A 213,079-nucleotide genomic window follows, 5' to 3' on the forward strand; every position below is an offset into this window, starting at 1 on the left:
CATGTTGTAGTCCCGTTAAAACTGGGATGTCATTTTTCTTTTGGATAAAGTGAGGAATTTGAATATCACCCTCTGCTTCAATATCCTCGATGAATTCTCGGAATATTCGGCTAGCACGAATCGTACTTGAAATTTCCATCAATTCTTGTGGACTAAGCATGCCGCCAATTTGCGCGCGTTTTGCATGTGGGCGAATATCGAAAATTCCTCCCAATGGCACATTTGCTTTAATTCGAAGAATCGATAGACCTTCATCCATCTCATCTAATAATGCTTTTACTTTTTCTAAATCTGTTTCAGGAACTAATTTATCAATTGCTGCTGTTCCAATTGAACACGTGCAATAAGTTGCTACTTGTGCTCGTACTTTATCAAACTCTAGTGTTTTTAGTGCGCGTCCTGCAATCACTAAAAAAACACCTCCTATTTTTTCTCTATATACTTCACGAAGTCTTCTAGCGACCATGTGTTAACTATGTTTTCTTTTTTCAACCATGCTTTTTGAGCATACTTTGTGCCAATATCCATAAAACGAAGCTGTTCGATGGCGTGTGCATCTGTATTAATTGCAATAGGAACACCTGCTTTGGCAGTCATTTCCAAATGTTCTACACAAAGATCAAGTCGGTAAGGATTAGCATTTAACTCTAAAATTTTACCATATTCTTGCGCCCATGCAATAAGTTGAGCTATATCAGGATTATACCCATCTCTTTGACCAATAACACGACCTGTTGGATGTGCAATCATATCAACATGCGGATTTTTTATCGCATTATGTAGTCGTTCCATAATTTTCTCTTGTGGTTGTGAAAAACTAGAGTGAATAGATGCTATAACAAAGTCTAGCTCTGCCATTACGTCATCTTCAAAATCAAGTGAACCATCCGGTAAAATATCCATCTCAGTTCCTGCTAACAAACGGAAGTTAGGGTGCTGTTCGTTAAAAGCCCAAATTTCTTTGCGTTGTTCTACTAATCGTTCTGGAGTAAGTCCATTAGCTACTTTTAAATATTGAGAGTGATCAGTAATTACTGCATATTGATAGCCTTTAGATATTAATGCCTCACCCATTTCATGAACTGCATGCGCTCCATCAGACCATGTTGTATGCATATGCAAATCTGATTTGATATCACTTAGTTGCACGAGCTTTGGAATTTCATCTAAACGATCAAATTCATGTGTACCTGCTCTTACAGTAGGTGGGATAAAGGGCAAATCAAAATGAGCAAAGAATTCTTTTTCGGAGTTAAATGTTAATACAGAACCATCTGTTTGCTCTACTCCATATTCACTAATTTTCTCGCCACGCTCTTTTGCAATTTGTCGCATCCGTACGTTATGTTCTTTCGACCCAGTGAAATGATGAAGTGCTGTTGCATATTCATCAAGTGTGACTATACGAAAATCAACATTTACATCATCTGTTTGTAAGGTAACAGAAACTTTGGTATCTCCAGCTGCAATAATTTCTTTGACTATTAATTTTGATAGTAAAGCTTCTTTTACAGCCTCTGGGTTATTTGTTGCAATGATAAAATCAACGTCCTTACTTTGCTCTTTTACACGTCTAAAGCTTCCTGCAACAGATGATTGTTCAATTTCCGGTATTTCTTGCAATGTATTTTCAATGTCAGCTACCACTTCTTCTAATAGCCATTCAGGGTGAAACTCAGCTCTCTTTCCAAAACTCTCAAGTTCTTTTAAAATTTTTTCTTCAGTTTTCTTACCAAAACCAGGAAGAGTTGATACCTTTCCTTCTTCGCACGCTTTTTTTAAACTTTCAGCTGAATCTACACCAAGTTCTTGATAGAGCTTAGCGATTTTTTTACCACCCAATCCAGGTAATTTTAACAATATCGGTAGCCCTTTTGGAACTTCTTCCTCCAGTTGTATGAGTACTTCTGATCGACCATTTTCCAATAAGTCGTGGATGACAGCGGCTGTTCCTTTGCCGATTCCTTTGATAGTTGTAATATCTTCAATTTCACTCATGCTTCTCGTATCTGCCTCTAATGCGGCGGCAGCTTTACGAAATGCTGATATTTTAAAAGGGTTAACGCCTTGAAGTTCTAAATAGATTGCAATTTTCTCAAGCGTTTGAATAATTGTCTTTTTATTCATCGTATTTTCCTCCTTATCGACAAAAGACTTCCCTCTAAAGAGAGAAGTCTAGTTCTACTTATTTATTTCATATAAACAAACCACAAATTTTGGAATGTTTTCGATATGATTGGCGTGTATTCAAGCATTAACTTTGTTAAGAATGATCCATCTATATACTTTTGGATACCTTCAATTGGAATTAGTGCCAATACATATAGCACGATGAAGATAAGCAAATATGCCTCAACAAATCCAAGAACTCCACCAAAAATACGATTTAAGCCACCTAGGATTGGAATATGTCTTAAAAAATCAAATAATGATGCCAATATTTGTATTGCAAATTTGACAACAAAGAATATTAACGCAAACGCTAATAATTGATAGAATGTTTGGCTTAAATCTAATTGCTCTACAGCAAATTTTAATGTAGTATTTTCATCAACGGAAGGATATGGAATCCAAAGAACCAATTTTTCCGCTAGCGGTTTATAATAGAGATAGGCTACAATTATTGAGACTAAAAAGCCAACCATTTGGATTAGCTGAACTACTAAGCCTCTTTTTACACCACTTACTAATCCAGCAAATAATAAAATAATTATGATTAAATCAACCATTCACTTCATCCTTTAAATTTTTCAATTCTGATTCTAGTATTTCTACTTGGTTTTTTAATTTCAAGTAATCGTTTACTGCATTGCAAGCAGTGAGGACGGCTAGCTTGGCACTGTCGAGGCTTGGATTTGCACGCTTAATCACACGCATTTGGTCGTCTACAGTTGCCGCTACAAATCGCATAAGTCCTGCTGATTCTGTCCCAACTATATTATAAGTTTGACCGAAGATTTCAACTGAAACCCGATTTTTTCGTTGCTCTGACAAAGCCTCAACCTCCTTTAAAGTCCTATTTCTTATGATAACATGAAGTGTTTAAGTTGTGAATTATTTAAGAAGAAAGGAATTATAAAATATGTCTAATATTGTAATTAAACTAACCCCAAAGGTTCAAAAAGATGTTATGAACTACTATTCTCAAAATATCGTAGAACGCAAAGCACCTGGTGTTATTTTTGCCGCAAAACTTGCTGACTGTGTGATCACTATCTATTCATCTGGTAAAGTAATGTTCCAAGGTGGCGGATGTGAACGCGAAGCCAAACAGTGGAAAACTCAAGCAGAAGATACGCCTAATATGACGTTATCAAAAGGAGATACGTTGCCTAAAAACCTATCCTCTTTATCTGTAATTGGCTCTGATGAAACAGGAACGGGCGATTATTTTGGCCCTATTACAGTTGCAGCCGTCTATGTACCACAAGACAAAATTGAATTGGTGAAAGAGTTAGGTGTCAAGGATTCTAAAATGTTATCTGATGACTATATGCTAAAAATCGCATCTGACCTTAAAGCTACTCTTCCTCATTGTGTGCTGACATTGCATAATGAAAAGTATAATCTTGTACAAGCTGCTGGTGCTTCTCAGGGTAAAATGAAAGCACAACTTCACAATCAAGCAATTGGCCGACTTTTAGAAAAGATTGCACCTGAAAAGCCGGAATATGTTCTAATTGATCAATTTGCTGAAAGAAAAACTTACTATAATTATCTTAAAAATGAAAAAGAAATCGTTACAGAAAGCGTGCTATTTGCTACAAAAGCAGAACAAATCCACGTAGCTGTAGCCGCTGCTTCTATTTTAGCTCGATGTGCCTTTTTAACGGAAATGGACAAACTAAGTAAACTAATCGGTGTCACACTACCGAAAGGTGCAAGTCATAAGGTAGATGAAATAGCTGCCCAAATTTTACTTGCTCAAGGCGAAGACGCTCTTCACAGCGTAACTAAATGGCATTTTGCTAATACACAAAAAGCTTCTCACATTGCTTCTAAAAAGAGATTTAGATAGTATTTAATCTTTTTCGAATTATTCTTTGTTACTCTCAATTAGTATATCCAACTATTATTGCAAAAATATAACCATAATATTATTTTTCAAAGAAATATTTACATGATTTTGACACTGTATAGCCATAGTTTCATAAAGTAATTATTAAAAAAATGCCAATGGGAATTAACCTGTTCCCCATTGGCATTTTTAATTTGTAGTTTTTAAATCATTTAATCTTCGTAAGATTAAATTATTTGCTTGATTTTACTGGTTCATCAGCAGTTATTTCAACATTTTGAAGATTATCTATTGTATCTTTCAAATAATCAATACTCCAATTTTTCACACGTTTGTTAATTGGAATCAATTCAGTACGGAAGTACATTGGGATTACAGAAGCTTGTTCACTCATATAGTTTTGCCATTTAGCGAATGCTTCCGCACGGTGAGCAGGATCTAAAGATGCTTCGGAATCAATATCGTTTAACATTGATGTTAAGTCATCAGATACAAAGCGCGTATAGCTATATGATGCCTCTTTAGAGTAGATTCCCATTGGTGATGGGTTGGTACCTGTACCCCAAGCAGCCATATACATATCGATATCCTTATCATCAGCTTGAACTTTATCATAGAAGCTATTAAATTCAATTGTACGACCAGTTGTTAACTGAACATCTAAACCAACCTTTTTCCAGTTTTGAAGGTAGAATTGAACAATTTTTTCATCTTTATCAGATCCAGCCATTGCTGCAAGCTGAATTGTGAATTTTTTACCATTTGGATCTTCACGAAGACCGTCTTTATTTGTATCTTTGTAACCCGCTTCATCAAGTAATTTTTTTGCTTTCTCTGGATCATATTTGTACCCAGTTAAAGAATCATCATAGTAAGTTGCAAATACTGGTGGAATTAGTGAATTCGCACGAGTACGAAGGCCACCATAATATACTTCCCCTACTTCTTCAATATTCATAGCGTAAGCAACTGCTTGACGTAATTTAACATTATTCATTTTTGCATTTTCATTTGTTACGTTAACTTTCTCTTTTGTATCAAATTTACCCAGTTTGAAGCCAAGATAAGAGTATGCTAATTCTGGGCGTCCTAAGACATCGATGTTGTTAAGATCTTTAATAGAATCGTAATCATTAGATGGATAGTATGGTAATGCAACATCATACTTACCTGCTTTAAGTGCTGCTGCAATTGAAGTAGGTGGTACTACTTCTATAACTACCTTGTCTAGTTTTGGCTTGCCTTTCCAGTAATTTTCGTTTGCAACTAATTGAACAGACTCACCTTTAACGATTTTATCAAATTTGAAAGCACCAAGTGTAACTGGATTAGTACGAACTGCATCAGATTTAACTAAATCTTTTACAGGAATGTCTTTTAATTGATGTTTAGGTGCTGCATAGCCCCAAAGTCCATCACCACCAGAGTAGATTGCTGGTGAGATTTTTTTGAATGAAATTTCCATTGTGTAATCATCTACTTTTTTAATACCAGAAATATCTTTTGCTTTTCCTTTATGGTACTCAACTGCACCGACGATATTTTGTAAATCAGTATCATAACGAACCCCAGTATAGTCTTTATCCGCTATGATGTAGTATGGATAAATTACATCATCGATTGTTAAAGGTTTACCGTCAGACCATTTAACATCTTTTTTAATCGTAACTGTTGCTTTTTTAGCTTTTTCATCAACAGTTAATTTACCTAAACCTGTATCTGAAATTAGGAAATCTTCTTTTGTTTCAAAAAGGTTGTTTGTAGCGAACTTTAAGATTTCTGAATCATAAGTATCTTCATAAAGCTCCCATGAGAAAATCCCTTGGAACGGTGAACTTGTTTGTAAAGCTACTTTTAAAGTACCTCCTTTAATCGTGTCACCATCATTTTTTGCCTCATTTTTTAGTAAACTTGTGTCTACTTTTTCTTTTTCGCCTTTTTTTCCACCTTCTTTAGTATCTGAACCTGAGCCGCCACATGCAGCTAGCGCAAGTACTAATGCACAAACTAAAGAAAGTAAAAACCATTTCCTCTTCTTCATCCAATCTCCTCCTTTGTTATCCTAATCTTTGTTTTGCATCTGCTGAACGACGTAAAGCCTGCCCAACATAATTTATGCCTAACATCAATACCAATATTAATATTGATGCTGGTAACCATACCCACCACTTTTCAGATAATACCATTGGATTACTTGCATAACTTACAAGCGTACCTAAACTTGGTGTTGTAGGTGGTAATCCAAATCCAAGGAATGATAACCCTGTTTCAATTCCGACATTACCTGCAAAGTTTAAAGTCATTTCTACAATCAAAATTGAGCTTAAATTTGGTACAATGCCCTTAAACATTATGACAAAATCACTTGTCCCCATTGTCTTAGAAGCATTCACATAATCTCGTCTAGATTCAGACAAGGCTTTACTCCGGACAAGCCTTGCCGTCCCAACCCATAAGAATAAACTCATGATTAATATAAAAGTGATTACATTGTATTTCGGAATTATCGTTACGAAAACAATGATGATCATCAAAGTTGGTAATGTCATAAAGAAATCAATCACACGCATAAATATATTATCAATCATACCGCCATAGTAGCCGGTAATGATTCCAATTGCTATGCCAAGTATGCCAGTAATTATCGTGATGACTACAGCAATCGCAATAGAATTACGAGCACCGATGATTAGTTGTCCTAATACATCGCTTCCTCCTTGGTCAGCGCCAAGGAGAAAACCATTCGTACCTGGTTCAGCGAATTCATCTAATAAACTGATTTCCATTAATTTTTCTTGATCAATGAACGGTGCCCATATGAATACGCCCATTATTATGAGTAGTAATATGATTAGCGAAAACATCGCAATTTTATCTTTTTTAAATTCACGCCAGATGACCTTAAAACCGGTTGCAGGCGTACTTTCAAGTTCAATTGTTCTTTCCTGTATTTTTTGCATTTCAAGTCACCTCTCCTTAACAATTATTATGGTTTTTAATCTATTCGAATTCTTGGATCGACAATACTCATAATAATGTCGGATAATAGACTACCCAATAATGTTAAGAAGCCAAATAACAATACAAGTGTGGTGATAACACTATAGTCTCGAGCCGAAATCGCTTGTATGAATAATTGGCCCATACCTGGATAACCAAAGATTGTCTCAATGAATACCGACCCGCCAAGTAACCCAGTAATCGTGAAACCTAAGAATGCTGCGATTGGCAAAAGTGAATTTCGGAATATGTGACGAGAATATACCTTGCGCATTGGAATACCTTTACTCCGCGCAGTTTTTACATAATCCTGTGTCTTTGCATCAATGATTTCTGAGCGTAAGTATTGAATAACCCCTGTCGTACCAAGTAATGCATAAGTAATAGCTGGTAAAAGCAGATGATAAATCTTACTCCAGTAGTATCCGAAAGTTCCTGGATCGTATTTAACATCAACAGTCCCAGAGGTTGGGAACCAAGTAAATTGATATCCGAAAATAAATAAGAAAATTAATGATAATACGAATGTTGGAACTGCATAGCTAATAAAGCTATAAAGTACAACTGATTTATCAAGCAATGAGTTTTGATAGCGACCTGCCAAAACGCCTAGAGGAATAGCAATCAAATATACTAAGATGACACTTAGTAAAGATAACCATAATGTATTCAAACCGCGTTCACCAATGAGTGAGGCAACACTCACTTTAAATGAGTAGCTATCGCCAAAATCTCCATGGAAAGCATTTGAAATCCAATGCCAATACTGTACATACCACGGATCATAAAATCCTGACGCTTGTCGTAATTCTTCAATTCTGTTTGGGTCGGTTTCTGGTGTAATCAATCCAGTAAATGGATCTCCTGGCATGAATTTCGCCATGATAAATATAAGCATACTAAGTACGAATAGCTGTGGAATCATAACTAAAACACGTCTGACAATCGTCTTCCACATACTACATTCCCCCTTTCTCAGTTGCCATCATTGCAACACTATGCCTAGAGGAAACTTCTTTTAGTGGATATACTTTACCATTTTCATCGTAATATTTGTGCTGATCTTCGCGATAAGCAGTCTCAACTCTTTGTCGAATTTTTTTGCGTTCTATTCTGGTCTCTGGTTCAATATTTGGAATCGCAGATAATAAACGATTCGTATAAATATGACGAGGATCATGATAAATATCCTCTCTAGATCCAGTTTCAACAAAACGCCCTTTATACATTATGGAAATATGATCACACATATGTCGTACTACACCTAAATCATGTGAGATAAATAAGTAGCTAAGACCGTACTCTGTTTGAATATCCTTCATGAAGTTTAGCACTTGAGCTTGTACAGATAAGTCAAGGGCTGATACAGGTTCATCCGCAATAATCATCTTTGGATTACATGCAACAGCTCTTGCAATACCTAGACGTTGACGTTGACCACCTGAGAATTCATGTGGATACTTGTACATCGCTTCTTCTGACATACCGACAATTTCTAATAGTTCAATTATGCGTTTTCGCTCTTCCTGATCACTCATATTGGTAAAGTTACGAATAGGTTCAGCAATAATATCCATTACTCGTTTTCGTGGATTCATACTGGAAGAAGAATCTTGGAAAATCATTTGGATATCTCGGTTATAAGCACTATCTCGTTTTCGTCGTTGATTTGTTACATCTTCACCCTCATATATGATTTGACCAGAAGTAATTTTTTCTAAACCGATAATAGCTTTACCTGTGGTTGATTTACCAGAGCCTGATTCACCTACAAGTCCATATGTTTTACCCTTTTCAAATTCCATTGATACACCATCGACTGCGTACACATAATCAACAACTGAGTTAAAAAAACCTCCACGAATCGGATAGTGTACACATAGGTCTTTAATTTGCATAAAGCTCATTAGATGCACCCTCCTTTTCACCTTGAAAGTGGAAATGTTTCCAACAGGTACATCGAACAAAATGCCCCGGAGTAACTTCATGTAATTGTGGTTTTTCCTCATGTGCATCTTGAGAAATCCATGGAATACGAGCTGAAAAACGACAGCCAGTTCTAGGTAATTTCGTAAGAGATGGTACCATCCCATGAATTACTTCTAGACGCTCCGTCTCACCATTCGCTTGTGGAATAGAATTTAATAAAGAGCGTGTGTAAGGATGTTTTGGATTTTTGAATAACTCCTCAACTGGTGCTATTTCAATAATTTCTGCTGCATACATCACGGCTACACGATCCGCTACTTCTGCTACGACTCCTAAGTCATGCGTTATTAAAATAATACCTGCAGATGTTTCATCTTGTAATTCTTTAAGTAAATCTAATATTTGCGCTTGAATCGTAACATCAAGTGCGGTTGTTGGTTCATCTGCAATCATTATCTTTGGTTTACATGCTATTGCAATAGCAATCATTACACGCTGACGCATACCACCTGATAGCTGGTGTGGGAATTGTTTTGCCACTAGTTCTGGTTTAGCAATACCTACTTGATTTAATAGTTCTAATACACGTTCTTTGCGTTGTTTTTCATTCAATTTTGTATGATAAACTAATGTCTCTTCAATTTGATCACCGATTCTCATTAATGGATTTAATGCAGAAAGTGGATCTTGGAAGATGAAACCAATATCATTTCCTCGGATATTATTTAACTCATCTTCTTTAAAATTTACAATATTACGTCCGTTATATAAAATTTCACCTGTAACCTTTGTGTTTCCTGGAGGGTGTAACCCAACTATCGAAGTTGCCAACGTGCTTTTTCCACATCCAGATTCCCCCACAATTGCAAGTACTTCATTTTCTTTTAATGTTAGTGATACATCTTCCACTGCGTCATAATAACGATCTTTAATCCTGAAACTAGTATGTAGATTATTAATGTTCAGTATATTATCAGATGCTTTCATATGTATGCTCCTTCCTAAACAAAATTGAAAATTTAGAATTTTTTGTTTAATATTCTGTGAGTCGTCACGCAGTCTGCAAATACAAGATATTTCGAGTCTCTAAAATTATTATTTTTACCAATATAACATAATTTACAAAATTGTCTATATTTTTTAACAAAATCTTTACAATTTTATTTACTTTCTAAATATATTAGTATTTTTTGTGAAGTCTGACAACTCTTTTTGATATTATAGCATATCGATATAATATAACAAACAATTAATTACTCATGTTTAATAAATTACTAATATTAATATATATATTCATATTATGTGAGATTATATTACAAAATACATAATTTGTATAAAACAACTTAAAAAGGTGGTAGCGATTAATCGCTACCACCTTTAATTGATTTAGTTATTTTAACGAAGTTCTGCGCCTGATTCTGTAAGAGCGGCTACTACTTTGTCATGTGCAGCTACTACTTCTTCATCAGTAAGTGTTCGTTCTGGAGTGAAGTAAGTAAGCGTGAAGGCTACTGATTTTTTGCCTTGTGCCATTTTTTCTCCTTCATAAAGGTCGAATACACTTACCTCTTTCAACAGTTTGCCGCCTGCATCACGGATAATCCCTTCTAAATCCGCTGCTTTTGTTGCACGGTCAACAACTAAAGCAATATCACGTGAAATTGATGGGAAACGAGGAACTGGAACATATACTAACGGTTTAATAGAAGCTGTAAGAATTGCTTCTAAGCTTAATTCCATAACATACGTTTCTTTGATACCATTTGCTTTTTGTTCTGCAGGATGTAATTGGCCTAAGAAACCGATACGAGTACCATCTAATAGGATATTCGCTGTTCGACCTGGATGTAATCCATCTACTACTGCCGTTTCATATGCAACACGATCTGTTAAGTCAAGTTTTGCAAACAATGCTTCTAAGATTCCTTTTAATACAAAGAAATCAACTTTTTTGTGTTCACCTTGCCAAGCATGATTAACCCAATCTCCAGTCATTACAGCTGCTATATGTTCTTCTTCACGTGGAAGACCTTCGTCTGTTTCACCTAAGAATACAGAGCCTACCTCATATAGCGTTACAGAATCTTGTTGACGTGAAACATTGTAACTAGCTGCTTCGATTAGGTGTGGAAGAATACTTTGACGTAATGTACTCCGTTCTTCACTCATTGGCATTAACAGTCGAGTTGTTGCAGCTGTTTCTAATGCATATTTTTGTGAAAGTTCATCAGAAGTAAGTGAATAAGTTAATGCTTGGTATAAACCTGAACCTTGCAGTTGGTGATGAACAATACGACGTTTTGCTTGATATGGATTTAAACCACCTGCTTTTGCTTCACTTACGGGAAGTGTTGCCGGAATTTCATCATAGCCGTGTAAACGTGCAATTTCTTCTACGATATCCTCTTCGATTTTGATATCCTGACGACGTGTAGGCGCATCAATATAAAGACGACCATTCGCTGTTTCGACATTAAAATTCAAACGATTTAAAATGGATACCATTTCATTTAAAGAAATTTTCATACCTAAACGTGCATTGACAAAGTCAGGTGACACAACAACTTTTGAAGGTGTTTTATCCAATTCATCAAAAATGACAGAACCTGATAATACTTCCCCACCTGCTAGTTCAGCTAACATTTGAGCAGCACGTTCTGCTGCAGGAATCACACGGTTTGGATCGATACCTTTTTCATAGCGAGCACTTGCTTCACTACGTAACCCAAGGTCTTTGGCAGTATAGCGAACTGATAAGCCGTCGAAATAGGCTGATTCAATAACAACCGTTGTTGTTTTTTCAGTTACTTCAGAATCAAATCCACCCATTACACCAGCTACTGCAACTGGTTCTTTACCATTCGTAATCACTAGGTTTTTCGCACTTAGTACACGATCTTGACCATCTAATGTTTTAATTGGTTCATCTTCTTTCGCTAAGCGAACAACGATTTCGCCAGTGCCTAGCGCATCATAGTCAAATGCATGTAGAGGTTGACCATATTCCATCAAAATGTAGTTTGTAATATCAACAACATTATTGAGCGGGCGAACGCCTGCAGCCATTAAGTGTTGTTGCAGCCACATTGGCGATTCAGCAACTTTAACGTTTTTCACGACTTTTGCTGTGTACATAGGATTTACATCAGGTGCTTCAACACGAACTTTTAACAGATTTTCAGCTTGTTCAGTAGATTCTTCATGTGTAGTGTCTGGAAGTTTGATGTCTTCTGAAAGAATTGCAGCAACTTCATAAGCAACGCCTAACATACTCATTGCGTCTGAGCGATTTGGTGTTAAGCCTAATTCAAGGACCACATCATCTAAACCTAATGCTTCGATGGCATCCATGCCAGCTGGTGTATCTTCAGGTAATACAACGATTCCTTCAGCATATTTTTTCGGTACAACTTTCCCTTCGATGCCTAACTCTTGTAGAGAGCAAATCATACCGTTTGATACTTCACCACGAAGTTTACCTTTTTTGATTTTTTTACCACCAACATAACCATTTGGACGAACCGCAACAATCTTTTGACCTTCTGCAACATTTGGAGCACCACAAACGATTTGAGATAGCTCTTCTTCACCAAAATCTACTTGGCAAATATTTAAGTGGTCTGAATCAGGATGTTTTTTAATTTCTTTGATCTGACCGACCATAATTTTTTTAAGGCCATCTGATAAATGATGAACGCCTTCTACTTCAATCCCTGAGCGGGTAATTTTTTCTGCTAAAACTTCCGGTTCTAAACCTTGTAAATCAACATATTGTGACAACCATTTTAAAGATACTAACATCGTTACTCCTCCTTACTCTTCAATACGGTGGAATTGTGATAAGAATCGAACATCATTTGTGTAGAAATGACGGATATCATCCACCCCATATTTCAACATTGCAATACGTTCTGGTCCCATACCAAATGCGAAGCCAGATACTTTTTTAGGATCATAACCTGCCATTGAAAGAACGTTTGGATGTACCATACCAGCGCCAAGAATTTCAATCCAACCTGTATGTTTACATACGTTACATCCTTCGCCTCCACACTTGAAGCAAGAGATATCCATTTCAACAGAAGGCTCTGTGAATGGGAAGAAACTTGGGCGTAGACGAATTTCACGGTCTTCACCAAACATTTTCTTCGCGAAGATATCTAATGTACCTTTTAAGTCGCTCATACGAATATTTTCACCCACTACTAAACCTTCAATTTGCGTAAATTGATGGGAGTGAGTTGCATCATCATTATCGCGACGGAATACTTTCCCTGGGCAAATAATTTTAACAGACGCGCCTTGTTTTTTCTCCATGGTACGTGCTTGTACTGGTGATGTATGAGTACGCAATAAAATTTCTTCTGAAATATAAAATGTATCCTGCATATCACGTGCTGGATGACCTTTTGGTAAATTTAACGCTTCAAAGTTGTAGTAGTCTTTTTCTACTTCAGGACCTTCTGCAATTTCATAACCCATAGAAATGAATAGATCTTCGATTTCTTCAATAACACGTGTTAATGGATGTGCATTCCCCAACTTCACTGGGCGACCCTGCAAAGTCACATCAATTGCTTCATTTTCTAATTGTTCTTGGATTGCTTTTTCTTCAAGTTCAGATTTACGTTCATCATGAATATGTTGAACTTCAGCACGTACTTCATTGACTAAAGCACCCATTTTAGGGCGTTCCTCTGCAGGAAGTTTCCCCATTCCTTTTAATAAATCCGTAATCGGACCTTTTTTACCTAAATACGCAACACGTACTTCATTTAATTGCTTTAAATCTTCTGTCGTTGCGATTTTTGCTACAACTTCTTCTTTTAGCAGTGTTAATTCCTCTACCATTGCCATTTTAAAATCCTCCTTCCAAAATAAAACAAACATCAGGTGACAAAGTTAAGTCTTTTTTTGTTGCACTTATTTTTTCAAACATAAAAAAAACTCGCCCCCTATAAAAGGGACGAGGTTCTATTCGCGTTACCACCCTAGTTATTGCATAAAAATACATACAATCACTTCATTGACTTAACGGCGTTTCACCGGCACACCTTTACAGTAATTATTACTGGTCCCGGTGGCTGCTAACGGGGTGAACTTCCATCAATCGACACAATATGCACGCTTTCAGTCTATGACGTGCACTCCCTATAAAGCTCGAAAAATGTACTTTTCCCGCTCATTGCATTTCATTTAATATTTATACAAATCCATTATACGCAATTGAGTTCTTTACTTCAAGTTTAGAATTCCTCAGTTGCGAAATAATAAAGAACAATACCGGTTGCCACAGCTACGTTCAACGATTCTGCTTTTCCCATAATGGGAATAATCACATTTGCATCTGTTTTTTCCAATAATTGCGCATCAATACCGCTACCTTCATTGCCCATTACAAGTGCAAATTTACCTTCTTTTTTCACTTGATTGTAAAGAACTGCATTTTCTAAAGCAGTTCCGTAAACTCGCACACCTTTTTCTTTTAATGAATCGATCCAATCACTTAAATCACCACGTACTACAGGAATGTGGAAAATAGAACCTTGTGTAGAGCGTACTGTTTTTGGATTAAATGGATCTGCAGAGCCTTTTCCAAGAATAACTGCATCAATTCCGGCAGCATCAGCTGTACGAATCATCGTACCGACATTACCTGGATCTTGGACTGCATCAACTAATAATAGTTTCACCCATTTATTTTGTTCTTCATCAGAAACTGTTGGTTGTTTCACTTGAGCGAATATTCCTTGTGAATGTTCAGTTTCTGCAAACTCATTTGCTACTTGAGCAGTTACCTCCACAACAAAGATATCATCTATATTCCAACTTGCCGGAATATCTACATCTTCACGCACAATTAAATTGAGTATTTCACTTTTGTTTTTTATAGCTTCTTCTACTAAGTGGAAACCTTCTATTAGAAACTCACCTGAACGATCACGTTCTTTGCGCGTTGTAGCTAATTTTTTCCAATACTTTACAAGGGAATTTTGTGGAGATTCGATTCTTTTCATGTATTTCTTACCGCCTTTATATTATGAAATCGTTAAGACAATTTTGCCAAACTGATGATTTTCTTTTAAATAGTCAAGTGCAACTTGTGCTTCATCGATTGTAAAGCTACGATCTAGAATTGGATACGTGTCAAACTCTTTTAAGTGTTCAATGCATGCGCGAAATTCTTCACGGCTCCCCAATGTTGTACCATATAGTGTGTATTGACCATAGAAAAATTGTCGTAAGTCAAAATCTACAACGTCCTCAGTCGTTGCACCAAATACCACTATTCTACCACCCTTTTTCAAAACAGCCAAAGATCTATTAAAAGTAGCACGACCAACACTTTCAATTACAAGATCAATTTTTTCATGTTCGAGCTCTTTTTGCCAATCACTACTTGTATCAATTGCAACATCTGCACCAATTTCTAATGCTGCTTTACGTTTTTCTTCAGAACGTGAAGTAACGATTACTCTGGCGCCTACATTTTTTGCCATTTGAATTAAAAATGTTGCGACACCACTACCTGCTCCTGGTATAAATACGGTTTGGCGAGTTTTGATTTGCCCTTTAGTAAATAACGCACGATAACCCGTTAATGGTGAAATACCAATCACCGCAGCTTCTTCATCTGATAGATGAGATGGCTTTGGCTCAAGCTGTTCTGCTGAGATTGCAATTTTCTCAGCAAATGTACCGTTATCAGGTAAACTTAAAATTTCGAAATCTGCAGGTGGAATATCAGATTCTTCATACCAACGTAGTGATGGGTTAATTATTACTTCATCACCTATTTTCCAATTAGCAACGCCTTCACCTAGTTCTTCAACAACTCCCACTGCATCTGAACCAAGTATTAATGCTTCACTTTCATCCCCTAATCTCCCTGGTGTATATAAATCACGTCGATTAAGACCTGCAGCTTTGATCGCTACCAATACTTCTCCCGCTTTTGGCTTAGGTGTAACTACTTCTTTAACCAACAATTTCCCCTTCTCAAATACAACTGCTTTCATATAAAAACACTTCCCCTTCGTATATAGTTTTTTACACGAAAAAATGGTTCAATTCAAAAATTCTTTTTCTTTTATAAGTTTACCAAATGTATGTATAACAATCGAGTTGCGAAACAAAATACCATTAGGAGGGATGTCAAATGAATTTCCAAATTCGCGATGCGATTAAGAAAAATGTCTCAGGTAATAGTCCAGATCAATTAAAGGATATTGTGGAAGATGCAATTACTCGCGGTGAAGAGCATTTACTTCCAGGCCTTGGGGTGTTTTTCGAAGCATGGTGGCAAAATGCGGACAAAAAAGAACAAGACCATTTTATGAGTGAATTATCTAGAGCATTAGCTTAAAGAATGCATGTAGTCCCTTCAATGGACTACATGCAATTTTTAAGTCAAAATGTATTTTCTTATTTCTACGTAGTAAATCAGATTTAGAATAACAGCTACCACTATAAGTAAAACCACTATCCAAATTTTTGGCAGAAAAGCAGCAACAACTATTAGCATCGGTATTGCACCACTTAAAAATGTATATACTTTACGTGTAGCTTTATTTGTTACTTGGCTGAACATCTCATCATCTTCAATATATTCATTTGGTATTAAAGAGAATATGTTCACTTTACGATTAGGGTTTTCCTTATTAAATTGTATTGTTTTTAATATTAGAAGAATACAAGATACTACAAAAAGAAAAATTCCGCCTAAACTAATCAAACCGAGTATATAGTCCATCTTAAGGGAAAAAAGCAAATCATTATCGAACCATCTAATTTCACTTAATAGCATTGGAATGATAATTGCCCCCCATTCAACAATTGCTACAATATTCCACAAAGGCATTTGAACTCGTAAATCTCTTGTCATTCTTTTTCATCTCCCTCTATCCAAAATAATTCATCCACAGTCGTTTTTAATTCTTTTGCAAGTTTCAGAGATAATGTGATGGATGGTGAAAAGCTTCCCTTTTCTATAAATCCTATTGTTTGCCGTGTTACATTAACACGAGCGCCAAGCTCTGATTGCGAAAAACCATATCTTGCTCGAAGCTCTTTCACCCGATTACATAGCATATTCCACACCTTCTTTTATGTTAAGTATTCTAAACTAAATGTAATGTATACTTAACTTTTTGTCAATTAAACATAACAATTGAAAATGAAAAATTGAAATCTTCATTTCAATTTCACTTCGGCTGCTCTATAATAATTAGAAAATATAGATTTTTCAAAAAGAAGAAAGAGGCGAACATGAGCATGTTATCAGTTGAAACAATCGTATCTGCATTGAAAAATATATTAACCGATGAGCAAGTTTCAGTTAATGAAACAGTTCGTGAATTACATAGTAAAGATGAATCTTATCATGAAAGTCGATTACCTGAAGTTGTTGTTTTTCCTTCTTCAGCAAAGCAGGTCAGTGACATATTAAAAGTGGCAAATGAGTTTGAAATTGCGGTTATTCCTTTTGGTAGAGGTTCCAGTTTAGAAGGCCATATCATTCCTGTTAAGAGTAGCATTACAATCGATTTTTCTTTAATGGACAAGATTCTAGAAATACGACCAGAAGATTTACTTGTTCGAGTTCAGCCAGGGGTAACAAGAACCCAATTGAACAAAGAATTAAAAAAATATGGATTGTTCTTCTCTGTAGATCCTGGTGCTGATGCTTCTCTTGGTGGTATGGCTGCTACAAACGCAAGTGGTACGACAGCTGTACGTTATGGTATCATGCGAGACCAAGTTCGTGATTTAGAAGTGGTACTTGCAGATGGCCGTATTATTCATACAGGTAATTTAGCTGCGAAATCATCTTCTGGCTACCATCTAAACAGTCTTTTTGTCGGTTCGGAAGGTACACTTGGTTGCTTTACCGAGCTAACTTTAAAAGTTTATGGTATTCCAGAATTCGAAACAGCAGCTCGTGCAGTATTCCCTACGGTAAAAAGTGCAGTAGATGCTGTTACTTCAATCCTCCAAGCAGGCATCCCAATTGCACGAGTTGAATTAGTCGATGAACAATCAATTGAACAAGTAAATCATTTTAGTGAAACAAATTATCCTCTAAAACCTACACTATTTTTAGAGTTTCATGGTAACGAAGCAGGACTAGCACAAGATGTAGAATTCACAAAAGAAATTATGAACGACAACGGCTGTTTAGAAATTGAGTTTGAAACAGATACTGCTGCTCGAAACAAGCTTTGGGAGGCTCGTCATAACTTAGCATATGCATTTATCCATGGCTTTAAAGGAAAAAAATTGATGTCCACAGACGTCTGTGTTTCTATTAAAGATTTAGCTGATGCCGTACTTTTTGCACGTGCTGAATTAGAAAAGGTAGGCTTACCAGGTGGAATAGTTGGCCATGTGGGTGATGGTAATTTCCACACATTAGTCATGATGGACATGAATGATGCTAAAGAAATTGAAAGAGCAAAACGTTTTAATGAATCAATAGTACATTTTGCAATCGAACGTGGTGGTACTTGCACAGGCGAACACGGCGTTGGGATTGGTAAAATGCAATACCAAGAAAAAGAGCATGGAGCAGCTCTTGATGTTATGAGGACAATTAAACTAGCACTAGATCCGAAGAATATCATGAACCCTGGAAAGCTTATCGATATCGATAAATAATATATGAAATAGAATCAATTTCATAATTCGATGTTTAACCTAAAAAAAGAACATATTACTTTTGACCAAACTTTGTTTACTCTATATCCTATAGAATGTAATGATGGAGCGAAAGACGGCGACTCCTGCGGGAAAAGCAAGCCAATCAAGACCCCGCACGAACGTAGTGAGGAGGAGGCTTGATCCTTGCCCGCGGAAAGCGTCCGTCTGTAGCGGAAATGAAGAGCTTATCATTTATACAAATTAAGCGTATATCAAACAAATAAAACCACCTTCCTATTATTTTTTACCTTTAATAGGAAGGTGGTTTGTTTTCAATTTGTACCAGTTCTAAAATCTTATTAACATTTAAGCTGAAGTAGATTTTCTTCCCAAATAAGCCTCCACAACACGTGGATCTCTTAAAAGATTAGACGCTTTTCCTTCAATGATAATTTTACCCGTCTCCATTACATAACCGTAATCTGCAATCTTCAACGCTTGCTTAGCATTTTGTTCAACAAGAAGGACTGTTGTTCCTGCATCTTTAATTTCTTTAATAATTTTAAAAATATCCGCTACGATTAATGGAGCAAGTCCCATTGATGGTTCATCTAATAATAGAAGTTTTGGCTTCGACAACAAAGCACGTGCGATTGCTAGCATTTGTTGTTGACCTCCAGAAAGAGTTCCTGCAAGCTGAGACTTGCGTTCTTTTAAAATTGGAAAACGTTCCATCACTTCTTCAATGTCTTTCTCAACATTTTTATCTTTACGATGATATGCACCCATATCCAGATTTTCAATTACTGACATACCTGACAGAATAGCTCGACCTTCCGGAACTAAAGCAATCCCTTTTCGAAGTAATTGGTCAGGGCGTAATCCTGTCACATTTTCTCCCAAAAATTCAACTGAACCGTTTTTTGGCTTTAGTAAACCCACAATGGACTTCATCGTTGTTGATTTACCTGCTCCGTTTGCCCCAAGAAGTGTAACAATTTTCCCCTCTTCTACATCTAAACTAATTCCTTTTAATGCTTGAATTTGCCCATAAAATGTTTCAATATTTGATACTTTAAGCAATGTCATCTTCCTCCTCTTTTCCAAGGTAGGCTTCAATTACTGCATCATTGTTTTGAATTTCGATAGGTGTACCTTCTGCTAACTTTTTACCGAAATTCAATACAGTGATTCGATCACATATCTTCATGATTAGCGGCATATCGTGTTCAATTATGAGTACAGTAATTCCTCTTGCTTGTACCTTTTTGATCAAGTCAAATAAACTATCCGTTTCCTTTTCATTCATGCCTGCTGCAGGTTCATCTAATAGCAATAATTTAGGGTCGCTTGCTAACGCACGGGCAATTTCTAATCTTCTTTGCTGACCATATGCTAAATTTTCAGCCAAAACATCCTTAAATTCTTTCAATCCCACTAATTCCAACAATCCCTCAGCTTTTTGCTTTAATTCTTGCTCTTCTTTACGTTGCAATTTTGTACGAAAGACTCCGCGCATGACGCCTGATCGGATTCGGCAATGCCCTCCGACCATTACATTTTCTAGTGCTGACATTTGTGTGAAGAGGCGAATATTTTGATACGTGCGACAAATACCTTTTTCAGTTATTTTATGTGGTTTGATCCCCGTTATATTTTCTTCGTTAAAAGTAATTTCTCCAGAAGTAGGTGAGAAAATATTCGTAATTAAATTAAACATAGTTGTTTTCCCCGCACCATTTGGACCAATTAATCCATATATCTCTCCTTCTTTTATCGAAAAGGATACATCAGTTAAAGCGGAGATACCTCCAAAGTTTTTAGATACTTTTTGAATCTTAAGAACCATGAACGTCTCCCCCTTTTGTTCTTTTCAATTTTTTAAACCAATTAAGAACATTTATATCGATTAGACCTTGAGGACGTATTGCCATTAATAAAACAAGCAGTAAACCATAAATGATATAACGATATTCATTTATAAATCGTAAAACCTCTGGCATTAAAGTTAAGAATGTTGCACCGAACACAGATCCTGCAATCACTTCACTGCCACCAAACACAGTAAATATTAGTATTTCTACTGCACGATGATACGCAAAGTCAGACGGTGATATATATCCCATTACGTGGGCAAATAAAGCACCAGCTAAGCCAGCCAGCACAGCACCTTGAGCAAATGATAAAACTTTATAGTACGTGATGTTAATCCCCATTGATTCAGCTGCTTTTTCATCTAATTGAATAGCTGAAAAAGCTCTACCAACTCGAGATTTTTTTTGTCGTGTGATAAACCAAATAATAAAAATTGTTAACACTAACAAAATAATGAATACACTTAAACTTGCAAACTGGCTATTTTGCAATCCTAGAACTGTTGGATTAAAACCTTTATCTCTAGCAAAGTACAAAATCTCTCTACTAATTTGTGGAATACTAGAAATACCAACTGCACCATTTGTTAGGGATTCCCAGTTTACAAAAACAACCCGAATAACTTCACCTAATCCCAACGTCGCAATAGCTAAATAAACACCTGATAATCTTAATGCTGGAATTCCTATTAAAATGCCAAGAATCCCTGCAACTGCTGCACCAGCCAGAACACCTACTACTATCGGTAAATCGAAATGAATAGTCATCAATGCCGATGTATATGCACCAATTCCCATAAAGCCAGCGCTTCCTAAAGATAATTGCCCTGAGGACAACGTAACATACACACTAATTGCCAAGATAATATTAATGAGAATAAAAGACGCTATTTGTAATTGATATGGATTTAATAGTTCCGCTAACATATGATTACCTTCCTTCTGCAGATGTCTTTGAACCAAAAAGGCCTTGTGGTTTTAATAGAAGAATGAAAATAATCATAATGAAGGCTATTGCGTCTCGATAACCTGAATCTCCATATGCAACAAGGACTGTTTCCGACAATCCAAGAATTAAACCACCTGCCATGGCTCCCTTTACATTTCCCATACCACCTAAAATAATAATTGCTAGTCCTTTCAATCCTATTGTCAATCCCATTTGAGGACTTACAGAGTTAAACGCCATTCCTACTAATATCCCTGCAATTCCCCCCATTGCCGAAGCGATAATAACAGTCATAGTAATAGTCCGCTTTGTATTAACACCTAGTATACTTGCTGTTTCTAAGTTTTCAGCTGTTGCACGCAATGCTTTTCCTGCTTTTGTTTTCGAAAGCCAGAATGAAAGCCCCATCATTAAGATAATCGAAATAACAAATATTACAATTTGCACTACATAGATTGTGATCGAACCTAGATGAATGCTGAGTTGTGCAAAAGGAGTTCGGAATGGTTGATTCCCTGCACCAAATAAATGATGCGACATGTTTTCTAGAAATATAGATACACCGATCGTACTAATTAAAGGAGCTAAATGCGAAACGCCTTTTTTACCTCGTAATGGACGCAACGTTAGACGTTCTAATAAATAACCCAATATCGCTGTAACTATGATTGAAGCTATAAATCCTAACCATAATGGCCACCCTAACACACTTGTAGTCATTACACCTACATAAGCACCTACCATAAAGATTTCACCATGTGCCATATTGATAATGCCCAATACGCCAAATACAAGAGTAAAACCGAGTGCTACAATTGCGTAAATACTTCCTAACGTAATACCATTAACCAATTGTTCTAGTAACAATATAAATCACCCTTTAAATCAGTTTTGTGTGACCGAATATGAATGAAAAAATAAAAAATGATGATTAGCTTTTTGATCATTTCAATACGGCAAGGGGTTGTCCAGAAACTCATTAAACAATCATCTAACATTTGAGAGACTACTAATTTTTTGTAGTGCCAATCCGTTTATTGTAAAGAAGGATGGATGCTTTCCGTGTGGCGTGAGGAACCTCCTCGCTTTGTGCGTGGTCTCAAGCTTCACACTAACCCCATTGAACTCATCACTCGAAACGTAGATCAACTTTATATAAAATTTAAAGAAAATTGCTCTTCTTCATAAAAATCGGGAAGAGCAATTTTTCTACTAATTAAATTATTCTTATTGGACAACCCTTTGTTTTTTAATTATTTAAATTCATAGAATTTTCCGTCTTTTATTTCTACAACTTTAGGTACCATTACTACGTCACCTTCTTTATCAAATGAGAACTTCCCTAAAATCCCTTCAAAATCTTTTGTCTCTGCTAAAGCTTTATGGAATGCTTCACGGTCTGCTTCTCCTGCTCTTTTCAAAGCATCAGCATAAATATATAAAGCATCATAAGCTTGTGCAGCGAATTGGTCTGGTAACTTACCGTAAGCTTCTTTGTATTTGTTGTTAAAATCAACAACTTTTTGTTCTTTTGAATCACCAAACCACGGTGTTGCAACGACTAAACCATTTGCAGCGTCTCCTGCGATTTTAATAACTTCTGGTGAGTTGAACCCGTTTCCTCCCACGAATGGCACATCAATACCCATTTTTCGAGCTTGGTCCATAATAACCGCACCTTCATTATATAAAGCTGAAGCTAATATAAAATCAGGTTTTTTACTCTTGATTTTCGTTAACTGTGCATTGTAGTCACTTTGACCTTTTTGGAATGTTTCAGTTGTTACGATATCTAATCCCATTTTTTCTGCTTCTTTTTTCATGGTATCATAACCTGATTTTGTAAACACATCATCATTTCCATAAATAATTGCAACTTTTTTGGCACCAGTTTTAGATACTACTTTTTCCATAGCCGCAGGGATTGCTAATGCTTCTGGAATAGAATTTCTGAAAACATAATCGCCAATTTGTGGAATGCCTTCCGCTGTTGTAGATGTCCCCATAATTGAAATTCCATTTATATCAGCTTCAGGGGCTACTACCTTAAATTCCGTACTTAAAGTAGGTCCTAAAAGTGCAACTATATCATTATCACTCATTAATTTTTGAGAAGAAGATAAAGCTTGTTCCTGTTTACCAGCTGAATCTTCAGTCACAAGTTCAATGTTTACATCACCTTTTTTATTGATCTCTTTTTGAGCTAGTTTAAATCCATTCGTAATGGCTTCCCCGTATGCTGCTCCTGCCCCTGTCATGTAAGCAATCACACCAAATTTCGCATTAATTTTTCCATTTGACTTTTCGCCACTTGTATTTCCAGTACTACTTGATTTTGCTCCACACCCTGCTAGTACAATTAGCATCAATGCTGAAATAAATACTATTATTTTTCTTGATATCTTATTCATATGCACCCTCCTAAAGTATGTTTTTTAAAGTAAATACTATTCTATTAAATTACATTTACTCACATATGTAAATAGAAATTTCATAATTATTAGTATTTTCTGATATTTATTTTTATTAATTTATTGATTATATATACAAAAAGAGGCAGTTCCAAAAGTGAATGAATAACTCACTATCGATCTGCCTTCTTACTTGAATTGAAAAACGTTCTACTATTTTCTCTGCTAAGTACCCCGCTAAACACACTAACCGCTAAGCCATCTGAGTTGTTTCAGATATTTAAAAGCAAAACACGCCAATTTTGCTTTATCGGCCAGATGTTCTTCTCGCTTAGAAGCGTGCTTTACCTCACGGCGGGAAGGTTATCTGACCCGAAAAGCTGTATACGGTTCGTTCTCGTGCTTTATGCAATGTGGGAGTGCTAATATTATTCCTTCTACTATATTAAGGATTTACTAGACATTCCCTGTGGCTTTTATTATTATTCACCTAAAATAGAGGCAAGGACTGCTTTTTGTGCATGTAGGCGATTTTCTGCTTGTTCGAAAATAAAGGAATTTGGACCATCAATAACAGATGTAGCCACTTCTTCTTCACGATGAGCAGGTAAACAGTGAAGGAACATATAATTTGGCTTTGCATGCGATACAAGTGCATCATTAATTTGATATCCTTTGAAATCTTGAAGACGTTTTGCTGTTTCTTCTTCTTGCCCCATTGATGTCCATACATCTGCATAAATAACATCTGCATCATTTGCTGCTTCAACAGGATCATATGTGTGAGCAACTGTACTTCCATTATTTAATGCAATTTCTGCTGCCTTTTTCATGACATCTGAACTTGGCTCATAATTTTGTGGCGTTGCAACAACAACATCGACACCCACATGAGCACAAGCAACAACAAGTGAATGGGCAACATTATTGCCATCGCCGATATAAGCAAGCTTTAATCCTTTTAGTTCCCCTTTTTCTTCAGCGATTGTTTCTAAATCTGCTAAAGCTTGGCAAGGATGCGCTAGATCTGTTAAGCCATTAATGACAGGAATTGATGCATGCTCTGCAAGCTCTTTCACCATTTCATGTGAGTTTGCTCGAATCATAATCCCATCTAAGTAGCCTGATAATACGTGACCTGTATCATGAATCGATTCACCACGTCCTATTTGCAAGTCGCGAGCATTCATATACATTCCTTTACCACCTAGTTGATTCATCCCAACTTCAAATGAAATACGTGTACGAGTTGAATTCTTTTCGAAAATCATCCCTAAAGTTTTACCTTCTAATAATGGAGGACAATTCCCTTCCTGTGTTATAACTTTTAACTTCATAGCAAGATCAAGTAATCCTTGAACTTCCTCACTTGTGTAATCAGTAAGTGCAAGTAAATCCTTATCTTTTAAAGTTGTTACCAGCTTAAGCTGAACAAGTTCTAATAATTTCATCAAAATCGCTCCTTCATTTCTTTTTGATAATGACCATTATACATATGTATATTTATTAAATCAATTGTATTTTTATGTTTTTTCAAAAAAATTAAAATCCTTCACCTAATTAGATAAAGGATTTTAATATACGACTTAGTTTAATAGTACTGGTGACATTAGTTCGCTACAGACGGACGTTTTCCGTGAACTAACAAACGATTCTCCTCGTTCGGTTAGCTCAAATAAAATGTATAGACTACTTCTACTATATTTTCAAAAGTCATCACTACGCAAAATTTCTGTATATGAGTGAATATTGCGTGTTACGATATATTTGCAGTTTATAATTAACATAACCATTATTAATTAGTCCACTCTCAAATATACTAACATTTAGAGACCAAAATATTTATATTAGACATAGCGTCTGAAATAATAATTTTGTTAATTGCAATGCTTTCGACGACGAGTCCTCGAAAATACATTCGCATTTCCTTCGTTCGAGGCTATTTCAGTGAGGCTCACTCAGCGTCCTATGGGAAAAGCTTGAGCTGAAAGCACCGCAGGAACGTAGAAAAGGCACTGAAAAGGGAAAATAGGTGAAAATTTATTATAAAAATCTTGTATTGCTTTATTTGTTGATGTGGAATTAGCGAAGACTCCTGCGGGAAAGCGAGACAGATGAGACCCCGCAGGGCGATTAAGGAACGGAGTCTAAGAACGCCACGTCCTGTGGCAATGACTCCGTGACCAACATCCTGTTGCCCCGAGGAGGCTCAACGCTCGCCCGCGGAAAGCGAAGCTAATTCCACATCATGCAGAAGGCAGATTAACACTATAAATATTTGTATTTAAACACTTTTCATTACCCTATATGTAGTTCTACTAAGTCGAAGTGCTGCGCGATGCAGACTTCAACGAGGAGATTGAAGCAAAGTTGAAAGCGCCGTCTGTAGCGGAATACAAATCTGAATATTGAAAAGTAAATGTTAAAATGTTCGTCTTTAAAAACTAAAAATGGATATATAAAATTGATTTGTTTTAATGTAAATTTAATTATTTAGTAATAACATACGAGTTTACAAGTAAATACAGTCAGTATATGATATTAAATGTGCTTATTTATATTGAAGAAATGAAAAGGAGTTGATTTTTTTGGGTAGTCGAAGTTGTAACGATCCTGATCCCAGGGCGTGTAAAGAGGAAGTCATAATTGTACCACTCTTAAAAAGGTTGATTACTTACGAAAAAAAATCAACTCTTTTTTACGACTGGAACTATATCGATTTCCTCAGTATAAATGAGGAGGTACTTTAATGTTGAACATTTATTTAACAAATGAAAATTTCAAATTAGAAGAAATAACAGAAATCACCAAAGGATGCTGGATTAATCTAGTATCACCAACAGAAGAAGAGATTAACTATGTTGCAGATAAAGTACAAATTCCATTAGACTTTTTAAAAGATCCATTGGACGAAGAGGAACGATCAAGGATTGAAAAAGACGATGATAATATATTGATAATCGTCAATGTACCTTTAATGTCAAAGGACGATAGTGGCTTAGCTATATATGATACGATTCCTTTAGGAATGATTATCGCTAATGGTTGTTTTATAACAGTTTGTTTAAAAGACAATCCTATTTTTCAAATGTTTGTACAAAATAAAGTAAAACAATTTTTCACTTATAAAAAAACAAGATTTGCTTTACAAATTCTTTATTTAATAGCAACTTCGTTTCTTAAAAATCTAAAACTAATCAACAAAAAGACAGATGAAATTGAAAAAGAATTACATCAGTCTATGAAAAATAAAGAACTATTTACGTTATTAAATCTGGAAAAAAGTTTGGTTTATATTACTACTTCTTTAAAATCAAATAACATAGTCATGCAGAAAATGTTAAAGAGCAATTATCTAAAAATGTTTGAAGATGACAAGGAATTATTAGAGGATGTAATTGTTGAAAATCAACAAGCTATTGAGATGGCTGAAACACATTCATCAATTTTAAGTGGAATGATGGATGCTTTCGCTTCAGTTATTTCAAATAATTTAAATATGGTAATGAAATTTTTGACATCCTTTACGATTATCTTATCTCTACCAACTATGGTGGCAAGTTTTTACGGTATGAATGTTCCTGTTCCGTTTCAACATTATAAACATGCATTTTGGATTGCAATTACTATTTCTATCTTTTTATCCAGTACAACTGCATTTATTTTCTGGAGAAAAAGGTTCTTTTAATAAATTTCAAAAGCCGAGTATTCTTCTCTAAAGAATACTCGGCTTTTACTTAATTTATTAGTGATGACATTTCTTTTTATCAAAAATAAAAAACACGCTAATTTCTATTTAGCGCGTAAAGAATATTTAAATAAGACTTTAGTTTACTTTATAATCAATCTAAGCAAAAAATGGATTCCTACTAAGACACCATACCAAACAATTCGTCAATTTGATTAATTAACATCTCTAAGAAATCCTCATTTTCATACGAACCTAATAAATCCTTTTCATAAAGAATGCATATTGGCTTTTCATCCCTAGATTTTGTTTGATACAACGGAGAATCAACAACAGACCACTCACCATCTAACCATATTGCAATCCGTTCAAAATCCCCTTCTAAAACAACTTCACGAAAGGCATCTTTTCCCTGTAATTCCAGGTCAATGTCCAATTTTATCCCTCCAAATAAGAGCTCATAATTATTATATATATAAATCATAAAAAAGCAAATTTACGGATTCATGATAATATATTGGACATACAAAAATTAAGTATTTGTTCTGAGCAACCTCCATTTTGGATTGTTCAATTTAATCAAAGGTTTTGGCATCTGCTACCGTAACTCTTTTTTTACTTCAATAGGAGTATTACTTTTAATTCATTAAAAACTTGTTTCTTCAGAAACACCATATTCATTAGCTAATTGTATTGGTAATAGTTGATTATTTGTATTTTACAATTGATATGAAATGGAAAAAACAAAAAAATCTTATCATTGTTTTTTCCACTCCTAATATAATTCTATTCCTTATTATTCAAAAATGATCTTATTTACTGTTTCACGATCCAGTTTTTTAATGACTTCAATCACTAATTTGACCGTGTTTTCAAAGTCATCTCGATGTAAGATTCCTGCATGTGAGTGAATATATCGTGTTGCGATACCAATAGATAATGCTGGTACACCATTTGCTGTTACGTGAATTGAACCTGCGTCTGTACCGCCTCCAGGGATTGCTTCAAATTGATATGGAATCCCGTTTTCTTCTGCAGTGTCCACAACAAGATCACGTAAACCTTTATGTGCCACCATTGAGCTGTCATAAATAATAATTTGTGGGCCAGCACCCATTTTACTGTTTGATTCTTTTGAAGAGATTCCTGGAGTATCTCCTGCAATACCAACATCAACAGCAAAACCGATATCAGGATCAATCTTATGAGCAGCAGTTTTAGAACCACGTAGTCCTACTTCTTCTTGCACTACGCCACAACCATAAACGATGTTAGGGTGTTTAACATCTTTTATTCCTTTTAATACTTCGATAGCAATTGCACAGCCGATACGGTTATCCCATGCTTTTGCTAGTAAATGTTTTTCGTTTTTCATCACTGTAAATTCAAAATAAGGTGTTACCATATCACCAGGTGATACACCCCACCTTTTTGCTTCTTCTTTAGAAGTTGCACCGATATCGATGAACATATCTTTAATTTCATAAGGTTGTTTACGAGCAGATGCAGGTAAAATATGAGGTGGTTTTGAACCAATAACACCTATAATTGTTTCACCAGAACGTGTGACAACTTGTACACGTTGAGCAAGCATAACTTGTGACCACCAGCCACCAACCGTTTGGAATTTCAAAAAACCTTTGTCATCAATTTGAGTGACCATAAATCCAACTTCATCTAAGTGACCAGCCACCATGATTTTCGGACCGTTTAGATCACCAACTTTTTCTGCAATGACAGCACCTAAGTTATCATTTTCTACGTTGTCTGCATATGGTGTAATATATTTTGTCATGACATCACGAGATTCTTTTTCATTACCAGCAATTGCACGTGCATCGGTTAAATCCTTTAACATCGTTAATGTTCCATCGTATTGAACCATTATTTCGACCCCCTAAATAATAAGTACTCGTTAATTATAATCCCAATTGTAAGTAAATTCAAAATAATATTTAGAATTTTCCTGATGAACCAAATCCTTGCGCTGAGCGAGTTGAATCAGAAACTTCTTCTACTCGTTCTACTTGTACTTGAAGAACTGGTGCAATAACCATTTGCGCAATTCTCATGTGTTTTTCTACTAAGAAATCCTTTTTGCCATGATTAATTAATATGATTTTGATTTCGCCTCGATAACCTTCATCGACAGTTCCAGGGCTATTTAGTACTGTTACAGCATGTTTTAATGCTAGACCGCTTCTAGGACGCACCTGAGCTTCCGTACCTCTAGGTAATTCAATGACGATACCAGTAGGAATTAATGCCGATTCCCCTGCTTTGATCACTTGCTCTTCAACCGCATATAAATCTAATCCTGCATCCCCCGGATTAGCACGAAATGGCATTTTCGCATCTTCATGAATAAGTTGTACTTTTAATGTGTCGTCCATTGTTATACCTACCTTTAATCTAATTATAAATTTCTTCTTTCTCATCGTATCTGAAAAGGTAGCTATTGAAAAGAAATAATGTAGAAAATTAATACTAACAAGCAAAGAGAGCCAACATCACTGCCTGCTCTCTTCTCTAAATTTTATAAATAATAAACGCTTCTATAAACATTAGTATTGTAAAGCCATAAACAAATTGAAGATGTCGTGTTTTATGATGGAATACAATCATACCTAACCAAGTACCAGCTGCTCCTCCAATCCAAGCGATTAACCATAATCGCTTTTCTGGAATACGCCATCGGTTGTTAATCGCTTTCCATTTATCAATACCCATAGCAAGAAATCCAACAATAAACATAATCATAAAGTAACTATTTAATATTATTGATAAATTAGTATACATAACATCCTCCAAGTAAAAACTAGTTTAATATATAAAAAGAGCATATAGAGAAATACTTCTCCATATGCAAAGGTTGTAAACAATTAAATTATAGTCTATTTATCTTATTTCGCTACGACATAAGATTTATTTGCTGTAATATAGTTACCATTTTCTAATTTTAATCTTGGCGTACCAGCTGATGTAAAGGAGATGGATTTCACATTAACTATGTTGCCTTTTGCTAAAGATTGTCTTTTTGTTGCTGAATTAAAGGTAGTACTACTATATTGATATACATTCGCTAATAACTTTACATGAGTAGGCTTTGTTAAAATATAGTTTTTATATTTTGATGTTAACGCATGTGTATACGATTTATTTGCTGTAATATAGCTTCCAGATACCGTTTTAAACCTAGGGACGCCTGATGATGTATATTCAATGTCTTTAATTGTTAAAATCGTATTCTTTTTCACACTGTCAATCTTAGTGGCATTGTTGAATTTAGTAGATGAGTATGCACCGATATTTTCCAATAAAATAATATGACTCGGTTTTTCAGTGTAATAAGATGAAATGTTCTTTGTTACTTTTATCGCATTTTTCTTGTCAGCAATAATGTATTGACCATTTTCTAATTTTAAGGCCCATTTATCTTGTTTACTCTTTACAACTGCAACTGTACTAAAAACTTTACCTTTTTTCAAATTGGCTGTCTTTGAAGATTCATCTAAATTACTATTACTATATTGGGCTGTATCCGCATTAAGAATAATATGTTCAGGATTTTCAGTATAGTAATCAATATGCACACTAGCTGGTTCAGATTCATCTTGACTTTTATCTTCATTTTCATCGAAATCTTGATCCGAGTCAACGTTAGATTCATCATCTGAAGATTTATTGTTATCTAGGAATTGTTCTATTGTAATATTGGGATTTAATCGGTTCAAATCAACATTTGCATTGATGCCATCGATTCTACCTCTATCTGTGTATTGCCATAAATCATATGAATAAGATGGTTTTGTTGTGCTATATCGTGGAATCCATACGAAATCAGCTTTTGATGTATCAAGATTGAAGGTGTTGTATAAATGATGAGCAATATAAAGCCCGATTTTCTTATCTGTTTTTGAGCGAAGTTGTTCAATATATGCGTTAGTAATTGCACGCATACTTTCTCCAGATTTACTTGTATTCTGTTCAACATCAATCACATAAAACAATGCATCCTTATCTGTACGACGGTAGAAATCATTTGCTTCTGCTTTTGCATCAGCTGTGGATTCAGCTAGACTATATGCATAAACACCAAATGGAACGCCGTATTTTTTTGCACCTTCTTCATTTTTCTTATGTAGTGTATCTTCATCAGTACTACCATGTTGTGTTCGAATAATGACCAAATCTAATTTCTTACTTGCTTTAGCCCAATCAATATTTCCTTGCCATTTTGAAATATCTGCAATGATTGGTTCTGATGGTTCTGAACTCATCAATTTCAATTTATTTTTATTTGACGTATCTACTACAATTGGCGTAGTTTCCCATTCCGTTGTACTATCTGGATTAGCAGGTCCAAATTCTTCTGCATTCGCTCTATGCATACTAACTGTGAACACAAACATTGCAACAAAAATCGCTACGAATAGTTTTACATTCTTCATCGTTGTTCTCCTTTCAAATATATCTATTTACCCAATACTTCATATATATAATACCAAATATATACTAGGTATATTGATTCATATATTAAAAAACAACAAAATGATATAAAAAAACACATGGATGATCATCCATGTGTTTTTTCATTGATTTATTGTGCTATCACAAACGATTTATTTGCTGTAATATACGTTCCTGCTGTTGTTTTTAATCTTGGTGTTCCACCGTTTGTATATTCGATATCACTAATTTCTAGAATCGTGTTTTTCTTAACATTCCCTACTTTTGAATCTGATGAGAAATCTACACTGTTATAACTTGTTACTGAGTCTTTTTGGACAGCTACTTTTGCTGGTACTGTTGTATAATACTGTTCTATATTTGAGATGACTTTTTTAACATAGTTTTTATTTGCAGTAATGTATGTTCCTGCTGTTGTTTTTAGTCTTGGTGTTCCACCATTGGAATAACGGATATCACTAATTTCTAAAATTGTGTTTTTCTTAACATTTCCTAATTTAGAATTTGATGTGAATTCTGGGTTGTTATAAACTGTTGCATTATCTTTTTGCACAACAACTTTTGCAGGCACTATTGTGTAATATTGATCTATATTTGAGGTCACCTTTTTAACGTAGTTTCTATTTGCAGTAATGTATGTTCCTGCTGTTGTTTTTAGTCTTGGTGTTCCACCTCTTGTATATTCGATATCACTAATTTCTAGAACTTTATTTTTCTCCACATTTCCTACTTTTGAATTGGATGAGAATTCTGCGCTATTATACGTTGTAATTGCGTCTTTTTGTACAACTACTCTTCCAGGTACTGTTGTGTAATATTGATCTATATTTGAGGTCACTTTTCTGACGTAATTTTTATTTGCAGTAATATATGTTCCTGCTGTTGTTTTTAGTCTTGGTGTTCCACCTTTAGTATTTTTCACACCAGTAATATTAAGAATCGTATTTTTTTTGACTGTTTTTACGACATTCGCTTTATAAAAGTCGGTACTTTTATATGTATTAGCTGTATTTTTTGTAATCACTATTTTTTTAGGGTTTGTCCTATAATAATTAGGCGAGCTTGCTGTTGTTACATCATCATCACTTCTAAAGAATGTATTAAGTGTCTTACCTTTACCTAATTTATTTAAATCTACATTACCAGAAATACCCAGAACTGAACCTTGACTTGTATATTGCCATAAGTCATAATCTTCCACATCTGGTTGTTCCCAATCTTCCGCTTGATCATCATTATTTCCGTAACGAGCAATCCATAAGAAATCTCTATTCGTTACATTTTTCAAGCCATATTTAGAATAATATGAATCACCAGTATAAAGACCAACTGGTTTATTACTAATTGTCTTAAGCTTGGTAATAAAGGCCATTGTATTATTTACCATATTACTATTGATAAAATCTGGAGTAATGGCTTCGACATCAACAACATAAAATTTTGTATCTTTGCTTGCACGATTGTAGAAATTTATTGCTTCTTTTTCTGCTTCAGCCTTTGTAGTATAACGTGCGTATGCGTAAACTCCAAATGGAATATCATATTTTTTAGCAGATTTTTCGTAACTTACATGATTCGTATCTTCATTATTACCATCTTGAGTTCGGATGATAACGAAATCTAAATCTTTACTTGCAGAATTCCAATTTATATCACCTTGCCATTTGGAGATATCTGCAATAACTGGTTCTTGAGCTGAAGCTTCTTGCATTCCTAGTAAACAAAATATAGCTACGCTCATAATCATAACTATATTCTTTAAACTCCTCATAATCTTTCCTCCTATGTATATGTAAAATCATTATGTTGTAACCCTATTAAGAATAGCAAAAAAATTGCAGATATAACAAAACAGGTTATTATCAATCCTATTACATTTGTTACATATAAATATCAAACATATGTCAGTTTTACTAACTTCTTGCCAAAAAAAGATTCCTTAAGCACTATAATTATTTACCACTTTAAATAATTGAGTAGGAAGATAATCATTGATTGATAGTCGACTTTTCACAACTCCGTAGATAGTGAGAATGGGCTTCACAGTCTCTTAGTCTTATTCACAAGCACCCAGCTCTTATAGTTCCTGAATACTATTTTTATGATTGACTAATACTTTACTCGATGTATATGTTTTTGTTAGAGAATAATATCCATTAAACAATTCCTGATATTCAAATAAAAAAGTAGCCGGAAAATTCCCAGCTACTTTTTTTGATGCTTTGCAATATTTTTTGCTATTTTTTGATTTATTTTTATGCGTTAACGTTAACTTTTAATTGCATTGCTGGGCCAAAGAATTCGAAGTGGATTTGAGATTCTTTGAAACCAATTGCATATAAGTGGTTGATGATTGCTTCCATGAATACTGACGGTCCACAAACATAAACATCATTTTCAACACTAACGTTTTCTTCTAAAAATTCTTTTGTGATGTAACCAACTTCATCAGTATTTAATGCAATGTAGCTTGCGTTTGGCATTTTTTCTAAGTTAGCAGAAATTTCACTATCAAAGACATGTAATTTCGCTGTACGTGCGCTGTGAATAAGTGTTGCTGATCTGTTTGCATCAAGTGCAGCTAAGGTATCGAACATACTCATAAGTGGAGTAATACCAACGCCACCTGCGATGAATGTTACTGGTGCCTTAGAAGCAAGGTCTAGTTGGAAGTCCCCTGCTGGAGCACTAACTTGGATACGATCGCCAACTTTTGATTGGTTGTGTAGGTAAACAGATACTTTACCTTGTGGATCGTTTAAATCTTCGCGTTTTACAGAAATACGGAATGCTTCTTTGCTTGCAGCTCTAGATAAGCTATATTGACGGTTAAGTGTGAATTCTTCACCCGGAATTTGAATTTGAACTGTAATATATTGACCTGGTTTATATTCAGGTAATACTTGGCCATCAACTGGTTTTAGATAGAATGATGTAATTTCTTCATTTTCTACTACCTTATTAGCGATTTCAAATTCTTTGAAGAATCTCCATCCACCTTCTTGTTTTTCAGCTTCTTGATACATTGCTTCTTCAGTTGATATAAATGCATCAGCGATTACACCATATGCATCAGCCCATGCATTGATAATTTCATCAGTTGCTGCATCACCAAGAACCTCTTTGATTGCACCTAGTAAGAACTCTCCAACGATTGGATAATGTTCTGGTTTAATACCTAAACTACGGTGTTTTTGTGCAATTTGTTGAACAACTGGCATAATTGCTCCTAGATTTTCAATGTGCAATGCTGCTGCGTAAACTGTATTCGCTAAAGCTGTTTGTTGACGGCCCTTTGCTTGGTTCGCATGGTTAAAGATATTCAATAATTCAGGATGTGCGGCAAACATATTTTTATAGAAAGTTTTCGTAATAGCTGTTCCGTGTACTTCTAATACTGGTGCGGTTGATTTTACAATATCCATAGTTTGTTGTGATAACATGATCAACACTCCTTTTCTTTTAACAACTCAAAGATACACCCGATTATCCCGTAAAGCAATATTTAAAATGCATCTTTAACAGAAAAGACATATTTGAAATGCATCTTTGGCGAAAAAGACACATTTAAATTACATCTTTTAAAAATGACAGGGATTTTACTTTACATGGTATAATAGATATAGAAATGGTGGTGTATCGGATGCGATTAACTTTATATACCGATTATTCTTTACGTGTCCTGCTCTATCTCGGTGCGATGGATTCTGAGAAGCTAGCCACGATTAAAGAAATATCGGATGCATATGGAATTTCAAAGAATCATTTGATGAAAGTAACGCATGAGCTTGGTAAGCTTGGATATATTGAAACAATTCGAGGTCGTGGCGGTGGAATTTGTCTTGCGATGAAACCAGAGGATATTGTCATCGGTAAGGTCGTTCGACAAACTGAGGAAGACTTCTACTTAGTAGATTGTTTTAACCCTGAATCTGTGGGCTGTATCATCTCTCCTGTATGCAGCTTGAAAGGTGCACTAAATAAAGCACTTCATGCTTATATAGCAGTTTTAGATGAATATCGACTAAGTGATTTTCTCCATTCAAAAGAGGAAATTGCTGCAATCCTATTTAAAGAATAGTTGCTCTAATTGAAAAAACTTTCGTTCTTATTGAACGAAAGTTTTTTCTTTTGAGTTATATGAAGTGAAATGTGTCTAAAAGGTGATCTTAGTAGAGCTTTGTTTGGATCTTACTTTTTTGAGGTCATTAATTAATAGTCGCGCTAATATTATTAGATGATTGTTCACTTGTCAATGATGTTTTTGAACGGTTTCAGGAAATTTATATAGTTTTGAAATTACTTTATTGATAAATTTATGGTGATTTATGCTAAATTGATTGAATTTCTATAGAACGAATGGATGACTATTATATATTAGCATTTTATAAATCAAAATTGATTGACTTGACTATCGGATTCCCACCTTCTCTACTCGAACTCCCTTATGCACCACTCACTTCTTAACTTGAACCACTCGCCGTTCAACTTGCACTACTCGCTATTGAACTTGCACCACTCGCTGTTTAACTAGCTCATTTCGCTCGATGGCAGAGAGAAATGAGCAATCTTCTATATAACTCTGAACAAAATAACTCCATAAAAAAGCCTATGAATGTATACATTCATAGGCTTGAAATATGCTAATAGCAATTAAATTATTTAGCTACTGCTTTTTTAGCAGCGTCTGCTAATTGAGCGAATGCAGCTGCATCGTTTACTGCAAGGTCAGCTAACATTTTACGGTTAACTTCGATTTCAGCAACTTTTAAACCGTGCATTAAACGGCTGTAAGAAAGACCGTTGATGCGAGCAGCAGCGTTGATACGAGTGATCCATAATTTACGGAAATCACGTTTCTTTTGACGACGGTCACGATATGCATATTGACCTGATTTCATTACTGCTTGGTTAGCAACTTTATATAATGTGTGTTTAGAGCCAAAGTAACCTTTAGCTAATTTTAAAACTTTTTTACGACGTGCGCGTGATACAGTACCGCCTTTTACGCGTGGCATACTAATTACCTCCTGCTATTCAATTACATGAATATATTGTTATTTTAGAATTATTTGATGTTCGCAAGTAAAGATTTGATGCGTTTGAAGTCACCTGAAGAAACGATGTTTGCTTTACGTAAGTGACGTTTTGCTTTTGTAGATTTGTTTGCGAATAAGTGGCTACCGAAAGCACGGTCATATTTTAATTTACCAGTACCCGTTTTTTTGAAACGTTTAGCTGCGCCACGGTGAGTTTTCATTTTTGGCATTTCGAATTCCTCCTAAACTGTTCGACTAAAACTTATTTTTTTTCGTTCTTAGGTTGTAATACTAAGAACATGCTTCTGCCTTCCATTTTCGGTTTTTGTTCAACCGTTGCAACTTCAGCACAAGCTTCAGCAAAGCGATCTAATACTTTTTGGCCGATTTCTTTGTGCGTAATTGCACGACCTTTAAAACGAATAGATGCTTTAACTTTGTCTCCTTTTTCAAGGAACTTAATCCCGTTACGCAATTTTGTTTGGAAATCGTGTTCGTCGATAGTAGGACTTAATCTTACTTCTTTCATCACGATAACTTTTTGATTTTTGCGTACTTCGCGATCTTTCTTTTGTTGCTCGAATTTGAATTTACCATAGTCCATGATACGAGCGACCGGTGGCTTGGCTTGAGGAGCCACAAGGACAAGATCCAAATTTGCACGTTCTGCAATAGTTAAGGCTTCATTGCGTGATTTTACTCCAAGTTGATCACCGTTATGATCGATTAGACGAAGTTCACGAGCGCGAATGCCTTCGTTTACATACATGTCTTTGCTAATAACAATCCACCTCCAAGTAGTGTCGCGAATACATGGTTTGGGCTAGTTGCCCGATGATCGGTACGGTTATTTCGCTGTCCACTAAAAAAGGGCGGACATAGTCGAAATGTCCGCCCGCAAGATATATGTACACGCCGAAATGCGTGATCCGTTCTATCATGTAACCTGTCAACACCAATTTCTCAGATCGATCAGGTGAGAAGCGGGCAGCCTCTTCTTCAACCACAAACTTGTATTCTTTAACCTTTATTACTTTATCATGTGATACAGTTGTTGTCAACGATTATAATAAATTATTTTATATACTGAATCGATTTATAACTGTATTTCACATGAAGTGGAATCAGCTTCGCTTTCCGCGGGCGAACCGACGAGCCTCCTCGCTGCGCTTTGGGGTCTCTCTGGCTAGTTCTCCTTCAGGAGTCTATGCTAATTCTACTTTTACAAGATAGGAGTACTAGAAATTCATTACAAATAGCCATAAAAAAACACATCCTTACCATAGTAGTAAGGATGTGCAAATTCATATATATTAATCAGATTAAAGTTCTTTACAAGATTTTTATCCTTTATGAGCTACGTCTTCTTGAATTGCTTTTAAGAATTCGTCGAATGATACTGTTTCAGAATCTTTTGAGCCGTAACGTCGAACATTTACGCTTCCATCTTCTAATTCTTTGTCACCTAGTACAAGCATGTAAGGAATTTTCTTCATTTGTGATTCACGGATTTTGTAACCAAGTTTTTCGTCACGGTAATCCATTTCTACACGGAAGCCTGCAGATTGTAATTTTTCTTCTACTTGTTTAGCGTAGTCGAAATGAACATCATTAGATACAGGAATCACTTGTACTTGAACTGGTGCTAACCAAGTTGGGAATGCACCTTTGTATTCTTCGATTAAGAAGGCTACGAAACGTTCCATAGTTGATACTACTCCGCGGTGGATAACAACTGGACGGTGTTGTTTACCATCTTCACCAATGTAGTTTAAGTCAAAGCGTTCTGGTAATAAGAAATCAAGTTGAACTGTAGATAAAGTTTCTTGTTTACCGATGGCAGTTTTAACTTGAACGTCTAGCTTTGGACCGTAGAATGCTGCTTCGCCTTCAGCTTCGTAATAATCTAAGCCAAGGTCATCCATAGCTTCTTTTAACATGCATTGTGCTTTTTCCCACATCTCATCATCATCGAAGTACTTTTCAGTATCTTGTGGATCGCGGTATGAAAGTCTGAATTCGTAATCGTTTAGTTCGAAATCTTTATAAACAGATAAGATTAATTCAACTACTTTTTTAAATTCTTCTTTAATTTGGTCTGGGCGTACGAAAAGGTGAGCGTCATTTAAAGTCATGCCTCGAACACGTTGTAAACCAGAAACAGCGCCACTCATTTCATAACGGTGCATTGTACCAAGTTCTGCTACACGGAAAGGTAGATCACGGTATGAACGCATTCCTGATTTATAAACCATCATGTGGTGAGGGCAGTTCATTGGACGAAGCACTAGTGTTTCGTTGTCCATTTCCATTGGTGGGAACATATCTTCTTGGTAGTGATCCCAGTGACCTGATGTTACATAAAGTTCTTTAGATCCTAGTACTGGAGTGTAAACATGTTTGTAGCCAAGAGATACTTCTTTATCTACAATGTATCGTTCAATTGAACGGCGGATTGTAGCACCGTTTGGTAACCATAGTGGTAAACCTTGACCGACTAATTTGTTTGTAGTGAACAGTTCAAGTTCTTTACCAATTTTACGGTGGTCACGTTCTTTTGCTTCTTCAAGCATTTCAAGATGAGCTTTTAAATCTTTTTTATCAAAGAAAGCTGTACCGTAAATGCGTTGTAGCATTTTGTTGTCAGAGTTACCTCTCCAATATGCACCAGCAATAGATAATAATTTAAATTCTTTAATTTTACCTGTAGAAGGTACGTGTACCCCACGGCATAAGTCGAAGAAATCACCTTGTTCGTAGATTGAAACTTGTTCATCTTCCGGAATTGCTTCAAGTAGTTCTAGTTTATATTCATCGTCAATTTTCTCGAAGCGTTTTTTAGCTTCTGCACGAGAAACATCATGACGTACGATTTCGATATTTTCTGCAACAATTTTTTTCATTTCTTTTTCGATGCGTTGAAAATCATCAGAAGTGATTGGTTCTGGAGAATCGATATCGTAGTAGAAACCACCTTCAATTACAGGACCAACACCAAGTTTTACAGCTGGGAATAATCGTTTTACAGCTTGAGCTAAAAGGTGAGCAGTTGAGTGACGCAATACTTCAAGTGCTTCATCATCAGTTGATGTAATAATAGCAATTGTACCGTCTGCTTCAAGTGGAGTTTTAGTATCAACTAAAACATCATTGAAATTACCAACGATTGCTTTTTTACGAAGTCCTGGGCTAATAGATAGAGCAACTGCATCAGTAGTAATACCTTTTTCAAACTCTTTTACTGAACCATCAGGGAATGTTAATTTGATCATGTCTGCCATAATAATCTCTCTCCTTTTTTATATTCAAGAGCTCTGGGCCACAAGCTGGATGTGGGTCAAATAGTCGTTGCCACAGGACGCGGCGCACTTAGACTATCAACCTTAAGACAAGATTCCTCAGCACTTAAAAAAATGCATAAAAAAAACCCGTCCGCAAAGGGACGAGTTTGTACTCGTGGTTCCACCCTTCTTCCTTCTATGCAAACTAAAGATAGCCTTGCGTAGATGAAGCTCTAGATCGACTAACGGGCCGCTACCGTCGACAATTACTCACATTTCACTGTCGCTGCTCCAAGGTGGTAAATTTCATGCCGTTACTAAGAAGCTTTCAGCCATGGCTTCTCTCTCTTTGAGTCGTGCAAAAAAATTATTGTCCTTTTCCAAGCATTTCATATTTAGATTATGGTTGCAATTATATACTGAATTGTTTTGAAAATCAAGCATCAATTTGCGGCTTAATCAGCTTGATAAAGCCTTCTATTTTCACCAACCATTACAAAATCAGTTGTTAAAGATTTTATACGTTCCATAATTCGTGCTGCTTTTATAACATCTACTTCACCTTTTTGAGTTGTGGCGAAATGATTTTCAAGCTGCTCATAATTAAAGTTAGATGTAATGAAAACCGGTAATCCTTCATTCATGCGATATTGCAAAATAGTCCCGATGATTTCATCTCTTGTCCATTGAGATAAATTTTCTGCACCTAAGTCATCCAACATGAGAACGGGTGCTTTTTTTACGAATTCAACTTTTTCTTGAAGTGATTGGTCTTGAATAGAACTTTTCAATTCACTTAGAAAATCAGGTACATAAACCATTACTGTTTTAATCTCCATCGTAGCAAGCTCATTCGCTATTGCACCCAACACAAAGGACTTGCCTACACCGAAATTACCATAAATATAGTAACCAGTTCTCGGTAAATTCCCTGTATTACGTACTTTTTGTATAAATAATTCTGCGAAAGTACGAATCGCTTTTTTTGACTCATTGCTCGTATCCAAATCACTAATTTTTGCCTTTAGAACATCTTTTGGCATATGCATACTAGAGATCATAGAAGCTGCTTTGCGACGTGCATCTTCCATTCTCTTTGTTTGACATGGAACATATTCTACATCTATTTGTCCACGAATAACTGTTAGTTTCGGAACAAATCCGTTAATAGCTTGAATAGCATTTTTACAAGTAGCGACAGATTCACATTGGCTACAATCATGTTGTTGGTTGACGTACTCATAAAGCTTTCCTAATCCTCGTTCCACCATTTCACGGTTTGCTACTTGATCGTTTTCTGCTAGGAATTTTTGAACCCCTCTATTTTCTAGGATTTCTCTTTGCATTTCATCGTAACGAGCTTGAAACTGTGAATCCATCATTTTTTTTAATTCATTGTTGATTGGTTCCATTATGAATCCACCTCTCCTTCATTCATACCTAGTTTTTTCAATATTTCTTGGCGTTTCTTTTCATAATCTGTTTGGTTATCTTCTGATGGTTTTTCGTCTTTTTTCTTTTGTTGCTTTAATTTATTTTCATAGTACCAATCTGGCACATTTTGAGTTTTCGTAGTTTGTTTACCCTTTGGAATATATTGCTTGCGACTCTTCTGCATTTGGTATTCTTTTGCAAAATTTAAAGCTTGTTCTGCTGTTTGAATATTGTTTTTTTGCCAGCTAGAAGCAATTGCTTGCAGGAAAGCGCTATTTAAGTTGGCATTACTTAAATAATAAGCATAGTGAATAAGGACATTCAATACAGGTGTTGGTATGTCATATTTCGTAGTAAAATCTTGTACCACTTTGACATCCTTTTCAAATGGAGTTTTTCCTTTTACAAGCATTGTTAATAAGTCAATTGATTTTACACTGTTAAAAATAGGTATTAACTCTTTATTTAGTTGCTCCATATTTGAATAATCCGAGTCCACAAACTGTGGCAGTTGATAAAATATCCCTGCTCCAGCTTTTAATATCTTATATTCCTTTGAATAATCTTTTGTTTCTTTAGTTGCGACTATTTTAGAATCCGTTACGTTATTTACTTCAAATTCTCTTGCTAACTTCATCGCTTCTCTTGCTGTTTTCACACCTGTATTGCGCCAATGCGATGCGATTGTTTCTATATATTTGCGGTTTAATTTCCCATTATTTCTTAAAAACACATAATGTATCAATACGTTCACTACCGGTGTTGGCATGCCATATTGCATCACTAAATCCTCTACTAACTGGCGATCATTAGGAAACGGTTCCTTTCCTCCTGCCACCGCAGTCAATACATCAATTGGGGAAGTCGATTCAAACCATCGTATTAGCTCTGCTTCCATAGGATCAATATCTTCATCTACCATAGCTGTTTGCGTAAAGACTTCTTGTTTTTGTGTTTTTTTCATGACAGATTGCATCGCTGGCGGTTCTTTCGATACTGTCAGTTTATAATAGTCAGCCGCTTCTTTTTTTAAACGTAAATCACTTAAAACCATTTGATCATCGAGTGCTAATAGAACAACTTTCTGCATATCAAACGGTGTTAAATGATATAGAAAAGCTAATTTTGCAATCGTTGCTTTTACTTCTGCTGTTAATATGGATGACGGAACTAGTTGCTCCGATAAACTCGTTCTTAAAAGATTGAAATCAAAATCCTCATAGTTAAAAGGTAATTCTTTTGGCTTTTCTTGTAATCCTGTAAGTTGTATTTCATCAGATGGCACATTATGCTGAACAGGTCGATAAACATCTGTAAATGTTCTAGATACTTCCTGATAGCCATAATTAGACAGTCCTTTTGAAACAAAACGTTGCCGTAAATTACGGTATGCTGATTCCCCAATTTTACTAAACAAGAACATTGATAAAAGGGGGTCATCAAAGAAGGTAGCCGCATCAAGGGGCGGCATCGCATCATAGATAAAGCAACGCATTTCTTGCTGGTCTTTACGCCAAGTGCGTAATAAACCAATAGCCTCAAGTGCTATTCGCGATTCGAAAATTTTGCCAATTGGCATATCTAAAGCGTTCATCAAATGATAATGTGACATCGCACTATCGTCTACATTTTCTCCCTCAGCCCATAGTAAAAAATAGAGGCTAATTGGCTCTGCTCCAATAAGTGGTTGATACAAAAGAGTGATCAACTTTCGGTCATAACTAGATAGAGGGAAAGGTACGCGAATAGATAGGCGATCAACAGGTTGCAATTCTTTATATAAATTCACCAACGGTTCCCCCTCCAAAACATCCACTTACTGTTCTTTTTCACGTTCTTTGGATTGTTTTTCGATTAACTCTCTTAACTCATCAATAAATACATTAATATCCTTGAATTGACGATATACAGATGCAAAACGAACATAGGAAACTTCATCAATTTTTGAAAGTCTGTCCATAATCATTTCCCCAACATCTTCTGTTTTTACTTCTGCGTTACCAATTCTTCGCAAATCTTGCTCAATATTAAACACTAAATCCTCTAACACACTTAAAGCAACTGGACGCTTTTCACACGCTCGAATAAGACCTCGAAGCACTTTTTCTCGACTAAATTCTTCACGTGAACCATCTTTTTTAATAACAATGAGTGGCATCTCTTCTACTTTTTCAAAAGTGGTAAAACGAAAACTACATGATTCACATTCTCGGCGCCTGCGAATGGCTTTATTATCATCCACAGGTCTACTATCAATGACTTTTGTTCCGTTATATTGACATGCTGGACATTTCATAATTTTTCTCTCCTGATTTCGAAACATATTAGTTTATCTATTATATCAAAAAATAATGATATAAATCGAAAAAAAGAGTAGAAATTCCCCTTTACATCAAAATAACTATATCAAAATCCGTCAAATTTCGATTCTTTAGTATATTTTGCGCAATTTCAGATAAAAAAATCCTTCCAACTGAATCAGTTAGAAGGATTTAGCCAATCAATTAATTATGCATTTACTGTTTCTTTTAACTCAGCTACAACTTTTTTAGTAAGATCTACAACACGTGAAGAGTAACCCCATTCATTGTCATACCAAGCAAGTACTTTTACTTTACGAGAACCAATTGTCATTGTAGTAAGACCATCAATTGTTGCTGAAGCAGGATTTGTATTGTAGTCACGAGATACAAGTGGTTCCATTGTGAAGTCTAAAATACCTTTTAATGGACCTGCAGCTGCTTTTTTGAATGCTTCATTTACTTCTTCAACTGTTACATCTCGTTGTAAGTCTACAACTAAGTCTACTAATGAAACGTTTGGTGTTGGAACACGTAGAGCCATACCATGTAATTTACCTTGTAATTCAGGTAGTACAAGTGTTAATGCTTTCGCTGCACCTGTAGAAGTTGGAATAATAGATTCAGCACATGCACGTGCACGTCGTAAATCTTTATGTGGATTGTCAATATTTTTTTGATCGTTTGTATATGAATGAACTGTTGTCATTAAACCGTTGTCAATTCCAAATGTATCATTTAGGACTTTCGCAACTGGTGCAAGACAGTTTGTTGTACAACTTGCATTTGAAATAACGTCATGTTTTGAAAGGTCTAATTTATCATCATTAACACCCATCACGATTGTAACATCTTCGTTTTTACCTGGTGCTGTTAAAATTACTTTTTTCGCACCTGCTTCAAGATGTAAAGCTGCTTTACTACGTTCATTAAATTTACCTGTTGCTTCAATAACGATATCGACACCCATTTCTTTCCAAGGTAAGTTTTGAGGGTTACGATCATTTACAAGTTGAACGCGTTTACCATTTACAACTAATGCATCTTCTTCTGTAGTTACTTCACCATTAAATCTGCCATGAGTTGTGTCATACTTTATTAAATGAGCCAATGTTTCGGCTGGATAGTTTGCATTTATCGCTACAATATTTAAATCATCTTGCAGTATCGCTTGACGGAACACCATACGACCAATACGGCCAAATCCGTTAATAGCAATTGAAGCTGTCATGAATAAAATCCTCCCTGTTCACTACGTTATACTCAATTTGTTTTATTCTCGAATAGTATAGCACATTTCTCAGAAAGTAAAACATAATATAAACTATATTTTAATGTTTATATTTTCAGAATATTATACCCAATTATCAAATAACGTCCCACAAATCCAGTGTTTTCAACAGTTGATCGCGAGTATTTTCAAAATTCCCGTTATTATAAACAACAGCATCAGCACCTTTTTCTTTTACAGAAAGAGGAAGTTGCGAGGCAATTCTTGCTTTCGCTTCTTTTTCTGATAAGTGATTTCGTTCCATTAATCTTGTTAATTGGATATCTTCTGTGACAGAAACGACTAGAATTTTTTCCACAAAATGTTGCAATCGACTTTCAAAAAGCAATGGAATATCCATTACTATATTTTTTTCTCCTTTTTCAATCCATTCATCCCTTTGTCGCAACATTTCTTTACGAATTGCAGGATGAATAATATCATTTAATTCTTTTCTTTTTGCAGGATTATGGAAAATGATCTCTCCTAGTTTTGCCCGATTCAATCCACCGTTTTCCAATAAAATATCTTCTCCAAATACTTCAACGATTTTGCCCAATGTTTCAGTTCCTGGTTCTACAACATCTCTAGCTACGATGTCAGCATCAACTATCTGTAAACCTAATTCCTGTAACATTTTAGCTACTGTACTTTTTCCGCTTGCAATACTTCCGGTTAAACCAATGATCATTTACTTCACACACCTTTAACGTTGGCATTTAGGACAGTACACTGAATTCCTACCTGAAATTACCATTTGTTTTGTATTAGTATGACATATTGGACACGCTTTCTTCCCATACATCTGCAAACGATTTTGCATTCCGCCTGCTTCTCCATTTATATTTCGATAATCTGAAATACTGGAACCTCCAACATTGATACTTTCTTGCAAAATAGCAACGATTGTTCGGAATAGCTCCGTTTTTCGTTTTTCACTTATACGCGAAATTTTTCTAGATGGGTGAATTTTCATACGAAACAATGACTCCGTTGCATAGATATTGCCACAACCTGCAATGACATGACCATCCATAATCACTTCTTTGACAGGCTTATTTGCATACTTTGGCATATTTGATATTGCCAAAAAATGAGTCAATGCTTCTTCCGAAAAAGGCTCCGGTGCTATTTCTAGAAGCGGTGGAAACTCTTCAATAGAGTGTAAGAGACGCATTTCACCAAAGCGGCGAATATCCGCATATACAAGAAATTCATCTTCTTCAAAAGTTAATACAATATGTATGTGCTTTTGAAACTTACTTTCTGTTATTTCATTTAACGAGTGAACGTGGAACCATGCACCAGTCATCCCTAAATGATTGACTAGCACATAATCTATATTGTTCTTGTTTAAATAGAAAAAGATATATTTAGATCGTCTTTTGATCTCTTTAATTTTCATATTCTCTAATGCATCCGAGAACATTTCTGGATCCATTCCTTTAATAATACATGCTTTTCCTTCGTTAATAGAGGTACAAATCGTATTAGAAACCTGAACGTGACGGATAACTTTCCCCGTCACGACAGGTTGAAGTGCACGCACAACTCCCTCTACTTCAGGTAATTCTGGCATGCGATCACTGCTCCTTTATTTGGTTTCATACCAAGTTGGCCCTGATGCAAAATCTGCTTTTAGTGGTACTTGTAATTGGATACAGTTTGCCATCACTTCTGGTACCAGCTTTTCCAATATTGCAATTTCTTCTTCTGGCGCTTCGAAGATTAATTCATCATGTACTTGTAATAGCATTTTCGCTTGTAATTGATGTTCTTCTAATGCCTTTGCCATATCAATCATAGCCTTTTTGATGATATCTGCAGCGCTACCTTGGATTGGAGTATTCATCGCAGTACGTTCAGCAAAACTACGTAAGTTGAAGTTTGAACTATTTAAATCAGGTAAATAACGTCGACGGTTTAAGATCGTCGTTACATATCCTTTTTTCTTTGCTTCTTCAACAATATTCTTCATATAGTCTTGAACACCCGGGAAGCTTTCGAAATAACGGTCGATAAAATCAGCTGCTTCCTTGCGTGTGATATCTAAATTTTGGGATAAACCATAATCACTAATGCCATACACAATTCCAAAGTTTACTGCTTTTGCTGCACGTCTCATATTCGATGTGACATCTTCAGCCTCTACATGGAAAACATCCATCGCTGTTTTCATATGAATATCCATACCATGATTAAAAGCATTGATCAGATTTTCATCATTTGACATATGCGCAAGTACGCGTAATTCAATTTGAGAATAATCGGCAGCGAACATTTTCCAGCCTGCATGAGAAGGTACAAATGCTTGTCGAATTTTCCGTCCTTCTTCTAACCGCACTGGGATGTTTTGAAGGTTTGGATCAGTTGAACTTAGGCGGCCTGTTGAAGTTAATGCTTGTTGATAGCGGGTATGAATTTTTTGATCATCTTCATGAATTACCTTCAATAATCCTTCAATATATGTTGATTGCAACTTTCCTAATTGACGGTATTGTAAAATATGTTGAATAATTTCATGCTCTGGTGCTAGTTTTTCTAGTACATCAGCAGCTGTTGAATAGCCTGTCTTTGTCTTTTTAATTACAGGTAATCCTAATTTATCAAATAAAATCACACCCAGTTGTTTAGGCGAATTAATATTAAATTTTTCTCCTACAATTCGGTAAATATCTTCTTCAATATCTTTCAGTTTAGCTGTTAGTTCAGCCCCCATTTCAACTAAACGGTTGCGGTCAACTGTAACGCCTTCGCTTTCCATTTGACTAAGGATTGTAGCAAGTGGTAATTCTAGATTACGATATAAATCATATTGCTCATTTTCTTTTAATCGTTGTTCTAGCTTAGATTGAAGACTAAAAACAGCTGTTGCTTTACGCCCTGCATGCTCTGCAATAACATGCTGTTCCGGAATTACTTTTTTAGCACCTTTACCGTACACAACATCATTTGTTTGAACATCCGTATAGCCAAATTCTTTTGCAACGACAGCTACATCATCAGATGACATCGAAGGGTTAAGAATGTATGCAGCTAATAAAAAGTCAAATTCAATTCCTTTTAATTTGATATCACTTCTTAATAATGCAGCTTGAGTTGCTTTTGAATCGAATAAGTACTTTTTCTTTGTATCATCTTCTAGCCATGAGATAAAGTCTTTGGACTCCAATGCTTTTTCAAATGGGATATAATAAGTTGTTTCCCCCGCTGTTAGAGCGATTCCAAATCTTTCACATGTATGATAATGTTCATCTGCTAACTCTAAATGCATAGCCATAGAACTCGTTAATTGTTCCTCAGATAGCTCTTCTACAACTTCAAATATTAATTCCGTTGTTTCTTTCGCTTCTGATTCATAACTACTTTTTTCAATTAATGATTTGAATGAAAGATCTTGCCATAATGCAAATAATGTATCAACATCTGGCCCCTCATATGTTAATTCATCAATTGTTACTTCAATAGGTACTTCACGGTTAATCGTTGCTAGTTGTTTACTCATTTTCGCTTGCTCTTCGTTATTCACAAGCTTTTCTTTTAGTTTTGCCCCACTTACTTCATCAATATGTTCATACACTTCTTCAACTGTTGGGAATTGTGTGAGTAATTTTATCGCTGTTTTTTCTCCGACACCAGGTACACCAGGGATATTATCTGAAGAATCGCCCATTAATCCTTTCATGTCAATAATTTGATGTGGCGTAAGTCCATATTTTTCATTTATATGAGCAGGTGTGTAGTGTTCAATATCCGTCATACCTTTTCGTGTAATATAGACAGTTGTATGATCAGATGCTAATTGAGTTAAGTCCTTATCTCCTGAAACGATGATTACCTCATGGCCTTGTTCATCTGCCTGTTTGCTCAATGTACCAATAATGTCATCTGCTTCATACATTTCTAACTCGTATTGTTTGATTTGATATGCATCTAGCAGTTTTCTTAAGTACGGGAATTGCTCAGATAATTCTGGTGGTGTCTTTTGTCTTCCACCTTTATATTCTGAATATGTTTTATGTCTGAAGGTTGTTTTCCCAGCATCGAATGCAACAAGCATTTTGGTTGGCTTTTCTTCCTCTAATATTTTTTGCAACATCGTTGTAAATCCATAAACTGCATTCGTATGGATACCATGGTCATTTGTTAATAATGGTAGCGCAAAAAACGCTCGATACGCCAAACTATTACCATCTAATAAAAGCAATTTTTCCTTTTTCATATTGGCACACTCCTAAAATAATGAAATCGATTTTTATTTAAATTCATTTTTTACCTAATTTAGATATTTCATTAGTTATTCTCATTATCTATTTTAACATGCTTGCTATTGGAAAGGAAAAGAGTGCTGTTCAATATACGAAGGAATGTTCGGTTTTAAACAAAATTAAAAGAGAGCGCTATAAAACGGCGACTCTCTCATTGGGAAATAATTTGAAGGGGGCTTCGATTAATAGTATAAAGCTACAATTTGTAGTTCATATAAAGTGATTGTAAAGATATTGTAAATAAATGATACGCAACCTATTTGTATCTTATATTTACTTTTAATCGATTTTGGAATTCGCTTACTTTATACCAAATAATAAAAAACGAGGAATCCTTCGCTTTTTTAGACTTTCGGGAAAATAAGACGCATCGTTGTCCCTTTTCCCACGACACTATCAACTTGAATTTTCCCATGATGTGCTTCTACTAAATGTTTTACAATGGCTAATCCTAAGCCGGTTCCACCAGAATTTCGACTCCGCGCTTTGTCTACACGGTAAAATCGTTCAAATACACGTGGAATCTCTTCCTCACTTATGCCCATTCCTTCATCGGAAATTTCAAGAATCGCATTCTGTCCTTTCTCGTAAAGGTGAACGGTAATTTTTGTACTTTCTGGTGAATAGTTAATGGCATTAACCATTAAATTCATAACCACTTGCACTAACCGATTAGGATCACCATTAATATAAACTTCTTGATCAATTTTTGCTTCAAACTGTATATTTTTTTCTTCTATTTTTTGATGTGTCATTTCAGTTGTTCTAATAATCACATCACGTAAACTTGTTTTTTCCACATTAACCGTAAAGCCGGTCTTTTCAATCTTAGACAAATCCAGCAAATCATTCACAAGTATTTGCAGGCGATTGCTTTCTTTGTTCATAATCTCCAAAAAGCTAAGTAACGTTTCTTGATCCTTGTATGCGCCATCTAAAAGAGTTTCAGAAAAACCTTTAATAGATGTAATAGGTGTTCTAAGTTCATGGGAAACATTCGCAACAAAGTCTTTGCGAATTTGTTCCAACATTTTTAGTTCAGTAATGTCATGCATAACAATGACGACACCAAGCCATAACCCGTGTTCACCAACTACAGGTGCACCATACACTTCCATATCACGATATTCATGTTGAAGTTTAATGTGTATTTGTTTTCTATATGGAACTTCCGTCATAAAGACATAATCCACAAATTCTTCTAACTCGTGAGGCAACCCTAATTCACGAAAAAGTTGTCTTTGTACGTCTTCATATTGTTGATCGAATAACTCGGTAAAGACTCTATTGACAATCGTAATATCTCCTTCTCTACCAATCATGATTAGGGCACTACCCATATTTTCAATTAATGTCTTCAATCTTTCTTGTTCAATTTCACGAACGATCATGATATCTTGCAAGTTTCTAGCAAGTGCATTTACCGCTTTACTCAAACGTAATGTTGGTGAGCCAGTTATTTCATATGCGCGTGCAAGATAATTTCCCTTTGCAAGCTCAAAAGCAGTCATCATGACATTATCAATCGGTTGGGATAAATTTTTGATAAGACGATATGTGACTACAATTAAAATGATAAAAGTAATGACAAAGATTATAGCCAGTAAGATCCATAATTGTAGGCGAATATCCGATAAGTCTTCGACCTTCATATGAGATGCTATGGAATCTAGAATCGTATTCATTTGTGAATTAGTTAATTCAATATGTTGTTTTTCTATTGCATGCGTGATATTTTCTTTAGATTGTATAACATTTGTTCTAATCGAGTCCTTCACTAAGAGCGGGAAAAGCTGCCCCAGAGTAAAACCTAGGCCAGCTAAAGTAATTATATATAAAAATCCAAAGGAAAGTAATAAACGAAAACGTAATGATTGCATCAATTTTTTGGCTCCTCAAATTTATAGCCTAGTCCTCGAATTGTTTTAATAAACTTCGGCTTACGGCTATTCTCTTCAATTTGATCTCGCAAATGACTAATATGCACATCCACTATACGTGTATCGCCTGCAAAGTCATAGTGCCACACAGCACTTAATAATTGATCACGTGTTAAAACTCGGTTTTTATTTTCTAAAAGGTACAACAGCAATTCAAATTCCTTAGGCGTAAACTCTAATAAATTGTCATCTAAAAACGCTTCAAACCGATCTGGGAAAACATTTAAATGACCTATATGATATGTTTTCTCACTAGTAGATTGCTCCTCTTCTTGATGAGGTTGATCAACCACTTTTGACCGTCTTAATACAGCTTTGACACGTGCCATTACTTCTCTAGGACTAAATGGTTTTGTCATATAATCATCGGCGCCTAGTTCAAGTCCCAGCACTTTATCAAACTCGTCATCCTTTGCTGTAAGCATAATAATAGGTGTATTGATTTTTTTCATACGTAATTCTTTACAAACTTCCATACCATCCAATTTCGGTAACATTAAATCTAACAAGATTAAATCTGGCTTTTCAGAAATTGCTTTATTTAATCCATCACGCCCATCGTTTGCTGTGACAACATCATAACCTGCTTGTTTTAAATTGTATTGTAATAAGGTTGCAATCGAAATTTCATCTTCTACTACTAATATTTTATTTGTCATTTTATATGCCTCCGCAATTGATTTGAAACCCCCATCTCAAATCTTATTGCTAATATTTGTAAATTATTTTGGATGAATTGGAGGGATTGCTGTAACAGTTCCCTCTAGCACAATCTCTTCATTACTATTTATGCCTTCTACCTTTACCCTTATTTCGCGATTAGATAAATTAACTTCCTCAACAACTAGTTGTATTTGAACGGTTTCATAATGATACAACGGCTTGGGAAATTGAAATTTTTGTTCACGAATATACGACCCTGCGCCAGGTAAGTATTTTGAAATGGCTGATGTCACAATTCCTGTTAGCATAGTAGGTGGTACAACTGGTTTTTCATAAGTGGTTTGAGCAGCATAGTCATGCTGTATGTACAAAGGATTATTGTCATTTGTTAGTCCCAAGTATAATAACAAATCTTTATCCTCAATTTTTTCTGTAAGCTGAATCGACTCCCCGACTGATAATTCTTCAAGCTGTTTGCCCAGCTTTCTTTTTTTATCAAGTAACACAGGATTCCCCCTTTGAAATATTCAGTAATTTTATAGTATCAATAATCCGAAGAAAAATCGAGTACGAAAGCGAAAAGAATGATTTTGAGTATATCAAGCTTCAGCTTTTACTATTTCCTAGTTGCAGTCGTTAGCTTTTGGGATCAGATAACCAGATAGCTTCCAATTTCCTTTGCTAGCCTACTACATGAAGAACAGCTGAACGAGCGTTCTCCCTTTCAAATAAAATACCATTCAAATAAATAAAAAAACCGGATAGGCCAAAGCCTACCCGATATATGGGAGAGAAATTTTTAAGCTAGAACTTTCATAACGTCTTTAACCGCTTCAGCAGATTTATCTAAAGCTGATTTTTCTTCTTCAGTTAATTCTAATTCAATAATTTGTTCAACACCGTTTCCACCTAGAACAGTTGGTACACCGAGGCAAATACCATTGTAACCATATTCACCATCTAAGTATGCGATTGTTGGTAATACACGACGTTGGTCTTTAAGTACTGCTTCAGCCATTTCTACAAGAGATGCTGCTGGAGCATAGTATGCAGAACCATTACCTAATAAGTTTACGATTTCGCCACCGCCAGTACGAGTACGAGCTACGATTTCTTCTAAACGTTCTTTAGGGATTAATGTTTCTAGTGGAATACCACCAGCATAAGAGAAACGAGTAAGAGGTACCATAGTATCACCATGACCACCAAGTACGAAACCAGTTACATCTTTAACAGATAAATTTAATTCTTCTGCTACGAAAGCTCGGAAACGAGCTGTATCAAGTACACCAGATTGACCAATTACGCGGTTTTTAGGTAAACCAGATTCTTTGTAGACTGTGTAAGTCATAGCATCAACCGGATTTGTTAATACGATGATTGTTGTATTTGGAGAATACTTAACAATTTCTCCAGTTACAGCTTTCATTACTTTTTGGTTGATTTGAACTAAATCATCGCGGCTCATACCAGGTTTACGAGCAACACCTGCAGTGATGATTACTACATCAGAATCTTTAGTATCTTCGTAGTTTGAAGTACCACTGATACGTGAATCGAAACCTTGCACTGGTGCAGCTTCAGCCATATCTAAAGCTTTACCTTTTGTTGGGTTTTCAGCTTGAGGGATATCAACTAAAACAACATCTCCAAGTTCTTTTTGTGCTAATAAGAAAGCAGACGTAGCACCAGTGAAGCCAGCACCGATTACTGAGATTTTTTTGCGATTAGAAACCATTATAAAACCTCTCCCTTTTATTAATATTAAAAAAAGGGAAAAGGGGTAATACCCTTTTCCCGTATTCAAACCTATATTAATTAAAGATTTTTGATTAATTCGTTAGCGAATTCAGAACATTTTACTTCTGTAGCGCCATCCATTAGACGTGCAAAGTCATAAGTTACGACTTTAGAAGCAATTGTTTTTTCAACTGAAGCAGTGATCATGTCAGCAGCTTCTTTCCATCCTAAGTGTTCAAGCATAAGTACGCCTGAAAGAAGTACTGAAGATGGGTTTACTTTATCTAAACCAGTGTATTTAGGAGCTGTACCATGAGTAGCTTCGAAAATAGCATGTCCAGTTACGTAGTTAATATTAGCTCCTGGAGCAATACCGATACCACCAACTTGTGCAGCAAGTGCATCAGAGATATAGTCACCGTTTAAGTTCATTGTTGCAACAACATCGAACTCTTTTGGACGAGTTAAGATTTGTTGTAAGAAGATATCAGCGATTGAATCTTTTACTAAGATTTTGCCAGCAGCTAAAGCATCTGCTTGAGCTTTATCAGCAGCTTCTTGACCTTGTTCAGCTTTAATAGCATCATATTGGTTCCAAGTGAAAGTTTGATCAGCGAATTCGTTTTCAGCTACAGCATAACCCCAGCCTTTGAATGCACCTTCAGTAAATTTCATAATGTTACCTTTGTGTACTAAAGTAAGTGATTCGCGACCTTCTTTGATTGCATAGTTGATAGCAGCACGTACTAGACGTTCTGTACCTTCTTTTGATACTGGTTTAATACCGATACCAGAAGTTTCTGGGAAGCGAATTTTGTTTACTCCCATTTCAGTTTGAAGGAAGTTTATCACTTTCTTCACATCATCTGAACCTTCTTGATATTCGATACCAGCATAGATATCTTCAGTGTTTTCACGGAAGATTACCATATCAATATCATCTGGGCGTTTAACTGGAGAAGGAACACCTTCGAAGTGACGCACTGGACGTAAGCAAACATATAAGTCAAGTTGTTGACGTAATGCTACGTTAAGTGAACGAATACCTCCACCGATTGGTGTTGTAAGAGGTCCTTTAATAGCGATTAAATATTCATTGATTTTATCTAAAGTTTCTTGTGGTAACCATTCGCCAGTTTTGTCGAATGCTTTTTGACCAGCTAAAACTTCAAGCCATTGAATTTTCTTTTCGCCATTATAAGCTTTCTCTACTGCTGAATCGATTACACGTGAAGCAGCTGCCCAAATATCGGGGCCGATTCCGTCACCTTCGATGAATGGAATAACTGGGTTGTTTGGTACGTTAAGTACACCTTTTTCTACTACGATTTTCTCGTTAGACATTTGTTCCTTGCCTCCTATATTCATACACGTAGGGCAGGAGCTAATTTAGCGCTGCCCTACGATTATTACCATTATAACAATTATCTTTCTTCAACTGGTACATATTTTTGCATACCAGGTCCAACATATTCTGCACGTGGACGAATTAAACGGTTGTTAGCATATTGTTCTAAGATATGAGCTACCCAACCAGATACACGTGAAACTGCGAATACTGGAGTGAATAGGTCATGATCAATACCTAGTGAATCGTAAACTGATGCTGAGAAGAAGTCTACGTTTGCTGGTAAATGTTTTTGTTCTTGAATCATGTCATGGATTTTAACTGACATTTCGTAAAGTTCAGGTTTACCTGTTAGTTTAGTCAATTTTTCAGACATTAAACGTAAATGTTTTGCACGTGGGTCACCTTTACGGTATACACGGTGTCCAAAGCCCATGATTTTTTCTTTGTTATCCAATTTGTTTTGGATGTATGATTCTACATTTTCGACAGAACCAATTTCAGATAACATTTTCATAACTTGTTCATTTGCGCCACCGTGAAGAGGTCCTTTAAGAGCACCAATTGCAGCAGTAACACCTGAATACATATCAGATAATGTTGCTACACATACACGTGCAGTGAATGTAGATGCATTTAATTCATGGTCAGCATGAAGAACTAATGCTTTGTTGAAAGCTTCTTCTTCAATTGCCTCTGGTTCTTTACCAGTTAGCATGTACAAGAAGTTAGCTGCATAAGATAAATCTTTTTTAGGTGCAACTGGTTCTTTACCAGCACGGATACGACCAAATGCTGTAACTACAGTTGCCATACGAGCTTGTAATTTAATAGCTTTACGGTAGTTAGCTTCAACTGACATATCTTCTGCATCTTCATCATATAAAGCTAATAGAGATACTACTGTACGTAGAGCTGCCATTGGGTGAACTGATTTAAGATCGTAAGTTTTGAAGTGATCTAATACTGCTTGTGGCACTGCCATATTATCAGCTAGTTGTTGTTTTAACTCAGCTAATTCGTCTGCTTTCGGTAAGCGTGTGTGCCATAGTAAGTAAACTACCTCTTCAAAAGATGCGTTTTCTGCTAAATCATCAATGTTATAGCCTACATATGTAAGAGTATCATCAATGATTGAGCTAATCTTAGTTTCTGCTGCTACAACGCCTTCTAAACCTTTAGTTGTTGCCATTATATCTCGCTCCTTTTTTCGGTTTTAAAGTAGTGTTAAAAATCAAATTTCTACACTTCAATAATCGATATGAACCTATAAGTAAATCGCTTACATTGCTATTATAATAAATTTTGACGGCTTTGTGAATGGAAAACCCTCTTTTCATAAAAAAACGAATTTATGAAGAATATTTCAGCATTTTATAGAATATATCGAAATTATTAAGAAAACATTAATTGGCAAATAAGGAAGCTGGTGACCACATTTTAAAAATTTCAGATAAAAATATCATAAATAACATAAAATTATGGGGTTTCGTAATTTTTTTAATTCTTTTTGCGTGGCTTATCCTCCCGGTAACATTAGCAATTATTTTAGCTTATTTTTTGTCTCCTTTGCTTCAATTATTCCATAAACGATTAAAACTACCTTCATTTATTTCTGCACTTCTAATCGAAATATTAATTGTTATAGGCTTAGCAGTGGGATTACTATTCATCGCTTCAATACTCATCGATACATTACCCATTTTAAAAGAAAATTTATCAGAAGCTTCTTCTTCCATTCATATTCCTTCAGCAATTATTATTCAAATCAGAGAACAACTTTTTGATCTATTCGATATAATGTTGAGCAAAATTTTTCAATCTATACATGATATAATGCAACATCTTGTTGAAGTTACTATTTTTGTCGTGGCTTTTTACTTTTCATTATACGAAACGAGCAGAAATAGATATTGGTTTTTTACCTATATTCCTGCTCGTTTCAGAAAGCCTATTCGAAATATTTTCGAAGAGGCTACAACATTATTTAGTTATTTTATCTCTGTTGAAGTTCGTCTATTACTAATAACCTTTGGGTTACTATCAATTGGCTTTTTTATCCTTGGCTTTTCACAACCAGTTGGAAAAGCATTACTTGTTTCTGTTTGTGATTTTTTACCTTTTTTAGGTATAGGTATTTTCTTAATCCCTATTAGTATAGTCTTCTTGACTACAGGGAAAATTGTACTAGGAATTCAATTACTAATTTTATATGTAGTGATTCAGCTTACAAGACAATTTGCTGAATCAATGATGTGGGCGTCTACCATGCAGATTCGCTCGGTACACGCATTTATCTTAAGTGCGATTAGCCTGCTACTATTTGGAGTAGCAGGCATAATCATTAGCCCATTCGTATTATTGATTGCAGTTAAAATACAACGTCATCCTATTTTTGCATCAAAATAATTTGGCTTTTTTTCATTTTTTTGCGAAGCCAATAATAGATAGCAGGCTTAAATAATTTTCTAGTTATTGGTACCACTAATAAAATACCGATGATATCTGAGATAAACCCAGGTAGAATAAGTACGATGGAACCGATAAATGTCAACACTCCATCAATAATCGTATCTCCTGGTGCTTGTCCTCTTTCAATTGCAGTTTTTAATTGTTGGAAATATTTAAATCCTTGTGTTTTGGCCAGATATAGACCTAGCACGCCTGTTACAACAATTAATAATAGGGTCGGAATGGTCCCTATTAATTTTCCAGATAATAAAACAACGGCTATTTCAATAATCGGAACTAGTATTAAAAACATTAAAAATTTCCGCATTGTCTTCACCTCTTTTTAGAGTTCAAATAGACATAAAATCCATTTGAATGCGGTTTGTATTATAGAATTCTGGAAGACCCATAATAGATCACGCCTGATACGGCATCCATTGAAACTTCTTGATTATTCTTTATTAACTTAGTTGCATCTTTTACCCCAACAATAACTGGGATACCAAGGCTTAACCCTACCACTGCGGCATGGCTTGTTAATCCGCCTTCTTCTGTGATCAAACCTGCACATTTCGAAATAGCCGGCATCATTTCACGATCAGATCCAATTGTCACAATAATTCGGCCAGTAGTATCTTCTGCTAGTGCTTCTGCTGCATTACGAGCAACAAGTGCTTTACCAATTGCAGTAGATTTACCGATACCTTGACCTTTTGTGAGCATATCTCCAATTACATGTAGTTTCATCAAGTTTGTTGTACCAGCTTCTCCTACTGGCACTCCTGCAGTAATCACGACTAAGTCGCCATGCTTTACATAGCCTTTATCTAAACTTTGTTGGACAACCTGTTCTAATACTTCATCAGTAGAAGTCACTTGAGGAGCTACAATAGGTATGACGCCCCACACAAGTGCAAGGTTTCGGCAGACTTCATCTGAAGATGTCATTGCAACGATTGGTACACCTGGGCGATATTTCGCAATCATTTTGGCTGTATTACCACTTTCAGTTGGTGCTAAAATAGCCGAAACTTGTAAGTTTAAAGAGGTATGGGCAACAGCTTGGCTAATCGCTTCTGTCATGTTAGAACCTTTTTCTTTGCTACGTTCATTTACAATACGTTTATGATTTAAAGTTTCTTCAATTCTGTTCGCTATCTTATCCATTGTTTTTACGGATTCTACTGGATAAAGTCCTGCTGCTGTTTCGCCTGATAGCATGATTGCATCCGTACCATCAAGAATAGCATTTGCTACGTCACTTGCTTCTGCACGTGTAGGACGAGGATTACGTTGCATTGAATCTAACATTTGAGTTGCAGTAATAACTGGTTTACCTGCTTTGTTGCATTTATGGATTAAACTTTTTTGAACGATCGGTACTTCTTCTGCCGGAATTTCTACGCCAAGGTCACCACGAGCAACCATTAAACCGTCTGATACTTGAATAATTTCATCAATATTATCGACACCTTCTTGGTTTTCGATTTTTGGAATGATATGAATATGATTACCACCATTTTGTTCAAGTAATTCACGAATTTCCATGACATCTGATGGGCGACGTACAAATGATGCAGCAATAAAGTCTACCTTTTGTTCAATACCAAATAAGATATCTTGCGCATCTTTCTCTGTAATACCTGGTAGTTGAACAGAAACACCTGGAACGTTTACACCTTTTTTATTTTTTAATACACCAGTATTTTCAACTGAAGTATGAATTAAACCTGCTTGTTGATCAATACCAGTTACATGTAATTCGATTAACCCATCATCAAGCAAAATAACAGAGCCAACCTGTACATCTTCAATTAGTTTTTCATAAGTAATTGAAAAAACTTCTTTGTTGCCAAGTACTTCTGTCATTGAGATATCAATGTTTTGCCCTGTGACAAGTTCAATTGCTCCATCTTCCATATTATGCGTACGAATTTCAGGTCCTTTTGTATCGAGTAAAATGGCCACAACCTTGCCAGTCTTTTTTGCTGCTTCACGAATCGCTTGAATACGTACTCCATGCTCCTCATGGCTACCATGCGAAAAGTTCAAACGAGCAACATTCATACCTGCTTCAATTAATGCAACTAATGTTTCTTGTGATTCACTTGCAGGTCCAATAGTACAGACAATTTTCGTTTTTCTCATTACTTTACCACTCCAATTTATTAGATCGATAATTCTTTCGATAATGTATACATTGATAAATCCGCATTATGTTCCTTGTTAAAGACATCTTTCAAGTCATAGTCTACCACCATATGATTGCGAATGCCAATAGCTACACCTCCGCGGTTTTCCATTAAGACTTCAACCGCTTTTGCACCGAGTTGACTTGCAAGTACACGATCTCTAGCTGTTGGCGAACCTCCTCGTTGAATATGTCCTAAGACAGATACACGTGTTTCAATGTCTGCTTTTTCTAGTAGCAATTTTGCTAGTTCTCCAGCAGACATAACACCTTCTGCAACGATAATGATACTATGCTTTTTACCACGTTCATGCCCTTGTTCTAACCGTTTTACTAATCCATCTATATCATTTGGTACTTCAGGGATGATAATCGTTTCAGCTCCTCCTGCAAGTCCTGCCCAAAGAGCTAAGTCACCTGCATCACGTCCCATTACTTCAATAATAAATGAACGCTCATGAGAAGTAGCTGTATCACGAATTTTATCAATACATTCTATTACGGTGTTTAGAGCTGTATCAAAGCCAATTGTATAATCTGTTCCAGGAATATCATTATCAATGGTTCCTGGAACGCCTATGCATGGGAATCCTTTTTCAGTTAGGGCAAGTGCACCACGGTAAGAGCCATCTCCACCGATCACTACAAGTCCTTCAATCCCACGTTTTTTTAATTGTTCTATAGCTTTTTGTTGACCTGCATCTGTTTTAAACTCAGGACAACGAGCAGAATATAACGCTGTTCCGCCTCGCTGTATTATATCGCCTACATCTCCTGCCCCTAAATCTTCGATGTTTCCTTCGATTAAGCCTTGATAACCATGATAAATGCCAGCAACTTCAATTCCATGATAAAGTGCTTTTCTGACAACTGCTCGGACAGCAGCGTTCATGCCAGGAGCGTCTCCACCGCTTGTTAATACACCTATTTTTTTCATCTTAATCAACCTCCTGCACATTCTTCACTGGAACATTGAATTTTAGGTAAGGTACTAAATCAAATGTTTGGATATGACTTCAAAATGTCTATTGAACCGTAATTTATAAAATCCTCAAATGTTCCATTGTCTGAAAGAAAGAGGCTGATTCAAACGATAGTAAACATTCGTTTAAAACAGCCTTTATCTCAATATAACATTATTTTAACTCGTCAGACCTCTTTTGAACACCATTTATTCTGAAAAAACGCCAATTTTTCTAAATTTATCGTATCGTTGATCAACTAATTCATCTTCTGTTAGGTCTTTTAATTCATTTAGTGATTTTAGTAATACTTCTTTTAAGAATTGTGCTTGCTTTTTAACATCTTTGTGAGCTCCACCTAGCACTTCAGGTATAATTTCTTCTATTATTTCTTCTTCTTTTAAATTTGGAGCTGTAATTCTCATTGCCTCAGCAGCTTTTTGTGCAAGGGCAGCATCTTTCCACAAAATTGAAGCCGCTCCTTCAGGAGATATAACAGAGTAGGTTGAATTCTCTAGCATATGCACATGGTTTGCAACACCTAATGCTAATGCACCACCACTTCCACCTTCTCCAATTACTACACTGATGATTGGAACCTTTAAACCTGCCATTTCCAATAGATTTCTAGCGATGGCTTCACTTTGACCTCGTTCCTCAGCTGCTTTACCAGGATAAGCACCTTTTGTATCGATGAAACAAATTATAGGGCGTTTAAATTTCTCTGCTTGTTTCATTAAGCGTAATGCTTTTCGATAACCTTCTGGATGAGGCATACCAAAATTACGACGAATATTCTCTTTTGTATCTTTTCCTCGTTGATGACCAATAATTGTAAATGGTGTTCCTTCAAAAGAAGCAATACCGCCGACAATCGCTTCATCATCTCCGAAATTACGATCACCATGCAATTCAATAAAATCATTGAAGATTTCATGAACATAATCAAGAGTAGTTGGACGTTCTGGATGACGTGCAATTTGAACTCGGTCCCAAGGTTTTAAATTATGGTAAATATCTTTTTCAAGTTTAGTAAAACGTTGTTCTAACTGATTTATTTCTTTGGATAAATCTACATCAGCATTTGATGTAAAGTCTTTTAACTCTGTTATTTTCGAGCGCAATTGAACAAGCGGCTCCTCAAAAGGTAATGTCTTTACCATTTAGATTGCCTCCTTTACATGCAATTTCACAATTGTGCTAACCGTCTTACGCAAATCGTGACGATCTACAACAGCATCTAATTGGCCATGTGCCAATAAAAATTCAGATGTTTGGAAATCATTTGGAAGTTTTTCTCTCACCGTTTGTTCAATCACACGGCGACCCGCAAAACCGATTAATGCTTGTGGTTCTGCTAAGTTAATATCACCTAGGGAAGCAAAACTTGCAGAGACACCACCAGTTGTTGGATGCGTCATAATTGAAATAAATAAATTCCCTTTTGCTCCATGGCGTTCGAGCGCAACACTTGTTTTTGCCATTTGCATAAGAGAAATGACACCTTCTTGCATTCTAGCTCCACCACTTGCAGTAAAGATAATAAATGGAACACCAAGCTCTGTAGCTTTTTCAATCGCTCTCGTAATTTTTTCCCCAACAACAGATCCCATAGACCCCATACGGAAAAATGAATCCATCACGGCAACAACAACTTGTTTCTCTTCTAATTTCCCTACTCCCGTTAAAACAGCCTCATTTAATCCAGTCTTTTTTATATCTGATTTAACTTTTTCAACATAACCTGGGAAATTCAGTGGATTCACTGTTTGTAAATGATCATCAAGTGAATGGAATGTTCCTTCATCTAAAAAGTCATCGATTCGTTCTTTCGCATTCATTTTATGATGGTAATGACAATTTGGACAAACCTTTTGGTTTTTTTGTAAATCCTTTGTCAGCATGACATGATTACATTCTGGACATTTTGTCATGATACCTTCAGGTACGTCATGTTGTTCGCGTGTAATCGTTATATTCTTATTAGGTTTATTTTTTTTAAATAAATCTCGAATACTCATAACTATTCTCTCCCTTTATGTAGTAACTTTGTCCAAGATTCAAAGGCAATAATTGCCTTTTTGGTATGTCCAAGCATAATTTCACTTATTAAAGTTTGTAGTTGTGGCTTTTCTTCTTCAGTCGAAAGCCCAGTATATGGCTCTTTGCCATATTGTTTTAAAAGTATCCAAATTTTAAGCACGAGTCTGTTATTTGATGTAATAATAATTTCTCTCATCAAATCTTCACGTGCAATTCGTCCTTCTGCAATCACGTTTGTTAACAAACTCTCCCACACCGGTAAATTCCGAAGCGTCTCATCTTCCGCTACAATGCGGATTGCATCACGTTCTAAAATCATCCTTGTTTCGTGAACATTTCTTAAATCCTTTTCCTCTTGTAAAATAAACGTCGATAACACTTCGACTAATTGATGATTATGAAAATCCGCTACAAAGGTTCCCCCACCTCTACGGGTTTCAATCAAGCCTAATAATTCTAGACTGCGTAGTGCTTCTCTAATAGAAGAACGGCCCACATTTAAACGCTCTGCAAGAACACGTTCTGACGGAATTTTACCCCCAGGTGGAATTTTCTCATCCTGAATAATCCCACGCAATTCACGTACAATCTGTATAAACATTTTCGAAGCAGGTTTTTCTACGCTCATACTTTGTCTCCTCAGTGTTCCTTTTATGTCCTAAAAAAGTGGTCTGACCACTTTTGAATATTATAATACATAAATTGTTATAGTTAGTAAAGTATAAAGTAAAAAAACTGTGCGATGGTCACACAGTTTAGACAAATTTCCTATGTTTTCATAGTTTTTTCTATGCTGAAATAACTGTGCATTTCTTTAATATAATTTGTGGTTGTCCTTTTCTCACCTCAACAACCCCTTCAACAAGCATCATTTGGTCTTCTTTTATCCATTCAACTGCAGATAAATATTCTTTCGGGAAAATAGTTACAGAGATACTTCCCATTTCATCCTCTAAATCTATAAATCCCATCAATTCGCCCTTTTTAGTTCTAATTTGTTTAATAGAAGCTATTAACCCTACCATTTTGACATATTGTCTACCAGTCATATGTCGAATCATATCCGTCGTTGCTGACTGAATCTGTTGGTCTTGCTTCACCTTTTGTACTGGATGTGTAGAAATATAGAACCCTAGCACTTCTTTTTCAAATTGTAATTTTATTTTTTCTGGAATCGGACTTGCTTTAGCATGTTTCGGTTTACCAAAGAAAAATGACAGATCATCTAATAGTTGCCCCTCTTCATCAGGTCGGTACAATTCAGCGTGTTTAACTGCTGCATCAATCGTTGCTAGCAACTCCGCTCGATTTCTTCCAAATTCGTCAAGGGCACCAGCTTTAACTAATGGTTCTACTGATTTACGAGTGAAATGTACAGCAGTTAAATCTAGAGCCATATCAAATATATCCTGCCACTTCTTGTGATCTGCTTTACGAATTTCCATTACTTTGTTCAAAAAGGTTTGTGGTACACCTTTAATTGCCGAAAGTGCAAATCGAATTGCACCATTTTGGACTCGGAAGGATCGCCCACTTTCATTAATAGATGGTGGTAAAACAGCAATTCCCTTTTGCTTTGCTTCCTGTAATATTTTATTGAACTTTTCACGGTTTCCCACGGTTGAAGTAAGCATTGCTGCATAAAAATAAGCAGGAAAGTGAGCTTTTAAGTAGGCCATTTGATAAGAAATCATACTATATGCAACGGCATGGCTTTTTGGGAAACCATAATTCGCAAAACGAACGATCAAATTATACACATTTACTGCAATTTGCTCAGAAAATCCATTGGCAATTGAATTTCTTACAAAATGTTCTCTTTCAGAATCAAGTACTTCTTTTTTCTTTTTACTTACAGCACGGCGCAGTATATCTGCTTCTCCCATTGTGAAGCCTGCCATACGTGAGGCAATAAGCATTATTTGTTCCTGATATACGATGACACCATATGTTTCACTTAAAATCGGCTCTAATACAGGATGGGGCATTTCTACTTTTTCTTGATCATGCTTCCGTCTACTATAAACAGGTATGAAATCCATTGGACCAGGGCGATATAATGCATTTACTGCTACAATATCTTGAAAAACAGTTGGTCGTATTTCGCGCAACGCCTGTCTCATGCCATCTGATTCCAATTGAAACACACCTGTTGTATCGCCATTTTGAAGTAATTCAAATGTTTTTTGATCATGTAATGGAATTTTCTCAAATTGTAAAAATCTCTTTTGGTCATAATAAATCATCGAACGAATTCTTTCTAATATCGTTAAATTACGTAATCCTAAAAAGTCCATTTTCAATAAGCCAATCGATTCCACTTCTTGCATCGGCCATTGTGTTAAATAAAGGCCTTCATTTCCTTTCTCAATCGGAGCAACATTTACTAACGGTTCGGGACATAAAACGACTCCAGCCGCATGGGTTGATGCATTTCGCGGCAACCCCTCTAAATTCATGGCCACTTGCATCCACTGTTGCCTAATCTCACTTGAATTAGCAAAACTTCTTAAAGCCCCTGATTGATCCACGGCTTCCTGTAACGTGATCCCAACTTTTCCTGGTATAAGTGTGGAAATCTGTGCGAGTTCTTCATTACTAAAGCCAAATACTCTGGCAACATCACGTGCTACAGCTTTTGCTGATAATGTACCAAATGTAATAATTTGAGATGTGTAGTTAGCACCATACTTTTCAGCTACGTATTCAATCACTTCTTGTCTTCGATAATCTGCAAAATCGACATCAATATCTGGCATCGTAATACGTTCTGGATTTAAAAATCGTTCAAATAACAAACCATATTTCAATGGATCTACTTCGGTAATACGAAGAGCATACGCAACTAGTGAACTCGCTGAAGAGCCGCGTCCAGGACCAGTTAAAATGTGCTTTTTTCTTGCAAATTGTATATAATCAGCAACGATTAGAAAGTAATCAGCATAGCCCATATTCGTAATAACATCTAATTCATAAGCCAATCTATCATGATATTCTGCACCTGCATCGGGAATACGATCTTGTAATCCTTTTAAACAGTTTTTTTGCAGAATCCCAGCTGCTGTTTCACCTTCTGGTAAAGGGAATTTTGGCATATAAAAACGGTCGTAGTCTAGCACTACTTGACAAGATAATAGGATTTCCTCTGTTGCTTGCAACCATTCAGGTTGGTCATCAAACCATTCTTCGTAATTTTGTCCTGTAGGTAAAAACTGTTTACTTTCTCTTAAAGTAAGTTTTTCTTGATCTGCCATTTTAACTCCAGTTGAAATGGCCTTAGCAACTTCAAAAGTAAAGGCATGTTCTTCATTAGCAAAAGTGCTTAAATGAGTCGCACAAATTTTAATAGAGTGTTCACTACAAAATGTAACAACACTCTCTTCCGCATTACTTCTGATTCCTCCAGGTCGGTCGATTCCAATCACTAAATGCTCAAAACCAAAGATATTCATAAGTTTTTCTATTGCTTGAAATGGAGCTTCTTGTTGCCAAGCATCACTCGTTACTGGCACTAAAGTGATACAGCCTTTATGATAACCTTCTAACCAGCGGAGTGGCAGCGTTTCACTATCTCGTAAAGAAATAGACGAAGTGATTTTCAATAGATTATGATAGCCATCCATATTTTTCGCATATAACACTAGTGGTCTAATATCCTCTGTAGAGAATTCTACTTGTACTGTTAAACCGATTACAGGATGAATCGCTGTTTTTTTCAGAGCATGCCAAAAAGGCAGTAGCCCATAAAATTTTGAATTCGTAATGGCTACAGCCTTCGCATTTTCTTGTTGAAGGAAGGAAATGAGCTCACCTATGCGAATTGTACTTTTTAGCATGTCTGCAGCTGTTACAATTTGAGAGTATACGGGTTGCAACATCATCGCTTCCTTTCTTTTCTAGGCTTCTTTACAAAGCGCTTGTATTTTACCAATCAATTCTTCTGCTTCAGTCCAATCAAAAATTTTAGCGCCTGAAGCCATTGGGTGACCACCACCACGATATTGTTTTGCTACAGTATTAATCACTGGTCCTTTAGAACGTAAACGAACGCGGATTTGATCTTCTTCCTCTACGAACATAACCCAAGCTTTAATCCCTTTGACATCTCCAAGTGATCCTACTAAAGCTGAAGTATCACTCGCTGTAACACCAAATTCTTCTAAAATATTGATAGATAATTTAATAAAAGCTGCTCCATTTTCATCAATAGAGAAATTTTGATAAATGTAACCTTGTAAATGTAATAGAGAACGGTCTAGCTCATACATGCTATTGAATAGAGCTGTACGATCAAAATCATACTGAATAAGTTCTCCTACTACATTGAATGTAGTTTCAGTTGTACTTGGATAGATAAAACGACCTGTATCACCAACAATTCCTGCAAATAGTAGTCTTGCAGCTGTCGTATCCATTTTCCATCCGGCTGTTTCTTGACCTTCTTTAAATAATTCGTAAATCATTTCACTGCATGAACTTGCAGCTGTATTTACCCATATTAAATCACCATAAGCATCATCATTTGGATGATGATCTATTTTGATCAAAAATTTACCCTTGTTATATCGTTGGTCGTCTACTCGTTCTGTATTTGCTGTATCCGTACAAATAACCAATGCATTTTCAAAAACATCATCAGCAATACTTTCAGGGTGACCTAAATAGTCAAATGCTAAGTCATGCTCACCAACTGCATAAATCTTTTTTTCTGGATAAGTTGTTTTTAAAATTGCTTGCAATCCCAATTGTGAACCGTAAGCATCAGGGTCTGGACGCACATGGCGATGTAAGATAATCGTATCGTTTGTTGCAATCGTTTCAATAATATCTTTTTTCAAGAAAAACCCTCCAATGATTCGTTTATTCATACTAATAGTAATGCCTCCTTACTTTTCGACTATCTTTTTTTTACCAATTTCGTTAAAATAAAGACAGATTTGCTTTTTAGGAGGAACACCATGAGTAATATCTTAAATATTATTTTAGCATTTTTTATAGTTATTACATTTGTGTTTTACTTATATTTTAAAACCAAGCAATTCCGCACAGACTTACCAATTCGTAAAAAATGGTACGCTAACCGTGCAGGCATTGCACTTGGTATCCTTTTGATCCTGTTCGGGATGAACCAAATTATTTTATATCATACTGTTCTTACATATGTAGTTTGCGCAATCATGATTGTATTTGGGGTATTTGCTTGTATCAATTATAATAAACGCGTTCGCCACTATGGTCAGTATATTGAAGAAGAAGAAGAATTGAACAAAAAGTGATGCACAATATTGTGCATCACTTTTTTAGTGTTTGCATGTATTGCCTATTAACGTTCTAGTAATTGGAATGTAGCCATCGCTTTCCCCACTAACATATCTTCACTAAATACTTCAAAGTCCATTTTGGCGAACTTACGACTCATATCTAGTATTCGTGGTTTTACTGTAACTAAAGTTTCCATTTGAATTGGTTTGATAAAGTAAATGGACATATTCTCCAAAACACTTTCGCCGCGTTTTACTTTTTTCAATGTGAAGGAACCTGATTCGACTACTAGAGTCGTGAATGCCCCATATGAAATAGCACCAAATTGATTCGTCATTTGAGGCGTTACAGAGAAGTTAACAAGGATTTCGTCTTCTGATAAATTCATTGACATTTCATTTTTCACTAAATCATCAATTGTTTCACCATGTTGTGGTTGTCTTTGGGCCATTTGCAATGCTTTAAGTACATCTTGACGACTAACAACTCCTTGAAGTATTCCATGGTCATTTGCAACAGGTAATAGATCAATACCTTCCCAAATCATTCGATGACCTGCTGTTGCAACACTTGTTTTCATCGTTACTGTAATTGGATTTCGTGTCATCAAACGGTCAATTTGATCGCTATCTTGTTTTCCAATTAAGTCACGTGAAGTGACAATCCCAACAATTTTCCCGTGTTTATCAACTACTGGGTAACCACCATGTGTAGTTTCAGAATTGAGCAAGTTATAATCTCTAACTGTGTCCGTTGATTTTAAATAAGATGTGTTTTTAATTGGAATCACTATATCTTCGATTAACAAGATTTCTTTTTTAATCAATTGGTCATAAATAGCGCGGTTAATCATCGTTGCAACTGTAAACGTATCATAACTTGTCGATATAATAGGGAGCTCTAATTTGTCCGCTAATTTCTTTGTTTCTTCTGTTGTATCGAAACCGCCTGTAATCAATACTGCAGCTCCTTCTTTAAGTGCATATTCATGTGTACGTTCACGATTTCCAACGATTAATAGACTACCTGCATCGGTATAGCGCATCATATCTTCAAGCTTCATTGCTCCAATAACGAATTTCGTCAATGTTTTATGAAGACCGCCTTTACCACCTAATACTTGACCATCAACTATATTAACAATTTCTGCAAATGTAAGTCGTTCAATATTTTCTTTTTTCTTCTTCTCAATACGAATGGTACCTACGCGTTCAATAGTACTAACTAAACGTCTTGTTTCAGCTTCTTTAATCGCACGATAAGCTGTTCCTTCACTAACAGACATTTCTTTTGCAATTTGACGCACTGAAATTTTGTCGCCTACTGGTAATGATTCAATAAATTGAAGAATCTTTTCATGTTTTGTAGCCAAAAAATCACCTATTTCCCAACATCATTCTGGCTTAAGTGTAACATATTTCATCCATTTTCTTTAGTATTTTGACATTGCAAATAAAAATTCTTGCAACTATTCCAATTAAATGTAAAATTTATCTCCAGGGTTCATCACACGAACAGAAGTTGTAGAGACCATTTCAGCAAATTCTTGTGGGTCTTGTTCGATGGCAGGGAATGTATTGTAATGGATTGGCACAATTTCTTTCGGCTTCAAAAATTGCGCTGCTCTATTTGCATCTTCTAAACCCATTGTAAAGTTATCTCCTATTGGTAGGAATGCTACATCAATTGGATGATTTTCCCCTATTAGCTTCATATCGCTAAATAGTGCCGTATCTCCAGCGTGATAAATGGTTTTTCCTTCTACAAATAGTAATATCCCTGAAGGCATACCTGTATAAATAATTTGTTGGTCATCAGTTATATAAGATGAACCGTGAAAAGCTTGTGTTAGTTTTACTTTACCAAAGTCAAATTGATGCGCACCGCCAATATGCATTGGATGCGTTTCAATACCTTGCCATGAAAGGTATACGGCTAATTCATTAGGTGCTACAACGAGCGCTCCAGATTGTTTAGCAATTTCCACAGTATCCCCAACATGATCGTTATGACCATGTGTCAACAAAATAACATCCGGTTTTTGCTCATCAACTTTTAAATCTGTCAGACTATTACCTGTAATAAAAGGATCAAACAAAATCGTATAACCATCCGTTTCAACTTTTACAATTGAGTGCCCATGATAAGAAATTTGCATGTTGTACCCATCCTTTCAATATATCGTTTCATCATTTCTATTCGTTATTGTTACTTATTTTCCTCTTTTTTGTTAGACTATAGTTGAAAAGAGTTACTTAAATGAAAGATTTATTTATTATCATTATTCAATAGCTCTGAATTTCTAAGGAGGATACTCATGAACAAAGTACAATTAATCCAAAACTATTTACAAGAAAAAAATATCGATGCTGCATTCATTACAACACCTGATAATGTGTTCTATCTTTCAGGTTTCAACAGTGATCCTCATGAGCGTCTACTTGGCGTAATGGTATTTAAAGAGGCAGAACCTTTTATGATTTGCCCTAAAATGGAAGTTCCTGATGCAAAAGCTGCAGGCTGGTCGTTCGAAACAGTAGGACATGACGATACTGAAAATGCATGGGAAATTTTCCATAACACTGCAAAATCTCGTGGTGTTCAATTAAACACAATTGCAATCGAAAAAACTCACTTAACAGTTGAACGTTTAGAAGCACTGCAAGGCTTTTACCCAACTACAACATTGGTTGGCCTAGACGAACAATTAAATAATATGCGTTTAGTAAAATCTGAAGATGAATTAGAGAAATTACGTGAAGCAGCTAGATTAGCTGACTATGCTATTGAAGTTGGTTGCAACGAATTAGCAGAAGGTAAAACTGAAATTGAAGTATTATCTGCTATTGAATCTGCAATGAAAGAAAAAGGCGTTTATATGTCATTCGACACAATTGTCCTAACTGGATTAAATGCCGCTTCTCCACACGGTACTCCAGGAACTCAAAAAATTCAAAAAGGCGATTTAGTACTATTCGATCTAGGCGTTGTATACGAAGGTTACTGCTCTGACATTACTCGTACAGTAGCATTTGGTGAACCTTCTGAAGCGCAAAAAGCTGTTTACGAAGCTGTTAAAAATGCCAACGAATCTGCTATTGCAGCAGTAAAACCAGGTGTACGCGCTATGGATTTAGATAAAGTTGCTCGCGATGTCATCAGTGAAGCTGGCTACGGCGAATACTTCACTCACCGTCTGGGTCATGGTCTTGGAATCTCAGTACATGAATTCCCATCTGTACATGGTGCTAACGAGATTGCGATGAAAGAAGGCATGGTCTTCACTATCGAACCTGGTATCTACAAACATGAAACAGCCGGCGTTCGCATAGAAGACGATGTTTATGTGACTGCTACTGGCGTAGAAGTACTAACAAGCTTCCCTAAGGAACTACAAATTATCGAACCAAAATAAGTAGATTAGTTTATACCCCCAACCAGATAGATTGGTTGGGGGTTTTTTATTTATTGGTGCTCCATAATTCGAATAGATTTTATCTATCCATTGCATCTGCAATATAAGCAAATAAGGAGAACGTTTCGTTATTTGTAAAATCCAGGGACACGAAATGTATCAAACGTTAATACAATATTAAAAGTCGAGAGTAATTGGTGAGAGAACGAGAGTAAGGCTCAAAACGAGAGCAAATAAAAACTCTATTACTTTTCAAATGAATATGCTAGTTTTTAACGAAAAGGTGCAAAAATAGACCTCTCAAAATTTGAGAGGTCTACGTAATTATTTTTTCTCTAGCTACATCTGCTGGCTTTATAAAAGACTATCTGCTGATACGTATGGATAATCCAATGCTTCTGCTACAGCTTCGAATGTAACATTTCCTTCTAACGTATTTAGGCCTTTTTTCAAAGCTTCATTAGTTAAGCATGCTCGTCTATAACCTTTATTCGCAATTTCTACTGCGTATGGTACTGTATTATTTGTTAATGCGATCGTTGATGTACGAGGTACAGCACCTGGCATATTTGCAACTGCATAGTGGACAACACCATGTTTGATATAGGTCGGGTCATCGTGAGTTGTAATACGATCTGAAGTTTCAAAAATACCGCCTTGATCGATCGCAATATCTACAACTACAGAGCCTGGAGACATTGATTTAATCATTTCTTCAGTAACTAATTTTGGTGCTTTTGCTCCTGGAATTAACACTGCACCGATCACTAAATCAGAGTGTTTCACTGATTCAGCGATATTATATGGATTGGACATTAATGTTTGTACATCATTGCCAAATTGATCATCTAATTGACGTAAACGTTCATTGCTTAAATCAATAATCGTAACTTCAGCACCCATGCCAATTGCAACTTTTGCTGCATTAGCACCTGCCATGCCACCACCGATAATTGTTACCTTAGCACGTGGTACCCCTGACACGCCACCAAGTAAAATTCCTTTACCGCCTTCTTGTCTTTCTAAATATTGTGCACCAATCTGTGTAGACATACGACCTGCTACTTCACTCATTGGTGTTAATAATGGTAATGAACGGTTTGGTAATTGTACTGTTTCATAAGCAATTGCTACTACTTTTTTATCCAGCAAAGCTTGAGTTAATTCAGGCTCAGGAGCTAAATGTAAATAAGTGAATAGAATTTGTCCTTCGTAAAAATAATCAAACTCTGAAGAAATTGGTTCTTTCACTTTCATCACCATTTCTTGTTGCCAAGCTTCACCTGCTGTTGCAACAATATGAGCACCTGAAGCTTTGTAATCTTCATCTGTAAAGCCCGAACCAAGACCAGCACCTGTCTCAATAAATACTTCGTGCCCAAACACTGTTAGGCTCACTACACCGGCTGGTGTCATCGCTACACGATTTTCGTTGTTTTTAATCTCCTTTGGAACACCGATCTTCATACCCCATCCTCCTCATTATAAAAAAGCAATTGTATGTTTTTTATGTATATATTTACACTTTACATAAAAACAAGTCCATTGTATCAGATTTTAGAATGTTTTTGTTAACTATTTAGAAAATTATATTTTTTTAGATAACACTATCAAAACGTTGGAAATTATTTTAGCTAAATAATGTGCGCAAACCCTCTATTTTATTAGTCTCATAGACTTTTTTACAAATTTTCGAACATGGAAGTAAAGGGATTTTTTTATAAATGAAGAATGTTATAATAGAGACATAAAAGGGAGGAATCTATTATGGCATTAACTTATAACAACATCGTTGTGGCAGTCGATGGTTCAAAAGAGGCAGAATACGCGTTCAAAAAAGCAATTGCAGTAGCAAATCGTAATGAATCAACTCTTAACTTAGTTAACATTATTGATACTCGTTCTTTTGCTGCAATTGAAGCTTATGATCGTTCAATTCAAGAACGTGCACAAGAGTTTGCTGAAGAATTACTAGAAGGGTACAAAAAAGAAGCTGAAGCTGCAGGCGTTAAAAACGTGAATGTATTAATCGAATATGGTTCACCTAAAACGATTATCACAAAAGATGTCTCTAAGAAAGTTGAAGCAGATCTAATTATCTGTGGTGCTACTGGTCTTAATGCTGTTGAAAGATTCTTAATCGGTAGTGTCTCTGAAAGTATTGTACGTTCTGCAAAATGTGATGTTCTTGTTGTTCGTACAGATTCAGTTAAAGAATAATTTGTTCGCTTTTAATTGCAAAAAGCTTACAGAGCATGTTAATGTTCTGTAAGCTTTTTTGTTTTTATTCAGCTGAACGAGAGTCCTCCGCTTTTACTATCCCTTTTGTTCTTTTTTCCATTTTTGCACTTTTGCAAAGAATAATTCTAAAGCTTTCATATTTTTCATATTTGGAACTTTTGCAAGAAGTACTTCTTTTACTGGTTTATCTGTTTCATTTTTCTTCTGTACGATGAATAAGCTTTTCGCATGAGCTTTGTTTGAGAACAGTTCATCCGGTAATTGAATAACAGCTTGTATCCAAGCTTTCTGTGTGATTAATTTATTTAATAATGAGGATTGTTCCGATTCAAAAATATGATCTGGAACGAGGAAGAAAAGATAGCCTCCATCTTTTACGTATTTTAGAGATTGTTCAATAAATAAATGATGAGCGTAAGTCATTCCATCTTGTGCTTTTACTTCATATTCTTTCGCAATTTCATCGTTTGGATAATAGCCAACTGGTAAATCACAAATAACAGCATCTACAGGGTCAATCATTAGGTTTTCTAGTGCGTCTTGTCGATATAGTGCAATAGGTTGTTTTTCTAATTCTGCTGATGCTGCTGCAATTTGAATTAGTAACTCATCAATTTCAACTCCGACACCTTCAATTTTATCTCCTACTAAATTCATCACAGTTAACAGTAAATTCCCTGTTCCAAGCGCTGGATCGAGTACAATCATTTTATTATTTGATTTAAACTCTTTTCCATAAAATTGTTCAACAAAATAACCTAGTAATAAGCCGAGTGAATCGGGGGTCATTTGATGATTTGGTTGTGAGCTTTGTCGCATCCCTTTTAAAAGGGTAAGTTGGATTGCTTTTCTGATTTCTTCTTTAGAAGGTTCAAATCCTACTGGTTTTACTTCACCATCTAACCATGTATTTAAAGTTTCTAGAACACTATCTAAGTAAGTTAAATCATGTTCTTTTGCTATGTTTTCTGCATATTCATCTATAAAAGAAAATAACTTTTCAATGTTTTCCATTTTGTTCTCCTTCAAAACGGAAACCCACTCTTCAGGTTCGAGTGGGTTTCCCATTGGATTATTGGTTATTCGTGCTTATTTTGTAAGAGATTTTACAGCTTCTAATGCACTGTCATAATCTGGGTGCTGTGTACCTTCGGATACATATTCAACATAAGAGATTTTGCCATCTTGATCAACAACAAAAATTGAACGAGCAAGTAGTCGTAATTCTTGCATATGTACACCATATGCATCCCCAAATGATAAATTGCGATGATCTGATAAAGTATAAATATTTTCGATACCATTCGCGCCACACCAACGCTTTTGAGCGAATGGAAGGTCGCAAGAGATAGTTAAAATGACTACATCTTCACCTAAACCTGTTGCTTCTTCGTTAAAGCGACGAGTTTGTGCATCACATACACCTGTATCTAATGATGGAACTACACTGATTAAGACAGTTTTACCTGCAAAATCTGATAAGTGTTTTTCTTCTAGACTTGTTGACAATACTGTAAACTCAGGTGCTTTGTCACCTACTTTAATTTCTGGTCCTACTAATGTTACTGGGTTGTTAATAAATGTTACTTGTACCATTTCAACGCCTCCTCGTTTATTATATTACTCGAATCTTTCTGGCTCTTGCAACTGTGAAGGCTCGTCATCATTTGGGTCTCTAGTTATTGATTTATTTTCCATGTTTTCTCGTAACTTCTGATTTTCAGTAGTTTCAATTGTAATCACTTTTTCTGTTTTTTCAAAAGTTCCTTCATGAACAACTTTGGTATCTGCAATATAATCATGTATCGCTTTATGTTTCGGTGTAAATGCTACAATAATATACAGAAGTTTAATTGTAACTGAAATAAATCGGCCTATCCATTCACGGAAGAGTACAGTTCCCCATGTTAATGGTTGCTCATTCTCTGAAATAACTCGAATACCAAGTGCCATCTTGCCTACAGTTTGCCCCCAGATTTTCGTCATAATAACAAAATAGCTATAAAAAATGATACCTGTAGCAAAGCCATAAGGTGCGAGGTACATAATCTTAATATCTTCCCACCCTGTAAAGAAAAATAGTGGTTTTACTGTAATTGCGGTTAAGGATGAAATAACGATTAAGTCAATCATATATGCCCAAAATCTAATCCAAAATCCTGCCGATTTCAAGTGATAATCCATAACCTTTTTTACTTGTATCGGCTCTGGGCTTAGTGTTCTGACATCAATTGCTTCTGACATAGTCCTAATCCCTCCTTATTCTTCACCATACAAGTACATCATACGTGGTGCACTATTTTTTAATAACAATTTACTTATTGCTTCTTTTTCAGCCGAACCACCTAGTAATGTATTCACTTTAGAAGAGAACAGCGATGTCCAATCTTGTGATGATGTATATTCATATACTTCTGCACCTTCAAGATTGTTGTCCTTTTTAAGAGCTGCAAGTGCATCTTCACTATAGCCCAACTTATCAACTAAGCCTGCGTCCACCGCTTGTGATCCATTCATAATACGACCATCCGCAATAGCTTTTACTTCTTTGACAGACATATTACGTCCATCGGCAACTACTTTAACGAAACGATTATATGAATCATTCACCATATCTTGTAGAAGTTTTCGGTCTGCATCCGTCATTCCTCGTGAACCACTCATGATATCTTTGTACGGACCTGTCTTAATCGTGTTAAATTCTATTCCGTATTTTTTCGCTAATTTACTATAATCCATTCCTTGCATAATAACACCAATTGATCCGGTGATCGTTTCTTCATCAGCAAAGATTTTATCGGCTGGTGCAGATATATAGTAACCACCTGAAGCAGCCATTGATCCCATTGAAACGTAGATTGGGATATTTCGTTCCTTTTTAATTTGCTTAATTTTTTCATAGATTTGTTTGGACTCATTGGTACCTCCACCAGGTGAATTTACTTTTAAAAGTACCCCTTTTACTTGGTGGTCATCTAATATATCATCTAATTGTTTCATAAAAAATTGATGATTATATGTTTCACTGCTAAATAAAGATGTTGAATCTCCTGTGTCTTGGATTGTGCCGTTAACAGTTAATACAGCGATTTTCTTTGCAGGATTTCCAGTTCCAATCACAGTTTTATCGTATGTACTGCTCACATTAATCGCAGAATCAATACTCCTCTTAAAATCTAATTTGGCAAATGACCATGCTATACTCACAATGGTAGACACGACAAATAACAGTGCCGCAATTCCTAATGCAAGCCATCGTTTTGATGTCATTGTTTATCCTCCTTTTGTTCTTCTATTACATATACGATTCGAAACTTTAAATGTTTCATGCTTTTTGATGAATTCTATGTGATTTTCTTACTTCTGCAATAGTAGAAATAGAAAAAACTACTAAAGCAAGCCATATGAATGAGAACGATACTAATTCAGTTCCACCAAATGATTCATGGTAAACAATAACCCCTAAAAGAAGAGTCATTGTTGGGGAAATATATTGAATAAAACCAACTAAATACAACGGAATATTTTGAGCACCAGTTGCAAATAAAATAAGTGGTATTGCTGTTACGATACCAGTGCCAATTAAAAACAAATTAGTTTTCATATCGACATGTAAAAACGACATATTTCCCTGGAAATAAAGATATACATAATAGATTAAAGCGACTGGAAAAATAAACATTGTTTCGATTACTAAACCTCTAGTTGCATCTATTACAATCTGTTTCTTCAATAAACCATAAATACCAAAGCTTAATGCTAAACCAATTGCAACCCATGGTATCTGTCCATATGAAACAAATAGGATAGTTACACCAATTGCAGCAAGTACAAATGCAGCGATTTGTGATTTAGATAATCTTTCTTTTAAGAAAATAATCCCTAAAAGAACAGAAATAATCGGATTCATATAATATCCTAGACTTGTTTGGACGATATGATCATGATTTACTGCCCATATGTAAATAAACCAGTTCAATGAAACTAAATACGCAGCAAAGAATAATGACCAAAATGATTTTTTGTGATGCCATAATTCTTTGAAATCTGATATTAATGTTTTACCTTGTTTCAATAGCAAGACAAAAATCAATGTTAATATAAATGACCAAATTACACGACTGGCCAATATCTCTTCACTCGAAACATGCTGAATCACTTTCCAATAGAGTGGAAAGAGTCCCCATAACAAATATGCTCCTACAGATGCAAAAATTCCTTTTTTTTCATTATGCAAAGAATTCACCTCTTTTTCTTTTGCAACCATTCCTACTATTATAATTTTTTAACCAAAGAAAGTAAATGTCACTAAAAAAGAAAAGACCGCCATTTGATGGCAGCCCTATCGAGAATTTCGGTTAAATATGTTGTTTATTATTTTCAAGCTCTCGTAATTCAATTCTACGAATTTTGCCTGAGGATGTTTTTGGTAATTCCTTAACAAACTCAATTTCTCGCGGATATTTATAAGGAGCTGTTAGATTCTTAGTATGATCTTGTAATTCCTTCACTAATTCTTCCGATGCTTTGGAAGCATCTTTTAAAACAATGAAGGCCTTTACGATATTACCACGAACTTCATGAGGGCTTGCAATAACTGCACATTCCTGAACTTCAGGATGTTTTACAAGCGCATCTTCTACTTCAAATGGTCCAATTGTATAGCCAGAGCTAATAATGATATCATCATTTCTACCTTCAAAGAAGAAATAACCATCCTCATCTTTTTTTGCGCGATCTCCCGTTACATAATAATCTCCACGGAATTGTCTTGCAGTGCGTTCAGGATCATTTAAATATTCTTTAAATAATGCTGGTGTAGAACGATGAACAGCAATATCTCCAACTATTCCAGCTGGACATGGTTGTCCGTCTTCATCAATTACATCAACAACATTACCTGGTGTAGGTTTTCCCATTGCACCTGGTTTTGTTGGTACTCCCTTTAAATTACCAATAAGTAGTGTATTTTCTGTTTGACCATAACCGTCTCTAACATCAAGATTAAATGCACGTTTGAAAATGTTAATTACTTCTTGGTTTAACGGTTCACCAGCTGATACAGCACTATGCAAAGCTGATAAGTCATAATTTGCTAAGTGATCAACTTTTGCCATAACTCGATATTCAGTTGGTGTACAGCATAATACTTGAACTTTGTATTTTTCGAGTAGTGATAAATATTTATCTGCATGGAATCTGCCATTATAAACAAATCCAGTTGCTCCACTCCCTAGAACTGATAGGAAAGGGCTCCAAATCCATTTTTGCCAACCTGGGCTTGCTGTGGCCCAAACGACATCTCCTTCATGGATTCCTAGCCAATGAGCTGCTGCAGTTTTTAAGTGGGCAAATGCCCAACCATGAGTATGAACAACGCCTTTTGGATTTCCGGTGGTACCACTTGTATAAGATAAGAAAGCCATGTCTTCACTTTTAGTTTTAGCATTTTCAAATTCTTCTGACTCTTTTTCTGCTTCTTGAATCATTGGAATCCAAGGTGTATGTGCTTGTCCAATTACGTATTGTTGCACATCCTTTAAATGCTGCACTTGATCAAATTGGTCAATAAATGGCTCGTATGCAATTACGGCTTTTGCATTACTATGCACTAAACGATAGTCAATTTCCTTTGCTCTTAACATTTCAGAACTTGGAATTACAACTAAGCCTGCTTTTAATGCCGCAACATATGTAATATAGGCATCGATTAAACGTGGCACCATTATTAGTACCACATCTCCTTTTTGCAAACCATGATTTGCAAAAACATTTGCCACTTGGTTGGCTCTTCTTATTAAACCGTCATATGTGATGGAATCTGTGCTGCCAAGATCATTTTCAAAAAGAATAGCTAGTTTTTCTGGATTTTTTGCAAATTGTTCAATTTCTTCCACTAGGTTGTAATCTTCAGGTGCAATTAAATCCTCTCGTTTCATAAAAAATCCCCCTTGAATAACGAATTGGAATAGCAGATTAATTATATCGAATGTTTTTCTAGATTACAACCAAATGCCAATATCAATTCTTAGTATCTGGTACTAAGACTTAATTTGCTTTTAATTAGTTTTTAATTTAGTTTTTGTTTAACGATATTTTATAATCTTCCTAATTCTACCTCTATAAAAAAACCGAGGAAGAATTTTTTTATTCTTCCCCGGCTGTGTAGCGTTTAGTATTTTCTATATTCAGTTATTGTCCTTTATACCCACTCATTTGTTGTTGGGCCATTGCAACTAAACGCTTTGTAATTTCTCCGCCAACGGATCCGTTAGCACGCGCTGATGCATCTGCGCCAAGGCTTACACCAAATTCTTGTGCAATTTCGTACTTCATTTGGTCTACTGCTTGTTTAGCGCCTCGTACTTCAAGTTGGTTTGAACTTCCTGAGTTGTTGTTTGCCATGTGTATCACCTCCTTTGTACATATAGAATGTGCCGAAGAGAAAAAATCATACACTCAAGTTTAAAATAAATTATTTATGGAGATAAATAGTTGTTAACCAAAAGATAAGTTTTCAAAGTTAATGCAAAATCCATAAAAAATATACGAACATTTAATGATTCCAATCCACTTCAGATAAATTCGTTCTTCAGTTCCCTCAACGTTGTGACGGGGATTTTCAAGCTAAGCCTGTGGAAAGCGCCGTCTGTAGCGGAACATCCAAATTAATTTGAATATGGAAAAGCGAATATTGAAATGTCCTTTTTAATAAACTTAAAAAAGGACCGGGATTTATGAAATTGATATTCAAATGAAAAACCGAGGAAGAATTCATTTTGAATTTTCCCTCGGTTTTTTTTACTACTTATGAGTATACTAAATACTCAAGATTTTTTATTTTGAATAACCATTCAGCTGTTGTTCAGCCATTGCAACTAAGCGCTTAGTGATTTCTCCGCCAACGGATCCGTTAGCACGCGCTGATGCATCTGCGCCTAGCTGTACACCAAATTCTTGTGCGATTTCGTACTTCATTTGGTCAATTGCCTGTTTTGCACCTCGAACTTCTAATTGATTAGAACTTCCTGAGTTGTTGTTTGCCATGTGAATCACCTCCTTGTGCATATAGAATGTGCGGGAGGAAAAAAAACATACAACAATAATCTCAGGAAATATATTCTTCTATTAGAGTAAATCTAGAAATTCATCTGTTTTCTTTTTCGGGAATGAATGAGTTTCACGGTTTTTTACTGCTCTTTCAATCATCTCATCAAAATCAGTGAAACTTTCGTAATAATTCATTTTTTCAACTCGTGGTTTTGTTTTTGGATTTGCTGGTGTGAAAACTGTACAACAATCTTCAAATGGACGAATTGAAATTTCATAAGTACCAATTTTTTGAGCTACTTCAATAATTTCTAATTTATCAAAAGTAATTAACGGGCGCAAGATAGGTGTAGTTGTTACATCATTAATCGCAGCTAAGCTTTCTAATGTTTGGCTAGCGACTTGCCCTAAATTTTCACCTGTAACAATTGCTTTTGCATCGATTTCTTTACGGACAACATCGGCTACTTTCATCATCATCCGTCGTGTTGAAGTCATTGTTACGTTTTCTGGAACACTACTTTGAATTTTTTGTTGGATTTCAGTAAAAGGTATAACATGTAGGCGAATATTGCCACCGAATCGGCTAATTTTTTCGCAAAGTTCCTTTACTTTACCTAATGATTGATCACTTGTAAATGGTGGGCTGAAGAAATGGATTGCTTCTACTCTTACGCCACGTTTCATCATATAATAAGCTGCTACTGGGCTATCGATCCCACCAGATAGAAGTAATAATGCTTTACCGTTAGAACCGATTGGTAAACCGCCTGCACCTGCAATGACGTCAACCATCATGTAAACAGCTTTTTCACGAACTTCTACACGTAACTCAATATCAGGTTCCTTCATTTGAACTGTCATTCCTGGAAGTGAGCCCAATACATGACTACCTAGAGTTTGTTGAAGTTCATATGTGTCCATAGGAAATTTTTTGAAGGATCTTTTTGCATTGACTTTAAATGTTTTTCCTTGATAATCCATACCTTTTACAATTTCAACAGCTAATTCCTTCATTGCTTCAATTGTAGGCTCGCATTGTGCTACTGGGCTAAATGAATGAATACCGAAAATATGTGGTAAACGTTCAATTAGTTCTTCCATTTCAGTATCTACATCACTACTTAAATACATGCGGTCACGTTCCGATCGAATACGAAGGTTTGGTATATCTGCAAATGTATATCGTAAATTTTCTTTTAATCGATTGATAAATAATTTACGGTTACGTCCTTTTGTTGTAATTTCTCCATAGCGAATTAAAATTTCATGCCATTTCATGTTGTTACATCTCCTTTACTTGATGCATCACTTTGCTAAAAGCTGTTTTAAAGAATGCAATGTCGGCTTCACAAATACCTTCACCTAGACTCATACGAATAACACCTTTTTCATAAGATGGATCAACCTTTATTGCGTGTATTACATGACTAACTGTGTGATCTTTCGATGAGCATGCACTTGAAGTCGAAATAATAATCCCTTCGTGTTGCATAGCATTTACTAGTATTTCCCCTTTTAAGCCTTGAACGGCACAACTAACAATATGTGGTGCACCTTGGCTACTAGAAAGTACATGTACGTAAGGGAATTGTTTAAAGTATTCGTGTAATTCATCACGCCATTTACTAAATTGCATCGCTTTTTGAGGTTGTTTTTCACTTGCTAAACGAGTTGCTTTCGCAAGTGCAACAACTTGTGGTACTGCAACAGTTCCACTTCGATATCCCATTTCTTGTCCGCCGCCATGGATAATTGGATTAATATTCACTTGTTTACGAAGAGCTAAAAATCCAGAACCTTTTAATGCATTAATTTTATGTCCTGATATCGTAATAGCATCCGGTCCATTTTCTTCATTAAATTGAACAGGAATCTTACCAAAACTTTGTACAGCATCCATATGATAAAATGCACGGCTGTATTGATGCACAATTTGTGCAATTTCTGTTATAGGTTGAACAGCTCCCATTTCATTATTCACATGCATAATGCTAACGACAACTGTATCTTTCGTAAGTTTTTTCTTTAAGTCTTCTATTAAAATAACGCCGTGTTCATCTACATCGACAATATCAACGGTAAATCCTTCTTTTTCTAAAGCTTTGGCACTTTCTAGTACGGATGCATGTTCAATTGCTGAAACAAGAATCTTCGTACCTCGATGTTTGTTTGCTCTTGCTAATCCTTTAATAGCAAAATTATTTGATTCAGAACCACCAGATGTAAAGATAATTTGCTCTGGAGATGTTTTTATAATATCGGCAATTTGTTCTCTTGCTCGAGTTAATAATGCATTTGCTTCGACACCCATTTGATGAAGTGATGCTGGATTTGCATAATAGCGTTCGCTTGCTTGGATAAATGTTTGCAAAACAGCTGGGTCCGGTTTAGTTGTTGCACTATGATCTAAGTAAATCATTGTTTCTCCTTCCTTCCAAAAGAAAACCACCAGCACAGTACCGTGCGGTGGCTTAATGCTTTTCTTATTATGAACGTCAAACCTCGTTTTTGGCAAGTACCTGAATTTTTTTCATGGCACCTGGTTCGACTGCTTCAACAGCCGTTGCGGCATATTCAAGCGCTTTTGTATAACGCATATCACGGAATGCATCTTCTGCTTCTAAAAGGCGTTGATGCATTGCTGAATTTGAATTTCTGTAACGGTTACCATATTGAATAATACATTCAATTAATTGAACATTTTCAAGCATTTCAATCGCTGTATTATGTACATCTTCTATGCACTTTTCTGCAATTTCAAGATTTTTGTAAACCGTATCCATATTTAGTGGTATTTCTTGAAGATTATTGACCACGACGAATATTCTTTCTGCAGCTTCTTCCAATCGCGCATCCATTTCTTCAGGTATACCAGGTAAATTGGCTTTATGTAGCATTCGTTCCGTATCATGAAGTAATCTTTTCAAATTATCCAATGTTGCTCTCGCTTTATTCTCATCTATTCGTAAGTTTTTCATGCGATCTGCAAATTGATCTTGTTCTTCAAACAATTGTTCAATGGATACTTTTAATTCTTTTAAAGCTTCTTCCATACTGGAGTAAGCAGATTTCTCTTCTTGTACTTCAACTGCTAATAATTCATATCTTTGGCGTAAAGATAGTAGTTGTTGCTTACAATTTGTTGGCACTTCAGCTTCTTTTTCTGAAAGATGATAGCTTTTTTGCACAGCATTTGTTTCTTTGGCAGTTTTTTCAGTTGCTTCGATTGCTGTTTCAAGTTGTTCACCAATTTCAACAAAATAATCATCAACGAATTTCTTGCCAATTACTTCTTTTTCAAGTGCATCGTAGAATGATTCTACTTCATCTTTGATTTCATTTACACGATGTTGCACTAAAGTAATATCTAATTCGGCTATTTTTTGTTTAAATTCAGCTAAATTTTCTTCTATTTGATTTAGCTTATCTAAAATTTCAAGATGCACTAGGAAATACGATTGGTCTTCCATTTCACGATGCCCATTTCGGATTTCATGAATATCAGAAGGGATTTTATGTTGAATTTCGGTCAATAACGTCGGGATTTCATTGATTAGCTTAAATATCGTTTGACCTTCATCGTTTAAATTCACTACGATTTCTCGTGCTTTTAAATAATTTCCAGACTCTGTCAATTGATCATATTCCTCGAATTGCGGGTTAAATGTTTCCAATCGTTTTTCTAATGGTTCTGCTGCAGGTCCATAAGAATATTGATGTGCCAACAACGTTTTACGAGCCGAACGATATTGTTCTTTAAGTTGTTCGATTTCAATTCGATTCTTCTCTTCACTGCCGATCAATTCATCTAATTCTTTTAAAATTTTTACCATTTCTTGATCGTACTCTGTAATTAGAGATTCAATTTCTCTTTCAATCTCTGTAGCTTTACCAAAATGAAATTTATCTACTTGTTCTTCTGCATCAAATAAAAGGACGTCGATTTTTGGCATTTCTATGTCCATTAACTCTGTCCATTTATTTCGCCAACGTTCGAACATTTCTTCAGTTTGTCCATTCATATTCAATGACTTTACTTTCATCAATTCTTCTAGCACTGGCTTATTTTGAATTTGTAGTTTCTTTTGGTCAAGTCTTTGAATTTCATTTTTATGTTTTTTACGAAAAACAAAGACAATTGCAATTATTACACATAGTACGATGATGGTAGGAATGATATACTTCATCGTAAGCCCCCTGTCCCAAAATCAGTTTTTCAGCTTCTAATTAAACTTAATAGTACCATGTTTTAGGGTATTTTGTTTACTCTTTAAGAGGATTTTCTCTTAAAAATATCTACTATTCAATCAAATTATAATAATTGGAGGGATTTTATTGAAACGTGATGCCCATATTCATACTCCATACTGTCCACATGGCACTAAAGACTCTTTAGAAAATTATATCAAAAAAGCTATAAAATGTGGATTCGAAGATATAACTTTCACTGAACATGCACCATTACCTACCAATTTTGTCGATCCAACTCCTGAAAAAGATAGTGGCATGGATCCTCACCTATTAGTAGCTTATTTAGATGAACTCAATACATTAAAGGAACAATACAAAGACGAGATACAAATTCGTATAGGGTTCGAAATCGATTATATTGTTGGATATGAAGTTGAAACAACTAGCTTTTTAAACCTTGTTGGTCCACAAATTGATGATGCCATTTTATCTGTTCATTTCTTAAAATATGACGATGCATACACATGTATCGACTATTCTAATGATACATTTTTGACCTTCTCAAAAAAAATGGGTTCTGTTCAAGCTGTTTATGATTTATATTATGCAACATTGAAAAAATCAATTCTAGCTGACCTTGGTCAGTATAAACCAAAACGAATCGGGCATCCAACGCTTATACATAAATTCCAATTTGCTCATGGTGAGCAAATTGATGATGATGCCGACATTAAAGAAATACTTCAGCTTATGGCAGATCACCATAATGAACTCGATGTTAATAGTGCGGGCTATGCAAAAAAGTATTGCAAAGAATCTTATCCACCCTTACCATATATTAAACATGCAAAATCATTAAATATTCCATTAGTTTTCGGTTCTGATGCCCATCAAGTTGCAGATTTACATCAGTACTATGATAAAATATTTCCTATTGATTAAAACAAGGAGGTTATACCATGTTTGAAAAAACGAATTATAGCAATGATTTAGCTGCAGGATACAATTTATTAGCAAAACAATTAGATGCTTTACTTGAAGGAGAAATGGATACAGTTTCCAATTTAAGCAATGCTTCTGCCCTACTCAATCAATTTCTTGAAAATATCAATTGGTGTGGATTTTATTTGTTTAAGAATAACGAATTATTATTAGGACCATTTCAAGGTTTGCCTGCATGTGTACATATCCCTATTGGAAAAGGCGTTTGTGGAACTGCTGCACAATCGAAGCAAACACTTATAGTTGATGACGTCAATGCATTTCCAGGGCATATCGCTTGTGATAGTGCTTCTGAATCTGAAATTGTTGTACCGATTGTTGTAAATGATGGACTATATGGTGTACTTGATATCGATAGTCCCGAAAAAGGTCGGTTTACTAAAGAAGATCAAATTGGCCTCGAGCAATTTGTTGAAATCTTAACCAAGCATATTCATCTTTAATATAAAATGGATGTCTTCTAAGTGTATAAAACATTTAGAAGACACCCATTTTTATTTAATAGGGAATGTTAATAGATACTGTCGATATGTTGACTAAAGTACCAAAATGCCAGGCAATTATACCTCTATTCATTAGTTTTTCTGTTTAATCATTCATTTGTTAAAACAGACAATAACGATTTTTTCCGTTGTTTTTTGCTTCATATAACGCAACATCCGCATTTTGAAATAATCCTTGATATGTTAAATCGGAATCCTTTTTCCAAATCGCAATACCTGAAGATATAGTTACAGAAGGATCCGTTGTTTCAGGAATCATTTTTATAAGACTATTAACAATTTCAATAGTATCGCATAATTCTTTGTTTGGCAGATAGATGGCCATTTCCTCTCCACCCCAACGTGCACATATTCCTTCATGTTGAATATTCTGTTGCAACCGTTCTGCAATCGTTTTTAAGATTAGGTCGCCCGTTTGATGTCCAAAAGTATCATTTACCTTTTTAAAATTATCAATATCACATAATACAAAGGCGCCAAATTCATCATCTTCCATTGATTTTTCAACATAGCGATCTAAATATTTACGTGCATACAACTTTGTTAAATGATCACGATCAACCATTTCTTGCAACTGTTCTCTTAGTAATATATTGGATATAGCTAGTGAAGAATGGCGAATAATAGATTGCATAAGCTTAAAGCTATCGAAAGAGAAATAATAAGGTTCTTCATGTAAGATAGCACAATATCCTTGTACATTTTCACTAATTACTATAGGAACTGCCATCATAGAATTGTATGTTACTTTTTGATCAACTAAATTATCAAAATCTGCTACAAATAGTGGATCTACGGATTTTTCAAAATGATTTGCAATATAGTTACTATATATATTCGAACTATTATCATAGAAAAATGCAGAAGTGCCTTTTGCATTTTGATACTCATTATTTTCAACCAACGCGAAACAAATTTCAGAAGGTGTAAACGATTTGTTCAATTGTTTGATTAGAAATGATAGTATTTCTTCTTTATTTAATTGCATATTCAGTCTCTGTGACGTTTCGTTAATAAGCTGTAAATCAGACACTAAACGATGAGACTGATGATAAAGCTTTGCATTTTCGAGCGCATTACCAGAAGTATGCGCCAAATGTAGGATAAATTTCTTTTCCCTTGAGCTAAATAAATAATCTGTTGGAGCAAAAATTTGAAGTACACCATAAATACCCTGTTTCCCTTTAATAGGTGCATTTAAAAGACGATGATCTATATCTGTTGCTTGTTCAATCGTCATTTCACCTGATACAAATGCTTCGATCGTTGAAGGACGTTCTAATAGATAATCAAATACATATACATCTTCTATTTGTCTACGGTCTTGGTCATTCGATAAAATCAACTTCGATTGAAACTTAGGGAATATACTTTTAACACCATGAATCATTGCTTCAAGTATATGATTGACATCCATTGTAGAATGAAATATCTCAGTCATTTCAAATAGTTCACGATTTAACTTTTTCTCATAAGTATTGTTTTGATTAGACTTTATTATCCTAACTGTATCTGATATAAGTTTTTCTAATTCCGTCTTATAAGGCGTTTGTGCAAAAGCTTTCCATATTTGTGTTTCTTCTAGTACAAGAATCCCTAAAATTGGACTATTCTCCCCTTGTAACACAAGGACATCTCCGGCGTATTCAAAATATTGTTTTAGTTTTTCTACTAGTAAATTTGGAGACTGATGTCTTTTTTCGAAATAAGGAGCAACAGATACATAAGGAATTCCATTAGATATATAATAGCCTTCGCTGGACGTTGTTAGTGGATAAAGCATATCATGTTCAAAATTTAGAAATTCTACATTCTCTATTTTAAATTCTTGGAAGACTATCCCTTTGAACAGTTCCAAATACTCATTTGCAGTAAGTGGCTTTTCAGCACAATCTATCCACAAATCAAGCAGTTGACACTTAATATTTTGCATTATTTGTAGACTTCGCAACGTTCCATCACCTTTTTCTTTGATACGATATATGTATATTTATAACTACTTCTAGTATACACTAAATAAGTCTTTTACACTATTAACATTTCGTTTTTTTCTTTTAATTGGCACAAAACACATTATAAATTACTATAAATTATATTTCTATAACATATCCTATTAAATAAAAAAGTAATTTAGCTTGACACTATTACTCCTAACAGATAAAATGTAGCTTGTGTAAAATAAACGCAGCGGTTGTATGGTTTTGTTGTTTCATTTTGTTCCTCTACTATTAGTAGACGGGGTATAAGTAATTCGTCGGCTGCATGAACGAACATACATGAAAACAAAATGACTGCTAAGCTAAATACATCTGGTTTTTATTTTATGCCAAATAAAAAACCAATAGGAGGGACTCTAAATGTCTCGTTATACAGGTCCATCTTGGAAACTATCTCGTCGTTTAGGCATTTCTTTAAGCGGTACTGGTAAAGAAATCGAAAAACGTCCATACGCTCCAGGACAACACGGCCCAACTCAACGTAAAAAATTATCTGAGTACGGCTTACAATTACAAGAAAAACAAAAACTTCGTCATATGTTTGGTATGAACGAACGCCAATTCCACAACTTATTCGTTAAAGCTGGTAAAATGAACGGTGTTCATGGTGAAAACTTCATGATCCTTCTTGAAACTCGCTTGGACAACCTAGTTTACCGTCTTGGTTTAGCTCGCACTCGTCGCGCTGCTCGCCAATTAGTAAACCACGGTCATATCTTAGTTGATGGCAAACGCGTTGACATCCCTTCATACAGCGTAAAACCAGGTCAAGTGATTTCTCTTCGTGAAAAATCTCAAAACCTTGATGTTGTAGCTGAAGCTATCGAAGTTAACAACTTTGTACCAGAATATCTTTCATTAGATGCTGACAAAAAAGAAGGTACTTTTGTACGTCTTCCAGAACGCAGCGAATTATCTGCTGAAATCAACGAAGCATTCATCGTCGAGTTCTACTCTCGTTAGTCTTCGAGTATTTCAAAGGATATTTTTTCAAAAGCCCTGTATCCGTTATATAACGGTTGCAGGGCTTTTATCTTTTTAGAGGCATTAATAATTCATTTAAATGATTTGCTTTTTTTGGGATGAGTTTATATTTCAAAGAGAATAGGCACACAACTAGTCCGCCTTCCTTAAATCTCATATGTTATTAATGATATTACCCTTATTACAAAGGAGGTCATTATATGAAAAACAGACAATGGAATCATCCTCACTGTGGTGGAGGTTGCCATGGAATGATGCCATATCGCTTCCCACCACAAATGTTCCCTGCACAATTTGACCCACCACAAGTTTCCCCAACAAGACAATTCGTAAGAACAAACGTAATCAATACAGTTGTACCACACATTCATCCTTCACATACAACCATAGTTAACAGACACATGATTAATCATGAACATTACTTCCCACACACAGAATCTGTGGTAAATGAGTGCTTTGAAAACCATACTATGTGTGAAATGCCGCATAACCCTAGTTGCCCTCCAAAACATCATGGTATGCGCAGATAAGTGATACTCCTATTTCTTTTGACTTTTTGAAATGTAACCATTACGCTCTAGGTCACCCTCCCCTTCATATAACGATCAAGCCAGGCTATTACTGCCTGGCTTTTTATAGTATAAATATTCATTCGTGTATATATTTCCAAAATCAATCAAGGGATATATAATTGCTATGAATGGGGGAAGACTTTTCAATGGAAAAAAGTTCTAAACTATCTAAATTAAAAGACTATGCAAAACAATTAAAGCAACATTTATTTGTGCTTTATCTGTCTTACAAAGACGAAAGAACTCCGTGGTACGCTAAAGTTGTGGCAATCTGTGTAGTTGCCTATGCCTTTAGCCCAATTGATCTAATTCCTGATTTTATTCCTGTTTTAGGGTATTTAGATGACCTTATTCTTGTTCCTCTAGGAATATACATTGCTCTAAAATTGATTCCACCACATGTTATAGAAGACAATATGGTAACCGTGAAAGAATTAATACAAAATGTAAAACCAAAGAATTGGTTTGTTGGTAGTCTATTTATTATTATTTGGATTTTGTTTGCAGTTTGGATTGGTAAGATTTTAATTGAAATATACTCAAAAAATTATTAGTGCATTGATGACACCACTTAAAGTTCAGAAGAAAACTTGAAATGATGTGCATCCAGATATTGGAGAACCTTCAAAGCCTAATAAAGGTGGTATGAATAACAATAAGGGATACATTACAATAGCTCCACCTATAAATTAAAAATGGAGTATGCCCTATGCATACCCCACTTCTAATTTATTTTATTCTATAGGACCGTCCCACGCTAACATGCCGCCATCCATATTGACCACTTTATAGCCTTGATCTTCTAAAAACATCGTTGCTTGTGCACTACGAACGCCTGCATGGCAAACCATAATATACTCAAGATTTTTATCTAATTCGTTCATTCGGAATTCAAGTAATCCTAATGGAATATTTTGAGCAATGCTTATTTTCCCTGCTGCTACTTCTTCTGGTTGACGAACATCGATGATATTGATTTCTTTTCCTTCATCAATCATGTTTAATACTTCTTCTGGCGAAATGTTTTTCATTTTACATTATCTCCCTTATCGACTTTTCACTAATAGTTCAACAGCTTCTTTTATAAGTGTTTCTCTGTCCTTATCTTGTAACTGTTGCTCATCAGACATACAATGTACTAAATTAGTGCTGACAATGAGACCAATTGTACGATCGATTGCTGAACGTGAAGCGGAGAGTTGTGTAATGACAGCTTTACAATCTTTTTCTTCATCAATCATTCGAATAACACCTTTTAATTGCCCTTCAATACGTTTCAGGCGATTACGAATTTGATCGTTATATTCCATTTGCTTCACTCCTTGACTCCTTATTATACATAACGTGTAACTTGTTTAGATAATATACCCCTTAAGGTATCCTGTCAAGAAAATAGAATAAAAACAAATACCTTGAAATTATATACCCCTGGTAGTATATTATAAATACCTAACAGGGTATACAAAAGGAGTTGTTGCATGTATTTCTTATCATTTTTGAAGAAAAATCAGCTAATTATTCATATTTAATCAGAATTGATGCTCGTGTTATAAAATCTTTAAATTATGAAAGCGTCACTTATGTAGCTGGGATTATAACGCATTTATAAAGGAGTAATAATATGACGGATTTAGATGTAACTGTATATTCAACCGATAATTGCGGGTATTGTGAATTGATGAAGAATTTCTTGCATGAACAAAACATTGAATACAAGGTCATCAATATTCGCCACAATCCCGATATGGCGCAATATTTAATGCAACAAACAGGACGCCTTGGGGCACCTCAAACATTGATTAATGGTGAATGGGTACTTGGGTATGATCCAAATACAGCGATGAAAATAATTGAAAAATCTAAACGCTTTTCATCAATGAATGGAGACTAAAAAATGGAATGGATAGTTATATTACTTGTTGTTGTCGTCTTTTTCTACTTCCGTACGAAAACAGCAAAAGGTGTAAAAAATATTTCAACACAAGATTTAAAAGGAATGCTACAAAGTAAAGATAAACAATTCATTGATGTGCGTACAACTGGAGAATATAAAGCGCGTCATATTTCAGAATTTAAAAATATTCCACTTGATCAACTGCCAGCCAAAGTAAGTACATTAAACAGTGAGAAGGCTATTGTTGTTATTTGCCAAAGTGGTATGCGTAGTTCTCGTGCAGCAGGTATTTTAGCAAAAGCTGGATTCCAGAAAGTATATAATGTCAAGGGTGGCATGAGTCGCTGGTAATAAATTCTAATCTATAAGTTATGTTATAATGACGCATAACTTATGGATTTTTTTGTAGAGAGGAGTAATGCTTGTTGAAGCTAATATCTATATGCCCAAGCAATACTGAAATTGTAGCTTATTTAGGACTTGAAGAAAGTCTTATTGCGGTTGATGACTATTCAGATTGGCCTGCTAGTATTGCAGATTTGCCTAAATTAGGACCTGATTTATCAATTGATATGGATCAACTTGAAAAGTTGGAGCCCGATTTAGTCTTAGCCTCGTTAAGTGTACCAGGCATGGAGAAAAATGTGGCTGAATTAGAACGGAGAGGTATTCCTCATATCGTATTAAATTCCAATAGTCTAGCAGAAATTGCAGAGGATCTAAGAGTAGTGGCACAAGCCTGTCACATTCCAGACCAAGGTATGACGAGGGCTTCTCAATTTGAAGATTTTATCAAGCATATGCGAAAAATCGCAAAAGACTGCACCGAGTTTCCTTCTTGTTATTGGGAATGGTGGCCAAATCCTATCTTTACCCCAGGACATGTAAATTGGCTGACAGAAATTAGTGCTATTGCTGGCGGTCGTAATCTATTTCAAGATGTAGAGCTGGCCAGTGTACAAACTGATTGGGAAGACATTCGTTTGCGCAATCCCGATTATATTTTTCTAGCATGGGTTGGAGTGCAATATGAACGAGTTAAACCTTCTCTAATTATGAAAAGACCAGGTTGGCCTGAGTTGTCTGCAATTGTAAATAGTCGCTTGCATGTAATGGAAGAGTGGCTCTATTGTCGACCATCCCCTCGCTTGTTAGAAGGGGCATTGAAATTAGCACAAATCTTACATCCTGACAAATACAATAATATAGAGCTCCCTGAATGGATTGGTAAAATAAAATAGATTTCTTCAATATTTAGAATAGATCAATCTGAAAAAGAAAAATGCCTATACCTGATGAACAGGATAGGCATTTTTTATTTTGTTACTTTTTTACCTGGTTACACCTACCAGTATGACGGCTAGCTTTGATCTGCTTCATAATTACTAAACTTATTGGCATCACGCAACTGGCGATCGGTACCACTCATCTTGCTAAAAATCAGCTTCTAATTAAATTTGACCATGTGGTATTTTTTCTTACCTCGACGAATAATTGAGAATGCGTCTTCCATGCGGTCTTTTGCATCGATTACGTATTCAAGTTCTTTAACTTTTTCACCATTTACTGAGATCGCACCATTCGCTACATCTTCACGTGCTTGACGTTTAGAAGATGAAATGTTCGCTTCTACTAATAGATCAACGATGTTTTTGTCTTCTTTCGCTACTTCTACTGATGGAACACCTGAGAAAGCCACTTTCATTTCGTCTACTGAAAGTGATTTAAGGTCACCTGAGAATAAGGCAGAAGTGATACGGAGTGCTTGGTCTAAGCCTTCTTCACCATGAATTTGTTTTGTCATTTCAGCAGCTAATGTTTTTTGAGCTTCTCTTAAATGTGGTTCTGTTTCCACTTTTTCTTCTAAAGATTCAATTTCAGAACGAGTTAAGAATGTAAAGATTTTCAAGTATTTCACAACATCTGCATCTGCAGTGTTTAACCAGAATTGGTAGAACTCGTATGGAGAAGTTTTTTCAGCGTCTAACCAAACTGCTCCACCAGCTGTTTTACCGAATTTCGTACCATCAGATTTTGTTACCAATGGAATTGTAATACCAAATGCTTTAGCATCTTCATCATGTGTTTTACGAATCACTTCTAGACCTGTTGTAATGTTACCCCATTGGTCAGAACCACCCACTTGAATACGTACATCGTAGTTGTCGTATAGATGATTGAAATCCATCCCTTGTATTAATGTGTAAGTGAATTCAGTGAACGATAAACCTGATTCTAAACGAGAAGAAATAGTATCTTTACTTAGCATGTAATTGATATTGATTAATTTACCGTAATCACGTAAAAATTCGATTGTACTTAGTTTCCCTACCCAATCATAGTTATTGACCAGTTGTGCTCCGTTATTGTCTTCTGAGAAATCAAAAATACGTTCAAGCTGCGCTTTGATACTTGCAACATTGTGATCGATTTGTTCAGCAGTTAGTAGGTTTCGTTCTGTAGAGCGTCCTGATGGATCACCAATCATACCTGTTGCACCACCAACAAGAAGTATCGGACGATGGCCTGCTTGTTGGAAGCGGCGCAATGTTAACATTGGTACAATATGACCAATATGCATTGAATCTGCAGTTGGGTCAACACCTACGTATAGTGAAACTTTCTCTTCATTCAATAATTTTTCCATACCTTCAGCATCAGTTTGTTGGTACAACAAACCTCGCCATTGTAAATCTTCTAATAATGCATTTGTCATAGTAATTCCCTCCTAAAATATAAAAACGCCCCTGCATAATAAAATGCAGGGACGTTAATTACAAATTTAACGCGGTACCACCCAGCTTGAAGAATACATGATTCTCCCGCTTTAATCGCTTTATCGCAGCGGCTGCGTTCTCGCTCCAAATGTGTAATTCGCGTCCATACTGTGACTAGCTTACACCAAACGCTAGCTCTCTAAACAGGGAATATGTTCACTACTGCGCACTCTTCTACGCCAGAAAACTATTATGACTATTGTACTTCATTTTAAATAGTTGTCAATAAGTATTATTATTGTGGTTTTGAATTATGGTATAATAGACAATATTTTAGAAGGTTATTAGTATCCGTATTGTTTTTATTTGAATCTAAAAGCCAATACTGCTGACTTTTTTTGATAATACTCAAAAATACGGATAAAACTTCAGATAAATGGAATAAAATCCATAAAAAGAGGTAAGGTTTAATCATATGACTATTCTATTTTTCAAATAGCTATGCTTATTATTTTGTTACATACTCAATTTTGGATGCTTATTCTATTCTTTTTAGCAACAAGCTAACTACAATTTGAATAACCTTATACTCCATGATCTTAAATCAGACATAGTATGCTACTACAAATAGTAGCCACATAGAAATAGACCCTTGTCGGATGCAGCAATGGTTATTTCTTCAAAACATTTAAAGGAGGTAGGCCAACTGTCAAAAGCGCACCATCCTATCTTTATGATTATAGAGATATAGATTTTTGGCATTGGTCGTGTGATCGAAAATATGAAAGAATGGATAGCCAATATAAATCAAAAGCTCGATGAATTATCAAAAACAACATGGATGAAATATTTCCGCATTTCATCTAGCGTTATCTGGAACTTATTATTAATCTTCATCATCTTTGTTGTAATGGGTACAGTATTTGTCGGCTCGATTGGTGCTGGTTACTTTGCTTCACTTGTAAAGGATGAACCTTTACGATCAAAAGCTGAAATGCGAAGTGCAATCTTCAATTACGATGAAACCAGTACACTCTATTTTGCTAGCAATAAGTATCTCGGGAAAATGCGTACAGACCTTGAGCGTCAAGAGACAACTTTGAATCAAATTTCGCCAAATGTCATAAACGCCGTTCTTGCTACAGAGGATGAATATTTCTATCAACATAAGGGGATTGTCCCAAAAGCAGTATTTCGAGGTCTTTTGCAAGATGTTAGTAACTCAAACAACCAAACAGGTGGGTCAACCTTAACACAGCAATTGATCAAAAACCAAATCTTAACTAATGAAGTTTCTTATGAACGAAAAGCAAAAGAATTACTTCTAGCCATGCGTTTAGAACATTTTATGACAAAGGATGAAATTTTAGAGGCGTATCTAAATGTTATTCCATATGGTCGAAATTCAAGTGGTCGCAATATTGCTGGAGTTGAGACTGCTGCTGAAGGGATATTTAACAAAAATGCCAAGGATTTAAACTTAGCGCAATCAGCATATATCGCAGGGATACCTCAATCTCCATATGCGTATACTCCATTTACACAAAAAGGTGTTCTAAAAGACAAAAAGAGTCTTCAACTCGGTATTAACAGAATGAAAACTGTTTTATATCGCATGCATGAAACTGGTTATATTACAGATCAACAATATAAAAAAGCATTAAAATATAATATTACGAAAGATTTCAGGAAACCGGAAGTTCGACCTGAAGAAAAATATCCATACGTAACATACGAAATTGAAAGTCGCGCAAAAGACATTATGGCAGAAATTTTAGCGAAGAAAGATGGCATCGACGCTGATCGCTTAAAAAATGAGCCGAAACTAAAAGAAAAGTATGTAATTCTGGCAGACCGTGAATTACGTTCTAAAGGATATAAAATTTACTCTACAATTGATAAACAAATGTATGACTCCATGCAAAAGGTGAAAGATAATTTCCCTTATTACGGTACAACCTTTACTAAACAAGTAACCGATCCAGAGACTGGCAAGGTAAGCACTGTCAATGATCCAGTTCAAGTTGGTAGTATTGTAATTGAGAACAAAACAGGGAAAATTTTAAGTTTTATCGGTGGTCGTGATCATAAGTTAGAAGAATTAAATCATGCAACGCAAGCTAAACGCTCTAATGGTTCTACTATGAAACCATTACTAGTATATGCACCAGCAATTCAATACGGATTAATTGGTGCCGGTAGCCCAGTGGCTGATGTTAAATTTAGTCTTGGCTCTTGGTCACCTTCAAACTATACTGAAACTGACGAACGAGGGTTAATATCTGCACGTGAAGCTTTAAAAGATTCACAAAACTTACCTGCCATTCGTTTATATGCTCAAATCATGAACCGAAAACCTGCTAACTTATTAGTTAAAAATGGATTTACAAGTTTAGATGCAGATGACTACACAAACTATTCAACTGCAATTGGTGCCTTAAAGTATGGCGTCACTGTTGAAGAAAATACCAATGCATTCGCAACATTTGCAAATGAAGGTAAGTTCGTTGATGCCTATATGATTTCAAAAATTGTTGATAACAAAGGCAATATAGTGTACAAACACAAATCAAAAGCAAAACAAGTTTATAGTAAACAAACAGCGTATATCACAACAGATATGCTTAGAGATGTTTTAAAACAAGGTACAGGTACAACGGCTAATAGCAATTTAAAATTCCGTGCAGATTTTGCTGCTAAAACCGGTACTTCTCAACAATATAATGATGTATGGCTAGTCGGTTACAATCCTGATATCTCTTTAGGCGTTTGGATGGGATACGATCAACCAAAAACTTTGTATCAGGGTAATAGTATTTATGGTCAACCAAGTACTCGTATAAACCTAATGTGGGCTCGTTTAATGAATTCAGTTTACGATACGAATCCAAAGTTAGCTACAGCAAATGGTAAAACCTTTAAACAGCCATCAGGCGTTGTTAGCCAAACATTCTGCGGTATTACAGGTCATGCATATACAAGTGCATGTGCTGGAAATGCACGAACAGATTTATTTAACGCAAACGTTATGCTACCAGGTCCTGAAACAGCATTCGCTGGCGGTGGTTTAACTGATGCCTTTAAGCAAAGTATGCTAAGTCCATTTGGTGGAGATTATTCAAAACTATTCGGTGCCAAAGCGAAAGCAGAAGAGGAAAAAAAGAAGGAAAAAGAACAGAAAAAGAAAGAAACTGAAAATAATACAAGAAACCCGAATACCAACAACAATTCGAATAACACAAATGGCTCAAATAATTCGAATAGTAATGCGGGTAATTCAAATTCAGGTAATAAGAACAATAATAATTCAAATAACAACTCGAATGGCTCAGGTAATTCAAATAAGCCAGGTAACTCAGGTAACTCGGGTAACTCAGGTAACTCGGGTAACTCAGGTAACTCGGGTAACTCAGGTAACTCAGGTAACTCGGGTAACTCAGGTAACTCAGGTAACTCGGGTAACTCGGGTAACTCGGGTAACTCGGGTAACTCGGGTAACTCGGGTAACTCGGGTAACTCGGGTAACTCAGGATCTGATGGTTCTAACAATAATGGAGACCAAGGCAATGATTCTGGGTCAAATGGTGAATAAAAATTAGAGAGTGAGATATCTATCTCACTCTTTTTTTGTTGGAAATTCATGAAAATTAAAGCTATGATTCATGTAGATTCATAAAAGTAAACAACAAAAAAGGCATCTCAATAGTCTCCCCTGAACTTTGAGATGCCTTTCAATTATTCAGACATGTTGCTCAATAAACATGTCTACTTTTTTATAAGAAATATACCCCTTTATTTTTATCCCCATTATACGCAAACACCAGCTAGTCCAGCATTAGACTCTTAAAATGCTATTAATCTTCCATTGTAGATAAATCACCTGTAGGTAGATCAAGTTCCCATGCTTTTAGAACACGACGCATAATTTTACCACTTCGTGTTTTAGGTAATTTATCTTTAAATTCAATCTCACGCGGTGCAGCATGTGCTGCTAAACCCGTTTTGACAAATTGTTTAATTTCTTCTTCCAGTTCAACTGATGGTTCAATACCTTCTATTAATGCAATAAATGCTTTAATAATTTCTCCACGTACAGGATCTGGTTTACCAATTACACCCGCTTCAAGAATTAATGGATGCTCCAGTAATTTACTTTCCACTTCAAATGGGCCAACTCGTTCTCCAGCTGTCATGATAATATCATCTATACGTCCTTGGAACCAAAAGTAGCCATCATCATCCATATAAGCAGAATCACCTGAAACATACCATTCTCCTGCTAAGAAGTAAGATTCATAGCGAGCAGAGTTATTCCAAATTTGACGCATCATTGATGGCCACCCTTTTCTAAACGCTAAATTCCCCATTGTAAATGGTGGTAGCTCATTCCCTTGGTCATCTACGATTGCCGCTTTAATACCTGGGATTGGTTTACCCATCGAACCTGGTTTAATCTCCATTGAAGGGTAATTACAAATCATTTGGGCACCTGTTTCAGTCATCCACCATGTATCATGAATACGATGATGAAGTACCTGATATCCCCATTTAACAACTTCTGGATTTAGCGGTTCACCAACAGATACAACTTGACGTAAAGCAGATAAATCATAGTCTTTAAGAACATCATTACCAGCACCCATTAACATACGGAACGCAGTAGGTGCACTATACCAAACTGTGACTCCATAATTTTGTAAAGCTTTATACCATGATTGAGGCGAAAAACGACCTCCTATAACTACAACTGTAGTTCCTACTAACCATGGACCAAAAATGCCATATGCTGTTCCAGTAACCCAACCAGGGTCTGCGGTACACCAGTAAATATCATCTTCTCTTAGATCAAGCACCCATTTAGCTGTTTGATATTGTTGAAGCATTGCATTGTGTACATGCAATACCCCTTTAGGTTTTCCAGTAGAACCAGATGTATAATGGAGTACCAGCCCATCTTCGCGGTCAACCCATTCAATATCAGTTTCAACTGAAGCCTCTTCTAAAAGTTTTTGAAGATCCTTGATTTGTTCGGTTTCTTCAATGTTTTCGCCTACAAGAAATACGGTCTTTAGTAGAGGAAGACGATCAAGCGGCACTCGTTTTAATAAAGATGGTGTTGTCACTAACGCACTTGCACCACTATCACTTAAACGATCGTATACAGCACCCTCCATAAAGGCTTCAAAAAGTGGGCCAACAATAATTCCTTTTTTAATACTACCTATTATTGAAAAATATAATTCTGGTGAGCGAGGCATAAAGACAAAAAGACGGTCCCCTTTTTCTAAACCTGCTTGTTGAAATACATTAGCAGCTTTATTTGTCCATTCCTTTACGTCTTGAAAAGTATAAGATTCTGTTCTCGTCCCACCTTCAAAGTAAAGAGCAACTTTGTTTCTTAGTTCAGATTCAGCGTGTCGATCTACTGCTTCATAAGCCATATTAACTAGACCTGTATGAGACCAACTAAAGGCTTGTTCTGTTTCCTTCCAATCAAATGTTTCTTTCACTTCATCATAGTCATGAAATTGATATTCACCTTTTGTTACCAGTAACGGTTCAATCCTCAATATCAATACCCCCTTATCTCAACTATTACCATCTATTATATAACAGCTTTAACCTATTGTATAACAAAAATTTTTAGAGAATTCCAATAATTTTATCGACAGCATAAATACACATAAATTTCTCATTTATGAGGTTTTTTTCTACTTTACTCATGTATAATAAATTAAAAAAGAAAAGCGAGGAGGTGTGTAAATGGAACATCTTCGAACATATTATTCAAAGAAAATAGAATCTTCTCTCGGAACGATTGTTGTGGAAGGCCCTATTGCTACTGAAAGTCTTCAATCGCTTAAGTTTCATGACGGTTTGACGGCTTTCCGGATACCCGAACAACAATTTGCTGCAATCGTAGAAATTTCGAAACTACCTGAAGGTCGAATGATTATTGCTCGTTTAGATCAAACAATTATTGCATATGCAACTTTTCTTTATCCAGATCCTCTTGAACGTTGGTCAGAGGGGAAAATGGATAACTTAATAGAATTAGGAGCTATTGAAGTCGCACCTGAATTCCGTGGAACTGGAGTCGGGAAAAGTATACTGCAAGTATCAATGATGGACGATGCGATGGATGATTACATTGTAATCACAACAGAATATTACTGGCATTGGGATCTAAAAAGAACGGGGCTTAATGTGTGGGAATACCGTAAAGTAATGGAGAAAATGATGCAAGCAGGAGGATTAGAAGTGGCAGCAACTGATGATCCTGAGATTTCCTCTCATCCCGCTAACTGTTTAATGGTAAGAATCGGAAGGCGAGTCGATCAAGATTCAATTGAAAAGTTTGACCAATTACGTTTTATGAATCGTTATATGTACTGATTATTAAAAAAGGGGTGATATGATGTTAGTTGAAGAAATAATGAATACCAGTGTTATTGCATTGCAGCCATCTCATACGATAAAAGATGCAGTCAAAATTATGAAAGAGCATAAAATTCGACATTTACCAATAACTGATAATCATAACAAATTAGTGGGGCTTATTACAGAAAGAGATTTAAAAAATGCACTCCCCTCCTCTCTTTTAAAAAATATAGATCAAAGTATATACGAACAAACATTAGAAACCGTGATGATTTCTCAACCAATTGTAGGACATCCACTTGATTTTATCGAAGAAGTAGCATTGATTTTATATGAACACCGGATTGGTTGCATGCCTATAGTAAGCGGTGGGCAGTTAGTCGGTATAATTACAGGAACCGATTTATTGTACACATACATTGAAATTACAGGTGCCACAAAACCTAGTTCTCAAATTGAGATCCGAGTTTGCGATAAAATTGGTACACTTCATGAAATTGCCAGAATTTTCACAAACCACCATGCAAGTATTTTAAGTATGCTAGTTTATCCTGATACACAAGATGAAAAACAAAAGATTCTATCAATTCGTGTAACAATCATGAATCCTCTATCAATCATTGATGATTTACGTAAGGAAGGATTTGATGTGCTATGGCCAAATATGCCGGGCATCAATCGCCAATAAAAAAAGCGATTTTTGTTTATTCAACTGATCAATTAGACTATAAATTTTCTGATACACACCCATTTAACCAAAAAAGGCTTCAATTAACAGTAGACCTTCTTGAAAGCATTAAAGTGCTAGACGAAGACGATATTATCCAGCCTCGTAATGCAACCTTGGAAGAACTTCTTCTCGGACATGATCTACGTTACATAGAGGCTGTTAAAATGGCGGGACATGGCGAACTTACTCCTAAACAAGGCGAGGCTTTTGGAATCGGAACTGAAGATACTCCTATATTTCCCAATATGCATGAAGCGAGTGCAAAAATTGTAGGTGGTACTCTCACAGCTTGTGATTATGTCATGCAAGGTAAGTCTCTACATGCATTGAACCTCGGAGGAGGCCTTCATCACGGCTTCAAAGGTCGCGCATCTGGATTTTGTATTTATAATGATAGTACTGTAGCAATTAAATATATGCAGAAGAAATATAATGCACGTGTTCTATATATTGATACAGATGCTCATCATGGTGATGGTGTACAATGGAGTTTTTATGACGATCCAAACGTTTGCACTGTCTCGATTCATGAAACAGGTCGTTATCTATTTCCTGGAACTGGAGCTGTTACAGAAAGAGGCAGTGGACAAGGCTATGGAACATCTTTTAATCTTCCAATTGACGCCTTCACAGAAGACGAATCCTTTTTAGATGTCTATAGAACTGCATTACGTGAAATTACAGCTTTCTTTAAACCTGATGTCATACTATCTCAAAATGGTGCTGATGCTCATTATTTTGATCCCTTAACGCACCTTTATGGAACGATGAATATTTATAAGGAAATTCCTAAACTGGCTCATGAGTTGGCTCATGAATTTTGTGATGGCAAATGGATTGCAGTTGGAGGCGGTGGCTATGATATTTGGAGAGTAGTACCTCGTGCATGGTCACTAATATGGACAGAAATGACAGATCAACCATTGCCAACAGGTGAACTTCCTCAAACTTGGATTGATAAATGGCAAAAAGAATCACCTGTAAAGCTCATTCCTACTTGGATGGATCCCGAAAACCTTTATGAGCCCATACCTCGTAAAGCTGAAATCACGGAAAAAAACCATCAAGTTCTCGAAAAAGCGTTATATCAAATCCGATCAGAAAAAAGCAAATCTATCTAGTCACGCTAACTAAGTAGTCATTTCAACTATAAGTTTTTATAAATTATATTAATAGAGGCGATCATATGCTCAAACAGGCAACACTAAAGGAAGCTACTATTGCTGCAGAATTAGCATTACTACTATGGCCAAATCATTCTATAGAGGAATTTACGCATGATATGCAACGGTATATTTCTTCTGAAGATGTAGCAATTTTTTTGGCTTACTATAAAGATGAAGCGATTGGCTTTGCACAATGTCAATTACGAAGTGATTATGTCGAGGGAACTGAATCTAATCCAGTTGGTTATTTAGAAGGACTTTTTGTTAAAGAATCATTTCGCCAACAAGGCTATGCAAGATTACTAGTAACTCATTGCGAACATTGGGCAAAACAAAAAGGATGTATGGAATTTGCAAGTGACTGCGAATTACATAATGAAGAAAGTCTAGCCATGCACTTAAAATTAGGATTCACAGAGGCGAATCGTATAATATGCTTTACGAAAAAACTTTAAAATAAAAAAAGGCCCGTTTCTTTCTCCATTATTAAATAGAAAAAGAAACAGCCTTTTTTGTTATTTCGTTGAACTTCTGTCTTCAATGCGGTGAGGTAATATGAAATCCGCTTCGTCTACGTGCTCTTTGTTCATATATTTCGTCAGTAATCGCATTGACACCGCACCGATATCATAAAGTGGTAGTACAACGCTTGTTAATTGAGGACGAACCATACGAGCCAATTTTGAATTTTCAAAGCTAATTATTTCATAATCAACTGGAACTTTTTTGCCCAAATCTTGTGCACCATGAATAATACCGATTGCTAATTCATCACTTCCTACAAAAAATGCAGTTGGTGGATCTTGTAGACTACTTAAAGTATTAAAATCCTCTAAACCACTATCATATGAATCCTCAGAAGCAATGACTAAATTGTCATCTACTTCAATGCCAGCTTCTTCTAATGCTTTTTTATAGCCCTCAAATTTATAGTTCTTATTAATAGTAGATGTAAATGGTCCAGACACATATGCTATACGTTTATGTCCATTATCGACAAATCGTTTAACAGCTTCATACGCAGCTTGTAAATAGTCAATATTAACAGAAGACACTGATTTTGATTCATCGATAGATCCTGCCAAAACGATTGGAACAGGTGAATGGCTCATTTTATTTTGTAACTCATCAGTTACCTGATCACTCATCATCACGATACCATCAACTTGTTTTCCATACATATTGTCTAATAATTGCAATTCTTTTTCTTCTCGTTGGTCAGAGTTTGAAAGAATGATGTTATAGCGATACATTGTCGCAACATCTTCAATACCACGAGCTAATTCCGCGTAGAAAATATTTGAAATATCCGGAATAATAACGCCAACAGTTGTCGTCTTTTTACTTGCTAAGCCACGAGCGACCGCATTAGGTCTGTACTCTAATCGTGCAATAACATCGAGCACTTTTTTTCTTGTAGTTGGTTTAACGTTCGGATTTCCATTCACAACACGAGAAACCGTTGCCATTGAAACATTCGCTTCTCGTGCAACATCATAAATTGTTACGGTCACTTGATGACACCCCTTTTCGTATCTTGTTTTAATGATACGATAAATTGGAAGCGATTTTCAAGAAAATAAAAGTGACGATTCTAGTAATTTGAATCGTCACCTAATAAATTTATGCTTGTACTTGATAATTTTTCATGAAATTTTGGATTTGGTCATAAAAATCATCAAATTGCGGAATACTCATTTGTTGTTGAGCATCAGATAATGCAACTGCTGGATCTGGATGAACTTCTGCCATAACACCATCAGCACCAATTGCAATAGCCGCTTTTGCACATGGTAATAGTAAATCTCGTCGACCAGTTGAGTGGGTTACATCCACAAAGACTGGTAAATGCGTTTCTTGTTTTAAAACTGGAACAGCCGAAATATCTAATGTATTACGTGTTGCTTTTTCATAAGTACGGATACCACGTTCACAAAGGATAATTTGGTCATTCCCCTTAGAAATAATGTACTCAGCCGCATTGATAAATTCATCAATTGTTGCAGCAATACCACGTTTTAAAAGCACTGGTTTTTTTGTTGCACCTGCTGCTTTTAACAACTCAAAGTTTTGCATATTACGTGCACCGATTTGGATTACATCAATGTAATCTAAGGCTTCTTCTAAGTGAGATGGTGTAACGATTTCAGAAACAATACCTACACCGTATTTTTGACCAACTTCTTTAAGAATCTTCAACCCTTCAAGACCTAGACCTTGGAAATCATATGGTGAAGTACGAGGTTTATAAGCTCCCCCGCGCATTAATTTTAAACCTTTTGCTTGAATAGATTCTGCAACAGCAGCAGTTTGTTCATAAGACTCTACAGCACATGGACCAAAGACAAATGTAGGTTTGCCCTTTCCGATTGGTTCACCGTTTACTGTAACAATCGTATCCTCTGGTTTACGTTTACGCGATACTAATAGTTCTTTTTTATGATTCGTTTCTTGTAGTTTTAAGGCTGATTTGAAAATCTCTTTAAAAATATGCTCAATTGTACCTTGACTTAATGGACCTTGATGATTTTCTTTCAATAGATTCAACATATGTCTCTCACGAAGAGGGTCATAACGGTTTACACCTTGTTTCTCTTTAACTTTTCCAATTTCTTGTACTACTTCAGCACGTTCATTGATTAAACGTAAAATTTCAAGGTTTAATTCATCGACGCTGTCACGTAAGTGATCTAAATTTTGATGACTCATTGCCGTTTCTCCTCTCTTCCTCGTATCAGGTACTTTCAGAAGTCTGAAAACTATGATACATTTTATGATATTAGGAACATTATAATCAATTCCACCATGAATGTCACGTATTTTTTCTTTAGCGCTTCAACGCGATAAAGTTAGTGCATAGGAACATTATAATCAATTCCACTAAGAATGTCACGTATTTTTTCTTTAGCGCTTCAACGCGATAAAGTTCGCATACTTATTTTATGCTAGAAAGGTTGTGTAAATGTGGCTTCAAAGCTTTTTGCATTAGATATTGGAACACGTTCTGTCGTTGGTATTATTTTAGAAGAACAAGATAACAGTTTCCATGTAGTCGATTTAATCGCAGAAGAACACAAAGAACGTGCTATGGTAGATGGCCAAATACATAATGTAATACATGTTGCAACAGTCATCCAACATATTAAAGAAAAATTAGAAGAAAAACATGGCCCACTTCACTCAGTAAGTGTAGCAGCTGCAGGACGAGCATTAAAAACCGAACAAGCATCGGTCACTCTAGATATTAAAAATCGTCCCGTTATGACAGAAGATGATATCAGTCGCTTAGAATTAGCAGCCGTACAAAAGGCACAACAACAATTACTTGACCATAAAGAAAATAATAACGGTAGTCATTATTATTGCGTTGGTTATTCTGTTTTATACTACAGATTAGATAGTGAAGAAATTGGTAATTTAATGGATCAGCAAGGCGAGACAGCAGAAGTAGAGGTAATTGCTACATTCTTGCCGAGAGTCGTCGTAGAATCACTGCTAGCTGCCTTAAAACGTGCCGATTTGGAAATGGAAGGATTAACTTTAGAACCAATCGCAGCAATTAATGCTTTAATTCCTACAACGATGCGGCGTTTAAATATTGCACTCGTTGATATCGGTGCTGGAACATCCGATATTGCCATTACAAATAGAAGCACAGTTACAGCATATGGAATGGTGCCAACTGCTGGAGATGAAATTACAGAGGCATTAAGTGATCATTACTTGTTAGATTTCCCTGTTGCAGAAAAAGTAAAACGTGATATGTCCAAATATGATGAGATTATGATTTCAGACATTTTAGGTTTTGAGCAACTTTACTCAAAAAATGAAATAATGAATACTTTACGTCCTGCAGTCACATCGCTTGCAGCTGCAATTGGTAATGAGATTCTTCGTCTTAATAGCAATGAAGCTCCAAAAGCAGTATTACTTGTAGGTGGAGGAAGTTTAACACCAGAAATCACAGATGAATTATGTAAAGTTCTTGAAATTCCCAATAATCGTGTTGGCGTTCGTGGTATTGATGCCATCCAAAAACTAACTCGGGAAGCTCATGTTCCAGCTTCACCTGAGCTTGTAACACCTATTGGTATTGCGATTTCCGCGAAAAGTTCACCGATTAAATACATGTCTGTAAAAGTAAATAATCAAATCATCCGTCTATTCGAATTAAAAGAAATGACTGTTGCAGATGCACTATTAGCAGCAAATGTTAGCATTAATCGATTATATGGAAAACCAGGATTGGCTATGTGCATAAAAGTGAACGGACAAGATATCTTCGTACCAGGTGAACATGGTAGCCCTACAGAGATTTTTGTAAACGGTGAAAAAACAACAACCAAACATCCTATTCAAAATAATGATGTAATCGAACTGATCGAAGGGATTAATGGTGAACCTGCCAGGGCAACCATTCAAGACATGATTGAATTTAACGAAAAACGTACTGTATACGTGGATAATCAGCCATTTTCAATCGAGCCAAGTTTAATATTAAATGGACAACCTGCTAAAATGAAAACAACGCTTCAAGATGGTGATGTATTAACAATAGAAACGGCTGAGAATGTTGAACAAATTTTAAAATGGTTAGAAAAAGAAGCTCTATTAAATAAACTTCATCCATTTACCATCTCTTTTGATGGTAATAATTTACAATTACCAAATTTTAATAATGTTATACTTATAAACAATCAACCTGCGAAATCCTATTTCAAAATACAAGATGGAGATCAAATTCGTATTCAAGATAAGAGTAATCCAACTGTGCTTGATATAGCTGAACATTTGAATATGCTAATAGAAAATCGTATTTTCGTAACATTCCAAGATGAACAATTAGAGTTGAAAAAACAGTGCTTCGAAATATTAGTAAACGGGCAACCTGCGAATGTCATGACCGTTATTCGTAGTGGAGATACGATTCAGTTTTTACCATCTGAATCCTCTAATTGGATTTATCAAGATGTCTTCCGCTATTCAAATTGGCAATTGCCTACAAATTTCAAAGGAACCTTTGAAATATTGCGAAATGATGAACCTTCTCATTTTGATGGAGAAATCTTTGGTGGAGATCAACTCAAGATTCACCTTATTCCAGCGACGATAACTCACTCCACACAAAAAAGCACTGCAGAGTAATGTCTGCAGTGCTTCTTCGTATTATTTTGTTTCTTTTTCAGCTGTTTCAGTTAAGGCTTCTTCAATTGCAGCGCTAACTGTTGTATGTTCTTTGTTTTCTGCTTCGTATTCAGCAATTGTTTTTTCCATCGTTTCCATAATATCTAAAGGTTCTTCACCTTCATATGAAACAGTACCATCATCAAATGGTGGAGTTGCAGTTGATTTTAAAGATTTTACTTTACCGACTAATTGACCAGATTGTGCTTGTACCATTTTAGAAAGTTCCACTGTTTTTTCTTTTGCTGAATTAGTAAATCCAGCACTTTTTTCTTTAAATTGACTTGCTTGAACAGCTACATCAGTGCGTAACTCTTTCCCTGCTTTAGGAGCCAAAAATAGTGCAGTTGCAGCACCAACTACGCCTCCAACAAAAGCACCAATGATAAAATCTTTTATATTAACGCTTCCATCATCATTCGTATATAAAGATTCAGAACGTCTTTCATATGTTTGCGGTAAATAAGTTTGACCATTTTCTTCATAGCCTACGTTTCTTACTTCACTGTAATTTGGTTTTTGCTCTACCATACTACTTATACCCCCTTATTATTTGCGCTTTCTTGTCTTTGGTGCATCTTCATAAATCGTTTCATTTTCAACGGATTTTTGTTTTTTCATCTTTTCACGAATTCCGATAAAGGCATTTCCCCATTGGATTACTTGAGCAATTTGATCGCTGTTTTTTGTTACATTCGTGTTAATTGATGAAGTTACATTTTTCACTGAATCGCTTAAACCACTAACAGAATCCCCAAAACCTTTAACAGCATTAACTACTGAGTTCAATTGTTGAGATTTTTCTTGAATATCTTCAGCAAGCATATTTGTCTTTTCTAATAGGCTTGTAGATTCTCGAGTGATTCCTTCCATTTGGCCTTCAATACCAGCCATTGTATTTGCAACATTATTCATTGTCTTTTTCAACGAATTTAATGTCATTGCTAAACTTACACATAGCACTAGAAAACCAATTGCTGCTACTAATGCTGCAATGTATAGAATAACGATCATTTTAATACCCCCCATTCTCTATATATGGATTTTCCCACAAAATAAGTGTATTTAAACATCACTTACCTAATTACATTCTACAAATTTTTTCTATATCCTGCCATAGAAATATTATCCCATTCATTCAGCCTGAATAAACAAATTTTTTTACTTCTTATTATATCTAGTTCATTACAACTATATTATGTATGCTCAAGCAAATCAATCATGCTAAACTTTTGGATAAAATCTGTTGCTTGTAAAACAAACAATAAAGGTTAATCCCTCTTAAAAAAACTACGGAAAACAAACTATATCGTTTTCCGCAGTTTCATTTTAACATATCTAATAGATGAACTCTGCCATTCTATTTTTCTTTTAATAAATCCTCAAATGCTTCTTGGAATTTGTGAATATCTCCTGCACCCATAAATAGGAATACGGAATTTTTATGTTCTAATAATTCTGGTATACAATCCATTGTTAATAAATTGCAGTCTTCGATTAGATCAGCTAAATCGTTGATTGATAATGCCCCAGCTTTTTCACGTGCAGATCCGAAAATGTCACATAAATATACACAATCAGATTGACTTAAGCTATTCGCAAAGTTTTGCAGGAATGCTTGCGTGCGTGTGAAAGTATGTGGTTGGAAAATAGCAACAAGTTCACGATCCGGATATTTTTGACGCGCAGATTGAATCGTTGCACTAATCTCAGTTGGGTGATGTGCATAGTCATCGATTAATGTACGTTCACCAAAATCTGTTTCTGTAAAGCGACGTTTTACACCATGATAAGTATGAAGGCGTTCTTGTATTAACTCTGCAGGAAGTCCTTCATAGTGACAAAGTGAGATAACAGCTAAAGTATTTAACACATTGTGGTCACCGAACATTGGGATAAAGAATTTGTTATAAAACTCGTTACGAACATAAACTTCAAAAGAAGTACCTTTTGTCGTTTTTTCTACATTACGAGCTTCGAAATCATTTTCAGATCCGAAACCATAATATACAACCGGAACATTCGCTTTAATTTTTTGTAATTGTTCATCATCACCACATGCAACAATAGCCTTCTTCACTTGAAGAGCCATTGATTGGAATGCATCAAAGACATCCTCTACGTCTTTGTAATAATCAGGGTGATCGAAATCAATATTTGTCATAACTGCATAGTCTGGATGATATGCAAGGAAATGACGGCGATATTCGCATGCTTCCATAACAAGATTTTGTGCGTTTTTAGCACCGCCACCTGTTCCATCCCCAATTAAATATGATGTTGGACTAGCACCCTCTAATACATGTGCCATTAAGCCTGTAGTTGAAGTTTTACCGTGAGCACCTGTAATAGCCACAGATGTAAACTTCTCTAAATAGCTACCTAAGAATTTGTGATAACGAATCACTTCAACGCCTAATTCATTAGCGCGTACAATTTCTGGATGGCTGTCAGGAAAAGCATTTCCTGCAATAACAGTCATACCTGGTTTAATATTATCTTGATTAAATGGCAAAATTGTAATGTTACGTTTTCTAAGTGGTTCTTCAGTGAAGAAATAAGTTTCTATATCTGAGCCTTGCACTTGTTCTCCTGAATCAAATAGGATCTGAGCAAGTGAGCTCATTCCTGAACCTTTAATACCTGTAAAATGATAAACTGTCATGTTGAAACCTCCCGGGAAAGTTTCCTAACCCTTGAATAATCAAATCTATGAACTGCTCGCCGTAAAACGGTGGCTTCTTGGTTAGATTAGCCTTAAAAGCTCTTCCAATCAAGCAAAACCCTCTTGTTCCTAAAGTTTTTGAGTTGTCAAAAGACTTTATCAATAGATAATATCATCCATTGATTGGTTTACTCTAACCTATGAAACTTACCTTTGTTTTCAAAAATATGAATATAGTAAGTCCTATTTTATATATTCTAAATTAAAACATCTACCATTATAGCACGATTTTCCGCTGTTCAAAAATAAACACTGATTCCTTATTATTTTCGACTTAAATTAGAAAAAATATGCTTAAATTCATAAAATTTATTCATGGCGTGAACCAAATATTTCGTCTATATCATGGTCTGTTAAAAACACATCTCTAGGCTTTGTTCCTTTAGATTCTGAGATAAAGCCTTGAGCCTCCATCATATCCACTAATCTAGCTGCTCGATTATAGCCAATACGATATTTTCTTTGTAAAGAAGATGCCGAAACCGTACCTTCACTACAAATATAGCGACAAGCTTCTTCGAATAGTTCATCTTGTTCATCAATAGATTCTACTTTTTTCAGTAATTCTTCTTGTTCAAAAATATAATCGGGCTCACCAAGTGTGCGAACAAAACTCGTCACAGCTTCAATTTCTTCATCTGTGACATATGTTCCTTGTACGCGAACTGGTGCAGACATGCCATTTCCTAAATAAAGCATATCCCCTCTGCCTAATAATCGTTCAGCACCTTGACTATCTAATATTGTCCGAGAGTCTACATGTGATGACACAGAGAATGCGATTCTTGTTGGGATATTAGATTTAATTAAGCCTGTAATAACATCAACTGAAGGTCGTTGAGTTGCCAATACGAGATGAATACCACATGCGCGAGCTTTTTGTGCAATACGACAAATAGACTCTTCCACTTCTTGTGGTGACATCATCATTAAATCTGCTAATTCATCTATGACAATTACAAGATATGGCATCTTCAAAGAGAATTTACGATCCTTTTCTACCATTTTATTGTAGCGTGTAATATCACGTGCACCTACATGAGCAAACAGTTGATAACGACGATCCATTTCTTCTACTGCCCATTTAAGTGCTGCCGTAGCAGCTTTCACATCCGTAATCACGGGACTAACTAGATGCGGAATATGATTAAATGGTGCAAGTTCCACCATTTTCGGATCGATTAACATCAATTTTACATCTTGTGGACTAGCTTTCAAGAGTAAACTGATTAAAAGTGAGTTTATACATACAGATTTTCCTGAACCAGTCGCTCCAGCAATCATTCCATGTGGCATTTTGCGTAAATCAATAGTCACAGGTTCACCAGTTAAATCTAATCCAAGTGCTGCTTCAAGAGGTGATTTTGAATCGACAAAGGATAAATGGGTCACTACTTCTGAAAGTCTAACTGGACGAGATGTGCGATTAGGAATCTCAATACCTATTGAACTTTTTCCTGGGATTGGCGCTTGAATACGAATATCCTTTGCTGCTAATGCTAGTTTTAGGTCATCTGCTAAATTACGTATTTTACTTACTTTTACACCATGACCTACTGTAATCTCAAACTGTGTTACTGCTGGTCCTTGAACGATTTGTACAATTTCCCCTTCAATTTGGAAGTAGGATAATGCTTCAATCAGCTTTTCTCCTTGAGCATCCATCCACTCAAAGTCCTCTGTTTGTTCTTCAGGAGATTCAAGGTAAGAAAGTGCTTCTTCAAGGTGTTCATTTATAACTGGTGGCTCTTGTTCTTCTATTATATTACTTTGTTGATTTAAAGCATCTTGAATTTGTACGGATTCTTTGTGTTCTTCTGGTTCCTCTTGCATTGAAGGTCTTTCCATCATGGTAACTGCTGATTCAGCCTTTGAAATCAAACTCTCACTAGAACCTTTTTCTGCAACGTCCGACTCTGTATCTTGATCATTTGAAGTACGATTCTCTACTATTGATGAGGCACTAGAAACAGGATTTGCATAAGTTGCCCCCCAAGATTTTGTACCAGGCAATGATATAGCTTGAGGGATGGATCGCTCCATTTTTTTCTTATCTGATTTAAGCATGACGACATTAAAAGGTACTCTGCTGCCAGTTATTATAGGTTCTTCTTGCTTTTCTATTTCTGCATTTTCAACTTCGTTCCCTGTTTCTTTTTCAACATCTGCAATTGTTGCATCATCTTCTGGCAGTTCTTCCACTGGATGATCATTATCATGATCATCTAAGAAGGCTGTTTCTAATGGTAATTCCTTTTCAATCGTTGCAACTTGTACTTCAATTTTTTCTTCTTCAGAAATTGTTTTAGTTAGATCTTCTTTGACAATTTCATTCTCTTTTTCTGTTTCAATAGTTTTTGAAATAGAGTTTACAATTTCAACTTTTTCTTCTATATCGCTTTGCTCAATAATTGAAGATGGTGCCAACGCATCTAATGGCTCTTCCTCAATAACGCTTTCTTCAATAGAAGTTTGAGACGTAAGATGAGTTTCAGCTGTTTCTTCAACTATATGTTGAACTTCGATATTTTGAACCTGTCCTTCGTTCTCTACTATTTGTACTTCTTTGTCCATTTCAAATTCTTTAATTTGTTCACTTATGCTCTTATAGTCTTGTCCAGAAATAAGAGTGTCTTCTTCTACTTTATGTACGCTCTCACTTGTTGATGGTGAAGTATTTGACATACTTGTTGGGATTGTAGACAGCTCTTCAATCTTTTCTAGTTGTAGTGTTGTAGCAGCTACCTCTTCTAAAGCAGCTTTTTCTTGGCTCTTTTGTTCACTACTTTGCTCTTTTCCATTCTCTTTTTCATCTAACAAGTCATATATATTGCTTCCACTTTTAGGTCGTTTTTGGAAGCCGTAAATTGGTGAAGGGACATCTGTCGGCACAAATTTTTTCTTCTGTGGTATATATGATTGTTTTACCAGTTCTTCATCAACTAGATTTTGCGTTATCTTTTCTAGTTTCTTTTCTGGTATCTTTTCTGGTATCTTTTCTTTTCTTTGAGGTTTTGAATTTTTGATTCCACTAGGGTTAAATGGATTATAGTTTTCCCTACTTGTCTTTTCGACTACTCCTCTTAAGCCACGTGGTTCACGAGTAAATGGTGAATATTGTTCTGGTCGCTGGTTTGTAGATTGTCGTGGTTCTTGATACTGAGCTTGGGTTGATTGTTGTTTTAGAACAGGACGAGCTAGTTCTTCTGGTTGCATCCAATCAGGTAACTCTACTTTTCTATTTTGGGTTTGCTTACTAGATGATTCAGTAGGTCTTGCACCTTGAATTTTTCTATTATTTTCATCAGGGATCACTGGGAAATTAAATGATTCTCTTCTACGTATAAAATTGGGTTCAGCACTTTGCACTTGTTGTCTAGGTTGTTGTTTATAATCATTTTCTATATATGGTGTTTCTTCTTCATATTCGTAGTCATTATCATATTGATCAAATGATTTATATAGTTGTTCGTCGTTAATATTGTTATTATCATTATTCTTTATTGATGTTTCTTCGATCTCGTCTCCTAAAACTCGAGAGACAATTTTTTTGAACCAACTCATATTATGCACCACTCTTTTCTAAATCATTGCCTTCATTTTAGCAGTAATAAAGGCTCTCATGCAATGCGTTTGAAACGATTCAGTCAGATATCCTTATTTTTTTACTTGGAATTTATTTATTCGAGAAAATCTGCGGTGATTTTTCCCTATATTGAAATATTGTTTCTATGTAAAATATTTTGGAAAGTGCAAGCATTAAAATATCTAACACATCCTTTCATCGCAAAAAAAGATTGCCCCTCCCTTTCCGCCGACTGACTGCCGATCCTCCTAATTAGCTAGCGCTGAAGACACTGAAAGACGATTTCACTTCATACTTTTATAGTACAAATCTACTTTAAAATGAAGTGGAATCAGCTTCGTTTACCCCGGGCGAACCGACGAGCCTCCTCGCTTGCGCTCCTGTGTCGCTTTGCTAGCTTTGTCGCAGAGAAAATCTCGCTGAGGGGTCTCAGCTGCTAGTTTTTCGGCAGGAGTGACTGGGCATTCACCTCCACTTTTCTACAACTTTTTGCTAGATTGCGGGAACACCTTAACAAATAGTATAGATTAGAAAAGATGTTTTAGAATTTTTTGAAAAGTACAAAAGTGCCTTACTCCATATAAGAGCAAGGCACTTCTGTTAATAACATTATTTAAATGTAATTTAAAATTAGAACTTGAATGCTGTGCCTACTTCTACATCACCATCTAAAATCATTATACCTTTAACTTGAGGTGCATTTGGAATAGCTAATTCACGAGCTGAACACATCATACCGTAAGAATCAACACCACGTAATGCAGATTCTTTGATTACCAAACCTGAAGGCATTACTGCACCAATTTTAGCAACAACTACATGTTGACCTTCTGCAACATTTGGAGCACCACAAACGATTTGTAATGGTTCATCTCCACCAACATCAACTTTACAAATATGTAGTTTATCTGCATTTGGATGGTCTCCAACTTCTTTAACAAAACCCACTACAAATTTAGGTGATAAATCAACATCTAAGCTTACTGTTGCACCATTTTTTGCAATAGCTTCTTCTAATTCTGCAACAAGTCCTTTTGTTACTTCAATGTTCCCTACTTCTTCAATAGTTAAGTATTGACTAGCATTAAAAAGGTTAAAACCTTTCACTTCACCTGTTGCGTCCTCTTTAAGTATTACTAAATCTCCATGTCTTTCTAATTCCGTTTTGACAATCGCTTCTGTAGCTAATTGGACGAGTAGAACGTCACCTACATGCACTTTGTTATACGATACGATCATTGTTTTTCTTGCTCCTTTTTCACTCTGTTTTTCGCTAAGATAAAGATGGGCTCTAAACGACCTTCTTCATAAACAAAGGACAGCGATGTAATTGGCACTGCTCCTACTGTAAAGAAGTGCATAGTCATTTGAGCTAATACATCATAACCTGTATTATTGCGAATGTCACCGATAATCAGTACATCTTGATGAGGTACCGAAACGGTCATGTCACCTTCAATTTTACCACGCATTTCTTTTAAAAAGGCATCATTTAAAATCCGACTTGCATCATAGCCATCATTTTCATTTAAAAAGTAAAAGAAATTACCTGCTACTTCATCTCTCTTTACATTTGTTGGTAAATTACGCACTTGGAATCGGGCAGATTCTTTTATCTGTTCAACCGATACCTTTAGTTTGTTAACCATATCTTCATCGATTAAGCGATACGTATTGCCAAGATCTAATGCGTAATAAATACGTGTTTCAGCAGTATGCTCTGTTGTGATAAAGGCATGTCCCTCTTTTGACTTTTTCGGAAAAGAACCAGAACGTATAACAGGGTATATATTCATTAATTCCTGAAAACCTTGTTCTTTTTCCTTTTTCATGGCTTCAAAGGTTTGTTCAATCGTATATACCACTTCATCGATTGCCTTTTCTTTACGCGTATCATATTTTGTCAGTACATCTCCTAAAAAAAGGTCCATACCTTTCCCAGTTTCAAGATGCTCTAATCGTAATTTATTTGTTTTAGAATCTAGCTTCCATTCAAAGTGAGCTTTGCCTAGACGCTCTTTTAAAATAACGACCAATTCTTGTGCTGTCATCTGGTGACTCACTCCTTTAATAGCAACTTATTGAGCTTGTAAAAATGTTTCAATTTCTTCTTGTGTTTTGCGATCTTTGGAAATAAAGCGACCTGTTTCTTCTCCGTTGTTATATGCAACAAAACTTGGTATTCCATAAACATCAAGTTCTCCACATAAATCAATGAATTGATCACGATCTACAGAAATAAATGTGTATTCACTATATTTTTCTTCTACTTCAGGCATAAATGGTTCGATAAAATGGCAATCTGGGCACCATCCAGCTGTAAATAAGAAGACATGTTTCCCTTGTTCTTTTAACGCATTGTATTGTTCCACCGATTGTAAATTTTCCAATGTCATAGCCTCACTTGTTTTTTAATTGTACAGAAAGAGCGATTGTCATCAGTTCAGGTATCGTTTTGCTTATGTCATCATCATTTGTAACCCCTGTGACCTTTACCCCGCCAGTACTAGCAATTACTTCATAGTTTTCATTATCTTTCTTTAAAACACTTGCAAAGCCAAAACGTCCATTCTTTTTATACGTTTGTTCTTTAACAATATCGTCTTTTAAGCTTTTATGAATTGCATTGTAAAAGCTTTGGCTATCTTGTGACTCATTTGGATTGATAAAAAGTGAGTATGTTTCTTTGCCCTTCGATAAAATGATATTCGTTTCATCTGAAGAGGTTTTCACTTTGTAGCCATTAGGTAGATAAAATTTCAAATGTTCAGAAGACACCGTACTATCCTTTGGTTTCGAATTAAAAATTGTCTTTGCATCTGAAAATCCCTGCGACATTTGAGAATCTACTGATTTGCCGCATGCTGCAAGATTCAGTAAGAACACACTTAAAACGAGTAGTTTGGTACATTGACGGAACATATGTAATTCCTCCATTCGTACTTAGACTAACTTTATTGTAAGATGCCTTATAGACCGTTGCAACTATCGTGTATTATCTTGTTTTTTCGTGTATTTTTGATAAAAAAAATATTGTCCAACTAATTGTTGCAGAATATGTTCGAACATTTCTTTCCGATTAATCATGCCGTCCGTAAAAATACCAATAGCCCCTACATTTTGACGAGTATCTAATTGATGTATAAAATCGTCCATTACGGGGCCTAATTCACGACCATTCTCTATTTGCACTACTATTTCATTTGGTAATGGAATCTGGGCTCCAGCAGCAGTTAGTACTTGTCCATTTGATAGGGCCAATGCCCCCCAATTACATAAGTACATGATGTTATCAATCTTCGTGACACCACCCTCTAAGCCAAAAGCCATATCAGCATTTGTTTCCACCAAAGTCTTCTTAGCACGATTCATAGCACCTAGTCTAGTTTCTTCAGTTGATATTGGTTGTGCAGAAACACCTGAATCTACTGCAATATGTTCGAATGTCAATATATCATGAAAATGTTTAGTAACTACGGAAAGTACTGCACCTACTTTTGCTTTATTTGTCGTACCAATTCCTACTTTCATCTTGACACATCCTTCGTTAAAAAGTGATACTTCCATCAGTGAGAGGTCTTCATCACCCACTAAAAAAGAACTTAGTTTAATTTCGCCACGTCCTGTGGCTACAACTGAGTGTCCAACGTCCTGTTGGACCGAACCAATCGAGCTTACGGGCAGTTATCCCCATCTATCTTCGTCTCTTCTCTCTCAATCTTAAGCTGGAGGTCTTACTGCCTGTTAATGCGGTATAAATAAAAAGAGGTTCCAAATATGGAACCTCTTTTAGTATACCAAATTTTAGTTTACCGTATCTAGCCACATACATTAGTATCCGAGTGTTCAAACGATGGAAACCCTTTAGCCGCTGCTCCTGCTTTTAACCATCGCAGAAACAGCTAAAACAGTACTTGACAAAATTAGGCTATCTTCCGAAGTGAGCCACCTTCGCTTTTTTATTTGCTACGAATTGTATCTAAAGTTGAGCGATCTGCATTTTTTACAAGTTGTACGATTAATTCTTTTGCAGCATCGATATCATCTGTGTGAATTACAGATGCGTGTGAATGGATATAGCGTGAGCAAATACCAATAACAGTACTTGGGACACCATCATTTGAAATGTGAACATTACCAGCATCCGTACCACCCGGTGATACAAAGTATTGATATGGAATATTATTTGATTCTGCTGTATCTAATACGTATTCGCGCATACCTTTATGAGTTACCATTGTACGGTCAAAAATACGAAGAAGTGGACCATTACCTAATTGACCAAATTGATTTTTATCTCCTGAAACATCATTTGCAGGGCTTGCATCTAATGCAAAGAAAAGATCTGGTTTAATCATATTCGCAGAAACCTTCGCGCCACGTAGTCCTACCTCTTCCATGACGTTTGCGCCTGAATATAATGTATTTGGAAGTTTTTCATCTTTTAATTCTTTTAATAATTCAATTGCTAAACCGCAACCATAGCGATTATCCCAAGCTTTTGCCATGATTTTCTTAGGATTTGCCATTGGTGTAAATGGACAAACTGGAATAATTGATTGACCAGGACGAACTCCCATTCGAATGGCATCCTCTTTATCGTCAGCTCCAATATCAATTAACATATTGCTAATTTCCATAGGCTTTGCTTGCATTTCAGGTGTTAATAAATGTTTTGGCACAGATGCAATGACGCCTGGAATTGGACCATTTGATGTATACAGCTCAACGCGTTGAGCAAGCATTACTTGGTTCCACCACCCACCAAGAGTTTGGAAACGAATCATTCCATTGTCTGTAATTTGAGTAACCATAAACGCTACTTCATCCATATGACCTGCAACTAAAATGCGTGGGCCATTTTCGTCACCTTTTTTTAAACCAAAAATACCACCTAAATTGTCTTGTACAATTTCGTCAGCATATTTCGATAATTCTTGACGCATATAAGCGCGGACCGCATGCTCATTACCTGGAGCACCTGGTAATTCTGTGAGTGTTTTAAACATTTCTAACATATCTTGTTTCACGTAAAAAGCCTCCCTTATGAGCCATTCCCTACTATTGTAGACAAAAAACTGGAAAAATTCCACTCTTATATTTCGAATATCGAAATGCTGTTTTTTCAAAAAATCCCCTATTAATGTCTATCTTATTGTCACATCATTAAATGTATATGGTACACTAATTGCATAAACAAAAGGGGGCGTATTTAATGAAATTGCGTGATTTCTTACTAGGAGTCGTAACAGGAATTGCTGCGACATATATCATTAAAGAAGTTAGTGAAAAGGTGAATCCATACAAAAATGCGAATAATGTTTTAGAAGATGTTAAAGATGCTTTTAAAGCGCAAGGGCCAATCGATGGATCATGGATTTTCATGGAGCCTCAAACATTCCACAAAGAAGATATTGAAATCCCTATTTACAAAGGGGGTATCTCTCGCGTAGAAGAAGGCGAAACTGTGAATTTCGAATTTGCTGCTGATGCGAGAACAGGATCTGTTGTTGATCTGGTGAGAGTATAAGAGTTATTAATGCTATAATGGTATTTTATATTCCCAGCTTATTCTTTGAATAGGTTGGGGATTTTTTATTTGAATTTACCACTTTTCAAGTCTACTTTTAATTAGAATTATTGTTTGAACAGAAAAAAAATAACCCTCACATTATAGAGGGTATCGGAAAACCATTTTATTCCTAATTTTCATAGTATAAATCTGCTAAAACATGAAGTGGAATCAGATTCGCTTCCCGCAGTCGAACCAACGAGCCTACTCTCTGTGCTGCGAGGTTTCTCTGGCTCGTTTTCCCGGCAGATAAAGATTGCTCCTGCATCGCTTCGCTAGCTTCGTCTCAGAAAATTCTTCTTGCTCCTGCAGAACAAAAAGAATTTTCGCTGATTCCACTTCAACAATAATTGCATTACAAAATTTATTATTAAAATTCCTGTATTTTGACTTTTTCAGTGTCCTCACAATGTGCAATGCATGAACATTCGATCTATAACGCTGTTGTATGGGATTCTCTTGAGCGAGGTAATTCTCCAATTACTTCTTTTCCTGTTGGATCCCATTTGATTAAGCGTTTGTGGGCATCATGATAGAAGCTAATCCAATAGCCATTATCAAGAGCTTCTTTTACTAATTTTTCTTTGGCAAAAATCGATGTCATTGGATAATCATCATACGCTAGTACCCATAAAGGATTTTGATGAGCATGTGTTGGCATTATATCTGCCATGTGCAAAATTGTTTCTCCCTTTTGCGTTAATCGGATGATACTATGTCCATCGCTATGCCCCCCAGTATGTACCATTAAGATTCCTGGTAATACTTCTAATTGTTCATCAAATGGCTTCACTTGATCAACAATCGGCTTCCAATTAGCTTCCCAATACGTATTTGCTGATCGAATATTCGGTTCACGTATTTCATCCCATTCAATCTGTGAAACAAAAATTTCAGCATTTGCAAAAGTAGACACTAGTTTTTCACCCTGCCATTTTGTTAATCCACAAGCGTGATCAAAATGTAAATGTGTCATTAATACATAATCAATATCATCAGTAGTTAATTCTAACTCTTGTAAACTATCATCAATTTTTGATTGTTCTGTAACTCCATAATTACGAAGCTGCTTGTCCGTAAATTTTCCATTTCCGACACCAGAATCGATTAGCAGATTCTTCCCTTGATATTGTATTAAAATTGGATCTGTTCTTAATTCGATTTGATTATTATCGTTTACTGGGTATTTTCGTGACCATAATGGCTTTGGTACCACACCAAACATTGCACCACCATCTAAATAATTAACTCCCCCATTTAACCATGTTAACTTCATATCATGAAATTGAAATGTATCCATACTAAAGATCCCCCTTTGTATAAATCTTTGCATCTTATATTTAATGAATGATGCTTCACATAATTGTAACATGTTTAAAAAATATTGTACTATTTTATACTACAAAAATACAAAATTTTCTATAATAGAATAAATTAGATACTTATATCTACAAAATTCCTTTTTATGTTTATTTAGTTACAAAAAGGGCATAATGATAAAACAATACTTTATGACTAAGTGAGGAAAAGCCATGAGAATTCAAGATGATTATGAGAAAAAATGCATTCAGTATTTAGAATTACTTCATACATTAGAAAAATTAGAAGATAAAACAGAATTGTCTTTGGATTTTCAAAAGGATATCGGTAAGCGCTTACAACAATTAGAAAGAGAAATATTGGCACAGCCATTGCGAAAAGAAGCACTTAATTAAAAGGCTCTGTTATATGATATTTGCAGGGAGTACAGCGAGGAGGCTTGTCGGTTCGTCCGCGGAAAACGTTGCCTGTAGTGAAGCTGAAGAAATAACAACAGTATTGTTAAACAAAACCAATTAATAAAGAGCGTCTGAAAAATGTAGAAACCTACTTTTCAGACGCTCCCTCTTCCATTCAAGACTATAAATGGCTTGTGTTTCTTCACCGCTTCACTAGCTTATTTATTTCATTTGTAATGGATTAAAAGAAAAATGAAATGTTTTTGACTGTTCACCACCATTTTTTTTGTAGAACTCAATAGCATGCTGATCAACCCCATCCGCTTGTACAAATAAATCATTAATGCCTTTCGACTTACAAAAATCTATTATTTCATGAACTAATCTACTTCCAATTCCATTACGCTGATACTCTTTACCGACCGCTAAGTCGTATATATACATCGAAGAGCCCTCCTGATCATACATCTCTAATTCGTATGCAGTTAATCCTCCGACAATCTTGTTATCAATACTAGCTACGATACATACAAACTTAGGATTAATCAAAAGATTGCTGATATTTTTCAAGTTTACAAAATTCAAATTCGGTGATTCAAATTCCTTATTAAATAAAAGCACCAACTGTGAAAACTTTGAATCATCCCCACTTTGCAATTTCTTATATTCAACAACATTATTTTTCATCTAGATTCTCCTATTTTGCAGTTTTTTACGATCATATATCATATTGTTTTATCCATTTTCCAATATCAGGTGTTCTTTGTTCTTTTCCTTCTTACAATAAAAAACACCCCTTAAGATAATAATATCTGAAGGGGTAAATCGTGGCAAATGAGTTTTTCAAAGAAGAGCGCTTAAAAAATTCATTTGTTAGTCTTTCTTTGTTTGGAATTGTGATTCTAAGCGATAAATTGGTTGGCCTTTAGAAGAGAATTTCTCTTCATATTCAGTCATCACATTGTCTTCTGGCATTTCTACATGTAAATCGAGTGATACATAATTTAGTTTCATGCCATAATGCGACATACTGACTAATGAAAATTCAAATAAGCCACGATTATCCGTTTTAAAATGTACTTCTCCATTATCTATTAATACTGCTTCGTATAGTTTTAAGAAGTTTTCATGTGTTAATCTGCGTTTTGCATGGCGTGATTTTGGCCATGGATCAGAAAAGTTTAAGTAAAGACGATCTACATCGTTTTTTGCAAAATACTTTTCTAAATCTGCACCATTTACACATAGTAAACGTATATTTTTAGGTGTTCCAGCTTCAATTACTTTTTCAGCAGCTGTTACAATGACACTATCAAACAACTCAATACCAATATAGTTGATATCTGGATTTTGCAAAGCCATTCCTGTAATAAACTGCCCTTTACCTGAACCTACTTCTATATGCAACGGATTGTCGTTTCCAAAGAACGCTTTCCATTTACCTTTGTGGCTTTCTGGGTTAGGCTCGATAATTTCCGGATGCGATTGGATAAAATCTCCTGCCCATGGTTTGTTACGAACTCTCAATGTATTTCCTCATTTCTATATTTATCGTACGATTCAACATTTAATTATTCAAGAAAGCAATGACTTAGTCAAGAAGACTTTCTAGCTAATCGCCAAGCACTTGACTTTACTCTGAAATGAATAGGCTGGTCCTTCTTTGATACTCCTGCGTATTCACCATCAGTATGTGCAATGATATCTCCATCCATAATTATTTCAAAATTAGTTGCTGTAAATTGTTTTACAGCTTTAATTTTCGTATGTTGACCAAAGAATATGGTACTAAATAATAATAATAATTTTAGCCTTGATACATCATTGACAATAGTTAATTCAAATTGGCCATCATTTGGAATCGAATTGGGGGAAATTTTCATTCCTCCCCCATAGTAGGGTTGATTACTAGCTACTACAAACCAAACATGACGAAAAATTTGTTCTTGATCATTATGTATCAAACTTAATGTAAATCTGTTAAAAGTAAATAATGTTTTAATCAAAAAATAGATGTAAGATAGCTTTCCCAATCCAATTTTGTTTAGATTTTTTTTGGCTTTTGAATGATTAACATGTTTACTAATCATAGCGTCAAAACCAAAGCCTGCGCTATTCATGAAATATTTCTTGTCATCTGTGGTTTCTAAAATGCCAATATCCATTTCCCTTGTTATAGGCTGTTGAAAGAATTGCTCGACTTCCTTTACTGTTTTAAAGTTTTCAAAACCTCGACCGAAATCATTGCCAGAACCTGCTGCAACGGCTCCAACTATGATATGAGGGAATTCAATGGCACCCTGAATTACTTCATGAATCGTGCCATCTCCTCCGACAGCTATTACTAAAAGCGGCTGCTGATCCTCTTTTGCTTGTTGCTTTACAATTTCCGTTGCATGACAAGGATAGTTTGTAAATATCGCTTTATATGGCATAGATAGTTCCGATTCCATTTTACGCCATTTACGTTTAGCTACTCCGTTTCCTGCTTTATCATTTATGATAAAAAGTAGTTTCATGTAAGTTCTTCCTCTAATGATTGCATTTTCTCAGAAGGAATATTGTTATTGTCATTCTGATCAAGTCTATGATAAGAAGTTGTTTGAACTGAATTTAAAAGAAATTGTGCGGCTTTAAATTGCATATGTTTCATCGGAGAAGGATTCTTCTTCAAATGTGCAAACCAATCCGAATACTTTCGTTTATCGATGAACTCAACGTCATAACTAGAACCAGGATAGTCAATATATCCATTTCGTGATAATACAACTTTACGAACGGGCAAATCGATTTCGTTTTGCTTGAAGATTTGCTTCACAATGGATTCCATACGATTTAATCCGATTAATGGACTTAATACTTTTTTATCAATCTTCCCGACTTTTTTCTTCCAGAACCGGCTACCATCTCCGACAAATACTGCTTGTACCTCTTCTTCTAACACTTGAATGCATATACAATCGGTAGGTGTAAGAATGATTATCCCCATTTCTACAGGCGCCTTTTTCACTTGAAAAATCGGATAATAGAACAACAGATAACTGTCTGGCAAACGTTGTGTAAATGCTCTTAACAGAGAATCACGATAGTATTTAGGACTCACATATGATTTTTCACTTAATGTTGAACTGGCCCATTTAAGTTGGAATTGGAAAAGTTGATCGATATACATTCTTTTTAATTCTTCAATGGTTTGTGGTTCATACAAAATTGTTGGTTGAAACGTGAATGTGTTCGACTCTTCCTGAAGGATCTCTTCGTCAGAATCTTGGTCTTCAAACTCTTCATTTATTTGATTGAAGAAATCCTCTTTATAATCGGAATCCGTATCTTCCTCTTCCCAAGGAGCCAATTTCTTTTTTCGAGTAAATGGCATTAATCGTTTTAGAAAACTTTTATGAGGCTTTTCTTCAACTTCTATTTCATCTTCATGTTCCCAATTAGTGATTTTTTCACCAGATTCCCAGTCTTCTTTCATACGAGCCCATTGTATTTTTTTTAGTCTTACAAATTGGGTTGGGTATCTTTTTAAATCTTTTTGATAACGTGAAACATAATCTTGAAGTTTAACTAGCTGTGCCATGTCCTTTCCCTCCCCAAAAAATCATCTCAAAATAGTGTATATAAAAAGGCATATGTTCCTATTTTACCATGTTATTTATCAAAAAAAAGGGAGAAGTTGGTGACTTCTCCGCAAGATTCTTTGTAAAATATAGTATCGAATCAATTCAATAAATTCCATTCTGGTTTAAAAAAACGAACATTATTCTCTCTAAACGAATAAATTATCTAGCATTTAGCAACTTATTGTTTTTTAATTTTATGAATTTCCGCTAAAGGTGGACGCTTTCCGCGGGCAAGCTGAGAGTTGCTTCGCTCGCTTCACTTGCTTTTGAGGTCACTGAAAAACGATTTTATACCTAATTTTATAGTGCAAATAGTCTATAACATGAAGTGGAATCAGCTTCGCTTTCCGCGGGAGTTTTCGCTGTTTCCACTTCAACAAAAATTGCATTTCAAAATTTTATTATTAAAATTCATGCCTTTTTGACTTTTTCAGTGGCCGCTTGCTTTTCCCGCTGAGTCTCCACCTTTCGCTCAATAATAAAATTTCAATATCAACACTGAAGTAAAACAGAACCTAATAAAAATGTTTGTGCTTTTAACTTCGAATTATGAATTAGATTCAATCACTAATCAAATAGATTTACACCAGAAATAACTGCTGTATTTTTTCTTCAAAAGTTTGCTGTATTTTACGTGTAAAAATACCAGGTTCACCAGTTTGAATGATTGTATCATCAATTTTAATTATTGGTGTGATTTCTGAAGATGTTGATGATAAGAAGACTTCATCCATTTGTAGCGCTTGTTCTTTTGTGAAGGCTTCCTCAACAACAGATAAGCCAATTTCTTTACAGCATTTCATCACAACTTGTCGTGTAATACCGTTTAAAATATAGTTATTGATTGGATGAGTGTAAAGCACCCCACCTTTTATACCATAAATATTCGAAGATGACCCTTCCGTTACCATTTCTCCTCTGTGTTGAATAGCTTCATAACAATGCGCTTCATGTGCTTGTTGCTTTGCAAGGACATTGCCTAACAAATTTAAACTTTTAATATCACAACGGAGCCAACGAATATCCTCTACAAAAATCGCACTCACACCAAAGCGAAGGTTATTTACGGGTCTCTCTGCTACTTGTGTATAAGCGATTAATGTCGGCTCCGTAAAATCAGTTGGGAAAGCATGATTTCTTGGTGCTATGCCTCTTGTAATTTGCAGATAGATATGACCAGTTGCTAATTCATTTTCTTCAACAAGGTCATAAAGCATTTTATGTAAAACATCCTTTGTATAAGGGATAACAAGTCGAATTTCATCTGCACTTCGATATAAACGATCTATATGTTCAGTTGCAGTAAACATCGATCCTTCATATACTTTAATCACTTCATATATCCCATCACCAAATTGATACCCTCTGTCGTTTATTGAAAGTTTTGCATCTTCTGTATCGATTAATCGATCATTATATAACATTTTTTCCATTCCATAATTCATCTCCTTATTTTCTTCCTATACATTATACATAAAGAAAAGATGCGGTGAACGTGGTGAACAAAGTTCATCACATCTTTTCTTTAGGCTCTGTTATATGAAATTGTTGATTTTTTTAATGCATCTTATGATGAAATTCAAAATTATTGTTAAACTAAGTTTTAGTTAAAATTGCTTAATATTATTTTTTCGGGCTTGCTATATACTGCGTAAACCGATGAGATTCGAATGAAGGTTTCAGTTGTATTGTAAAGTTGATTTGTTTTCAATAATTCTTTTTCTTCATCTGTTAATACATCTTTTATTTCATCATATTGTTCTCCTGGCCCACTGTTTTTCCACGCAATAAATTGAATTGCTCGTCCAACATTTGTAAAAGTGTTATTTCGGATTTTCGGATTGATTGCACCACTAGAGAGAATACCTCTCTTTTTTGGATCATTGACTGCTACATTTCGTATGTCATTCTTTTCAATCGTTGGTGTTTTCCAGTTCATCACTCGAATTGCATCATTACGCGTTGTATCAATCGTGTTACCACGAATCAGAATATTTGTATGAAGATGCCCTCCTGAATACTTATGAGTGCCAATAGCACGGTCTAAATTTACAAATTTGTTGTTAATAATATTTACTCTATTGTTTGCCGTACAATCGAAATTACTCCATTTTGAACTCCAGCCAAGTGTTGTTTTGTCCGGTGTATCAATATTAATCGCTTCTTTAATGTAACGATCTGATGGTTTTGAATCAACAAATTGGCTGTTTGTAATTGTTACGTCTTCAGATGCATCCATTTCGATAAAATGTCCTGCATTCATATTACGGAATTGAATATTGGATATATGGATATTTTTGTTATGTCCCATAATGATCGCAAAGCTGCTCAATTTATAATTTAAATTGAAGATAACTTTACCTTTTCCAATAAAACTAATATTTTTTTCTCCTTCATAACCACTTACAACTCGCTCTTTTTTTGAAAATGATGGACGGATTAGTTGGAAAATGGAGTTAGATGGATTCATAGTAGGTGTACCTGTATCATCACCTTTGAAAATTTCTGTTCCATCTTCAAACTCTAAAGTAACGTTTGAAGGTACGTATAATACATTTGATATTGTATACACACCTTTGGTAAAGATAATTTTACCCCCGCCTTGTTTCTCAAGTTGTTCCATGTAGGAGCGCAATGCATAGTATTGCTTTGTTTGAGGCGTATAAGATGAGCGTAGAAAGTATTCTTTATTAAGGGTGACTGATTCTGGTGTTACTTTATATTCCTCTTTTCCAAGATCATTCATATTAGTGAATTCAATTTTCTCAACAGGCTCAGCTTTATTTGCTATATGCATAAAGTATTCCTGTAAGTCTTTTCCTTCATTTGATGCCAGTGCTTTTTTTACGCCTAGCGTAACTGTATTTTCATTAAAAGGTTCGTTTGGACTAGTTTGTGCAGCCAATAAAACGGCAAAATCCATACCCTCAAATTGGTTATGTTGAATAATTGGCTTATACGTCCCTTTCACATAGATACCATAGTTACTACTTACAGATTCAATTTTGTTATTTTCAACTGTTGGTTGCTTCCAATTTTTCATAACGATCGCATTTGATTCAGTGTTTTTTATGCTATTATTCAATATCTTCACTTTTGATTGGTATGTGTCTACAGTAAAATTATTTGAACTTATGGCTTCAAATACTTCATCAAATTTATTTTTTTCAATCAATACTTGTGAATTTGGGGTTTCATCGTACATACTCCAATTTACTTTGTAAGTACCATATGAAAAATCAGCAGTTTCAATACTTATTGATGGTTTTGAGAGGGAGGTTTCATTTGTAAAACTGTTATTTTGGATTTTAGTATTTTTTGTTGCAACTAATTGAATAAAGTAACCATCATTTGCATTTTTGAACTGAATATTACTAATGGTTAGATTATTATTGTGTCCAGTTATGATCCCGTTTACTTTTTCATTTTCTTTTAGATCAATCGTTGCTTTTCCATTACTTGTGATTGTCACATTTTTGGAACCACTATAGCCACCCATCATATCTCCATTCTTAGCGATACTAGGTGCTACAAGTTGAAACATTGATTTTGAGGCAATTAATTCATTACCTGTGTCCATACTTTTTTCTAAAATTACACCATCATTTAATTGAATGGTGACATTTGAAGGTACAAATAATGTATTGGTTATCAAATACGTACCTTTCTTTAAAATAAGAGTACCTCCACCATCCTTCTCCATTTTTTCCAAGTACGACCTTATCGTGTAATAATTATTAGTTTCAGATGAATAGGTCAAATATTTTTTCATCTTTTTATTTATGGGCGTAGTGTTTGTTGAAATAGTATAGGTGCCTTGCTTTGCAGAGGCATGCAATAATGGATATTTAATTGCTAATAAACTAAATAAAATTGTAAGAGCTACTATGTAGATGCATATTTTGCCGAATTTCTCCATATGTTAGTCACTCCTCTTCTGGAAATTATTATTGAAATCGCCATAGTAGTATTACTTTTTTCATTCATTTGCTTACGTATAAAATTTTCTGTTGCACTATACTGGCTACCTTGACTGCTATTTTCCCATACAAGATTGCATTGCATGCGTAACGTGATTAAATGTGTTGTATTGAATGGTTTAGTTATTTGCTCCACTTAATAATATTCCGCGCAAATTATTTATCCCAATTCCACTTACATTAGAAATTGAATTATGTTCAATAATAGCATTGAAACAAGCCATCACACGGATTGCATCAGAACGCATAATTTTAATCGTATTATTTCGAATAATTACTTTGTTGTGTATCTTTCCTCCAGAATATTTGTGCGTTCTAACTGCTCTATCTAGTTAGTTAAACGTATTATTTGCTATTAGCACATTGTTATTCGGTTGGTTATCAAATTCGCTCCGCACTTTATTGCGACGACAACTTTAAGTTGAATAGTTACATTCGAAGGCACATATAATGCATTGCTAACGATTTATGACCTTTTTTAATATCAACCTTACCTCCTTATGTTTTCTCTAGATTTTTAAGATATGATCACAACATATAGTACTTGGTTTTACTTGCTATGTAGGATTTTCTTTTGCCCGTTCTTAAGATTGGAGAAATGATATTCAGCACTAGGGATGCTAATACAAGTACAACAATTCATATGTTTTTCGTGTTGTTCATCTTCTATTCCTTTCTGATTATTTTCGTAACGAAAATGCCTGAAAAACTATTGTAAGTTTAGTACCTAAATCAAAAAGCCCCCATATAATTTTATGGGGGCCGATACTCCTGCATTATCAATTTTTAGTTATTTTTTACAGGGTGATATTTATTTTTTGGTACCTAATTCGACAATTGCGTCAGCATAAATAGCTGCAGCTTTAACTAAGTTTTCAACAACAACATATTCGTCTGCTTGGTGAGCTAGGTCTGGTTCACCCGGGAATAGCATACCGAATGCAACACCTGTAGGTAATTCACGAGCATAAGTACCGCCACCGATAGATAAAAGCTCTGCTTTTTCTCCTGTATTACGTTCATAAACTTTAGAAAGCTTTTGTATTAATTCTTCTTCAGGATCAACATAGTGAGGTTTAGAATCATCCACTACATCAAATGCAAAGCCAAGTTTTGCTACAGCTAAGCCAGCAGCAGTAATTTTTTCTTCGTATGGATATGATACTGAATAGCGCATACTCACATCGATTTGTCCGCCTTTGCCTTCCTCAAATGAAACGACGCCCGCATTTAAAGTAGTATCGCCTGAAATTTCATCCGTAAATGCTAAATCTAGTGCATGACCACGAGTTTCATTCGCAAAACCAGTTACCAAGAATTGAGTAAATTCTTTAGATTGTGGAGTTGTGAAGACTGTGTTCAAGTATTGAGCTAGTTTTACAGCTGCATTGATCCCTGCATTTGGTTCCATTGCATGTGCAGAACGTCCTTTAATAGATAGTTTATAACCGTTTGCATTATCTTCAATAGTACCTTCTAATTCAGCTACTTTTAAGTATGCTTTAAATGTCACTTCAAATTCTTCTGGAACATTACGTACGATTGCTTCAGCAAAATCGGGTACCATGTTGATACGATGTCCAGCGTGGAATGATACTAATTGTTCGTTTTCTGAGGATTTTGCTTGTTGACGGAATGAAAGTTCAGCAATTCCTTTTTCTGCATTAATAATTGGGAAGTCTGCATCTGGAGCAAAGCCTAATGTTGGCATTTCTTCTTTTTCAACATAGCGTTTTACACAACGGAAACCACTTTCTTCATCAGAGCCAACAATCATACGTACTCTACGATCTAATTTGATTCCTGCATCCTTAACCATTTTCATCGCTAACCATGCTGCCATTGTTGGACCTTTATCGTCAATTGAACCACGGCCATATAATTTACCATCTTCTACAACAGCACCAAATGGAGGGTGAACCCAGTCACTACCAGCTGGAACAACATCTACATGACAAAGAATCCCAACTAATTCTTCACCTTCACCCATTTCAATATAACCAACCATATTATCAATGTTTTTTGTTTTTAAACCTTGCTCTTCGCCTTGTTGAAGCATCCAGTCCAAAGCTTTTTTTGGTCCCTCACCAAATGGAGCATCACTAGAAGCAGTACTTTCATCCAACACACTGTTGATTTGTACTAATTCTTGTAAATTACCAATTAACTCATCTTGGCGTTCTTGGGCTTGTTTCATCCAATCCATATATAAATTCCTCCTTGATAAATCTCAATATTATTTTACACCCTTTTCTATATTTCACATAGGATTATCCAATACACGTACATTAAATGGAAACTCGAATTAAATCGTTCGCTTTTAAATGTAAACATATTGTTACAATCGTAAAAAGTCAAACAAAAGTATGGAAATTAATAAGTGTTTTCGCTATAATGGAATTGTCAGATAATAAAAGTCTGACAATCAAAATTGAAAAGGGGATGTCTAAGGCAAACTAAATTAGGAGCCTGAATACCTCACAATTATTTTCGTCCGCTAGTCTTGAGAAATAAGATGAAGGAGTGGTTCACCAATGAAACCAACCACTGATCGGATGCTCAATCGGATAAAAGATGTGTATATGTACATTTATAGTAATGGTACTGTGACTACGCAAGATTTAGTCGATGAATTCGGCATCACTCCTCGCACCATTCAAAGAGATTTGAATGTGTTAGCCTTTAACGATTTGGTAGAAAGTCCAAGTCGGGGCAAATGGACAACGACGCGTAAGAAAGTGAAAATGACATCATAGAAAGGTTCAACGAGTTGGATCTCACGCTTTTCGTTGAATGGACGATCAACTCGCCATATGCTGGTGGCAACTTCGTCTAAACATGTTAATACACAAATTATGAAAGATATAAAAAAGAATGACCATGCTGCGTCGCTTGGTCATTCTTTTTGTTTTATATTGCAGTAAGACTCCCACTTATTGAAGTTTACTTTATATTTTCAATTTCATCAGATGATAATTCTCGATATTCACCTAGCTTTAAGTTCTCATCTAGCTGTAAGTTCCCCATCGATAAACGTTTCAAATACGTTACCTTTTTGCCGACTGCTTCGAACATTCTTTTCACTTGATGAAATTTCCCTTCTGAAATCATTAACTCTATTTCAGATGTTTCGCCTGATTTTAAGATTGTTAGTTTACCAGGTTTCGTGTGATAACCATCGTCCAAAATAACACCGTGATTAAATGCTTCAATATCTTCTTCAGTTACCCTACCATCAATATTCGCATAATAGACTTTGGGTACATGCTTTTTCGGTGATAGCAAATTATGTGCTAACACACCGTCGTTAGTAATAAGTAAGAACCCTTCTGTATCTTTGTCTAATCGACCTACAGGAAACGGCTCAAAATGTGCATGGAAGGGATCAAGTAAATCAATCACTGTTTGATCATGCAAGTCTTCTGTCGCCGAAATGACCCCCGCAGGTTTGTTCATCATTAAATAGATGAATTCTTGATAATGGACTCTTTCACCTAGAACGGTGACATTTTGTTTCTCTGGATCAACATGAAGAGATACGTCTTTAATGATTACGCCATCTACAGAAACTGCTTTCATCTTCAAAAGTTGCTTAACTTCTTTACGCGAGCCATAACCCATATTGGATAACAATTTATCTAAGCGCATAGAATCCTCCCTTCTACAAGCCAAATTTACTTGCAATTTTTTCAATCTTTGAGCCTAACAGTTTTTGAGCAAGTCCAATTCGGATTGATAAGAAACCATATACTGCGACACCAACTGAAATACAAACAACCATATAGAAAAGTGCAAGTATTTTAGAATGTGCAGGTCCGAACATCATCACTAATGCTTTATGTGCCACAATGACAAAAGCAGCCATAATAATAGTCAAAGCAATGATTAAAAGTGACCGTCTAATCACCAATTGGGATTTATAATTTAGCGCTTTTTTCAAGACAATCATATTAATGGTGATTGAAATAGCGTAACCAATTGTTGTTGCTAAAATGGCACCCTTTGTTTGAAAAGCTTCTATCAAAGGAATATTAATCGCTAATTTTACTAAAATACCTGTTAATAGACTGAATACAATCCATTTTTGATAATCAATACCTTGCAATAACGCTGCCGTTACTTGGAAGAATGCAAATAGAATAGCTACTGGTGCATACGTCGCCAAAATACTTGAGCCTATTGCACTTTCTGAATAGAGTAAATGGTAAATATCTGTTGATAAAAGTGAAATACCCACAACTGCCGGTAACGTGATAAACAATAAAACTTGATATGTTTTATCCATTGCATTAATCAATGCACCATGTTGTTTTTTCGTATAATAGTTTGTAATGGCAGGTACAAGTGCAGCTGAAAAACCTGTCGCAAGCATCACAGGAATGATCACTATTTTCTGTGTAGTGAAGTTCAACATACCAAGATAATCATCAGAAACTTTTGCTAAACCGATGTTAGACATCGCTGAATTAAATGTTAACATGTCTACTAATTGAAATAATGGATTCGCAATCCCAACAAATACATAAGGGATGGAATACGTAATGACTTCTTTATAGATACTCTTATACGATAGTTGCCCTGATGATACACTACTTTGCAGCTTGAGGTTAAATTCTGGTTGCAGTTTACGCCAGTAATACCAAAGAGATATCAAACCCGCTATACCACCGATGAATGCTGAGAATACTGCAAACGAAATAGCTGTTTGAGCCGTACCATTGAAGACACGCATTACTATGAAAGAACCTATTAGTAAAGCAATAATACGAATAATTTGCTCTACTAATTGTGAAATTGCTGTTGGTTCCATATGATCATAGCCTTGGAAAAATCCACGAACTAAGCTCATAAAAGGTACAACAATTAATGCAAAACTTATCCACCGAATAACACTAGCAATTTGTGATACAGTAAAGGCTTGTTCTTTATCTGTAATAACTAAATGCGCAATTGGATCTGCCAAAAGAAACAGCGCTAAAAAAGATAAAAAACCGGTAATTGTCATAATAAGCAATCCTGAACGAACAAGTTTACGTCCAGATTCATAATCACCGAGACTGTTATATTTTGCTACAAACTTTGATACCGCAATCGGTGCACCAGAGATGGCTACCGATAGCATAATCGTATATGGAACATAGGCATACGAATATAACGCCACGTTTTCTTGCCCGATGATGGCATAAAACGGGAATATGTAAACGAGGCCAAGTACTTTCGATAAAAACATGCCAATTGTTAGTATGGCAGTCCCTTTCATTAAAGATGACATAATACCCTTCCAATCCTTCAAAATCTAATAAAACTAATTTTTAGTTTACAACTCGTCGTTCAATTACTCAAATAGTTTCTGTACTTCGTGTATAATAAATTTAAAAACAGAAAGTGAGTTCCCCTAAATGTATGATGTAATCGTCATTGGCGGTGGTCCGTCCGGTCTAATGGCCGCAATCGCTGCTGGTACTGAAAAAAAGAAAGTCCTGCTTCTAGAGAAAGGACATAAATTAGGTCGCAAACTAGCAATTTCCGGAGGTGGACGTTGTAATGTTACAAATCGTCTACCAATTGATGAAATTGTCAAACATATACCAGGAAATGGTCGCTTTTTATATAGTCCGTTCACTGTCTATAACAATGAAGATATTATCGACTTTTTTGAAGGTCTTGGTGTTGCATTAAAAGAAGAAGATCATGGTCGTATGTTCCCCGTCTCAAATCGCGCACAAGATGTTGTCGATGCGATGCTTCGTGAGCTAGATCGTTTAAAAGTAGAAATTCGTCAAAACACCCCTGTCGCTAAATTATTAATGAATGATGAGAAAATTATAGGCGTTCGCCTAAATGATGGAAATGAAATCAAAGCGGGTGCAGTCGTAGTCGCAGTTGGTGGTAAAGCAGTTCCTCAAACAGGTTCTACAGGTGACGGCTACCCTTGGGCTGAAAAAGCTGGACATAAGATTACTGAACTTTTTCCAACCGAAGTTCCGTTACTTTCAACTGAGACGTTTATTCGTAGCAAAGAGTTGCAAGGTTTAGCACTTCGAGATGCAGAAGTTTCCGTTCTAAATAAAAAAGGGAAAACAATCATTACTCATAAAATGGATATGCTCTTCACACACTTTGGTATAAGTGGTCCAGCAGTTTTGCGTTGTAGCCAATTCGTCGTAAAAGAGATGAAGAAAAACGGCGGCAACCCTGTAACTGTACGAATTCAAGCATTAACAGATTATAATCCTGAATCTGCTTTCCAATTGATTTTCAAAATGGCAAAAGAGGAACCCAAAAAAGCTTTAAAAAATGTTTGGAAAGGGATTGTTCCTGAACGCTGGCTTCTATTCTTAATGGCTAGAGCTGATCTCGAAGAATCTCTGACAGGTGCAGACCTTTCAGCTGAAAAAGCACGGCATCTTGCAGTTGACCTCGTCGGTTTTGAAATGAAAGTAAACGGAACTCAACCACTTGAAAAAGCATTCGTCACCGGTGGTGGTGTTTCCATCAAAGAAATTGAACCAAAAACTATGGCATCTAAAAAGAAAAACGGACTATATTTCTGTGGTGAAATTTTAGATATACATGGTTATACAGGGGGCTATAATATCACTTCTGCACTCGTCACAGGACGAATTGCAGGGATGAACGCTGCAGAAAACATTAGTAGTGACAAATAGTAGAATGATGTTGTCCAATAAGTATGATTTAATAAGAAATGTAGTTATTTAATTAGTTGAAAAATTGCTCTTCCTCATTTTGTGAAGAGCAATTTTTCTTTAAATTTTATAAAAATTTGATTGGAATGGAATGAGGTCCCTCCTGTGAGATTAGCGTGAGCTGCGGAAGAGGCTTAACTTACGCCCCTCAGTAAACATCCACCCTTCACTGCAATCAACGGATTAACAACGCAAAAATTGCTAATCTCTCTATAATAAAATAGTTTTTAAATGACTTTCTGGCCAGCTCCTTCTTTGATATTATTAATAATGTCATGAGTGAGAACTATTTAGTTTTAAATAAATGAGATCAAAAATTGATTGATGAAATTGATTCAAATAACAAAAAAATTTAATATTTTTCTTGCATAGCCTTTTCAAGAATTCGCGCAATGAATGGCTCTTTTTTCTGTGTATATGTAGGTCTATCAAATTGATACTTTTTTGCAAGTTCTGTTTTTAACAATGCATATTCCTCTGCTACTTTAGGGTGCATCCTAAGATAATCACGAAACATTATTTTTGTATTCCATTCTCTACTCTTATATGCACAGATGTGCAAATGGCAAGTTCCTTTTCCCCATATGCCTTTTCTAAAAAATCTCCTATCTTTTAACTCCGGCTTATGAACAGATTCATATTCAATTTCCTTTAAGGACTCCGCAAACATCGTAATTTCTTCTAAATTTTGAACACCAACTAAAATATCAATAATCGGTTTTGCTTTCAGTCCCTTTACAGATGTACTTCCAATATGTTCAATTCCAATCATTTTGTCCCCTAAAGCATATTTGATTTTATTTTTCTCATCATTAAATTGTACATTCCAATTAGTGTCATAGTCTTGAAGCTTAACAATAGTCTTTGTCATGACCGGTCACTCCAATTCATTAATAATAAAATGTATTTATTAACCCCTTCCAATATTATACCAATTCAACTCAATATATTTGTATTCCACTAAGACTTATCACTAAAAAACATGAAAAATTTTCCACTTCCTTTATCATCAATTAAAGCATATTATAATAATAGAATGTTATTTATGCTATATTATTACTATTTTCAGAAAGACGGTATTATCTAAAATGTGATAATAGCTGGTCGAGGTGTGGGTATTGCAGAACAAGGTTCAGATAGAGGAAGGACCTCCAATTATTATAGAAAATGATATCAATTTTTATCGAAGCTTAGCTCAGCAAAATTTGAATCGAATGTATTTAATATCTAAGATATTCTTATGGATTATTCTATTTGTAGTATTATTAAATATTGGTAATATTATATTTTTTAATGATCATACAACTTACCATAGAATTTACATAATTCCCTATGCACTTTTATTTTCAACAAATTGTTTAGTGCTTGTATTTGCCCATCCAAATAATTTTAAAGCAAATGCTTCAATTGAATATTATAAGAAGTTTGAGGAAAATGTAGCACTGTTTGTTTGTTGGATACTTATGCTTAGCTTAGGCATATCAATGCTTGATCAAATATTCTACCAACATACGATTATCTATTCAATTTCAGCCGTCATTTGTACATCTTTTTTTGTTATTCGTATTCGCTATTTTATAGCTCCATTTATCGTAGCAATTATAGGATTAGCACTTAATTTTTTTAATCAGCATGAAGATTTTTATCATTATAGTTTTGAAATGCAATTAGTTATCATGCTTACACCGATTCTAATCATAGTTGCAAATATGAAATATCGGAAATTTGTAGAATCCTATAAACAGCAAAAATACTTATGTCGTGAAACAAATCGCGCCAACAAATTAGCAAGCGATCTTGCAAAAGCAAACACTGAACTAAAACGACTATCATATACAGATGAATTAACACATATTGCAAATAGAAGAGGGTTTCAAAAGTACGTTGCTGATTTAAAGCAAAGAAGTGTATCCTTCAGCCTTACAGTTTTAATGATAGACATTGACTATTTCAAAAACTTTAATGATTACTATGGTCACGCATATGGAGATATGGTACTTTCACGTGTTTCGACTGTTTTAGATAAAGTCGCATCATCTACTAATTGCTTCACAGCACGTTGGGGTGGTGAAGAATTTATCTTACTTGCTCCAGACAAAGAGCCTGAAGAAATAATCGTCATTTATAACCGCATCATCAGAGAAATTAATCACTACGAACTCACAAATGCCGCCTCTAGCATTTCCAACACGTTAACTTTTAGTATCGGAGCATATCGTGGCGAAGTAAAATCTCAAGATGACATTCAAGATTTCTTACATAAAGCAGATTCCCTCTTATACGAAATAAAAGAATCTGGCCGAAACGGATTCAAATTAATGGAAGATGGAGAGGTTATATACAAATACCAACCAAACACATATAGAAGAAAGCCCTAGAGTGAGATTTTAGTCACTTCTAGGGCTTTTTAGAGTAATCTTCAAAAAGGATTTTCCACTTTCTTTTGTATTACAAAATTGATTTCGTTTGATATTGCACTCTCTACTTTTGAGCTACTATTCTCCCTTTCACATTCGGTACCAAAGTCTTCTTGATGTTTCTCAGATGGCAAGTTCAAAAGCTTTTATTTCTCAAACATTTGAACTTGGCCCTTTCTTTTTCAAATCATATATTTAATCATGCAAATCTAATTATTCATCTGAATCTTGGTGAGAAGCGTTTGAATCAGTCACAGAAGTAGTGGAATGATTTCCGTAAACTATTTTACCACCTAGGTGTCCAGTAACTGCTAATGATACTGTCCCAGCAATACTTAGAAGTATAATCAATACAGTAGCGAAACCACCTTTAAGAGCTTTACTTTGTAAAACATTCCATTTAAAAATAGAATGTCTAAATAGAATTTTAACAATTGCTAAAGCGCCAAAGGTAAACATTGAAACATCAGCCAATAGCGAATGTAATTCTATTTGATCATGTAAGCCTCGTCCCCAGTTTTGGTAAGCAAAATGTTCTGCACCATCACCAGTAGCCAGTGCAACAAACCCTGAAAGTACTCCTATGATTATTAATAAAGTACCAAATCTATTCAGTGTTTCTTTTTTAGTAAAAACATTCACAATTTCAATTACTGCCCCCAAAATTAATATTGCAATAGGAAAATGAACTATTAATGGATGTAATGGCATTTGTATTATGCTCCTCTCTTTCCTTCTCTTTTCATCATACATACTGAATCTGAAAAAGCCCTGAAATTCTAAATTAATTTATGTGATCCAATTTCATAAATTCTTTTCTAGGTGAAAAATACGGATATTTTTAAATAAACAACTCAATAATTCGGATAATATTTCATTCCAGTATTTACTTAGTATACCGCTCCAGATGGCGCTTTCCGCGGGCGAGCGTTGAGCCTCCTCGGAAGCACGTACCGTGCTTCTCTACGGGGGCTCACCTGTCTCGCTTTCCCGCAGGAGTCGCCATCTTCCGCTTCACAGACAATGTTCGAAAAGATATGGCATATAACAATGGTACATTTAATGTTCGTGTATTGTTTTAAATCTTTGAATTATGAAATTAATTTATGTATTAGCCATTTAAAATCAGCCGCAACAAGATGTTTCGTGACATCTAAAAACAATTAACTGGAAGGATTAGAGGATATAAAAAGAGGCATCAATTCTCCACATGTATTACATAAATTTATCATTATGGGTATTTTAGTAGGAAAAGGTTTTTCACCTGAGGAAGCATATCAAACTGTTGAAAATTAAGGGGAAACAGGAGAATCATAACTACTACAGAGAAGTAAAATGCAGTAGAAAAACTTAACACTTAGATTTTCAGATTATCCGCTGTATTACTGCTAGGATCCTCTATGCTTTAAACTAATTAAATTAGTCTCCAAGTTTCAATGCAATTTCTTTATTCCAAGAAATTACTTCTTCGATTAAGTAGCTGATTTCTCCCTTAATATATTGATCAAATGAATTTAATTTCTCTCCATTTTGCATTTTCTTTTGTAATGAATGTATAAACTGAAGATTTCCCTTGTCATTCATTTCATTTTTCAATAATGCATCTAACAAATGAACAAATATTGAATATTGGTTTGCTTGCAATTCTTCATCTAATGCTACACCATCAGCTTTTACTAATTGAACTGGTCTTTTTTCATAGGAAATAGCTGTCAGATGATCAGTCCCTTTAACTTCATTCGGATCTCCTACTAATAAGACGCCTGTTTTACCTATGTGTATTTCGAATTCACCTATAATTTTGTCATTGGCATCTTCAGAAATTAGAATAACTCGTTCTATTCTGTAATCTAAAGAATTAAAAAAATTTATTACAGTAGGGTGAACATTTAGCTCTACTTCTACAGTCGTTTCACCTTCAAAATCTATTAGTCGCAATGTTCCTTTTTCTATAGGAATTTCTGTTTCTCTTATTAAAACTTTATTTATATTCATTGTAAATCCTCACCTTTGTCAATTTGATATAGATAACAGACTTTATCGTATTCTGTAATCATCAAAATTTATCTCATGATTACTTAATTCAAACATCAAAATCAGTAAAGCAACTCTTATCTTTTAGTATTATGTGATTGATGGAAAATAATGTTTATTAACTGACATACAGCCTTATTAATTTGGACGTGGAATTTTTTATAGATAATAATTACCGCGATAATAATTAATAAAGTAATTCCCCCGTTGATAAGATATGGTTTTAGTATTGAACTAACTTTTTGATATTGGGGTCCTAATAACTTCCCAGCACTAATAAAAACAGTTACCCATATTAAAGAACCACTATATGCTAACATTGCAAACTTTATATACGGAAGTCGTGTAATCCCTGAAAAATATCCTGTCACATGTCTAACACCAGTTATAAAATAAGCAATCACCAATAATTTCCCACCATATTTTCCAAACCATTCAGATGTTTTTTTAATTCTCGCTGGTTTTAACAATAGAAACTTTCCGTATTTTTCTAAAAAAGGCGTTCCAAGTTTATAACCAACCCAATATGAAATCGTAATGCCAATCGATGAGCCTAACCAAGCAATAAGTATGCTTAGGGTCCAATCTAACTGGCCTTGAAATACAAGAAATCCACAATAACTCATAATAACTTCACCTGGCAAAGGAACAGCAATCATTTCAAGCGCGAGTGAAATAAGTAGTACTAGGTATCCATACTGATTAAAATAGGCTATGATATCTCCCAAGGTAAATCCTCCTTATATGCCTCTTATACCCTAGCCACTTGTAGATGTATTGAAGGTTTAACTGAATATAAAGGAATACTTGTTGAATTTTTGTTCAAAATCCAATTCATCACATCCACCATTTGTTCTGGTGTTTCCAATTCTAATCCTTTTTGAAAAAGATCAATTGATTTTTCCCATTGTTTCATTTTATTAGCATCCTTTAAAATCTTGTTTAGTTGACTTTCCAATGTATCTTTTTGGTTAAGTTCAAAAACAAGCTGCTGTTTTTTTAAGTAGGTCATATTAATTTCTTCTTGACCAGGTAAATATGCATGAACAAAAATTGGAAGTCTTTTTTTCAATACTTCACTTATTGTAACGCCACCTGGTTTTGTAATGATTGCATCAACTTCATCATAAATTTTGTTCATTTCTACTCTTGATGAAATATAAGGTAATGGATTGATATGATCTAAATCCCAAGATAAAATTTCATCGTATAGTTTTTGATTGTTACCACAAAGTACCGTGAAATTAAATTGTTGTGATTTCTTCATTTCAGCAGATAATTTTAATATCCCACCTAGACCACTGTTTCCTCCAGCTATCAATATTTGTGGCTTTTCTGCGTTAAACTTTCTATGAGTAGTTTTAATAATTTCCTCATGGACCGGAATACCTGTGACAATAATCTTTTCTCCAGGGATTTTATACATTTCAATTAAATTTTCTTTTACTTCTTGACTTGGTACAAAATGATAATCTATTCCGTCTTTTGCCCAAACATTATTGATAAAAAAGTCTGTATAGACATTTATGACTGGAATATTACATTTTCCTTGCATTTTTAGTTGGCTTAAAAGATAAGAAGGGAATCCATGAGTACAAACAATTGCATCTGGTTTTTCCTCTTCAATCAACTGTTCCATTTTCTTTAGAAATAAGCCTTGATAAAATTTATAGGCACTTTTAGTTTGTTTTTGCGCGTAGAAGTGTTTTTTGTATACTACGTTATAAGTTGCTGGAGCATATCGAATCCATTTTAAATAACCACTTGAAATAATTTTTTCTAATGATTTATTTGTATAGCTCATCAAATCTATTTTTTTTAATTCAATTTCTTCAGCTCTAGTTTTTAACAAATCCATTATTGCGTCTGCAACTTGATGATGCCCAGATTGCATTCGTAAAAGTGGAAAGAATAGTATTTTCTTCACTATAATTAACTCCTTTTCACTAAGAAAAGATTTTCAATTCCTAGTTGTTAATTTAATAAATATTATTCTTAAACTTAACAATTAGACAATACCACTGATTTTGTAAAAATCTTTTCTTTTAATTTATTTTTAATCTAACTTTCAGCTTGCATTTAGATGTATGGATTAAAGACAATTTTTTGGTTTGGTATTTTAAAAAGTTTTCTTTGTAAAAATGAATCCATTAAAAAAGACGTTCTCTACATAATTTGGTTACTTGATGAACGTCTTTTTGTGTTAGATATAATTATTTTTTTTTGGAAACCATTTTCTTTATAAGAAGATAAATTAAAAATAGCACGAACAATACAACCCCAAAATAAGGTACATATTTTGGATTGATATTAATAGTTTCCGCAGTGAAATATCCCGCTAAAATAAACGGAACTGTCCAAAGAATACTGCCTAATAAAGACAATAGTAAAAAACGAAGAAATGGGATTTTGGCAACCCCAGCAAAATAAGGACTTAATTGGCGAATCCCCGGTAAATAATAACCGAATGTTATTGTTTTGTAGGCACTTTTCTTATACTTGTTTTCTATAGTGCTCCACCTTTCATTTGTAAGGCCAATGTATTTTCCAAATTTGCTTACAAAAGGTATCCCTAAATACTTTCCGCAAATATATGCAGTAAGCATCCCTACAATAGCCCCTAAATCTGATATGACAATAGTTGGTCCCATTGAAAGCTGATGATGACTAATTAATATTCCTGTTAAAAACAGTAGGGATTCTTCTGGAGCAGGAATCCCTACAATTCCAAAGAATAAACAGATGAAAAGGATTAAATAGCCATATGAACCAATATATTGCGTAATTGTATCTATACTCATAACACCCTCTATTCTTTTAGCTCTTTTAATGTTATAAATTGTACGTCTTTTTGTTTACATTCCTTAAGGAAAATTTCCAAATTCCGAATCATATAACCCGGTGCTTCTTCTTCAGCTCCCAATGTATCCCCATTATCATGGAGCACGAAAATTGCACCTTCCTTCACCGAATTTCTTAATTCATTTAGCAAGCCATGTTTAGCCTTTTCTGCTTTCCAATCTCCGAAAATATTTGACCACATGATTTTATTGTATTTTTTACTTACAGCTAGAGAAAAAATATTAAAATGTCCCCATGGCGGTCTATAGAAAGAAACCTTTTCACCCGTGCATTCAGTTATTGCCTTTTCAGTCATTTCCAATTGTTTCTTTAATCGAAATGGAGACATGATCCAGTTCGAAACATGGTCAAAATGATGAATGCCTACCGTATGCCCTTCCTCCGCCATACGTTTAACGATTTCTGGATTCTTTTTAACATTGCTGCCCACAACAAAAAAAGTAGCTTTTACATCATACTTTTTTAATAAATCGAGCAATTGTGGTGTATATACAGCATTTGGTCCATCATCGAAAGTAATGGCCATACCATTTGCTTGTATTCTTTTTGAAATTCCCCGCTCAGATACTCGAATAAGTACAGTAGGCAAAGGACCATAGCAAAGGAATAATACTATTATAATTACACCACAAATTAATAAATATATCACTTATATAACAGCTCTTTTCAATAGATTTTTTGCTGACATCGGAATCAATTATTCGGCAAGAATAACTCCACCTCTGTACCAATTCCTTCAATACTATTTACTTTAATTTCCCCATTATGTTGTTTCATAATATTTTTTGCAATTGATAAACCTAACCCTGTACCACCAGTTTCTCTGTTTCTTGCTTTATCGACTCGATAAAATCGCTCAAAGACATTATTTATTTCGTCCTCAGGTATACCTATTCCATAATCCTTTACTCGAATAATTGTGTGATTTTCTTGATTCTCTAAAAAAACATCAATTTTATCCGCACTATATTTGATTGCATTATCAAGAAGTATAATGATCACCTGTTTTAACTTTAACTCATCCGCTATTACCGTAATTGGTGTCTCTTCATAATGTAATACCAAATCCCTCTTATAAGTGCTGTGAAGCTGTTTAACTATTTCCTGACTTAATGTTATTAGGTCTATTGATTTCTTTTCTAATGCATTTTCCAAATCAGTATTAGCTAAGTCTAAAAATTTCTCTGTCATTTGTTGTATTCTAGTTGCTTCCGAATAAATGACTTCGACTGCATCTAGTGCTACTTCTTTGTTTTGAATGCCACGTCTTCGTAAGAAATCTGCATAACTTTTAATAACAGTAATTGGAGTTTTCAGTTCATGAGAGGCATCTGAAATAAATTGCTGTTGTTTTTCTAAATTGATATCTAATCGATCCATCATGCGATTAAAGGTTACAGCCAGTTTCTGTAATTCGTCTTTAGGTTGCTGATCGATAACCATTCTTTTCGTAATACCACTTTGTTCAATTTCCTCCATTGTATCAATCATATTAGAGACGGGTCTAATGATGATATTCGCTAACCATCTTCCCCCAATGAGAGAAATTAGAGCTCCAAAAAAAGTACAGAAGATTAGAATAGATAATAATACATCTTTACCTAATTCTAAACCCACTAATTTTTCCCCAATTTCCAAGGTTTCAATAACTTGACCATTAGATTCAATTGGTATTCTTACAACGAGAATTTGTTCTTCTTTTTGAGATAGATGAATTAAATAGCGTTCTGAATTGGTTTTTCTAGTAAATTCCCCTTTTATTTTATTTGCCAACTGCTTGTTGTTTGTAACTTGATGTATGATGTTCGAATGATTATCTAGTATTCGAATATATGATCCACGCGTTAAATATTTTGATAATTTTTTTTCAATTACTGCATCCGAATCGCTATCATTAATATCGTCTAATATTGCACTCGCATTTTGCAGCACTATCTTTTTTTCTACATTGACAGTGACACTCATAAAAGAATAAAACACTACGATATTAACGATGACTAGCAAACAAATGATCCATGCTGTTGTAATCAAATTGATTTTATTATTAATTTTCATCTACTTAATTCTCCTTTATTATGTAACCCACTCCTCTTACGGTCTGAATGATGGCATTACTTTCAAATCCTTCGTCGATTTTCTTTCTCAAATGCCAAATGTAAACATCTATTACATTTGTATCGCCTTCGTAATCGTAATCCCAGACATCTTTAAGAATGTTATCTCTTGTTACTATTTTATTTTTACGTGAAACCAAATACACAAGTAATTCGAATTCTTTTGGGGTTAATGATATGGAAGAATTACCTCTTGTTACTTCTCTCGTATCATTATTAATAGTTAAATCTCTAACCGATACAATGGAATCATCATTATTTGAAACATTCGAGATAATTGTATTTTGACGAAGACAAGAACGCACTCTTGCTAGCAACTCTTCCATTTCAAAGGGCTTTGTAATATAATCATTCGCCCCTAGATCTAATCCAGTCACTTTATCCATCGTCATATTACGAGCAGTTAGTAGAATGACCGGCATAAGTTCATCTTCTTTCCTTATTCTTCTTAATACCTCAATTCCATTCATCTCAGGTAACATTATATCTAATAGTACTAAATCAATTTTCCCTTCAAGAGCTACTTCCAATCCAAATTTCCCATTATTAGCAACTACTACTTCATATCCTTCATATTCAAGCTCTAGTTTCAATATTTTCGCAATCTGAACTTCATCTTCAACTACTAAAACTCGTTTTACCATATTTGAACACTCCTTTTTTTGCCAATGTAAATGATATCCAACTTCTATCTATTGTGCACAATTAAAGAATTTTTTAAAATGATGAAGATAACTTTAATTTCCAATTGTTAAAGTTATTTAATAACTAATACTGCGTATTAATTGAATTCTCTTCAACTATATAAAGAGGTTTCTTCTAAAAAATACCCCTAATTTAATTTAACATTGTTCTTCATGTTATTTCTTTTTTTAATAGAACTTTAAGATTTTTTTGTTACAACTTCATGGATTTATCAATTTTGAGGTCTGTAGAGACGAAAAAAAAGAGTAAATATCGAGTTGATATTTACTCTTTTTTACTTAATGATGCAGCTGTCGCTTTAGTATACGTTCCGTAAACTCGAAGACAGCTTGCAATAATGATGATACTACCTGTTACAATATAAAATAACTGTATAATTGGATTTGCACTGTCTGTACCGATGAATACACCATGTAAGAAAATCATAACCCATGCAGGAAGTACAAGAAAATGGATAGACTTCCAAAGCTGACGATTCATTTTCCTAATTAAAAGATCGGATGTCATTATGACAACTAAAAAAACATACAAACTTATAGTTCCAATAGCTGATAAAAGAGGTTTATATTTAGCAGTAAATGGTACCAAAATCTCTATTATGCTATAGGGTTGATAATGGTCAATTAAAAGTAGCAAAACGTGCATGATGAGGGCTAGTAATCCAAGCCAACCAGCACTTAGATGTAAGTGAAATAATAAATTTTTTTGTTTGGTAATTGATGGTGATTTTCGAAATAGACCAAAAATAACCGAAACGGTAAAGTAAAAATACGCGAGAAATCCGCATATGCGAATCCACTCCCAAGTATTAAACATATCTCCCATCTCCCATTTTAATCCATTTAGTCTTTCCATCTTGATCGACTATAAATCGTGCCACACGCCAGCCACTGTTTTCAAACCATTTATTTAGCTGTAGTTCGCTCATCAAAAAACTTAACTTGGCACCAACTTCAGATTTGTAAATACTATCTGTAATAACTGTTGCTTGTATTATATTAGTCTCTGCAGCTTTTCCTGTTTGTCCATTCAAAATATGATGCTTTTCTTTTTGTTGATAAATCCAGCTTCTATATATTCTATTAGATGTGGCAATAGCACCATTTTGTATTTTAATACTTCCCATCTCTGTTCCGTTAAAGGGATTGGCAATGCCTATTGACCATTCTTTTTCGCCATCAGACCACATCGCTATGTCACCTCCACCGTCCACAATACCAAAACTAAAGCCATGTATTTGCAGCCACTTTTTTATTTGCTCCACAGCATAGCCTTTTGCAAAACCACCAAGGTCAATTGGTTGATTCGAAGTTTTATATATTTGTTGGTTCCCTAAAAAGTGCAATGGATCTTTCACTATTGGATCTAACCTTTCTTCATGACTTTCAACTGAACTGAAAGGAAAAGATTGATTGTATCCCTGTTTTACTAATTGATTTTTTAAATAGGGTGAAAATAACCCATTTGTTTGCTCATAAAAGTGATTTGACTTTTTTAAACAGTCGTACAACGATGCATTTATTTTTAATGTTTTACCAACAGGTAATTGATTGATCTGATCTAATTCGTTATTTGGAATAAATCGTGACCATTCTTGCGCGACATATTGCAGCCATTTTGAAACTGGTTCTTTCCAATTTTCAGAAGCCCCTGGTACTTCTATATAAAAGTCGGTATTCATTATGTTCAATGTCATGGATTCCATTTGTCTCACCTTTACGATCTTCTTGTTTGGCGATCTTGTTTTACTGTGGGAACTTTTGTTATTTCAAAATTTGTCCAATCAAGTTGAAGTAATTCTTTTTCTTTTTTACTTACCTTGGATTGGTCGATTATCACTTGTTGGTTATTAGAGGTAGTATTGTCTTCCGTAGTTCCTTTGACGTTCAGTTGAGTTAACAATCCTGCTGATAAAAGAACTGCAGACGAACCGATAAGCCACTTTGCTTTTTTTGTGTCATTCATGTTCCGATTCCTCCTTATATGGTTTGACAAATAAATTGTTGTTGCTGTTCTTGCCAATCAATTGAATAGCCAAAAGAATTTAAGATGACGCTTACTGGTACATAAATATCCTTGCTAAAATGAAAAGCTTTTGCTGACATTGGTGTTTTAAACATATTTTCATAAACTACATTTGTATCTGCTCTGAAAATGAGCTGATGATCCTTAATCTTTGTAATCAAAATCTTCGACGTTTCGTAATATGTTGACTGCCCCCCTAAAGCTTTCGTTAGTTTTTGGGCTGGGACAAATAATTCTCCGTTTTTAGGAATAATATAAAATCCAAGCGTTTTATTATCAATTTTAAAAGTTGCTTTTTTTGCCTTTTTAATAGGTAACGTATCCGTATTTTGAACTAGAGATCGGGTCCAAATATTCCATCCACCTTGTTCAGATGTATACGTATTATCTTCAGAATATCCATTATCGTAGTTATTTTCATATTCTTCCTCATCGTCATCATGTTCTTTTTCATCATGATCATGCTCTTTTTCATCATGCTTTTCATGTTCTTCGTAATATTCGTGATGATCCTCATCTGCATGTGCAATATAAGCACCTCCCGATGTACCAAAAATCAGTATTAATAGAAATAATCCTATGCATTTTTTCAACTTTATCCGCTCCCTTCATATACAGTGTAAATACTCATTATGAAATGAGTCTGAATAAATATTGATAAATTCAAAAAACATATCTCATCAGAGACTTTACTTTGAAAAACAAATACGATTAAAAATACATAAAAAAGACAAAAGGTATTAGAGAATATGTGTCCTCTGATACCTTTTGTCGCAATGAACTAATGCTTATTATTTATAAAGATTTAATCTTTTTTATTTTGTATTGGCAATGAAACAATAAATTTTGTTCCTTGTCCTAATCTACTTTCTACGGAAATATGGCCTTGATGTTGTAAAACAATGGCATGCGCAATGGCCAAACCTAGACCTGTCCCCTCTTTTTGTTGATTTTTTGTAGCTTGATAAAATCGTTCAAAAATATGTTGTGTATCTTGCTCACTTATTCCTATTCCTGAATCTTCAACGATTAGCTCAATTTTATTATTAAAGCTTGAGAGAAACACATTAATAAACCCTTGCTCCGTAAATTTAGCCGCATTATCAAGTAAAATATATAGCATTTCTCGAATTTTTGTTTCATCGCCAATAAAATGTATTTTGCCATCTATTTTTGTTTTAAGTTTGATTGATTCTGGTAAAGTTCTTTCAAAGGACTTTGTCATATTTTTAACTATATCGGATAGCACAATTGAATCCTTCTTAATAGGCAACTTATTTTGATCAAAACGTGCTAAAAATAATAGACCTTCTAGCAATGTTTCCATATGTTGTGCTTCGTCTTTTAAGTCAGTTATTACTTCTTTTCCAAAAGCACTGAATCGATTCTCGTCATCACTTTCTAATACTTCCAAAGAGCTATAGAAAACTGTTAAAGGTGTTCGTAATTCATGTGACGCATCTGATACAAATTTGCGTTGACGATCAAAAGACTGCTTAATCGGTACCATTGCTTTACCTGCAAGATAGTGACTAAGAAAAGCAATAATTATTATACCAATCAAAGTAAGAATAATAATTGCGTACATCATTCTCTCTAACAAATGAAATTCTTTCGTAACAGATTGTCCAATAATCATATAATTTCCATTCGAATTTAAAGGTTGATGATATTTTAACAGTAGTAAATGTTCCCCTTTCCACTCAATAGATTGTGGATCATCATCTTTTGCATTTACCATTAGTTGGTCAATATCTTTACTAAGTCCATGAATAGATTCGTCCCCGTGCACTAATTTATGGCGATTTGTGAAAATATAATAAAAATAAATTCTGTTTGCATCATATTCGATTTCTCTATCTTTTCTAATATTATCCCCCATTAAATGATAGTGCTCCTTTTGGTGGAATAATTTAAGTTCTTGTACTTGCTGTTGTTGTACAATCGCAATAATAGCAAAATAGAGAACAATCATTAGTAAAAATATAAATAGTAAGAAAAAGGCTAAATATTGCACTGTTAGTTTTCGTTGAATTTGTTTAAACATAGGCATCTCTCAATTTATAACCAATCCCTCTTACTGTTTGAATAAGAGAAGGTTGTTCACCATCATCTATTTTTTTTCGAACTAATTTCACTAATGCATCCAGTGCATTATTCGATACTTCCTCGTCATATCCCCAAATATGGTCATAAATTTGTTCCCTTGTTAAAATACGTCCTTTATTTATAAATAGATATTCTAATAATAAAAACTCATTTTTTGTTAATTCAATTTTCTCATGATTCTTGAAAAGCGCTCTTGCATCTATATGCAGTTCATATGATTGCAGTTGAATAATTTGTTCGATCGGTTTGTTTTTTCTACGCAAAATTGCACGGATTCTTGCTAATAGCACCTGCATCTTAAAAGGCTTAATCAGATAATCGTCTGCTCCCATATCTAGGCCTTGAACCACATCTTGTGCATCGTCTCTAGCAGTTAACATCAAAATGCCACCTTCATATCCATTTTTTCGTAACTCCTGACATACAATGATTCCGTCCATTTTGGGCATCATCCAATCTAAAATGATCAAATCATACTCCTCAATAAATGCTTTTTCCAATGCTTCAATACCGTTTTCTACACCATCAACTAAATATCGTTCCTTTTTTAACATAAAAACAATATTCTTCAACAACCTCATATCATCTTCAGCAATAAGAATTTTCATATTCTCACCTTCTAATTTGAAAATAGTACTTTAATATTACTACATTAAACTGAAATATATCTGAATCTTCGATAAAGAAAAATAAATCTTGTAATTGATTTAAAACCTACTTTTTCTCTAGCGAAAACAAAAAAATAGTGAAAGCCATATGATTAGCTTTCACTATTTAGTAAATGATTAATCTTCATCAAAAATATTTTTCAAATAGTAAACAAGTTTTAGTAACTCTGTAAATAGGTTGATGAAGTCTAAATAAAGATTTAATGCAACAAGTGGAACTTCTTCATCACTAATATGGTTATGGGCAATTTGGTTCATATCATACAATGTGTAGCCTACAAATAGGAGTACACCAATCGCACTAGCAATCACCATAACAAGATTACTAAAACCGACAAATATTGTAATAATAGAGAAGATAAACACACCGATTAATACGATAAATAAAAACTTACCCCAGTTACCTAAATTACGTTTTGTATTGTAACCAATAAGACCAGTCACAATAAATATAGCTGCAGTTGTACCAAAGATAACAAGAACTAGATTGCCACCTAAAGCACCAATATAAAAGTTTAATAAACTAAATAACGTAATACCTGTCAAGAAAGCAAACAAAATTGAAATGAATTTGCTGGCTTTTCTTGCAGCACGACTAAACATAACAATAATAAGTAAAACAACTGTTGCAATACTGATTGGCATAACCAGTGATTGCGGAACAAAAACCCCTGCAAATAACCCAACAGCCGTCACTGCCCATAGCAAGGTAAAGAACCGAAGAACCTTCGGAAATTGTGATTCCATTCAAAATAACCTCTTCTCGAATATTTGATTTATTATTATGTACGATTTAAGTCCTTGAAAGTTTCAATTAAACTTCAAAAATTTAAGGAAGGTGTTTAGTATATCCACTAAACACCAATTCCAATTATCTCCACATTAAGGTAATTTATATCTTTAATAATTAGTTTACCTACACATAAAAAATAGTTAGGTGGAATATTACTGAGCGTATATTAATATAAGTAAACTAAAGACAAACTATTAAAAGGAGAATTGTATGATGAAACTAACTTACCTGAAATATCTTATCGCTCTCATTCTTGTCATTGGTTTATTTGTAGCACAGCAGCCAAAAGCGCACGCTGAAACAATGAGTGGTGAAGTAATCTATCCGACACATCTTTATAAAAAAACAAGTTCAAACTCTACTAAGATAGCCAAGCTTAATATTAACAATAAGATTCTTCTGTATTCTATTTATCCTAACGGCTGGGCAAAAGTTAAATATGGACGAAAAATAGGATATATCTACAGCGTTAATTTAAATATCTTAAAAAAGCAAAAAATAAGCTATACCATGAATCCAAAAAAGGTTTATAAATATCATAATACTGGTGTTGCATTACTCACATATTCTAGTGAATACGATTATATGTGGAGTAATGGAAAAACTTCTAGCCCCTCCTTAGGATATATTAATAAAAATTCATATATTTGGTATCAAGGTAAAAAACTATATCTGGATAATCCAGACCAACTACACATGATTGAAGGGGCACGTGGCCTTACTATGTACTCTGCTAATGCAGAGGGATTGACGTTACTTGAGTATCCCGTAATCAACAATAAAAAATACTACTTTATGGGACCAACTCCTGTACAAATGAACATTCTAATAAAACCTTTTACAGTAAAGGCAGGAACCTTCAAAAATGTTGTGCGAGTCAATTATGGAGAGATCAAAATGTATCTTGCACCAAATGTAGGTATTATTAAAATAACTAAAGAAGGAAAACCGACTAGAGAACTTATTTCCCTAACTAATCGATAAAATATCAAAAAAGTAGTTGGCTAAAAAAGTATAATTTAATAAGAAATTTAGTTTTTAAATTACGTAAAAAATTGCTCTTCCCCACTTTTGTGAGGAAGAGCAATTTTCTTTAAATGCGCAAGAGGACACAATTAGTTTTATAGCTTTCTGGATAACCTTTTTAATTTTATAATTTTCATATGACAAAGACTTTTATTTTATAAAAAATAGGTCCACTTTACACTATCAATTAATGCATCAACTTGTTTTTGATTGAGCTTAAACTTCACTTTGCTTTTAGAATTTTTTAATTCAACCTCTACAATACTGTTACTTGTAATGTTGTTTTTTAAAAATGCTATTTCTGATTTCGTGAGAGAAGCCCCATTTTCCTTTAATTTTATAATTTTACTTTTCTTATTGATTGTAAATTTAATTTGGCTAGGTTTTATTTTTGGATGTTCAGTAACTAATAACAGATAGACATATTTTTTATCCATTGTTGGTATTAGAGCAATATTGTTTTTATAAATAAAATCACCCTTCTTATTAATAATGTTTTTATGTCCGTACATAGTCCATCCATCAACAGTTTCCTTATAAAAACTATCTTTCAATGCTCTTCTTACTGTAATAGTCCGATTTTTAGTTGTTTTATTCCCTGAAGAATCTACAACAGTATATGTTAATTTATAAGTACCTATTTTGTTACTATTTACTTTTCCACTTATTTTAATTTTATTTGTTATATTACCATCATTCGCATCTTTTGCACTGATACCTTTTTTAGCATTAAATACTGTTCCTTTATAGATAGTCTTATTGTCAACACCTGACAAAATAGGTGCTTTCGTATCAGTAATATTTACTTTAAAATTTGTAGAAATGTTTTTATATACAACATTTAAAACAATATTCCCTTTTTTTAAAGGAATAATTTTATTAGAATCAATCTTTGCTATAGATTGATCTGAACTCGTCCAAGTGATATTACTGTTAACTGTTGTTGATTGACCATTTGTTATTACCGTAATTGCTAAATCCTCCTTTTCTCCGACTTCTAAAGTTTCTAAATTACTAGGAATCAATATCGTTGATGATTCTTCACCATCAAAAGCATTCACCTCATTAGAATGACCAAGAATGGCAAATGCAATCATTATTAATAGTACTAATCGTATACTTTTCATATTTTCCTCCTATATAGTTAAAATTTGTATATATACTATTATAGTAACAATTAATCAGGCAATCAATTGGATATTTTTAGTATCCACAAGTAAAAAGCTATTTTTTCTGATTGGCCTTTTCCTTGAAAAAAACCTTCTTCTCAAATTGGTTTTGAGAAGAAGGTTTTTATGGCTTAGACTGTTTCTACATTGGATATGGAAAATTTTAATTTGGTTTATTTTGCAACGATGTTTACAAGTTTACCAGGAACAGCAATAACTTTTTTGATGTCTTTGCCTTCGATATTTTCTTTTACGTGTTGATCAGCAAGTGCAGCTTTTTCTAGATCTTCACGCGATGCATCTTTTGCAACCATCAGTTTAGCACGTACTTTTCCGTTAACTTGAACAACGACTTCGACTTCATCATCTACAAGTTTGGCTGGATCGAATGTTGGCCATTCAGCATAGGTGATTGTTTCCGTGTGACCCAGTTTTCCCCAAAGTTCTTCAGCAATGTGAGGAGCGATTGGTGCTAACATTTTGACGAATCCTTCAGCGTAGGCTGTTGGTACAACTTCAGCTTTATAGCAATCGTTGATGAAGACCATCATTTGAGAAATTGAAGTATTGAAACGGATATGTTCGTTGTTATCTGTCACCTTTTGTACTGTTTGGTGATACACTTTTTCTAAAGTTGTATCATTTGATGCTTGGATTTTATCTGATAGTTCGCCATTCTCTTCGTTGATAAATAGACGCCAGATACGGTCTAAGAAACGACGTGCTCCGTCTAATCCGTTTGTAGACCAAGGGATAGAAGCCTCAAGTGGGCCCATGAACATTTCATATAAACGAAGTGTATCTGCACCATGACTAGCTACGATATCGTCTGGGTTTACAACATTCCCTTTCGATTTAGACATTTTTTCGTTACCTTCACCTAGGATCATACCTTGGTTGAATAGTTTTTGGAATGGTTCCTTTGTTGGTACAACACCCAAATCATAAAGAACTTTATGCCAGAATCGAGCATACAGCAAGTGAAGTACTGCGTGTTCTTGACCACCGATGTAAATATCAACTGGTAACCAACGTTTTAGTAGCTCTGGATCAGCGATTACTTCTTTGTTATGTGGATCGATATAGCGTAAGAAGTACCAGCTTGAGCCAGCCCATTGTGGCATTGTATTTGTTTCACGACGTCCTTTTTTACCTGTAACAGGATCTACAACATTTACCCATTCATCAATATTTGCAAGTGGTGATTCACCTGTACCACTTGGACGGATATCAGAAGTTTTTGGTAGAACTAATGGAAGTTCTTCTTCTGGAACTGTTGTAATTGTACCATCTTCCCAATGGATGACAGGAATCGGTTCACCCCAGTAGCGTTGACGAGAGAATAACCAGTCACGTAGACGGTAGGAAACTTTCTTTTCGCCGACTTTGTTTTCTTCAAGCCATGCGATTGCTTTCGTAATCCCTTCCATTTTGCCTAAACCATTTAAGAAATCTGAGTTGATATGTGGACCATCTTCAGTAAAGGCTTCTTTTTCAACATCTCCACCTTCAAGAACAGGGATGATCGGTAAATTGAATTGTTTTGCAAATTCATAGTCACGTTCATCATGTGCTGGCACGGCCATGATTGCACCTGTACCATAGCTAGCTAATACATAGTCTGCAATCCAAATTGGAATCTCTCTACCATTAATAGGATTCACAGCGTATGCACCAGTGAAGACACCTGTTTTTTCTTTTGCTAAATCAGTACGTTCAAGATCCGATTTCATCTTCACTTCATTAAGGTATGCTTCTACAGCTTCACGTTGAGAATCTGTCGTGATTTCTTTTACTAATGCATGTTCTGGAGCAAGTACTGTGTAAGTAGCACCAAACAATGTATCTGGGCGTGTAGTGAATACGCGGAAGCGTTTATCCGTATCTTTGATATTGAAATCGACTTCAGCACCTTCAGAACGACCAATCCAGTGACGTTGCATATCTTTAATATTTTCTGGCCAATCAACTTCTTCTAAATCATCAATTAGACGATCAGCATATGCAGTAATTTTAAGCATCCATTGTTTCATCGGACGACGTTCTACTGGATGACCACCACGTTCTGATTTACCATCGATCACTTCTTCGTTTGCTAGCACCGTACCAAGTGCTGGACACCAGTTAACAGCTACTTCGTCAATGTAAGCTAAACCTTTTTTATACAATTGGATGAAGATCCATTGAGTCCATTTATAGTATTCAGGATCTGTTGTATTAATTTCACGATCCCAATCATAGCTAAAACCTAGTTCTTGGATTTGGCGTTTAAATGTGCTGATGTTCTTTTGTGTAAATTCTGCAGGGTCATTTCCTGTATCAAGTGCATATTGTTCAGCAGGAAGACCAAATGCATCCCAGCCCATTGGATGCATTACATTATAGCCTTGCATACGTTTGAAGCGAGATAAGATATCTGTTGCAGTATAGCCTTCAGGGTGTCCTACATGAAGACCTGCCCCTGATGGATATGGGAACATATCTAATGCAAAAAATTTAGGTTTTGACTCGTCATTTACTGTTTTGAATGTTTCGTGTTCAGCCCAGTAAGCTTGCCATTTTTTCTCGATTTCTTGATGATTGAAATTCAATGGTAACTCCTCCTTCTTGTGTAAAATAACGATAGTTAGTTTGCTTCTAATATGAAGAATGCCGTGAAATATAAAAACTCTCGTCCCTTGAAAAAGGGACGAGAGTTTAAAATCTCCCGCGGTACCACCCAAATTAGTGTAAGCACTCAACTTGATTCCTTAACGCGGAAAACGACTATGGCTATCATTTATTTCACCATTGTGACTCCCGGGCGAGTTCAATTTACCGATTTACTAACTTACACCAACCGTTAGCTCTCTACAAAATCAAGATAAACCTACTATTCCCTTTCACAGTCATATCATTATTGAATCTTATTCTAATCGAAGTAACGTAAATTGACAAGAGATTTAGTAAATTTATGAAAATTTCGGGATTAAATCAATATTCAACTGCACACCTGTATCACGAAGTACATCTTCAACTTTAAAACCTTCCATCACTTCTTTTAATACGAGCCCATTATTTGTGACTTCAATTACCGCTTTTTCCGTAATGATTAAATCAACTACTGTTTTACCTGTTAACGGTAAATCACAAGTCTTTTTAATCTTTGGAGACCCATCTTTTGCATTATGTTCCATGATGACAATCACTTTTTTTGCACCATGTACGAGATCCATTGCTCCACCCATACCTTTAATCATCTTTCCTGGAACCATCCAATTTGCAAGGTCTCCTTTTTCAGAAACCTCCATCCCCCCTAGAATGGCAACATCAATATGTCCCCCTCGAATCATGGCAAAAGATTCTGCACTACTAAAAAAAGCTGCTCCTGGTACAGTTGTGATGGTTTCTTTTCCAGCATTGATTAAGTCTGGATCTACTTTATCTGAAGTTGGGTAAGGTCCAATACCAAGAAGACCGTTTTCCGATTGTAAAATAACATTTTTTTCTTCTATATAATTAGCAACAAGTGTTGGCATTCCAATTCCTAGGTTCACGTAATTTCCGTCGGCTATCTCCTGCGAAGCCCTTTTAGCAATTTTTTCACGAATATTCATGTCTTCTCCTCCTATGAACGAGTCGTCACTTTTTCAATGCGCTTTTGTTGTTTTGCTTGAAGCATTCCTTGAACATAGATACTCGGCGTATGAATATAACCAGGATCGAGTTCGCCTATTGCAGCAAATTCTTCCACTTCAGCTATTGTAATTTTCGCTGCGGTTGCCATAATTGGATTAAAGTTTTGTGCTGTTTTATTATATTGTAGATTCCCTAGATGGTCTGCTTTATAAGCTCTGACCAACGCAAAATCAGCAACTAAAGATTCTTCTAGTAAATATTCTTTTCCACCAAAGTTGCGAATTTCTTTGCTTTCTGCAATCGGCGTACCAACCCCAGCAGGTGTATAAAAAGCAGGAATTCCCGCACCACCAGCACGTATCTTTTCTGCCAAAGTACCTTGTGGTATTAGTTCAACTTCTAGTTCACCCGCTAATACTTGTCGTTCGAATTCTTTGTTTTCTCCAACATATGAAGCTATCACTTTTTTAATCTGTTTATTTCTTAATAGCAATCCAAGACCCCAATCATCAATACCACAGTTATTAGAGATGACCGTTAAATCCTTTACTCTACTCTGAGCAAGGGCCATTATAAGCTGCTCTGGAATACCTACAAGCCCAAAGCCACCTACCATAATAGTCATTCCGTCATTTACTTGTGATATGGCTTCTTCTGCAGACCGATAAATTATCTTCACTTTCCACTCCCCCTTTTCTATCATTTTCTCAAAGACGGAATATTCTTGCAAATTTAAATAGATTCATTTCCTTTCTGATGCGCCTGCTAAATTCTTTTAGATGATCATCCTCCAAAAAAATAAAATATATTAAATAAAAAAACTTATTTATATAAATAAGTTTTTTTATTTACCTTTAATCCTTTTTCTGTTTTTATTTCGCTAATTTTACCATCCCAGCGTTTTACAGTAAATTGAGGTTTTAGAGCTTTACCCATGTAGAAACTTTGATAAATTGTAAAATGAACTTTTTGATTTTTATTTGTATATTTTCTGATTTTAGTTGCTGCAGTTCCTCTATTCATAGAATCTGTAAGTTCATGCATTCCTAGTATAGCTGCAGCCTGTGGTGATTTTGCACCAATTCCAAGACCAGCGATAAATGCTAATGTTTGTCTTTCATTTGAAGGTGGTAATGATTCAGCGTAATTTCTTGCTGTTTTTACACTCATATATAAATCAGTGATTTTTTCACCTGATATTTTTACTGTTGAATATATTATAACTCCTTTTTTCTCAGGACTTTTTCCAAAACCTGCACCAATTTCATTAGATGCATTACTTGTTGAGGGAAGTACACTCAAAATTAATATACCGATAATAAAAGATAATACTATTTTTTTCATAATTTAAACCTCTTTCACAGTTATATTTTAATGTCAATATTAACAAAAATGTAATAAAAATACAACTTCATATGTATTGTTTTCGATACACACGAAAAACTCTATAAAACCCTATATATCAACCTTTTTTACACTTTTAAAAGTGTTTGCCTTCTCACTACTTCTCACTCTCTATATAAGGGCTTTTCTCCACACAAGGGACGGGGTAGTATTTTTTCGAGAAAATCACTCGAAAAAATCTCCACCCTCAAGCCCTTGCGTGGAGAAATTTTGGCGGTGCTAGGATGTCGCCAAGCCGACGTACCTAAAACGAGGAAGGACCTACTCAAATCGTTTTTTATTTTTTCGATTTTGCTTAGTGACATATGGTTATTGGAAGATTGCATTGATATTTTTTTATCGTCTTTCGTAAAGAGTAATTCTTCTGCTTCTTTTCTTTGTGATTTCCAACCGTCTCTTTTTTATTTTGACCGACTTTTTGTGATAGTTCCTCAAAATAAGAAGAGAGACATGAGGCGGTTGTCAATCTAAATTTGTGGTACCGGACCGAAGGGAGGATAAGGAGCCATAAAAATGAATTACCTACCGTATTGACAAGCATCCCAATAATTAATAACCAGACACTTCTGGGCATTACTAAGTCCTCCATTTAATTCGAATATCTAAGCAATCGTATCAACCTTTTGTAAAACTACAACCATCTACAACAAATTTCTAACTTTCTTTCTGTAACAGATAAAGTATTCGTCCACTTCTACAAGTCCGTGATAGAATAAGAACTTGAGGAGTGAAACTATGACTGAAATTAAAAACAATGAATTCCCCTTTCCTTCTGATGGGAAACGTTATTATACATGGAACCGTTACTTACGAGATGAATTTGGTTGCAAGGTCTATAAAGTTGCCTTAGATGCAGGTTTTGATTGTCCAAACCGTGATGGCACTGTTGCTTTTGGTGGTTGCACTTTCTGTAGCGCCGCTGGATCAGGCGACTTCGCAGGAGATCGCGTAGACCCAATCCCTGTTCAATTCGAAAAAATCAAAGAAAAAATGCAACATAAATGGAAAGACGGCAAAACAATGGCATACTTCCAAGCTTATACAAATACGCATGCACCTCTCCCTGTTTTAAAAGAAAAATTTGAAGCGGCACTTGCTTGCGAGGGTGTAATGGGTCTAAGTATTGCTACCCGACCAGATTGTTTACCAGATGATGTTGTAGACTATTTAGCTGAATTAAATGAACGTACGTATTTATGGGTGGAACTTGGATTACAAACAGTTCATGAACGTACAGCCAATTTGATCAATCGTGCTCATGATTACGCTACTTATGTAGAAGGGTTAGAAAAACTTCGTAAACATGGCATTCGCGTCTGCACCCATATTATCAATGGTTTACCTCTAGAAGACTACGATATGATGATGGAAACAGCACGAGAAGTGGCAAAATTAGATGTCCAAGCCATTAAAATCCACTTACTACATTTATTAAAAGGCACACCACTCGTTAAGCAATACGAAAAAGGGAAGCTTGAATTAATGGACAAAGATGCCTATATCAATTTAGTAGCCGACCAATTAGAAGTGATTCCACCAGAAGTGGTCGTGCAACGAATTACTGGTGATGGCCCAATTGACTTAATGATTGGACCAATGTGGTCAGTCAACAAATGGGAAGTTTTAAATGGCATCGATGCTGAGCTTGAACGCCGTGGAAGCTGGCAAGGTAAGTTCTACAAAGCCGATGAAGTGAAGTCACGATGAAACTACAACGCGTCTTACAATACGCACAATTCCTATTACAAGATACTGTTGAAGCTGATGATGTAGTCGTAGATGCTACTGCTGGTAACGGCTATGATACAGCCTTTCTTGCTCAATTAGTTGGTGAACATGGTCATGTATATGCATTTGATGTCCAACAGCAAGCTGTGGATTCCACGAAGAGTCGTTTAGACGAAGAAGGATTAGCTAGCCGTGTTTCAGTAATTTTAGATGGTCACGAAAACGTTGCCCAATATGTAAAAGAATCGATTAGTGCTGCTATTTTCAACTTAGGTTATTTACCAGGTAGCGAGCATGAAATCATTACAAAACCTAGCACTACTTTAAAAGCCATCGAAAATTTGTTAAGTCTTTTAAAAGTAGGCGGCATGATTGTATTAGTTGTTTATTACGGACATGACGGGGGTAAAACGGAACGTGATCAAGTTATTGAATACGTCAGCAATTTACCTCAGAAAAAAGTTCATGTACTACGATACGAATTTATCAATCAAAAAAATGATCCCCCTTTTATCATTGCACTTGAAAAAATGAAGAATCTATAATATTTATTGTATGACACCTTAAATTATTGGTTTAAGGTGTCATTTCATGTAATAATCATTATTTTTCATCTTTAGTTTAAACGTCCCTTACTTAAGAGAACATTCTGCATAACTTGCTTAGTAATCCTAATAATAAATCTGGTAAACCAAAACTAATACATAAAAAAGGATGTAGCCTCCGTGTTCCTCTAGCACTATTTCAACCTTTAAATTTTCTATTGTATGCACAAACCTCTAACTCTACTTTTTCCGGCATATATGAACCCGTAATTGTATAGACTAATAACATCTTATTATACAAAGGAGCTTAAATCCAATATGCCAAAGATTCATGCTGTCAGTACATACTCTCCTCCACATCAAATTCCCCAAGAGAAGGCAGAAGAATTTATACATCAACTTTTCGCTGGTAGAATGGAAAGACTTGAACGTTATTTAAAAGTATTTCAGAATGCAGAAATCCATAATCGGCAGCTCGCTATGCCAATAGAGTGGTATAAAGAGGATCATTCTTTCTCTGAAAGAAATGATCTATATATTGAATTGGCAACAGATTATGGCGCTCGCGTAATTCAAGATTGCTTAGCTGAATCTTCTATTGATGTTAAAGATATTAATGCGCTTATTTTCGTATCGACTACAGGGATATCAACACCTAGCATCGAAGCACGATTAATGAACCAACTATCATTTTCTGAAGATGTCGTACGTATTCCTATATGGGGACTTGGCTGTGGTGGTGGCGCTTCAGGAATAAGTCGTGCAAATGATTATTGTTTAGCACACCCTGAAGCGTTGGTATTAGTCATCTGTCTTGAATTATGCAGCCTAACATTTCAACCAGAGGATTTAAATAAAAGCAACCTAATTGGAACCTCATTATTCGGAGATGGTGTTGCTTGTGCTTTGGTATGCGGCGATCAAGTAAAATTATCTAGTGGAAAAGCATTACCTTCTATTAAAAACACCGCTTCTAGACTACTATCAAATTCAGAAGATGTTATGGGATGGCGTGTTGAAGATAACGGCCTACACGTAATTTTCGCTAAAAGCATTCCTATGATTATTGAAAAATGGCTTACACCTTTTGTAAAAAGTTTTCTTCAGAAAAATGGACAATCATTACAAAATATCAGCCAATTCATCGCTCATCCTGGAGGTAAAAAAGTGCTCGCCGCATACGAAACAGCTTTGGAGCTTCCAAAAGAATTATTAGCAGCAAGTTCTTTCATCTTACAACAGCATGGCAATATGTCCTCGCCTACAGTGCTATTTGTTTTAAAACATGTTATGGAGCAGCAACCCGCAATTGGTGAACTTGGAATTATGGCTTCACTCGGTCCTGGATTTAGCGGTGAACTAGTCTTACTAAAATGGGAGTGACGAACATTTTATTTTTCATTGTGTTTGCAATCATCTGTCTTCAAAGAATCGTAGAGTTACGTATTGCTAAAGCGAATGAGCATTATATGAAAGAACGTGGAGCTATTGAATTCGGGCAATCACATTATCCATTTATTGTCTTACTGCATGTATCATTCTTGTGCAGTCTATTCATTGAACACTACGTAAAAAATGCATCCCTTAATCCATTATGGATTTTGTTACTCGCATCCTTTTTGCTACTACAAGTAGGTAGAGTGTGGGCTATCAAGTCATTAGGACATTTTTGGAATACGAAAATTATTGTGTTGCCGGATGCAAACTTAGTAAAGAAAGGGCCCTATAAATGGCTACCCCACCCCAATTATTTGATTGTCGCATTAGAGATTGCAGTTATCCCATTAATTTTCCAAGCATATTATACTGCGGTTCTATTTACTATTTTAAATATGGTTATGATGTTTGTGAGAATATCCGCAGAGGAAGCAGCATTGAAGAGTGTCTATAAAGATGGAGGAAACTTAGAAAATTCATCGTTGTAATTTCCAAGAGGTTTTTTTGTATTTTCTGTCTCAATCAAAGTAGAAAAGGTGTCTGCAATTGAACTGCAGACACCTTTTATCTAAACATTATTTTTTAAGTCGTTCTTCCCAAAAAGTAGCATTTTTAATACCAAGTTTCACAGGATCAAACTCTGGATCTTTACCAGCTTTTTTCTGTTGTTCATAATCCTTAAGTGCAATAAGCGTCGGTTTTACTAAGAATACTAGGGATATGACATTTACCCAAACCATTATACCAAGACCGATATCACCAAGAGTCCATGCAGATTCAGATGTTTTTACTGCACCGAAATATGTTGCTAAAATAATTAATATTTGAACGAAACGGATTCCAATTTTTTGTTTTTTTCCATCAAAGATATAAGAAACATTTGTTTCAGCAATATAGTAATACGCCATTGTTGTCGTAAATGCGAAGAAAAATAATGCAATGGCAACAAAAGCTGCTCCAAAACCACCGATTGGAAATGCTGCATCTACAGCTGCCTGTGTGTAAGCTGTACCTGCATCAATACCCGGTATATTTTCTACTAAAAATTCACCTTTTCCATTATCTAATTGTACATTGTACATACCTGTAAACAAAATCATGAATGCTGTAGCTGTACAAACTAGGAATGTATCTAAATAGACAGAAGCAGCTTGTACTAAACCTTGTTTTACAGGATGAGATACTTCTGCAGCTGCAGATGAGTGAGGACCTGTTCCTTGTCCTGCCTCATTTGCATATATACCACGTTTAACTCCCCATGCAATCGCTGCACCCAAAATACCACTAAATATTTGCTCTGCACCAAATGCACTGCGGAAAATCAGGCCAAATATTGCAGGTACTTGATCAATATTAATAATAATAATAATTGCTGCCACTAAAATATATCCTATTGCCATAAAAGGTACGATGACAGACGCTGCGCTAGCAATACGTTTAACACCACCAACAATAATTGTCCCTAAGATTAGACAAACAACTAAACCTGATACCCAGTGTGGAATATTAAATGCTGTTTTCATCGCATCAGCAATTGCATTTGATTGTACAGTCGGTTGAAGAACTGACATTGCGATTAATGCCGCAATGGCAAAAACCATACCTAACCATCTTTTACCAGTAAAATGATGAATGTAGTACGCGGGACCACCTCTATACTGTCCATTCTTTTCTTCTTTATAAATTTGAGCAAGTGTTGACTCTACATAAGCTGTTGCTGCACCGATGAAAGCTGTCACCCACATCCAGAATATAGCACCAGGACCCCCGAAAGCAATTGCTGTAGCTGTACCAGCAATATTACCTGTACCAATACGACCAGATAGCGCCATCGACATGGCTTGGAATGAAGAAACGCCTGCATCAGATTTTTTACCATGGAAAATTTGACCGAACATGTCTTTTAAGAATCTAACTTGTACACCCTTAGTTAAGATAGTAAATACTAATCCAACTAGTAAAATCCCATAAATCATCCACGGTCCCCATAAAAAGTTGTAAACAGCATCAATTATGGTTTTCATCTTGTTGTCTCCCATCATGTTGAATTTTGACAAAATATAATCATATTATTTAAATATTCTTGCAAAATATTATTCGTCAATTATATATCATTGATTTTTATTTTAAAATAAAACACTTATATTATGCACCCATTGTAATCGTTTACAAACGAAATTGACATAAAATCGTCACAATATGTACTCTCCACAAGGACAATGTGACGTTTTTTATAATTTTTATATTATTAAAATAAATTAATTTCACGAATTCTTCACAAAGCAAAAAACACGAACGTTCTATAATTAATTTTAACTAATGATAAGTTTTTTATTTTTTCGTTCAGACGGACGCTTTCCGCAAGTAAATGACCAACCTCCTCACTCCGTTCAGTCTAAGTCTTTATTATACTACTTTTCTATAAAACACTCCGTCTTCAATCATTAGAATTACTCATAGGATATGAAGCTAAACAGAGTTCAACTAAAAGTAATATGTTCGTGTTTTTGATTGAACATTAAATTATTAAATTAATTCAATTAGCTTTAAATGGGCATTTCAATAGAATCTTTTATTTTAAAAGTTCATAATTTCAATTTTTGTCCACTGGCGACAACATATTAGCAGGAAAATTCATCCTGTTTCAACGAATACAAAGATGAAAAATTAAACAATATAATGAATAATAATGTTGTTTTTATTCACTTAACTTGTTTTGTAAGACTTAAGGAAAGTATGTTTCTACTATCCCAAAAGACAAAAAGGTTATGCTAAGCAAATTATCGCTTATCATAACCTTTTTGTACTTTTTTCTTATTTTATATAATATATCCAATATTTCGTAATGCATTAAAGATAAAAGATTCCATATACTGATAAATTTCATCACGCTCTGGTTCTTGGTAAAGATCGTGATAGCATACATTCCATTCTTTATATTGCATCTCCGATATATTTTGTTGTACAAGCCATTTTTTGCTATGAGTTTGGGAAACGATTTTATCATTTCCCCCATTCATTAACAATACAGGGATATCTGGAAATCCTTCTTGCATTGTAGAAACAGCCTTCATAAATTGATGAAGCTCTCGATACCAATTTACAGTAATGACGGAATTATAATAAAAATCATCTTTTTCTTCTTTATAAAAATCATAACTTCGTGTTAATTGTTTTACCGTTACATCGTGATGAATCTTCATATTTCCAGTCAACTTGCTTAATCCGGTAAGAGCATTGGATAATTTTGAAGGTTGATGAATCAAATGCAACCATGGCGATGTCAAGATCAAACCTGCACATTCGTATTTATATTTTTGTTCGATTTGAATTGCAAGGGCTGCACCTAGTCCATGACCAATGATGAATATCGGTAAATTATAGTTTAAAGCTATTTGCATCATTTGGCGGATAAATTTCCCATAATCTCTGAAATCTTCATCATGTGCCTTTTTACCTCTGCTTTCTTCCCCATGCCCAGGTAAATCTCCTGTAATTACGTGCATTCCAGACATTCTTAATTTTTCGATTAACCAAGCATAACGACGATGATGTTCATATGCACTATGTATAAATACCACAACTGCTTTAGCCTGACCTTCTGCTTCCCATTTCCACATAATAACTCTCTCCTCATTCTTTCCTGTCTATATTTTAACGCATTATATGAATTTCTGTTCCAATTAACTCATTGGTTTGTTACGATAATATTATAATCTTAGCTTGAAATGAGGCGTATTTTCGATGATTTATCCATTTAAAGATAAAAAACCATCTATTGACCCATCTGTATTTATTGGTGACAACGTTGTTATTACAGGTGACGTGACAATAGGTCCAGATTCGTCTATTTTTTATAATACCGTTATTCGTGGTGATGTTTCACCTACAATTATCGGTCGAAAAGTAAATGTTCAAGATTTATGTTGTTTACATCAAAGCCCTACTGCTCCACTTATTTTAGAAGATGAAGTAACGGTTGGTCATCAAGTTACCCTTCATAGCTGCCATGTTAAAAAAGGTGCACTAATCGGTATGGCTTCCATCGTTTTAGATGGTGCTGAAATTGGTGAAGGTGCATTTATCGGTGCTGGTAGCCTAGTAACACAAGGAAAGAAAATCCCACCAAACACACTTGCGTTTGGCCGACCTGCAAAGGTAGTTCGAGAACTAAATGAGGACGATAAAAAAGAAATGAACCGCATTATCCATGAATATTATGAAAAAGGGCAATTTTATAAATCTGTTCAAAATAGTCCATTACCACGATAATTTTTATGATTTGGTTTTGTAAAAGTAAGGAAGATTGTTTGTAAACTATCTATCTATTTTATCCATCTGCAGACGCTATTTGAACAATCGTTCTTCGCTTTTAATTTAGGGCTCGGAATTTCCCATTCCGAGCCTTTTTAAAAATAAGCTGATTTGATTCTTTTTATGCTTTATCAATTACATATTAAACTTTATAAAACGGAGATGCTTATATGAAAAAGATTCATTATAGTTGGATTATTTTGGTTATAACATTCTTTTCCATTATTGTTGCAGGTATTATACGATCCTCTTCTGGCGTTTTTATAGAGCCATTTGAAACTGAGTTTAACTGGAGCCGGCCAGTTATTTCATTTGCTTTTGCAATTGGTTTATTTTTATATGGATTTTCAGGTCCTTTTATGGCTGCATTTGTCGAAAGATTCGGACTAAAAAATGTCATGTTAGCATCTATGCTTCTTTTATCATTCGGGTTAGGCTTAACATTTGTGATGACTCAAGAATGGCAACTCGTTCTAATATGGGGAGTCATAATCGGAATTGGTTCTAGTCTTTTTTTAACTGTACTCAGTACACAAATAGCTAATCGATGGTTTGTAAAGCACCGTGGTTTAGCTGTAGGAATATTAACTGCCGCAACTGCAACTGGACAGCTTATCCTACTACCTGTACTTGCTACATTAATAGAAAACTATAGCTGGCATCATGCAATTGCCTTGATCTTTGGATTGAGCATCATCATGCTGATTCTTATTTTCCTATTTATGAAGGATTTCCCTAAACAAATTGGTACAACTGCTCTCGGATTAACAGGACAAGAGCCATCTACATTTTCTACTGAAAAGTCTATAGAAAATCCTTTTAAAATTGTTTGGGATTCATTAATTGAAGGGTGTAAGAGTAAAGCTTTTTGGCTGTTAGCTGGTAGTTTTTTTATATGCGGATTGTCTACTACAGGATTAATAGGAACTCACTTTGTTGGTTATTGTATGAGTTTTGGTATTCCAATGGTACTTGCCGCATCCATGCTTAGTTTTATGGGAATATTTGATTTAGTTGGTACAACTTTATCTGGTTGGCTAAGTGATAAAATCGATAATCGATGGTTATTATTTTTCTATTATGGACTTCGCGGATTATCTTTATTATTTTTGCCAGTTGCATTGAATAATGGTTCTATTACTCTACTTATAATTTTCTCAGTTTTTTATGGGCTCGATTGGATTGCTACTGTACCTCCTACGATCGGGCTTGCTAGACGAGAATTCGGTATACAGAAAAGTGCTATGATGTATGGCTGGATGGTAGCATTTCATCAGGTGGGTGCAGCAGTGGCAGCTTACGGCGGTGGCTTAATCTATAATATTTTCGATTCTTATACATGGGCCTTTATGCTGTCAGGCGCATTTTGTGCATTAGGTAGCTTATTCGTCATTTTATTGAAAAAGCATAATCCCAAAGACGAAGCTATTATGCCTTAAGAAAAAGATTGAACTAAAAATAAAAAGAGCTTTGTTAAATTTTCAACAAGGCTCTTATTTTCGTTAATTCATTATTCAAAACTACTATATCCGCTATAAAATGAATTGGAATCAGCTTCGCTTTCCGCGGGCGAACCGATGAGCTTCGTTGCAGAGAAAATCTCGCTGCGGGGTCTTTCTGGCTCGCTTTCCCGCAAGTAAAGATTGCTCCTGCGATTACTCGTCGCAGAAAATTCTTTTTGCTCCTGGAGCAAAAAGAATTTTCGCTGATTCCACTTCAACAAAAATTACATCATAGTGACTTCTCTCTATTGCAATTTCTTTTGATTGTCTATCAAGTAAAAGATTTTTAATCAGCCTTGGACTCAGGGAAATCATCTTGGAGTTCTTGAAATTCATCACGGAATTGAAGTCTTTCATTTTGTTTATCAGTAAAATTTTGTCTATCGCGAATTTCCTTTGACAGAGCAAATGAAGTATACATTACGAAAATAATCCCCAACCAATAATAACCCTTTTCAACTAACGGCCACTCGGTATTCCAAATACTAATCATGCCAATACCAAAAGACGCAATCGTTGATAACCAACAAAGACCCAAATACTCTTTTGAAACTCTTATATTCTCTTTTTTATCTCGTATTGTTTTAACAAGTGAAAAAGCGGAGAAAGTAATCCACCCTAACACAATCGTGTAATATCCTCGTTCAACAAGCATCCAATCTGTGTTCCAAATAGCAATAAGAACAAAAGCAAAACCCGTTATAAAGGCTGCCCACGTTAAAAAGAAAAATTCATTTGATTTCAGGGTTATCTATCCTTTCATCTCAGAATATATGCTGATTTATATTAGACTAACACTTATTTTTCTACTAATCAACATAATAGTATAATATAGTATTTAATACCATAATATTACTAATACAAATGAAAACTCGCCTATAGATATTGGATTCTACACTTACCTTTTAATCTTACTGTTATATCTTCAAGATAAAATCAGTGGTTTCACTTTCATTTTTATTTTATTTTTCTTCTTAATTTTTTTAGTAGTAACTCGTCTTATCAAAAGAAAAAGTCAATACATACGAAAAATCAATCCTATTTTTTGTATAACATTTCTTTTATTTTGTTATGAACTTCCCCTTATATTATATGATTCAACTTCACATGTCGCTCTTCTTTATCAACCGCCTGAACAAATTTTTGAAGGTTCAAATATCTATTTATTAGGAGTAAAGCAAGTGAATTTTAAGTTTATGGAAAATAAATTAGCTGTTACAGAACATTTAGATAAGCAAAATATAAATGCGCTTAATATAATTGAAGGAACAAATCAACTACGTTACGAATCTAAAAATCGTCAATTATTAGAATGGTTTCATCTAAAAAAGGATGATGTAGAACAAATGAAAGAAAGCGTAAGATATAATTTGAAAATTGAAGATAAAAAAATTGATACATTTCTAAATAGAAATCACATAGATGGAAATAGTGCAGGGTTAGCACTAGTATTATCAGGAATCATTATAAAAGGCAATTTGCAAAATACACTACCAATTGCTATAACTGGAGGTATTGACAAAAAGGGCGATATATTATCAATTGGAGCCTTAAAAGAGAAAATTCAAATTGCTAGTCTATCAGGTATTCCATTTATGATTGTTCCAAGTGAAAATGCAAAGGAAGCGGCTAAAATTCAAAAAGAGATTAATACAAATATCCAAATTTTTAATGTAGCAACTATTAATGAAGCCATTAAAGTGGTTAATAAAATTAATAATAAAAATAAATAAAAAGCATTCCCCTAATTCATATTTGTTAGAGTGTCTAAAAACTAATTTAATATTAAACAATCGACCATATAAAAATAGAATGACTTAGGATAACCTAAAAAACTGCTGCCAATTATTTTTGAAAAACAGTTTTTTTATTAGAAATTAAGACAAACTAAAAAGGTCGTCTCACTATTAAAGTGAACGACCTTTTTATACTTATTGATTTGCGTGATTAATCGACTAAGCTTTTACTGCAAATTTAGCTTTTAGAGCTTCTGCCTTATCAGTAATTTCCCATGGAACATTCAAATCTGTGCGGCCAAAATGTCCGTATGCAGCAGTTTGCTTGTAAATAGGGCGACGAAGATCAAGCATTTTAATAATACCTGCTGGACGTAAGTCGAAGAATTCACGAATCGCTTCTACTAAGTCACTTTCTTTTACAATGCCTGTGCCGAATGTATCGACTGCGATGGATACAGGTTGTGCAACGCCAATAGCATATGCAAGTTGAACTTCTGCACGCTCTGCAAGACCTGCTGCCACGATATTCTTCGCAACATAACGAGCTGCATATGCACCAGAACGGTCAACTTTTGTAGCGTCTTTACCTGAGAATGCACCACCACCATGACGAGCATAACCACCGTAAGTATCAACGATAATCTTACGTCCTGTAAGGCCTGCATCTCCTTTAGGTCCACCAATTACGAAACGGCCTGTTGGATTAATGAAGTATTTAGTGCTTTCGTCAAGTAATTCAGCTGGTACAACTTTTGCGATTACTTCTGCTTTTAAATCTTTTTTGATTTGTTCTAACGTCACTTCTTCATCATGTTGAGTTGAAATAACGATCGTATCTACACGTACTGGATGGTTGTTTTCATCATACTCAATTGTTACTTGTGTTTTACCATCAGGGCGTAAGTAATTTAATTGGCCTGATTTACGAACTTCTGTTAAGCGGCGTGCTAATTTGTGCGCAAGGCTAATTGGAAGTGGCATTAATTCAGGTGTTTCGTTACAAGCGTAACCAAACATTAAACCTTGGTCCCCTGCACCAATCGCTTCAATATCTGCATCTGTCATAGAGCCTTCACGAGCTTCTAAAGCTTGGTCAACACCAAGAGCGATATCAGGTGATTGTTCGCCAATCGCAACAAGTACAGCTAAGTTTTCAGCATCGAAACCATATTTACCGCGAGTATAGCCAATTTCTGTAACAGTATCACGTACGATTCCTTTAATATCTACATAAGTAGATGTTGTAATTTCACCTGCTACAAGTACAAGCCCTGTTGTAACTGTTGTTTCACAAGCTACTCGTGCGTTTGGATCTTTTGCAATAATTGCATCTAAAATTGCATCTGAAATTTGGTCACAGATTTTATCCGGATGTCCTTCTGTTACGCTTTCTGAAGTAAATAATCTTTTGTTTGTCATTTGGTTTCCTCCTATTATCAACGAGATCCTCTCGAAAAAAGATACGGTACTCATTACCCATGTCCGTTTAAACTATTAAGCTAAACGCCAAGCCAGCTAAAAAGCTGCTTTTTAACACGAGGATATAGAAAGTGCCATTACATAATATAAATAGAATTCTACAAATCACATATAATAATGAAACAAATCAGATTTGCTTCTATTTTTTGAAAAAAAAAACCTCTCACTCATCGTAAACCAATGAGGAAAGGGTATGTTTCGTAAGCACCTTTCACTCTTATCGTTCAAGGAATCATCCTTGCATCAGATTAGCACCAACGCATCACGTGAAAGATAATGCAGGTTGCCGGGTTTCATAGGGCCTGACCCTCCACCAGCTCGGGATAAGAGTATCCGTTCTAATGCATATAGTAAGTGATATTGATTTGAAAGTCAAACTATTTTATATTCATATTAAAAAAAGATAAATTTTAAAAATTAATTAGCTATTAGTATAGACTATTAATCTGAATGTGTTATACTAATTCTCGAAATGAAAATTAAAAACCCACAACACGGGAATAATATAAAAAGGATGGTACGAACAAAGATGAATTCAATAGAAATTGCGAATGAACTGAAGGATTTATTACAAGGTCAAAATATTTTGGAACAACTTTCAGTCCCACAATTAGTGGAGAAAGCAACTTCACGTGGTGAAGCAATCTTAACAGTTGATGGCGCTGTTCGTGCAGTAACAGGTAAATATACAGGACGTTCTCCTAAAGATAAATATATGGTAGAAGAAGCTTCAACTCAAGATAAAATTGATTGGGGTAAAATTAACCAACCAATTTCTTCAGAAGTATTCGATTCATTATATAACAAAGTTGTTAACTATTTAAAACAAAAAGAAGAAGTTTTTGTTTTTAAAGGTTTTGCAGGCGCAGATCCTGAATCACGCTTGGCAATCCGAGTTGTCAATGAATACGCTTGGCATAACCTATTTGCTCATCAGCTATTCATCCGCCCTACTGAAGAGGAACTTAATACAATACATGATGCTGACTTCACAATCGTATCTGCTCCAACATTTAAAGCAGATCCTGAAGTTGATGGTACATCTTCAGAAACATTCATCATTGTATCAATTGAAAAACGTATCATCTTAATTGGTGGAACAGAATACGCTGGTGAAATGAAAAAATCTATCTTCGGTATCATGAACTACCTATTACCACAACAAGACATTCTTCCAATGCACTGTTCAGCAAACGTTGGAGAAGAAGGTGACGTTGCCCTATTCTTCGGCTTATCAGGTACTGGTAAAACAACTTTATCTGCTGATGGTAATCGTAAATTAATCGGTGATGACGAACACGGCTGGTCAGATAACGGTGTATTTAACATTGAAGGTGGTTGCTACGCTAAAACAATCAACCTTTCCGCTGAAAAAGAACCAGAAATTTATAACGCAATTAATTTCGGTACAGTTTTAGAAAACGTAGTCGTAGATCCTGAAACTCGTATTCCTGATTACGATGATGTAACTTTAACACAAAACACTCGTGTTGCGTACCCAATCCAAAATATCGAAAATATTGTTGATCCATCTGTTGCAGGTCACCCAAAAACAGTCATTTTCTTAACAGCTGATGCTTTTGGTGTTTTACCTCCAATCAGTAAATTAACAAAAGAACAAGCAATGTATCACTTCTTATCAGGCTTTACTTCTAAAACTCCTGGTACAGAACGTGGTGTTGTAGAACCAGAACCAGTATTCTCTACTTGCTTCGGTGCTCCATTCTTCCCATTACACGCAACAGTTTATGCAGAAATGTTAGGTAAGAAAATTGACGAACACCAAGTAAATGTATTCTTAGTAAACACTGGATGGACTGGTGGTAGCTACGGTGAAGGTATCCGTATGAAACTTTCTTACACTCGTACAATGGTACGCGCTGCAATCGATGGCAAACTAAACGATGTATTCACTGAAAAAGATCCAATCTTCGGTTTTGCAATGCCAACTGCAATTGAAGGTGTTCCAACAGAACTTTTAAATCCACGTAACGTATGGGCTAATAAAGAAGCTTATGACAAAAAAGCAACTGAATTAGCTGGTATGTTCCATGAAAACTTCAAAAAATTCGGTGTTGTTTCCGAAGATTTCGCTAAAAAAGGTGCACCAATCGCTTAATTAGTTTTGAACCTATAAGTAATCCATATCGGATAAACCCCGAGCAGTTTTGATCGAGCTGCTCGGGGTTTTAGTTTTGGCATCCACATATTTACGGGTGTTGGTGGATCTTACTTGCGAATATCAGGAGTTTACTTGCAATTTTGATACTTTTACTTACGAATACATTACTTTTACTTGCGACTTTTTAAATTGTATTTGCGTTCTCAGCATTTTAAATCTTCTCTGCAATTACATCATTTTATGACGAGCACAATGGAGCATATTTAATCCGTATCATCAGGAAGAAATTCAACTTTACATTTCAATTGTTCAAACATCTCGACAATGGGCTCTGCTTCTTCCTTTGTTACTTGGTTGAAGTAAACTTCTTCTCCATAATTATGAAGCTCAATACCTTCAGTAAGCTCTGCATCATGGAAAACAATAGAAAACCATTTTAATTTTCCATTTAAAGAAGCTTGATTTTGAAAATAGGCTCGATTATTCTCATCTAACATGATACGTTGAATTTTGACAAGTCCTTCAATACGTGAAATAAAGCTAATTTTTTCTAATTCTTCAATCGCCTGTTCTTCTTCTTTCCAACTTTGGATTTGAACCTCTGAATACGGTTCAGAATAATTGGACCAAAGTTCTTGCCAATAAGGATACCGCTGAGAAAAATCCAAGTCTTTGTCATTTAACTTTAAATCAATCTTTGCTTTAATATAGCCCAATTCATCACCCCATTACAATTGTTGTAATTTCATCCACTGACAAGCACTATCTACAACTTTTCGATTAACATCACTCGGGAAAAAATGCGTATATTCAGGATAGTACCAAGTCTCTACATGCTTATTTAAAGTCTTCAAGCCGTTTTCCAAAAGCTGAGCATGTTTAAAACCTACATTGTCATCTAACATACCATGAATGATTAATACAGGAGCTTTTATCTCATCAACACGAGGCATTGGTTGCCGTTCTTCGTAAACGATTGGATTTTTTTGCGGAGAACCACCTAGTACTCTTTTCATCATTCTGCGCATATCGACTCGTTCTTCATACGTAAATTTAATATCTGAAACGCCACCCCATGTAACAATTGAAGTAATATCATCGCGCAATATTCCCGTCCATAGCGCCATAATACCACCTCTTGAAAATGCAAAAAGATGAATGCGTTTATTTAAACAAAAATGTTTTAACACATCGACTGCATTAATCGCATCAAAACGGTCCTCCCCCACAAATTCATCTTTTCCTTCACCACCTCGTACCCCTCTGTAGTATGGGGCAAAAACAATAAATCCATGGGAAGCAAGTTGTGCAATACGTGCAGGTCGTACCATTCCAACACCCTGCATGCCGCCACGCAAATATAGTATCCCTTCATAATTTGCTTTAGCAATTGGTGTAGCAAGCAAACCTTTAACACGTAAACCTTCTGACCAATAAGTGATTTCTGTTAATTTTATATTTGGATTTGGGGAAGGATATTCTCTTAAATAGTCGATTTCACCATTTGTCTTCACGTTCACTCACCTTCTCTAAAATCTTTTTCATGCCTAAGTCTTTCATGTAAAAACTTAATCGATTGTTTGCTAATAGTTGTTCTTCAGTCATTAATACAGCACCGTTTGTCTCCATATTTAGGTGATTTTGATCAAAGTTTTGGACAGTTGCTGTATAAACAGCTTTCGTAAATGGGGCATTTTCTTGAACCATGTATGTTGCAAGCCATTCCACATTGACAATTTTGGCACCTGTTTCTTCAAATACTTCCCTTTCTGCAGCTTCTTCTAATGTCTCTCCACCTTCTACTTTGCCACCAGGAAATTCATAGCCACGTTCTGGATGCTCTGTTAGCAACCATTTTCCCTCATACTTTGCTAAAACAAGTACATGCTTTGGAATAATACTGAAAGCATTCTTTTTAAAAGATAATCCACAACCGTTACCATTCAAATCTGTATATGTAAACATACCTTCGCTCACTCCTTATCGTATTTAGTGTAACGAAGGCATCGTCAGCAATCAACTGTAGTAAGGCATTTGTTCGATGAATTTTTTTGTATCTTTATCTCCATATTCATGAATAAGTGCATAGACCTTCTTTAAACGCTTATCCACTTCATCATTTTGCTGGTCAAAATGGTATGGAACTGCCGGAATTTGCGCTCTCACTATACTGTTGTCGTCCCAACTTTTCATTTGTGCAAAGAGCTGATCAAATACTGTTAGCATTCCTGGATCTATATTTATATGAAATTCCCATGGAGCATGATTCGGTGAAAAATTATAATACTTATGCATTACTGAAACATATACATCTACATTGGACATGTACATTCTCCTTTTTTATTAGCTATGTTAATGAATACTGTTGATAATATTATCCAAAGTACCAACTCACAAACCGCATGAGTATTCTTACGTTATCTAATACATTTAAAAGCGGAACTCGCCCTTTAAGCTTTATCTTGCCCGAAAAGCTGACGTGTGAAGCTGGGCACGGTTTATTCTCGAGCAATGCGAGCGGCGTGTTGGCACAATAGTTCATCTTTCATATTCCAATTTAACAACGCTTTTTTTATTTATTAGTTTAGTTTTTAGGAGGAATATTATACAAAAAAACATCAGATAGTTCATAGGAACAATCTGATGTCATTGGAGTTGTAAAGTCATGTCAATTTAATTCGATAGCTTGTGGAGGCATTTCGATTAAACTTGTACGTCAATCACGGATCCTTTGTATGGATGTGTAGCTTGTGGTTGTTCAGGCATTTGATCTAATAACTGAACAGCAGCAGTCGTATTCATGTTCAATGCATTTTGTAAAATGCTCATTTGAACCGTTTGTTGAAGTTCCGATAGCTGCGTAGCCATAATGGAATTCAAATCCATTCGTATCACTCCTTTACAACCCTATTATCGGGTGAAAATTGCTTGTTATTAATATTTTTGAATCAATTTCATAAATCCATTTTCGTTTTTTATATACGAGCGTTTCAACATATTAACTTTTCAATATTCAGATGTGGCTGTTCCGCTACAGACGGCGCTTTCCACAGGCTTAGCTTCAATCTCTTCGACACTACGATTAGGGCACTGAAAAGTATTAAATGCAAATTGATAGTATTAATCTACTTTTTCATGATGTGGAATTAGCTTCGCTTTCCGCGGGAGTCTTCGCTAATTCCACATCAACCCATATAGCTATACAAGATTTTCAATAAATTTTCATCTATTTCTACTTTTCCACTGCCTTTACTACGTTCCTACGGGGCTTTTCCAGTAGGACTATGAATGAACCTCACTGAATTAACATCGCATGAACAAAATGGGCAATCATTTAGTGTATATGAATTTTGCATTATGAAATTAATTCATTTTATTTAAAATTTCCCATTTCATCACTATTAGCTCTCTTCCACTACGAATTTCTCGAGCCCCTGTATCAACAAATCCTATTTTTTCATACAGATTTCTCGCACTATCATTAAATAGATAAACCGTTAGATAAATAGTCGTAATATATGGAAAGTGTTCATTTAAATAAGTAGGCAAAAATTGCAAGGCTTTTTTGGCGTAACCTTTACGTTGATGCATCGCACTTGTAGAAAACGCACGTAACAAAATTGTATCACCCGTTGTACTATATGGAGCGACTCCTTCCTTTTCATGTAAAACGAAAAAGGTTACAATTTCTCCATCATCCTCGAAAACTACCGGATGTCGTGAAGCATCATCATTACATATCGATAAGCTATCAAGTGGCATCATTGTTAAAGAATGTTGTTCTTCGTGTAATTTATAGTGTTGTAACTTTGGGAAATCATATTTTGAATAAGGTCTTAATACCATTTTAATCACCCCTCTTAAATGCTCGTATATTTTTTATGAATTTTGCATTATGAAATTAATTTACATAACTCTTATTAAGTTACATTTCATTCGGTGCCTTAATACCAAGTATCCTTAAGCCTTCCCCTAAGACAATTGCGACACAAGATGCTAATGCGAGTTTTGCATTTTGAGCTGGTGATTCATCTATTATTTTTGTATTTGCATAGTATTTGTTAAATTGATGCGATAATTCCAAACAGTATTTCGCTATTTGTGATGGATCAGCATTTTCAAATGACTTCACAATAATCGTTGGGAAATCTTTTAAAGTTACAATGGTTGACCATGCTTTTTCATTCAATCCATTTAATTCAATATTTTCTTTATGACAGAACCCACCTTTTTTCAATAAAGAGGAAATTCTTGCATGAGTATATTGAACATAGGGGCCAGTTTCTCCTTCAAAATTCAACATATCTTCTAATGAAAAATCGATATCATGCATACGATCGTTCTTTAAATCATTAAAAACCACTGCACCAATTCCTATCATTTTCGCTATTTCTTCTTTATTTGCAATGCTTGGATTTTTTTCTTCAATATTCTTTTTTGCCACATCAATAGCTTCTACAAGTACTTCTTCTAGCAAAACAATTTTCCCTTTTCTAGTTGACATCTTCTTGCCGTTCTTTAGCATCATTCCAAATGGGATATGTTGAAGTCCATTAGCCCATTCATGTCCCATCTTCTGAAGCACCAAAAATAATTGTGTAAAATGGAGGGACTGTTCATTTCCTACTACATAAAATGATTTCGTAGAACCGTATGTTTCATGACGATATATCGCAGCTGCCAAATCTCGAGTAACGTACAATGTTGTGCCGTCTTTTTTCATGATTAAACTAGGTGGCATGTTCTCTAATTCAACAACTAATGCACCTTTAGATTCGACGAGTAGTTGCTTTTCCTTTAATTCTTCTACAATGTTTTCCATCTTGTCATTATAAAAAGCTTCACCAGCGTTTGAATCAAATGAAATTCCTATTAAGTCATAAACCTTTTGAAACTCTTTTAGCGAAGCTTCTCTAAACCATTGCCATAGCTGTAAAGCCTCTTCATCACCTTGTTCTAAACGTTTAAAAGCTGCTCTAGCTTCATCATTTAGCTTATCATCCAATTCAGCTTCTTCATGAAATTTTACATAAATTTTTAATAGTTCTTTAACAGGAGACAGTTCAATTCTTGTTGGATCTCCCCATAATTTATAGGCAACAATGAGCTTTCCAAATTGCGTACCCCAGTCTCCTAAATGGTTTATCTTAATCACTTCGTATCCATTCTTTTTTGAAATATTAGCCAATGCATTACCTATAACAGTTGAACGTAAATGCCCCATTGAAAATGGTTTAGCGATATTAGGTGATGAGAAATCAATGGTAATGCTTTCGTTTGTCGATATTTGATCTCCATATGTTGTTTGTTCTTTTATAATCGTTTCTATAACATTTTTCGTGATTATTTCTTTGTTTAAAAAAATATTGACATAACCACCTACAGCTTGAGTTTGCTGAATCAATTGATCATCCAACTGACTAGCTATTTCACTTGCTATTTGATCGGGCGCTTTTCTAAATATTTTGGATAGTGTAAAACACGGAAAAGCCATATCGCCTAGATGTGCATGTTTAGGCTTTTCTAAAAGTGCTATTATGTTCTCACTTTCTATTTCGTGGTTAATAACGTTTTGTATAACCTTTGCTATTATCTGTTTTTCATTTATCATCTTAGTTCCCTCCCCAATAAAAAAGCCCCCGTCTCTATATTAAGAGACGAGAGCATAAATTCCCGTGGTACCACTCTAGTTGCCACATTTGTGACCGCTCACTATTGTTAACGAGGTGTCTCCCCGAGCTTTTCTACTGATTTCAAAAAGTTTCTCCAAAGTGCGTTTCATTTACAAGATCTGTATTAGGCTCACACTATCCCTAACTCGCTTGACATCCCTTTATAAACTACTCTCTTTTTCTTAGAATTTACATTATGAATTTCCATTATCATACATTGAATATTTAGAAAAATCAATATTTTTATCTAAAAATATTCTTAAGAAATTAAAACAATCCATCGATCATGCTATTTCCTGTAAAGTAGCCTTATCTAGCTATTGGTATATGTGAGCTTGATTATTATACTTTTCCACTTAATTGTATGAATCAATAAACTCCCTGATAATCGGCAAATCAGGCGGACTGATATTTGGTGGTAATTGTTGCATATCAAAAAATTGTAATGCTTGTACTTCCTCTTGATCTATCTGCAATACTCCTGAAAAATCTGTACAAATATATGTAGAAATGACATTGTAAACTTCATCACCATGTGGATACTGATAATAGAATTCTTCTCCTGAAAAAACCTTAAATAAGGTTAATGCTTTAGCCGCTAGTCCTGTTTCTTCAAACAATTCTCTTTTTGCCGCTTCTTCCAACTTCTCACCAGGTTCCAATGCTCCTCCAGCCAATCCCCAACAATTATTATCTTGTCTTAATTGCATTAATAGCCTATTTTCCTTATCCAATACAATAACATTTGCACCAGCAAGAATCAGTGGACGGCTTCCTACTAGCTTTCTTAGTTCCTTGACGTATCCCATATATATACCTCTTATTTTCTTTTACTTTACCGACTTTTATTTCGACATTTTATTTAATATTTCCTTCATTTCAGCTCAATAAAAATTGCTCTAATTTGAGGTGAATGCCCATGCAAACAATAATCAAAGAAATTAATATTGTTGAGTTCATCTACCGTATATACTTCATTATTCATATATGAAAAATTCTAAGACTAGGGTCCTTAAGTGAGTTTGAATAAATGAAATGATATAAGGAAAATTTTTATTTCCACCTAAATAGTGATGGTTTACGTTTTCTCCGCTATCCAAATAGTCCATCTGTCTTCTTCAACTATTGATTCATCATCTTTTATTTTTAATTGACTATTAATATATACGACCAATTCATGGAGAATTGAAGTGCGGAAGCCACAATTGACGAACTGCAGCTATATGCTCATACAAAAACTCATTTCATTTTTCCATCCGTAGAAACGGTGAAAAATTATCTAAACTTATAACAATTTTATTGATGCTTTCCACCTCCATTTTTAACCAAAAACACTACTAATTTCACACTTTCTTCACAACTGTATTATTTTTAAGTTTGAATATTTTGTTACAGCATATTTGTCATTAGAAATCCTAGATAAGTAGATATGAATAACCGATCGTAAATATAATGATATTTAACAAAAAAAGGATAGTATATTATAAATATCCATTGATAAACGGCTAGTTAACACTGTTCATATAGTGTTAACTATGAATATATCAATATCGACACAATATGACCACAATTTCGTGACACTTTGTACTAATTTCGCTCTTTCAAAAAAAGAAACAGGTCGTATACTGTAAGGGAAGTTAAAAATCATTGGATTTTACTTAGGAGGAAGTTCATATGGAAATTTTAGATTTAGCTCGAATTCAGTATGCAATAACCACTATTTTCCACTTCTTCTTCGTTCCAGTTTCAATTAGCATGATTTTCTTTGTTGCAATCTTTGAAACCATGTATGTGTGGAAGAAGAAAAAAATATATTTAGACATGGCTCTATTTTGGGGAAAAATATTCTTACTATCTTTTGCAATTGGTGTTGTAACTGGTATTTTACAAGAATTCCAATTTGGGATGAACTGGTCTGAATACTCTCGATTTATGGGAGATGTATTCGGTGCACCACTTGCTGTAGAAGCTTTACTTGCTTTCTTTATGGAATCTACATTCATCGGTATTTGGATGTTTGGTCGAAATAAACTACCTAAATGGGTTATTGCTTTATCCGCTTGGCTTGTAGCATTAGGAACAATGTTATCAGCACTTTGGATATTAGCTGCAAACTCTTTTATGCAAGAACCAGTTGGATTTAAAATTGAAAATGGGAAAGCTGTTTTAACAGACTTTATGGCATTATTAACGAACCCACAATTGCTAGTAGAATTCCCACATACAATTTTTGGTGCGCTTGCAACCGGTGGATTTATTATAGGTGGTATTAGCGCTTATAACTTACTGAAAAAACGAAATACTGAATTTTTCAAAAAATCATTTAACTACTCAATGGTTGTTGCTTGTATTGCTGGCTTTGGTATCATGTTTTCAGGCCATGATCAAGCACAACATTTAATGGAATCTCAACCAATGAAAATGGCTGCTTCCGAAGCACTATGGAATGACTCAGGCGATCCTGCAGCTTGGACATTATTAGCAGATATCGATACAAAAAATAAAGAAAATAAATGGGAAGTTAATATTCCTTACTTATTAAGCTATCTAGCTTATAGTGAATTTGATGGTTCTGTTGAAGGTATGAAAACGCTTCAAGCAAAATACGAAAAGCTCTATGGAGATAACGTCAACTACATTCCTCCAGTCAAAACCGTATTTTGGAGTTTCCGTATTATGGCTGGGTTCGGTGGCTTAATGGTTCTTCTTTCATTATTAGGTTTATGGTTCGCAAATCGCGGAACAATTGCAAACCAAAAATGGTTCTTACGCTTAATGATTGGAGCAATTGCAGTACCTTTTATCGCAAACACTACAGGATGGATTATGACTGAAATTGGTCGTCAACCATGGACTGTATTCGGTTATTACACAACTGCTCAATCTGTTTCACCAAACGTTTCAAAAGGACAACTCTTATTCTCAACCATATCATTTAGTTCGGCATATGTTATCCTTGCTGTTGTCATGATTATGATGGTCGTTAGAGTAGCAAAACAAGGCCCGGATGCCATTCTTAAGAAAAAATTAGATACTAAAGTAGATTTGATGGACAAGGAGGCGTTTGAAGAATGAGTTTAGAAGCATTATGGTTCGTACTAATCGCAGTTCTCTTTGTCGGATTCTTCTTCCTAGAAGGATTTGACTTTGGGGTTGGTATGGCAACACGCTTACTTGCTAGAAACAAACATGAACGTGAACAATTACTCGGAACAATTGGACCTTTCTGGGACGCTAACGAGGTATGGCTCATTACAGCAGGTGGTGCGCTCTTTGCAGCATTTCCTAACTGGTACGCTACCATGTTCTCTGGATATTACACATTATTCGTCATCCTTTTACTTGTATTAATCGCCCGTGGAGTAGGAATCGAATTTAGTCATCATGCCAAAACTGATAAAGGAGTAAACCTCTGCCATTGGTTAACCTTTATCGGAAGCCTTGTAGCACCTTTCTTACTAGGTATGCTATTTACTAGTCTTGTACATGGTATGCCGATTGATGGCGACATGCACCTATTTGGTTCATTCTCTGATTTCGTGAATGTTTACTCATTGGTTGGTGGACTTGCAATTGTACTACTTGCACTTGTACACGGATTAACATTTATCGGTTTACGCACAACTGGTGATGTTCATAAAAGAGCAATCTCTCTGTTAAATAAAGTGTATATCCTATTATTTGTAGGTGAAGTTATCTTTGCAGTATTGTCTTACTTCCAAACAGATCTATTTGATGTACGTCCAATCGCAACACCAGTATTATTAGGATTAACAGTCCTAGCAACTGTTTTAGGCATGTTATTTGCAAATAAGGGCCGTGAAGGTTTCGCCTTTACATTCTCAGGTCTTGCTATAGCTTTTGTCGTAGCAATGCTGTTTATCGGATTGTTCCCACGTGTCATGATTAGCTCAATTGATCCATCCTTTAACTTAACGATTGAAAATGCAGCAAGTGGACATTACACATTAACCGTGATGACAAAAGTAGCTTGTACATTACTTCCATTCGTATTAGGTTATCAAATTTGGAGCTACTATGTATTCCGTAAACGTATTAGCCCTAAGAAATAGGTGACATAAATGATTGACAAAGCGCTATTTAAACTTAGTGGAATAAAAGGAACTCTTGTGTTCTTATTCGTGATGGCTACTCTCCTAGGTACCTTCACTATCCTCCAAGCGATTTATTTAGCGACGACAATTACAAACTTATTCCATAAGGAGCAGCTGGCTGATCAGCTGCTCCCTATGTTATTATTTTTTGTTTGCTTCGTTGCGAAACATATCGTGATCTACTTTAGAGAAAAATATATGTCATATTTTTCAATGAAAACAGGCTCTGATTTACGAAAACAACTAACAGCTAAATTATTTAATCTCGGCCCTAACATTACCGCAACAGAAGGTACAGGAAATATGGTGACAATGGCATTAGAAGGCATTTCAAACGTTGAACAATACATGAAATTATTTCTGCCAAAAGTAATGAATATGTTTGTCATTCCAGTCATGATTTTCTTCTATTCTTTAACAATCGATATTAGATCCGCTCTTATTCTCTTGCTCGTTCTCCCTATATTAATCTTCTTCTTAATTCTTCTAGGTATTGCAGCAAGAGCAAAGGCAGATAAACAATATGAATCTTATCAAGTATTGTCCAATCACTTTGTGGATTCACTTCGTGGTTTACAAACTTTACGCTTTTTAGGATTAAGTAAAAAATACGATCGTAATATTCGCAATGTCAGTGAGCAATATCGTAAAGCTACAATGGGAACATTAGCAGTGGCTTTCTTATCAACATTTGCTCTAGAATTCTTCACAAGTATTTCGATTGCAATTGTTGCATTATTTTTAGGTTTAGGGTTAATCAAAGGATCACTCGTGTTATTGCCATCGTTAATCATTTTAATATTGGCACCAGAATATTTCGCACCAATTCGTGAATTTGGTTCAGATTATCACGCAACATTGGATGGAAAAAACGCATTTACAGCCATTTCAGCTATATTAAATCGACCATCTTCTAAAGAAGACACTTCATCCATTTCAACATGGGGTGGACATTCCACTGTCATGATTAAAAACATGACTGTTCAACATGAAGGATCAAACAAGCCTTCATTGAATCAAGTATCATTTAACTTAAAAGGCAATCAAAGAGTAGGGATTATAGGAGCAAGTGGTTCTGGTAAATCTACTTTCATCAATGCATTAAGTGGCTTTGCAGAAGCGAATAGTGCCGAAATTCAAATAAATGGGAAGTCCGTCCATTCATTTGCAAATGTAGATTGGCAAAAACAAATTTACTACGTTCCGCAACACCCTTATTTGTTTCATGATACCGTTCGTAATAATGTCGCCTTTTATACAAAGGATGCCACAGATGAGCAAATTAAGAAGGCATGTGAACGTGCTGGTTTAACAGAAGTAATTGATTCACTACCAAATGGATATGATGAAATCATCGGTGAAACTGGCCGAGCTTTAAGTGGTGGACAAGAACAACGTATAGCACTTGCAAGGGCTTTCCTAGACGATTCTCGTAAAATTTTACTATTTGATGAACCAACAGCCCATTTAGATATTGAGACCGAATGGGAAATCAAACAACGTATGCTTCCGTTATTTGAAAATCGATTAATTTTCTTTGCAACACATCGTCTTCACTGGATGATAAATATGGACGTGATTCTTGTTATGCATAACGGTGAAATTGTAGAACAAGGAACACACGAGGAACTCCTTGCAAAACAAGGCTACTACTATGAATTAGTTCATCAACAAACGCATGGAACGGAGGAGTAGCATGATGGCACCAAAACAATCAAACATCTTCAAACATGCATGGGTAAAACCTTATTTACAACAAAACAAAAAACTACTTTTGCTCGTTTTTTTATTAGGAACAATGACATTTATTTGTGCAAGTGCATTAATGTTTACTTCAGGTTATTTGATTTCAAAATCAGCTACTCACCCTGAAAATATTTTATTAGTATATGTACCGATCGTGCTTGTGCGTACTTTTGGTATTTTCCGTCCTGTATTTAACTATGCTGAGCAACTAACTGGCCATTCATTTGTCTTAAAAATTCTTTCAAAAATGCGTGTCCGTTTATATCAAAAATTGGAAACGCAGGCTTTAACACTTTCTAATCGCTTTTCAACTGGGAATTTACTTGGGGTTTTAGCAGATGATATAGAACATTTACAAAATTTATATTTAAAAACTATCTTTCCTAGTATCTTTGCTTTCATTTTATACATCATTGCAGTTGTCGCTTTAGGTTTCTTCTCCATTCCGTTTGCATTACTGATGGCTTTACTATTATTTGTACTAGTGGTGATTATTCCACTTGTATCTTTATTAGCAAACCGCAAACGAATGATTCAAATGAAATCACTTCGAGGCGAATTATATGCGTCCCTTACTGATGCAGTCATGGGATTAAGTGATTGGAAGATCAGTGGTAAACAACAAACATTTTTAACAGCATATGAAAATATTGAGCAGCAACAAGATGCATTGGAATATGAAATGGATTCTTTAAATCGTCGACGTAATTTATTATTTCAAATAGTCGTTGCTGTTGTGACTTTAGTGATGATTGCCTTTGCTGGAACAAGTGCGAATGCAGGAGAATTCGCACATATCTGGATTGCAGCATTCGTGTTGGTTGTATTCCCATTAGCAGAAGCTTTTGCACCGGTTTCTGATGCTGTTAGTCACTTGCCAAATTATGATACCTCTTTAAAAAGATTAGATGCGATTGAAGAAGCTAGCCCTGAAAGCTTACCATCTGCAAAAGAGCAAGTAATGAAATTGAAAAATCAACCTTTAACGATCACATTTAATGATGTTTCTTTTAAATATGACGCAACAAAGCAAAATGTTTTACAACAAATTACCTTACAGTTCCAACAAGGCGAAAAGATTGCTATCTTAGGTAAAACCGGATCGGGTAAAAGTACATTAGCCAGATTAATTTTAGGTGCTCTAACTCCAACAGAAGGCTCCGTTCGATTGAATGAACATGATACTGCTCTGATTCATGAAGATATTGCTGATATCGTAGGTGTACTTGAACAAAAGCCTCATTTATTTGATACGACTGTTATGAATAATATTCGTTTAGGCAATGTTCATGCAACAGACGAGGAAGTTATTGAAGCAGCTAAAAAAGTCCAAATGCATCATTACATTGAGTCGCTTCCTGATGGATACAATACTCGAATGCAAGAACTTGGCGAACGTTTCTCCGGTGGCGAGCGACAACGAATTGCATTAGCGCGTGTTTTGCTACAAGATTCACCAATCGTTATTCTTGATGAACCTACAGTTGGCCTCGATTCGATTACTGAAAATCAATTAATTGATACAATTTTGAAGACATTAGAAGGCAAAACAATAATTTGGATTACACACCATTTAGCAGGTGTTGATCAAATGGATCAAGTGATTTTCATTGACCAAGGAATGGTCCATTTAAAAGGTACACATAAAGAATTGCTTTCAAGAAGCACACGTTATAAACGGTTGTATTCTTTAGATCATCCAATGATATAAATAGTAAAAGCTCTCGATTTCTAAAAAATCGGGAGCTTTTTAAGTAGACAATTGTACTAGTACTCCCTAAAAAACCCCTCATATAATAAATTAATAACCAGAAAATTCAGAAAGTGGTGAGGGTACGTGCATCTGTTTACTTATATGTATTTAGCTGGTTTACTGCTTGGGCTAGTTATTGATGCAATTACGTATTTAATTCCAATAAAATTAAGCCACGGTAACCGAATTTCAAGTAATTTTGTATTTGCCATTTTAGTATTTATCGTTAGCCTTTTAGTTGGTGGATTTACAGGAATCGCTATTGGATTTTTTAGTGTTGGTATTTATTCGACTGCCCTACTATTAGGCTTATTTGGCATTAAAGCTTCTTGGAAGAAACTTGTTTACATCGTAATTGTCATACTTGTTACTGGGGTATATTTGGCTTATTTCATATAAAACGGATGGAGATCTTCAAATCAAGATCTCCATTTTTCATGTTATCCATCCTACGGAAAAGGATATACGTATTTTACTGAAAATAAAACCCGGCAATAAATTTCAATTGCCGGGAATCTATATAAAATCTCCCCTGTATATGGTTAATACTTGGAGATATTGCATATAAAAATCATCTCAATTTTATAATGAACTATAGAAAAAAATTTATACTAAATCACTCAAGGAAATGAGGACTCTTAGGCAAAAAAATTTTTTTCGACACCATTTTTTCGAGACTAAATCCACTCATTAATGATACAATATGGTTATCAATACTCCCCAACCTATTACACCAGGTAATAAGTCCGGAGTCTTTTGTAATGAGAAATGTATACACAACTTCACAATATGATCTTCACCTTATACCTCCCTTAAAGCTTGTCTTCCCCTACTTCCCTATTCATGCAAATGAATATTCTATTTAATGCTAAAAATATCGTTTTTTTATTAAAAATATCGTGTTAGATTTCTTTTATAGATCACACTTTGTAAAGTAGTGATTATTTATTCATAATTTTTATACATTTTTTTCATTTACAGTTACCACTTTTATTGTATTCTATAAATAGAATGACAATCTATATTAAGGAGGATTTTTATTGGAAAAGAAAGTTATATTTTTTGAAGTGCAAGGCGGAAACGACAAAGGTCCAGATGGCTATAGAAAAGATACGATGCCTATGGTTCATGCTTTACAACAACGTGGTCAAGATGCGGAAGTGATTTTCTTTGATGTGGCAAAAAAGCAAGAGATTTTAGATTATGTAAAGGAAAATGCCATTGCTTATGTCTCTCGTATTAATCCAGGAAATTTAAAAGACGAATCAGCTTATTTTTCTATGCTACGCCAGCTTTGCGAAGAAGGCATTATCGGTATGCCCCATCCTGATGCGATGATTGGTTACGGAGCGAAGGATGCTTTAGTAAAATTAACAGATACTTCTCTTGTACCTAGTGATACGTATGCTTACTATACAATTGAAGAATTCAAAAAGACTTTTCCAAAATCATTAATGCATGGTATTCGTGTGTTAAAACAAAATCGTGGTTCAACAGGTGAAGGTATTTGGCGTGTCCAATTAATGGACGAGCTAGCACAAGACGCTACAGAAGTTCCTCTAACCGCAAAAATCAAATGCACAGAAGCAAAAGATAATCATGTGGAATATTTTGAATTAGCTACTTTCATGGATTTCTGCGAACAATATATTGTTGGTGATAATGGCATGCTCGTTGATATGCAATTTCTGCCACGTATTAAAGAAGGCGAAATTCGATTATTTATGTTACATGACAAACCAATTAACGTTGTACACAAAAAACCTGCTGATAGCGAAGATGCATTTAGTGCAACATTGTTTTCTGGTGCAAATTATCGATATGATAAGCCCGAAGATTGGAAAGACCTAGTAAATACCTTCCTAAGTCAATTACCTGATGTAATGCAACGTTTAGGTGGCTATGATTTACCACTGATCTGGACGGCAGACTTTATCTTAGATACGGATGAGCTTGGCAATGATCGTTATGTGCTTGGTGAAATGAACTGCTCATGCGTCGGCTTCACATCCGAATTAGAGTTAGCTCATAATGTAGCTGATGAAATCATCTCTAAAATTAATGAAATCATTTTAAAAGCAATCTAGCTTCATCCAACTTAAAATAAATAACGCGAATTCCAGTATTGGAATTCGCGCCCCGATTATTTGTTCATTGCTTTTAAGATAAGGCTTATAATTGCAATTAAAATAACCGCACCTATAAGAGCAGGGAATATATAGAAATCACTTATTTTCGGTCCCCATGTGCCAAATAACATTCCACCAATCCAAGCACCAATGATACCTGCAATAATATTTCCAATTATACCACCTGGTATGTCCTTGCCCAGTATCAGGCCAGCAAACCAACCTAGAATACCTCCTATGATTAAATACCAAATGAAACTAAACATAATGGCATCTTCCTTTCTTTCGGTTCAACTTATCTTGCCACAATATAATAAAAATAAACTATGTATTTTTTATTATTTTCAAAAGAAAGATGTATGTATAAGCATCTACTTTACAGGTACATCAAGCGTAGGAAAATCGACATTGGTATCATTATAATGCCACCATTCCGAGGTAATCGATGTAAAACCAGCTTCTAGCATGATCATAGTTAAAAAGTCCATATTTTGTTGTGCCTTTTTAGAGTTCTTTAGATAACTGCGCCCCGCTTTTTCTGAAAAAGAATCGAACTTTGTTGGCATTTTCAATTCTTTACCTTTATGATCGACAAGTGTAACATCGACACTGACACCTTTACTGTGTTTTGAATCTTCTAATGGATACGCTACATACATATGGTCTTGTATTTTGTACCACATTTCCCACTGAACACGCATTGGTCGGTACGCATCCCAAATCTTAATTTTATAACCTTTTTTATTCGCTAATTTATTTGCTTTTTTTAATTTTTTTGCTGTTGATTTTGTCATCAATGCTTTCGCTTTTTTTGGATATAATCGATACTCCATAAAATTCTTCTTTGTTGCGTATCGCAAGTCAATCACAAAACCATCTTTTTCAGTTAACTCAATTAATCCTGCTTCTTTGTAATTAGCAGGTGCTGATTCTAAATATTTTCCTGGTGACCAGCCAATTTTGTCATTATAACTTATTTTGTACCAACCTTTATAGAATTCAGTTGCTTTAACGAATATTCCTTGATCAATTTGACCAATTTTCGGGTATTTTACACCTGCACCTTTACGAACATTCATCTTCGCTGTTACTTGTAGCGTTTTATCAATTTTTTGAATTGTTGTAGCTTCTGCTGTTGTATATGAAACCATTTCCCTTGCAACTCCTTCCATGTATTGTATTCTTTCAAATTACATACCCTATCAAAAGATTAGTTATTTCTTTTTAAAACCATTCTCCAGTTACCATAATTTACTTGTTTTAAATTATTTTACTTTTATCAGTAAATTGATGCAACTTCAGAATATAGAAATTTATAAGTTCCTTATTATATTTTCTACTAAACTTCCCTTTTTAGCAGCTGTCATGAAACGTTCACAGTTCTTTTCATCCTGTGAGCACTATACTATAACTATCAATGAAATTTCGATAAAATATAGATGAAGGAAATAATGGAGTGAATAAAATGTCAATTGCTTGGACCGCTATTATCCCTGTTGTTATACTCACTGTGGTATTAGCAAGTGTTTTAATCTATTTTGTAGCAAAAAACAATAAAAAAGATTCCCATAAAACAATTGATCCAAAACCAACTCAGAATTTTGACAACTATACCAAGAAAGAAGAGTCGAAGTGAGAAAACTATTTATTTTACCTATTCGCTTCTATCAAAAAGTGATATCACCTCTAAAACCACCAAGTTGTCGGTTCTATCCAACATGCTCCAACTATGGTATTGAAGCAATAGAAAAGCATGGTGCCATAAAAGGTGGATACCTTACAATACGTCGGATTTTACGTTGCCAACCATTTTGTGAAGGTGGCTATGATCCTGTTCCTGAAGAATACCCTCCGAAAAAGAAATAACTTTCGGAGGTTTTTCTATTGTTTTTTTTATAGAAATCTTGTATAGTGAATATTGTTCGAAAAACAAATCGTAATGATTACTATTTATGAGGTGTAATAATGAAAAAAATCTTTTCCATTTTTCTAGTGGCACTGTTAGCTGTTTTTACTTCAGCTTGTGGCGCAAACAAAGAAGCTGGGACATCCAAAGATAATAAAGACAAACTTAAAATTTATACGACTGTATATCCACTTCAATATTTTACAGAACGAATCGGCGGTAACCATGTAGAAGTATCATCCATCTATCCTCCAGGATCAAATGAACATACCTTTGAACCTACACAAAGAGATATGATGAATGTAGCTGATGCAGATTATTTCTTTTATATCGGATTAGGCCTTGAAGGATTCGTTGAAAATGCAAAAAAATCCTTACAAAATGAAAATGTAAAATTCGTCGGAACAGCTGCGAATGTTTCAAAAGATAAATTGGCTGTCAGCACAGTACATGGTGACGACGATGAAGAGCATACTCATGCTACAACCGATCAACATAGTCATGCAAATAACCATGTAGACCCACATGTTTGGATGTCTCCTATTATTAGTCAAGACTTAGCTCTTTCAATTAAAAATGCTCTAGTAAAAGCTCAACCTGAAAACAAAGCAGAGTTCGAGAAAAACTATCAATCACTTGTTAAAGATTTAAAAGACTTAGATGGTGACTTTAAGGCAATGGCTGACAAAGTACCAAACAAAACGTTCTTCGTCTCTCATGCAGCTTTTGGCTATATCGCTGGAACATACGGCCTTAACCAAGTTTCGGTTGCAGGCTTAAATTCACAAGACGAGCCATCTCAAAAAGAGTTAACAAAAATCGTTGACCAAGCGAAAAAAGATCACATTCACTACATCCTATTTGAACAAAACGTAACATCAAATCTTGCAAAAGTAATCCAAAATGATGTAGGCGCACAACCACTAACATTGCACAACTTAAGCGTGCTAACAAACGATGACATTAAGAATAAAGAAGATTACTTTACTTTGATGCATAGAGATATTAAAACGCTTGAGAAAGCTTTGGAGAAATAAGTTCAATGCCCTGCAAATTTGCAGGGCATTTCCTTTTATGTTGACTTGTAAACGACTACAATAAATAATTTGAATTATCCTAAGAAAGCCTTTAACATCCAGACATGTTTTTCTAAACTTTGATAAATGGAATTTAATAAATCCACTGTCATATCATCTTGCTCGTTTGTAGCTTCGGTCATGCCTATTTTTAGATTTCTCATTACTGTTTCAAAATCTTGAATAATTGTTTTTACCATCTGTTCGGCTGTTTCACTACCTACTGCTTCTTTAATTTCTGAAATCTCTAGATGCTCTTTTAAAGTTGCAACAGGTTGTCCGTTTAGAGCTAAAATACGTTCGGCTATATTATCTAAATGCAACGATGCTTCATTATAAAGCTCTTCAAATTTCAGGTGTAGTGTAAAAAACGCTGGACCCTTCACATACCAATGAAAGTTATGTAGTTTCATGTATAAAACAGACCATGAAGCTACAAGTTGGTTTAATTCTTTTTGTAAATTTGACATAAATATACACGCTCCTATTTATTTTAAAGCCACTATACTTTTACTATTCCACAATTCGAAGCGTGCTAAACAAAATGAAAATAAAAATCGCCACTCTTGTCACTCTAAATTTAAACAAATGACATAGTCTATTCTTTCATAAAACTAATTTTTGAATAAACCCATTCATCAACTTACAAATTTTCAAATACTATAATAAAGAAATTAATTATCGAAAAAATTTTTTAGGGAGGCATATGTATTCGATGGCATATATTTTACAAGAAGATTTTAAAATGAACGGTCCATTTAGAGAACAAATGGCAAAAGAATTTGAAGGTCTTGCACGTAGTATCAATGATGAGGAAGGTACCGTTTGGAAGATTTGGACAGAGAATACGGATACAAAAGAAGCTGGTGGTATTTATTTATTTGATAAAAAAAATAACGCAGAAAAGTATCTTGAAATGCACTCCAAACGTCTATCAAGCTTCGGAATCACTCAAATACGAGGCAAAATTTTTGAGATAAATAAAACTCTGACGAATATTAACAACGGTCCAATAAATGTATTAGAGAAATAGCTCTTACAATAGCAAGAGCTATTTTCAAATTAATTAAATACTATTAATAGACATGTGCATATTTTTTGATTAAATAAAAATCTCGAACACCCCAATAAAAATAAGGATCAAACCTGATATTACAGTTGAATACTTTCCAATAAACGTTTTTGAAAGCAGAAGACCAAAATGATCACCTATTGCAAATGTTAAGATTGAAAAGAAACCAATAGAAATCACTGTCCATATAGCTGAAATTCCATTTGCTCCGATGGCTATCCCACTACCTAAACAGTTTATAGATAAAATTAATCCTAACACTAACGCTTCTCTAAAAGTTATGATGTTATTTCGATCTTTATCGATTCCCTCTAAATTTTCTGCCGATGTTGTACAAGAAATCTTATACGATATGATTGTATATAGACCTATGGCACACAGCATAAGATTTCCTACAAAATTGGCTTTGTGCGGTGTGATATAGTCTATAAGTGCACTCCCAATCATTACAGATAAATATGTAACAATCATCGATATTACTGCAATTGTAAAATTTGAACTAAGAGGTACCTTGGTCTTTTTTACACCATAAGCAAGCCCAATTCCTAAATTATCTAAATTTGCAGCGATTCCAATTAAAATAATTGTGATCCAATGCATAAAATCCTCCCTGTATCGATTCAGCTATTCATCTCATCATATGCAGGGGTTCTTTTTTTGCTAAAACCAGTCTTATCTTTGTTTACAATACTCTTTATATTTCTTCCGTTTTAATAGAGTCGGTCACAATTGGTACTCTAACGAATTCATCTGTGCAAAGTCTATCCCCTCCTAGTAAAAAATTCATACCGTTTTTACAGAAATGGTTGCAAAAAAATGGAGAAAAAATATAAGAGGATATGCCCCTATTCACGAGGTGTATCCTCTTCCCTTATTAGTTTGAAATTTCTTCCTTGTTCCTCTTACCTGTTTTACTCTTTTCATACTGATACTTTACAGAAAAAATCGCACTTACCGCAATAAGCACATAAGAAATCTCTATAATTGCACAAAATCGTATAAAGTAGACTATAGTAGGCTGGATTAGGTTCTCTGTAGTAGTGATAAATATTGGAGTATATAAGAACCAAGTAAATAGTGTGAGAAACCATTGAATGTCATGATTTACCTGCGGACTTTCAGAATTAACCATTGTTAAACAAATGTATTGGACTGCCATTAAAAAAAGGATAGCTAACATCATTGCTATACTAATTTTTTGAGTCACTAAAGTTATAACCAGTAAAATTACTTCCCCAGTTACTAGTGCGTATACACTGTTTCTAATTTTGTTTGAGTCATTTCTATTGATAAAACTCCCCCCTAGATAGTTTGCCAATTCTCTGTTTAGGTTTAGCAACACTTACAGTACCCTTGACCAAACACTATTCAACTTTCCCGCTATTATAGATGTATGGGACAAGCATGAAGCATATGACTACTATTTCTCCTAATTCACTATTTTGTATTAATGCACCTAAGAAAACATTCTAAAAGTTAACAAATGCTATACGTATTCATTCTAAAAGATGTTAAGATACTAAATAATCGTTACACGAAAGGTTGATTGATCCACAAATGAATGTAAAAAGTTTTTTGCAACTACCGATTACAAAGGATTTTTTAATTGTTGCAGGGATTCATGGATTATCTAATCCTGTAAATAGCGTTGAAATCCTCGATTTTGAATTTTCACCAGATATTCAAACAGTAAGAGAGACTATTTTTAATCCACATAGTGTTGTATTGAGTAGCTTGTTATTCGCAAGGCAAAAACCTGAATATTTAATAGATACGATTAAAAACCTGATTGAGCTTGGAGTTAGTGCTTTAGCTTATAAACCCGTTATATTTCAGAATTTACCGGATGAAGTGGTTGCCTTCGCAAACGATCAAAACTTCCCCATTTTACAATTTGGAGGGGATGAATTTTTTGAAGATATCATATTAGAGGTAGTTGCTTATACGAAACAACAGGATAAAGCACATAAATTAGAGACTATTATTAAGAAGCTTATTGAAAAGAAAGTTAATGAAGAACAGATACTTTCCTTTCTACAACAAATGAATAAACCTTTCGAAAAGTATGTATTTGCTGCAAATCTTCAAATAGATACAACTGAAAATACTGAATGGATAAATTCTCTTTTTCAGTTAGAGCCATTACTTAAATCAGGCATTATATGTACCTATAAAAAGAGTATTTTTATCTTAATGACTAATACATCTAAGTATTTCCAATTCGAAAAAATTCTAAATGAATGGATGACAATGTATGCTATTCCAAAAGAATCATTTATCATTGGATATAGCCAAGTGCAATGCACGCAAAAGACACTGCATCTTGCAGTTAGAGAAGCTTTCTTTGCACGTATAATGGCTGAAATTAACGTTCAGCCTACTTGCCATTATGAAAAACTTGCAACTGATACTTTACTTATTGAACTCTATCGAGAAAATACCCCATTTGCAATGAAGTTTGTGCACAAGTATCTCGATCCACTTTTAGATGAGAAGGTAGATCCGGATTTAATCCAAACAGCCATTACTTACATCCTGAAAAAAGGAAATATCAAAGAGGTAGCCACTTCACACTTTTGCCATCCGAATACAATTCGATATCGAATGACAAAAATACGCCAGTTAATTGCACCCGTAGATAATGATTTTGTTTTTTATGAACAGTTATCGGCAGCGATTAAATTGCATTTGCTCCATTATCGCATCGAAAAATCTGCTATCGTTTTTGAATAAGTACAAAAATCCACCTAAAAGTTTAGAATTGTATACAAATTTTTGTCTTTTATCTCATGTTATCCTTATGTAAGTTAGGAGGAAGAACGAAGATGAAACCATACATAGCGAATAGCCTACTACTTTTTACTGCTATCATTTGGGGTAGCGGCTTTGTCGTTACTGATATTGCACTAAAGTATTTAACAGCTTACCAGGTAATGGCCGGTAGATTTTTATTAGCAGCTATTATCCTGATCATTCTTTTTGGTTACAAACTTAAAAATATTACCAAGTCCGTTATTTGGAAAGGTGTAACGTTAGGAATTATTTTGTATATTGCTTTTGCCTTACAGACAGTAGGTTTACAATACACTACACCTTCCAAGAATGCTTTTTTAACAGCTGTAAACGTAATAATTGTACCAATCATTACGTATGCCATTTATAAACGCCGTATTGATGGGTATGAAATAATTGGTTCCATCCTCGCCATTATTGGGATTGGCTGTTTATCCTTACAAGACTCATTCATTATGAACATTGGTGATGCGTTATCACTTGCTTGTGCTGTAGGATTTGCCTTTGATATCTTTTGTACAAATCTTTTTGTCAAAAAGGAAGATGCCATACTACTTACAATTATTCAATTTATAACAGCAGCTGTAATTAGTAACTTATTGGTGCTTATTCAAGGAGATGCGCCATTAACATTAGAGAAAGGGGGCTTGTACCCGGTCGTCTATTTAGCTATTTTCTCAACAACTATTGCTTATCTTTTCCAAAATATCGCAAACCAATATACAACCGCAACAAAAGCTGCCATTATTCTTTCAATGGAATCATTTTTTGGTATGGTGATGTCGGTATTATTTTTACATGAAATCCTAACAACTCGCATGATTATTGGTGCGGTGTTGATATTGGGTGCTATTCTTATTGCAGAAGTAAAACCAGCATACCCTAAAAAGAACATCATAAAAAACATACGATAGCAAATACTTTTTACAATATTTGTTTAACAACTATAAAAAAGCTTCAGTTAATCTGAAGCTTTTTTATATAACTACTCATCCACCATTTGTTTTTTATATACAATCACTGTTGCAAACATTGTTACAATTATCCATAATAATATAATTGTAAACGGCTGTACTAAATCCCCTACGCTAAATTTAGTTTCAAGCGATTCTGCAAGCAAAATTAGTTGAGTACTTGGCAACCATTCAACTACTTTCAATATAGGATAATTATCAACTAATGCTATTGAAGTAGGACCTAACGAAAACAAGCAAATAACAGGTAAAACAATAACTGATGATTCCATAACCGTTTTAGCAAACAAACCAAGTAATGTCCCTACAGCAATATAAAAAATGGTTGATAAGAGTAACGCTACGATCATAATAGATAAATTACTAGGATTATATTCGGCTAAAAACATGCAGCCAGCAACAATCAGAATCGTAACAATAAATGTTAGCATGCTTTTCCCTATTAAAATTTCAGGAATTGTTGCAGGGGATAACATCAAACTTCTTAATGTGTTTTTTTCTTTTTCCTCAGCAATTAAACAACATTGAATATAGGTAGCAACAACTGAAAATGTAATATTAATTGACATGAAATGCCCTTGCACAGTGTCAACTCCCATTCGGGAATACACGGCTGCCAAGATTAAAGGTAAGAATACCATAGAAGATACAGCCATATTTCGAGAGAATTCTTTATAGTCTTTTACTAAAATTGCCTGCATCCTTTTAATAGATAAGTTCATACTAATTCCCTCCCTGTTACTTGAACGAAAATTTCTCCTAAGCTTGGCTCATTTGTCCACACTCGCTCTATTAAATTCCCTTGCATCCATTCATACATTTTGTTCGCATCTTCTGTTCCCTTGCTAATAATTTCTTGATGTCCGTTTTTTAATTCAACTGTTATAGAATCATCAGCAAATTGCTGTTTTAGTTCTTTAGGCGTTCCTATAGCGCAAATTTTCCCTTTATTTAAAAATGCGATTCGATTGCAAAGGGTATCCGCTTCTGTCATATCATGTGTTGTAAGAAAAATAGTTGTACCCATTTCATTTAATCTTCGTAGACCTTCGTATATATGATACTTATTTACAGGATCCAAAGCAGAAGTAGGTTCATCTAAAAAAAGAAGCTCTGGTTGGTGCAAAATTGTACGAGCTAGCATTACACGTTGCTTCATCCCTTTTGATAAAACACTAACACGCTTATTTCTTTCCTCATACAAGTTAACAAAATCGAGAGCTGATTTAACAGAATTTTCTTTCAAATTATACAACCTACTATATAAGAGAAGGTTTTCTTTTATCGTTAACCTTGAATATAGACCACTGTTATCAGTTAATATCCCAAATCGCTTTCGGGCTTCTGATGATTTAAATCCGCTTATGTCCTGATTAAAGACTTTAACATCGCCACTTGTTTGTGTAAGCTGAGCTGTTAAAATTTTAATCGTAGTCGTTTTACCAGAACCACTCGGTCCAAGAAAGCCGAAGATTTCTCCTTTTTTAATTTCAAGGGAAACATCTTGTATTGCGTAATCCTTTTGAAATTCTTTTTGTAAGTTGTTGACTTTAATAATTGTTTCCATCCTAAAACCTCCTGTCGTTCTTGAATTAAGCATACGGAAGTATTAGAGTGGTCGCATTATTATTATGATGAATGGCGTTATATGTCGGTGAACTGTACTATTTTCATGCCAGTTGGGTACATTTATTTCCTGAGAAATATTTATATTCCTATGATTCCTTTTAATTCGACTAATTTACTTCTAGATAGTGGTACATTCACTCTTTCTTTCCCTGATAAGATAAGGCTATAGCTGTTCTTTGTCCAAGTTATAATCTCTCTAACCTTTTGAAGATTTACAATGTAAGAACGGTGACATCTAAAAAAGCCAAAAGGTAATAATCGTTTTTCTAACTCATTTAATGTTAACGAACAAGGGTATGCATCTCCGTTAACGTATACATTGACTATGCCTTCGATACTTTCAATATAATCAATTTCAGGTGGATTGAATAAGATAAACTTGTCGTTCATCTTAGTAGGAATCTTCTCTAATTTAATATGCTGTTTTTCTTCATCTACATCTTTTTTCTCTGTTCCTTTTTCTTCTTGAAAATCAAATGGTTGTAATCCTTTTTCATCTACTCGAAATACATAATCTGAAGAAAGTATTAGATCTGTTAAGTTTGTCGTAAAAAGACATACTGCGTATCCTTTATCCTTTAAAGTTCTCATAACAAGATTCACAATTTGTTTTGATTCATTATCCAAATTTTGGTAAGGTTCCTCTAAAATATGTATTGGCTTTTCATGAATAAATAATTTTGCTAGTCTTAACCGCTGTAATTGAGAATGGGTTAAATCCTTAATCTTCCTATGTTTTTTATCAAATAATCCCACCATTTTCAAAACTTCATCCATTTCGATTTTCACATCATACAACGCGCATTCAAATTTAATACTTTCTAAAATGGACAATCTTTCATAATGACCATCCTGACGAAAATGTAGATTAATATTCGGATAAAGTTGTAGTTGTTTAACAATATAATCGATTAGACTGACATCAGAGTAAATCCCCGTGATTGTACCTGATTCTAATGATATATCGAATGACGGGCAACGCGTCATACCACCAATGATCAAAGATGGTATTGAAATTTGTTGTTGAAAATCTTTCATATGATTCGAATCACCTTCCTAAATAATAAAATTATATAATATTCTGGAAATAATTTCAGAGGAATTTTTGAAAGATAATATAAATAATAAAACCATCGATCTAAAAATATTATCGATGGTTTTATTATTTTTTTACATTTATAATTTTTATATTAATTCTTGCAATTTGCGGCGTAATAGTTTATTTGCTCCGTTACGAGGTAACTCTTCCACAATGTAAATTTTTTTCGGGACTTTATAGGCTGCTAAATGTTTCTTACAATATGCAATAAGCTCATTCGTTTCAATATTATTTTGCAAGACGACAAATGCATTCGGTACTTGCCCCCATTTTTCATCATCTACTCCACAAACCCCCGCTTCACGAACAAATTGGTGAGATGTTAAGACGTTTTCAATCTCTGCAGGATAAATATTCTCTCCACCAGAAATAATTAAGTCAGAACGACGATCAATTACAAATAGGTACCCTTCATCATCCAAATAGCCAATATCGCCACTATGCAACCAACCATTTTCTTGAGAAGGCTTGTCTGCAAAACGACCGACATAACCCGGTGTCACATGTTCCCCACGTATTAATATTTCGCCTTGTTCAAATGGCTTATTAGTATCTGCAATTTGAATTTGATTGAAAAATAGAGGTTTCCCTGCTGAACCAATTTTTCTAAGTGCATCTTCACTTGATAATGTTGCGGTTTGTGATGAAGTTTCAGTCATTCCGTATGTTTGCGAAACCTGTATTCCTCGCTCAATTGCTCGTTTTAAATAATCTCTAGGTACAGGGCCACCACCTGCAAGCATTGTCAAAAAACGTTTAGATACTTGTTGATCACGTTTTTCAAGTTCGGATAAAATACGTTCTAATGTTACGGCAACAACTGACATACGTGTTACAGAGCCTTCCGCGAGTTGATTTACAACCTTTTCAACATCAAATTTACGATATAAATCTAAACGAACTCCGTGCAATAGACATTTACACAACATTGAAAATCCACTGATATGGAATAGTGGTACAGTACAAAGCCATGCATCGTTTTCTACTAATCCTGTGTTATACAATGAGGAGGTTGCAACCGATACATGATTGCCGATTATTTGACGTACGCCTTTTGGAAATCCTGTTGTACCAGAGGTGTACATTATGGTCATCGTATCTTCCTCTGACCATTCTATAGCTGGCGTGAAATCAGCAAGCGTTGTTTGTTCTATTTCAGAAAATGTATGAATACTGACTGCTGTCCTTGGCAATTTTTCTACTAAATCATCTTCAGAAAATATCGAAACTACTTCTGAATCTTCAATTTGATAAGCTAATTCAGATTTACTTAAACGTAAATTTAATAACACCATTTCACATTGTAAATGCATGCAACCACAGATCATGAAAATAATTTGTGGCGTTGATGTAGCGTAAATGGCAACTCGATCATGTGGCTTAATACCAAGTGATACTAATTTACTTGCTTGTTGTAAAGCAAGCTCATTTATTTCTTTATATGTCCATGATTGACCTTCAAAACGTACTGCTATACGCTCTGGAGTCAAAGTTGAACGTTGGATAATCCAGTTTGGAATCATATTTGTCACCCTTATATTAAAATTCATCACTTTTATCTTATCATTAACCTATTAGAAAATGAAAAAACCCGTACCACGAATGTGATACGAGCTAAATGGAAGTAAGATTATTTATTGTTATTTAGTGCTTTTGCAATTTGAGCACCGATTAAAGCGTTATTTTTCACAAGAGCAATATTAGCTTCAAGACTAGTGCCTTCTGTTAGTTCTTTTACTTTACCAAGTAAGAACGGTGTCACTTCTTTACCATGAATATGCTTTTCAGTAGCTTCTGTTAAAGCTTTTTCGATAATATCAGTGATAAAATCATGATCTAATGCCTCTTTTTCAGGAATTGGGTTGGCAATAACAGCTCCACCGTGTAAATTTAAATTCCATTTTGTACGAAGCATATCTGCTACTTCTTGTGGCGTATCTAATCGGAAGTTGACATCGAAGCCACTTTGACGAGTATAGAATGCTGGAAGTTCGTTTGTTCCATAACCAATTACCGGTACACCTTTTGTTTCAAGATATTCTAATGTTAAACCGATATCTAGGATTGATTTGGCTCCTGCGCATACCACACCAACTTTTGTTGTTGCAAGTTCTTCTAAGTCAGCTGAAATGTCCATAGTTGTTTCTGCACCACGGTGAACACCACCAATTCCACCTGTTACGAATAACTCGATACCAGCAAGTTCAGCTGCAATCATCGTAGCTGCTACAGTTGTAGCACCTGTTTGCTTTGTTGCAAGTAAGTATCCGATATCACGACGTGAAGCTTTTGCTACATTTTTTGCATTACCGAACATTTCTAATTCTTCATCAGATAAGCCAATTTTGATTTTACCGTCGATTAAAGCAATTGTCGCAGGTACACAGCCATTATCACGAAGAATTTGTTCTACTTCACGAGCTGTTTGAACATTTTGTGGGTAAGGCATACCGTGTGAGATGATTGTTGATTCAAGCGCTACGATTGGTAGTCCTTGTTCTTTCCCTTTTTGAACTTCTGCTGATAATTCGATATATTGTTGCATGATTAATCCTCCAACTCTTTTTTTAATAAGTCCTCTGTTAGCTCTGGTCTTACAGTAAATGGTGATTCCAATGTGCGTTTTGCATTCATTAAACCAGCCTCCACAGCCTGCTCAATAGGCATATTAGCCAGCCAGCCGTGAATAACCGCAGAAACAAATGCATCACCTGAACCAGTTACATCTTTTATTTCTTCTACTGCTTTCGCATTAAAATGTGTTGGTTTTAAATTATTGCTTGCTACGTAAACACCATTAGCACCAGCAGTTATGATGACATTTTCTGCACCCAACTGCACGATTTCAGGTAAAGCTTTTAAATAGTCAGCTGCAGTTTGAATTTGCTTATGAAGCAATGTTTCTGCTTCATCCGTATTACATATGAACCAAGTAACCCCATGTAAATTATCAGGCAAGCGATCCATTTTCGGAGACGATACTGGCACAATTACTAACGGAACATTTCTAGCTATTGCAAATTGTTGAACATACTCGACTGTTTCTTTTGGACAATTTAAGTCGACAATTATGCAAGGAGCTGTAGATAATAACACATCATGCTTCATCAAGATAATGGGTTTTAGCTCTTCATATACATCCATATTTGCAGTGGCTAGTATCAATTCTCCCGATTCATCCATAACGGCTGAGTATGACCCTGTTGAAAATTCTTGAAGTAGCTCAACCTCTTTTAAATTTATAAAAGCTTCTGATGCAGTCGCAATTGCTTGCCAGTCAGTGTCTTTTCCTGCAGTAGTTATTAAACTAACTCTATTGTTTAATCTCCCTAGGTTTTCCGCTATGTTACGTGCAACACCGCCTATACTTTGCATAGAGGAAACAGGGTTCGATGTACCAAATTGAACAGGTCCACGTATATGAAATTTTCTATCAATATTCGCACCGCCTATACAAACGATACTATTCTCTTCCGGTAATATGTATGCTCGTCCAATTATTTTCCTTTGTTTCACTAATCCAGAAATGAGATTTGCTAAGGCTGGACGTGACATATTTAGCTTCTCAGCCATTTCTTGCTGAGACATAAATGGATTACTGCGAATTAAACGTATTAATGCCTGTTCTCGATCCGTCATACCATCACCTCTTCATTACTTTTGTTTAGATTATAAACTTTTGTTTAGTTGGTGTCAAAATATTTTTGGCTAATTTTTTACAATGCTCTATTATTTATAATTTTAAAATTGGATTTCACAAAGAAATCTATTTTTGCATGCGTGTTGATCATCCAGTTTTTTTCATTTTTAAAATAAATGGATGATCCACCGATACCCGCTACGGATTGCTCGCTTTCCTGCGGGCGTGCGCTGAGCCGCTTCCTTCGCTACGCTACGTGCAGGGTCTCAGCTGCCACGCTTTTCCCGCGGGAGTCGAGCAATCCGTAGCTACAATCAATAATAATAAACAATGAGACACAAACACCTTGAAAGTAAGATTACAGAATAACGCTCTTCCTATTTTATCCAAATTAACAAACTTGCTATTTTTGTTCATAAAAAAATCTACTCCCTATTTAAAGAGAGTAGATTTAAGTTTATAAATATTTTAGAGCTTGAACAAACCGCTTCCGTTTAAGTTTATGGGAAACGTGGGAATTGACCGAAGTCTGGCTTACGTTTTTCTTTGAATGCGTCGCGTCCTTCTTTTGCTTCATCAGTTGTGTAGTAAAGTAAAGTTGCATCGCCACCAAGTTGTTGTAGACCAGCAAGGCCATCTGTATCTGCGTTGAATGATGCTTTTAAGAAGCGTAATGCTGTTGGTGATTTTTCTAGCATTTCTTCACACCATTGAACTGTTTCATCTTCAAGTTGTTCATAAGGTACAACAGTGTTTACAAGACCCATGTCTAGTGCTTCTTGTGCGTTATATTGACGGCATAGGTACCAGATTTCACGAGCTTTTTTGTGACCTACGATACGTGCTAAATAGCCAGCACCGTAACCAGCATCAAATGAACCAACATTTGGTCCAGTTTGTCCAAAGCGAGCATTATCAGCAGCAATTGTTAAGTCACATACGATATGTAGTACATGTCCACCACCGATTGCATAACCTGCAACCATTGCTACTACTGGTTTTGGAATTTTGCGGATTAACGTTTGTAGATCAAGTACATTTAAGCGAGGAATATTATCTTCACCAACGTACCCACCGTTACCACGTACTTTTTGGTCTCCGCCTGAGCAGAATGCTTTTTCGCCTTCACCTGTTAAAATGATTGCACCAATTTTAGCATCATCGCGAGCACGAGTGAATGCATCAATCATTTCTGCAGTTGTTTTTGGGCGGAATGCGTTTCTTACTTCTGGACGGTTAATTGTAATTTTAGCAATGCCATTATAAGATTCATATTTGATATCTTCATAGACATGTTCAGTTACCCATTCACGAGTCATTAAAAAGACCTCCTAAATAAATTCTAGATGTTCCTCTATTATTGTAGCAAAAGTTTGTGGATTTTCCACATGTATTGCATGACCAACGCTTGGAACGATGATATTTTCACAACATTGGAACCTTTTGTTCATAGCATAAGCCTTTTGTTCAAATTTTTTATCTAATTCACCAGTAATTAGAAGTACAGGTTTTGTATAGTTTTGCAACTCTTCCCAATAAGAAGGCTGTTGACCTGTTCCCATACCGCGTAAACTATTGGCTAATCCGATTACCCTTTGGTCTAATCGTTCTTTACGAATGGCTTCTTTAGTTAGATCTGGTAATCCTTTTTGAGAATCAAATAATGGGATGTTCTCCCAATGATTTACGAAAGCTTCAATTCCATCTTTTTCAATATGATCTGCTAATAGATGATCACTTTTTCTTCTGTCGGCTCTTTCTTCTGCTGTTAGAAGACCCGGTGATGAACTTTCTAATATTAGCTGCTCCACCATATCCGCATATTTCATCGTAAAAGCAATTGCTACGCGTCCTCCCATAGAATAACCGATTAAGGTAAAGGAAGGGATTCGTCTCGCTTCTAAGAAATCATGCAATATTTCAACTTGTTCTTCCATTGAATAACGTTGGACACTGTATGGTGCATCTGTTAAACCATGTCCGATTAAATCTACAGTGATGATACGATGAGCTCCTTGAAATGACTGAATTACCGGATCCCAAGTTTTCGTGCTGCCCGTAAATCCATGAAGAAAAACAAGCGTTTTTTCAGCTTGTGGATTGATAATTTGGTAATGGACATTTACGCCTCTTATTGATGTCATTACGCTTACCATTTTTCATCTAGCTCCTTGCCAATAGAGTCCCATAATTTGCGATGTGAAAGAACATTCTCAGGACGATTTGTCATCACTTCAATTATGCGAAGAGGTTTTTCTTTAGGTGCATCCAACACTTGAATAAGTTCCTCTTTTGTAAACACTTCATTATATTGAGCATCATACATTTTTGCTAAATTAGCGAATTGTAATCCTGATGGTGTCCCAAATAATTCTTCATAATGTTCTTCAACAGTTGATTGAGAAAGATAAGAGAAAATACCGCCTCCATCATTATTCATCACTACAATTGTTATGTCGCAACGTTGATAACGTGTAGCAATCAATCCGTTAGAATCATGTAAGAATGCCAAATCTCCAATTAATAAATAAGAATCACGTTTTGTTGCTAATTGCGTACCAATTGCAGTTGATACAACTCCATCTATTCCATTGGCACCACGATTTGCATATATACGCACATCTTTTATCGTTTTATTGAAAAATGTATCAACATCACGAATAGGCATACTACTACTTGCGAACAAATCACTATGTTCTGGTAAATGTTCAAATAAAGTTGCAGCAAGTGCCCCTTCATCTGTAGCTTCCTGTAAATATGCTTCAACATGACGGGTTGCAATTTGATTTGCTTCTATCCAAGCTCGGACATATGTTTGATCAGTAGTGGCTGTTGTAATCGTTACATCATCTAACCATCTACTAATTGTTGCTTGGATATGATGTGTTGTGGTGGCCAATGAATCACGGAACATAGGATCTTCATCAACAACTAAATAAGTTGGTGGTTGTATTTTTGTCAAAAATTGCATTAGTGGTTTAGAAACAGGTTGTGAGCCAAAGCGAATGACTGTATCGCATTCTGCTACAGTTTTAAATGTTTCATTTTTCAATAATGCATCATATTGATCAATAATATAATCTACACAATCATTTGGTATGTTAGTGCGAAGATGGGATAAACTTTCCACTAATACTGGCCATTTAAGATGACGTATAAAGTTCCAAACTATTTCTAAATTTGTATTTTGTGCCATTTCACCGACAATTACAATACCTTTTTTCGCATTTTCAATTATCGATTCCAGAACATTCATAGCATGCTCACTTGGTCGTATTTCTTGCGCTATACTTTCTGCAAATGATCCTTCAGGTAACTGATTTTGAAGATCAATCAATAAAGGCTCACGGAATGGAACATTGACATGCACAGGTCCTGCCGGTGCAGTTACAGCAATAGCTACAGCTCGAGCTATATGTCTTTCAACAAATGGCAAAGTATTTGGAAATTCATCGGGTATTGGAAAATCAACTGCCCATTTTACTTGGTCACCATATAAATTTGGTTGTGTAATTGCTTGAGGCGCTCCTACCTCACGCAGTTCATGCGGACGATCAGCTGTTAACACGATTAAAGGTATACGTGATAATTTTGCTTCCACAATCGCTGGGAAGTAATTTGCAGCCGCTGTACCCGATGTACAAACAAGTACAACTGGACGAGCGCTTGCCTTTGCTAAACCTAAAGCTAAAAAGGCTGCTGAACGTTCATCTACTTGTCTGTACATTTGGAATTCTTTTGCATGTGCAAAGGCATATGCTAAAGGCGTTGAACGTGAACCTGGGCTAACTACAACTTCTTTTACCCCTGCTTGATATAAAGATGCAACAAGCTTATATACATAGCTCGTTAGAATTTCCTTATTAGTCATGTAATTTTCCTCCTAAAGCGCGAATCATCGGACGGAATTTCACAAGTGTTTCTTCGTACTCACTTTGTGGGACTGAATCTGCAACGATTCCTCCACCAGCATACAAGAAGGCTTCGTCTTGATATAACAACGCCGACCGAATTGCGACAGCAAATTCCCCATTACCTTTCGCATCTAGCCAACCAATTGGCGCTGCATAATAACCGCGGTTCATCGGTTCATACTTACGAATCACTTCCATTGCTCTTTTGCGAGGTACTCCTCCTAAAGCTGGTGTTGGATGTAATGTTTTCACTAATTGTAAAATCGTCGCATTGTTTTTCAGCTGACCTTCTACTGGTGTATATAAATGTTGAATATCTCTTATTTTTAGAAGCTTTGGCTGTGATGGAATATCGTAGTTTGAACAATTTTCTTTAAATGTATTACCAATCATATCTACAACATATTGATGTTCAGAACGATTTTTGGCGTCATTTAATAAAACCTGTCCCAATTTTTCATCTTCTTCTGCATTTTTTCCACGTTTCACAGATCCCGCAACACATGAAGAATAAGCATAAGACTTTTCAACTTTTACTAGGCGTTCTGGTGATGCACCAAAAAATAGCTTGTCTTGATGTTCTAAGCCAAATAAATAACTTTCCGGTTGCTCTAAAATAATTTGAGATAATACATTTGGTGAAGAAACGGATTCTTCAAATTGCAAAGCAAGTGAACGAGCAATTACGACTTTATCCGCTTCTTTTTGACGAATCAAAGATGTCACTTGTTTAATAGATTCCAAATATTCTTCTTTATATGGTTCAAAACTGCTTTTTACTTGCGGTTTTGCATAGGTTTTCAAAGCTTTTACTTGAGCAGTATGCATAAGCTCATCACGTTTTTTACAAAGTTGTTCAAAAGCATGTGGATTTTCCTGCTCTGCAAAATAGTTCGTACTAATATAAACATGGTCATTACGCATTACTAGTTGATAAGTAGCAACTGTAAAAAAGGCTTGTGGCATGCCCTTCCATTCACCTGATACTCCATTTTCAGGATCGAAGGTAAAACCACCAAACAGAATTGGTTGTATCGCTTGGTCATTTGTTACAACATTCCGCGTTAGCTTTTTCCATTGTTGCTCCACCTCGTCAAAGCGTTGTTCCTCTGACTGATTTGTAATCGTATACGCATGACCCAGGCCAACGAGTGTAAATGTTTTCTCACGATTTTGCCAGTAATATCGTTGACCAGCAAAGGATTCTTCCCCTGCTTCAAAAAAGGCTAATGCTGATAATCGATTCACTTCAATTGTTTCTGAAAAAAATTGCAGTGTCGACTCTTCTGTCTCAATTTGGTCGCCGGTTGTTGTCGACAACTTACGATTCATGAAAATTCCCTCCGTCAGTAGATATAAATATTGTTAATCTACTCGTACATACTCAATATCCTATACTATCATACATCTTTCTATCGAATTGAGCACTTATTTGCTTTATATTACTGATGACAAAAAAGCATGTAGAGAAAAATCATTCTACATGCTTTGACATTCTTCTATATTTTTCACATAGTCCAAGAAATTTCTATTTGCTATCTTTTCTACTTCTTCTATTGAAAATTGTTCTAATAATGTAGCGATTAAATTCTGTGATTGTGCTGCATTTTGTAATCCGACAACCGTTTTATAAATACCGTCAAAATCAGAGCCCAGCCCTAAATGCTCGACACCTACTAAGTCAGCCAGATATTTTACATGTTCTGCTAGGTCCATTAATGTTACATTCTCTGTATCCTTTTTTATAAAAGGTGGATAATAGACAACATGGATATGCCCACCGTTCTTCACTAAAGCCTTCACCTGATCATCAGTTAAATTGCGAGTATGGTCACATAATGCCCTAGCATTTGAGTGACTCGCAATAATATGCTTTGCCAATGGTAATACATCCCAAAAGCTTTGTTCATTTAAATGTGAAACATCAATGATAATATCTCGTTTATTTAATAACTCGATAACTTGTTTTCCAAAAGGCTTCAAACCTTTATTAGGTGATTCTTCTGCCCCAAATGCCACGCTGTTTTCAAAATTCCAAGTGAGCCCAACTAACTTCACACCTGCATCAAGAAGTGATTGTAATTTGAAAAGATCCTCACCAATCGCATCGCAACCTTCTAAACTTAATATGGCAGCGATCTGACCTTCTTCTAATGTTTCAAGTTGATTCCAGTCAGTAATATGAACCATTTCAGGGTTTGGCTGTAATACATTTGTATGAAAGAGTTCAACTTGACGCATAGCTTCTGTGAATTTTTCAGCTTGAGGTACATGCTTATCGATGAATATAGCAAAATCCTGTACGATTACATGCCCTAATTGGAGTTTATCCTTACTTGCTTGAAGCTGATAGGCTTGAGAAAATTCAATTGGTTCTTCACTTGTTGATAATTTGTATAACACGTCACAATGTAAGTCAATGATGTTCATAAGCGTACCTACTTTTTATTTTCATTATACGAAAAATAAAAGGGAGTTGCTCAAAAAAATTTATTTGAACAACTCCTACTCCTCTTCAACTGCAAGTAGAATTAATAGATTTCGGTATGTGATTTTATTGATTATTATATCCTCTATCAGAAGGAGTATCAGAAGATCCGTATTCCTCGACAACAAGGAAGCTATCTTCACCGTCTACTCTGTAGTCCTTCAAATTACTTGGATCGGAAGTAGTAGCATTTATTATGCCTTCTTCAACAGGTCGTTCTTGTGTACCTGCTGTATTTTCTGAATGCTCTACACAAGTTAATGTAGTTGGGATAGCTTCTAAACGCTCATAAGGGATTGTTTTACCACAAACTGAACAGACTCCATATGTTCCTTCATCTATTGCCCTTAAAGCATTTTCAATTTTCCCTATTTGAAATTCGTTGAAGTTATCCACCGCGAGTTCGGTTGCTTGATCCGCCAAATCTGTCGCTTGATCAGCTGGATGATTGTCATAATTGGAAAGCTCGGTAGATATAAATATTTCATCATTATCAGGTCTCTCTTTAATTCGTTTTAATTCATCTTGCAATGTTTTCCTTAACGCTTGTAGTTGTTGATCTGTCATTGTTCAGCCTCCATTCTGTACTATTTATTCCCCAATTGATTATTTTCAAAGCATCTATTCTTAAATTAATGAAAATGAATTTATTTTGGTGGTTATTCTACCTTTACAAAATAAAAACAAGGAACCCAAATGAAGTTCCTTGCTACTCAAATTAAATATTGGCATATATTGCATCACGTAAAAACTGCGCCATCCCTTTTTGATGTCGATCATAATATGCAGTAAACCGTTCATCAGCTACATACATATCAGCAAGTCCTCTATGCGCTTCTTTAGAATAAGTTGGCCAATATTGTGTTAACCATTTTCTATGGCATTCTACGGCCTCCTGTGCAGTCTTACTTTGTACCTCTCCTTGTTGCATTGCCTCTTTCAATAATTCAATTATTTTTTTCTCAAGAATTTGATTTTCTTTATACTGTACTTCAGTCATTCCACGAAGTTTCTCATTTGATGCATTGACTTCATCATCACCATACTTTTCAAGTATTTCATCACCATAATGACTTTCGTTTTCTTGAATCAGCTCTTCTTTCAATCCTTCAAAACGTTCATCATCTTTCATTTCATATACCCCTTCCATTGATTGAATTGTCTTTTCTACATTTAGCAACATTTTCTCTATTCTTATTTTCTCATCCTTTAATTTCTTTTGATGATCTAGTAATGCTCTTTTTATATCAAAATTTGAATCACACAATATTTTTTTAATTTCTTCTAGCTTCAGTCCCAATTCTCGATAAAACAAAATTTGTTGCAATAATTTAACTTCCCATGCCCCATAAATCCGATAGCCTGCTTCACTTATTTTTAGCGGTTTTAGTAAATCAATTTCATCATAATATCGTAGTGTTCGAGTAGTTACACCGGAGAGCTTAGCAAGCTGTTGAATTGTATATTTCACTTCAATCGCCTCCATAATCTCACTATAAAGGTTGACGTTGCGTAAAGGTCAATCTTTATTTTTATCTTTTTTCACATTTCTAATGTAGACACGCTTTAATTTTTTTAAATCATATGAAATATCAAATTCAAAACAAAAAATTGCAATGTATCGTTATTTTTGTAGGTGTTAAGTGTTTAATACTTTTTAAAAACAAAAAAAATCCCTTAGAACCAAAAGATTCTAAAGGATTTCTTAGTATGACCCCTACGAGATTCGAACTCGTGTTACCGCCGTGAAAGGGCGGTGTCTTAACCGCTTGACCAAGGGGCCAATATATGGCGGAGAAGGAGGGATTTGAACCCTCGCGCCGGTTACCCGACCTACACCCTTAGCAGGGGCGCCTCTTCAGCCTCTTGAGTACTTCCCCATATGGCTCCGAAGGCAGGACTCGAACCTGCGACCCTCTGATTAACAGTCAGATGCTGCTACCAACTGAGCTACTTCGGAATAATTAAATGGTGGGCCTAAATGGACTCGAACCATCGACCTCACGCTTATCAGGCGTGCGCTCTAACCAGCTGAGCTATAGGCCCATAATTGGAGCGGGTGAAGAGAATCGAACTCTCGACAACAGCTTGGAAGGCTGTGGTTTTACCACTAAACTACACCCGCATCATGGTGGGTCGGGACGGAATCGAACCGCCGACACTTAGAGCTTCAATCTAATGCTCTACCAACTGAGCTACCGACCCATGATAATTTTAAAACTTATTCTTTTAAAGAAAATGGCGGTCCGGACGGGACTCGAACCCGCGACCTCCTGCGTGACAGGCAGGCATTCTAACCAGCTGAACTACCGGACCATTTTGGTTGCGGGGACAGGATTTGAACCTGCGACCTTCGGGTTATGAGCCCGACGAGCTACCGAACTGCTCCACCCCGCGATAATAGTATTAACTTAATTTCATTATTTAATAAAAATGGAGGAGGAAGAGGGATTCGAACCCCCGCGCGGTTTGACCCGCCTGTCGGTTTTCAAGACCGATCCCTTCAGCCAGACTTGGGTATTCCTCCGACATCATATAAATAATTATGGTGGACCTTGCAGGACTCGAACCTGCGACCGGACGGTTATGAGCCGTCTGCTCTAACCAACTGAGCTAAAGGTCCTTTAGTATGGCGGCCGAGGGGATCGAACCCCCGACCTTACGGGTATGAACCGTACGCTCTAGCCAGCTGAGCTAGGCCGCCATGATACTAATAGTTGGTCTTAATTTGAAATTGGTGGAGCCTAGCGGGATCGAACCGCTGACCTCCTGCGTGCAAGGCAGGCGCTCTCCCAGCTGAGCTAAGGCCCCAATAATGTTATTTAAAATGGTCGGGAAGACAGGATTCGAACCTGCGACCCCTTGGTCCCAAACCAAGTGCTCTACCAAGCTGAGCTACTTCCCGATATGGTGCGCCCAGCAGAAGTCGAATCCACAACCTTCTGATCCGTAGTCAGACGCTCTATCCAGTTGAGCTATGGGCGCATATTATATATAAATCATCTTATTATATTCTATATTAAAAATGGTGCCGAGGGCCGGAATCGAACCGGCACGGTAGTCACCTACCGCAGGATTTTAAGTCCTGTGCGTCTGCCAGTTCCGCCACCCCGGCATATTTGGAGCGGAAGACGGGGTTCGAACCCGCG

193 protein-coding genes, 15 tRNA genes, 1 pseudogene, 1 riboswitch and 4 other annotated features (1 of these 214 cut by a window edge) are annotated in these 213,079 nt (G+C 35.2%); of the genes and pseudogenes, 50 read left to right on the forward strand and 159 right to left on the reverse strand.

What is annotated here, in order from left to right; translation table 11 throughout:
* From ACIQ4I_RS10555 to zapA, 4 genes are all read right to left on the reverse strand, one after another.
* Window positions 1–409 carry the start of an endonuclease MutS2 gene (locus ACIQ4I_RS10555; protein WP_403095937.1) on the reverse strand. The gene continues 1,958 nt to the left of window position 1, outside the view, so only the first 409 of its 2,367 coding nucleotides appear in the window; it begins with the start codon at window positions 407–409; its stop codon lies beyond the left edge, outside the window.
* A gap of 14 nt (window positions 410–423) precedes the next feature.
* Window positions 424–2,127, reverse strand: coding sequence for a DNA polymerase/3'-5' exonuclease PolX (gene polX, locus ACIQ4I_RS10560; RefSeq protein WP_403095938.1), 1,704 nt, complete (start codon window positions 2,125–2,127; stop codon window positions 424–426).
* 62 nt (window positions 2,128–2,189) lie between these two features.
* The gene (locus ACIQ4I_RS10565) at window positions 2,190–2,729 is read right to left on the reverse strand and encodes a CvpA family protein (protein WP_403095939.1); all 540 of its coding nucleotides are present in this window, start codon (window positions 2,727–2,729) and stop codon (window positions 2,190–2,192) included.
* Window positions 2,722–2,994 carry a cell division protein ZapA gene (gene zapA, locus ACIQ4I_RS10570; protein ID WP_403095940.1) on the reverse strand — a complete coding sequence of 91 codons (273 nt, stop codon included), beginning with the start codon at window positions 2,992–2,994 and terminating at the stop codon, window positions 2,722–2,724. Before zapA ends, ACIQ4I_RS10565 begins: the two co-directional genes overlap by 8 nt.
* A gap of 88 nt (window positions 2,995–3,082) precedes the next feature.
* Between zapA and rnhC the strand changes: the two genes are divergently transcribed.
* Entirely contained in the window at window positions 3,083–4,018 is a 936-nt protein-coding gene (gene rnhC / locus ACIQ4I_RS10575) for a ribonuclease HIII (RefSeq protein ID WP_403095941.1), read from the forward strand.
* Between the two features lie 232 nt (window positions 4,019–4,250).
* On the opposite strand, the gene ACIQ4I_RS10580 is transcribed toward rnhC, so the two are convergent.
* The 9 genes from ACIQ4I_RS10580 to ACIQ4I_RS10620 form a co-directional block, all read right to left on the reverse strand.
* Window positions 4,251–6,059, reverse strand: a complete 1,809-nt coding sequence (locus tag ACIQ4I_RS10580) for an oligopeptide ABC transporter substrate-binding protein (protein WP_403095942.1) — start codon at window positions 6,057–6,059, stop codon at window positions 4,251–4,253.
* 16 nt (window positions 6,060–6,075) lie between these two features.
* Window positions 6,076–6,978 carry an ABC transporter permease gene (locus ACIQ4I_RS10585; protein WP_403095943.1) on the reverse strand — a complete coding sequence of 301 codons (903 nt, stop codon included), beginning with the start codon at window positions 6,976–6,978 and terminating at the stop codon, window positions 6,076–6,078.
* A 35-nt stretch (window positions 6,979–7,013) separates the two neighbouring features.
* Window positions 7,014–7,976 carry an oligopeptide ABC transporter permease gene (opp4B, locus tag ACIQ4I_RS10590; protein WP_403095944.1) on the reverse strand — a complete coding sequence of 321 codons (963 nt, stop codon included), beginning with the start codon at window positions 7,974–7,976 and terminating at the stop codon, window positions 7,014–7,016.
* Window position 7,977: 1 nt separating this feature from the next.
* The gene (locus ACIQ4I_RS10595) at window positions 7,978–8,925 is read right to left on the reverse strand and encodes an ABC transporter ATP-binding protein (RefSeq protein WP_403095945.1); all 948 of its coding nucleotides are present in this window, start codon (window positions 8,923–8,925) and stop codon (window positions 7,978–7,980) included.
* Entirely contained in the window at window positions 8,906–9,934 is a 1,029-nt protein-coding gene (locus ACIQ4I_RS10600) for an ABC transporter ATP-binding protein (protein ID WP_403095946.1), read from the reverse strand. The genes ACIQ4I_RS10595 and ACIQ4I_RS10600 overlap by 20 nt, the downstream gene beginning before the upstream one ends.
* Window positions 9,935–10,342: 408 nt before the next feature.
* Entirely contained in the window at window positions 10,343–12,748 is a 2,406-nt protein-coding gene (gene pheT / locus ACIQ4I_RS10605; RefSeq protein WP_403095947.1) for a phenylalanine--tRNA ligase subunit beta, read from the reverse strand.
* Window positions 12,749–12,760: 12 nt separating this feature from the next.
* On the reverse strand, window positions 12,761–13,798 hold the full coding sequence (gene pheS / locus ACIQ4I_RS10610) for a phenylalanine--tRNA ligase subunit alpha (RefSeq protein ID WP_403096133.1): 1,038 nt from the start codon (window positions 13,796–13,798) through the stop codon (window positions 12,761–12,763).
* A 108-nt stretch (window positions 13,799–13,906) separates the two neighbouring features.
* Window positions 13,907–14,142, reverse strand: a binding site (T-box leader).
* Window positions 14,143–14,193: 51 nt separating this feature from the next.
* Complete coding sequence (locus tag ACIQ4I_RS10615; protein WP_403095948.1) at window positions 14,194–14,964, reverse strand: TrmH family RNA methyltransferase; 771 nt, start codon at window positions 14,962–14,964, stop codon at window positions 14,194–14,196.
* Between the two features lie 21 nt (window positions 14,965–14,985).
* Window positions 14,986–15,966 carry a zinc-binding dehydrogenase gene (locus ACIQ4I_RS10620; RefSeq protein ID WP_403095949.1) on the reverse strand — a complete coding sequence of 327 codons (981 nt, stop codon included), beginning with the start codon at window positions 15,964–15,966 and terminating at the stop codon, window positions 14,986–14,988.
* A gap of 140 nt (window positions 15,967–16,106) precedes the next feature.
* Here ACIQ4I_RS10620 and sspI point away from each other — a divergent pair, with 140 nt between their 5' ends.
* Window positions 16,107–16,313, forward strand: coding sequence for a small acid-soluble spore protein SspI (gene sspI, locus ACIQ4I_RS10625; protein ID WP_397539562.1), 207 nt, complete (start codon window positions 16,107–16,109; stop codon window positions 16,311–16,313).
* A gap of 39 nt (window positions 16,314–16,352) precedes the next feature.
* Here the strand turns inward: sspI and ACIQ4I_RS10630 are convergent, their stop codons facing one another.
* Together ACIQ4I_RS10630 and ACIQ4I_RS10635 are read right to left on the reverse strand one after the other, a co-directional pair.
* The gene (locus ACIQ4I_RS10630) at window positions 16,353–16,832 is read right to left on the reverse strand and encodes a hypothetical protein (protein ID WP_403095950.1); all 480 of its coding nucleotides are present in this window, start codon (window positions 16,830–16,832) and stop codon (window positions 16,353–16,355) included.
* Window positions 16,829–17,038 carry a helix-turn-helix transcriptional regulator gene (locus ACIQ4I_RS10635; RefSeq protein WP_403095951.1) on the reverse strand — a complete coding sequence of 70 codons (210 nt, stop codon included), beginning with the start codon at window positions 17,036–17,038 and terminating at the stop codon, window positions 16,829–16,831. The genes ACIQ4I_RS10630 and ACIQ4I_RS10635 overlap by 4 nt, the downstream gene beginning before the upstream one ends.
* A gap of 183 nt (window positions 17,039–17,221) precedes the next feature.
* Between ACIQ4I_RS10635 and ACIQ4I_RS10640 the strand changes: the two genes are divergently transcribed.
* A complete protein-coding gene (locus ACIQ4I_RS10640) occupies window positions 17,222–18,604 on the forward strand; it encodes an FAD-binding oxidoreductase (protein ID WP_403096134.1) in 1,383 nt (460 codons plus the stop codon).
* Window positions 18,605–18,952: 348 nt separating this feature from the next.
* Here the strand turns inward: ACIQ4I_RS10640 and ACIQ4I_RS10645 are convergent, their stop codons facing one another.
* The 6 genes from ACIQ4I_RS10645 to argF form a co-directional block, all read right to left on the reverse strand.
* Window positions 18,953–19,669 (reverse strand): ABC transporter ATP-binding protein, encoded by a 717-nt coding sequence (locus tag ACIQ4I_RS10645; RefSeq protein WP_403095952.1) that lies wholly within the window; start codon window positions 19,667–19,669, stop codon window positions 18,953–18,955.
* On the reverse strand, window positions 19,662–20,435 hold the full coding sequence (locus ACIQ4I_RS10650) for an ABC transporter ATP-binding protein (protein ID WP_403095953.1): 774 nt from the start codon (window positions 20,433–20,435) through the stop codon (window positions 19,662–19,664). Before ACIQ4I_RS10650 ends, ACIQ4I_RS10645 begins: the two co-directional genes overlap by 8 nt.
* Window positions 20,425–21,387, reverse strand: a complete 963-nt coding sequence (locus ACIQ4I_RS10655) for a branched-chain amino acid ABC transporter permease (RefSeq protein ID WP_403095954.1) — start codon at window positions 21,385–21,387, stop codon at window positions 20,425–20,427. The genes ACIQ4I_RS10650 and ACIQ4I_RS10655 overlap by 11 nt, the downstream gene beginning before the upstream one ends.
* 4 nt (window positions 21,388–21,391) lie before the next feature.
* Complete coding sequence (locus ACIQ4I_RS10660) at window positions 21,392–22,276, reverse strand: branched-chain amino acid ABC transporter permease (RefSeq protein ID WP_397539569.1); 885 nt, start codon at window positions 22,274–22,276, stop codon at window positions 21,392–21,394.
* Between the two features lie 386 nt (window positions 22,277–22,662).
* Entirely contained in the window at window positions 22,663–23,820 is a 1,158-nt protein-coding gene (locus ACIQ4I_RS10665; RefSeq protein WP_403095955.1) for an ABC transporter substrate-binding protein, read from the reverse strand.
* Window positions 23,821–24,302: 482 nt separating this feature from the next.
* A complete protein-coding gene (gene argF, locus ACIQ4I_RS10670) occupies window positions 24,303–25,271 on the reverse strand; it encodes an ornithine carbamoyltransferase (RefSeq protein WP_403095956.1) in 969 nt (322 codons plus the stop codon).
* A 1,298-nt stretch (window positions 25,272–26,569) separates the two neighbouring features.
* Here argF and ACIQ4I_RS10675 point away from each other — a divergent pair.
* Window positions 26,570–27,508 (forward strand): magnesium transporter CorA family protein, encoded by a 939-nt coding sequence (locus ACIQ4I_RS10675; protein ID WP_403095957.1) that lies wholly within the window; start codon window positions 26,570–26,572, stop codon window positions 27,506–27,508.
* 181 nt (window positions 27,509–27,689) lie between these two features.
* Here ACIQ4I_RS10675 and ACIQ4I_RS10680 read toward each other — a convergent pair whose 3' ends face one another.
* The 7 genes from ACIQ4I_RS10680 to hmpA form a co-directional block, all read right to left on the reverse strand.
* Complete coding sequence (locus ACIQ4I_RS10680; RefSeq protein WP_403095958.1) at window positions 27,690–27,944, reverse strand: hypothetical protein; 255 nt, start codon at window positions 27,942–27,944, stop codon at window positions 27,690–27,692.
* A gap of 360 nt (window positions 27,945–28,304) precedes the next feature.
* Window positions 28,305–29,393: a M42 family metallopeptidase gene (locus tag ACIQ4I_RS10685; RefSeq protein ID WP_403095959.1), complete on the reverse strand. Its 1,089-nt coding sequence runs from the start codon at window positions 29,391–29,393 to the stop codon at window positions 28,305–28,307.
* A 70-nt stretch (window positions 29,394–29,463) separates the two neighbouring features.
* Window positions 29,464–29,901, reverse strand: a complete 438-nt coding sequence (gene dut, locus ACIQ4I_RS10690; protein WP_403095960.1) for a dUTP diphosphatase — start codon at window positions 29,899–29,901, stop codon at window positions 29,464–29,466.
* A 136-nt stretch (window positions 29,902–30,037) separates the two neighbouring features.
* Window positions 30,038–30,307: a DUF1294 domain-containing protein gene (locus tag ACIQ4I_RS10695; protein WP_403095961.1), complete on the reverse strand. Its 270-nt coding sequence runs from the start codon at window positions 30,305–30,307 to the stop codon at window positions 30,038–30,040.
* A 104-nt stretch (window positions 30,308–30,411) separates the two neighbouring features.
* Window positions 30,412–31,959, reverse strand: a complete 1,548-nt coding sequence (locus ACIQ4I_RS10700) for a DUF5776 domain-containing protein (protein ID WP_403095962.1) — start codon at window positions 31,957–31,959, stop codon at window positions 30,412–30,414.
* A 149-nt stretch (window positions 31,960–32,108) separates the two neighbouring features.
* Entirely contained in the window at window positions 32,109–33,749 is a 1,641-nt protein-coding gene (locus tag ACIQ4I_RS10705) for a DUF5776 domain-containing protein (protein ID WP_403095963.1), read from the reverse strand.
* Window positions 33,750–34,233: 484 nt separating this feature from the next.
* Window positions 34,234–35,421 (reverse strand): NO-inducible flavohemoprotein, encoded by a 1,188-nt coding sequence (gene hmpA, locus ACIQ4I_RS10710; RefSeq protein ID WP_403095964.1) that lies wholly within the window; start codon window positions 35,419–35,421, stop codon window positions 34,234–34,236.
* A gap of 200 nt (window positions 35,422–35,621) precedes the next feature.
* Between hmpA and ACIQ4I_RS10715 the strand changes: the two genes are divergently transcribed.
* Window positions 35,622–36,059, forward strand: a complete 438-nt coding sequence (locus tag ACIQ4I_RS10715) for an Rrf2 family transcriptional regulator (RefSeq protein WP_403095965.1) — start codon at window positions 35,622–35,624, stop codon at window positions 36,057–36,059.
* Window positions 36,060–36,636: 577 nt separating this feature from the next.
* On the opposite strand, the gene rplT is transcribed toward ACIQ4I_RS10715, so the two are convergent.
* The 17 genes from rplT to citZ form a co-directional block, all read right to left on the reverse strand.
* On the reverse strand, window positions 36,637–36,996 hold the full coding sequence (gene rplT, locus ACIQ4I_RS10720; RefSeq protein ID WP_403095966.1) for a 50S ribosomal protein L20: 360 nt from the start codon (window positions 36,994–36,996) through the stop codon (window positions 36,637–36,639).
* Between the two features lie 50 nt (window positions 36,997–37,046).
* Complete coding sequence (rpmI, locus tag ACIQ4I_RS10725) at window positions 37,047–37,247, reverse strand: 50S ribosomal protein L35 (protein WP_397539582.1); 201 nt, start codon at window positions 37,245–37,247, stop codon at window positions 37,047–37,049.
* A gap of 32 nt (window positions 37,248–37,279) precedes the next feature.
* Entirely contained in the window at window positions 37,280–37,786 is a 507-nt protein-coding gene (gene infC, locus ACIQ4I_RS10730; RefSeq protein WP_146013856.1) for a translation initiation factor IF-3, read from the reverse strand.
* A 574-nt stretch (window positions 37,787–38,360) separates the two neighbouring features.
* Window positions 38,361–40,298, reverse strand: a complete 1,938-nt coding sequence (thrS, locus tag ACIQ4I_RS10735; RefSeq protein WP_403095967.1) for a threonine--tRNA ligase — start codon at window positions 40,296–40,298, stop codon at window positions 38,361–38,363.
* A 154-nt stretch (window positions 40,299–40,452) separates the two neighbouring features.
* Window positions 40,453–40,690, reverse strand: a binding site (T-box leader).
* A gap of 63 nt (window positions 40,691–40,753) precedes the next feature.
* Window positions 40,754–41,710 carry a primosomal protein DnaI gene (dnaI, locus tag ACIQ4I_RS10740; protein WP_403095968.1) on the reverse strand — a complete coding sequence of 319 codons (957 nt, stop codon included), beginning with the start codon at window positions 41,708–41,710 and terminating at the stop codon, window positions 40,754–40,756.
* Window positions 41,710–43,521: a DnaD domain protein gene (locus tag ACIQ4I_RS10745; protein WP_403096135.1), complete on the reverse strand. Its 1,812-nt coding sequence runs from the start codon at window positions 43,519–43,521 to the stop codon at window positions 41,710–41,712. The genes dnaI and ACIQ4I_RS10745 overlap by 1 nt, the downstream gene beginning before the upstream one ends.
* 27 nt (window positions 43,522–43,548) lie before the next feature.
* Entirely contained in the window at window positions 43,549–44,028 is a 480-nt protein-coding gene (gene nrdR, locus ACIQ4I_RS10750; protein WP_403095969.1) for a transcriptional regulator NrdR, read from the reverse strand.
* Between the two features lie 212 nt (window positions 44,029–44,240).
* The gene (locus ACIQ4I_RS10755; RefSeq protein WP_403095970.1) at window positions 44,241–45,263 is read right to left on the reverse strand and encodes a glyceraldehyde-3-phosphate dehydrogenase; all 1,023 of its coding nucleotides are present in this window, start codon (window positions 45,261–45,263) and stop codon (window positions 44,241–44,243) included.
* A 136-nt stretch (window positions 45,264–45,399) separates the two neighbouring features.
* Complete coding sequence (gene coaE / locus ACIQ4I_RS10760) at window positions 45,400–45,993, reverse strand: dephospho-CoA kinase (RefSeq protein ID WP_403095971.1); 594 nt, start codon at window positions 45,991–45,993, stop codon at window positions 45,400–45,402.
* 15 nt (window positions 45,994–46,008) lie between these two features.
* Complete coding sequence (gene mutM / locus ACIQ4I_RS10765; RefSeq protein ID WP_403095972.1) at window positions 46,009–46,881, reverse strand: bifunctional DNA-formamidopyrimidine glycosylase/DNA-(apurinic or apyrimidinic site) lyase; 873 nt, start codon at window positions 46,879–46,881, stop codon at window positions 46,009–46,011.
* A 15-nt stretch (window positions 46,882–46,896) separates the two neighbouring features.
* Window positions 46,897–49,524 (reverse strand): DNA polymerase I, encoded by a 2,628-nt coding sequence (gene polA / locus ACIQ4I_RS10770; protein ID WP_403095973.1) that lies wholly within the window; start codon window positions 49,522–49,524, stop codon window positions 46,897–46,899.
* Window positions 49,525–49,914: 390 nt separating this feature from the next.
* Window positions 49,915–51,450 (reverse strand): two-component system histidine kinase PnpS, encoded by a 1,536-nt coding sequence (gene pnpS, locus ACIQ4I_RS10775; RefSeq protein ID WP_403096136.1) that lies wholly within the window; start codon window positions 51,448–51,450, stop codon window positions 49,915–49,917.
* Window positions 51,450–52,169, reverse strand: a complete 720-nt coding sequence (locus ACIQ4I_RS10780) for a response regulator (protein WP_403095974.1) — start codon at window positions 52,167–52,169, stop codon at window positions 51,450–51,452. The genes pnpS and ACIQ4I_RS10780 overlap by 1 nt, the downstream gene beginning before the upstream one ends.
* A 63-nt stretch (window positions 52,170–52,232) precedes the next feature.
* Complete coding sequence (locus ACIQ4I_RS10785; protein WP_403095975.1) at window positions 52,233–52,679, reverse strand: MaoC/PaaZ C-terminal domain-containing protein; 447 nt, start codon at window positions 52,677–52,679, stop codon at window positions 52,233–52,235.
* 293 nt (window positions 52,680–52,972) lie between these two features.
* Window positions 52,973–53,911 (reverse strand): malate dehydrogenase, encoded by a 939-nt coding sequence (mdh, locus tag ACIQ4I_RS10790; protein ID WP_403095976.1) that lies wholly within the window; start codon window positions 53,909–53,911, stop codon window positions 52,973–52,975.
* Between the two features lie 80 nt (window positions 53,912–53,991).
* Complete coding sequence (gene icd / locus ACIQ4I_RS10795) at window positions 53,992–55,257, reverse strand: NADP-dependent isocitrate dehydrogenase (RefSeq protein ID WP_403095977.1); 1,266 nt, start codon at window positions 55,255–55,257, stop codon at window positions 53,992–53,994.
* Between the two features lie 80 nt (window positions 55,258–55,337).
* The gene (citZ, locus tag ACIQ4I_RS10800; protein WP_397539595.1) at window positions 55,338–56,453 is read right to left on the reverse strand and encodes a citrate synthase; all 1,116 of its coding nucleotides are present in this window, start codon (window positions 56,451–56,453) and stop codon (window positions 55,338–55,340) included.
* A 218-nt stretch (window positions 56,454–56,671) separates the two neighbouring features.
* On the opposite strand from citZ, the gene ACIQ4I_RS10805 reads away from it, so the two are divergent.
* Complete coding sequence (locus ACIQ4I_RS10805; protein WP_403095978.1) at window positions 56,672–57,670, forward strand: AI-2E family transporter; 999 nt, start codon at window positions 56,672–56,674, stop codon at window positions 57,668–57,670.
* On the opposite strand, the gene ACIQ4I_RS10810 is transcribed toward ACIQ4I_RS10805, so the two are convergent.
* The 8 genes from ACIQ4I_RS10810 to ACIQ4I_RS10845 all read right to left on the reverse strand — a co-directional run bounded on the left by ACIQ4I_RS10810 (window position 57,651) and on the right by ACIQ4I_RS10845 (window position 67,746).
* On the reverse strand, window positions 57,651–58,040 hold the full coding sequence (locus ACIQ4I_RS10810) for an FxsA family protein (RefSeq protein WP_403095979.1): 390 nt from the start codon (window positions 58,038–58,040) through the stop codon (window positions 57,651–57,653). The two genes, ACIQ4I_RS10805 and ACIQ4I_RS10810, sit on opposite strands and share 20 nt — an antisense overlap.
* Window positions 58,041–58,099: 59 nt before the next feature.
* Window positions 58,100–59,860: a pyruvate kinase gene (pyk, locus tag ACIQ4I_RS10815; RefSeq protein ID WP_403095980.1), complete on the reverse strand. Its 1,761-nt coding sequence runs from the start codon at window positions 59,858–59,860 to the stop codon at window positions 58,100–58,102.
* A 20-nt stretch (window positions 59,861–59,880) separates the two neighbouring features.
* Entirely contained in the window at window positions 59,881–60,840 is a 960-nt protein-coding gene (gene pfkA / locus ACIQ4I_RS10820; protein WP_403095981.1) for a 6-phosphofructokinase, read from the reverse strand.
* A 234-nt stretch (window positions 60,841–61,074) separates the two neighbouring features.
* Window positions 61,075–62,028 (reverse strand): acetyl-CoA carboxylase carboxyl transferase subunit alpha, encoded by a 954-nt coding sequence (accA, locus tag ACIQ4I_RS10825; protein WP_403095982.1) that lies wholly within the window; start codon window positions 62,026–62,028, stop codon window positions 61,075–61,077.
* Entirely contained in the window at window positions 62,029–62,886 is an 858-nt protein-coding gene (gene accD, locus ACIQ4I_RS10830) for an acetyl-CoA carboxylase, carboxyltransferase subunit beta (protein WP_403095983.1), read from the reverse strand. It lies immediately after the preceding gene.
* 2 nt (window positions 62,887–62,888) lie between these two features.
* Entirely contained in the window at window positions 62,889–63,536 is a 648-nt protein-coding gene (locus ACIQ4I_RS10835) for a FadR/GntR family transcriptional regulator (RefSeq protein WP_403095984.1), read from the reverse strand.
* Between the two features lie 160 nt (window positions 63,537–63,696).
* Window positions 63,697–66,786: a DNA polymerase III subunit alpha gene (dnaE, locus tag ACIQ4I_RS10840; protein WP_403095985.1), complete on the reverse strand. Its 3,090-nt coding sequence runs from the start codon at window positions 66,784–66,786 to the stop codon at window positions 63,697–63,699.
* Window positions 66,787–66,804: 18 nt separating this feature from the next.
* The gene (locus ACIQ4I_RS10845; protein WP_403095986.1) at window positions 66,805–67,746 is read right to left on the reverse strand and encodes a DHH family phosphoesterase; all 942 of its coding nucleotides are present in this window, start codon (window positions 67,744–67,746) and stop codon (window positions 66,805–66,807) included.
* 120 nt (window positions 67,747–67,866) lie between these two features.
* Here ACIQ4I_RS10845 and ACIQ4I_RS10850 point away from each other — a divergent pair, with 120 nt between their 5' ends.
* The gene (locus ACIQ4I_RS10850) at window positions 67,867–68,184 is read left to right on the forward strand and encodes a YtpI family protein (protein ID WP_403095987.1); all 318 of its coding nucleotides are present in this window, start codon (window positions 67,867–67,869) and stop codon (window positions 68,182–68,184) included.
* Between the two features lie 47 nt (window positions 68,185–68,231).
* Here ACIQ4I_RS10850 and ACIQ4I_RS10855 read toward each other — a convergent pair whose 3' ends face one another.
* Together ACIQ4I_RS10855 and ACIQ4I_RS10860 are read right to left on the reverse strand one after the other, a co-directional pair.
* Window positions 68,232–69,542: a DRTGG domain-containing protein gene (locus ACIQ4I_RS10855; protein WP_403095988.1), complete on the reverse strand. Its 1,311-nt coding sequence runs from the start codon at window positions 69,540–69,542 to the stop codon at window positions 68,232–68,234.
* A gap of 105 nt (window positions 69,543–69,647) precedes the next feature.
* Window positions 69,648–70,328, reverse strand: a complete 681-nt coding sequence (locus ACIQ4I_RS10860; RefSeq protein ID WP_403095989.1) for a metal-dependent hydrolase — start codon at window positions 70,326–70,328, stop codon at window positions 69,648–69,650.
* Between the two features lie 159 nt (window positions 70,329–70,487).
* Between ACIQ4I_RS10860 and ACIQ4I_RS10865 the strand changes: the two genes are divergently transcribed.
* On the forward strand, window positions 70,488–71,585 hold the full coding sequence (locus ACIQ4I_RS10865; protein WP_403095990.1) for a M24 family metallopeptidase: 1,098 nt from the start codon (window positions 70,488–70,490) through the stop codon (window positions 71,583–71,585).
* Window positions 71,586–71,939: 354 nt separating this feature from the next.
* Here ACIQ4I_RS10865 and ald read toward each other — a convergent pair whose 3' ends face one another.
* The gene (gene ald / locus ACIQ4I_RS10870) at window positions 71,940–73,052 is read right to left on the reverse strand and encodes an alanine dehydrogenase (protein WP_403095991.1); all 1,113 of its coding nucleotides are present in this window, start codon (window positions 73,050–73,052) and stop codon (window positions 71,940–71,942) included.
* A 300-nt stretch (window positions 73,053–73,352) separates the two neighbouring features.
* Here ald and ACIQ4I_RS10875 point away from each other — a divergent pair, with 300 nt between their 5' ends.
* Window positions 73,353–73,805, forward strand: coding sequence for a universal stress protein (locus ACIQ4I_RS10875; RefSeq protein WP_403095992.1), 453 nt, complete (start codon window positions 73,353–73,355; stop codon window positions 73,803–73,805).
* 96 nt (window positions 73,806–73,901) lie between these two features.
* On the opposite strand, the gene ACIQ4I_RS10880 is transcribed toward ACIQ4I_RS10875, so the two are convergent.
* From ACIQ4I_RS10880 to ezrA, 11 genes are all read right to left on the reverse strand, one after another.
* Entirely contained in the window at window positions 73,902–74,840 is a 939-nt protein-coding gene (locus tag ACIQ4I_RS10880) for a class I SAM-dependent methyltransferase (RefSeq protein WP_403095993.1), read from the reverse strand.
* A gap of 75 nt (window positions 74,841–74,915) precedes the next feature.
* Window positions 74,916–75,422, reverse strand: coding sequence for a thiol peroxidase (tpx, locus tag ACIQ4I_RS10885; protein ID WP_403095994.1), 507 nt, complete (start codon window positions 75,420–75,422; stop codon window positions 74,916–74,918).
* Window positions 75,423–75,446: 24 nt separating this feature from the next.
* Window positions 75,447–76,070: an RDD family protein gene (locus ACIQ4I_RS10890; RefSeq protein WP_403095995.1), complete on the reverse strand. Its 624-nt coding sequence runs from the start codon at window positions 76,068–76,070 to the stop codon at window positions 75,447–75,449.
* A 15-nt stretch (window positions 76,071–76,085) separates the two neighbouring features.
* Window positions 76,086–77,096 carry a signal peptide peptidase SppA gene (gene sppA, locus ACIQ4I_RS10895; protein WP_403095996.1) on the reverse strand — a complete coding sequence of 337 codons (1,011 nt, stop codon included), beginning with the start codon at window positions 77,094–77,096 and terminating at the stop codon, window positions 76,086–76,088.
* A 55-nt stretch (window positions 77,097–77,151) separates the two neighbouring features.
* Window positions 77,152–78,063 carry an EamA family transporter RarD gene (gene rarD, locus ACIQ4I_RS10900; protein WP_403095997.1) on the reverse strand — a complete coding sequence of 304 codons (912 nt, stop codon included), beginning with the start codon at window positions 78,061–78,063 and terminating at the stop codon, window positions 77,152–77,154.
* A 121-nt stretch (window positions 78,064–78,184) separates the two neighbouring features.
* Window positions 78,185–79,765 carry an acyl-CoA synthetase MbcS gene (gene mbcS / locus ACIQ4I_RS10905; protein WP_403095998.1) on the reverse strand — a complete coding sequence of 527 codons (1,581 nt, stop codon included), beginning with the start codon at window positions 79,763–79,765 and terminating at the stop codon, window positions 78,185–78,187.
* 253 nt (window positions 79,766–80,018) lie between these two features.
* Window positions 80,019–80,231, reverse strand: a complete 213-nt coding sequence (locus ACIQ4I_RS10910) for an alpha/beta-type small acid-soluble spore protein (protein ID WP_403095999.1) — start codon at window positions 80,229–80,231, stop codon at window positions 80,019–80,021.
* 432 nt (window positions 80,232–80,663) lie between these two features.
* Window positions 80,664–80,873: an alpha/beta-type small acid-soluble spore protein gene (locus ACIQ4I_RS10915; RefSeq protein WP_397539618.1), complete on the reverse strand. Its 210-nt coding sequence runs from the start codon at window positions 80,871–80,873 to the stop codon at window positions 80,664–80,666.
* A gap of 81 nt (window positions 80,874–80,954) precedes the next feature.
* Window positions 80,955–82,157, reverse strand: coding sequence for a tRNA uracil 4-sulfurtransferase ThiI (gene thiI / locus ACIQ4I_RS10920; protein WP_403096000.1), 1,203 nt, complete (start codon window positions 82,155–82,157; stop codon window positions 80,955–80,957).
* A gap of 4 nt (window positions 82,158–82,161) precedes the next feature.
* On the reverse strand, window positions 82,162–83,298 hold the full coding sequence (locus ACIQ4I_RS10925) for a cysteine desulfurase family protein (protein WP_403096001.1): 1,137 nt from the start codon (window positions 83,296–83,298) through the stop codon (window positions 82,162–82,164).
* Between the two features lie 76 nt (window positions 83,299–83,374).
* Window positions 83,375–85,066 (reverse strand): septation ring formation regulator EzrA, encoded by a 1,692-nt coding sequence (gene ezrA / locus ACIQ4I_RS10930; protein ID WP_403096002.1) that lies wholly within the window; start codon window positions 85,064–85,066, stop codon window positions 83,375–83,377.
* Window positions 85,067–85,214: 148 nt separating this feature from the next.
* Here ezrA and hisJ point away from each other — a divergent pair, with 148 nt between their 5' ends.
* Together hisJ and ACIQ4I_RS10940 are read left to right on the forward strand one after the other, a co-directional pair.
* On the forward strand, window positions 85,215–86,012 hold the full coding sequence (gene hisJ, locus ACIQ4I_RS10935; RefSeq protein ID WP_403096003.1) for a histidinol-phosphatase HisJ: 798 nt from the start codon (window positions 85,215–85,217) through the stop codon (window positions 86,010–86,012).
* A 17-nt stretch (window positions 86,013–86,029) separates the two neighbouring features.
* The gene (locus ACIQ4I_RS10940; protein ID WP_403096004.1) at window positions 86,030–86,515 is read left to right on the forward strand and encodes a GAF domain-containing protein; all 486 of its coding nucleotides are present in this window, start codon (window positions 86,030–86,032) and stop codon (window positions 86,513–86,515) included.
* A gap of 160 nt (window positions 86,516–86,675) precedes the next feature.
* On the opposite strand, the gene ACIQ4I_RS10945 is transcribed toward ACIQ4I_RS10940, so the two are convergent.
* Window positions 86,676–88,508 (reverse strand): diguanylate cyclase domain-containing protein, encoded by a 1,833-nt coding sequence (locus ACIQ4I_RS10945; RefSeq protein WP_403096005.1) that lies wholly within the window; start codon window positions 88,506–88,508, stop codon window positions 86,676–86,678.
* A gap of 424 nt (window positions 88,509–88,932) precedes the next feature.
* On the opposite strand from ACIQ4I_RS10945, the gene rpsD reads away from it, so the two are divergent.
* The 3 genes from rpsD to ACIQ4I_RS10960 all read left to right on the forward strand — a co-directional run bounded on the left by rpsD (window position 88,933) and on the right by ACIQ4I_RS10960 (window position 90,682).
* The gene (rpsD, locus tag ACIQ4I_RS10950) at window positions 88,933–89,535 is read left to right on the forward strand and encodes a 30S ribosomal protein S4 (RefSeq protein ID WP_403096006.1); all 603 of its coding nucleotides are present in this window, start codon (window positions 88,933–88,935) and stop codon (window positions 89,533–89,535) included.
* 221 nt (window positions 89,536–89,756) lie between these two features.
* Window positions 89,757–90,086 (forward strand): CotD family spore coat protein, encoded by a 330-nt coding sequence (locus tag ACIQ4I_RS10955; RefSeq protein ID WP_403096007.1) that lies wholly within the window; start codon window positions 89,757–89,759, stop codon window positions 90,084–90,086.
* Window positions 90,087–90,274: 188 nt separating this feature from the next.
* On the forward strand, window positions 90,275–90,682 hold the full coding sequence (locus tag ACIQ4I_RS10960; RefSeq protein ID WP_403096008.1) for a YkvA family protein: 408 nt from the start codon (window positions 90,275–90,277) through the stop codon (window positions 90,680–90,682).
* Between the two features lie 180 nt (window positions 90,683–90,862).
* On the opposite strand, the gene ACIQ4I_RS10965 is transcribed toward ACIQ4I_RS10960, so the two are convergent.
* Together ACIQ4I_RS10965 and ACIQ4I_RS10970 are read right to left on the reverse strand one after the other, a co-directional pair.
* Window positions 90,863–91,159, reverse strand: a complete 297-nt coding sequence (locus ACIQ4I_RS10965; protein ID WP_403096009.1) for a rhodanese-like domain-containing protein — start codon at window positions 91,157–91,159, stop codon at window positions 90,863–90,865.
* Between the two features lie 15 nt (window positions 91,160–91,174).
* The gene (locus ACIQ4I_RS10970) at window positions 91,175–91,438 is read right to left on the reverse strand and encodes a metal-sensitive transcriptional regulator (RefSeq protein ID WP_403096010.1); all 264 of its coding nucleotides are present in this window, start codon (window positions 91,436–91,438) and stop codon (window positions 91,175–91,177) included.
* Between the two features lie 311 nt (window positions 91,439–91,749).
* On the opposite strand from ACIQ4I_RS10970, the gene ACIQ4I_RS10975 reads away from it, so the two are divergent.
* The 3 genes from ACIQ4I_RS10975 to ACIQ4I_RS10985 all read left to right on the forward strand — a co-directional run bounded on the left by ACIQ4I_RS10975 (window position 91,750) and on the right by ACIQ4I_RS10985 (window position 93,263).
* Complete coding sequence (locus tag ACIQ4I_RS10975) at window positions 91,750–92,019, forward strand: glutaredoxin family protein (protein WP_403096011.1); 270 nt, start codon at window positions 91,750–91,752, stop codon at window positions 92,017–92,019.
* Between the two features lie 3 nt (window positions 92,020–92,022).
* Window positions 92,023–92,373: a rhodanese-like domain-containing protein gene (locus tag ACIQ4I_RS10980; protein WP_403096012.1), complete on the forward strand. Its 351-nt coding sequence runs from the start codon at window positions 92,023–92,025 to the stop codon at window positions 92,371–92,373.
* A gap of 74 nt (window positions 92,374–92,447) precedes the next feature.
* Entirely contained in the window at window positions 92,448–93,263 is an 816-nt protein-coding gene (locus ACIQ4I_RS10985; protein WP_403096013.1) for a cobalamin-binding protein, read from the forward strand.
* A gap of 206 nt (window positions 93,264–93,469) precedes the next feature.
* On the opposite strand, the gene tyrS is transcribed toward ACIQ4I_RS10985, so the two are convergent.
* The gene (gene tyrS / locus ACIQ4I_RS10990; RefSeq protein ID WP_403096014.1) at window positions 93,470–94,738 is read right to left on the reverse strand and encodes a tyrosine--tRNA ligase; all 1,269 of its coding nucleotides are present in this window, start codon (window positions 94,736–94,738) and stop codon (window positions 93,470–93,472) included.
* Between the two features lie 782 nt (window positions 94,739–95,520).
* On the opposite strand from tyrS, the gene ACIQ4I_RS10995 reads away from it, so the two are divergent.
* Window positions 95,521–98,331 (forward strand): transglycosylase domain-containing protein, encoded by a 2,811-nt coding sequence (locus ACIQ4I_RS10995; protein WP_403096015.1) that lies wholly within the window; start codon window positions 95,521–95,523, stop codon window positions 98,329–98,331.
* Window positions 98,332–98,593: 262 nt separating this feature from the next.
* Here the strand turns inward: ACIQ4I_RS10995 and acsA are convergent, their stop codons facing one another.
* Complete coding sequence (acsA, locus tag ACIQ4I_RS11000) at window positions 98,594–100,309, reverse strand: acetate--CoA ligase (protein ID WP_403096016.1); 1,716 nt, start codon at window positions 100,307–100,309, stop codon at window positions 98,594–98,596.
* 193 nt (window positions 100,310–100,502) lie between these two features.
* On the opposite strand from acsA, the gene ACIQ4I_RS11005 reads away from it, so the two are divergent.
* The 4 genes from ACIQ4I_RS11005 to aac(6') all read left to right on the forward strand — a co-directional run bounded on the left by ACIQ4I_RS11005 (window position 100,503) and on the right by aac(6') (window position 103,471).
* Window positions 100,503–101,135, forward strand: coding sequence for a GNAT family N-acetyltransferase (locus ACIQ4I_RS11005; protein ID WP_403096017.1), 633 nt, complete (start codon window positions 100,503–100,505; stop codon window positions 101,133–101,135).
* A 22-nt stretch (window positions 101,136–101,157) separates the two neighbouring features.
* Entirely contained in the window at window positions 101,158–101,808 is a 651-nt protein-coding gene (locus tag ACIQ4I_RS11010) for an acetoin utilization AcuB family protein (RefSeq protein WP_403096018.1), read from the forward strand.
* Window positions 101,775–102,971 carry an acetoin utilization protein AcuC gene (locus ACIQ4I_RS11015; protein ID WP_403096019.1) on the forward strand — a complete coding sequence of 399 codons (1,197 nt, stop codon included), beginning with the start codon at window positions 101,775–101,777 and terminating at the stop codon, window positions 102,969–102,971. Before ACIQ4I_RS11010 ends, ACIQ4I_RS11015 begins: the two co-directional genes overlap by 34 nt.
* Window positions 102,972–103,036: 65 nt before the next feature.
* Window positions 103,037–103,471: an aminoglycoside 6'-N-acetyltransferase gene (aac(6'), locus tag ACIQ4I_RS11020; RefSeq protein WP_403096020.1), complete on the forward strand. Its 435-nt coding sequence runs from the start codon at window positions 103,037–103,039 to the stop codon at window positions 103,469–103,471.
* 60 nt (window positions 103,472–103,531) lie between these two features.
* Here aac(6') and ccpA read toward each other — a convergent pair whose 3' ends face one another.
* Window positions 103,532–104,530 (reverse strand): catabolite control protein A, encoded by a 999-nt coding sequence (ccpA, locus tag ACIQ4I_RS11025; RefSeq protein WP_403096021.1) that lies wholly within the window; start codon window positions 104,528–104,530, stop codon window positions 103,532–103,534.
* Window positions 104,531–104,639: 109 nt separating this feature from the next.
* A complete protein-coding gene (locus tag ACIQ4I_RS11030) occupies window positions 104,640–105,725 on the reverse strand; it encodes a bifunctional 3-deoxy-7-phosphoheptulonate synthase/chorismate mutase (protein ID WP_403096022.1) in 1,086 nt (361 codons plus the stop codon).
* Window positions 105,726–105,980: 255 nt separating this feature from the next.
* Here ACIQ4I_RS11030 and ACIQ4I_RS11035 point away from each other — a divergent pair, with 255 nt between their 5' ends.
* The gene (locus ACIQ4I_RS11035; RefSeq protein WP_403096023.1) at window positions 105,981–108,161 is read left to right on the forward strand and encodes a cell division protein FtsA; all 2,181 of its coding nucleotides are present in this window, start codon (window positions 105,981–105,983) and stop codon (window positions 108,159–108,161) included.
* A gap of 21 nt (window positions 108,162–108,182) precedes the next feature.
* Here ACIQ4I_RS11035 and ACIQ4I_RS11040 read toward each other — a convergent pair whose 3' ends face one another.
* The 10 genes from ACIQ4I_RS11040 to ACIQ4I_RS11085 all read right to left on the reverse strand — a co-directional run bounded on the left by ACIQ4I_RS11040 (window position 108,183) and on the right by ACIQ4I_RS11085 (window position 119,529).
* Window positions 108,183–108,731, reverse strand: a complete 549-nt coding sequence (locus tag ACIQ4I_RS11040) for a YtxH domain-containing protein (protein ID WP_397539641.1) — start codon at window positions 108,729–108,731, stop codon at window positions 108,183–108,185.
* A gap of 18 nt (window positions 108,732–108,749) precedes the next feature.
* Window positions 108,750–109,214, reverse strand: coding sequence for a DUF948 domain-containing protein (locus ACIQ4I_RS11045; protein WP_403096024.1), 465 nt, complete (start codon window positions 109,212–109,214; stop codon window positions 108,750–108,752).
* Window positions 109,215–109,560: 346 nt separating this feature from the next.
* Entirely contained in the window at window positions 109,561–110,865 is a 1,305-nt protein-coding gene (murC, locus tag ACIQ4I_RS11050) for a UDP-N-acetylmuramate--L-alanine ligase (RefSeq protein ID WP_403096025.1), read from the reverse strand.
* A 369-nt stretch (window positions 110,866–111,234) separates the two neighbouring features.
* A complete protein-coding gene (locus ACIQ4I_RS11055) occupies window positions 111,235–114,489 on the reverse strand; it encodes a DNA translocase FtsK (protein ID WP_403096026.1) in 3,255 nt (1,084 codons plus the stop codon).
* A 652-nt stretch (window positions 114,490–115,141) separates the two neighbouring features.
* Window positions 115,142–115,750, reverse strand: a complete 609-nt coding sequence (gene ytpR / locus ACIQ4I_RS11060) for a YtpR family tRNA-binding protein (RefSeq protein WP_403096027.1) — start codon at window positions 115,748–115,750, stop codon at window positions 115,142–115,144.
* Window positions 115,747–116,562: a DUF1444 domain-containing protein gene (locus ACIQ4I_RS11065; protein WP_403096028.1), complete on the reverse strand. Its 816-nt coding sequence runs from the start codon at window positions 116,560–116,562 to the stop codon at window positions 115,747–115,749. The genes ytpR and ACIQ4I_RS11065 overlap by 4 nt, the downstream gene beginning before the upstream one ends.
* Before the next feature lie 27 nt (window positions 116,563–116,589).
* Window positions 116,590–116,901 carry a thioredoxin family protein gene (locus tag ACIQ4I_RS11070; RefSeq protein ID WP_403096029.1) on the reverse strand — a complete coding sequence of 104 codons (312 nt, stop codon included), beginning with the start codon at window positions 116,899–116,901 and terminating at the stop codon, window positions 116,590–116,592.
* 10 nt (window positions 116,902–116,911) lie between these two features.
* A complete protein-coding gene (locus ACIQ4I_RS11075) occupies window positions 116,912–117,433 on the reverse strand; it encodes a hypothetical protein (protein ID WP_403096030.1) in 522 nt (173 codons plus the stop codon).
* A gap of 63 nt (window positions 117,434–117,496) precedes the next feature.
* Window positions 117,497–118,042 carry a DUF84 family protein gene (locus tag ACIQ4I_RS11080; protein WP_403096031.1) on the reverse strand — a complete coding sequence of 182 codons (546 nt, stop codon included), beginning with the start codon at window positions 118,040–118,042 and terminating at the stop codon, window positions 117,497–117,499.
* A gap of 428 nt (window positions 118,043–118,470) precedes the next feature.
* Window positions 118,471–119,529, reverse strand: coding sequence for a M42 family metallopeptidase (locus ACIQ4I_RS11085; protein ID WP_403096137.1), 1,059 nt, complete (start codon window positions 119,527–119,529; stop codon window positions 118,471–118,473).
* 197 nt (window positions 119,530–119,726) lie between these two features.
* Between ACIQ4I_RS11085 and ACIQ4I_RS11090 the strand changes: the two genes are divergently transcribed.
* The gene (locus ACIQ4I_RS11090) at window positions 119,727–120,041 is read left to right on the forward strand and encodes a hypothetical protein (protein ID WP_403096032.1); all 315 of its coding nucleotides are present in this window, start codon (window positions 119,727–119,729) and stop codon (window positions 120,039–120,041) included.
* Between the two features lie 475 nt (window positions 120,042–120,516).
* Here the strand turns inward: ACIQ4I_RS11090 and ACIQ4I_RS11095 are convergent, their stop codons facing one another.
* Window positions 120,517–121,383, reverse strand: coding sequence for a YtnP family quorum-quenching lactonase (locus ACIQ4I_RS11095; RefSeq protein ID WP_403096033.1), 867 nt, complete (start codon window positions 121,381–121,383; stop codon window positions 120,517–120,519).
* A 232-nt stretch (window positions 121,384–121,615) separates the two neighbouring features.
* On the opposite strand from ACIQ4I_RS11095, the gene ACIQ4I_RS11100 reads away from it, so the two are divergent.
* A complete protein-coding gene (locus tag ACIQ4I_RS11100; RefSeq protein WP_403096034.1) occupies window positions 121,616–121,798 on the forward strand; it encodes a hypothetical protein in 183 nt (60 codons plus the stop codon).
* Between the two features lie 225 nt (window positions 121,799–122,023).
* Here the strand turns inward: ACIQ4I_RS11100 and ACIQ4I_RS11105 are convergent, their stop codons facing one another.
* The 7 genes from ACIQ4I_RS11105 to pepV form a co-directional block, all read right to left on the reverse strand.
* On the reverse strand, window positions 122,024–122,488 hold the full coding sequence (locus ACIQ4I_RS11105; protein ID WP_403096035.1) for a GNAT family N-acetyltransferase: 465 nt from the start codon (window positions 122,486–122,488) through the stop codon (window positions 122,024–122,026).
* 186 nt (window positions 122,489–122,674) lie between these two features.
* Entirely contained in the window at window positions 122,675–123,328 is a 654-nt protein-coding gene (trmB, locus tag ACIQ4I_RS11110) for a tRNA (guanosine(46)-N7)-methyltransferase TrmB (RefSeq protein WP_403096036.1), read from the reverse strand.
* A gap of 68 nt (window positions 123,329–123,396) precedes the next feature.
* Window positions 123,397–124,320, reverse strand: a complete 924-nt coding sequence (locus tag ACIQ4I_RS11115) for a diacylglycerol/lipid kinase family protein (protein ID WP_403096037.1) — start codon at window positions 124,318–124,320, stop codon at window positions 123,397–123,399.
* Window positions 124,317–125,384 (reverse strand): NERD domain-containing protein, encoded by a 1,068-nt coding sequence (locus ACIQ4I_RS11120; RefSeq protein ID WP_403096038.1) that lies wholly within the window; start codon window positions 125,382–125,384, stop codon window positions 124,317–124,319. Before ACIQ4I_RS11120 ends, ACIQ4I_RS11115 begins: the two co-directional genes overlap by 4 nt.
* A 624-nt stretch (window positions 125,385–126,008) precedes the next feature.
* The gene (gene dat, locus ACIQ4I_RS11125) at window positions 126,009–126,860 is read right to left on the reverse strand and encodes a D-amino-acid transaminase (RefSeq protein ID WP_403096039.1); all 852 of its coding nucleotides are present in this window, start codon (window positions 126,858–126,860) and stop codon (window positions 126,009–126,011) included.
* 170 nt (window positions 126,861–127,030) lie between these two features.
* The gene (locus tag ACIQ4I_RS11130; protein ID WP_403096040.1) at window positions 127,031–129,346 is read right to left on the reverse strand and encodes a right-handed parallel beta-helix repeat-containing protein; all 2,316 of its coding nucleotides are present in this window, start codon (window positions 129,344–129,346) and stop codon (window positions 127,031–127,033) included.
* An 872-nt stretch (window positions 129,347–130,218) separates the two neighbouring features.
* On the reverse strand, window positions 130,219–131,613 hold the full coding sequence (gene pepV, locus ACIQ4I_RS11135; RefSeq protein ID WP_403096041.1) for a dipeptidase PepV: 1,395 nt from the start codon (window positions 131,611–131,613) through the stop codon (window positions 130,219–130,221).
* A 328-nt stretch (window positions 131,614–131,941) separates the two neighbouring features.
* Here pepV and ACIQ4I_RS11140 point away from each other — a divergent pair, with 328 nt between their 5' ends.
* Window positions 131,942–132,163 carry a DeoR family transcriptional regulator gene (locus tag ACIQ4I_RS11140; protein WP_403096042.1) on the forward strand — a complete coding sequence of 74 codons (222 nt, stop codon included), beginning with the start codon at window positions 131,942–131,944 and terminating at the stop codon, window positions 132,161–132,163.
* A 187-nt stretch (window positions 132,164–132,350) separates the two neighbouring features.
* On the opposite strand, the gene ACIQ4I_RS11145 is transcribed toward ACIQ4I_RS11140, so the two are convergent.
* Both ACIQ4I_RS11145 and ACIQ4I_RS11150 read right to left on the reverse strand, forming a co-directional pair.
* Window positions 132,351–133,055 (reverse strand): pseudouridine synthase, encoded by a 705-nt coding sequence (locus ACIQ4I_RS11145; protein ID WP_403096043.1) that lies wholly within the window; start codon window positions 133,053–133,055, stop codon window positions 132,351–132,353.
* 13 nt (window positions 133,056–133,068) lie between these two features.
* Window positions 133,069–134,679, reverse strand: coding sequence for a putative polysaccharide biosynthesis protein (locus ACIQ4I_RS11150; protein ID WP_403096044.1), 1,611 nt, complete (start codon window positions 134,677–134,679; stop codon window positions 133,069–133,071).
* A gap of 127 nt (window positions 134,680–134,806) precedes the next feature.
* On the opposite strand from ACIQ4I_RS11150, the gene ACIQ4I_RS11155 reads away from it, so the two are divergent.
* Window positions 134,807–136,075 (forward strand): BaiN/RdsA family NAD(P)/FAD-dependent oxidoreductase, encoded by a 1,269-nt coding sequence (locus ACIQ4I_RS11155; protein ID WP_403096045.1) that lies wholly within the window; start codon window positions 134,807–134,809, stop codon window positions 136,073–136,075.
* A 391-nt stretch (window positions 136,076–136,466) separates the two neighbouring features.
* Here the strand turns inward: ACIQ4I_RS11155 and ACIQ4I_RS11160 are convergent, their stop codons facing one another.
* Window positions 136,467–136,985 carry a GrpB family protein gene (locus tag ACIQ4I_RS11160; RefSeq protein WP_403096046.1) on the reverse strand — a complete coding sequence of 173 codons (519 nt, stop codon included), beginning with the start codon at window positions 136,983–136,985 and terminating at the stop codon, window positions 136,467–136,469.
* A gap of 247 nt (window positions 136,986–137,232) precedes the next feature.
* Here ACIQ4I_RS11160 and ACIQ4I_RS11165 point away from each other — a divergent pair, with 247 nt between their 5' ends.
* Window positions 137,233–138,492, forward strand: a complete 1,260-nt coding sequence (locus tag ACIQ4I_RS11165) for a GGDEF domain-containing protein (protein WP_403096047.1) — start codon at window positions 137,233–137,235, stop codon at window positions 138,490–138,492.
* A gap of 252 nt (window positions 138,493–138,744) precedes the next feature.
* On the opposite strand, the gene ACIQ4I_RS11170 is transcribed toward ACIQ4I_RS11165, so the two are convergent.
* Window positions 138,745–139,242, reverse strand: a complete 498-nt coding sequence (locus ACIQ4I_RS11170; protein ID WP_403096048.1) for a DUF2231 domain-containing protein — start codon at window positions 139,240–139,242, stop codon at window positions 138,745–138,747.
* Window positions 139,243–139,701: 459 nt separating this feature from the next.
* On the opposite strand from ACIQ4I_RS11170, the pseudogene ACIQ4I_RS11175 reads away from it, so the two are divergent.
* Window positions 139,702–139,827, forward strand: a pseudogene (locus ACIQ4I_RS11175) (cupin domain-containing protein); the annotation flags it as partial.
* A 123-nt stretch (window positions 139,828–139,950) separates the two neighbouring features.
* Here ACIQ4I_RS11175 and ACIQ4I_RS11180 read toward each other — a convergent pair.
* The 14 genes from ACIQ4I_RS11180 to ACIQ4I_RS11245 all read right to left on the reverse strand — a co-directional run bounded on the left by ACIQ4I_RS11180 (window position 139,951) and on the right by ACIQ4I_RS11245 (window position 151,795).
* The gene (locus ACIQ4I_RS11180) at window positions 139,951–140,526 is read right to left on the reverse strand and encodes a hypothetical protein (RefSeq protein WP_403096049.1); all 576 of its coding nucleotides are present in this window, start codon (window positions 140,524–140,526) and stop codon (window positions 139,951–139,953) included.
* A 116-nt stretch (window positions 140,527–140,642) separates the two neighbouring features.
* Window positions 140,643–141,293: a DedA family protein gene (locus ACIQ4I_RS11185; protein ID WP_403096050.1), complete on the reverse strand. Its 651-nt coding sequence runs from the start codon at window positions 141,291–141,293 to the stop codon at window positions 140,643–140,645.
* Between the two features lie 23 nt (window positions 141,294–141,316).
* A complete protein-coding gene (locus ACIQ4I_RS11190; RefSeq protein WP_403096051.1) occupies window positions 141,317–142,492 on the reverse strand; it encodes an MGDG synthase family glycosyltransferase in 1,176 nt (391 codons plus the stop codon).
* Window positions 142,493–142,778: 286 nt separating this feature from the next.
* Window positions 142,779–143,366 carry a DedA family protein gene (locus ACIQ4I_RS11195; RefSeq protein ID WP_403096052.1) on the reverse strand — a complete coding sequence of 196 codons (588 nt, stop codon included), beginning with the start codon at window positions 143,364–143,366 and terminating at the stop codon, window positions 142,779–142,781.
* Between the two features lie 8 nt (window positions 143,367–143,374).
* Window positions 143,375–144,076 carry a polysaccharide deacetylase family protein gene (locus ACIQ4I_RS11200; protein ID WP_403096053.1) on the reverse strand — a complete coding sequence of 234 codons (702 nt, stop codon included), beginning with the start codon at window positions 144,074–144,076 and terminating at the stop codon, window positions 143,375–143,377.
* Between the two features lie 44 nt (window positions 144,077–144,120).
* Window positions 144,121–145,482 carry a sensor histidine kinase gene (locus ACIQ4I_RS11205; protein ID WP_403096054.1) on the reverse strand — a complete coding sequence of 454 codons (1,362 nt, stop codon included), beginning with the start codon at window positions 145,480–145,482 and terminating at the stop codon, window positions 144,121–144,123.
* Between the two features lie 4 nt (window positions 145,483–145,486).
* Window positions 145,487–146,185 carry a response regulator transcription factor gene (locus tag ACIQ4I_RS11210; RefSeq protein ID WP_403096055.1) on the reverse strand — a complete coding sequence of 233 codons (699 nt, stop codon included), beginning with the start codon at window positions 146,183–146,185 and terminating at the stop codon, window positions 145,487–145,489.
* A 325-nt stretch (window positions 146,186–146,510) separates the two neighbouring features.
* On the reverse strand, window positions 146,511–147,062 hold the full coding sequence (locus ACIQ4I_RS11215) for a ferric reductase-like transmembrane domain-containing protein (protein ID WP_403096056.1): 552 nt from the start codon (window positions 147,060–147,062) through the stop codon (window positions 146,511–146,513).
* Entirely contained in the window at window positions 147,055–147,951 is an 897-nt protein-coding gene (locus tag ACIQ4I_RS11220; RefSeq protein WP_403096057.1) for an FAD:protein FMN transferase, read from the reverse strand. Before ACIQ4I_RS11220 ends, ACIQ4I_RS11215 begins: the two co-directional genes overlap by 8 nt.
* An 11-nt stretch (window positions 147,952–147,962) precedes the next feature.
* A complete protein-coding gene (locus tag ACIQ4I_RS11225; protein ID WP_403096058.1) occupies window positions 147,963–148,211 on the reverse strand; it encodes a hypothetical protein in 249 nt (82 codons plus the stop codon).
* 14 nt (window positions 148,212–148,225) lie between these two features.
* The gene (locus ACIQ4I_RS11230; protein ID WP_403096059.1) at window positions 148,226–148,864 is read right to left on the reverse strand and encodes a stalk domain-containing protein; all 639 of its coding nucleotides are present in this window, start codon (window positions 148,862–148,864) and stop codon (window positions 148,226–148,228) included.
* Window positions 148,865–149,076: 212 nt separating this feature from the next.
* Complete coding sequence (locus ACIQ4I_RS11235; protein ID WP_403096060.1) at window positions 149,077–150,318, reverse strand: sensor histidine kinase; 1,242 nt, start codon at window positions 150,316–150,318, stop codon at window positions 149,077–149,079.
* Window positions 150,311–150,988, reverse strand: coding sequence for a response regulator transcription factor (locus ACIQ4I_RS11240; protein WP_403096061.1), 678 nt, complete (start codon window positions 150,986–150,988; stop codon window positions 150,311–150,313). The genes ACIQ4I_RS11235 and ACIQ4I_RS11240 overlap by 8 nt, the downstream gene beginning before the upstream one ends.
* 177 nt (window positions 150,989–151,165) lie before the next feature.
* Window positions 151,166–151,795, reverse strand: coding sequence for a Bax inhibitor-1/YccA family protein (locus tag ACIQ4I_RS11245; RefSeq protein WP_403096062.1), 630 nt, complete (start codon window positions 151,793–151,795; stop codon window positions 151,166–151,168).
* 256 nt (window positions 151,796–152,051) lie between these two features.
* On the opposite strand from ACIQ4I_RS11245, the gene ACIQ4I_RS11250 reads away from it, so the two are divergent.
* Complete coding sequence (locus ACIQ4I_RS11250; protein ID WP_403096063.1) at window positions 152,052–152,825, forward strand: hypothetical protein; 774 nt, start codon at window positions 152,052–152,054, stop codon at window positions 152,823–152,825.
* 197 nt (window positions 152,826–153,022) lie between these two features.
* Here the strand turns inward: ACIQ4I_RS11250 and ACIQ4I_RS11255 are convergent, their stop codons facing one another.
* The 5 genes from ACIQ4I_RS11255 to ACIQ4I_RS11275 form a co-directional block, all read right to left on the reverse strand.
* The gene (locus ACIQ4I_RS11255) at window positions 153,023–153,994 is read right to left on the reverse strand and encodes a DUF5011 domain-containing protein (protein ID WP_403096064.1); all 972 of its coding nucleotides are present in this window, start codon (window positions 153,992–153,994) and stop codon (window positions 153,023–153,025) included.
* Between the two features lie 215 nt (window positions 153,995–154,209).
* Window positions 154,210–156,627, reverse strand: coding sequence for a leucine--tRNA ligase (gene leuS, locus ACIQ4I_RS11260; RefSeq protein WP_403096065.1), 2,418 nt, complete (start codon window positions 156,625–156,627; stop codon window positions 154,210–154,212).
* Between the two features lie 91 nt (window positions 156,628–156,718).
* Window positions 156,719–156,931 (reverse strand) — a binding site (T-box leader).
* A 56-nt stretch (window positions 156,932–156,987) separates the two neighbouring features.
* Complete coding sequence (locus ACIQ4I_RS11265) at window positions 156,988–157,632, reverse strand: 3-oxoacid CoA-transferase subunit B (protein WP_403096066.1); 645 nt, start codon at window positions 157,630–157,632, stop codon at window positions 156,988–156,990.
* 11 nt (window positions 157,633–157,643) lie between these two features.
* Complete coding sequence (locus ACIQ4I_RS11270) at window positions 157,644–158,333, reverse strand: CoA transferase subunit A (protein WP_403096067.1); 690 nt, start codon at window positions 158,331–158,333, stop codon at window positions 157,644–157,646.
* A 143-nt stretch (window positions 158,334–158,476) separates the two neighbouring features.
* Window positions 158,477–158,998, reverse strand: a complete 522-nt coding sequence (locus tag ACIQ4I_RS11275; protein ID WP_403096068.1) for a hypothetical protein — start codon at window positions 158,996–158,998, stop codon at window positions 158,477–158,479.
* Window positions 158,999–159,793: 795 nt separating this feature from the next.
* Here ACIQ4I_RS11275 and mnmL point away from each other — a divergent pair.
* The 4 genes from mnmL to ACIQ4I_RS11295 all read left to right on the forward strand — a co-directional run bounded on the left by mnmL (window position 159,794) and on the right by ACIQ4I_RS11295 (window position 163,256).
* Window positions 159,794–160,765 (forward strand): tRNA modification radical SAM protein MnmL/YtqA, encoded by a 972-nt coding sequence (gene mnmL, locus ACIQ4I_RS11280; RefSeq protein WP_403096069.1) that lies wholly within the window; start codon window positions 159,794–159,796, stop codon window positions 160,763–160,765.
* Entirely contained in the window at window positions 160,762–161,331 is a 570-nt protein-coding gene (gene mnmM / locus ACIQ4I_RS11285) for a tRNA 5-(aminomethyl)-2-thiouridylate-methyltransferase MnmM (protein WP_403096070.1), read from the forward strand. Before mnmL ends, mnmM begins: the two co-directional genes overlap by 4 nt.
* A 318-nt stretch (window positions 161,332–161,649) precedes the next feature.
* On the forward strand, window positions 161,650–162,714 hold the full coding sequence (locus ACIQ4I_RS11290; protein WP_403096071.1) for a type III polyketide synthase: 1,065 nt from the start codon (window positions 161,650–161,652) through the stop codon (window positions 162,712–162,714).
* Window positions 162,705–163,256 carry an isoprenylcysteine carboxyl methyltransferase family protein gene (locus tag ACIQ4I_RS11295; protein WP_403096072.1) on the forward strand — a complete coding sequence of 184 codons (552 nt, stop codon included), beginning with the start codon at window positions 162,705–162,707 and terminating at the stop codon, window positions 163,254–163,256. The genes ACIQ4I_RS11290 and ACIQ4I_RS11295 overlap by 10 nt, the downstream gene beginning before the upstream one ends.
* A gap of 87 nt (window positions 163,257–163,343) precedes the next feature.
* Here ACIQ4I_RS11295 and ACIQ4I_RS11300 read toward each other — a convergent pair whose 3' ends face one another.
* A complete protein-coding gene (locus ACIQ4I_RS11300; RefSeq protein ID WP_403096073.1) occupies window positions 163,344–164,792 on the reverse strand; it encodes an alanine/glycine:cation symporter family protein in 1,449 nt (482 codons plus the stop codon).
* Between the two features lie 795 nt (window positions 164,793–165,587).
* Window positions 165,588–166,388 (reverse strand): alpha/beta hydrolase, encoded by an 801-nt coding sequence (locus ACIQ4I_RS11305; protein ID WP_403096074.1) that lies wholly within the window; start codon window positions 166,386–166,388, stop codon window positions 165,588–165,590.
* Window positions 166,389–166,512: 124 nt separating this feature from the next.
* On the opposite strand from ACIQ4I_RS11305, the gene ACIQ4I_RS11310 reads away from it, so the two are divergent.
* Together ACIQ4I_RS11310 and ACIQ4I_RS11315 are read left to right on the forward strand one after the other, a co-directional pair.
* Entirely contained in the window at window positions 166,513–167,040 is a 528-nt protein-coding gene (locus tag ACIQ4I_RS11310) for a gamma carbonic anhydrase (protein ID WP_403096075.1), read from the forward strand.
* Between the two features lie 212 nt (window positions 167,041–167,252).
* Window positions 167,253–168,521, forward strand: a complete 1,269-nt coding sequence (locus ACIQ4I_RS11315; protein ID WP_403096076.1) for an MFS transporter — start codon at window positions 167,253–167,255, stop codon at window positions 168,519–168,521.
* Window positions 168,522–168,870: 349 nt separating this feature from the next.
* Here ACIQ4I_RS11315 and ACIQ4I_RS11320 read toward each other — a convergent pair whose 3' ends face one another.
* A complete protein-coding gene (locus tag ACIQ4I_RS11320; RefSeq protein ID WP_403096138.1) occupies window positions 168,871–169,335 on the reverse strand; it encodes a YiaA/YiaB family inner membrane protein in 465 nt (154 codons plus the stop codon).
* Between the two features lie 430 nt (window positions 169,336–169,765).
* On the opposite strand from ACIQ4I_RS11320, the gene ACIQ4I_RS11325 reads away from it, so the two are divergent.
* Window positions 169,766–170,317, forward strand: a complete 552-nt coding sequence (locus ACIQ4I_RS11325) for a S16 family serine protease (RefSeq protein ID WP_403096077.1) — start codon at window positions 169,766–169,768, stop codon at window positions 170,315–170,317.
* A gap of 222 nt (window positions 170,318–170,539) precedes the next feature.
* Here ACIQ4I_RS11325 and metK read toward each other — a convergent pair whose 3' ends face one another.
* Window positions 170,540–171,742, reverse strand: coding sequence for a methionine adenosyltransferase (metK, locus tag ACIQ4I_RS11330; protein ID WP_403096078.1), 1,203 nt, complete (start codon window positions 171,740–171,742; stop codon window positions 170,540–170,542).
* Window positions 171,743–172,016: 274 nt separating this feature from the next.
* A riboswitch (SAM riboswitch) is annotated at window positions 172,017–172,132 on the reverse strand.
* A gap of 199 nt (window positions 172,133–172,331) precedes the next feature.
* Between metK and pckA the strand changes: the two genes are divergently transcribed.
* A complete protein-coding gene (gene pckA / locus ACIQ4I_RS11335; RefSeq protein ID WP_403096079.1) occupies window positions 172,332–173,921 on the forward strand; it encodes a phosphoenolpyruvate carboxykinase (ATP) in 1,590 nt (529 codons plus the stop codon).
* Window positions 173,922–174,187: 266 nt separating this feature from the next.
* Here the strand turns inward: pckA and ACIQ4I_RS11340 are convergent, their stop codons facing one another.
* The 8 genes from ACIQ4I_RS11340 to ACIQ4I_RS11375 form a co-directional block, all read right to left on the reverse strand.
* Window positions 174,188–174,640: a hypothetical protein gene (locus tag ACIQ4I_RS11340; RefSeq protein ID WP_403096080.1), complete on the reverse strand. Its 453-nt coding sequence runs from the start codon at window positions 174,638–174,640 to the stop codon at window positions 174,188–174,190.
* A 12-nt stretch (window positions 174,641–174,652) separates the two neighbouring features.
* A complete protein-coding gene (locus ACIQ4I_RS11345) occupies window positions 174,653–175,438 on the reverse strand; it encodes an alpha/beta hydrolase family protein (RefSeq protein ID WP_403096081.1) in 786 nt (261 codons plus the stop codon).
* Window positions 175,422–175,889, reverse strand: coding sequence for an RNA deprotection pyrophosphohydrolase (gene ytkD, locus ACIQ4I_RS11350; protein ID WP_403096082.1), 468 nt, complete (start codon window positions 175,887–175,889; stop codon window positions 175,422–175,424). Before ytkD ends, ACIQ4I_RS11345 begins: the two co-directional genes overlap by 17 nt.
* Window positions 175,890–175,940: 51 nt before the next feature.
* Window positions 175,941–176,249 (reverse strand): transposase, encoded by a 309-nt coding sequence (locus ACIQ4I_RS11355; protein WP_403096083.1) that lies wholly within the window; start codon window positions 176,247–176,249, stop codon window positions 175,941–175,943.
* Window positions 176,250–176,627: 378 nt separating this feature from the next.
* Window positions 176,628–176,810, reverse strand: coding sequence for a putative motility protein (locus ACIQ4I_RS11360; RefSeq protein ID WP_403096084.1), 183 nt, complete (start codon window positions 176,808–176,810; stop codon window positions 176,628–176,630).
* A 477-nt stretch (window positions 176,811–177,287) separates the two neighbouring features.
* Complete coding sequence (locus ACIQ4I_RS11365; RefSeq protein WP_403096085.1) at window positions 177,288–177,770, reverse strand: GNAT family N-acetyltransferase; 483 nt, start codon at window positions 177,768–177,770, stop codon at window positions 177,288–177,290.
* Window positions 177,771–177,849: 79 nt separating this feature from the next.
* On the reverse strand, window positions 177,850–179,535 hold the full coding sequence (gene argS / locus ACIQ4I_RS11370) for an arginine--tRNA ligase (RefSeq protein ID WP_403096086.1): 1,686 nt from the start codon (window positions 179,533–179,535) through the stop codon (window positions 177,850–177,852).
* Between the two features lie 39 nt (window positions 179,536–179,574).
* Window positions 179,575–179,789 (reverse strand) — a binding site (T-box leader).
* A 163-nt stretch (window positions 179,790–179,952) separates the two neighbouring features.
* Window positions 179,953–180,405, reverse strand: a complete 453-nt coding sequence (locus tag ACIQ4I_RS11375; RefSeq protein ID WP_403096087.1) for an NUDIX hydrolase — start codon at window positions 180,403–180,405, stop codon at window positions 179,953–179,955.
* 865 nt (window positions 180,406–181,270) lie between these two features.
* Here ACIQ4I_RS11375 and ACIQ4I_RS11380 point away from each other — a divergent pair.
* The 6 genes from ACIQ4I_RS11380 to ACIQ4I_RS11405 all read left to right on the forward strand — a co-directional run bounded on the left by ACIQ4I_RS11380 (window position 181,271) and on the right by ACIQ4I_RS11405 (window position 189,297).
* Window positions 181,271–182,671 (forward strand): cytochrome ubiquinol oxidase subunit I, encoded by a 1,401-nt coding sequence (locus tag ACIQ4I_RS11380; RefSeq protein ID WP_403096088.1) that lies wholly within the window; start codon window positions 181,271–181,273, stop codon window positions 182,669–182,671.
* Complete coding sequence (gene cydB / locus ACIQ4I_RS11385) at window positions 182,668–183,669, forward strand: cytochrome d ubiquinol oxidase subunit II (protein ID WP_403096089.1); 1,002 nt, start codon at window positions 182,668–182,670, stop codon at window positions 183,667–183,669. Before ACIQ4I_RS11380 ends, cydB begins: the two co-directional genes overlap by 4 nt.
* A gap of 12 nt (window positions 183,670–183,681) precedes the next feature.
* Window positions 183,682–185,406, forward strand: coding sequence for a thiol reductant ABC exporter subunit CydD (gene cydD / locus ACIQ4I_RS11390; protein ID WP_403096139.1), 1,725 nt, complete (start codon window positions 183,682–183,684; stop codon window positions 185,404–185,406).
* A gap of 4 nt (window positions 185,407–185,410) precedes the next feature.
* The gene (gene cydC / locus ACIQ4I_RS11395; protein WP_403096090.1) at window positions 185,411–187,168 is read left to right on the forward strand and encodes a thiol reductant ABC exporter subunit CydC; all 1,758 of its coding nucleotides are present in this window, start codon (window positions 185,411–185,413) and stop codon (window positions 187,166–187,168) included.
* A gap of 126 nt (window positions 187,169–187,294) precedes the next feature.
* The gene (locus ACIQ4I_RS11400; RefSeq protein ID WP_403096091.1) at window positions 187,295–187,609 is read left to right on the forward strand and encodes a hypothetical protein; all 315 of its coding nucleotides are present in this window, start codon (window positions 187,295–187,297) and stop codon (window positions 187,607–187,609) included.
* Window positions 187,610–188,250: 641 nt separating this feature from the next.
* Window positions 188,251–189,297: a Cj0069 family protein gene (locus ACIQ4I_RS11405; protein ID WP_403096092.1), complete on the forward strand. Its 1,047-nt coding sequence runs from the start codon at window positions 188,251–188,253 to the stop codon at window positions 189,295–189,297.
* A gap of 56 nt (window positions 189,298–189,353) precedes the next feature.
* Here the strand turns inward: ACIQ4I_RS11405 and ACIQ4I_RS11410 are convergent, their stop codons facing one another.
* Both ACIQ4I_RS11410 and ACIQ4I_RS11415 read right to left on the reverse strand, forming a co-directional pair.
* A complete protein-coding gene (locus tag ACIQ4I_RS11410; protein WP_403096093.1) occupies window positions 189,354–189,605 on the reverse strand; it encodes a GlsB/YeaQ/YmgE family stress response membrane protein in 252 nt (83 codons plus the stop codon).
* Window positions 189,606–189,710: 105 nt separating this feature from the next.
* Window positions 189,711–190,490 (reverse strand): M15 family metallopeptidase, encoded by a 780-nt coding sequence (locus ACIQ4I_RS11415; protein WP_403096094.1) that lies wholly within the window; start codon window positions 190,488–190,490, stop codon window positions 189,711–189,713.
* Window positions 190,491–190,804: 314 nt separating this feature from the next.
* Here ACIQ4I_RS11415 and ACIQ4I_RS11420 point away from each other — a divergent pair, with 314 nt between their 5' ends.
* The 3 genes from ACIQ4I_RS11420 to ACIQ4I_RS11430 all read left to right on the forward strand — a co-directional run bounded on the left by ACIQ4I_RS11420 (window position 190,805) and on the right by ACIQ4I_RS11430 (window position 192,282).
* Complete coding sequence (locus ACIQ4I_RS11420; protein ID WP_403096095.1) at window positions 190,805–190,975, forward strand: hypothetical protein; 171 nt, start codon at window positions 190,805–190,807, stop codon at window positions 190,973–190,975.
* Window positions 190,972–191,205: a membrane protein insertion efficiency factor YidD gene (yidD, locus tag ACIQ4I_RS11425; RefSeq protein ID WP_403096096.1), complete on the forward strand. Its 234-nt coding sequence runs from the start codon at window positions 190,972–190,974 to the stop codon at window positions 191,203–191,205. Before ACIQ4I_RS11420 ends, yidD begins: the two co-directional genes overlap by 4 nt.
* A gap of 99 nt (window positions 191,206–191,304) precedes the next feature.
* Entirely contained in the window at window positions 191,305–192,282 is a 978-nt protein-coding gene (locus ACIQ4I_RS11430; RefSeq protein ID WP_403096097.1) for a metal ABC transporter solute-binding protein, Zn/Mn family, read from the forward strand.
* Window positions 192,283–192,356: 74 nt separating this feature from the next.
* Here ACIQ4I_RS11430 and ACIQ4I_RS11435 read toward each other — a convergent pair whose 3' ends face one another.
* Window positions 192,357–192,791 (reverse strand): Dps family protein, encoded by a 435-nt coding sequence (locus ACIQ4I_RS11435; protein WP_403096098.1) that lies wholly within the window; start codon window positions 192,789–192,791, stop codon window positions 192,357–192,359.
* A gap of 245 nt (window positions 192,792–193,036) precedes the next feature.
* Here ACIQ4I_RS11435 and ACIQ4I_RS11440 point away from each other — a divergent pair, with 245 nt between their 5' ends.
* Window positions 193,037–193,354, forward strand: coding sequence for a monooxygenase (locus ACIQ4I_RS11440; protein ID WP_403096099.1), 318 nt, complete (start codon window positions 193,037–193,039; stop codon window positions 193,352–193,354).
* A gap of 69 nt (window positions 193,355–193,423) precedes the next feature.
* On the opposite strand, the gene ACIQ4I_RS11445 is transcribed toward ACIQ4I_RS11440, so the two are convergent.
* Window positions 193,424–193,993 (reverse strand): manganese efflux pump MntP, encoded by a 570-nt coding sequence (locus ACIQ4I_RS11445; RefSeq protein ID WP_403096100.1) that lies wholly within the window; start codon window positions 193,991–193,993, stop codon window positions 193,424–193,426.
* Between the two features lie 957 nt (window positions 193,994–194,950).
* On the opposite strand from ACIQ4I_RS11445, the gene ACIQ4I_RS11450 reads away from it, so the two are divergent.
* Window positions 194,951–196,126 carry a PucR family transcriptional regulator gene (locus ACIQ4I_RS11450; RefSeq protein ID WP_403096101.1) on the forward strand — a complete coding sequence of 392 codons (1,176 nt, stop codon included), beginning with the start codon at window positions 194,951–194,953 and terminating at the stop codon, window positions 196,124–196,126.
* Window positions 196,127–196,218: 92 nt separating this feature from the next.
* A complete protein-coding gene (locus tag ACIQ4I_RS11455) occupies window positions 196,219–197,100 on the forward strand; it encodes a DMT family transporter (RefSeq protein WP_403096102.1) in 882 nt (293 codons plus the stop codon).
* A gap of 71 nt (window positions 197,101–197,171) precedes the next feature.
* On the opposite strand, the gene ACIQ4I_RS11460 is transcribed toward ACIQ4I_RS11455, so the two are convergent.
* The 28 genes from ACIQ4I_RS11460 to ACIQ4I_RS11595 all read right to left on the reverse strand — a co-directional run bounded on the left by ACIQ4I_RS11460 (window position 197,172) and on the right by ACIQ4I_RS11595 (window position 213,045).
* The gene (locus ACIQ4I_RS11460) at window positions 197,172–197,882 is read right to left on the reverse strand and encodes an ABC transporter permease (protein WP_403096103.1); all 711 of its coding nucleotides are present in this window, start codon (window positions 197,880–197,882) and stop codon (window positions 197,172–197,174) included.
* Window positions 197,879–198,727, reverse strand: a complete 849-nt coding sequence (locus ACIQ4I_RS11465) for an ABC transporter ATP-binding protein (RefSeq protein WP_403096104.1) — start codon at window positions 198,725–198,727, stop codon at window positions 197,879–197,881. The genes ACIQ4I_RS11460 and ACIQ4I_RS11465 overlap by 4 nt, the downstream gene beginning before the upstream one ends.
* 140 nt (window positions 198,728–198,867) lie before the next feature.
* Window positions 198,868–199,827, reverse strand: coding sequence for a LytTR family transcriptional regulator DNA-binding domain-containing protein (locus tag ACIQ4I_RS11470; protein ID WP_403096105.1), 960 nt, complete (start codon window positions 199,825–199,827; stop codon window positions 198,868–198,870).
* Between the two features lie 147 nt (window positions 199,828–199,974).
* Window positions 199,975–201,411, reverse strand: a complete 1,437-nt coding sequence (locus tag ACIQ4I_RS11475) for an o-succinylbenzoate--CoA ligase (protein WP_403096106.1) — start codon at window positions 201,409–201,411, stop codon at window positions 199,975–199,977.
* 107 nt (window positions 201,412–201,518) lie between these two features.
* Window positions 201,519–202,433 carry a pseudouridine-5'-phosphate glycosidase gene (locus tag ACIQ4I_RS11480; protein ID WP_403096107.1) on the reverse strand — a complete coding sequence of 305 codons (915 nt, stop codon included), beginning with the start codon at window positions 202,431–202,433 and terminating at the stop codon, window positions 201,519–201,521.
* A 2-nt stretch (window positions 202,434–202,435) separates the two neighbouring features.
* Entirely contained in the window at window positions 202,436–203,527 is a 1,092-nt protein-coding gene (locus ACIQ4I_RS11485; RefSeq protein ID WP_403096108.1) for a PfkB family carbohydrate kinase, read from the reverse strand.
* A gap of 501 nt (window positions 203,528–204,028) precedes the next feature.
* A complete protein-coding gene (gene menB / locus ACIQ4I_RS11490) occupies window positions 204,029–204,847 on the reverse strand; it encodes a 1,4-dihydroxy-2-naphthoyl-CoA synthase (protein WP_403096109.1) in 819 nt (272 codons plus the stop codon).
* 12 nt (window positions 204,848–204,859) lie between these two features.
* Window positions 204,860–205,684, reverse strand: coding sequence for a 2-succinyl-6-hydroxy-2,4-cyclohexadiene-1-carboxylate synthase (gene menH / locus ACIQ4I_RS11495; RefSeq protein WP_403096110.1), 825 nt, complete (start codon window positions 205,682–205,684; stop codon window positions 204,860–204,862).
* Window positions 205,678–207,399 carry a 2-succinyl-5-enolpyruvyl-6-hydroxy-3-cyclohexene-1-carboxylic-acid synthase gene (gene menD, locus ACIQ4I_RS11500; protein ID WP_403096111.1) on the reverse strand — a complete coding sequence of 574 codons (1,722 nt, stop codon included), beginning with the start codon at window positions 207,397–207,399 and terminating at the stop codon, window positions 205,678–205,680. The genes menH and menD overlap by 7 nt, the downstream gene beginning before the upstream one ends.
* Window positions 207,392–208,774, reverse strand: a complete 1,383-nt coding sequence (locus ACIQ4I_RS11505; protein WP_403096112.1) for an isochorismate synthase — start codon at window positions 208,772–208,774, stop codon at window positions 207,392–207,394. Before ACIQ4I_RS11505 ends, menD begins: the two co-directional genes overlap by 8 nt.
* A gap of 147 nt (window positions 208,775–208,921) precedes the next feature.
* A complete protein-coding gene (locus tag ACIQ4I_RS11510) occupies window positions 208,922–209,872 on the reverse strand; it encodes a dipeptidase (protein WP_403096113.1) in 951 nt (316 codons plus the stop codon).
* Window positions 209,873–209,996: 124 nt separating this feature from the next.
* Window positions 209,997–210,497 (reverse strand): TraR/DksA C4-type zinc finger protein, encoded by a 501-nt coding sequence (locus ACIQ4I_RS11515; protein ID WP_403096114.1) that lies wholly within the window; start codon window positions 210,495–210,497, stop codon window positions 209,997–209,999.
* 151 nt (window positions 210,498–210,648) lie between these two features.
* Window positions 210,649–211,401, reverse strand: coding sequence for a MerR family transcriptional regulator (locus ACIQ4I_RS11520; protein WP_403096115.1), 753 nt, complete (start codon window positions 211,399–211,401; stop codon window positions 210,649–210,651).
* A gap of 240 nt (window positions 211,402–211,641) precedes the next feature.
* Window positions 211,642–211,713, reverse strand: a tRNA-Glu gene (locus tag ACIQ4I_RS11525).
* A 6-nt stretch (window positions 211,714–211,719) separates the two neighbouring features.
* Window positions 211,720–211,810, reverse strand: a tRNA-Ser gene (locus ACIQ4I_RS11530).
* Between the two features lie 3 nt (window positions 211,811–211,813).
* Window positions 211,814–211,890 (reverse strand) — tRNA-Asn (locus ACIQ4I_RS11535).
* Between the two features lie 9 nt (window positions 211,891–211,899).
* Window positions 211,900–211,976: transfer RNA gene (locus ACIQ4I_RS11540), tRNA-Ile, on the reverse strand.
* Window positions 211,977–211,981: 5 nt separating this feature from the next.
* Window positions 211,982–212,055: transfer RNA gene (locus ACIQ4I_RS11545), tRNA-Gly, on the reverse strand.
* Between the two features lie 4 nt (window positions 212,056–212,059).
* Window positions 212,060–212,135 (reverse strand) — tRNA-Phe (locus ACIQ4I_RS11550).
* Between the two features lie 34 nt (window positions 212,136–212,169).
* Window positions 212,170–212,246, reverse strand: a tRNA-Asp gene (locus ACIQ4I_RS11555).
* Between the two features lie 4 nt (window positions 212,247–212,250).
* Window positions 212,251–212,327, reverse strand: a tRNA-Met gene (locus ACIQ4I_RS11560).
* Between the two features lie 37 nt (window positions 212,328–212,364).
* Window positions 212,365–212,457: transfer RNA gene (locus ACIQ4I_RS11565), tRNA-Ser, on the reverse strand.
* Between the two features lie 19 nt (window positions 212,458–212,476).
* A tRNA-Ile gene (locus ACIQ4I_RS11570) sits at window positions 212,477–212,553 on the reverse strand.
* 7 nt (window positions 212,554–212,560) lie between these two features.
* Window positions 212,561–212,634, reverse strand: a tRNA-Met gene (locus ACIQ4I_RS11575).
* Window positions 212,635–212,665: 31 nt separating this feature from the next.
* A tRNA-Ala gene (locus ACIQ4I_RS11580) sits at window positions 212,666–212,741 on the reverse strand.
* 17 nt (window positions 212,742–212,758) lie between these two features.
* A tRNA-Pro gene (locus ACIQ4I_RS11585) sits at window positions 212,759–212,835 on the reverse strand.
* Between the two features lie 3 nt (window positions 212,836–212,838).
* Window positions 212,839–212,915, reverse strand: a tRNA-Arg gene (locus ACIQ4I_RS11590).
* Window positions 212,916–212,956: 41 nt separating this feature from the next.
* Window positions 212,957–213,045, reverse strand: a tRNA-Leu gene (locus tag ACIQ4I_RS11595).
* Window positions 213,046–213,079: the final 34 nt, after the last annotated feature.

Source organism: Rummeliibacillus sp. NPDC094406 (genome assembly GCF_044763875.1).
GTDB lineage: Bacteria > Bacillota > Bacilli > Bacillales_A > Planococcaceae > Rummeliibacillus.

Excerpts from the sequence above, each read along its gene's own strand:
- polX (WP_403095938.1), bottom strand. The coding sequence starts at position 2,127 with ATGAATAAAAAGACAATTATTCAAACGCTTGAGAAAATTGCAATCTAT.
- ACIQ4I_RS10565 (WP_403095939.1), bottom strand. The coding sequence starts at position 2,729 with ATGGTTGATTTAATCATAATTATTTTATTATTTGCTGGATTAGTAAGT.
- rnhC (WP_403095941.1), top strand. The coding sequence starts at position 3,083 with ATGTCTAATATTGTAATTAAACTAACCCCAAAGGTTCAAAAAGATGTT.
- ACIQ4I_RS10580 (WP_403095942.1), bottom strand. The coding sequence starts at position 6,059 with ATGAAGAAGAGGAAATGGTTTTTACTTTCTTTAGTTTGTGCATTAGTA.
- ACIQ4I_RS10585 (WP_403095943.1), bottom strand. The coding sequence starts at position 6,978 with ATGCAAAAAATACAGGAAAGAACAATTGAACTTGAAAGTACGCCTGCA.
- opp4B (WP_403095944.1), bottom strand. The coding sequence starts at position 7,976 with ATGTGGAAGACGATTGTCAGACGTGTTTTAGTTATGATTCCACAGCTA.
- ACIQ4I_RS10595 (WP_403095945.1), bottom strand. The coding sequence starts at position 8,925 with ATGAGCTTTATGCAAATTAAAGACCTATGTGTACACTATCCGATTCGT.
- ACIQ4I_RS10600 (WP_403095946.1), bottom strand. The coding sequence starts at position 9,934 with ATGAAAGCATCTGATAATATACTGAACATTAATAATCTACATACTAGT.
- pheT (WP_403095947.1), bottom strand. The coding sequence starts at position 12,748 with ATGTTAGTATCTTTAAAATGGTTGTCACAATATGTTGATTTACAAGGT.
- pheS (WP_403096133.1), bottom strand. The coding sequence starts at position 13,798 with ATGGTAGAGGAATTAACACTGCTAAAAGAAGAAGTTGTAGCAAAAATC.
- ACIQ4I_RS10615 (WP_403095948.1), bottom strand. The coding sequence starts at position 14,964 with ATGAAAAGAATCGAATCTCCACAAAATTCCCTTGTAAAGTATTGGAAA.
- ACIQ4I_RS10620 (WP_403095949.1), bottom strand. The coding sequence starts at position 15,966 with ATGAAAGCAGTTGTATTTGAGAAGGGGAAATTGTTGGTTAAAGAAGTA.
- sspI (WP_397539562.1), top strand. The coding sequence starts at position 16,107 with ATGAATTTCCAAATTCGCGATGCGATTAAGAAAAATGTCTCAGGTAAT.
- ACIQ4I_RS10630 (WP_403095950.1), bottom strand. The coding sequence starts at position 16,832 with ATGACAAGAGATTTACGAGTTCAAATGCCTTTGTGGAATATTGTAGCA.
- ACIQ4I_RS10635 (WP_403095951.1), bottom strand. The coding sequence starts at position 17,038 with ATGCTATGTAATCGGGTGAAAGAGCTTCGAGCAAGATATGGTTTTTCG.
- ACIQ4I_RS10640 (WP_403096134.1), top strand. The coding sequence starts at position 17,222 with ATGTTATCAGTTGAAACAATCGTATCTGCATTGAAAAATATATTAACC.
- ACIQ4I_RS10650 (WP_403095953.1), bottom strand. The coding sequence starts at position 20,435 with ATGGTTCTTAAGATTCAAAAAGTATCTAAAAACTTTGGAGGTATCTCC.
- ACIQ4I_RS10655 (WP_403095954.1), bottom strand. The coding sequence starts at position 21,387 with ATGTTAGCGGAACTATTAAATCCATATCAATTACAAATAGCGTCTTTT.
- ACIQ4I_RS10665 (WP_403095955.1), bottom strand. The coding sequence starts at position 23,820 with ATGAATAAGATATCAAGAAAAATAATAGTATTTATTTCAGCATTGATG.
- argF (WP_403095956.1), bottom strand. The coding sequence starts at position 25,271 with ATGAAATTATTAGAACTTGTTCAGCTTAAGCTGGTAACAACTTTAAAA.
- ACIQ4I_RS10675 (WP_403095957.1), top strand. The coding sequence starts at position 26,570 with ATGTTGAACATTTATTTAACAAATGAAAATTTCAAATTAGAAGAAATA.
- ACIQ4I_RS10685 (WP_403095959.1), bottom strand. The coding sequence starts at position 29,393 with ATGGTTCAATACGATGGAACATTAACGATGTTAAAGGATTTAACCGAT.
- dut (WP_403095960.1), bottom strand. The coding sequence starts at position 29,901 with ATGGACGACACATTAAAAGTACAACTTATTCATGAAGATGCGAAAATG.
- ACIQ4I_RS10695 (WP_403095961.1), bottom strand. The coding sequence starts at position 30,307 with ATGTATACTAATTTATCAATAATATTAAATAGTTACTTTATGATTATG.
- ACIQ4I_RS10700 (WP_403095962.1), bottom strand. The coding sequence starts at position 31,959 with ATGAAGAATGTAAAACTATTCGTAGCGATTTTTGTTGCAATGTTTGTG.
- ACIQ4I_RS10705 (WP_403095963.1), bottom strand. The coding sequence starts at position 33,749 with ATGAGGAGTTTAAAGAATATAGTTATGATTATGAGCGTAGCTATATTT.
- hmpA (WP_403095964.1), bottom strand. The coding sequence starts at position 35,421 with ATGTTATCACAACAAACTATGGATATTGTAAAATCAACCGCACCAGTA.
- ACIQ4I_RS10715 (WP_403095965.1), top strand. The coding sequence starts at position 35,622 with ATGCGATTAACTTTATATACCGATTATTCTTTACGTGTCCTGCTCTAT.
- rplT (WP_403095966.1), bottom strand. The coding sequence starts at position 36,996 with ATGCCACGCGTAAAAGGCGGTACTGTATCACGCGCACGTCGTAAAAAA.
- rpmI (WP_397539582.1), bottom strand. The coding sequence starts at position 37,247 with ATGCCAAAAATGAAAACTCACCGTGGCGCAGCTAAACGTTTCAAAAAA.
- infC (WP_146013856.1), bottom strand. The coding sequence starts at position 37,786 with ATGTATGTAAACGAAGGCATTCGCGCTCGTGAACTTCGTCTAATCGAT.
- thrS (WP_403095967.1), bottom strand. The coding sequence starts at position 40,298 with ATGGCAGACATGATCAAATTAACATTCCCTGATGGTTCAGTAAAAGAG.
- dnaI (WP_403095968.1), bottom strand. The coding sequence starts at position 41,710 with ATGGAACCAATCAACAATGAATTAAAAAAAATGATGGATTCACAGTTT.
- nrdR (WP_403095969.1), bottom strand. The coding sequence starts at position 44,028 with ATGAAATGTCCAGCATGTCAATATAACGGAACAAAAGTCATTGATAGT.
- ACIQ4I_RS10755 (WP_403095970.1), bottom strand. The coding sequence starts at position 45,263 with ATGACAGCTTCAATTGCTATTAACGGATTTGGCCGTATTGGTCGTATG.
- coaE (WP_403095971.1), bottom strand. The coding sequence starts at position 45,993 with ATGATCATTGGTTTAACCGGAAGTATTGCAAGCGGAAAAAGTACAGTA.
- mutM (WP_403095972.1), bottom strand. The coding sequence starts at position 46,881 with ATGCCAGAATTACCTGAAGTAGAGGGAGTTGTGCGTGCACTTCAACCT.
- polA (WP_403095973.1), bottom strand. The coding sequence starts at position 49,524 with ATGAAAAAGGAAAAATTGCTTTTATTAGATGGTAATAGTTTGGCGTAT.
- pnpS (WP_403096136.1), bottom strand. The coding sequence starts at position 51,450 with ATGCAATCATTACGTTTTCGTTTATTACTTTCCTTTGGATTTTTATAT.
- ACIQ4I_RS10780 (WP_403095974.1), bottom strand. The coding sequence starts at position 52,169 with ATGACAAATAAAATATTAGTAGTAGAAGATGAAATTTCGATTGCAACC.
- mdh (WP_403095976.1), bottom strand. The coding sequence starts at position 53,911 with ATGGTTTCTAATCGCAAAAAAATCTCAGTAATCGGTGCTGGCTTCACT.
- icd (WP_403095977.1), bottom strand. The coding sequence starts at position 55,257 with ATGTCTAACGAGAAAATCGTAGTAGAAAAAGGTGTACTTAACGTACCA.
- citZ (WP_397539595.1), bottom strand. The coding sequence starts at position 56,453 with ATGGCAACAACTAAAGGTTTAGAAGGCGTTGTAGCAGCAGAAACTAAG.
- ACIQ4I_RS10810 (WP_403095979.1), bottom strand. The coding sequence starts at position 58,040 with ATGCGGAAATTTTTAATGTTTTTAATACTAGTTCCGATTATTGAAATA.
- pyk (WP_403095980.1), bottom strand. The coding sequence starts at position 59,860 with ATGAGAAAAACGAAAATTGTCTGTACTATTGGACCTGCAAGTGAATCA.
- pfkA (WP_403095981.1), bottom strand. The coding sequence starts at position 60,840 with ATGAAAAAAATAGGTGTATTAACAAGCGGTGGAGACGCTCCTGGCATG.
- accA (WP_403095982.1), bottom strand. The coding sequence starts at position 62,028 with ATGGTAAAGACATTACCTTTTGAGGAGCCGCTTGTTCAATTGCGCTCG.
- accD (WP_403095983.1), bottom strand. The coding sequence starts at position 62,886 with ATGAGTATTCGAGATTTATTTAAAAAAAATAAACCTAATAAGAATATA.
- ACIQ4I_RS10835 (WP_403095984.1), bottom strand. The coding sequence starts at position 63,536 with ATGAGCGTAGAAAAACCTGCTTCGAAAATGTTTATACAGATTGTACGT.
- dnaE (WP_403095985.1), bottom strand. The coding sequence starts at position 66,786 with ATGTTGCAACCCGTATACTCTCAAATTGTAACAGCTGCAGACATGCTA.
- ACIQ4I_RS10850 (WP_403095987.1), top strand. The coding sequence starts at position 67,867 with ATGAGTAATATCTTAAATATTATTTTAGCATTTTTTATAGTTATTACA.
- ACIQ4I_RS10860 (WP_403095989.1), bottom strand. The coding sequence starts at position 70,328 with ATGCAAATTTCTTATCATGGGCACTCAATTGTAAAAGTTGAAACGGAT.
- ACIQ4I_RS10865 (WP_403095990.1), top strand. The coding sequence starts at position 70,488 with ATGAACAAAGTACAATTAATCCAAAACTATTTACAAGAAAAAAATATC.
- ald (WP_403095991.1), bottom strand. The coding sequence starts at position 73,052 with ATGAAGATCGGTGTTCCAAAGGAGATTAAAAACAACGAAAATCGTGTA.
- ACIQ4I_RS10875 (WP_403095992.1), top strand. The coding sequence starts at position 73,353 with ATGGCATTAACTTATAACAACATCGTTGTGGCAGTCGATGGTTCAAAA.
- ACIQ4I_RS10880 (WP_403095993.1), bottom strand. The coding sequence starts at position 74,840 with ATGGAAAACATTGAAAAGTTATTTTCTTTTATAGATGAATATGCAGAA.
- tpx (WP_403095994.1), bottom strand. The coding sequence starts at position 75,422 with ATGGTACAAGTAACATTTATTAACAACCCAGTAACATTAGTAGGACCA.
- ACIQ4I_RS10890 (WP_403095995.1), bottom strand. The coding sequence starts at position 76,070 with ATGTCAGAAGCAATTGATGTCAGAACACTAAGCCCAGAGCCGATACAA.
- sppA (WP_403095996.1), bottom strand. The coding sequence starts at position 77,096 with ATGACATCAAAACGATGGCTTGCATTAGGAATTGCGGCACTGTTATTT.
- mbcS (WP_403095998.1), bottom strand. The coding sequence starts at position 79,765 with ATGAAACGAGAGGATTTAATTGCACCTGAAGATTACAACCTAGTGGAA.
- ACIQ4I_RS10910 (WP_403095999.1), bottom strand. The coding sequence starts at position 80,231 with ATGGCAAACAACAACTCAGGAAGTTCAAACCAACTTGAAGTACGAGGC.
- ACIQ4I_RS10915 (WP_397539618.1), bottom strand. The coding sequence starts at position 80,873 with ATGGCAAACAACAACTCAGGAAGTTCTAATCAATTAGAAGTTCGAGGT.
- thiI (WP_403096000.1), bottom strand. The coding sequence starts at position 82,157 with ATGAAATGGCATGAAATTTTAATTCGCTATGGAGAAATTACAACAAAA.
- ACIQ4I_RS10925 (WP_403096001.1), bottom strand. The coding sequence starts at position 83,298 with ATGATTTACTTAGATCATAGTGCAACAACTAAACCGGACCCAGCTGTT.
- ezrA (WP_403096002.1), bottom strand. The coding sequence starts at position 85,066 with ATGAAGTATATCATTCCTACCATCATCGTACTATGTGTAATAATTGCA.
- ACIQ4I_RS10940 (WP_403096004.1), top strand. The coding sequence starts at position 86,030 with ATGTTTGAAAAAACGAATTATAGCAATGATTTAGCTGCAGGATACAAT.
- ACIQ4I_RS10945 (WP_403096005.1), bottom strand. The coding sequence starts at position 88,508 with ATGCAAAATATTAAGTGTCAACTGCTTGATTTGTGGATAGATTGTGCT.
- rpsD (WP_403096006.1), top strand. The coding sequence starts at position 88,933 with ATGTCTCGTTATACAGGTCCATCTTGGAAACTATCTCGTCGTTTAGGC.
- ACIQ4I_RS10955 (WP_403096007.1), top strand. The coding sequence starts at position 89,757 with ATGAAAAACAGACAATGGAATCATCCTCACTGTGGTGGAGGTTGCCAT.
- ACIQ4I_RS10960 (WP_403096008.1), top strand. The coding sequence starts at position 90,275 with ATGGAAAAAAGTTCTAAACTATCTAAATTAAAAGACTATGCAAAACAA.
- ACIQ4I_RS10965 (WP_403096009.1), bottom strand. The coding sequence starts at position 91,159 with ATGAAAAACATTTCGCCAGAAGAAGTATTAAACATGATTGATGAAGGA.
- ACIQ4I_RS10970 (WP_403096010.1), bottom strand. The coding sequence starts at position 91,438 with ATGGAATATAACGATCAAATTCGTAATCGCCTGAAACGTATTGAAGGG.
- ACIQ4I_RS10975 (WP_403096011.1), top strand. The coding sequence starts at position 91,750 with ATGACGGATTTAGATGTAACTGTATATTCAACCGATAATTGCGGGTAT.
- ACIQ4I_RS10980 (WP_403096012.1), top strand. The coding sequence starts at position 92,023 with ATGGAATGGATAGTTATATTACTTGTTGTTGTCGTCTTTTTCTACTTC.
- tyrS (WP_403096014.1), bottom strand. The coding sequence starts at position 94,738 with ATGACAAATGCATTATTAGAAGATTTACAATGGCGAGGTTTGTTGTAC.
- ACIQ4I_RS10995 (WP_403096015.1), top strand. The coding sequence starts at position 95,521 with ATGAAAGAATGGATAGCCAATATAAATCAAAAGCTCGATGAATTATCA.
- ACIQ4I_RS11005 (WP_403096017.1), top strand. The coding sequence starts at position 100,503 with ATGGAACATCTTCGAACATATTATTCAAAGAAAATAGAATCTTCTCTC.
- ACIQ4I_RS11010 (WP_403096018.1), top strand. The coding sequence starts at position 101,158 with ATGTTAGTTGAAGAAATAATGAATACCAGTGTTATTGCATTGCAGCCA.
- ACIQ4I_RS11015 (WP_403096019.1), top strand. The coding sequence starts at position 101,775 with ATGGCCAAATATGCCGGGCATCAATCGCCAATAAAAAAAGCGATTTTT.
- ACIQ4I_RS11030 (WP_403096022.1), bottom strand. The coding sequence starts at position 105,725 with ATGAGTCATCAAAATTTAGATCACTTACGTGACAGCGTCGATGAATTA.
- ACIQ4I_RS11040 (WP_397539641.1), bottom strand. The coding sequence starts at position 108,731 with ATGGTAGAGCAAAAACCAAATTACAGTGAAGTAAGAAACGTAGGCTAT.
- ACIQ4I_RS11045 (WP_403096024.1), bottom strand. The coding sequence starts at position 109,214 with ATGATCGTTATTCTATACATTGCAGCATTAGTAGCAGCAATTGGTTTT.
- murC (WP_403096025.1), bottom strand. The coding sequence starts at position 110,865 with ATGACAGTTTATCATTTTACAGGTATTAAAGGTTCAGGAATGAGCTCA.
- ACIQ4I_RS11055 (WP_403096026.1), bottom strand. The coding sequence starts at position 114,489 with ATGAGTTGGTTCAAAAAAATTGTCTCTCGAGTTTTAGGAGACGAGATC.
- ytpR (WP_403096027.1), bottom strand. The coding sequence starts at position 115,750 with ATGATCGTATCGTATAACAAAGTGCATGTAGGTGACGTTCTACTCGTC.
- ACIQ4I_RS11065 (WP_403096028.1), bottom strand. The coding sequence starts at position 116,562 with ATGACAGCACAAGAATTGGTCGTTATTTTAAAAGAGCGTCTAGGCAAA.
- ACIQ4I_RS11075 (WP_403096030.1), bottom strand. The coding sequence starts at position 117,433 with ATGTTCCGTCAATGTACCAAACTACTCGTTTTAAGTGTGTTCTTACTG.
- ACIQ4I_RS11080 (WP_403096031.1), bottom strand. The coding sequence starts at position 118,042 with ATGAAAGTAGGAATTGGTACGACAAATAAAGCAAAAGTAGGTGCAGTA.
- ACIQ4I_RS11085 (WP_403096137.1), bottom strand. The coding sequence starts at position 119,529 with ATGTTAGAAATGTTTAAAACACTCACAGAATTACCAGGTGCTCCAGGT.
- ACIQ4I_RS11090 (WP_403096032.1), top strand. The coding sequence starts at position 119,727 with ATGAAATTGCGTGATTTCTTACTAGGAGTCGTAACAGGAATTGCTGCG.
- ACIQ4I_RS11095 (WP_403096033.1), bottom strand. The coding sequence starts at position 121,383 with ATGGATACATTTCAATTTCATGATATGAAGTTAACATGGTTAAATGGG.
- ACIQ4I_RS11100 (WP_403096034.1), top strand. The coding sequence starts at position 121,616 with ATGAGAATTCAAGATGATTATGAGAAAAAATGCATTCAGTATTTAGAA.
- ACIQ4I_RS11105 (WP_403096035.1), bottom strand. The coding sequence starts at position 122,488 with ATGAAAAATAATGTTGTTGAATATAAGAAATTGCAAAGTGGGGATGAT.
- ACIQ4I_RS11115 (WP_403096037.1), bottom strand. The coding sequence starts at position 124,320 with ATGAAACTACTTTTTATCATAAATGATAAAGCAGGAAACGGAGTAGCT.
- ACIQ4I_RS11120 (WP_403096038.1), bottom strand. The coding sequence starts at position 125,384 with ATGGCACAGCTAGTTAAACTTCAAGATTATGTTTCACGTTATCAAAAA.
- dat (WP_403096039.1), bottom strand. The coding sequence starts at position 126,860 with ATGGAAAAAATGTTATATAATGATCGATTAATCGATACAGAAGATGCA.
- ACIQ4I_RS11130 (WP_403096040.1), bottom strand. The coding sequence starts at position 129,346 with ATGGAGAAATTCGGCAAAATATGCATCTACATAGTAGCTCTTACAATT.
- pepV (WP_403096041.1), bottom strand. The coding sequence starts at position 131,613 with ATGGATTGGATGAAACAAGCCCAAGAACGCCAAGATGAGTTAATTGGT.
- ACIQ4I_RS11140 (WP_403096042.1), top strand. The coding sequence starts at position 131,942 with ATGAAACCAACCACTGATCGGATGCTCAATCGGATAAAAGATGTGTAT.
- ACIQ4I_RS11145 (WP_403096043.1), bottom strand. The coding sequence starts at position 133,055 with ATGCGCTTAGATAAATTGTTATCCAATATGGGTTATGGCTCGCGTAAA.
- ACIQ4I_RS11150 (WP_403096044.1), bottom strand. The coding sequence starts at position 134,679 with ATGTCATCTTTAATGAAAGGGACTGCCATACTAACAATTGGCATGTTT.
- ACIQ4I_RS11155 (WP_403096045.1), top strand. The coding sequence starts at position 134,807 with ATGTATGATGTAATCGTCATTGGCGGTGGTCCGTCCGGTCTAATGGCC.
- ACIQ4I_RS11160 (WP_403096046.1), bottom strand. The coding sequence starts at position 136,985 with ATGACAAAGACTATTGTTAAGCTTCAAGACTATGACACTAATTGGAAT.
- ACIQ4I_RS11170 (WP_403096048.1), bottom strand. The coding sequence starts at position 139,242 with ATGCCATTACATCCATTAATAGTTCATTTTCCTATTGCAATATTAATT.
- ACIQ4I_RS11180 (WP_403096049.1), bottom strand. The coding sequence starts at position 140,526 with ATGAATATAAATAAAGTTTTAATAAGAGAAACAGAAATTCCTATAGAA.
- ACIQ4I_RS11195 (WP_403096052.1), bottom strand. The coding sequence starts at position 143,366 with ATGAGTATAGATACAATTACGCAATATATTGGTTCATATGGCTATTTA.
- ACIQ4I_RS11205 (WP_403096054.1), bottom strand. The coding sequence starts at position 145,482 with ATGAAAATTAATAATAAAATCAATTTGATTACAACAGCATGGATCATT.
- ACIQ4I_RS11210 (WP_403096055.1), bottom strand. The coding sequence starts at position 146,185 with ATGGTAAAACGAGTTTTAGTAGTTGAAGATGAAGTTCAGATTGCGAAA.
- ACIQ4I_RS11215 (WP_403096056.1), bottom strand. The coding sequence starts at position 147,062 with ATGTTTAATACTTGGGAGTGGATTCGCATATGCGGATTTCTCGCGTAT.
- ACIQ4I_RS11220 (WP_403096057.1), bottom strand. The coding sequence starts at position 147,951 with ATGGAATCCATGACATTGAACATAATGAATACCGACTTTTATATAGAA.
- ACIQ4I_RS11225 (WP_403096058.1), bottom strand. The coding sequence starts at position 148,211 with ATGAATGACACAAAAAAAGCAAAGTGGCTTATCGGTTCGTCTGCAGTT.
- ACIQ4I_RS11235 (WP_403096060.1), bottom strand. The coding sequence starts at position 150,318 with ATGTTTAAACAAATTCAACGAAAACTAACAGTGCAATATTTAGCCTTT.
- ACIQ4I_RS11240 (WP_403096061.1), bottom strand. The coding sequence starts at position 150,988 with ATGAAAATTCTTATTGCTGAAGATGATATGAGGTTGTTGAAGAATATT.
- ACIQ4I_RS11245 (WP_403096062.1), bottom strand. The coding sequence starts at position 151,795 with ATGGAATCACAATTTCCGAAGGTTCTTCGGTTCTTTACCTTGCTATGG.
- ACIQ4I_RS11250 (WP_403096063.1), top strand. The coding sequence starts at position 152,052 with ATGATGAAACTAACTTACCTGAAATATCTTATCGCTCTCATTCTTGTC.
- ACIQ4I_RS11255 (WP_403096064.1), bottom strand. The coding sequence starts at position 153,994 with ATGAAAAGTATACGATTAGTACTATTAATAATGATTGCATTTGCCATT.
- ACIQ4I_RS11265 (WP_403096066.1), bottom strand. The coding sequence starts at position 157,632 with ATGAATATTCGTGAAAAAATTGCTAAAAGGGCTTCGCAGGAGATAGCC.
- ACIQ4I_RS11275 (WP_403096068.1), bottom strand. The coding sequence starts at position 158,998 with ATGAAAAAAATAGTATTATCTTTTATTATCGGTATATTAATTTTGAGT.
- mnmL (WP_403096069.1), top strand. The coding sequence starts at position 159,794 with ATGACTGAAATTAAAAACAATGAATTCCCCTTTCCTTCTGATGGGAAA.
- mnmM (WP_403096070.1), top strand. The coding sequence starts at position 160,762 with ATGAAACTACAACGCGTCTTACAATACGCACAATTCCTATTACAAGAT.
- ACIQ4I_RS11290 (WP_403096071.1), top strand. The coding sequence starts at position 161,650 with ATGCCAAAGATTCATGCTGTCAGTACATACTCTCCTCCACATCAAATT.
- ACIQ4I_RS11295 (WP_403096072.1), top strand. The coding sequence starts at position 162,705 with ATGGGAGTGACGAACATTTTATTTTTCATTGTGTTTGCAATCATCTGT.
- ACIQ4I_RS11300 (WP_403096073.1), bottom strand. The coding sequence starts at position 164,792 with ATGAAAACCATAATTGATGCTGTTTACAACTTTTTATGGGGACCGTGG.
- ACIQ4I_RS11305 (WP_403096074.1), bottom strand. The coding sequence starts at position 166,388 with ATGTGGAAATGGGAAGCAGAAGGTCAGGCTAAAGCAGTTGTGGTATTT.
- ACIQ4I_RS11310 (WP_403096075.1), top strand. The coding sequence starts at position 166,513 with ATGATTTATCCATTTAAAGATAAAAAACCATCTATTGACCCATCTGTA.
- ACIQ4I_RS11315 (WP_403096076.1), top strand. The coding sequence starts at position 167,253 with ATGAAAAAGATTCATTATAGTTGGATTATTTTGGTTATAACATTCTTT.
- metK (WP_403096078.1), bottom strand. The coding sequence starts at position 171,742 with ATGACAAACAAAAGATTATTTACTTCAGAAAGCGTAACAGAAGGACAT.
- pckA (WP_403096079.1), top strand. The coding sequence starts at position 172,332 with ATGAATTCAATAGAAATTGCGAATGAACTGAAGGATTTATTACAAGGT.
- ytkD (WP_403096082.1), bottom strand. The coding sequence starts at position 175,889 with ATGTTTACATATACAGATTTGAATGGTAACGGTTGTGGATTATCTTTT.
- ACIQ4I_RS11355 (WP_403096083.1), bottom strand. The coding sequence starts at position 176,249 with ATGTCCAATGTAGATGTATATGTTTCAGTAATGCATAAGTATTATAAT.
- ACIQ4I_RS11360 (WP_403096084.1), bottom strand. The coding sequence starts at position 176,810 with ATGGATTTGAATTCCATTATGGCTACGCAGCTATCGGAACTTCAACAA.
- ACIQ4I_RS11365 (WP_403096085.1), bottom strand. The coding sequence starts at position 177,770 with ATGGTATTAAGACCTTATTCAAAATATGATTTCCCAAAGTTACAACAC.
- argS (WP_403096086.1), bottom strand. The coding sequence starts at position 179,535 with ATGATAAATGAAAAACAGATAATAGCAAAGGTTATACAAAACGTTATT.
- ACIQ4I_RS11375 (WP_403096087.1), bottom strand. The coding sequence starts at position 180,405 with ATGGGATACGTCAAGGAACTAAGAAAGCTAGTAGGAAGCCGTCCACTG.
- ACIQ4I_RS11380 (WP_403096088.1), top strand. The coding sequence starts at position 181,271 with ATGGAAATTTTAGATTTAGCTCGAATTCAGTATGCAATAACCACTATT.
- cydB (WP_403096089.1), top strand. The coding sequence starts at position 182,668 with ATGAGTTTAGAAGCATTATGGTTCGTACTAATCGCAGTTCTCTTTGTC.
- cydC (WP_403096090.1), top strand. The coding sequence starts at position 185,411 with ATGGCACCAAAACAATCAAACATCTTCAAACATGCATGGGTAAAACCT.
- ACIQ4I_RS11410 (WP_403096093.1), bottom strand. The coding sequence starts at position 189,605 with ATGTTTAGTTTCATTTGGTATTTAATCATAGGAGGTATTCTAGGTTGG.
- ACIQ4I_RS11415 (WP_403096094.1), bottom strand. The coding sequence starts at position 190,490 with ATGGTTTCATATACAACAGCAGAAGCTACAACAATTCAAAAAATTGAT.
- ACIQ4I_RS11420 (WP_403096095.1), top strand. The coding sequence starts at position 190,805 with ATGTCAATTGCTTGGACCGCTATTATCCCTGTTGTTATACTCACTGTG.
- ACIQ4I_RS11430 (WP_403096097.1), top strand. The coding sequence starts at position 191,305 with ATGAAAAAAATCTTTTCCATTTTTCTAGTGGCACTGTTAGCTGTTTTT.
- ACIQ4I_RS11435 (WP_403096098.1), bottom strand. The coding sequence starts at position 192,791 with ATGTCAAATTTACAAAAAGAATTAAACCAACTTGTAGCTTCATGGTCT.
- ACIQ4I_RS11440 (WP_403096099.1), top strand. The coding sequence starts at position 193,037 with ATGGCATATATTTTACAAGAAGATTTTAAAATGAACGGTCCATTTAGA.
- ACIQ4I_RS11445 (WP_403096100.1), bottom strand. The coding sequence starts at position 193,993 with ATGCATTGGATCACAATTATTTTAATTGGAATCGCTGCAAATTTAGAT.
- ACIQ4I_RS11450 (WP_403096101.1), top strand. The coding sequence starts at position 194,951 with ATGAATGTAAAAAGTTTTTTGCAACTACCGATTACAAAGGATTTTTTA.
- ACIQ4I_RS11455 (WP_403096102.1), top strand. The coding sequence starts at position 196,219 with ATGAAACCATACATAGCGAATAGCCTACTACTTTTTACTGCTATCATT.
- ACIQ4I_RS11460 (WP_403096103.1), bottom strand. The coding sequence starts at position 197,882 with ATGAACTTATCTATTAAAAGGATGCAGGCAATTTTAGTAAAAGACTAT.
- ACIQ4I_RS11465 (WP_403096104.1), bottom strand. The coding sequence starts at position 198,727 with ATGGAAACAATTATTAAAGTCAACAACTTACAAAAAGAATTTCAAAAG.
- ACIQ4I_RS11470 (WP_403096105.1), bottom strand. The coding sequence starts at position 199,827 with ATGAAAGATTTTCAACAACAAATTTCAATACCATCTTTGATCATTGGT.
- ACIQ4I_RS11475 (WP_403096106.1), bottom strand. The coding sequence starts at position 201,411 with ATGATTCCAAACTGGATTATCCAACGTTCAACTTTGACTCCAGAGCGT.
- ACIQ4I_RS11480 (WP_403096107.1), bottom strand. The coding sequence starts at position 202,433 with ATGCAACAATATATCGAATTATCAGCAGAAGTTCAAAAAGGGAAAGAA.
- ACIQ4I_RS11485 (WP_403096108.1), bottom strand. The coding sequence starts at position 203,527 with ATGACGGATCGAGAACAGGCATTAATACGTTTAATTCGCAGTAATCCA.
- menB (WP_403096109.1), bottom strand. The coding sequence starts at position 204,847 with ATGACTCGTGAATGGGTAACTGAACATGTCTATGAAGATATCAAATAT.
- menH (WP_403096110.1), bottom strand. The coding sequence starts at position 205,684 with ATGGTAAGCGTAATGACATCAATAAGAGGCGTAAATGTCCATTACCAA.
- menD (WP_403096111.1), bottom strand. The coding sequence starts at position 207,399 with ATGACTAATAAGGAAATTCTAACGAGCTATGTATATAAGCTTGTTGCA.
- ACIQ4I_RS11505 (WP_403096112.1), bottom strand. The coding sequence starts at position 208,774 with ATGAATCGTAAGTTGTCGACAACAACCGGCGACCAAATTGAGACAGAA.
- ACIQ4I_RS11510 (WP_403096113.1), bottom strand. The coding sequence starts at position 209,872 with ATGAACATCATTGACTTACATTGTGACGTGTTATACAAATTATCAACA.
- ACIQ4I_RS11515 (WP_403096114.1), bottom strand. The coding sequence starts at position 210,497 with ATGACAGATCAACAACTACAAGCGTTAAGGAAAACATTGCAAGATGAA.